Annotated in this window: 222 protein-coding genes and 1 pseudogene (1 of these 223 running past the window's edge); 107 read left to right on the plus strand and 116 right to left on the minus strand. The window is 66.6% G+C overall.

The genetic code is table 11. The features are described 5' to 3' along the window. Positions 1-23: 23 nt before the first annotated feature. From AC3WLD_RS05695 to AC3WLD_RS05710, 4 genes are all read right to left on the minus strand, one after another. A complete protein-coding gene (locus AC3WLD_RS05695) occupies positions 24-710 on the minus strand; it encodes a hypothetical protein (protein ID WP_492555974.1) in 687 nt (228 codons plus the stop codon). A 205-nt stretch (positions 711-915) separates the two neighbouring features. After that, on the minus strand, positions 916-2,133 hold the full coding sequence (locus AC3WLD_RS05700; RefSeq protein ID WP_492555975.1) for an amidohydrolase family protein: 1,218 nt from the start codon (positions 2,131-2,133) through the stop codon (positions 916-918). Between the two features lie 114 nt (positions 2,134-2,247). Further along, a complete protein-coding gene (locus AC3WLD_RS05705; protein ID WP_492555976.1) occupies positions 2,248-3,420 on the minus strand; it encodes a DUF1214 domain-containing protein in 1,173 nt (390 codons plus the stop codon). 10 nt (positions 3,421-3,430) lie between these two features. After that, the gene (locus AC3WLD_RS05710) at positions 3,431-4,216 is read right to left on the minus strand and encodes an SDR family NAD(P)-dependent oxidoreductase (protein ID WP_492555977.1); all 786 of its coding nucleotides are present in this window, start codon (positions 4,214-4,216) and stop codon (positions 3,431-3,433) included. Between the two features lie 170 nt (positions 4,217-4,386). On the opposite strand from AC3WLD_RS05710, the gene AC3WLD_RS05715 reads away from it, so the two are divergent. The 5 genes and pseudogenes from AC3WLD_RS05715 (at position 4,387) to tnpC (ending at position 8,972) form a co-directional block, all read left to right on the plus strand. Beyond that, positions 4,387-5,283 (plus strand): crotonase/enoyl-CoA hydratase family protein, encoded by an 897-nt coding sequence (locus tag AC3WLD_RS05715; protein ID WP_492555978.1) that lies wholly within the window; start codon positions 4,387-4,389, stop codon positions 5,281-5,283. Between the two features lie 45 nt (positions 5,284-5,328). Beyond that, the gene (locus AC3WLD_RS05720; protein ID WP_492555979.1) at positions 5,329-6,297 is read left to right on the plus strand and encodes an NAD(P)H-dependent flavin oxidoreductase; all 969 of its coding nucleotides are present in this window, start codon (positions 5,329-5,331) and stop codon (positions 6,295-6,297) included. 405 nt (positions 6,298-6,702) lie between these two features. After that, on the plus strand, positions 6,703-7,074 hold the full coding sequence (tnpA, locus tag AC3WLD_RS05725; protein WP_492555980.1) for an IS66-like element accessory protein TnpA: 372 nt from the start codon (positions 6,703-6,705) through the stop codon (positions 7,072-7,074). Next, positions 7,071-7,418, plus strand: coding sequence for an IS66 family insertion sequence element accessory protein TnpB (tnpB, locus tag AC3WLD_RS05730; protein WP_492555981.1), 348 nt, complete (start codon positions 7,071-7,073; stop codon positions 7,416-7,418). Before tnpA ends, tnpB begins: the two co-directional genes overlap by 4 nt. A 61-nt stretch (positions 7,419-7,479) precedes the next feature. Then, positions 7,480-8,972: pseudogene (tnpC, locus tag AC3WLD_RS05735) on the plus strand (IS66 family transposase). A gap of 123 nt (positions 8,973-9,095) precedes the next feature. Here the strand turns inward: tnpC and AC3WLD_RS05740 are convergent. Further along, complete coding sequence (locus tag AC3WLD_RS05740) at positions 9,096-9,899, minus strand: enoyl-CoA hydratase/isomerase family protein (protein ID WP_492555982.1); 804 nt, start codon at positions 9,897-9,899, stop codon at positions 9,096-9,098. An 853-nt stretch (positions 9,900-10,752) separates the two neighbouring features. Between AC3WLD_RS05740 and purU the strand changes: the two genes are divergently transcribed. Then, positions 10,753-11,607 carry a formyltetrahydrofolate deformylase gene (gene purU / locus AC3WLD_RS05745; RefSeq protein WP_492555983.1) on the plus strand — a complete coding sequence of 285 codons (855 nt, stop codon included), beginning with the start codon at positions 10,753-10,755 and terminating at the stop codon, positions 11,605-11,607. Positions 11,608-11,663: 56 nt separating this feature from the next. Here the strand turns inward: purU and AC3WLD_RS05750 are convergent, their stop codons facing one another. Together AC3WLD_RS05750 and AC3WLD_RS05755 are read right to left on the minus strand one after the other, a co-directional pair. After that, on the minus strand, positions 11,664-13,934 hold the full coding sequence (locus tag AC3WLD_RS05750; protein ID WP_492555984.1) for a TonB-dependent receptor: 2,271 nt from the start codon (positions 13,932-13,934) through the stop codon (positions 11,664-11,666). 19 nt (positions 13,935-13,953) lie between these two features. Then, the gene (locus AC3WLD_RS05755) at positions 13,954-14,493 is read right to left on the minus strand and encodes an AAA family ATPase (protein ID WP_492555985.1); all 540 of its coding nucleotides are present in this window, start codon (positions 14,491-14,493) and stop codon (positions 13,954-13,956) included. A 284-nt stretch (positions 14,494-14,777) separates the two neighbouring features. On the opposite strand from AC3WLD_RS05755, the gene AC3WLD_RS05760 reads away from it, so the two are divergent. The 5 genes from AC3WLD_RS05760 (at position 14,778) to accC (ending at position 18,486) form a co-directional block, all read left to right on the plus strand. Then, positions 14,778-15,191: a holin family protein gene (locus AC3WLD_RS05760; protein WP_492555986.1), complete on the plus strand. Its 414-nt coding sequence runs from the start codon at positions 14,778-14,780 to the stop codon at positions 15,189-15,191. Between the two features lie 223 nt (positions 15,192-15,414). Continuing rightward, positions 15,415-15,840: a hypothetical protein gene (locus tag AC3WLD_RS05765; RefSeq protein WP_492555987.1), complete on the plus strand. Its 426-nt coding sequence runs from the start codon at positions 15,415-15,417 to the stop codon at positions 15,838-15,840. A 58-nt stretch (positions 15,841-15,898) separates the two neighbouring features. Beyond that, entirely contained in the window at positions 15,899-16,339 is a 441-nt protein-coding gene (gene aroQ / locus AC3WLD_RS05770; protein WP_492555988.1) for a type II 3-dehydroquinate dehydratase, read from the plus strand. A gap of 307 nt (positions 16,340-16,646) precedes the next feature. Continuing rightward, complete coding sequence (accB, locus tag AC3WLD_RS05775) at positions 16,647-17,123, plus strand: acetyl-CoA carboxylase biotin carboxyl carrier protein (protein WP_492555989.1); 477 nt, start codon at positions 16,647-16,649, stop codon at positions 17,121-17,123. A gap of 13 nt (positions 17,124-17,136) precedes the next feature. Continuing rightward, positions 17,137-18,486: an acetyl-CoA carboxylase biotin carboxylase subunit gene (gene accC / locus AC3WLD_RS05780; protein WP_492555990.1), complete on the plus strand. Its 1,350-nt coding sequence runs from the start codon at positions 17,137-17,139 to the stop codon at positions 18,484-18,486. On the opposite strand, the gene AC3WLD_RS05785 is transcribed toward accC, so the two are convergent. From AC3WLD_RS05785 to gshB, 3 genes are all read right to left on the minus strand, one after another. Continuing rightward, positions 18,487-18,624 carry a hypothetical protein gene (locus AC3WLD_RS05785; RefSeq protein WP_492555991.1) on the minus strand — a complete coding sequence of 46 codons (138 nt, stop codon included), beginning with the start codon at positions 18,622-18,624 and terminating at the stop codon, positions 18,487-18,489. It lies immediately after the preceding gene. 74 nt (positions 18,625-18,698) lie between these two features. After that, positions 18,699-19,298: a DedA family protein gene (locus AC3WLD_RS05790; protein WP_492555992.1), complete on the minus strand. Its 600-nt coding sequence runs from the start codon at positions 19,296-19,298 to the stop codon at positions 18,699-18,701. Between the two features lie 130 nt (positions 19,299-19,428). Continuing rightward, positions 19,429-20,376 carry a glutathione synthase gene (gene gshB / locus AC3WLD_RS05795; protein WP_492555993.1) on the minus strand — a complete coding sequence of 316 codons (948 nt, stop codon included), beginning with the start codon at positions 20,374-20,376 and terminating at the stop codon, positions 19,429-19,431. A gap of 142 nt (positions 20,377-20,518) precedes the next feature. On the opposite strand from gshB, the gene AC3WLD_RS05800 reads away from it, so the two are divergent. Continuing rightward, positions 20,519-20,686, plus strand: a complete 168-nt coding sequence (locus AC3WLD_RS05800; RefSeq protein WP_492555994.1) for a hypothetical protein — start codon at positions 20,519-20,521, stop codon at positions 20,684-20,686. A gap of 219 nt (positions 20,687-20,905) precedes the next feature. Here the strand turns inward: AC3WLD_RS05800 and AC3WLD_RS05805 are convergent, their stop codons facing one another. Next, complete coding sequence (locus AC3WLD_RS05805; protein ID WP_492555995.1) at positions 20,906-21,262, minus strand: YraN family protein; 357 nt, start codon at positions 21,260-21,262, stop codon at positions 20,906-20,908. Further along, positions 21,259-22,092, minus strand: coding sequence for a 16S rRNA (cytidine(1402)-2'-O)-methyltransferase (gene rsmI, locus AC3WLD_RS05810; RefSeq protein WP_492555996.1), 834 nt, complete (start codon positions 22,090-22,092; stop codon positions 21,259-21,261). Before rsmI ends, AC3WLD_RS05805 begins: the two co-directional genes overlap by 4 nt. Before the next feature lie 39 nt (positions 22,093-22,131). Here rsmI and AC3WLD_RS05815 point away from each other — a divergent pair, with 39 nt between their 5' ends. Both AC3WLD_RS05815 and parE read left to right on the plus strand, forming a co-directional pair. Further along, on the plus strand, positions 22,132-23,280 hold the full coding sequence (locus AC3WLD_RS05815; RefSeq protein WP_492555997.1) for a penicillin-binding protein activator: 1,149 nt from the start codon (positions 22,132-22,134) through the stop codon (positions 23,278-23,280). A gap of 193 nt (positions 23,281-23,473) precedes the next feature. After that, on the plus strand, positions 23,474-25,459 hold the full coding sequence (parE, locus tag AC3WLD_RS05820) for a DNA topoisomerase IV subunit B (protein WP_492555998.1): 1,986 nt from the start codon (positions 23,474-23,476) through the stop codon (positions 25,457-25,459). 52 nt (positions 25,460-25,511) lie between these two features. On the opposite strand, the gene AC3WLD_RS05825 is transcribed toward parE, so the two are convergent. Together AC3WLD_RS05825 and AC3WLD_RS05830 are read right to left on the minus strand one after the other, a co-directional pair. Beyond that, on the minus strand, positions 25,512-25,916 hold the full coding sequence (locus tag AC3WLD_RS05825; RefSeq protein WP_492555999.1) for an NUDIX hydrolase: 405 nt from the start codon (positions 25,914-25,916) through the stop codon (positions 25,512-25,514). An 85-nt stretch (positions 25,917-26,001) separates the two neighbouring features. Beyond that, on the minus strand, positions 26,002-27,036 hold the full coding sequence (locus tag AC3WLD_RS05830) for an adenylate/guanylate cyclase domain-containing protein (protein ID WP_492556000.1): 1,035 nt from the start codon (positions 27,034-27,036) through the stop codon (positions 26,002-26,004). Between the two features lie 186 nt (positions 27,037-27,222). On the opposite strand from AC3WLD_RS05830, the gene AC3WLD_RS05835 reads away from it, so the two are divergent. From AC3WLD_RS05835 to AC3WLD_RS05855, 5 genes are all read left to right on the plus strand, one after another. Beyond that, positions 27,223-28,074 (plus strand): AAA family ATPase, encoded by an 852-nt coding sequence (locus tag AC3WLD_RS05835; RefSeq protein WP_492556001.1) that lies wholly within the window; start codon positions 27,223-27,225, stop codon positions 28,072-28,074. Positions 28,075-28,187: 113 nt separating this feature from the next. Next, the gene (locus AC3WLD_RS05840; RefSeq protein WP_492556002.1) at positions 28,188-29,273 is read left to right on the plus strand and encodes a hypothetical protein; all 1,086 of its coding nucleotides are present in this window, start codon (positions 28,188-28,190) and stop codon (positions 29,271-29,273) included. Beyond that, on the plus strand, positions 29,270-29,704 hold the full coding sequence (locus tag AC3WLD_RS05845) for a GFA family protein (protein WP_492556003.1): 435 nt from the start codon (positions 29,270-29,272) through the stop codon (positions 29,702-29,704). The genes AC3WLD_RS05840 and AC3WLD_RS05845 overlap by 4 nt, the downstream gene beginning before the upstream one ends. Before the next feature lie 4 nt (positions 29,705-29,708). Next, positions 29,709-30,131, plus strand: coding sequence for a GFA family protein (locus AC3WLD_RS05850; protein WP_492556004.1), 423 nt, complete (start codon positions 29,709-29,711; stop codon positions 30,129-30,131). 3 nt (positions 30,132-30,134) lie between these two features. Beyond that, positions 30,135-31,316, plus strand: a complete 1,182-nt coding sequence (locus AC3WLD_RS05855; RefSeq protein ID WP_492556005.1) for a vWA domain-containing protein — start codon at positions 30,135-30,137, stop codon at positions 31,314-31,316. 12 nt (positions 31,317-31,328) lie between these two features. Here AC3WLD_RS05855 and AC3WLD_RS05860 read toward each other — a convergent pair whose 3' ends face one another. The 4 genes from AC3WLD_RS05860 to AC3WLD_RS05875 form a co-directional block, all read right to left on the minus strand. Further along, entirely contained in the window at positions 31,329-32,609 is a 1,281-nt protein-coding gene (locus AC3WLD_RS05860; RefSeq protein WP_492556006.1) for a spinster family MFS transporter, read from the minus strand. 105 nt (positions 32,610-32,714) lie between these two features. Beyond that, on the minus strand, positions 32,715-33,182 hold the full coding sequence (locus AC3WLD_RS05865; RefSeq protein ID WP_492556007.1) for a DUF4440 domain-containing protein: 468 nt from the start codon (positions 33,180-33,182) through the stop codon (positions 32,715-32,717). A 66-nt stretch (positions 33,183-33,248) separates the two neighbouring features. After that, positions 33,249-34,448: an exo-beta-N-acetylmuramidase NamZ family protein gene (locus tag AC3WLD_RS05870; RefSeq protein WP_492556008.1), complete on the minus strand. Its 1,200-nt coding sequence runs from the start codon at positions 34,446-34,448 to the stop codon at positions 33,249-33,251. Next, positions 34,445-34,984, minus strand: a complete 540-nt coding sequence (locus tag AC3WLD_RS05875; RefSeq protein ID WP_492556009.1) for a DOMON-like domain-containing protein — start codon at positions 34,982-34,984, stop codon at positions 34,445-34,447. The genes AC3WLD_RS05870 and AC3WLD_RS05875 overlap by 4 nt, the downstream gene beginning before the upstream one ends. Before the next feature lie 80 nt (positions 34,985-35,064). Here AC3WLD_RS05875 and tyrS point away from each other — a divergent pair, with 80 nt between their 5' ends. From tyrS to AC3WLD_RS05905, 6 genes are all read left to right on the plus strand, one after another. Beyond that, positions 35,065-36,309 (plus strand): tyrosine--tRNA ligase, encoded by a 1,245-nt coding sequence (gene tyrS / locus AC3WLD_RS05880; RefSeq protein WP_492556010.1) that lies wholly within the window; start codon positions 35,065-35,067, stop codon positions 36,307-36,309. An 86-nt stretch (positions 36,310-36,395) separates the two neighbouring features. Then, positions 36,396-36,737, plus strand: a complete 342-nt coding sequence (locus AC3WLD_RS05885; protein WP_492556011.1) for a PilZ domain-containing protein — start codon at positions 36,396-36,398, stop codon at positions 36,735-36,737. A 98-nt stretch (positions 36,738-36,835) separates the two neighbouring features. Then, a complete protein-coding gene (locus AC3WLD_RS05890) occupies positions 36,836-38,923 on the plus strand; it encodes a TonB-dependent receptor (RefSeq protein ID WP_492556012.1) in 2,088 nt (695 codons plus the stop codon). Between the two features lie 70 nt (positions 38,924-38,993). After that, positions 38,994-40,277: an MFS transporter gene (locus tag AC3WLD_RS05895; RefSeq protein WP_492556013.1), complete on the plus strand. Its 1,284-nt coding sequence runs from the start codon at positions 38,994-38,996 to the stop codon at positions 40,275-40,277. Between the two features lie 3 nt (positions 40,278-40,280). Then, positions 40,281-41,198, plus strand: a complete 918-nt coding sequence (cysK, locus tag AC3WLD_RS05900; protein WP_492556014.1) for a cysteine synthase A — start codon at positions 40,281-40,283, stop codon at positions 41,196-41,198. After that, positions 41,195-41,890: a dienelactone hydrolase family protein gene (locus tag AC3WLD_RS05905; protein ID WP_492556015.1), complete on the plus strand. Its 696-nt coding sequence runs from the start codon at positions 41,195-41,197 to the stop codon at positions 41,888-41,890. Before cysK ends, AC3WLD_RS05905 begins: the two co-directional genes overlap by 4 nt. Here AC3WLD_RS05905 and AC3WLD_RS05910 read toward each other — a convergent pair. The 4 genes from AC3WLD_RS05910 to AC3WLD_RS05925 form a co-directional block, all read right to left on the minus strand. Next, positions 41,887-43,686 (minus strand): acyl-CoA dehydrogenase C-terminal domain-containing protein, encoded by a 1,800-nt coding sequence (locus tag AC3WLD_RS05910; RefSeq protein ID WP_492556016.1) that lies wholly within the window; start codon positions 43,684-43,686, stop codon positions 41,887-41,889. The two genes, AC3WLD_RS05905 and AC3WLD_RS05910, sit on opposite strands and share 4 nt — an antisense overlap. A 26-nt stretch (positions 43,687-43,712) precedes the next feature. Further along, entirely contained in the window at positions 43,713-44,144 is a 432-nt protein-coding gene (locus AC3WLD_RS05915; RefSeq protein WP_492556017.1) for a MerR family transcriptional regulator, read from the minus strand. A 53-nt stretch (positions 44,145-44,197) separates the two neighbouring features. Further along, the gene (gene hisI / locus AC3WLD_RS05920; RefSeq protein WP_492556018.1) at positions 44,198-44,530 is read right to left on the minus strand and encodes a phosphoribosyl-AMP cyclohydrolase; all 333 of its coding nucleotides are present in this window, start codon (positions 44,528-44,530) and stop codon (positions 44,198-44,200) included. A 395-nt stretch (positions 44,531-44,925) separates the two neighbouring features. Further along, a complete protein-coding gene (locus AC3WLD_RS05925) occupies positions 44,926-45,708 on the minus strand; it encodes a double zinc ribbon domain-containing protein (protein ID WP_492556019.1) in 783 nt (260 codons plus the stop codon). Positions 45,709-45,773: 65 nt separating this feature from the next. Between AC3WLD_RS05925 and AC3WLD_RS05930 the strand changes: the two genes are divergently transcribed. Continuing rightward, complete coding sequence (locus tag AC3WLD_RS05930) at positions 45,774-46,529, plus strand: methyltransferase domain-containing protein (protein ID WP_492556020.1); 756 nt, start codon at positions 45,774-45,776, stop codon at positions 46,527-46,529. Position 46,530: 1 nt separating this feature from the next. Here AC3WLD_RS05930 and ppdK read toward each other — a convergent pair whose 3' ends face one another. From ppdK to AC3WLD_RS05945, 3 genes are all read right to left on the minus strand, one after another. Then, positions 46,531-49,200 carry a pyruvate, phosphate dikinase gene (ppdK, locus tag AC3WLD_RS05935; RefSeq protein WP_492556021.1) on the minus strand — a complete coding sequence of 890 codons (2,670 nt, stop codon included), beginning with the start codon at positions 49,198-49,200 and terminating at the stop codon, positions 46,531-46,533. Positions 49,201-49,274: 74 nt separating this feature from the next. Continuing rightward, on the minus strand, positions 49,275-51,671 hold the full coding sequence (gene glyS, locus AC3WLD_RS05940; RefSeq protein WP_492556022.1) for a glycine--tRNA ligase subunit beta: 2,397 nt from the start codon (positions 51,669-51,671) through the stop codon (positions 49,275-49,277). After that, entirely contained in the window at positions 51,668-52,585 is a 918-nt protein-coding gene (locus tag AC3WLD_RS05945; protein WP_492556023.1) for a glycine--tRNA ligase subunit alpha, read from the minus strand. The genes glyS and AC3WLD_RS05945 overlap by 4 nt, the downstream gene beginning before the upstream one ends. A gap of 95 nt (positions 52,586-52,680) precedes the next feature. Here AC3WLD_RS05945 and AC3WLD_RS05950 point away from each other — a divergent pair, with 95 nt between their 5' ends. The 5 genes from AC3WLD_RS05950 (at position 52,681) to AC3WLD_RS05970 (ending at position 56,791) form a co-directional block, all read left to right on the plus strand. Next, positions 52,681-53,607, plus strand: a complete 927-nt coding sequence (locus tag AC3WLD_RS05950) for a TraB/GumN family protein (protein WP_492556024.1) — start codon at positions 52,681-52,683, stop codon at positions 53,605-53,607. Beyond that, entirely contained in the window at positions 53,604-54,500 is an 897-nt protein-coding gene (locus AC3WLD_RS05955) for a TraB/GumN family protein (protein ID WP_492556025.1), read from the plus strand. Before AC3WLD_RS05950 ends, AC3WLD_RS05955 begins: the two co-directional genes overlap by 4 nt. A 119-nt stretch (positions 54,501-54,619) precedes the next feature. Next, entirely contained in the window at positions 54,620-55,231 is a 612-nt protein-coding gene (locus AC3WLD_RS05960) for a 50S ribosomal protein L25/general stress protein Ctc (protein WP_492556026.1), read from the plus strand. A gap of 120 nt (positions 55,232-55,351) precedes the next feature. Next, positions 55,352-55,921, plus strand: coding sequence for an aminoacyl-tRNA hydrolase (gene pth, locus AC3WLD_RS05965; RefSeq protein ID WP_492556027.1), 570 nt, complete (start codon positions 55,352-55,354; stop codon positions 55,919-55,921). A 138-nt stretch (positions 55,922-56,059) separates the two neighbouring features. Beyond that, a complete protein-coding gene (locus AC3WLD_RS05970) occupies positions 56,060-56,791 on the plus strand; it encodes a cistern family PEP-CTERM protein (protein ID WP_492556028.1) in 732 nt (243 codons plus the stop codon). Between the two features lie 85 nt (positions 56,792-56,876). Here the strand turns inward: AC3WLD_RS05970 and AC3WLD_RS05975 are convergent, their stop codons facing one another. After that, positions 56,877-58,388: a tetratricopeptide repeat protein gene (locus AC3WLD_RS05975; protein WP_492556029.1), complete on the minus strand. Its 1,512-nt coding sequence runs from the start codon at positions 58,386-58,388 to the stop codon at positions 56,877-56,879. A gap of 136 nt (positions 58,389-58,524) precedes the next feature. Between AC3WLD_RS05975 and ychF the strand changes: the two genes are divergently transcribed. Next, entirely contained in the window at positions 58,525-59,625 is a 1,101-nt protein-coding gene (gene ychF / locus AC3WLD_RS05980) for a redox-regulated ATPase YchF (protein WP_492556030.1), read from the plus strand. Positions 59,626-59,667: 42 nt separating this feature from the next. Next, complete coding sequence (locus AC3WLD_RS05985; RefSeq protein WP_492556031.1) at positions 59,668-60,486, plus strand: DUF1206 domain-containing protein; 819 nt, start codon at positions 59,668-59,670, stop codon at positions 60,484-60,486. A gap of 3 nt (positions 60,487-60,489) precedes the next feature. Here the strand turns inward: AC3WLD_RS05985 and AC3WLD_RS05990 are convergent, their stop codons facing one another. Next, entirely contained in the window at positions 60,490-61,401 is a 912-nt protein-coding gene (locus AC3WLD_RS05990; RefSeq protein ID WP_492556032.1) for a DUF2167 domain-containing protein, read from the minus strand. 79 nt (positions 61,402-61,480) lie between these two features. Continuing rightward, complete coding sequence (locus AC3WLD_RS05995) at positions 61,481-61,882, minus strand: MerR family transcriptional regulator (protein ID WP_492556033.1); 402 nt, start codon at positions 61,880-61,882, stop codon at positions 61,481-61,483. A gap of 44 nt (positions 61,883-61,926) precedes the next feature. Between AC3WLD_RS05995 and AC3WLD_RS06000 the strand changes: the two genes are divergently transcribed. The 3 genes from AC3WLD_RS06000 to AC3WLD_RS06010 are packed head-to-tail and all read left to right on the plus strand — an operon-like array spanning position 61,927 to position 64,605. Continuing rightward, complete coding sequence (locus AC3WLD_RS06000; RefSeq protein WP_492556034.1) at positions 61,927-62,679, plus strand: MauE/DoxX family redox-associated membrane protein; 753 nt, start codon at positions 61,927-61,929, stop codon at positions 62,677-62,679. Positions 62,680-62,700: 21 nt separating this feature from the next. After that, positions 62,701-64,107, plus strand: a complete 1,407-nt coding sequence (locus tag AC3WLD_RS06005) for a hypothetical protein (RefSeq protein WP_492556035.1) — start codon at positions 62,701-62,703, stop codon at positions 64,105-64,107. Between the two features lie 33 nt (positions 64,108-64,140). Continuing rightward, positions 64,141-64,605, plus strand: coding sequence for a MaoC family dehydratase (locus AC3WLD_RS06010; RefSeq protein WP_492556036.1), 465 nt, complete (start codon positions 64,141-64,143; stop codon positions 64,603-64,605). Here the strand turns inward: AC3WLD_RS06010 and galE are convergent. The 4 genes from galE to AC3WLD_RS06030 are packed head-to-tail and all read right to left on the minus strand — an operon-like array spanning position 64,602 to position 71,297. Beyond that, a complete protein-coding gene (gene galE / locus AC3WLD_RS06015) occupies positions 64,602-65,561 on the minus strand; it encodes a UDP-glucose 4-epimerase GalE (protein ID WP_492556037.1) in 960 nt (319 codons plus the stop codon). The two genes, AC3WLD_RS06010 and galE, sit on opposite strands and share 4 nt — an antisense overlap. Continuing rightward, positions 65,558-67,351: an ABC transporter ATP-binding protein gene (locus tag AC3WLD_RS06020; protein ID WP_492556038.1), complete on the minus strand. Its 1,794-nt coding sequence runs from the start codon at positions 67,349-67,351 to the stop codon at positions 65,558-65,560. The genes galE and AC3WLD_RS06020 overlap by 4 nt, the downstream gene beginning before the upstream one ends. Further along, the gene (locus AC3WLD_RS06025; protein WP_492556039.1) at positions 67,348-68,307 is read right to left on the minus strand and encodes a glycosyltransferase family 2 protein; all 960 of its coding nucleotides are present in this window, start codon (positions 68,305-68,307) and stop codon (positions 67,348-67,350) included. The genes AC3WLD_RS06020 and AC3WLD_RS06025 overlap by 4 nt, the downstream gene beginning before the upstream one ends. Then, on the minus strand, positions 68,304-71,297 hold the full coding sequence (locus AC3WLD_RS06030) for a trifunctional glycosyltransferase/class I SAM-dependent methyltransferase/polysaccharide deacetylase (RefSeq protein WP_492556040.1): 2,994 nt from the start codon (positions 71,295-71,297) through the stop codon (positions 68,304-68,306). The genes AC3WLD_RS06025 and AC3WLD_RS06030 overlap by 4 nt, the downstream gene beginning before the upstream one ends. 182 nt (positions 71,298-71,479) lie before the next feature. On the opposite strand from AC3WLD_RS06030, the gene AC3WLD_RS06035 reads away from it, so the two are divergent. Next, positions 71,480-72,394 carry a glycoside hydrolase family 16 protein gene (locus tag AC3WLD_RS06035; RefSeq protein WP_492556041.1) on the plus strand — a complete coding sequence of 305 codons (915 nt, stop codon included), beginning with the start codon at positions 71,480-71,482 and terminating at the stop codon, positions 72,392-72,394. A gap of 3 nt (positions 72,395-72,397) precedes the next feature. Here the strand turns inward: AC3WLD_RS06035 and AC3WLD_RS06040 are convergent, their stop codons facing one another. The 5 genes from AC3WLD_RS06040 to AC3WLD_RS06060 form a co-directional block, all read right to left on the minus strand. Next, positions 72,398-74,470: an SGNH/GDSL hydrolase family protein gene (locus tag AC3WLD_RS06040; protein WP_492556042.1), complete on the minus strand. Its 2,073-nt coding sequence runs from the start codon at positions 74,468-74,470 to the stop codon at positions 72,398-72,400. After that, a complete protein-coding gene (locus tag AC3WLD_RS06045) occupies positions 74,470-74,739 on the minus strand; it encodes a spike base protein, RCAP_Rcc01079 family (RefSeq protein ID WP_492556043.1) in 270 nt (89 codons plus the stop codon). Before AC3WLD_RS06045 ends, AC3WLD_RS06040 begins: the two co-directional genes overlap by 1 nt. Before the next feature lie 93 nt (positions 74,740-74,832). Further along, on the minus strand, positions 74,833-75,792 hold the full coding sequence (locus AC3WLD_RS06050) for a glycosyltransferase family 2 protein (RefSeq protein WP_492556044.1): 960 nt from the start codon (positions 75,790-75,792) through the stop codon (positions 74,833-74,835). After that, complete coding sequence (locus AC3WLD_RS06055; protein WP_492556045.1) at positions 75,789-76,904, minus strand: glycosyltransferase; 1,116 nt, start codon at positions 76,902-76,904, stop codon at positions 75,789-75,791. The genes AC3WLD_RS06050 and AC3WLD_RS06055 overlap by 4 nt, the downstream gene beginning before the upstream one ends. Next, on the minus strand, positions 76,901-77,503 hold the full coding sequence (locus AC3WLD_RS06060; RefSeq protein WP_492556046.1) for a CatB-related O-acetyltransferase: 603 nt from the start codon (positions 77,501-77,503) through the stop codon (positions 76,901-76,903). Before AC3WLD_RS06060 ends, AC3WLD_RS06055 begins: the two co-directional genes overlap by 4 nt. Before the next feature lie 138 nt (positions 77,504-77,641). On the opposite strand from AC3WLD_RS06060, the gene AC3WLD_RS06065 reads away from it, so the two are divergent. Genes AC3WLD_RS06065 through AC3WLD_RS06075 form a run of 3 tightly spaced genes read left to right on the plus strand, consistent with a single transcriptional unit; the run spans position 77,642 to position 80,741 of the window. Continuing rightward, the gene (locus tag AC3WLD_RS06065) at positions 77,642-78,502 is read left to right on the plus strand and encodes a hypothetical protein (RefSeq protein WP_492556047.1); all 861 of its coding nucleotides are present in this window, start codon (positions 77,642-77,644) and stop codon (positions 78,500-78,502) included. After that, positions 78,499-79,752: a glycosyltransferase family 2 protein gene (locus AC3WLD_RS06070; RefSeq protein ID WP_492556048.1), complete on the plus strand. Its 1,254-nt coding sequence runs from the start codon at positions 78,499-78,501 to the stop codon at positions 79,750-79,752. The genes AC3WLD_RS06065 and AC3WLD_RS06070 overlap by 4 nt, the downstream gene beginning before the upstream one ends. Then, positions 79,749-80,741, plus strand: coding sequence for a glycosyltransferase family 2 protein (locus AC3WLD_RS06075; RefSeq protein ID WP_492556049.1), 993 nt, complete (start codon positions 79,749-79,751; stop codon positions 80,739-80,741). The genes AC3WLD_RS06070 and AC3WLD_RS06075 overlap by 4 nt, the downstream gene beginning before the upstream one ends. Before the next feature lie 5 nt (positions 80,742-80,746). Here the strand turns inward: AC3WLD_RS06075 and AC3WLD_RS06080 are convergent, their stop codons facing one another. Continuing rightward, complete coding sequence (locus tag AC3WLD_RS06080) at positions 80,747-81,721, minus strand: glycosyltransferase family 2 protein (protein ID WP_492556050.1); 975 nt, start codon at positions 81,719-81,721, stop codon at positions 80,747-80,749. Between the two features lie 132 nt (positions 81,722-81,853). Here AC3WLD_RS06080 and AC3WLD_RS06085 point away from each other — a divergent pair, with 132 nt between their 5' ends. The 3 genes from AC3WLD_RS06085 (at position 81,854) to AC3WLD_RS06095 (ending at position 85,192) form a co-directional block, all read left to right on the plus strand. Further along, positions 81,854-83,173, plus strand: coding sequence for a cell wall hydrolase (locus AC3WLD_RS06085; RefSeq protein WP_492556051.1), 1,320 nt, complete (start codon positions 81,854-81,856; stop codon positions 83,171-83,173). A 68-nt stretch (positions 83,174-83,241) separates the two neighbouring features. Continuing rightward, the gene (locus AC3WLD_RS06090; RefSeq protein ID WP_492556052.1) at positions 83,242-83,841 is read left to right on the plus strand and encodes a polysaccharide biosynthesis/export family protein; all 600 of its coding nucleotides are present in this window, start codon (positions 83,242-83,244) and stop codon (positions 83,839-83,841) included. 25 nt (positions 83,842-83,866) lie between these two features. Then, positions 83,867-85,192, plus strand: a complete 1,326-nt coding sequence (locus AC3WLD_RS06095) for an O-antigen ligase family protein (RefSeq protein ID WP_492556053.1) — start codon at positions 83,867-83,869, stop codon at positions 85,190-85,192. On the opposite strand, the gene AC3WLD_RS06100 is transcribed toward AC3WLD_RS06095, so the two are convergent. The 4 genes from AC3WLD_RS06100 to AC3WLD_RS06115 form a co-directional block, all read right to left on the minus strand. Beyond that, positions 85,170-86,450: an outer membrane beta-barrel protein gene (locus AC3WLD_RS06100; RefSeq protein ID WP_492556054.1), complete on the minus strand. Its 1,281-nt coding sequence runs from the start codon at positions 86,448-86,450 to the stop codon at positions 85,170-85,172. The two genes, AC3WLD_RS06095 and AC3WLD_RS06100, sit on opposite strands and share 23 nt — an antisense overlap. A gap of 14 nt (positions 86,451-86,464) precedes the next feature. Further along, positions 86,465-88,600, minus strand: a complete 2,136-nt coding sequence (locus AC3WLD_RS06105; RefSeq protein ID WP_492556055.1) for a GumC family protein — start codon at positions 88,598-88,600, stop codon at positions 86,465-86,467. A gap of 204 nt (positions 88,601-88,804) precedes the next feature. Then, positions 88,805-90,802: a TonB-dependent receptor gene (locus AC3WLD_RS06110; protein WP_492556056.1), complete on the minus strand. Its 1,998-nt coding sequence runs from the start codon at positions 90,800-90,802 to the stop codon at positions 88,805-88,807. Between the two features lie 9 nt (positions 90,803-90,811). Next, positions 90,812-91,447 (minus strand): TetR family transcriptional regulator C-terminal domain-containing protein, encoded by a 636-nt coding sequence (locus tag AC3WLD_RS06115; RefSeq protein WP_492556057.1) that lies wholly within the window; start codon positions 91,445-91,447, stop codon positions 90,812-90,814. Positions 91,448-91,509: 62 nt separating this feature from the next. Between AC3WLD_RS06115 and AC3WLD_RS06120 the strand changes: the two genes are divergently transcribed. Continuing rightward, positions 91,510-92,694 carry an aromatic ring-hydroxylating oxygenase subunit alpha gene (locus tag AC3WLD_RS06120; RefSeq protein WP_492556058.1) on the plus strand — a complete coding sequence of 395 codons (1,185 nt, stop codon included), beginning with the start codon at positions 91,510-91,512 and terminating at the stop codon, positions 92,692-92,694. 55 nt (positions 92,695-92,749) lie between these two features. After that, positions 92,750-94,351 (plus strand): phytoene desaturase family protein, encoded by a 1,602-nt coding sequence (locus tag AC3WLD_RS06125; protein ID WP_492556059.1) that lies wholly within the window; start codon positions 92,750-92,752, stop codon positions 94,349-94,351. Here the strand turns inward: AC3WLD_RS06125 and AC3WLD_RS06130 are convergent. Beyond that, on the minus strand, positions 94,325-95,602 hold the full coding sequence (locus AC3WLD_RS06130; protein ID WP_492556060.1) for an APC family permease: 1,278 nt from the start codon (positions 95,600-95,602) through the stop codon (positions 94,325-94,327). The two genes, AC3WLD_RS06125 and AC3WLD_RS06130, sit on opposite strands and share 27 nt — an antisense overlap. 83 nt (positions 95,603-95,685) lie before the next feature. Between AC3WLD_RS06130 and AC3WLD_RS06135 the strand changes: the two genes are divergently transcribed. After that, positions 95,686-96,096 (plus strand): GFA family protein, encoded by a 411-nt coding sequence (locus AC3WLD_RS06135; protein WP_492556061.1) that lies wholly within the window; start codon positions 95,686-95,688, stop codon positions 96,094-96,096. Here the strand turns inward: AC3WLD_RS06135 and AC3WLD_RS06140 are convergent, their stop codons facing one another. Continuing rightward, positions 96,097-96,726, minus strand: a complete 630-nt coding sequence (locus tag AC3WLD_RS06140; protein WP_492556062.1) for a class I SAM-dependent methyltransferase — start codon at positions 96,724-96,726, stop codon at positions 96,097-96,099. Between the two features lie 88 nt (positions 96,727-96,814). On the opposite strand from AC3WLD_RS06140, the gene AC3WLD_RS06145 reads away from it, so the two are divergent. Next, positions 96,815-97,708 (plus strand): haloalkane dehalogenase, encoded by an 894-nt coding sequence (locus tag AC3WLD_RS06145; protein WP_492556063.1) that lies wholly within the window; start codon positions 96,815-96,817, stop codon positions 97,706-97,708. A gap of 25 nt (positions 97,709-97,733) precedes the next feature. Here the strand turns inward: AC3WLD_RS06145 and grxD are convergent, their stop codons facing one another. The 15 genes from grxD to rplO form a co-directional block, all read right to left on the minus strand. Next, on the minus strand, positions 97,734-98,060 hold the full coding sequence (grxD, locus tag AC3WLD_RS06150; protein ID WP_492556064.1) for a Grx4 family monothiol glutaredoxin: 327 nt from the start codon (positions 98,058-98,060) through the stop codon (positions 97,734-97,736). A gap of 24 nt (positions 98,061-98,084) precedes the next feature. Then, complete coding sequence (locus AC3WLD_RS06155; RefSeq protein WP_492556065.1) at positions 98,085-98,318, minus strand: BolA/IbaG family iron-sulfur metabolism protein; 234 nt, start codon at positions 98,316-98,318, stop codon at positions 98,085-98,087. Then, the gene (locus AC3WLD_RS06160) at positions 98,318-98,641 is read right to left on the minus strand and encodes a DUF1476 domain-containing protein (RefSeq protein ID WP_492556066.1); all 324 of its coding nucleotides are present in this window, start codon (positions 98,639-98,641) and stop codon (positions 98,318-98,320) included. Before AC3WLD_RS06160 ends, AC3WLD_RS06155 begins: the two co-directional genes overlap by 1 nt. Before the next feature lie 81 nt (positions 98,642-98,722). Further along, positions 98,723-99,328: a hypothetical protein gene (locus tag AC3WLD_RS06165; RefSeq protein WP_492556067.1), complete on the minus strand. Its 606-nt coding sequence runs from the start codon at positions 99,326-99,328 to the stop codon at positions 98,723-98,725. Positions 99,329-99,462: 134 nt separating this feature from the next. Then, positions 99,463-100,023, minus strand: a complete 561-nt coding sequence (locus AC3WLD_RS06170) for a hypothetical protein (RefSeq protein ID WP_492556068.1) — start codon at positions 100,021-100,023, stop codon at positions 99,463-99,465. A 130-nt stretch (positions 100,024-100,153) separates the two neighbouring features. Continuing rightward, positions 100,154-102,304, minus strand: a complete 2,151-nt coding sequence (locus AC3WLD_RS06175; RefSeq protein ID WP_492556069.1) for a prolyl oligopeptidase family serine peptidase — start codon at positions 102,302-102,304, stop codon at positions 100,154-100,156. Between the two features lie 94 nt (positions 102,305-102,398). Beyond that, on the minus strand, positions 102,399-102,818 hold the full coding sequence (gene rplQ, locus AC3WLD_RS06180; RefSeq protein ID WP_492556070.1) for a 50S ribosomal protein L17: 420 nt from the start codon (positions 102,816-102,818) through the stop codon (positions 102,399-102,401). Between the two features lie 187 nt (positions 102,819-103,005). Further along, positions 103,006-104,067, minus strand: coding sequence for a DNA-directed RNA polymerase subunit alpha (locus tag AC3WLD_RS06185; RefSeq protein ID WP_492556071.1), 1,062 nt, complete (start codon positions 104,065-104,067; stop codon positions 103,006-103,008). 104 nt (positions 104,068-104,171) lie between these two features. After that, positions 104,172-104,561, minus strand: a complete 390-nt coding sequence (gene rpsK / locus AC3WLD_RS06190; RefSeq protein WP_008065643.1) for a 30S ribosomal protein S11 — start codon at positions 104,559-104,561, stop codon at positions 104,172-104,174. A gap of 61 nt (positions 104,562-104,622) precedes the next feature. Continuing rightward, on the minus strand, positions 104,623-104,991 hold the full coding sequence (rpsM, locus tag AC3WLD_RS06195; RefSeq protein WP_492556072.1) for a 30S ribosomal protein S13: 369 nt from the start codon (positions 104,989-104,991) through the stop codon (positions 104,623-104,625). A gap of 504 nt (positions 104,992-105,495) precedes the next feature. Beyond that, positions 105,496-106,848, minus strand: a complete 1,353-nt coding sequence (gene gdhA, locus AC3WLD_RS06200; protein ID WP_492556073.1) for an NADP-specific glutamate dehydrogenase — start codon at positions 106,846-106,848, stop codon at positions 105,496-105,498. A gap of 172 nt (positions 106,849-107,020) precedes the next feature. Further along, positions 107,021-108,208 (minus strand): SRPBCC family protein, encoded by a 1,188-nt coding sequence (locus AC3WLD_RS06205; RefSeq protein WP_492556074.1) that lies wholly within the window; start codon positions 108,206-108,208, stop codon positions 107,021-107,023. A 231-nt stretch (positions 108,209-108,439) separates the two neighbouring features. Then, entirely contained in the window at positions 108,440-109,087 is a 648-nt protein-coding gene (locus AC3WLD_RS06210; RefSeq protein WP_492556075.1) for an adenylate kinase, read from the minus strand. Between the two features lie 30 nt (positions 109,088-109,117). Beyond that, entirely contained in the window at positions 109,118-110,485 is a 1,368-nt protein-coding gene (secY, locus tag AC3WLD_RS06215; RefSeq protein WP_492556076.1) for a preprotein translocase subunit SecY, read from the minus strand. A 142-nt stretch (positions 110,486-110,627) separates the two neighbouring features. Then, positions 110,628-111,155, minus strand: a complete 528-nt coding sequence (gene rplO, locus AC3WLD_RS06220; protein WP_492556077.1) for a 50S ribosomal protein L15 — start codon at positions 111,153-111,155, stop codon at positions 110,628-110,630. Positions 111,156-111,326: 171 nt separating this feature from the next. On the opposite strand from rplO, the gene AC3WLD_RS06225 reads away from it, so the two are divergent. Beyond that, positions 111,327-112,643 (plus strand): MFS transporter, encoded by a 1,317-nt coding sequence (locus AC3WLD_RS06225; protein WP_492556078.1) that lies wholly within the window; start codon positions 111,327-111,329, stop codon positions 112,641-112,643. 28 nt (positions 112,644-112,671) lie between these two features. Here AC3WLD_RS06225 and AC3WLD_RS06230 read toward each other — a convergent pair whose 3' ends face one another. Beyond that, positions 112,672-113,673 carry an acyltransferase family protein gene (locus tag AC3WLD_RS06230; RefSeq protein ID WP_492556079.1) on the minus strand — a complete coding sequence of 334 codons (1,002 nt, stop codon included), beginning with the start codon at positions 113,671-113,673 and terminating at the stop codon, positions 112,672-112,674. A 69-nt stretch (positions 113,674-113,742) separates the two neighbouring features. After that, on the minus strand, positions 113,743-114,828 hold the full coding sequence (locus AC3WLD_RS06235; RefSeq protein WP_492556080.1) for an acyltransferase family protein: 1,086 nt from the start codon (positions 114,826-114,828) through the stop codon (positions 113,743-113,745). A gap of 267 nt (positions 114,829-115,095) precedes the next feature. Between AC3WLD_RS06235 and chrA the strand changes: the two genes are divergently transcribed. Continuing rightward, complete coding sequence (chrA, locus tag AC3WLD_RS06240) at positions 115,096-116,277, plus strand: chromate efflux transporter (protein ID WP_492556081.1); 1,182 nt, start codon at positions 115,096-115,098, stop codon at positions 116,275-116,277. A 2-nt stretch (positions 116,278-116,279) separates the two neighbouring features. On the opposite strand, the gene AC3WLD_RS06245 is transcribed toward chrA, so the two are convergent. The 25 genes from AC3WLD_RS06245 to rpsL form a co-directional block, all read right to left on the minus strand. Next, a complete protein-coding gene (locus tag AC3WLD_RS06245; RefSeq protein WP_492556082.1) occupies positions 116,280-117,227 on the minus strand; it encodes an HWE histidine kinase domain-containing protein in 948 nt (315 codons plus the stop codon). Between the two features lie 147 nt (positions 117,228-117,374). Next, positions 117,375-117,551: a 50S ribosomal protein L30 gene (gene rpmD, locus AC3WLD_RS06250; protein ID WP_492556083.1), complete on the minus strand. Its 177-nt coding sequence runs from the start codon at positions 117,549-117,551 to the stop codon at positions 117,375-117,377. Between the two features lie 5 nt (positions 117,552-117,556). Then, entirely contained in the window at positions 117,557-118,291 is a 735-nt protein-coding gene (gene rpsE, locus AC3WLD_RS06255) for a 30S ribosomal protein S5 (RefSeq protein ID WP_492556084.1), read from the minus strand. A 2-nt stretch (positions 118,292-118,293) separates the two neighbouring features. Continuing rightward, positions 118,294-118,638 carry a 50S ribosomal protein L18 gene (gene rplR, locus AC3WLD_RS06260; RefSeq protein ID WP_492556085.1) on the minus strand — a complete coding sequence of 115 codons (345 nt, stop codon included), beginning with the start codon at positions 118,636-118,638 and terminating at the stop codon, positions 118,294-118,296. 1 nt (position 118,639) lies between these two features. Continuing rightward, complete coding sequence (rplF, locus tag AC3WLD_RS06265; RefSeq protein ID WP_492556086.1) at positions 118,640-119,173, minus strand: 50S ribosomal protein L6; 534 nt, start codon at positions 119,171-119,173, stop codon at positions 118,640-118,642. Continuing rightward, positions 119,173-119,568 carry a 30S ribosomal protein S8 gene (rpsH, locus tag AC3WLD_RS06270; protein WP_492556087.1) on the minus strand — a complete coding sequence of 132 codons (396 nt, stop codon included), beginning with the start codon at positions 119,566-119,568 and terminating at the stop codon, positions 119,173-119,175. The genes rplF and rpsH overlap by 1 nt, the downstream gene beginning before the upstream one ends. Before the next feature lie 10 nt (positions 119,569-119,578). Continuing rightward, positions 119,579-119,884 carry a 30S ribosomal protein S14 gene (gene rpsN / locus AC3WLD_RS06275; protein ID WP_492556088.1) on the minus strand — a complete coding sequence of 102 codons (306 nt, stop codon included), beginning with the start codon at positions 119,882-119,884 and terminating at the stop codon, positions 119,579-119,581. A gap of 29 nt (positions 119,885-119,913) precedes the next feature. Further along, complete coding sequence (gene rplE / locus AC3WLD_RS06280) at positions 119,914-120,498, minus strand: 50S ribosomal protein L5 (RefSeq protein WP_492556089.1); 585 nt, start codon at positions 120,496-120,498, stop codon at positions 119,914-119,916. Beyond that, positions 120,491-120,811 (minus strand): 50S ribosomal protein L24, encoded by a 321-nt coding sequence (gene rplX / locus AC3WLD_RS06285; RefSeq protein WP_492556090.1) that lies wholly within the window; start codon positions 120,809-120,811, stop codon positions 120,491-120,493. Before rplX ends, rplE begins: the two co-directional genes overlap by 8 nt. Beyond that, complete coding sequence (rplN, locus tag AC3WLD_RS06290) at positions 120,811-121,179, minus strand: 50S ribosomal protein L14 (RefSeq protein WP_492556091.1); 369 nt, start codon at positions 121,177-121,179, stop codon at positions 120,811-120,813. The genes rplX and rplN overlap by 1 nt, the downstream gene beginning before the upstream one ends. A gap of 62 nt (positions 121,180-121,241) precedes the next feature. After that, positions 121,242-121,511 (minus strand): 30S ribosomal protein S17, encoded by a 270-nt coding sequence (gene rpsQ / locus AC3WLD_RS06295; protein WP_492556092.1) that lies wholly within the window; start codon positions 121,509-121,511, stop codon positions 121,242-121,244. A 10-nt stretch (positions 121,512-121,521) separates the two neighbouring features. Next, positions 121,522-121,728 carry a 50S ribosomal protein L29 gene (rpmC, locus tag AC3WLD_RS06300; RefSeq protein WP_492556093.1) on the minus strand — a complete coding sequence of 69 codons (207 nt, stop codon included), beginning with the start codon at positions 121,726-121,728 and terminating at the stop codon, positions 121,522-121,524. Further along, a complete protein-coding gene (rplP, locus tag AC3WLD_RS06305) occupies positions 121,728-122,162 on the minus strand; it encodes a 50S ribosomal protein L16 (RefSeq protein WP_492556094.1) in 435 nt (144 codons plus the stop codon). The genes rpmC and rplP overlap by 1 nt, the downstream gene beginning before the upstream one ends. A gap of 15 nt (positions 122,163-122,177) precedes the next feature. Beyond that, positions 122,178-122,873: a 30S ribosomal protein S3 gene (rpsC, locus tag AC3WLD_RS06310; RefSeq protein WP_492556095.1), complete on the minus strand. Its 696-nt coding sequence runs from the start codon at positions 122,871-122,873 to the stop codon at positions 122,178-122,180. A 2-nt stretch (positions 122,874-122,875) separates the two neighbouring features. Continuing rightward, positions 122,876-123,253, minus strand: a complete 378-nt coding sequence (rplV, locus tag AC3WLD_RS06315; RefSeq protein WP_492556096.1) for a 50S ribosomal protein L22 — start codon at positions 123,251-123,253, stop codon at positions 122,876-122,878. Continuing rightward, positions 123,253-123,531: a 30S ribosomal protein S19 gene (gene rpsS, locus AC3WLD_RS06320; protein ID WP_492556097.1), complete on the minus strand. Its 279-nt coding sequence runs from the start codon at positions 123,529-123,531 to the stop codon at positions 123,253-123,255. The genes rplV and rpsS overlap by 1 nt, the downstream gene beginning before the upstream one ends. 5 nt (positions 123,532-123,536) lie before the next feature. Continuing rightward, on the minus strand, positions 123,537-124,373 hold the full coding sequence (gene rplB, locus AC3WLD_RS06325) for a 50S ribosomal protein L2 (protein WP_492556098.1): 837 nt from the start codon (positions 124,371-124,373) through the stop codon (positions 123,537-123,539). An 8-nt stretch (positions 124,374-124,381) separates the two neighbouring features. Further along, the gene (locus tag AC3WLD_RS06330) at positions 124,382-124,687 is read right to left on the minus strand and encodes a 50S ribosomal protein L23 (protein ID WP_169492436.1); all 306 of its coding nucleotides are present in this window, start codon (positions 124,685-124,687) and stop codon (positions 124,382-124,384) included. After that, entirely contained in the window at positions 124,680-125,303 is a 624-nt protein-coding gene (rplD, locus tag AC3WLD_RS06335; RefSeq protein ID WP_492556099.1) for a 50S ribosomal protein L4, read from the minus strand. The genes AC3WLD_RS06330 and rplD overlap by 8 nt, the downstream gene beginning before the upstream one ends. A gap of 4 nt (positions 125,304-125,307) precedes the next feature. Continuing rightward, complete coding sequence (gene rplC, locus AC3WLD_RS06340) at positions 125,308-126,066, minus strand: 50S ribosomal protein L3 (protein ID WP_492556100.1); 759 nt, start codon at positions 126,064-126,066, stop codon at positions 125,308-125,310. Positions 126,067-126,353: 287 nt separating this feature from the next. Beyond that, entirely contained in the window at positions 126,354-126,665 is a 312-nt protein-coding gene (gene rpsJ / locus AC3WLD_RS06345) for a 30S ribosomal protein S10 (protein ID WP_185663838.1), read from the minus strand. A 132-nt stretch (positions 126,666-126,797) separates the two neighbouring features. Continuing rightward, the gene (tuf, locus tag AC3WLD_RS06350) at positions 126,798-127,988 is read right to left on the minus strand and encodes an elongation factor Tu (RefSeq protein WP_492556101.1); all 1,191 of its coding nucleotides are present in this window, start codon (positions 127,986-127,988) and stop codon (positions 126,798-126,800) included. A gap of 121 nt (positions 127,989-128,109) precedes the next feature. Continuing rightward, positions 128,110-130,182 (minus strand): elongation factor G, encoded by a 2,073-nt coding sequence (fusA, locus tag AC3WLD_RS06355; protein WP_492556102.1) that lies wholly within the window; start codon positions 130,180-130,182, stop codon positions 128,110-128,112. A 78-nt stretch (positions 130,183-130,260) separates the two neighbouring features. Further along, positions 130,261-130,731, minus strand: a complete 471-nt coding sequence (gene rpsG / locus AC3WLD_RS06360) for a 30S ribosomal protein S7 (RefSeq protein ID WP_492556103.1) — start codon at positions 130,729-130,731, stop codon at positions 130,261-130,263. A gap of 152 nt (positions 130,732-130,883) precedes the next feature. Then, positions 130,884-131,255, minus strand: a complete 372-nt coding sequence (gene rpsL / locus AC3WLD_RS06365) for a 30S ribosomal protein S12 (RefSeq protein ID WP_011444902.1) — start codon at positions 131,253-131,255, stop codon at positions 130,884-130,886. Positions 131,256-131,653: 398 nt separating this feature from the next. Between rpsL and AC3WLD_RS06370 the strand changes: the two genes are divergently transcribed. From AC3WLD_RS06370 to AC3WLD_RS06380, 3 genes are all read left to right on the plus strand, one after another. Continuing rightward, positions 131,654-132,232 (plus strand): biliverdin-producing heme oxygenase, encoded by a 579-nt coding sequence (locus tag AC3WLD_RS06370; RefSeq protein ID WP_492556104.1) that lies wholly within the window; start codon positions 131,654-131,656, stop codon positions 132,230-132,232. After that, on the plus strand, positions 132,229-134,796 hold the full coding sequence (locus AC3WLD_RS06375) for an HWE histidine kinase domain-containing protein (RefSeq protein ID WP_492556105.1): 2,568 nt from the start codon (positions 132,229-132,231) through the stop codon (positions 134,794-134,796). The genes AC3WLD_RS06370 and AC3WLD_RS06375 overlap by 4 nt, the downstream gene beginning before the upstream one ends. Before the next feature lie 160 nt (positions 134,797-134,956). Next, positions 134,957-135,634, plus strand: coding sequence for an energy transducer TonB (locus AC3WLD_RS06380; RefSeq protein WP_492556106.1), 678 nt, complete (start codon positions 134,957-134,959; stop codon positions 135,632-135,634). A 54-nt stretch (positions 135,635-135,688) separates the two neighbouring features. On the opposite strand, the gene AC3WLD_RS06385 is transcribed toward AC3WLD_RS06380, so the two are convergent. Continuing rightward, on the minus strand, positions 135,689-136,360 hold the full coding sequence (locus AC3WLD_RS06385; protein WP_492556107.1) for a TetR/AcrR family transcriptional regulator: 672 nt from the start codon (positions 136,358-136,360) through the stop codon (positions 135,689-135,691). 190 nt (positions 136,361-136,550) lie between these two features. On the opposite strand from AC3WLD_RS06385, the gene AC3WLD_RS06390 reads away from it, so the two are divergent. Genes AC3WLD_RS06390 through AC3WLD_RS06400 form a run of 3 tightly spaced genes read left to right on the plus strand, consistent with a single transcriptional unit; the run spans position 136,551 to position 140,223 of the window. Next, a complete protein-coding gene (locus AC3WLD_RS06390) occupies positions 136,551-137,330 on the plus strand; it encodes an SDR family oxidoreductase (protein WP_492556108.1) in 780 nt (259 codons plus the stop codon). Beyond that, positions 137,327-138,730 carry an MFS transporter gene (locus AC3WLD_RS06395; protein ID WP_492556109.1) on the plus strand — a complete coding sequence of 468 codons (1,404 nt, stop codon included), beginning with the start codon at positions 137,327-137,329 and terminating at the stop codon, positions 138,728-138,730. Before AC3WLD_RS06390 ends, AC3WLD_RS06395 begins: the two co-directional genes overlap by 4 nt. Beyond that, on the plus strand, positions 138,727-140,223 hold the full coding sequence (locus tag AC3WLD_RS06400) for an acetyl-CoA acetyltransferase (RefSeq protein WP_492556110.1): 1,497 nt from the start codon (positions 138,727-138,729) through the stop codon (positions 140,221-140,223). The genes AC3WLD_RS06395 and AC3WLD_RS06400 overlap by 4 nt, the downstream gene beginning before the upstream one ends. 4 nt (positions 140,224-140,227) lie before the next feature. Here the strand turns inward: AC3WLD_RS06400 and AC3WLD_RS06405 are convergent, their stop codons facing one another. After that, the gene (locus tag AC3WLD_RS06405) at positions 140,228-141,097 is read right to left on the minus strand and encodes an SMP-30/gluconolactonase/LRE family protein (RefSeq protein ID WP_492556111.1); all 870 of its coding nucleotides are present in this window, start codon (positions 141,095-141,097) and stop codon (positions 140,228-140,230) included. Positions 141,098-141,242: 145 nt separating this feature from the next. Here AC3WLD_RS06405 and AC3WLD_RS06410 point away from each other — a divergent pair, with 145 nt between their 5' ends. From AC3WLD_RS06410 to AC3WLD_RS06425, 4 genes are all read left to right on the plus strand, one after another. Next, positions 141,243-143,663 (plus strand): TonB-dependent receptor, encoded by a 2,421-nt coding sequence (locus AC3WLD_RS06410; protein ID WP_492556112.1) that lies wholly within the window; start codon positions 141,243-141,245, stop codon positions 143,661-143,663. Positions 143,664-143,760: 97 nt separating this feature from the next. After that, positions 143,761-144,816: a DUF7064 domain-containing protein gene (locus AC3WLD_RS06415; RefSeq protein ID WP_492556113.1), complete on the plus strand. Its 1,056-nt coding sequence runs from the start codon at positions 143,761-143,763 to the stop codon at positions 144,814-144,816. Next, positions 144,813-146,198: a phosphotransferase family protein gene (locus AC3WLD_RS06420; protein WP_492556114.1), complete on the plus strand. Its 1,386-nt coding sequence runs from the start codon at positions 144,813-144,815 to the stop codon at positions 146,196-146,198. The genes AC3WLD_RS06415 and AC3WLD_RS06420 overlap by 4 nt, the downstream gene beginning before the upstream one ends. 56 nt (positions 146,199-146,254) lie before the next feature. Continuing rightward, entirely contained in the window at positions 146,255-146,617 is a 363-nt protein-coding gene (locus tag AC3WLD_RS06425; protein WP_492556115.1) for a hypothetical protein, read from the plus strand. Between the two features lie 16 nt (positions 146,618-146,633). On the opposite strand, the gene AC3WLD_RS06430 is transcribed toward AC3WLD_RS06425, so the two are convergent. Beyond that, complete coding sequence (locus AC3WLD_RS06430; protein ID WP_492556116.1) at positions 146,634-147,473, minus strand: coniferyl-alcohol dehydrogenase; 840 nt, start codon at positions 147,471-147,473, stop codon at positions 146,634-146,636. 190 nt (positions 147,474-147,663) lie between these two features. Here AC3WLD_RS06430 and AC3WLD_RS06435 point away from each other — a divergent pair, with 190 nt between their 5' ends. Next, positions 147,664-149,109 carry a helicase HerA domain-containing protein gene (locus AC3WLD_RS06435; RefSeq protein ID WP_492556117.1) on the plus strand — a complete coding sequence of 482 codons (1,446 nt, stop codon included), beginning with the start codon at positions 147,664-147,666 and terminating at the stop codon, positions 149,107-149,109. Between the two features lie 60 nt (positions 149,110-149,169). Here AC3WLD_RS06435 and AC3WLD_RS06440 read toward each other — a convergent pair whose 3' ends face one another. Next, entirely contained in the window at positions 149,170-149,511 is a 342-nt protein-coding gene (locus AC3WLD_RS06440; protein ID WP_492556118.1) for a hypothetical protein, read from the minus strand. Positions 149,512-149,601: 90 nt separating this feature from the next. Here AC3WLD_RS06440 and AC3WLD_RS06445 point away from each other — a divergent pair, with 90 nt between their 5' ends. Next, positions 149,602-150,063 carry an MEKHLA domain-containing protein gene (locus tag AC3WLD_RS06445; RefSeq protein ID WP_492556119.1) on the plus strand — a complete coding sequence of 154 codons (462 nt, stop codon included), beginning with the start codon at positions 149,602-149,604 and terminating at the stop codon, positions 150,061-150,063. 38 nt (positions 150,064-150,101) lie between these two features. Here the strand turns inward: AC3WLD_RS06445 and AC3WLD_RS06450 are convergent, their stop codons facing one another. Then, positions 150,102-150,719 (minus strand): murein L,D-transpeptidase catalytic domain family protein, encoded by a 618-nt coding sequence (locus tag AC3WLD_RS06450; RefSeq protein ID WP_492556120.1) that lies wholly within the window; start codon positions 150,717-150,719, stop codon positions 150,102-150,104. A 75-nt stretch (positions 150,720-150,794) separates the two neighbouring features. Between AC3WLD_RS06450 and AC3WLD_RS06455 the strand changes: the two genes are divergently transcribed. Further along, entirely contained in the window at positions 150,795-151,958 is a 1,164-nt protein-coding gene (locus AC3WLD_RS06455; protein WP_492556121.1) for a L,D-transpeptidase family protein, read from the plus strand. Here AC3WLD_RS06455 and AC3WLD_RS06460 read toward each other — a convergent pair. Continuing rightward, positions 151,955-152,854 carry a LysR family transcriptional regulator gene (locus tag AC3WLD_RS06460; protein ID WP_492556122.1) on the minus strand — a complete coding sequence of 300 codons (900 nt, stop codon included), beginning with the start codon at positions 152,852-152,854 and terminating at the stop codon, positions 151,955-151,957. The genes AC3WLD_RS06455 and AC3WLD_RS06460 overlap by 4 nt on opposite strands. Before the next feature lie 117 nt (positions 152,855-152,971). Between AC3WLD_RS06460 and AC3WLD_RS06465 the strand changes: the two genes are divergently transcribed. From AC3WLD_RS06465 to AC3WLD_RS06485, 5 genes are all read left to right on the plus strand, one after another. Further along, positions 152,972-153,670: a pirin family protein gene (locus AC3WLD_RS06465; protein WP_492556123.1), complete on the plus strand. Its 699-nt coding sequence runs from the start codon at positions 152,972-152,974 to the stop codon at positions 153,668-153,670. 67 nt (positions 153,671-153,737) lie between these two features. Then, on the plus strand, positions 153,738-154,142 hold the full coding sequence (locus AC3WLD_RS06470) for a DoxX family protein (protein WP_492556124.1): 405 nt from the start codon (positions 153,738-153,740) through the stop codon (positions 154,140-154,142). A gap of 87 nt (positions 154,143-154,229) precedes the next feature. Beyond that, a complete protein-coding gene (locus tag AC3WLD_RS06475; protein ID WP_492556125.1) occupies positions 154,230-154,799 on the plus strand; it encodes a nitroreductase family protein in 570 nt (189 codons plus the stop codon). A gap of 245 nt (positions 154,800-155,044) precedes the next feature. Further along, positions 155,045-157,222 carry an RNA degradosome polyphosphate kinase gene (locus AC3WLD_RS06480; protein WP_492556249.1) on the plus strand — a complete coding sequence of 726 codons (2,178 nt, stop codon included), beginning with the start codon at positions 155,045-155,047 and terminating at the stop codon, positions 157,220-157,222. Between the two features lies 1 nt (position 157,223). Beyond that, positions 157,224-158,699, plus strand: coding sequence for a Ppx/GppA phosphatase family protein (locus tag AC3WLD_RS06485; protein WP_492556126.1), 1,476 nt, complete (start codon positions 157,224-157,226; stop codon positions 158,697-158,699). Here the strand turns inward: AC3WLD_RS06485 and AC3WLD_RS06490 are convergent. Continuing rightward, entirely contained in the window at positions 158,696-159,316 is a 621-nt protein-coding gene (locus AC3WLD_RS06490) for a response regulator transcription factor (RefSeq protein WP_492556127.1), read from the minus strand. The genes AC3WLD_RS06485 and AC3WLD_RS06490 overlap by 4 nt on opposite strands. Before the next feature lie 131 nt (positions 159,317-159,447). Then, positions 159,448-160,086, minus strand: coding sequence for a TetR/AcrR family transcriptional regulator (locus tag AC3WLD_RS06495; protein ID WP_492556128.1), 639 nt, complete (start codon positions 160,084-160,086; stop codon positions 159,448-159,450). A 56-nt stretch (positions 160,087-160,142) separates the two neighbouring features. Here AC3WLD_RS06495 and AC3WLD_RS06500 point away from each other — a divergent pair, with 56 nt between their 5' ends. Genes AC3WLD_RS06500 through AC3WLD_RS06520 form a run of 5 tightly spaced genes read left to right on the plus strand, consistent with a single transcriptional unit; the run spans position 160,143 to position 165,435 of the window. Further along, a complete protein-coding gene (locus AC3WLD_RS06500) occupies positions 160,143-161,180 on the plus strand; it encodes a VOC family protein (RefSeq protein ID WP_492556129.1) in 1,038 nt (345 codons plus the stop codon). Further along, positions 161,177-162,007: a fumarylacetoacetate hydrolase family protein gene (locus AC3WLD_RS06505; protein ID WP_492556130.1), complete on the plus strand. Its 831-nt coding sequence runs from the start codon at positions 161,177-161,179 to the stop codon at positions 162,005-162,007. The genes AC3WLD_RS06500 and AC3WLD_RS06505 overlap by 4 nt, the downstream gene beginning before the upstream one ends. Positions 162,008-162,011: 4 nt before the next feature. After that, positions 162,012-163,475 carry a bifunctional 3-(3-hydroxy-phenyl)propionate/3-hydroxycinnamic acid hydroxylase MhpA gene (gene mhpA, locus AC3WLD_RS06510; protein WP_492556131.1) on the plus strand — a complete coding sequence of 488 codons (1,464 nt, stop codon included), beginning with the start codon at positions 162,012-162,014 and terminating at the stop codon, positions 163,473-163,475. 47 nt (positions 163,476-163,522) lie between these two features. Further along, positions 163,523-164,320: a tryptophan 2,3-dioxygenase gene (locus AC3WLD_RS06515; protein ID WP_492556132.1), complete on the plus strand. Its 798-nt coding sequence runs from the start codon at positions 163,523-163,525 to the stop codon at positions 164,318-164,320. After that, a complete protein-coding gene (locus AC3WLD_RS06520; protein WP_492556133.1) occupies positions 164,317-165,435 on the plus strand; it encodes an aminotransferase class V-fold PLP-dependent enzyme in 1,119 nt (372 codons plus the stop codon). The genes AC3WLD_RS06515 and AC3WLD_RS06520 overlap by 4 nt, the downstream gene beginning before the upstream one ends. On the opposite strand, the gene AC3WLD_RS06525 is transcribed toward AC3WLD_RS06520, so the two are convergent. Next, a complete protein-coding gene (locus AC3WLD_RS06525; protein WP_492556134.1) occupies positions 165,426-166,658 on the minus strand; it encodes a serine hydrolase domain-containing protein in 1,233 nt (410 codons plus the stop codon). The genes AC3WLD_RS06520 and AC3WLD_RS06525 overlap by 10 nt on opposite strands. Before the next feature lie 105 nt (positions 166,659-166,763). Here AC3WLD_RS06525 and AC3WLD_RS06530 point away from each other — a divergent pair, with 105 nt between their 5' ends. The 5 genes from AC3WLD_RS06530 (at position 166,764) to AC3WLD_RS06550 (ending at position 169,061) form a co-directional block, all read left to right on the plus strand. Continuing rightward, positions 166,764-167,537: an acyl-CoA thioesterase domain-containing protein gene (locus tag AC3WLD_RS06530; protein ID WP_492556135.1), complete on the plus strand. Its 774-nt coding sequence runs from the start codon at positions 166,764-166,766 to the stop codon at positions 167,535-167,537. A gap of 58 nt (positions 167,538-167,595) precedes the next feature. After that, a complete protein-coding gene (locus AC3WLD_RS06535) occupies positions 167,596-168,024 on the plus strand; it encodes an OsmC family protein (RefSeq protein WP_492556136.1) in 429 nt (142 codons plus the stop codon). Between the two features lie 65 nt (positions 168,025-168,089). Further along, positions 168,090-168,224, plus strand: coding sequence for a hypothetical protein (locus AC3WLD_RS06540; RefSeq protein ID WP_492556137.1), 135 nt, complete (start codon positions 168,090-168,092; stop codon positions 168,222-168,224). A 73-nt stretch (positions 168,225-168,297) separates the two neighbouring features. Beyond that, entirely contained in the window at positions 168,298-168,606 is a 309-nt protein-coding gene (locus AC3WLD_RS06545; protein ID WP_492556138.1) for an alkylphosphonate utilization protein, read from the plus strand. After that, entirely contained in the window at positions 168,603-169,061 is a 459-nt protein-coding gene (locus tag AC3WLD_RS06550) for a YaiI/YqxD family protein (protein ID WP_492556139.1), read from the plus strand. Before AC3WLD_RS06545 ends, AC3WLD_RS06550 begins: the two co-directional genes overlap by 4 nt. A gap of 110 nt (positions 169,062-169,171) precedes the next feature. On the opposite strand, the gene AC3WLD_RS06555 is transcribed toward AC3WLD_RS06550, so the two are convergent. The 10 genes from AC3WLD_RS06555 to AC3WLD_RS06600 form a co-directional block, all read right to left on the minus strand. Further along, on the minus strand, positions 169,172-169,729 hold the full coding sequence (locus AC3WLD_RS06555) for a hypothetical protein (RefSeq protein WP_492556140.1): 558 nt from the start codon (positions 169,727-169,729) through the stop codon (positions 169,172-169,174). Between the two features lie 133 nt (positions 169,730-169,862). Beyond that, positions 169,863-170,165 (minus strand): GIY-YIG nuclease family protein, encoded by a 303-nt coding sequence (locus tag AC3WLD_RS06560; RefSeq protein WP_492556141.1) that lies wholly within the window; start codon positions 170,163-170,165, stop codon positions 169,863-169,865. 212 nt (positions 170,166-170,377) lie between these two features. Then, complete coding sequence (locus AC3WLD_RS06565; RefSeq protein ID WP_492556142.1) at positions 170,378-170,791, minus strand: excalibur calcium-binding domain-containing protein; 414 nt, start codon at positions 170,789-170,791, stop codon at positions 170,378-170,380. 62 nt (positions 170,792-170,853) lie between these two features. Beyond that, positions 170,854-171,504 (minus strand): hypothetical protein, encoded by a 651-nt coding sequence (locus tag AC3WLD_RS06570; protein WP_492556143.1) that lies wholly within the window; start codon positions 171,502-171,504, stop codon positions 170,854-170,856. Next, positions 171,501-171,809 carry a hypothetical protein gene (locus tag AC3WLD_RS06575; protein ID WP_492556144.1) on the minus strand — a complete coding sequence of 103 codons (309 nt, stop codon included), beginning with the start codon at positions 171,807-171,809 and terminating at the stop codon, positions 171,501-171,503. The genes AC3WLD_RS06570 and AC3WLD_RS06575 overlap by 4 nt, the downstream gene beginning before the upstream one ends. 267 nt (positions 171,810-172,076) lie before the next feature. Then, positions 172,077-173,936 (minus strand): phosphomethylpyrimidine synthase ThiC, encoded by a 1,860-nt coding sequence (thiC, locus tag AC3WLD_RS06580; RefSeq protein WP_492556145.1) that lies wholly within the window; start codon positions 173,934-173,936, stop codon positions 172,077-172,079. Positions 173,937-174,190: 254 nt separating this feature from the next. Beyond that, positions 174,191-174,592 (minus strand): hypothetical protein, encoded by a 402-nt coding sequence (locus AC3WLD_RS06585; RefSeq protein ID WP_492556146.1) that lies wholly within the window; start codon positions 174,590-174,592, stop codon positions 174,191-174,193. Between the two features lie 126 nt (positions 174,593-174,718). After that, entirely contained in the window at positions 174,719-175,579 is an 861-nt protein-coding gene (locus AC3WLD_RS06590; protein WP_492556147.1) for a metal-dependent hydrolase, read from the minus strand. Beyond that, positions 175,576-176,076: a styrene oxide isomerase gene (locus AC3WLD_RS06595; protein WP_492556148.1), complete on the minus strand. Its 501-nt coding sequence runs from the start codon at positions 176,074-176,076 to the stop codon at positions 175,576-175,578. Before AC3WLD_RS06595 ends, AC3WLD_RS06590 begins: the two co-directional genes overlap by 4 nt. An 88-nt stretch (positions 176,077-176,164) precedes the next feature. Beyond that, on the minus strand, positions 176,165-177,004 hold the full coding sequence (locus AC3WLD_RS06600) for an SDR family NAD(P)-dependent oxidoreductase (protein ID WP_492556149.1): 840 nt from the start codon (positions 177,002-177,004) through the stop codon (positions 176,165-176,167). 75 nt (positions 177,005-177,079) lie between these two features. Here AC3WLD_RS06600 and AC3WLD_RS06605 point away from each other — a divergent pair, with 75 nt between their 5' ends. The 3 genes from AC3WLD_RS06605 to AC3WLD_RS06615 all read left to right on the plus strand — a co-directional run bounded on the left by AC3WLD_RS06605 (position 177,080) and on the right by AC3WLD_RS06615 (position 179,744). Continuing rightward, a complete protein-coding gene (locus tag AC3WLD_RS06605; protein ID WP_492556150.1) occupies positions 177,080-177,700 on the plus strand; it encodes an SOS response-associated peptidase family protein in 621 nt (206 codons plus the stop codon). Positions 177,701-177,786: 86 nt separating this feature from the next. Beyond that, complete coding sequence (locus tag AC3WLD_RS06610) at positions 177,787-178,395, plus strand: hypothetical protein (RefSeq protein WP_492556151.1); 609 nt, start codon at positions 177,787-177,789, stop codon at positions 178,393-178,395. A 119-nt stretch (positions 178,396-178,514) separates the two neighbouring features. Beyond that, positions 178,515-179,744 (plus strand): cytochrome P450, encoded by a 1,230-nt coding sequence (locus tag AC3WLD_RS06615; protein WP_492556152.1) that lies wholly within the window; start codon positions 178,515-178,517, stop codon positions 179,742-179,744. 4 nt (positions 179,745-179,748) lie between these two features. Here the strand turns inward: AC3WLD_RS06615 and AC3WLD_RS06620 are convergent, their stop codons facing one another. Together AC3WLD_RS06620 and AC3WLD_RS06625 are read right to left on the minus strand one after the other, a co-directional pair. Further along, positions 179,749-180,354 carry an SGNH/GDSL hydrolase family protein gene (locus AC3WLD_RS06620; protein WP_492556153.1) on the minus strand — a complete coding sequence of 202 codons (606 nt, stop codon included), beginning with the start codon at positions 180,352-180,354 and terminating at the stop codon, positions 179,749-179,751. Between the two features lie 59 nt (positions 180,355-180,413). After that, entirely contained in the window at positions 180,414-181,172 is a 759-nt protein-coding gene (locus AC3WLD_RS06625; RefSeq protein ID WP_492556154.1) for a hypothetical protein, read from the minus strand. Positions 181,173-181,485: 313 nt separating this feature from the next. Here AC3WLD_RS06625 and AC3WLD_RS06630 point away from each other — a divergent pair, with 313 nt between their 5' ends. The 5 genes from AC3WLD_RS06630 (at position 181,486) to AC3WLD_RS06650 (ending at position 186,713) form a co-directional block, all read left to right on the plus strand. After that, positions 181,486-182,058, plus strand: a complete 573-nt coding sequence (locus AC3WLD_RS06630) for a TMEM165/GDT1 family protein (RefSeq protein WP_492556155.1) — start codon at positions 181,486-181,488, stop codon at positions 182,056-182,058. A gap of 61 nt (positions 182,059-182,119) precedes the next feature. Next, the gene (locus tag AC3WLD_RS06635) at positions 182,120-183,679 is read left to right on the plus strand and encodes an AMP-binding protein (protein ID WP_492556156.1); all 1,560 of its coding nucleotides are present in this window, start codon (positions 182,120-182,122) and stop codon (positions 183,677-183,679) included. A gap of 123 nt (positions 183,680-183,802) precedes the next feature. Continuing rightward, complete coding sequence (locus AC3WLD_RS06640) at positions 183,803-184,246, plus strand: hypothetical protein (RefSeq protein WP_492556157.1); 444 nt, start codon at positions 183,803-183,805, stop codon at positions 184,244-184,246. Between the two features lie 82 nt (positions 184,247-184,328). After that, on the plus strand, positions 184,329-185,696 hold the full coding sequence (locus tag AC3WLD_RS06645) for a flavin-containing monooxygenase (RefSeq protein WP_492556158.1): 1,368 nt from the start codon (positions 184,329-184,331) through the stop codon (positions 185,694-185,696). Between the two features lie 132 nt (positions 185,697-185,828). Continuing rightward, on the plus strand, positions 185,829-186,713 hold the full coding sequence (locus tag AC3WLD_RS06650) for a hypothetical protein (protein WP_492556159.1): 885 nt from the start codon (positions 185,829-185,831) through the stop codon (positions 186,711-186,713). 15 nt (positions 186,714-186,728) lie between these two features. Here AC3WLD_RS06650 and AC3WLD_RS06655 read toward each other — a convergent pair whose 3' ends face one another. Next, the gene (locus AC3WLD_RS06655; RefSeq protein WP_492556160.1) at positions 186,729-188,270 is read right to left on the minus strand and encodes a flavin-containing monooxygenase; all 1,542 of its coding nucleotides are present in this window, start codon (positions 188,268-188,270) and stop codon (positions 186,729-186,731) included. Positions 188,271-188,529: 259 nt separating this feature from the next. Here AC3WLD_RS06655 and AC3WLD_RS06660 point away from each other — a divergent pair, with 259 nt between their 5' ends. Both AC3WLD_RS06660 and AC3WLD_RS06665 read left to right on the plus strand, forming a co-directional pair. Further along, positions 188,530-189,969, plus strand: coding sequence for a YadA-like family protein (locus tag AC3WLD_RS06660; RefSeq protein WP_492556161.1), 1,440 nt, complete (start codon positions 188,530-188,532; stop codon positions 189,967-189,969). Positions 189,970-189,991: 22 nt separating this feature from the next. Beyond that, positions 189,992-191,479, plus strand: coding sequence for a YadA-like family protein (locus AC3WLD_RS06665; protein ID WP_492556162.1), 1,488 nt, complete (start codon positions 189,992-189,994; stop codon positions 191,477-191,479). A gap of 31 nt (positions 191,480-191,510) precedes the next feature. On the opposite strand, the gene AC3WLD_RS06670 is transcribed toward AC3WLD_RS06665, so the two are convergent. Continuing rightward, positions 191,511-192,110 carry a DUF2585 domain-containing protein gene (locus AC3WLD_RS06670; RefSeq protein ID WP_492556163.1) on the minus strand — a complete coding sequence of 200 codons (600 nt, stop codon included), beginning with the start codon at positions 192,108-192,110 and terminating at the stop codon, positions 191,511-191,513. 79 nt (positions 192,111-192,189) lie between these two features. Between AC3WLD_RS06670 and AC3WLD_RS06675 the strand changes: the two genes are divergently transcribed. From AC3WLD_RS06675 to AC3WLD_RS06730, 12 genes are all read left to right on the plus strand, one after another. Continuing rightward, positions 192,190-192,939, plus strand: coding sequence for a DUF2059 domain-containing protein (locus AC3WLD_RS06675; RefSeq protein ID WP_492556164.1), 750 nt, complete (start codon positions 192,190-192,192; stop codon positions 192,937-192,939). A gap of 55 nt (positions 192,940-192,994) precedes the next feature. Next, entirely contained in the window at positions 192,995-194,188 is a 1,194-nt protein-coding gene (crtY, locus tag AC3WLD_RS06680) for a lycopene beta-cyclase CrtY (protein ID WP_492556165.1), read from the plus strand. Beyond that, positions 194,185-195,675, plus strand: coding sequence for a phytoene desaturase (locus AC3WLD_RS06685; RefSeq protein WP_492556166.1), 1,491 nt, complete (start codon positions 194,185-194,187; stop codon positions 195,673-195,675). The genes crtY and AC3WLD_RS06685 overlap by 4 nt, the downstream gene beginning before the upstream one ends. Beyond that, positions 195,672-196,253 (plus strand): LOG family protein, encoded by a 582-nt coding sequence (locus AC3WLD_RS06690; RefSeq protein ID WP_492556167.1) that lies wholly within the window; start codon positions 195,672-195,674, stop codon positions 196,251-196,253. The genes AC3WLD_RS06685 and AC3WLD_RS06690 overlap by 4 nt, the downstream gene beginning before the upstream one ends. A gap of 94 nt (positions 196,254-196,347) precedes the next feature. Next, the gene (locus AC3WLD_RS06695) at positions 196,348-197,457 is read left to right on the plus strand and encodes a phytoene/squalene synthase family protein (RefSeq protein WP_492556250.1); all 1,110 of its coding nucleotides are present in this window, start codon (positions 196,348-196,350) and stop codon (positions 197,455-197,457) included. A gap of 89 nt (positions 197,458-197,546) precedes the next feature. Next, positions 197,547-199,442: a DUF3604 domain-containing protein gene (locus AC3WLD_RS06700; protein WP_492556168.1), complete on the plus strand. Its 1,896-nt coding sequence runs from the start codon at positions 197,547-197,549 to the stop codon at positions 199,440-199,442. Positions 199,443-199,534: 92 nt separating this feature from the next. Then, the gene (locus AC3WLD_RS06705) at positions 199,535-200,353 is read left to right on the plus strand and encodes a peptidyl-prolyl cis-trans isomerase (protein ID WP_492556169.1); all 819 of its coding nucleotides are present in this window, start codon (positions 199,535-199,537) and stop codon (positions 200,351-200,353) included. After that, entirely contained in the window at positions 200,350-201,330 is a 981-nt protein-coding gene (locus tag AC3WLD_RS06710; RefSeq protein ID WP_492556170.1) for a HupE/UreJ family protein, read from the plus strand. Before AC3WLD_RS06705 ends, AC3WLD_RS06710 begins: the two co-directional genes overlap by 4 nt. A gap of 27 nt (positions 201,331-201,357) precedes the next feature. Next, on the plus strand, positions 201,358-202,197 hold the full coding sequence (locus AC3WLD_RS06715) for a cytochrome b/b6 domain-containing protein (protein ID WP_492556171.1): 840 nt from the start codon (positions 201,358-201,360) through the stop codon (positions 202,195-202,197). Continuing rightward, positions 202,194-202,940 carry a molybdopterin-dependent oxidoreductase gene (locus tag AC3WLD_RS06720; RefSeq protein ID WP_492556172.1) on the plus strand — a complete coding sequence of 249 codons (747 nt, stop codon included), beginning with the start codon at positions 202,194-202,196 and terminating at the stop codon, positions 202,938-202,940. The genes AC3WLD_RS06715 and AC3WLD_RS06720 overlap by 4 nt, the downstream gene beginning before the upstream one ends. Positions 202,941-203,039: 99 nt before the next feature. Further along, entirely contained in the window at positions 203,040-203,927 is an 888-nt protein-coding gene (locus AC3WLD_RS06725; protein ID WP_492556173.1) for a glycosyltransferase family protein, read from the plus strand. Continuing rightward, a complete protein-coding gene (locus AC3WLD_RS06730) occupies positions 203,924-204,691 on the plus strand; it encodes a PIG-L deacetylase family protein (RefSeq protein WP_492556174.1) in 768 nt (255 codons plus the stop codon). Before AC3WLD_RS06725 ends, AC3WLD_RS06730 begins: the two co-directional genes overlap by 4 nt. 43 nt (positions 204,692-204,734) lie before the next feature. Here AC3WLD_RS06730 and AC3WLD_RS06735 read toward each other — a convergent pair whose 3' ends face one another. The 4 genes from AC3WLD_RS06735 to gorA form a co-directional block, all read right to left on the minus strand. Then, a complete protein-coding gene (locus AC3WLD_RS06735) occupies positions 204,735-206,261 on the minus strand; it encodes an acyl-CoA carboxylase subunit beta (protein ID WP_492556175.1) in 1,527 nt (508 codons plus the stop codon). Between the two features lie 79 nt (positions 206,262-206,340). Next, positions 206,341-207,354, minus strand: coding sequence for an SDR family oxidoreductase (locus tag AC3WLD_RS06740; protein ID WP_492556176.1), 1,014 nt, complete (start codon positions 207,352-207,354; stop codon positions 206,341-206,343). Between the two features lie 13 nt (positions 207,355-207,367). Beyond that, positions 207,368-208,093, minus strand: a complete 726-nt coding sequence (locus AC3WLD_RS06745; protein WP_492556177.1) for an SDR family oxidoreductase — start codon at positions 208,091-208,093, stop codon at positions 207,368-207,370. A 169-nt stretch (positions 208,094-208,262) separates the two neighbouring features. Continuing rightward, positions 208,263-209,612, minus strand: coding sequence for a glutathione-disulfide reductase (gorA, locus tag AC3WLD_RS06750; protein ID WP_492556178.1), 1,350 nt, complete (start codon positions 209,610-209,612; stop codon positions 208,263-208,265). A gap of 398 nt (positions 209,613-210,010) precedes the next feature. Here gorA and AC3WLD_RS06755 point away from each other — a divergent pair, with 398 nt between their 5' ends. The 3 genes from AC3WLD_RS06755 (at position 210,011) to AC3WLD_RS06765 (ending at position 213,059) form a co-directional block, all read left to right on the plus strand. After that, positions 210,011-210,757, plus strand: coding sequence for a PAS domain-containing protein (locus tag AC3WLD_RS06755; RefSeq protein WP_492556179.1), 747 nt, complete (start codon positions 210,011-210,013; stop codon positions 210,755-210,757). Positions 210,758-210,945: 188 nt separating this feature from the next. After that, positions 210,946-211,401: a TadE/TadG family type IV pilus assembly protein gene (locus AC3WLD_RS06760; RefSeq protein ID WP_492556180.1), complete on the plus strand. Its 456-nt coding sequence runs from the start codon at positions 210,946-210,948 to the stop codon at positions 211,399-211,401. Between the two features lie 14 nt (positions 211,402-211,415). Beyond that, positions 211,416-213,059, plus strand: a complete 1,644-nt coding sequence (locus AC3WLD_RS06765) for a TadG family pilus assembly protein (RefSeq protein ID WP_492556181.1) — start codon at positions 211,416-211,418, stop codon at positions 213,057-213,059. A gap of 4 nt (positions 213,060-213,063) precedes the next feature. On the opposite strand, the gene pgi is transcribed toward AC3WLD_RS06765, so the two are convergent. Beyond that, a complete protein-coding gene (gene pgi, locus AC3WLD_RS06770; RefSeq protein WP_492556182.1) occupies positions 213,064-214,590 on the minus strand; it encodes a glucose-6-phosphate isomerase in 1,527 nt (508 codons plus the stop codon). Between the two features lie 192 nt (positions 214,591-214,782). Here pgi and lepB point away from each other — a divergent pair, with 192 nt between their 5' ends. The 5 genes from lepB to AC3WLD_RS06795 all read left to right on the plus strand — a co-directional run bounded on the left by lepB (position 214,783) and on the right by AC3WLD_RS06795 (position 219,199). Beyond that, a complete protein-coding gene (lepB, locus tag AC3WLD_RS06775) occupies positions 214,783-215,673 on the plus strand; it encodes a signal peptidase I (protein WP_492556183.1) in 891 nt (296 codons plus the stop codon). Positions 215,674-215,741: 68 nt separating this feature from the next. Then, positions 215,742-216,353: a ribonuclease III gene (gene rnc / locus AC3WLD_RS06780; protein ID WP_492556184.1), complete on the plus strand. Its 612-nt coding sequence runs from the start codon at positions 215,742-215,744 to the stop codon at positions 216,351-216,353. Positions 216,354-216,494: 141 nt separating this feature from the next. Beyond that, complete coding sequence (era, locus tag AC3WLD_RS06785) at positions 216,495-217,400, plus strand: GTPase Era (RefSeq protein ID WP_492556251.1); 906 nt, start codon at positions 216,495-216,497, stop codon at positions 217,398-217,400. Positions 217,401-217,542: 142 nt separating this feature from the next. Further along, positions 217,543-218,220 (plus strand): spermine/spermidine synthase domain-containing protein, encoded by a 678-nt coding sequence (locus tag AC3WLD_RS06790; RefSeq protein WP_492556185.1) that lies wholly within the window; start codon positions 217,543-217,545, stop codon positions 218,218-218,220. Positions 218,221-218,374: 154 nt separating this feature from the next. Further along, entirely contained in the window at positions 218,375-219,199 is an 825-nt protein-coding gene (locus tag AC3WLD_RS06795; protein ID WP_492556186.1) for a sulfite exporter TauE/SafE family protein, read from the plus strand. A 22-nt stretch (positions 219,200-219,221) separates the two neighbouring features. On the opposite strand, the gene AC3WLD_RS06800 is transcribed toward AC3WLD_RS06795, so the two are convergent. Further along, positions 219,222-219,401 carry a hypothetical protein gene (locus tag AC3WLD_RS06800; protein WP_492556187.1) on the minus strand — a complete coding sequence of 60 codons (180 nt, stop codon included), beginning with the start codon at positions 219,399-219,401 and terminating at the stop codon, positions 219,222-219,224. Beyond that, positions 219,398-221,831: the 3' portion of a type I DNA topoisomerase gene (gene topA, locus AC3WLD_RS06805; RefSeq protein ID WP_492556188.1), read on the minus strand. Its footprint extends 155 nt past the window's final position; the window shows 2,434 of its 2,589 coding nt (coding positions 156-2,589); its start codon lies beyond the right edge, outside the window; its stop codon occupies positions 219,398-219,400. The genes AC3WLD_RS06800 and topA overlap by 4 nt, the downstream gene beginning before the upstream one ends.

Consider the following 221,831-nt stretch of genomic DNA (forward strand, 5'->3'; position numbering starts at 1 on the left):
ACCATCGAAATGAGGGGTCCCTTTTAGACGCCGATCACCCCGCTAACGGGGTCCTTTTTGCACGCCGATCCACAGTCCCAGTCGCCAAGCGCATCGCGAACGAACAGGAAAAGCGCGTCGCGTTGGGTCTGGAGATGGTTGGGCCGGCCATTCGCCGGCTGGTCATCCACGGTCACGGTGAAGCGTCCGTCGGAGTCCACCACCAGGTCCTCGTTGTCGATGCTCGCCAGCGTGATCGAGGTGCCGGGGTTGGCGACGATCGTCCAGGTCACGTCCGCCGGACCCTGCCCCAGCCGTTGACCATCGATCCGGTAGGTGCCGCCATGTTCGACGGGGATGAGGCGATAGCCATTGTCCGGATTGTCCCCGCCGATTCGCGCGGAGGGCATCGAAATGCCAGACCACTCGTGCGCGATCATCCAGTTCTGGAATACACGCGGATGCTCGGGATCGCTGTTACAGGCCTTCTGGACGTAGTTGAGAGCATATTCCTGTATGAAATCGTCGAGCAGCTCTTTCGCCTGGTCGCTGGCCGTCTCCGACACGGTCGCCCAGAGAAACCGCGCCTGGCGGATCGCTGCCTTCACGTCGTCTCTCTCCAGTAACCGCAGGGCGGTGCGCTGGAGGTCAAGCTGGTCGGCAGTGGCGATAGGGTTGCGAGACGACAGGAAGTAGTCGTCGGTCTCGATCCATTCGGGAATGCCGGACATCTGCGTTACTCCTCCAGCCGGTCACCTGAGATGCGGTCCAACACAGGTTTGAGCAGCCATTCGCGTGATGGTGAGCCTGCGAAGACGACGATCGCAGGGCTGATCCGGCAACCCGCCTTGCGCGGACTTACAGACCGGGCATCTGGTGGCGATGTGCTGTGCGCCCCGGGCGAACCTCGCGCTGCGCTGCCTGCCGATCTCCCGCTCAGACGCGCACGAACCGCTTGCCGTTATCGTACATGATCGCCCGTGCATCCGTGTCGGGAAGCTCGGTCAGTGCCTCGGTGTAGAAGTCACGCGGCTCGGGCACGCCTTCCGCGTGCGGATAGTCGGACCCCATCAGGATACATTCCGAGGTGCCGATCTTGTCGACGATGCCCTTCACGTCGTCTTCCGGATATGCGACGGCGAAGCAGTGGCGCTTGAAGATCCTGCTCGGGCGTTCTGCAAGTTGCCCGCACGGCCAGTAGCCGTTCTTCGCCATTCCGCGCATCTTGTCCATCTTCTCCAGGAAGCCCGGCACCCAGTTGGCGCCGTTCTCCACGCTGGCGATGCGAATGTTGGGGAATCGCGCGAAGAAGTTGTGGTAGATGATGTTGGCCAGGGTGATCTGCACCGGCAACTCGGAGTAGCAGAACATCCATTGCCACGCCGTTTGCCCGGTGCGGCGCGACTGAAGCGGCGTTTCACCGAATTCGCGGATCAACGGGTGCATGAAGTTGGCCTCGGAGACGTGGAAGGTCACCGCCACGTGCGCATCGTCAAGGATCTTCCACACCGGATCAAAGTACGGATCCGCCGGCGACTTGCCCCCCGCCGGCCCCATCGGCATGCACACCACGCGCACGCCCTTCTCGACCAGCCACTTTGCCTCGGCGATCGAGCTTTCAAGATCCCACAGGCTGAGAAGGCCGGTGGTGAAGATGCGGTTCTCGTAGGCGAAGCCCCACTCGGCGTTCACGTATTCGTTATAGGCATGCAGGACCGCGTTCCCGGTTGCGTCCTGCGGATAGTAGCCGAAAGTCGAGACGAACTCGCCGACGAACAGGATGCATCCCTCGACACCGAATTCGTCGAGTTTCTTCAGGCGCGCGGCCGGAGCCATCATGTCCTCGGTCGGCTGCGACCAGCCCTCGACATTGGACTTGCCCTCCTTCATGGCCCGCAGCCACTCCTTGAGACGACCGGGCGGCGGCACCAGTCCTTCCGCGTTCGCCTCTGCGTTCTCGACCATGCGATCGCCGATATGCAGCCCAAAGCGCCCATCTGGTCCGACCTTGCGCGCCGGCAGCCATTGGGCATGCAGCTCAGCCGGCAGGTACTTGCGCATGAAGTCGTAATTGCGCTCGTGGATGTGGCTGTCGCAATCGAAGATCGGACCGCCATAGACCTTGGTGGGCTGAACGTCGGGAGCGGTCGCCATGATTGCCTCCTGTGGTGCTACGTTACCCGAGCTGATACGCCTGCCCGGATCTGCGTGGGAGAAATTGCGGCGCGAGACACTGAGAGATCGCAGGTGCGATCGTATGCGCGAGTGCTACCAACGCCGACGCAGCTGTCCGCCGATCAGCCGATCCCGCATGATGGCCGAACGCTCTTCCGATGTAATCCGCGCGCTGCGCCCGCCGAGATAGCTTTCCACATCCGCCAGCTTCATCCGCTTGATTTCCGGCGTGGGCAGACTGCTGCAGCGATACCACCGCCCGATCATCATCCCGTAGCCGCGCCCGCAGGTGTCGAGCCAGTTGGCATAGCCCGGATCCTCGTGCGCCAGCACCGCGCGGAAGCGGCCGTCGCTGTCGATCCGCGCGGTATGGCCATTGAGGCTGGTCTGGCGGTAGAGCACCTCCATCTGGTTCCACAGCCCGTCGATCACTTGGACGTTCCAGTAGGGCCGGGCTTCAGGCAGCTCGGTCTCGAGCACGAGCGCCTCGTCCGGGCCGATGTCGAAGACCGCCTCGTAGTAGGCTTGGGGCCAGTCCTGGCCGTTACCGAGATCCTGGAAGGTTGTCAGTCCGCAGGCGTTGACCAACCCTTTGTCGTGCGCTGCCTTCACGGCGCCGATGCCGATCTGCGAGAGGCGCCGGACATAGGTCCCGAACAACTGTCGCAGTTGCCGATCAACGTCCTCGGGGCTGGCAGGCTCCTTGGCCGGTTGCGGGTCTAAGCGCTCGATCGCTAGGCGCAGGTCGGCCTCGCGGCCCCAGTCGTAGGAGAACTGCCTCACCATGATAAAGTCCGCCTCGGGATCGAGCCGCAGCCAGTCGCCGCTCCAGTCCGCAGGCCGTTCGGCGCTGAACAGCACCTCGAATGAGCCGTCGGGTGCGACCGTCAGGTCATCGAGGTCGTAGTTTCCGAAGCCTTTGCCGAAGGTTTCGGCCATGCCGATTATGCGGTTGCCAACCGCAAAGCCGACGACCGGGGCAGTGCCGCGCTCCCCCGTCACGCGGTAGGTGCCTGCGCCGTCCACCGCCGTATAGTAATAGACTGCGTCGGGATTGGGCTGCAGCAGGAAAGTCGAGTTTTCGAAGGGGACCCATTCGGGGTACCGAGGATCGGTCTGTAAAATCAGCATGTAGCCCTGGGACAGGTTCATCGCGAACTGCCGGTACTGGTTCGCGCGCAGCGCCTCGTCGACCGGCGCGGTACCGCTGCCAAAGATGTCCCCCGCCGGCTTGAGCAGATCGACGTAGTCGCTCCAGTTTTCCACGTTAGCTCCTTCAGCTCTGGACGGTTGCCGCTGCCATGATTTCCGCGGCGGTGGGATTGCGCCTGAGGGTCAATCCGCCGGTGACGTGGAAGGTCTGCCCGGTCATGAAGCACTCGTCGCCAGCCATGAACACTGCGGCATTCGCCACGTCCTCGACCGTGGTGATCCGGCCCAGGGGATATTCGCGGGCGAAGGCCCCGATCATCGCCGGCGTGAAATTGCCGCCGAGCATCTGAGTTTCGGTGAGCCCGGGTGACAGGATGTTGGCGCGGATACCGTCCTTGCCAAACTCGTTGGCGACCGCGCGCGTCATGTGGTTGAGCCCGGCCTTGGCGCCCATGTACGCCACGTGGTTCTCGAACATGATGTCCGCGACGGCCGAGGACACGTTGACGATCGCCCCGCCGCCGGCCGCCCGCCGCGCACCGACGGCGGCCTGCATGAACCAGATGCCGCCCTTGAAGATGATCGCCAGCATCTCGTCGATCTCGGACTCGGTCATCGCCTCGAACGGGCCGTACTGGCCCGTCGCGACGGCGTTGACGGCGATGTCCACCTGACCGAACGCCTGCTGCGCCGCTTCGAAGAGCGCGAAGACCGCGGCCCGGTTCGAAACGTCGGCGGGCAAGGCCGTCGCCCCGGTCTCCGCAGCGAAACCCGCTAGCCCGTCGGTCGACCGTCCCGAGACGACGACCTTCGCACCCTCTTCCAGGTACAGACGGGCGATCGCTTGGCCCATGTTGCCGTGGCGCGTGGCGCCCATGACGATCTCGACCTTGCCGTCCAGCCTGCCCACCGAGGCGCTCCTTCAAACCGTGGCGATGCTTCTCATGCCACGGCGCGGCGCGCAGTCCCCGCACGGGGACGATGGCATCAAGCATGCGATCAGCCCTGCGGGCGCTTTCCTCTCCCCGCCCGGCGCGGCAATGTCGCTGCATTCGCCTGCGAAGGGTGAGAGGAGATCCCATGATGGAATATCGCGGCAAATGGCTCTATGAGCCGCAGCACCTGCTCTTCGACGTGACAGACGCCGTTGCCACGATCACCTTCAATCGCCCCGCCAAGCGGAATTCGCTGAATGCGCCCATGCTGCGCGAAATGCGCGAGGCACTGCTCGAGGCGGACGACCGTATGGACGTGAACGCCATCGTGCTGTGCGGTGCGGGCAAAGACTTCTGCGCCGGGTACGACCTCGAACAGGCTTACGAGGGGCGTGGCGAGAAGACCGAGATCGGCAACTACCAGTACCGCCAGGCCGGCCAGCGTTTCGACGATGACTGCTTCTCGATGGAGCGCACGCAGGAGCACGCGCTCGTGATCCCTGCGATCCACAAGCCCGTGATCGCAAAGGTACACGGCAATTGCCTCGCCGGCGGCACGGACATCGCCCTCTCCTGCGACCTCGTGATCGTGGCCGACGATGCCCGGTTCGGCTTTCCTGCTACGCGCGCCAATGGGTCACCTCCGGCGCATATGTGGATTTACCACTGCGGGCCGCAGTGGGCGAAGCGGATGCTCTTCACCGGAGACAAGATGAGTGGCACCGATGCAGTCAAGGTCGGGCTAGCCCTCGAATCCTGGCCGGCGGAGGAGCTGGACGCCGCAGTGGATGCGCTCGCCCGCCGGATTGCGGCGGTCGATCAGGAACTGCTCGCGGCGCACAAGCGGATTGTCAATCTGGCCCTGGAACAGATGGGTGCGAATACGATCCAGCGGCTTGCGGCGGAGATGGACGCGCGCGCGCACCTCGCGAGCGGCCCTCGCCGAACTCGGTTCAAATCGGACATGGCAGAACACGGCCTAAAAGAAGCGCTCAAGAACCGAGACGAGCCATTTGGTGATGGATTTGTGCGGGTCCGGTAACAACACTGGTTGGTCCGGCCAATCGCGCAAAAGAGATGATTTGATATGATCAAGACGAAGATCACTGAGATGTTCGGCATCGAGACGCCGATCCTGATGGGCGGCATGACCGGGGTCGGCTATGGCGAGTTGGTGGCGGCCGTCGCCAATGCCGGCGCGCTGGGCTTCATCACCGCGCACATGTTCCCGTCGGGCGAGGCGCTGCTGGCCGAGATCGAGAAGACGAGGTCGCTGACCGACAAGCCGTTCGGCATCAATCTCACGTTGCTGCCCTCGATCAACCCAATCCCCTACGACGAGTACCGCGAGGCGATCATCGCCAGCGGTGTCAAAATCGTCGAGACCGCCGGCCGCGCACCGACCGATCACTTGCCTCGCTTCAAGGAGACCGGGGTCAAGGTCATTCACAAGTGCACGAGCGTGCGCCACGCGGTCTCGGCGGTACGCAAGGGTGTAGATATCATCAGCATCGATGGTTTCGAATGCGCCGGCCATCCGGGCGAGGACGATGTCGGCCTGGTCGTTCTGCTGCCCGCGACTGTCGATGCCCTGCCCGACGTGCCGATTATCGCCTCGGGCGGCATGGCCGATGGGCGCAGTCTGGTAGCGGCGCTCGCCCTGGGCGCTGATGCGGTCAACATGGGGACGCGGTTCTGTGCGACGCAGGAAGCGCAGATCCACCCGAACGTGAAGCAGAAGATCGTCGAAAACACCGAGCTCGACACCGTGCTGGTGGGCCGAATCCTGCGTAACACCGCGCGCGTTGCCCGCAATGTTATCTCCGAACAGGTCGCGGCGATTCAGCAAGACCCAAACCGCCCCTTCGAGGATGTGAAGGAACTCATGGCGGGCGCCCGTGGTCGCGACAACGTGCTTCGCGACGGCGACCTCGACGGCGGAATCTGGACTAGCGGACAAAGCCAGGCCTTGATCCACGACATCCCGACTTGCGCGGATCTCGTCGCCAACATCATGCAACAAGCCGAAGCCGTGCGTGCCCGACTGGCGAACTGAGCACACCGGGTTGGGGGTAGGCGGCTTCCCGCCGACCTTGGCCCTCAGCGTGCGAAGTCATCAGCCGCGCCCGGATTCAGACTTGATTTGTCTCCGCCCGCAAAGGCAGCCATTGGGAATGGAAGTTGGCGGGGGAGGAGAGCGTATGAAATCGCAGGCGCGTTCCTCGCAATGGTGTTTGCGACCACCCATCCAGCTTCACGACCTCAGGCCTTAAGGCAACCTCAGACAGAGAATTTCGCAGACGTATCCAGTCATTACCGTCGCCAGTCGACCAGCGAGGTCGGAAACCCGCCAAGTGGCACGATCGGAAGCGCGGCGTAACCGTCCGGTGGTCCCCGCCTTGCGGTTGGCGTGAGGTGCAAGCCACAGGTGTAGCACTGTGGCAGGCACTGGTGCGGCACTATGGCTACGCGGATCATCGAGTTTGTGGACGCTGCGCCGGGCGTGTCGCGACGGCGGTTTAGCGATGACGACAAGGCGCGGATCGTATCGGAAGCGATGATGCCGGGCGCGACGGTGGCCGAGGTCGGCCGTCGGCACGGGGTGTGCGGTTCGCTGATCTACCGGTGGCGCAGGACGCTGATCGGAACCGGACGGGCTCTGTCGTCGCCGACCGGTTTCGTGCCGGTTGAAGTTGCGGGTCCGTGTGCGGCTGTACCGGAGGCCTTGGGCTCGGGCGCGGTCGAGGTTGTCCTGGCGAGCGGCCATCGGGTTCGGCTCGCCCCACCGATCGACGCACGCGTGCTCAAGGCCGTGCTTGCCGTGCTGACGTGATCGGCCTGCCAGCCGGAGTCCGGGTCTATCTCGCTGCAGGCTTCACCGATATGCGCAAGGGCTTCGACGGTTTGGCTGCGCTGGTCCAGCACCGGCTGAAGCACGATCCGTTCGGTGGCGCGGTCTATGCGTTCCGCGGCAAACGCGGCGATCTGGTAAAGCTGCTGTGGTGGGACGGACAGGGTCTATGCCTGCTCGCCAAGCGGCTCGAACGCGGCCGCTTCACCTGGCCCGCGACAGCCGAAGGCGTCGCAGTGCTCACCGCCGCACAGCTGTCGATGCTGCTCGAAGGGGTCGAGTGGCGGCACCCGATCCGCACCGCGCAACCGTCGCTGGCGTGGTAGAGAACGGCTGTTTTACGTGCTTTTTGCATGCGACGGTAGCCTGCCTCTGGTATAAGCGGCCATGTCGCACGGCGCCGATCTTCTCCCTGACGATATCGATGTCTTGAAGGCGATGCTGGTCGCCGCGCAGGCCGAACTGGGCCAGCGCGATCTGCTGATCGAGCGGCTCCGGATGCAGCTCGCCAAGCTGCGGCGGATGCAGTTCGGGGCCTCGTCGGAGCGGCTCGCGCACCAGGCCGATCAGCTCGAGCTGGGGCTCGAAGAGATCGAGGCTGATGTCGCTGCTGTGGCCGCTCCGGCGCTGGCAAGGATGCGGGAGGCGAACAAGCCCTTTCGCCAGCCGCTGCCCGATCATCTCCCACGTGAGGAGGTGATCCACGAACCCGCCTGCGCCTGTCCCGATTGCGGCGGTGCGCTGCGCAAGATCGGGTCCGACGTCACCGAGCAACTCGACTATGTTCCGGCGAGCTTCCGCGTCATCCGCCACGTGCGTCCACGCTTCAGCTGCCGGACCTGCGAGCGCATCGTCCAGGCACCCTTGCCGTCGATGCCCATCGAGCGCGGTCGGCCGGGCGCTGGGCTGCTCGCGCATGTCCTGGTCAGCAAGTACGCCGATCATCTCCCGCTGTACCGCCAGTCCGGGATCTACGCACGTCAGGGCATCGATCTTGCCCGCTCGACGCTGGCTGACTGGGTCGGGCGATCGGCCACGCTGCTCGAACCGCTCGAGCGCCATGTCATGGGTGGCGCTACGCTCCATGCCGACGACACCCCGGTTCCGGTTCTCGCCCCGGGCACCGGTCGCACCAGGACCGGCCGGCTGTGGACCTACGTCCGCGACGAGCGCGGTCATGATGGTGCTGCGCCACCAGCGGTGCTGTTCCGTTATGCCCCGACCGCCGCGGTGATCGGCCCGCCGGGCACTTGCGCACGTTCACCGGTGATCTCCACGCCGACGGCTATGCCGGGTTCGACCGGCTCTACGGTTCGAGGATCGCCGAGGTGGCCTGTTGGGCACACGTCAGGCGCAAGTTCTTCGACGTCCACGCCGCCACCGGCTCGGCCACTGCGCACGAGGCGCTTGGTCGCATCGCCGGGCTCTACGCGATCGAAGACGATGTTCGTGGCCGTCCGCCCGATGAGCGACGATGCGAGCGGCAGGCCAGGGCCGGACCGCTGCTGTCGTCATTCCGGACCTGGCTCGATGCTACGCTGCCCAAGCTGTCGCGGCGCTCGGACCTCGCGGTCGCCATCCGCTACGCCATGGGGCGCTGGCCCGCGCTCGTCCGCTACGTCGACGATGGCCGCCTCGAGATCGACAACAACGCCGCCGAGCGCGCGTTGCGTGGCGTCGCCGTAGGCCGGAAGAACTGGCTGTTCGCGGGTTCCGACCAGGGCGGACATCGCGCCGCCGCCATCTTCAGCCTGATCGAGATCGCCAAGCTCAACAAGGTCGATCCCGAAGCTTGGCTGCGCGACACCATCGCTCGCATCGCCGATCACCCAGCTCGACGCATCAGCGAACTGCTACCTTGGAACTACAAGTCAGCCTGAGAACCCACTCACCGGACGCTTACAGCGCGGCCCAGGTAGGCGAAACCTAACAAGTCACCGGGCCCGCGGTGAACGAGTGGGCCTGACCAAGATGGGGAGCGAGTCGAAGGGTTTGCCTGTCTCTCAGTCTCCGGTCAGCTGTGGTTTGCGAGCTTCAGCCGAAGCGGCGATGATTTCGTTGCGATCTGCGGAGGTGGTTAGCAGGGCCTGTCCAGCCATTTCCTCCCGTAGCATAGTGGCCCAGTCCACTTCGAGCGAACGGCGGTAATGTTGCTTCGCAAGGCCAAGCCCGCGCGTCGGCTGCTCGGCTAAGCGCCGCGCGAGATCCGTCGCAGTCTCGGAAAGCCGCTCGCGGTCGACCAAGCGATTAATCAGGCCCCATTCGCTGAGCGTTTCCGCCGTTACAGTGTCCCCAAGCAGAGCAATCTCATTGAGCCGGTGCAGTGGGATGATCCGAGGCAGGTAAAACGAGTCGCCCGCGTGCGGGATCATTCCGCGCCTGACAAAAACATGGGTCCAGCGGCTTCCCCTGGCGGCGACGACCATATCCGCCAGTAATGCCAGCAGCCAGCCAACGCCGGCGACCGTCCCCTGTACTTGGCTCACCACGGGGCGTTCGAGCTCCCACATGGCCTTGAACATCTCAATATGGGGCGTCGACACGAAGCGATAATCAATCGTGGTCCGCGGGGGCTCAGTCGGATTTCTGCTGGCAGCTCCGCCAAGGCAGAAGTCGCGATCGCCGGTGCTCCGGATCAGGATGGATCGCACATCTTGTCGGGTGTTCGCATCCTTGAAGAACTGCGTGAACTCGGCTGCGACCTCGCTGCCGAAGGCATTGCGGGTTGAAGGCATGTCGAGCGTGAGCGCTGCGACGCCGCTCTCGATCTCAATCCTGAGACCTTCCCCATCCCCGCTGACATTCATACTTGGTCTCCGACGAGCTGCTAAGCTGGGTGCACAGTCAACCGGTCTATCTCTACGGTCCCGACGGACAATGTCGGACCTCGCAAACACAGTGATTCATCGCATGGGCAATACGCGCCGGGCAATGGGTGCCCTGTGCCAAACGGCAGCCCACACCTTTCGGCAATCGGCAGATTTGGGCAAAATCGACAAGTGGTATCTGACAAGAAGGTTTGCCTTAGCGACATAACCGCGTGGATGCGCCATACCCCACCGCGTCGGCCCGGCCAAGCCAGACACGCTTTCCTCGTGCATATTCGCAATACCAGGATTTCACGCCGCTCGGCAGAACCCTTAGCACCAGCCCCTTGAGCCGGGTGTCCCGATAGTCCTCAGGCTTGCCCGTGGCCTCGAGCTTTTTTACGAAGTCTCGTGTAAGTGCGACGCGCATGCTCGGAGCCTTCTGAGATAGGATTCTGGTGGTGCGCTGGTGGTGCAAAACGGCGAAACGAGGAGGAACATAGTAAGAACAAATGCACCATTCTCGCAAGCACTCTCTTCTCTGAGAAGGGAATAGAGACTTATTTTATCTATGGTTTTCAGTCGTATATGTCAAATTCTTGGATCACGACAATGCGGCTGGGGGTGTGGGGGTCGGAGGTTCGAATCCTCTCGTCCCGACCAATCTATCCTTCTCTTGGCACCATCCCGGGTGGCTTCCGGTGCAGAGAAGGCCTCCTCCACCGTGCTCTGGCAGGGCCAGCCTGGTCAGGCTGGCAGGGCCAGCCTGGTCAGCGCGCTTCGAGATTGACACTGCCGGGATCGGTCAACAAAGCAGCCCCGGGCCGAATGCAAGCGGATTGGAGGGAATCCCGTGAAAACCTATACGCTCCGTCTGCAGTGCGATGATCGCCGCGGTCTGGTGGCTGTGGTTGCAAGTTTTCTTGTCGATTTCGGCTGCAATATCGTCGACGCCCAGCAATTCAACGATGCGATGAACAATCGTTTCTTCATGCGCGTGGTATTCACGAGCGATGAGGGGCAGGACATTGACGCGCTGCGTTCCAGCTTTGCGCCGATCGGCCGCGAGAATGCAATGGAATGGTCGATCCGCGACAACAGCGTACCGCGCAAGGTCGCGATCCTGGTTTCGAAGTTCGACCATTGCCTTGCCGACCTGCTCTATCGCTGCCGCATCGGCGAACTGAACATGGAGGTCACCGCGATCATCTCCAACCATCCGCGCGAAGCTATGGCCACCTCGCTGATCGGTGACATCCCGTTCCACCACTTTCCGATCACCAAGGACACGAAGCCGCAGCAGGAAGCGCAGATCAAGCAGGTGATTACGGAAACCGGCACCGAACTGGTGGTCCTGGCCCGCTACATGCAGATCCTTTCAGACGATCTGGCCGCCTTCCTTTCGGGTCGCTGCATCAACATCCACCACAGCTTTCTGCCCGGTTTCAAGGGGGCCAAGCCCTACCATCAGGCCTTCGACCGCGGCGTGAAGATGATCGGTGCCACCGCACATTACGTCACCGCCGACCTCGACGAAGGCCCGATCATCCACCAGGATGTCGAACCGATCACGCACGCAGACACACCCGAAGTTCTGGTCAGCAAGGGCCGCGACATCGAGCGGCGCGTGCTGGCCTCTGCGGTGGGCGACCATCTCGAGGATCGCGTGCTGATGAATGGCCATCGGACTGTCGTCTTCAAAGGCTGAAGCGGGGGTCCGGCATACGCCCGGATGCCCCACTCATCTCCGACCCTGCCGACTGCTCAGAACCGGACCCGCGCTTCCACGCCTGCGGTGCGCGGCGGGCCGAATACGCGCAGCACGTTGCCGAAGAACAGCGACAGGTCGAAGCTGTAGCCGACCGGGCGTGCGTCGGTAATGTTGCGGACAAACGCCGCGATCTCGATTTCGCCCCTGCCCGTCTCGAAGCCGATCGCTGCCCGGGCGTTGACGAGCGCATAGCCCCCGCCGCGCACTAGCGGCGAGTTGATCGTGTTGTAGTACACAGCGCTGCGGTAATTGCCGTCGGCAATGACGGTCAGGACCGTGTCGCTGCCGAGCCGGAAGCGGCGCGAGGCCGAGGCATTGAGGGTCAGTTCGGGGGCGAGCGTCATCCGTTGGCTGCTGCGCGTTCCCGGCAACGTCTCGACGTTGCGGACCCGCGCGTCGAGCGCCGCCGCGCCGAACGACACCTCTATCCGGCCCGGCAGGATCGTGGACAGCTCGATCTCGCCGCCCAGGATGCGCGCAGGGAAATTGCCGATCACCACGGTCGGCCCCTCGATGACGTAGCCCTGGTAGTTCTGGTAACTGTAGTAGAAGCCAGAGGCGCTGAGCGTCGTCCGGCCAAACCCGAGCCGGGCGCCGGCTTCGAAGGCATGCAAAGTCTCGGGCCGGTATGGCAGGCGGCTGGCGACCTGCAATCCGTCGAGCGGCACGCTGTACCCGCCTCCCTTTACCCCGCGATTGTAGCCGATCCAGTACAGCCGGCCGGGTGCCGGACGAACTTCGAGGCCGATCTTTCCGCTCGCCAGGGTATGCGCCTGCGTCAGCCGGGTCGGTCCAACATCGGCCAGTGAACCCGGCGCGATCCCGACGGCTGCGCAGCCACCGGGAGCGATGGCGGGATCGTCGAGGCACTGCACGGCGATGTCGAAGCGCTGGTTTTCGCGGGTCAGCCTGAGCCCCGCGACCAGCGTGAGGGCCTCGCCGAGCGGGATATCCGACTGGCCGAACGCCGCCCAGGCCCGGGTTCGCAGCCTGTAGCGTGCATCGTATCCCAGCCCGAAACCGTCCACGACGCCCGCGGGTGCGGCGCCGGTAAAGGCGGGAAACTGGAACCCCGCGAGATAATCGCCGTCGATGTTGAGGTAGCTTGCGCCCGCTGTCCAGCGCGCATTCCCGCCTGTTCCCGACGTGCGCAGTTCGACCGACTGGTAGTCCGCGTCCTGGCGGGTTCCGAACAGGCCGATGGCAAAGGGCCCGCCGTCGTCGTCCTCGATGTAGTCCTTCTTCAGCGACCCGGCGGTGCCGAGCAGGTCGAGGCGCCAGCCATTGGCCTGGTATCCGGCCCTGAGCGTGTGGATCACCGATCGCTTGTCGACGAAGCCGACAAGATCGGGGTTTTCGGCGTTGCTGCGCAAGTCGATCGGAGTGCCATAGAAGTCCTGCGCAGCGGGATCGATGACCCCGGCGGGGGCGGCCAGCGTATCGTAGCCGTTGCGGGCGCGGTTCACCTCTGCCCATTCCAGGCTGTAGCCAAGCTCGACGCCCGCGCCCGGCTGCGCAGCGACGCTGACACGCAGGGCCTGTTCGTCGCGGTTGCGCAGATTGCCGGCTGGCGGAAGCGGCGCCAGCGCGGCAAGCCCACCGAACAATGCGGCCGCGGGACGGGGCGTCGCCGTGCGGGGCACCTTGAAGTATCCGTCCGACGTCTCGCGCACGCCCGCGATCCTGACCTGCACCCCCGGCGCGATGCCGCCCCCAGTCGCCAGTTCGACTCGGCGACCGCCGAATTCCTCGATGCGAAGCGCGGCGGCGAAATCGAATGTCTCTGCGGGCTTGCGGGTGACGATGTTGACCAGGCCCCCGGTCGCGTTGCGCCCGAACAACGTGCCCTGCGGCCCGCGCAGCACCTCGACGCGCTCGATATCGAACAGCGGCACGGTCGCGCTGCCGGTGAAGGGACGATAGGCCTCGTCCACATAGATCGCGACGGGCGCTTCCTGATGATCGAGGAAATCGTTCTGGGCGACGCCGCGTACCGCGAACAGGCCGATCGACGAGCTGCCGGAAAACGACGTCGCGACCAGACCGGGCGTTTGCGCCGCGATATCCTCGCTGGTGCGCCACTGGCGCCGGGCGGCGGTTTGCGCATCGACCACGGAGAGACTGATGGCGACGTCGCCAAGCGCCTGCTCGCGGCGCTGCGCGGTGACGATAATCGCCCCGCTGTCGCTCGTTCCCTCCGGGCGAGGGCCCGGCCCGTCCTGCGCGTGAACCTTGCCCGGCAGCGCGAAGAGCGCCGCCGCCATGGCGCAGATCGCGGCCGTGTTACGCCAGCTCGCGGACCCATGGCAGCACCACGCGCTCGATCGCCGAGTGCCAATCGGGAAGACTTCCATGGTTCTCGACGCAAAGGAAATGGTCAAACTGGCTCTCCAGGGAAGGCAGGTTGTTGCGGATTTGCTGGAATCTCTGCTCGGCCTCGGCCGGTCGTGGAAGCGGGCGGGCGCGGTTGCGGTGGCGGCATTCCGTTTCGCCGGCCACGACGAACACCATGGCCGGGCGATAGCCTGCGAGCACGAGCCGCTCGCGCAGCGCGGTCACGAACGGCAGATCCGCCGCGGTGGTGTTGATCAGCAGCGGCGCACGCCGCGCGATCGCGATCCCCTGCCAGCGATCGAGCAGGCGCAAGGCCAGCGGTCGCAGGCTCCCGGGTGAACGGCGTGGACGCAAATGCACCAGCGCGGCCTGGATAAGGTCGAGGTCCAGCGAGACCAGCGGTTCGACCGCCGCCACCCGCTCCGCCAGCACGGATTTGCCCGCCCCGGTCGCCCCACCGGTGAACAGCGCCAGCGGCCCGCGCTTCACGAAGCGGTCATCACGCCGGGGTCTTGCGCCAGCGACCTGCCGACGGGCGCTCTGCACGCTGCCAACAGGGCCGCTGCGGCCAGCCCGACGAACAAGACCATGAACCTGCCGCCCCCCAAGACCCAAGCATGCGGGCCACGTTTCAACACATGCCCCGGCCTTGTCCAGCGTTTCCCCGCTGCCACTGCGGGCCCGCACCTGCCTGGCCCCAGAAACCATTTTCCTACATCGCCAAGTGTGTTTACCTCCCCCGGCTCCTTCGTCTTGTCCAAGGAGACCTTCCCATGCCCATCCTCGAAGCCCTGATCTCTCCGCTTGCCGCGATCATCGACAAGGTGATCCCCGACAAGGACGCGCGCGACCGCGCCAAGCTCGAACTGATCCGCCTGCAGGGAACGCAGGAAATGGAGATGCTGCAGACCCAGCTTTCCGCGATCGTCGCCGAAGCCAACTCCGCCGACCCGTGGACCAGCCGGGCGCGGCCGAGCTTCCTCTACGTGATGTACGCGATCATCCTGTGGGCCGTGCCGATGGGCCTGGTCGCGGCATTCCGGCCAGAGGCGGCGCGCGACATCGCCGCGGGGATGAACGCCTATCTGGGTGGGCTTCCGGAGCCGCTCTACGCGCTGTTCGGCACTGGCTACCTCGGCTACACTGCCGCGCGGCAGTGGGGCAAGGCCAAGGGCAGCGACCGGTAATAGTCGCGTCGTCCCGGGCCCGACCCGGGACCGCTGGCGGTCTCGCGCCAAGCTCCGCAGCGGTCCCGGAGCAAGTCCGGGACGACGTGCGACTTCCACGCCCCTCCCCGCACAAAAATCCCCTGCTTGGTTAGTATCGGGTAACTTTTGGCTGCTAGTCCCGCCGGATACGCATTGCGCGTGGAACGTCGAGCGCCCGTCCGGGCCAGGGGGAATTGAACCGGTGACCAGCCTTCGCACCGCGACAGTGGCCAGCCTTGCCGTGCTTTCCGCGCTGCTCGCCGGTTGCGGCGGACCCAGCGACGAGGAACTGGCCCTGCGCGCCCGCGCGATGCAGGCGGAAACGCAGGCCGCCGCCGCGCAGGCCCAGGCCGCCAAGCTCGCCTCCGCACCGTCGCAGCCGGACCCCGGCCCGACCGGGGCGGAAGAACCGGCGCAGGAAGACATCGACGACGGCCCGGTCGACACGGATCCGATCGACGACACCAACGCCGATCCCGAACCCAACGAGCCGCCGCAGCAGGCCGCTTTGCCTCCCGAAGTGCCGATGATGCAGCCGCCGGCGGTGATCGACGTCCCTCGCCCCGAACAGGCCGAGGCGCTCCAGCCGACCGACGACCGCGTCGAATACGTCCGCGTCCGCGGCTGACTTTGCCAACCCCGCCGCGCCGGGCTAAGGACCGGGGCGAGACGCAGGGGAGCCGCCGATGACCACCGCCCAGACCGTGTTCGTGCTGAACGGGCCGAACCTCAACCTGCTCGGCCTGCGCGAGCCGGAAATCTACGGCACCGACACGCTCGACGACATCGCCGGGATGCTCGAGGACCGCGGCCGCGAGCTTGGGCTCGAGATCGACATGCGCCAGTCGAACCACGAGGGCCACCTCGTCGACTGGCTGCACGAGGCGCAGGCAGATGGCGCGAAGGCGGTCCTGCTCAACGCCGGGGCCTATACCCACACCAGCGTGGCGCTCCACGATGCGATCAAGTCGATCAGGACTCCGGTGATCGAGGTCCACCTCTCGAACCCGCACACCCGCGAGGCGTTTCGCCACAAGAGCTACGTCGGCATGGCCGCCAAGGGCTCGATCGCCGGGTTCGGCAAGACCAGCTACCTGCTTGCGCTGGAGGCCGCGGCTCGGCTGTAAGGCCTCGCGCACCAGCGGAGCCCCGCACAAAAATGCATCGTCATGCTGAACTTGTTTCAGCATCCCGCTTAGAGCCTCCTCTGGAGCGCGCCGAGTGAGCCGCCTCCCGGTTTGCATATTCCAACCACCCGTCAGCGCGGGGTGAGAGTGGACCCTGAAACAAGTTCAGGGTGACGGTACCTTCGAAAGGAGCTGTCAGAACCGGCTCGGGCTGGGGAGAATCGGCGCAATTGGGCCAGCCACCCCTTGCCAGCCGCATTGCCCTTGCGCATAGCGACCGCCAAACAGGGCATCCGCGAGGAAGAACATGGGTAGCGAACGCGCCGACAAGATGGCGATCGACAGCAAGCTGGTCCGCGAACTGGCCGAACTGCTGGCCGAAACCGGCCTTTCGGAAATCGAGGTCGAGGACAGCGACCGCCGGATCCGCGTCGCGCGCACCCTCACCGCCGCCGCCCCGGTCTCCGTCGCAGTGCCCGCCGCTGCCCCTGCCGCGCCCGCTCCGGCGGTGACCGCGCCCGCCGCGCCAGCCGCCCCGGCCGAGGATCACGCCAATGCAGTGAAGAGCCCGATGGTCGGCACCGTCTATCTCGCCGCCGAGCCGGGCGCCGCGCCGTTCGTCAGCGTCGGGCAAGCGGTCAAGCCGGGCGACACGCTGGTCATCGTCGAGGCGATGAAGGTGATGAACCCGATCACCGCGACCGCCGCGGGCACGGTCAAGGCGATCCTCGTCGAGAACGCGCAGCCGGTCGAATACGACCAGCCGCTGGTCGTGATCGCCTGAGGGCGCCGACGCCATGGGCATCTCCCGCATTCTGATCGCCAACCGCGGCGAGATCGCGCTGCGCATCCACCGTGCGGCGCACGAAATGGGCATCGAGACGGTCGCGGTCCACTCCACCGCCGATGCCGACGCGATGCACGTGCGCCTCGCCGACCATGCGGTCTGCATCGGCCCGCCGGCAGCCAGGGACAGCTATCTCAACGTCGCGGCGATCATCTCCGCGGCCGAGATCACCCGGGCCGACGCGATCCATCCCGGCTACGGATTCCTCTCCGAAAACGCCCACTTCGCCGAGGTGGTCGAGGCCCACAACATCACCTGGATCGGCCCGAAGCCCGAGCATATCCGCACGATGGGCGACAAGGTCGAGGCCAAGCGGACCGCCGGCGCGCTCGGCCTGCCGCTGGTCCCCGGCTCCGACGGCGCGGTCAGCGATCCGGCGGTCGCGGCGAAGATCGCCGAGGAAATCGGCTACCCGGTCATCATCAAGGCGGCCAGCGGCGGCGGCGGGCGGGGCATGAAGGTGTGCAACTCGCCCGACCAGCTCGAAACGCTGATGAGCCAGGCCGGCAGCGAGGCCAAGGCCGCATTCGGCGACGCCACCGTCTATATCGAGAAGTATCTCGGCAACCCGCGCCACATCGAGTTCCAGATCTTCGGCGACGGCAACGGCAACGCCATCCACCTCGGCGAGCGCGACTGCTCGCTCCAGCGCCGCCACCAGAAGGTGCTGGAAGAAGCACCCTCCCCGGTCATCGGCCATGCCGAGCGCGAGCGGATGGGCATGATCGTCGCCAACGCGATGGCCGACATGGGCTATCGCGGCGCGGGCACGATCGAATTCCTGTGGGAAAACGGCGAGTTCTACTTCATCGAAATGAACACCCGTCTGCAGGTCGAGCATCCGGTGACCGAGGCGATCACCGGGGTCGACCTGGTGCGCGAGCAGATCCGCATCGCCGACGGCAAGCCGCTTTCGGTCCAGCAGCAGGACATCGAGTTCCACGGCCACGCGATCGAGTGCCGGATCAACGCCGAGGACCCGCAGACCTTCGCGCCCTCACCCGGCCTGATCAAGAGCTACCACGCCGCCGGCGGCATGCACGTCCGCGTCGATTCGGGGCTTTACGCCGGGTACAAGGTGCCGCCGTACTACGATTCCATGATCGCCAAGCTGATCGTCTACGGCCGCACCCGCGAAGGCTGCATCATGCGCCTGAAGCGCGCGCTGGAGGAGATGGTGATCGACGGGGTCAAGACCTCGATTCCCTTGCACCAGAAGCTGCTGAAGGAACCGGACTTCCTGAGCGGCGACTACACGATCAAGTGGCTGGAGGAATGGCTGGCGGGGCAGCAGGGGTGATCAGATCATCGCCTTGAAAACGGCGTAGATCACTGCTCCCAATGCGCCGAGCAAGGCGAAAATCGTGATCAGTCCCCAGACCGGCCCATGTCGTTCCCAGACCCGGGTCGCGAGCCATTCGAACGCTGCCTGGACCACCTGCCGAGGCTAGCCACTTCACCAACTGACGTCATCCCGGGCTCGATCCTGGATGACGCTAAGATGTGATCGAGTTAGCCCTTGGGCCGCCACCGCACCACGCGCCACAGGTAAATCGCCCCGATCGTCGCAACAACCACCAGCGCCACCGGGCCGGTGTATTTCTCCAGCTCGCCGAAGTTCGTGCCGAGGTGCCACCCCGCCCACACCAGCACCGCGTTCCAGATCGCCGCGCCGGCGAAGGTGAAGGCGAGGAACTTGACGTGCCCCATCCGCGCCAGGCCCGCCGGAAGCGAGATCAGGGTGCGCATGAACGGGGAGAAGCGCATCGCGAAGACGACCCACTGGCCGTGCTTCTGGAAGAACACCACCAGCTTCGCGACGTCCTCCCAGTCCATCGTCAGCCAGCGGCCCCAGCGGTCGACGAACGGCTTCAGCCGCTCCCATCCCAGCGCCCGCCCGAGCAGGAACCACGCGTAGTTGCCCAGCGTCGAGCCGACCGTGCCGGCGACCATCAGCGGCACCACGTCCATCCGCCCGCGCGCGACGGCGATGCCGCCGATACCCATGATGAGCTCCGACGGGATCGGCGGGAAAATGTTCTCGATGACCATCAGGAACGCGATGCCCCAATAGCCGCCGCCTTCGATCAGGTAGAAGATCCAGTCGTTCATGGGTGGGGGAACGCTTCTCGGGCTGGAGAGGTTGCAATTAACCTCGCTCCCCCGCGAAGGCGGGGGCCTCGGGCAAACGGGCGGACCGTATGCGGCACGAGGTCCCCGCCTTTGCGGGGACGCGGCTTTGCTACAGACGCCCCTCGATCGCGTCCCAGATCATCCCCGGCGTATCGGTGCCGTTGAAGCGGTCTATCGCGACAATGCCGGTCGGTGACGTGACGTTGATCTCCGTCAGGTGACGCCCGCCGATCACGTCGATGCCGACGAAGATCAGCCCCAGCCGCTTGAGCTCCGGCCCCAGCGCCGCGCAGATTTCCTGTTCGGCATCGGTCAGCTCGGTCTTTTCGGCATAGCCACCGACCGCGAGGTTGGAGCGGAATTCGCCCTCGCCCGGCTTGCGGTTGATCGCCCCGGCAACCTCGCCGTCGACCAGCACGATGCGCTTGTCGCCCTGCGCCACCTCGGGGAGGAAGGCCTGGACCATGTGCGGCTCGGGCCAGGTCTGGTTGAACACCTCGAACAGCGCGCCGAGGTTCTCGCCCTCCTCGCTCACCCGGAAGATCGCCTTGCCGCCGTTGCCGTGGATCGGCTTGATGACGATCGCGCCGTGCTTCTTCTGGAAGGCGCGGACTTCGCTGGCCGAGCGGGTGACCAGCGTCGGCGGCATGAACCGGCGATAGTCGAGCACCATGACCTTTTCCGGCGCATTGCGGACGCTGCGCGGGTTGTTGACGACCAGCGTCTCCTTCTCGATCCGCTCGAGCAGGTGGGTCGCGGTGATGTAGCCCATGTGGAACGGCGGGTCCTGACGCATCAGCACGACGTCGATGTCGCACCCCAGGTCGAGTCGGCGGCGCTCGCCGGTCTGGTAATGGTTGCCCTCGATCCGCTGGACGGTGACCGGATGCGCGTGGGCGATGAGCCGGTCGTGCTCATCGAGGCTCAATGCCCCGACGTCGTAATGGAACAGCTCGTGCCCCCGCTCCTGCGCGGAGAGCATCAGCGCGAAGCTCGAATCCCCGGCGATGTTGATGGAGGCAAGCGGGTCCATCTGGACCGCGACGCGAAGGGTCATTCGTTACGTCCCGATTAGCGCGGGGCAGGTATTGCCCGGAAGCGCGGCCTTAAAGCGAAATTGGCGACGCTGCGACCAGTTTCAAGCGGCCATCCTCGTGGCGACTTCAGCAGACCTGCAACCCTTCCGGGAGACCAAGCCTATGCGCAAGACCTTGACCGCTGCCCTCGCCGCCTCGCTCGCCGCCGCGGGCGTGGCCATCGCCAACCCGGCCCCCGCGCCTGCCCCGCACCCGACTACGCATCCCGACGGTGACCATCATGATGGCGAGCACGGCGACCACCACGAGGCGGAAAAACCGCACGGGTGAGCATACCTGGGGTCACTCACCTCGCTTCCCATTTTTCGTCATGCTGAACTTGTTTGTGCAAGCACGCCTTCGGCTCCAGCATCCCGCCTCGATTCTCCTCCGAAAGCGAGCGAAATGAGCCGCCTCACGGCTTGCGCTCGATTCAACGCCCTGGAGGAGGTCGAGAGTAGACCCTGAAACAAGTTCAGGGTGACGATGTTTGGGGTTGAAGCGTGTGTGTCAGGGCTGCCAGGCATTGACGATCCGCCGCGGCCAGTGGCCCGGCGCGATCAGTACCACGTCGATGCGCATGTCGTCCCCAGCCCTCACGAACTTCGGAGCGAGCGCTTCGGCCGCGCGTGCCACCCGGCGCAGGCGATGCGCGTCAATCGCGAGGTCCAGCTCGGCCGCCGACGCCCGCCACTTGACCTCGACGAACGCGACCATGCGCCCGCGCCGCACCACCAGGTCGACCTCGCCCGCCCCGATCTTCTGCCGCCGCGCCAGCACCCGCCAGCCCTGCAGCCGCAGCCACCATGCCGCAAGCGTCTCGCCCCGTCGCCCGCGCCGTTCAGCCTCGGCCCGGCTGGCGCTCACTTGAGCGCCATCGCCCGCGCATAGAGCGCCTTGCGGTCCAATCCATGGGCCTTGGCGACCTTGCCCGCCGCCTGCGACGGCGGCAGCTCGGCGAGCGCGGCACGAAGCTCGGCGTCGATATCGGCTTCCGCCGGCGCGTCCGGTTCGGGCGGCGGCCCCGCCAGCAGCACGATCTCGCCCTTGGGCGGGTGCGCGGCATAATGCGCCGCCAGATCCTCGGCCGATCCGGTGCGGCATTCCTCGTGAAGCTTGGTCAGCTCGCGCGCCACCGCCACCTCGCGGCCCGGCAGCAGCGCGGCCATCGCCTCGAGCGAAGCGACGAGGCGCGGGCCGGTTTCGTAGAACACCAGCGTCGCATCGAGCGCGGCGACACCGCGCAGCACGTCCTCGCGGGCCTTGGCCTTGCTGGGAAGGAATCCGGCGAACAGGAAGCGGTCGGTCGGCAGCCCAGCCAGCGTCAGCGCCACCGTCGCCGCGCTCGCGCCGGGCAGGCTGGTGACGGCGATGCCGCGTTCCCGTGCGGTCCTTACCAGGCGGTAGCCGGGGTCGGAGATCAACGGCGTGCCCGCATCTGACACCAGTACGACGGCTTTTTCCGCCATTTCGCCGAGCAGGCGTTCCCGGTCGCGTTCGCCCGCGTGATCGTCGTATCGCCGCATCGGCTTCTTCAGGCCTAGCAAATTCAACAGCTTGCCGGTAATCCTCGTATCCTCGCAGGCCACCAGGTCGCAGGCTGCGAGGACTTCGCCCGCCCGCCGGGTCAGGTCGCCCAGATTGCCAATCGGGGTCGCGACAATGTAAAGGCCGGGGCTGAGGCGAGGCGCATCCATGCGCTTCCCAATGGACCGGCCCGGGGAGAGCGGCAAGCGATGTTCGAAAGTCTGGTCACCACCCGCCGGTTGGCGATGGTCGGCACCCTCGCCCTGCTGGCGGGCTGTACGGTCATTCCCAAGGGCAAGCCCGACGTCACGCCCACTCCGGTGGCAACCGACACCGGCCCGGATGCCGACCGCCTGCCGACCGATGCCGAGCGTCACCGCGTTGCGCTTCTGCTGCCGCTGTCGGGCACGAACAGCGCGACCGGACAGGCGATCGCCAACGCGACGACGATGGCGCTGCTCGATACCAACGCTCAGAACCTGCGGATCACCACCTACGATACCGCGACCGGCGCGAACTCCGCTGCCGCGCGGGCGATCGCCGACGGCAACAAGCTGATCCTCGGGCCGCTGCTGGCCGACGACGTCGTCGCAGTGGCCGCGGTGGCACGGCCGGCAAAGGTGCCGATGATCACCTATTCGAACGACGTCGGCGTGGCCGACAAGGACGTGTTCGTGATGGGCCAGGTGCCGGGCCAGTCGATCGCGCGCGTCGTTGCCTATGCCAAGGCGCGCGGCGTCAACCGCTTCGCCGCGATCATTCCGACCGGCGTCTATGGCCAGCGCGCCTCCTCGGCGCTGATCGAGGCGGCGAGCGTCAACGGGGCGACGGTGACCGGGATCGAAACCTACGACCGCGGCAACACCTCGGTCGCCAGCGCGGTCCGCCGGCTCAAGGACAAGGGCGGCTACGACGCGCTGCTGATCGCCGACGGCTCGCGCATCACGCTCCAGGCCGCGCCGCTGGTAGGCAAGGGCGTGCATATACTCGGCACCGAGCTGTGGAGCGGGGAAGCCTCGCTGACCAGGAACGCCGCGTTGCGCGGGGCATGGTTCGCGGCAGTTTCCGACGGCCGCTACGGCCAGTTCGAGCAGAGCTATCGCACCCGCTTCGGCACCGCACCGTCGCGGCTGGCGACGCTGGGCTACGATTCCGTCCTGCTGACGCTCAAGGTGGCGCGGGACTGGAAGCCCGGCGCGCTGTTCCCGACCTCCAAGCTCTATGACAAGGGCGGCTTCATCGGCATCGACGGGGTGTTCCGCTTCAACCAGTGGGGCATCGCCGAACGCGCGATGGACGTGCGCGAGATCGGCAACGGGACTTTCGTGATCGCGGACCCGGCGCCTACTTCGTTCTGAGGTTGATCGAATTTAAGGCCCACCCCTGGCCCCTCCCGCAAGCGGGAGGGGGACTGGTTGCTCCTGATCTCCCCTTCCCGCCTGCGGGAGGGGGCTGGGGGGTGGGTCAGCAGCACGGCCTATCCTGCAACCCCTGCGGAAAAGCCCCCGCCCCCGCTTGCGCCCGTGACTCCCCGGCCCGTATAGCGCTGTCATGGCCGATGACCTTTTCGACAAGCTCCCCGCATCCTCCGGCGATTCCTATGACGGGTCCGCGATCGAGGTGCTCGAAGGGCTCGAGCCGGTCCGCCGCCGTCCGGGCATGTACATCGGCGGGACCGACGAGCGCGCACTGCACCACCTGGCCGCCGAAGTGCTCGACAACGCGATGGACGAAGCCGTCGCCGGCCACGCCAACCGCATCGAGGTCACGCTGGAGGAGGGCAACAGGCTCACCATCAGTGACAATGGCCGCGGCATCCCGGTCGACGAGCATCCCAAGTACCCGGGCAAGTCGGCGCTCGAGGTGATCCTCACCACGCTCCATTCAGGCGGCAAGTTCAGCGGCAAGGCCTATGCCACCAGCGGCGGCCTTCACGGCGTAGGCGTGTCGGTGGTCAACGCGCTGAGCACCCTCACCCGCGTCGAGGTCGCGCGGAACAAGGAGCTCTACGCCCAGGAATTCAGCCGCGGCGCACCGACCGGCAAGCTCCACAAGGTCGGCGCCGCGCCCAACCGGCGAGGGACCACGGTCACCTTCATCCCCGATCCCGAGATCTTCGGCGAGGACGCGAAGTTCAAGCCCGCGCGCCTGTTCCGCCTCGCCCGCTCAAAAGCCTACCTCTATGCCGGGGTCGAGATCCGCTGGAAGTGCGCCGCCAGTCTCGCCAGCGAGGAAGTTCCGGCCGAGGCGGTGTTCCAGTTCCCCGGCGGGCTGGCCGATCACCTCAGGGAACAGGTCGGCGGCCGCGAGTGCGTGACCACGCAGTTCTTCAGCGGCACGCAGGATTTCCCCGGCGAGGAGCAAGGCCGGGTCGAGTGGGCCGTCGCCTGGCCGCTGTGGTCGGACGGGTCCTACTCCTGGTACTGCAACACCATCCCCACCCCCGACGGCGGCACTCACGAACAGGGCCTGCGCGCCGCGCTGACCAAGGGCATCCGCGCGTTCGGCGATCTCGTCGGCCAGAAGAAGGCCAAGGACATCACGCCGGAAGACATCGTCACCGGCAGCGAGGTGATGCTCTCGGTCTTCATCCGCGATCCCCAGTTTCAGAGCCAGACCAAGGACCGCCTGACCAGTCCTGAAGCCGCGCGGATGGTCGAGAACGCGGTGCGCGACCATTTCGACCACTTCCTCGCCGACAACATGGAGCGCGGCAAGGCGCTGCTCGGCAGCGTGATGGAGCGGATGGACGAGCGCCTTCGCCGCAAGGCGGAACGCGAGGTCAAGCGCAAGACCGCGACCAACGCCCGCAAGCTGCGCCTGCCTGGCAAGCTCACCGATTGCTCGGGCGAAGGCAGCGGGGAGACCGAGCTGTTCATCGTCGAGGGCGACTCGGCCGGCGGCTCCGCCAAGCAGGCGCGGGACCGCAAGACCCAGGCGATCCTGCCGATCCGCGGCAAGATCCTCAACGTCGCCAGCGCCACGGCCGACAAGATCCGCGCCAACAGCGAAATCGCCGACCTCGCCCTCGCGCTCGGCTGCGGGATGCGCAAGGACTGCAACCCCGATGCGCTGCGCTATGACCGCATCGTCATCATGACCGACGCCGACGTCGACGGCGCGCACATCGCGACGCTGCTGATGACCTTCTTCTTCCAGGAAATGCCGGAGGTCGTCCGCCGCGGCCACCTCTACCTCGCCCAGCCGCCGCTCTACCGCCTGACCTCGGGCAAGGACAGCGCCTACGCCCGCGACGACGCCCACCGGGCGGAGCTGGAGGCGACGAAGTTCAAGGGCCGGAAGGTCGAGGTCGCGCGCTTCAAGGGCCTCGGCGAGATGAACCCGCAGCAGCTGCGCGAAACGACGATGGCCCCCGCCTCCCGCTCGCTCCTGCGCATCACCCTGCCCCCGGAATACGAAGGCCGCGCCGCGGTGAAGGACCTCGTCGACCGCCTCATGGGCAAGGACCCGGCGCAGCGCTTCATGTTCATCCAGAACCGCGCGGGCGAGGTGGATCCGGAGCTGATTGATGCTTGAGGGGGATTTTGACTGTGACAGTCCACAACCTGGAAGCGCGAATCAGGACTCTTCAATTTTGGGCGAGATACTTCAAAACTACAGGGTAGATGCCTTTCCCAAACCGCTTCTCGAGCGCGGTGACCGGAACCCATTCTGCCTTGTCGAATTTGTCTTCAAGCGTGACGTCCGATGCCGATCCGCAGTTCATGAGAACGTAATAGATACGCCGCGAAGTCTTGGGATGAATCCGATTGCCGATACAACGCGCCTGAATTCCGACGACGCCGGTTTCTTCCCGCAATTCGCGTTTCGCCGCAGCAAGAACCGTTTCGGAACGTTCGACCTTCCCGCCTGGGAAAACCCAGTCCGGTCCATTCGCGTTTGCTGATCGATGGATCGCGAGAACGCATTTTTCGCCTCGCCGCTCGGCAACTGCAACTGCCACCGCGACCGCGCCGCTGCTTGGCTTCGCCACGCTTCCTCCAAGGACCACTTTACCGACGAACCCAGTTAAACACGATAATGCGTCGATTCAATGGCATCCCTTAAGTATTCTGTGACTAAGTGCCGACGATGTTGCATCGCAGGTAAGATTGCACTTGCTGGTTCATGTTAGGGCCGATCCGGTCGATTGCCTCGTCGATTCCGACCCACTCCGCCGCGCTGTTTTCGAAGGGGTCGGAATTTCGGACGTTGAGATCGCCAATCACGTCCAGCAGGACATATTTGCAATTCTTGCCGGTAACCGGGTGATTGGCGACCTCGCAAAGGACTCTGTTGAACTTTGCGTAAAGGCCGGTTTCCGAAAAAATTTCCTTTTCAATCGCGTATTCGAGTGCATCCGTGGGCATTTTCCGCCCGGACGGAAACATCCAGTCGAGCCCTTCGTTCGATACCCGCCTCCTTACCAACAGCACGCGCCCGCCATTCACCACTACCCCGATGACGATACAAAGACCGGCAGCGTCTGGCCCGGTGCCGCCTGCGCCATCCAGCGGAGCGTTTCCGGCCCTGATCGCTTCGGCATCGCGGATGCTCTTGAGATCGATCTCGGAGAGCGGCAATTCCTGTTTTCGACGCAATGCGCAGATCGTCAAAGCTCCATAATTCTTGGGCAGCGTGACTTCTCCAATCGGATCGGCTTCAAGAAAATCATCTCCGGAATCCCTGAGCAGCCGCGCGGCGGTATCGGTCAGCCAAACCACCCCTGGTGGAGTGATCGGCTCGAGCCGAGCCGCCGAAACGATGGACTTTCCGCAAAAAGCCGGCCTGCCGGTCAAGCCATCGACCCCTTCGAGGTATTCACCGTGGTGAATTGAAATCCTGATATCCAGGCTCGGCAGACCAAGCCGCGGCCAATTAACCTGCCGAAACCGGTCGCGCATCAGCAAAGAAATTTCGCACAAATCCTGAATGCGATCGCAAATTATGACGATGCCATCGCCCCACGTGTTGACGTCACGAACTTCATACGCTTTCAGGCAATAACCAATGTCGGGAAACACCTTCTCGTAGAAGGTTTTCATCATTTGATCGCTGAGCGCGCTGTAACCCTTAACATCAGCGAATAAAATGTTGGAGCTGCGCCAGTCCATGCCCGATCCCCGATAGACGTGCGGACCATACACCTTAGAGAGTTGTCCTCAATGCTCTACCCCGCCGAAATGGCATGAATTTGTCGCCGTCCGAGCGTGGACCGCCTTCCCCTTCCCCCTTGCCACGTCCCGCATCGCAACCTATCCCCTTAACCGCACGGTTAAGAATGGACAGGAATCCCGCCCATGGCGATTGAGCGTTTCGAAGGCACCCAGAACTATGTCGCCACCGATGACCTCAAGGTCGCGGTCAACGCCGCGGTGCTGCTGCGGCGGCCGTTGCTGGTCAAGGGCGAGCCCGGCACCGGCAAGACCGTGCTGGCGCACGAGATCGCCAAGGCGACCGGGGCTCCGCTGATCGAGTGGAACATCAAGTCGACCACCAAGGCCCAGCAGGGCCTTTACGAATACGACGCGGTAGCCCGCCTGCGTGACGGCCAGCTCGGCGACGAGCGGGTCCACGACATCGCAAACTACATCAAGAAGGGCAAGCTGTGGGAGGCGTTCACCTCGCCCGAGCTGCCGGTGCTGCTGATCGACGAGATCGACAAGGCCGACATCGAGTTCCCGAACGACCTCCTCCAGGAGCTCGACCGGATGAGCTTCGACGTCTACGAAACGCGCGAGCGGATCGCGGCCAAGGAGCGCCCGATCGTCGTCATCACCTCGAACAACGAAAAGGAATTGCCCGACGCGTTCCTGCGCCGCTGCTTCTTCCACTACATCAAGTTCCCGGATCGGGACACGATGCAGGCGATCATCGACGTCCACTTCCCCGGCATCCAGAAGACCCTCGTCACCAAGGCGATGGAAATCTTCTACGAAGTCCGCGAGGTCCCGGGCCTGAAGAAGAAGCCTTCGACCAGCGAACTGCTCGACTGGCTCAAGCTGCTGCTGAACGAGGACATGCCGCTGGACGTCCTCCAGAACCGCGATCCCACCAAGGCCATCCCGCCGCTCCACGGCGCGCTGCTCAAGAACGAGCAGGACGTGATGCTGTTCGAACGGCTGGCCTTCATGGCACGGCGGCAGAACTGATCCACCGCGGCATTATCCTTCCTTGGCGTGCGGCGGCAGATGCGCAAGGATCGCCCGTGCGCGCGCAGTCAGGGCGTGTGCGCACAGGGGAGAACAAGATGACCGTTGCCACGATGTCCGGCCTGTTCCGCGTATTCGCCGCCCCGCTGCTCGCTTGCATTGGCGTGGCGGGCTTGCCGGCTGTGGCGGCCGCGAAGACGCAGGAAATCAAGGTCGCCCAGGGCAAGGACTGGAAGCACAAGTGGACCGGCGCGATCCTTCCAGCCGAGCGGGACGGGTTCAAGCGGACCGAAGTCGGCGATTATTCGTCAAACCAGACTGACGTCATCGTCACGTATCAGGACGAGACGGCGCGGATCACGGCGACCGTCTATGTCTTTCGAGCCGGGATCGCCGATGGGCCGATCTGGAACGACCGCATTCTCAGCACCATGCGTGGCATGCAGTTTTTCCCCGGCCTTGCCTTCGACAAGTCACTCGCCCACGGGTTCGTCCCACCCGGTGGCACGATCGCGAGCGGATGGCGCACCACCGTGCCGTTTGATGGCGGAGCATCCGGCGTCTCCGTTTTTCGGCACGACGACTGGCTGATCGTCGTCCGGATGAGCAGCCATAGCCTCGGCAGCAGCGAACTCGACGGACGGCTGGACGGGTTTGTCTCCGCGCTGTCCGTCCCGTCCGAGGAAGCCGCCCCGATCCCGGCCTATGCCGTTGCCGATTGCGCGGACCGGCTCCTTACCGCGCCCGCCAAGGCGACGGCTCCCGGGGCCGCGGAGGGAATGGGCCTCGCCATTGCCGAAACGATGCGCAACACATCGCCAGCCAAACTGGCCAAGGATGATCTTTCGCCGCTGGCTCCGGCAGAACCCTATTGCCGGGAGGCTCCGTCTACCAGCGACTGGACGCTTTATCGTCCCGGTGGATCCAGGGAGCATTATGCCATCGCGATCGGTGACGCAGGCGCCGGGCTCTATGTCGATCGGTCTGATATCCTGTCCGAACTCGGCAAGGGCGCAAATTTCGGAGCCGTCCTGGTGACAGGTCAGGCGAGTGTGGTTCTCGGAACATTCGAAACGCTGCCGCCCCCCGATCAGGTCCTTGCCCTGGCGCAACGCGGGCATACCCTGGCCACCGTGGTGAAGCCGGCGAAACCGGGTGACGGACCGACGATTGAGATCGATCCGACGTCGCTGAAATGAGCACGGCTCCGCACACCGGACGCTGCCTTTGCGGGGGTGTCACCTTTACCGCCGCGGCCGATCCGATGGGCGCGCGGATGTGCTGGTGCCGTGACTGCCAGACCATCGCCAGCGGCTCGCCGACGGTGAACGTGCTGTTCGCCGAGGATGCGGTGACATACTCGGGCGCGCTGTCGACGCTGCGGCTGGTCGCAGACAGCGGCAACACCGTGGAGCGCGGGTTCTGCCCGACCTGCGGCGCGCAGATGTACAGCCGCACGGTGGAGCCGGCCGGCACGCAGCCGATCCGGGTCCGCGCTGGCACGCTCGACGATCCCGGCCTGCAACCTCCGCAGGCGCACATCTGGGTGGATAGCGCGCCCGCGTGGGCGTTCCTCGACCCCGCGCTACCGAAGTTCCGGCAGGGTCCGGGATCCGAACGGGTGGAGTAGGCCGATGACGTACACCGGACGTTGCAACTGCGGGGCCGTCTCCGCGACGATCGAGGCCGAACCCATCGCCACGCGCCAATGCTGGTGCCGCCAGTGCCAGAAGGCCGCGGCCGGCGGGGCGACCAACAACGCGATCTTTCCGGTCGAGGCCGTCTCCCTGACCGGCGAGGTCACGCAGTGGGGCTATGTCGCGGACAGCGGCAATACCCTCACCCAGTCGTTCTGCGCGCAGTGCGGCGGTGCGGTCCATGCGCATTCCTCGGCGCGACCGCAGCTGATGACCCTCCGCCTCGGCTTCCTCGACGAGCCGCACGGCCTGCGCCCCGAAGCCGTGATCTGGACCGACGAAGCGCCGGCGTGGGCGCAGATCGATCCCGCCCTCCCCCGTTTCGAGCGGCAGCCGCCTCCGCCACCCGCCAAGGACTGACCCATGTTCTTCAACTTCGTCGACGAACTCCGCGCCGCCGGGATCCCGGCTTCGATCAAGGAGCACATGGTCCTGCTCGAGGCACTCGAGAAGGACGTGATCGAGCAGACGCCCGAACAGTTCTATTATCTCTCGCGCTCGGTCTTCGTGAAGGACGAAGGGCTGCTCGACCGCTTCGACCAGGTGTTCAACAAGGTCTTCAAGGGCCTGCTCACCGACTATGGGCAGAAGCCGGTCGACATTCCCGAGGACTGGCTGAAGGCCGTCGCGGAGAAATTCCTCACCCCCGAAGAGATGGAAGCGATCAAGTCGCTCGGCTCGTGGGAAGAGATCATGGAGACGCTGAAGAAGCGGCTCGAGGAACAGGAAAAGCGCCACCAGGGCGGTAACAAGTGGGTCGGCACCGGGGGGACCAGCCCATACGGCAACTCCGGCTACAACCCCGAAGGCGTCCGCATCGGCGGAGAGAGCAAGCACAAGCGCGCGCTCAAGGTCTGGGAAAAGCGCGAGTTCCAGAACCTCGACAACACCCGCGAGCTGGGCACCCGCAACATCAAGATCGCGCTGCGCCGGCTTCGCCGGTTTGCCCGCGAAGGCAACCCCGACGAGCTCGACCTCGAAGGCACGATCGACGGCACCGCGCGGCAGGGCTGGCTCGACATCCGGATGCGGGCGGAACGGCGCAACGCGGTGAAGCTGCTGCTGTTTCTCGACGTCGGCGGTTCGATGGACCCGTTCATCAAGCTGGTCGAGGAGCTGTTCAGCGCAGCTACGGCCGAGTTCAAGAACATGGAGTTCTTCTACTTCCACAACTGCCTCTACGAAGGCGTGTGGAAGGACAACAAGCGCCGCTGGTCCGAGCGGACGCCGACCTGGGAGATTCTCCACAAGTACGGCCACGACTACAAGATCGTGTTCGTCGGCGACGCGGCGATGAGCCCGTACGAAATCACCCATCCGGGCGGCTCGGTCGAGCATTTCAACGACGAGGCCGGGGCGACGTGGATCGAGCGCGTGGCGCACGTCTATCCCGCGACGGTGTGGCTCAACCCGGTGCCCGAGAAGCAGTGGAACTATTCGCAGTCGACCAAGATGATCAAGGAACTGGTCGGCGGCTCGATGTATCCGCTCACGCTGGAAGGGCTCGACGACGCGATGCGGGAGCTTACCCGCAAGAAGCATTGACGAAGAGGCAGGTCAGCCCTGCCGGTCGAGCTCGTCGTCGAGCCGCAGGCTTGTGCGCCAGAAGAAGAACGCCGGAACCAACCCCAGCCAGGCCGCGCCATAGAGGACATAGCGGACCGACTCCTCGCCGAACGCGGGCTTGAGCCAGTCCGACAGCATGCCGAAAAACAGCGGACCTAGCCCCAGCCCGATCAGGTTCTGGCAGAACAGCAGCAGCGCCGCCGCCATTGCCCGGTGGCGCAAGGGCACGAGGCCCTGCATGCAGCTGAAGGTCGGGCCGTAGTAGAGCGAGTTGAGCGCGGTCGGCACCAGCAGCAGGAACAGACCCAGCCGCCAGTCCTCGGCGAAGTAGGCGGCAAACAGGATCGGCGCGGCGAGCAGCATGCCGATCGCGGGCGGGGTCAGCACATGCCGGCGGCTCCGCGTGGCGTAACGGTCGGCAAGCCATCCTCCCGCCCATGTGCCCAAGATTCCGGCGATCCCGCCGCCGATGCCGAACCAGAACCCGACTTCGCCCGGCGTCATTTCATGGCTGCGCTGGAAGAAGATCGTGGTCCACGTCGTCTTGCCATAGCTGAGGAACGACGAGGCCGAGGCGGCGGCGAGTAGCAGGACCAGCGTGCGCGAACCGAGCATCAGGCGCAGTGAACGCCACATGCCCTCTCCCTCGCCGTGCGCGGCCTGGGGCCGGGCCGGGCGATTGCGGTCGGAAATCAGGAGGACGACGAACCCGGCGAGCACCACTCCCGGCAGCCCCACGACCATGAACGTGCGCCGCCACCCGATCAGATCCGCGAGCTGTCCGCCGATCAGCATGCCGAGCAGCGTGCCAACCGGGATGCCGAGCGCGTAGAACGCCAGCGCGCTCGCCCGCTTCTCCGGCGCGACGCGGTCGGCGATCAGCGAGTGTGCGGCGGGCGTGCACCCCGCCTCGCCCACCCCCACGCCCACGCGGTAGAGCAGCAGCTGGGCGAAGCTGGCGGCCGTCCCGCACAGCGCGGTCATCCCCGACCACACGAACAGCGCGGCAGCTATGAGACGGCTGCGGTCGGTCGAAGGGCGGTCGGCATAGCGGGCGATCGGCAGGCCGAGGACGGTGTAGAACAGCGCGAACGCAAGGCCGGTGAGCAGCCCGAGCTGCGTATCGCTCAGTCCGAGATCGCGGCGGATCGGCTCGGCGAGGATGTTGACGATCTGGCGGTCGAGGAAATTGAAGACGTAGACGACCAGCAGCACCCACAGCATCAGCCGGGTCGAGCCCCGCCACGAGGCTCCTTCAGTTGCGACCGCCATCCAGAACCTCGCCAGCGCCGCGGGCAATCCCCGCCGTGTTATGCGCCGACGATCCGCGCCGCCCGCCGCCCCGTCAAGCCCGGAAACCGGTTCTGCGACAAACTGTTACCTGGTCTCCGCCGTGGGCACTACCGACACGTGTTCGTTGACGATGGCAAAGCGGCCGGTGTCCTGGCGCTGGTAGACGTCGGTGAAGCGGAATTCGCTGAGCTTCGACGGATCGGCCGAGTTCTTGAGCGTGCCCATCCCGGTCACCACGAACGTGTCCGCGTCGAGCACCTGGATGCGTCGTTCGGGAACGCTGACCACGTCGAACTGCTGCGCGACGAAGGCTTTCTGAAGGCGGTCCCAGCTCTCCCACGTCGTCGAAATCTTCGCGTCGGTCGGATCGATGCCGATCATGGTCTTGGCATAGCGCGATTCGATCGCGGCAATGTTTCGGCTGGCCCAGGTGGTCTGCGTCTCGTCGGCCATCATCGCCGCTTCGGCCTCTGTCACGGGCTTGGGTCCGGTACAGCCCGCCAGCAGACACAATTCCCCGGCAAGCACCGCAGCCAGCACAACCTGCTTCATTCGATACCCCCGAGAACTTCCCTGATTCCCGCGTAGCTTAGGGCCTCGCGCCGGTCCTGCAACCGCTCAATAGAGCCGCAGCGGAGCGACCTGCTCGAGCCACGCCGCTTCGTCTGCCGCGGCCAGCGTGTCGAGATCGCCCGGTGCGGCCGCGCGATCATCAACCCACTCGCGCAACGCGGGGCCACCGTTGATGACGTCGATGGCGAGCTTGTCGAAAACGTACTCGTAGGGGAAATCGCGCCACAGCGGGTAATCGGGCCGCAAGTTGCGGATCGCCTTGAACGCCAGCGCCTGGAGCCGCCACGGGCGGAACGCGGCGTGATCGTAGAACCGCCCTTCGGCATGGATCATCAGGGCGGCGCAGAGCGACCCGGCGTGCTTGTGAAAGGTCGGCTCGAACCAGCACTCGCGGATCGCACAGCCGGCGAGCCAGTCTGGCGCCATGCGCTCCATATCCGCCAGGACAGCCTTCGCGTCGAGATCGGGCGCGCCAAACAGGACTTCGAGCGGACGGGTGGTTCCGCGCCCTTCGGAGAGCGTCGTGCCCTCGAGCATCACCGTCCCGGCATAGGCGCGGGCCATGTTGAGGTTGGCGGCGTTGGGACTGGGGTTGATCCACAGCCGCTCCTGCGGCCAGCCGAAGCCGGGGGCGGCGTCGGGCTGCCAGCCCTCCATGGCGATCACCCGGTAGGCGACGTCGAGCTTGAAGTGGTCGATGAACCAGCGGCCCATCTCGCCCATCGTCAGCCCGTGGCGCATCGGCATCGGCCCGGCCCCGACGAAGCTTTCCCAGCCCGGCAGCAATGCGCTTCCCTCGACCGGGCGACCGGCGGGGTTGGGCCGATCGAGCACCCACACTTCCTTGCCCGTCTTCGCGGCCTCTTCCAGCAGGTAGAGCAGCGTGGTGACGAAGGTGTAGATCCGGCAGCCGAGGTCCTGGAGGTCATAGAGGAAGACGTCCGCGCTCGACATCATCTGCCCGGTCGGGCGGCGGACTTCGCCATAGAGGCTGAACACCGGGATGCCGTACTGCGGATCTGTTTCATCCGCGGTTTCGACCATGTTGTCCTGCTTGTCGCCCTTCAGCCCGTGCTGCGGGCCGAATGCCGACGACACGTTCACCCCGGCCGCAATCAGCGCGTCGAGCGAGTGGACGAGGTCTTCCGTCACCGAGGCTGGATGCGCGACAAGCGCGACGCGGCGGCCTTCGAGCTGGCGGAGGAGAGCGGGGTCCGCCAGCAGGCGGTCGATGCCGAACTTCATGCCGCTTCGCGTGGCCCAAGCGACAGGACGAAGCAAGCCGGATCGTGGAAGTCGGGCTTGCCCGCAGGGTGGGCAAGCGCCCAGTACGACTTCACCCCGCCCTCCTCCTCGAGCACGGCGGAGACGTTGGCGCGCCACGGCAGCGGCGGCAGCCCCGCCATCGGCAGCGAGCCGTCGAACAGCGCGATCGCGGTACTCTTGCGCATCGTGGCATCGGGATGGCGCGGCATCGGCCGCTCGGCCATGCCTTCGCGATGTCCGGAAAAGTCGTAGGCCGCCCATTTTTCGGAAGGGGACAGGTTGAACTCGCTATAGGCGGGGCCCTCTCCCGATCGCACGAACACTTCGAAGCAGGTCGTTTGCCACAGGCCGTCTGCGCGGCCCTTTCCGGCTAGCGAAGGGACGACCAGCTTCGTCGCCCCGTCGATCTTCCAGCGCAGCACCAGCCACGGCCCGCCGGCTTCGAGAATGGTCACTTCCACGCCGCGCACGGCAAGCGGGGGATGGTCGGGATGCGAGGTCAGCGCGAGCTTCATGCGCGGACTTCTAACCGCATCGCACGCCCGCGGGAACTGAGGGATGACGAAACCGCGCCGAGCCGGTAAGGGGGCGCGCCATGAGCCAGTACAGTTCCGATCTCCTGCGCCTCCTCGACGAGCGAGGCTACATCCACCAGCTGACCGACGCAGCGGGGCTCGATGCCCTTGCGGCGAAGGCGGTGGTGCCGGGCTATATCGGCTTCGACGCGACCGCGCCGTCGCTGCACGTCGGCAGCCTCGTCCAGATCATGATGCTGCGCCGCCTCCAGCAGGCCGGGCACAAGCCGATTGTGGTGATGGGCGGCGGCACGACCAAGATCGGCGACCCCAGCGGCAAGGACGAAAGCCGCAAGATGCTGACAGGCGAAGGCATCAAGGCCAACATCGCCTCGATCCGCACGGTGTTCGAGCGGCTGCTGACGTTCGGTGACGGACCGACCGACGCGGTGATGGTCGACAACGACGAATGGCTCGGCCAGCTCGGTTACATCGAACTGCTCCGCGACGTCGGCCCGCATTTCACCGTCAACCGGATGCTGACGTTCGATTCGGTCAAGCTGCGGCTCGAGCGCGAGCAACCGCTGACCTTCCTCGAATTCAACTACATGATCCTCCAGGCCTACGACTTCCGCGAACTTGCCCAGCGTTTCGGCTGCCGCCTGCAGATGGGCGGATCGGACCAGTGGGGCAACATCGTCAACGGGATCGAGCTCGGCCGCCGGATGGACGGCAAGGAGCTGTTCGGGCTGACGACCCCGCTGCTGACCACGGCGAGCGGTGCGAAGATGGGCAAGACCGCGTCGGGCGCGGTCTGGCTCAACGAGGGTGCGAAGGAAGACGGCGCACTGCCGGCGTACGATTTCTGGCAATACTGGCGCAACGTCGAGGATGGTGACGTCGGCCGGTTCCTGCGACTGTTCACCGACCTGCCGATTGGCGAAATCGCCCGGCTGGAGGCGCTTCAGGGCAGCGAGATCAACGCGGCGAAGGTTGCGCTGGCCAATGCCGTCACCGCACTCGTCCGCGGCGAGGACGCAGCCCGCGCGGCCGAGGCCACCGCGGCGGCGACATTCGCGGGCGGCGGGATCGGCGAATCGCTCCCGACGCTCGACTGCACGGATGGCGAGATCGGCATCGTCGATGCGCTGGTCGGACTCGGTTTCGCCGCCAGCAAGGGCGAGGCCAAACGTCTTGTCGCGGGCGGCGGCGCGCGGGTCGATGGGATCCAGATCACCGACGAGGCGTACCGAATCAACCTTTCCGGCCATGAAGTCCGCGTCTCCTCGGGCAAGAAGAAACACGGCATTTTGCGGCCGGCCTGACCGGCAGCGGATTGCCGGGTTTACGAATTGTTCGCCAATCCGGTCCATTATCTTCCCCGACGGTTCGCATTGAATGGGGAGGCATAATGCCGGGTGGAGCACAGCTTTCGGTAACCGATATGCGGCGCGCAGCGCGGCATCCGGTCGATTTCCCGGTGATCGGCGAGCATCGTCAGCTCGGCGACGTGATGCTCCATATCGCCAACATCTCCGCCAACGGCTTCATGATTCGCGGTGAGTTCCCGCTCGGCCGCGGCGAGCGCGTGACCATCCGCCTGCCCCAGCTCGGGCGGATCGAGGCGTTCGTGGTGTGGAACAACGGAGACCGTGCCGGCTTCCAGTTCGAGCGGATCATCCGCCTCGACGACTTCATGAAGCTGATCGACGCACTCCAACCGAATCCGCGCCTGCGCCACCGACGGGGCTAAACAGGGTCGATTTGTCGCAAACCGGCTGAAAGGGCTTGATACATTATATCATCCGCTTTAGGTGACGTTATAACATAGCCAAAAGTCGGAAGCCCAACGTGTCGCCCAAGTTCCTTGCCTACGCCCTCGCCTCGATTTCCTCGTTCGCCGCGCTCCCCGCGATGGCGCAGGACGTCCCCGCCGCCCCTGATGCGCCGCAGGACAGCGACCACTCGCAACCCATCATCGTCACCGGGCGGCTGTTTTCGGCCGAGGCCGACCCCATCAGCGCGCCGGTGGTCCTGACCGGGGACACCCTCACCCGCGAGGCCCGGCCGCAGCTCGGCGAAATGCTGGCCAAGCTGCCGGGCGTTTCCGCCACGTCGTTTGCGCCGGGCGCGTCCCGCCCGGTGCTGCGCGGGTTCGACGCGGCGCGTGTGCGCATCCTGACCGACGGAATTTCATCGCTCGACGCGTCGACCGTGTCGGCAGACCACGCGGTGGCACTCGACACGCTGACGGTTGAGCGCGTGGACGTGCTGCACGGTCCCGAAGTGCTGCTCTATGCCGGGGATCCGGCGGGCGGCGCGGTCAACACCATCGACAAGCGCATCCCCCGCCATGTCCCCGACCAGCCCGTGACCTTCGAGGCGCTCGCCGGATATGGCACCGCGGCGGACTCGGTGACGCTGGGTGCGGCGGCCGATGTCCGGCTCGCCCCGCGCTTCGTCGCCCACTTCGACGCGAGCTACGCACGCTCGTCGGACCTGCGCGTCGGCGGCTATGTGCTTTCGCCCGAACTGCGCGGCGAAGTCCTCGCCGATGCCGCTGCACTGGCCGGCGATGGCGATACCGCCGGTGCCGCCGACCTGACCAGCCAGGCCAATCGCCGCGGGCGCCTGCCCAACAGCGCGGCACGGTCCGATACGCTGGGCGCCGGGCTCGCGTTCATCGACGACGGCGGCGACCTCGGCGTGTCGGTCCAGCGGTTCAACACGACGTATGGCATCCCGCCCCGCCCCGAGGTCGGCAATCCCGATCCGGTTTCGATCGCGCTGCGCCAGACCCGATACGACATCCGCGGAGGCGTGAATTTCGGTGGCGGGTTCCTCGACCGGCTTCAGTTCCGCGCCGCCTATGGCGACTACAGTCACGAGGAGCGCGAGGACGGCATCGCCGGGACGCGCTTTGCCAGCCAGGGGCTCGAAGGGCGGATTGAGGCAGTGCAGGCCAATCGCGGCGGCTGGCGCGGCAAGAGCGGTATCCAGTTCGGCGACCGCACCCTGAACGTGGTCGGTGACGAGCGGCTCATCCCGGACAACCACACCACCAACCTTGCCGTGTTCACGTTGCAGCAGGTCCGCGTCGGACCGATCGATCTCGAGGCCGCTGGCCGGTACGAAAAGGTCGACGTGCGGGCCAAGCCGGCTGGTCCCGAGCGCAACTTCAAGCTGTGGTCCGCAGTCGCGGGCGCGGCGTGGCGGATCACCGACAACCTTTCGCTCCACGCCGACTTCCAGCACGGCGAGCGCGCTCCTTCGGCCGAAGAGCTGTTCATCGACGGCGTCCACGACGCCACCCAGTCGTACGAGCGCGGCAACCCGGGCTTCGTGATCGAGCGCAGCAACGGCGTCGAGGGCGGCCTGCGCTGGCAGTCGCCCGGCGTGCTGGTGTCGGTGATCGGCTTCCTCACCGATTTCGACAACTTCATCACCCCGATCCCGAACGGCGAGGAGATCGAGGGCTACCCGGTGTTCCAGTACACCCAGGCCAAGGCGCGCTTCCGCGGGGTAGAGGCCGAAGCCTCGGTCAAGCTGGCGGATTGGGGCGATCATTCGCTCACGGTCGACGGCGGGCTCGATTACACCCACGCCGAACTGGTCGGCATAGGCCCGGTTCCGCGCATTCCGCCGCTGCGCCTGCGCGGCGGCGTCGAGTTCGGCATGCCCGGTCTCACCTTGCGCGGCGATGTCGAATGGAATGCCCGCCAGTCGCGCGTATCGACCTTCGAGAACGAGACTGCCCCGTTCACCCTGCTCGGCGCCAGCGCGACGTGGAAGCCCATGGGCGAGGACGGGCCGCTCACGCTGATCCTCGCAGCGGACAACCTGTTGAATGTCGATGGCCGCCGAGCCGCGTCGGAAACGCGCGACTTCGTGCCGATCGCCGGCCGCGATGTGCGCCTGACGGCGGCGATTCACTTCTGAGCGGCATCGTTGTCCGCCGCCTAGTTTTGCTTCCTTGGCAACGCGCGGCGGCGGTGCCATTCCCGCTTTCGTGACTAATGCCCGCGTAGAGCCGACTTCCCCGCTCCAGATCGCCGATTTTCGCCGCTTCTGGCTCGCCCGGTTCAGCGCTGTGTCGGCCACGGTGGGCATGGTCGTGGTCATCGGCTGGCAGGTCTACGATGTCGCGCGCGCCGACTATGGCATGAGCACCGCCGAGGCGGCGTTCCAGCTCGGGCTGCTTGGCCTGCTTCAGTTCATCCCGGTACTGCTGCTCACGCCGGTGGCGGGCTGGGCGGCCGACAGGTTCGACCGGCGCTATCTCGCGGCATCCGCCAATGGCCTCGACCTGCTCGTCACCCTCGTCCTCGCGCTGGCCACCTGGCGCGAGGCGCTGTCGTTGCCGCTGCTGTTCGCGCTGGCTGCGCTGCACGGCGGGTCCCGCGTCTTCATCGGCCCGGCCATGGGCGCAATCGCCCCTAACATTGTCCCGCCGCCGCTTCTCCCCCGCGCCGTCGCGATGTCGAGCATCGCCTGGCAGAGCGCGTCGGTCGTCGGCCCGGCGGCCGGTGGTTTGCTTTACGCGGCACGTCCGTCCTTGCCCTATTGGGTTGCCGTCGTGCTGCTGCTGCTGGCAATCGGCTGCGTCCTGTCGATCGGCAAGATGCCCAGGGTCGAGATGCGCCACGCACACCCGTTGCGGCAGATGGCCGAGGGCGGGACCTTCGTGTGGCGCGAGCGGTTTCTGCTCGGCTGCATCACGCTCGACCTGTTCGCGGTGCTTCTCGGCGGGGCAACCGCGCTTCTGCCCATATTCGCCCGCGACATTCTCCATGTCGGGCCGGAAGGACTTGGCCAGATGCGCGCCGCGCCTGCCTTCGGCGCCGCGGCGGTCGCGCTGCTTCTGGCGGTCCGCCCGCTCGAGCGCAATGTCGGGGTCAAGATGCTTCTCGCGGTCGTGGTGTTCGGCGCGGCGACCGCGATCTTCGGAATCTCGCGCAACTACCCTCTGTCGCTCGCCATGCTGGTCGTGCTTGGAGCGGCCGACATGGTGTCGGTGTTTATCCGCAGCACGCTCGTCCAGCTCAACACACCCGACGACATGCGCGGCCGCGTCAGTTCGATTTCCGGCCTCGCCATCTCCGCGTCGAACGAGCTTGGTGAGATGCAATCGGGCCTCGCCGCAGCCCTGATCGGGGCGACGGGCGCTGTTGTATTCGGCGGCGTCGGTGCCATTATCATTACCACGCTCTGGGCGTTCGTCTTCCCGGAACTCCGCCGGGCGCGGACGTTCGCGCCTCAATACCGGCAGACCGGCAATCCTGAAGGAGCCTGAACCATGAAAGCCGACAGCATCCTCGCCACCATCGGCAACACGCCGCACGTCCGCCTCGCCCGCCTGTTCCCGGACCACGAGGTATGGGTAAAGGCCGAACGCGCCAATCCCGGCGGATCGATAAAGGATCGCATCGGCCTCGCCATGATCGAGGCGGCGGAGAAGGACGGCAGCCTCCAGCCCGGCGGGACGATCATCGAGCCGACCAGCGGCAACACCGGGATTGGCCTCGCGATGGCGGCGGCGGTCAAGGGCTACAAGCTGGTGCTGGTGATGCCCGAATCGATGTCGCTGGAACGGCGCCGGCTCATGCTGGCCTATGGCGCAACCTTCGACCTGACCCCGCGCGAAAAGGGCATGAAGGGTGCGATCGAGCGGGCCAAGGACCTGATCGAGCAGACCCCCGGCTCGTGGATGCCGCAGCAGTTCGACAATCCGGCGAACGTCGAGGTCCACGTGCGCACCACCGCGCAGGAGATACTCGCCGACTTCGCCGACACGCCGATCGACGCGCTGATCACCGGCGTCGGCACCGGCGGCCACCTCACCGGCTGCGCCGAGGCGCTCAAGAAGGTCTGGCCGAAGCTGAAAGCCTGGGCGGTCGAGCCGACGTTGTCGCCGGTCATCTCTGGCGGCCAGCCCGGCCCGCACCCGATCCAGGGCATCGGCGCGGGCTTCATCCCCGGCAACCTCCACACCCAGTCGATCGACGGGGCGGTCCAGGTCGATCCGGCCGACGCCAAGGAATGGGCGCGCAAGTCGGCGACGGTCGAAGGCATGCTGGTCGGCATTTCCTCGGGCGCGACACTCGCGGCGATCTCGCAGAAGCTGAAGGACCTGCCCGCGGGCAGCCGGGTGCTCGGGTTCAACTACGACACCGGCGAGCGCTACCTCTCGGTGCCGGACTTCCTGCCCGAATGAGCCTCGAGCGGATCGATTACACGGACGGCGAGACGGCCCTGACCGGCTGGCTCGCCCGTCCGCAGGGCGCAGCGCGCGGGGCGGTGCTGGTCTTTCCGACGATCGCCAACGTCACTCCGTCGATAGAGCGCCGCGCGGCGATGCTGGCGGAGCTCGGGTATCTTGCGCTGATCGCGGATTTCTATGGAGCACCGGTCGCGAGCTTCGAAGCTTCGCGCCCGCTGGCAGAAAAGCTGCGGGCCGACGTGGACGTCTACCGCGGACGGCTGAAAGCAGGACTTGCGGCTCTGGAAACGCTCGCCGACGACCTCCCCCGTGCCGCCATCGGCTATTGCATGGGCGGACAAGCCGCGCTCGAACTGGCGCGCGAGGGTGCCGACCTGCGCCTCGCCGCCAGCTTCCACGGCCTGCTCGACACCGGACGCAAAGCCGAGGGGAAATTCCCCGGCCGCATCCTGGTCTGCCACGGCGACGCCGACCCGATGGTGCCGCGCGGCCAGGTGCTTGCCTTCTGGGAAGAGATGGACGCCGCCGGCAACCGCTGGCACTTCCACAGCTACAGCGGGGTGAAGCACGGTTTCACCGACCCCGGCAGCGATGCCCGCGGTATGCCGGCGATCGCCTACGACGCCAGCGCCGACCGCCAGAGCTGGGCGGCGCTCATCGGAACGCTGGATGAGGCGTTCGCCTAGCTCGCGAACGCCTCGACCGGCAGCTCCATCACGTTCGCAGCGCCCGCCTCGATCTTGCGGCGCAGCGCACCGGCATCGGGCAGGAACGCCGCGGCGAAGTGCCGGGCGCAGGCAAGCTTCGCCTGGTAGAACAGCGCGTCGCCATCGCCGGCGGCCAGTGCGTCCTGCGCGATGCGCGCCATCTTCAGCCACATCAGGCCGACCGCGACGTGGCCCATGATCGTCATGTAGTGATAGGCACCTGCACCGAGATTGTTCGGGTTGGCCATCGCGTTCTGCATGAACCACATGGTCGCGGCCTTCAGTTCGCCGTTCGCCCTGGCGAGCTTGCCGGCGATCTCGCCCAGCGACGCATCGCCCTCGGCCGCCGCGCATTCGGCATCGACCATGGCAAAGAACGCCTGCACCGCGCGGCCGCCGTTCATGGCGAGCTTGCGCCCGGCGAGGTCCATCGCCTGCACACCATTGGCGCCTTCATAGATCATGGCGATCCGGGCATCGCGGACGAACTGGCTCATGCCCCATTCCTCGATGTAGCCATGGCCGCCGAAGACCTGCTGCATGTCGGTCGCGACCTTGTAACCCATGTCGGTGCCATAGCCCTTGATCACCGGTGTGAGCAGGCCGATCAGGTCGTCCGCGGCCTGGCGGTCCTCGGCGGTGGCGGCCTTGTGGGTCAGGTCGACTTGCAGCGCACCCCACAGGCCGAGCGCGCGAAGGCCCTCGGTCAGCGACTTGGCGTCCATCAGCATGCGCCGCACATCGGGGTGGACGAACAGCGTGTCGGCCTTCTGGTCAGGCTCGGCCGGGCCGGTCAGAGCCCGGCCCTGACGGCGGTCCTGCGCGTACTGGACCGCGTTCTGGTAGGCGACTTCACCCTGCGCATAGCCCTGGATGCCGACACCGAGCCGGGCCGCGTTCATCATGATGAACATCGCGGCGAGGCCCTTGTTCTCCTCGCCGACGAGGAAGCCCTTCGCGCCGTCGTAGTTCATCACGCAGGTCGCATTGCCGTGAATGCCCATCTTGTGCTCGATCGAGCCGACCGACACCGCGTTGGGCTCACCCAGCGACCCATCGGCGTTGACGTTGATCTTAGGCACGATGAACAGCGAGATGCCCTTGGTCGAATCCGGCGCGTCCGGCAGCTTGGCCAGGACGAGGTGGATGATGTTCTCGGCCAGGTCGTGGTTGCCGGCCGAGATGAAGATCTTGGTCCCGGTGATCGCATAGGACCCGTCGGCCTGGGGCACCGCGCGGGTGCGAATCAGGCCGAGGTCGGTCCCGCACTGCGGCTCGGTCAGGTTCATCGTCCCGGTCCATTCGCCCGAAACCATCTTCGGCAGGTAGAACGCCTGCTGCTCGGGCGAACCCTTTACGAGGATCGCCGAAATCGCCCCGCCCGAGAGGCCCGGATACATCGCGAAGCCCTGGCTGGCGCTGTTGAGGAATTCCTCCATGATGAAGCCGATGACGTGCGGCAGGTTCTGCCCGCCGAACTGCTCCGGCGCGGTCAGGGTGCCCCAGCCGGCCTCGCAGAACTGGGCGTAGGCTTCCTTGAAGCCGTCCGGCGTGGTCACCGAGCCGTCGGGATGGCGAGTGCAGCCCTGCTTGTCGGCATTGGCGTTGAGCGGCGCGATCACCTCGCTGGTGAAGCGGCCCATCTCGTCGATCACCGCGTCCGTCATGTCCTGCGTCGCGGCCTCGAAGCCGGGCAGGTTCGAATAGGATTCAAGCCGCAGCAGTTCGTTGACGACAAACTTCGCATCACGCGTGGGGGCGTTGTAGATCGGCATATGTGGTTTTCCCTGGCTGGAAAAGGTCAGTGGCCGCCGAGGTCGAGGCTTTCGACCTGGCGGATGAAGCTGGAAAGTTCGGCGATGGCGGATTCGAGATCCGCCTTCTGCCGCTCCATCTGCTCGACGCGGGCGCGGCAGCGCTCGATGGTCACCCGGCGCTGCTCCACCCGACCGTCGCCGAGATCGTAAAGGTCGATCATCTCGCGGATTTCGCCGAGGCTGAACCCGACGTTCTTGGCACGCATGATCCAGGCGAGCCGGGCGCGGTCGCGCTTCGAATAGATCCGCGTCAGCCCCACGCGGGTCGGCGCGATCAGCCCCTCATCCTCGTAGAAGCGCAGCGCCCGGGGCGTTACGCCGAACTCGGCCGAAAGGTCGGAGATGGTGAAATGTTCGCGCGACAAGGCGTCGGGACGCTCGAGATGCGCGCTGTGACGGGCGGAGGGACTGGACATGCCCCTCCGCTACCAGAGCCTTACGCTTACGTCAACTACCCCTTACGTAAGCGTCAATCAACGCGCTCCAGCCTGCCCTGCGCGTCGAGACGCCGGTAGAAACAGCTTGTCGCCAGGGTGTGGCAGGCGGGACCGCGCGCATCCACGCGGAGCTCGATTGCATCCTGGTCACAGTCGACCCGGATCTCGCGAACCTCCAGCACGTGCCCGCTGCTCTCGCCCTTCATCCACAGCCGGCCGCGCGACCGCGAATGGAAGTGGGCAAGGCCCGTTTCGATCGTCTTGTCGAGCGCCGCCTGGTCCATGTGCGCGAGCATCAGGATGCGGCCGCTTGCCGCATCGACCGCGACGGCCGTGAGCAGCCCGGACGCGTCGAACTTCGGCATGAAACGGTCGCCCTGCTCGCGCAGTTCGGCATCTTCGGTCGTCGAAATGGTAACAGCCTTTCGTCTTGCGCCCCGTGTGGGACAGATTTGTTGCAGGATAACCACATGCCGCAGTCAAAATCCATCGCTCCGCGCCTTCGGACTTCCTTCTCCGGAGCACTTCGGAGATGAGGGGCCACGGCTTGAGGGAGCCGTTAACTCGACCGCCGCAAGGCGGCACGTCAGTGCCAATGTTCGGGGAAAAAATGAGGGGCTCGGTTGCCCACGCCCTTGATCCCGACGCGATCGGGCGGGGCACCGGGGAATGAGGGTCACGGACGTGGCGGCAACAAGGGGGCCGCCGCATCGCTGAACGGAGCGAACGTCCAGGTTTTCGTCACGAGGACGCCCGGAGCTCAAACTCCGGGCGTTTCCTTTTCCGGCTCCTGTCGAGTGGCCTCGTCCAGCGCTTCATCGAGCACGCGGGCGAAACAGGCGATTCGCACCCGCGCCACCTTTGCCCGGCGCAGCGCCACAAGGCAGGCGTCCGTCGTCGCGCCGCTCGTCATCACATCGTCGACCAGCAGGACTTGTGCACCGGCGAGGTGCGCGGCCCAGAGCGGATGGGCCGCGATGGCGCCCTGCAGCGTCCGCGCCCGCGCCTTGCGCCCCAGCCCGCCGAGCGACGGCGTCCGCTTGCGCCGCACGAGCGCATCGGGCGCGGCGCGCTGGCCGAGATCACGGGCCAGGTGACCGGCCAGGATCGCCGCCTGGTTGTAGCCCCGGTGCCACAGCCGCCAGCGGTGGAGCGGCACCGGCACGACCAGCCACTCGCCCTCCAACGGCGGGAGTTGCGGCAGGATCAGCCGCGCCAGCATCCGCCCCAGCGCCACCTTGCGGCCGTGCTTGAACTGGAGGACCAGCTGCCGCGACGTATCGTTGTACAGCGTGGCCGCGGCGATCCCCTCGTGCCTGGGTGGATCGGCGAGGCAGGGCGCGCAAGTGTAGTCGCCCTCGAGCCCGACCGATTCGCCCATCGGTCGCTGGCAGCGCTGGCAGCGTGGCTCCCCCGGAATTGCGAGAGCCGACCAGCAGGCGACGCAAAGCCCGCCCTGCGCCGCCAGCGGATCGCCGCACAGCGGGCAGCGCGGCGGGAACAGCATGTCGACCAGCGGCGTGAAGGCGGCGAGCGCGGTCATCGCCCGCAGGATCGAATGCGTGCCGGGGCTTGGCAAGGGGGCCGGGGCCGGGCATCGCCTCCGATATGGCCCAATCGCCCCCGATCATCTTCTCCAAAGCCCGCCGAAGCGCCCGGTTCCGGCGGATGCTGGCGTTGCAGCAACGCCCCGACGCACCGCGCTATGTCATCGAGGACATGGTCGAGGACGTCCTCGATCGCCTCTCGTTCCTTCGCCACGAACCCCGCAGGGCGCTGGTGATTGGCGACTGGACCGGGGCGCTGGCCCGCGCGCTGTCGGCGCAGGGTGCCGACGTTACCGAGGACAACCCGCTCGACCTCGACGAGGAGGCCCCCTACCCGCACGCCGGGTTCGATCTCATCGCGAGCCTGGGCACGCTGGACACGGTCAACGACCTGCCCGGCGCGCTGATCCACCTGCGCGGCGCCCTCGCGCCCGGCGGATTGATGCTCGCGCAGTTCATGGGCGCGGGATCACTGGCCGAACTGCGCGGCATCCTGCTCGAGGCCGATGGCGAACGCCCGGCGGGACGGATCCATCCGCAGGTCGACGTCCGCGCCGGTGGGCAGTTGCTCCAGCGCTGCGGTTTCGCCGACCCGGTCATCGACTCGCGCAGCCTCAAGGTGCGGTTCAGTGCGCTTCAGGCGCTGTCAGGTGACCTTCGCGCACAGGGCCTGACCGGCGTCCTCGCCAGCTCGCCCCCGCCGCTCCGCAAGGCCGCCCTGGCCCGCGCCGACGCCGCCTTCAAGGCCCGCGCCGACGATGCCGGACGGGTTACCGAAACACTCGAAATCCTTACGCTAAGCGGCTGGCGACGCTGAGTTACTTCAGCGCCGCCTGCGCTGCGGCCAGCCGCGCGATCGGCACTCGGTAGGGGCTCGCCGACACGTAATCGAGCCCGACGCCCTCGCAGAACGCGATGCTTGCCGGGTCGCCGCCGTGTTCGCCGCAGATGCCGAGCTTGATGTCGGGCCGGGTCGCCCTGCCCCGCTCGGCCGCCATCCGCACGAGCTGGCCGACGCCGTCGATGTCGAGGCTGACGAACGGGTCGCGGGGGTAGATGCCCTGCTCGACGTACGGGTTGAGGAAGCGCGCCGCGTCGTCCCTCGAAACACCCAGAGTGGTCTGGGTCAAGTCGTTGGTTCCGAACGAAAAGAATGTGCCTTCCTCGGCGATTTCCCCGGCCATCAGCGCTGCGCGCGGCAGCTCGATCATCGTGCCGACGAGGTACTCGATGGTCCGCCCCTGCTCGGCGAAGACCTCGGCCGCGACCCGGTCGACCAGCGCGCGAAGGATTTCCAGCTCGCGCTTGGTCGCCACCAGCGGGATCATGATCTCCGGCACCGGCGCGTCGCCGGACTTCGCCGCGACCTCGCATGCCGCCTCGAAGATCGCGCGGGCCTGCATCTCGTAGATTTCCGGGAAAGTGATGCCCAGGCGGCAACCGCGGTGGCCCAGCATGGGATTGAATTCGTGGAGTTCCCCGGCCCGGCGCTTGAGGTGATCGACGCCGAGGCCGGTCACTTCGGCCAGCTCCTCGAACTCCGCATCGCCATGCGGCAGGAACTCGTGCAGCGGCGGGTCGAGCAGGCGGATCGTGCACGGCAGGCTCGCCATGACCTCGAAGATGCCTGTGAAATCGCTGCGCTGTTCGGGCAGCAGCTTGGCCAGCGCGGCGCGCCGGCCGGCTTCGTCGTCGGCGAGGATCATCTGACGCACGGCGGAAATGCGCCCCGCGTCGAAGAACATGTGCTCGGTCCGGCAGAGGCCGATGCCTTCCGCGCCGAACTGGCGGGCGACGGCGCAGTCGGCCGGGGTCTCCGCATTGGTGCGGACCTTCATCCGGCGGTGCTTGTCGGCCCACGCCATGAGCACGGCGAAGTCGCCGACCAGCTCCGGCTCGATCATCGCCACCGCGCCCGACATCACGTCACCGTTCGAACCGTCGAGGGTGATGACGTCACCTTCGGATATTTCGCGGTCGCCGATCCGGGCAACGCGCCGGGTCATGTCGATCGAGAGGGCCGAAGCCCCTGAAACGCAAGGCCGGCCCATCCCGCGTGCGACGACCGCAGCGTGCGACGTCATGCCGCCGCGCGCGGTCAGGATGCCCTTGGCCGCGTGCATGCCATGGATGTCCTCGGGGCTGGTCTCGACACGGACGAGGATCACGTCCTCGCCCTGCCCGGCGCGGCGCTCGGCGGTATCGGCGTCGAACACGACCGAGCCCACCGCCGCGCCCGGCGAGGCCGGCAAGCCGCGGCCGAGCACGTCGCGCGTGGCCTTCGGATCGAGTGTCGGGTGGAGCAGCTGGTCGAGGGCCATCGGATCGACCCTGCGGATTGCGGTCGCCTCGTCGATCAGGCCTTCGCCGACCATGTCGACCGCCATCTTGAGCGCGGCCTTGGCGGTGCGCTTGCCGGCGCGGGTCTGGAGCATCCACAGCTGGCCGCGTTCCACCGTGAACTCGATGTCCTGCATGTCCTTGTAGTGCTTCTCGAGCAGCTCGAACACGCGGGCGAGCTCGCCGTAAGCGTCGGGCATCGCCTCTTCCATCGACAGCGGCTTGGCCCCGGCAATCTCGCGGGCGCGCTGCGTCAGATACTGCGGAGTGCGGATCCCGGCGACGACGTCCTCGCCCTGGGCGTTGACCAGCCATTCGCCGTAATAGGCCTTCTCGCCGGTCGCGGGATCGCGGGTGAAGGCGACGCCGGTGGCCGAGGTGTCGCCCATATTGCCGAAGACCATCGCCTGGACGTTGACCGCGGTGCCCCAGGTGCCGGGGATGTCGTTGAGACGACGATAGACCTTGGCGCGGTCCGATTCCCAGGAATCGAACACGGCGCCGATCGCGCCCCACAGCTGTTCGTGGACGTCCTGCGGGAACGGGCGGCCAAGCTCTTCCTCGACGATCCCCTTGTACTCGCCGACAATCGCCTGCCAGTGTTCGGCCTGCATCTCGACATCGTTGAAGAAGCCGTTGTCTTCCTTGGCGATTTCGAGCGCATCCTCGAACCGGTGGTGGTCGAGGCCAAGCACCACGTCGGAATACATCTGGATGAAACGGCGGTAGCTGTCCCAAGCGAAGCGCGGGTCGCCAGAGCCGGCGGCCAGACCCTCGACCGTGGCATCGTTGAGGCCGAGGTTGAGGACCGTGTCCATCATCCCCGGCATCGAAACGCGCGCGCCCGAGCGGACCGAAACCAGCAGCGGGTTGGCCGGATCACCGAAGCTGCGCCCGGTGGCACTTTCGATATGCTTCACGCCGTCCGCTACGGCCGCTCGCAGACCGTCTTCGAAGGTCTTGCCCGCGGCGTTGTAGGCCGTGCAGATCTCGGTCGAAATCGAGAAGCCCGGAGGCACCGGCAGTCCGATCGAGGCCATCTCGGCCAGGTTGGCACCCTTGCCGCCGACGATCGTCTTGTCGCGGGCGCGAACGTCGCTGCTGACTGCGCCACCACCGAATGCGAATACGTATGCATTGTTGGACAAGCCGATTCCCCGTAAGAAAAGTGCCGAATTACCGTGGTTTCGTGGATCCCGGTGCGCGACCGGGCTCCGGCCATTTAGCCTTCGATCCGTGAGAAGTCAGCAACTTTGTGCACTGCAGCACGGAAGTGTGCGAGCAGGTCGAGGCGCGCGATGCGCTTGGCGGGATCGGAATCGTTGACGGTCACGTCCTCGAAGAAAGCATCGATCGGCCCGCGCAGCGTCGCCAGCGCGGCCATCGCGCCGGAAAAGTCCTCGGCCTCGACCGCTGCTTCGGCCTGCGGCGCTGCGACATCGAGCGCGGCGATCAGCGCGGCCTCGGCCGGTTCGGGATCGTAGCCGAGCGAGCGCGGGGACTGGCCCTGCGAGTGCGAGAACTCCGCAGCGATGCCCCGGAACGCCGGGTCGTCGACCATGACCAGCGGGTCCTCCTCGCCGGTCGGCGGGACGGTCCCTTCGCCCTCCGACCCGGCATTGGCCGCGCCGTGGTTTTCCTTCTTGAGGATATTCGCGGCGCGCTTGTACCCGGAGAGCAGGTTGGCGCCGTCCTCGGTCCCGACGAACGCCTGGAGCGCATGGACGCGGGCGAGCAGGCGAACGAGATCGTCCTCCCCGCCGAGCGCGAACACCGCGTCGATCAGGTCGTGGCGGACACCGGCTTCGCGCTGCTGGACTTTCAGGCGGTCGGCGAGGAAATCCACCACGGCACCACAAGCGTTCTCTGTTGCCGCTCCGAATGCCAAGCCCCCGACAAAATCAGCATCATCGAAATCTGGGCCGCGTTCGAAGTCCGCCAAAATCTGGTCGATATCCACACCACGCCGATCCAGCCAGGCGGCGATCGAGCCAGCAGTCCGATGCTCTTCGTCCGTCATGTACTCAAGCACATCACGGAATCGAAAACGCAGGCTGTTGCCGAGGATAAGAGCCGCAATTCCCAGAGCTGAGCGCCGCAGAGCAAAAGGGTCCTTAGATCCAGTCGGGCGTTCATCGATAAGGAAAAACTGGAAAAGGCTATCCAGCTTGTCCGCCAAACTCACCGCCACCGTCACCGGCGCGGTCGGAACCTCGTCGCCCTGCCCGACCGGCTTGTAGTGGTCGCGGATGGCGTCGGCGACGGCGTCGGGCAAGCCCTCGGCGCGGGCGTAGTAGCCGCCCATCAGGCCCTGAAGCTCGGGGAACTCGCCGACCATCTCGGTGACGAGGTCGGCCTTGCACAGGCGCGCGGCCTGTTCGGCGAGATCGGCCAAATTCCCCTCCCGCTCGCGGGAGGGGTTAGGGGTGGGCATGGAAGCCGCACCGCTTTCAGAAACAGGCCCACCCCCGGCCCCTCCTGCATGCGGGAGGGGAGACTTGACTATCCCCTCTTCCACCAGCCAGCGCGCCAGCTTGGCCACCCGCTCCACCTTGTCGGCGACGGTGCCCAGCTTCTCGTGGAAGGTGATCCGCGCCAGCTTCTCAGCGTGGACCGAGAGCGGGGTCTTGCGGTCCTGCTCCCAGAAAAACCGCGCATCCGAAAGGCGCGCGGCGAGAACCTTGCGGTTGCCGGCGACGATCGCCTCGCCGCCGTCGGCGGCCTCGATGTTGGCGGTGCAGACGAAGGCGTTGGCGAACTTGCCCGCCGCGTCCTCGCACACGAAATACTTCTGGTTGGTCCGCGCGGTCAGCTGGATGACTTCGGGCGGAACCTCGAGATAGGCCTCGTCGAACCGGCCGAGCAGCGGGACCGGCCATTCGGTGAGACCGGCGTTCTCGATCACCAGCCCCTCGTCCTCGACCAGCCGCAGCCCGGCGGCCTCGGCGGCGGCCTTGGCCTTTTCGCGGATCAGGTCCTGGCGCTCGGCGTGGTCGACGATGACGTGGCAGGCGCGCAGCTTTTCCTGGTAGTCGTGCGCGCCGCCGATGGTGATCTCGCCCGGGCAGTGGAAGCGGTGGCCCTTCGTCGCATAGCCGGACGGCACGCCGCCCGCCTCGCATTCGACGAGATCCTCGCCAAGGATCGCGACGATGCCCGATAGCGGCCGGACCCAGCGGGTGCTTTCGGTGGAGAGCGAAGCCGCGCCCCATCGCATCGACTTGGGCCACGGGAAGGCGCGGACGATAGCCGGAATCGCCTCGGCCAGAACCGCGCGGGTGGCGCGGTCGGGCTTCTCGTTGACCGCGAACCACACGCCGTCACGCTCGGTCAGCTGGTCCTTCGACAGGCCGGTCTTGCGCAGGAAGCCTTCAAGCGCCTGTTCGGGCGCCGAGGTGCGCGGCCCCTTCACTTCCTCACTGACAGCTTCGGTGGCATCCGGCAGGTCGCGGGCGATCAGGGCAAGGCGGCGCGGGGTCGACCACACGGTGATCGCACCGGCCTTGAGCCCGGCCGCATCCATCTCCTTGCGGAACAGCTTTTCGAGGTCGGCACGCGCACCGGCCTGCATGCGCGCGGGGATTTCCTCGCTGCGCAGTTCGAGGAGGAAGTCGGTCATACGGTCCACCCCGGAAACTTCGCTTCCCATTCGGGCTTGTTCTTCTCGATCCACGCTTCGCACGAACCCTTGGCGAGGTCGCGTACCCGGCCGATGTAGCTGGCGCGCTCCTGCACCGAGATCACGCCCCGGGCCTGGAGCAGGTTGAACAGGTGGCTCGCCTCGATCGCCTGGTCATAGGCGGCGAGCGGGACCTGCGCCTCGATGCAGCGGCGGCACTCGGCCTCGGCCTTGGCGAAGCCGTCGAACAGCGCGGCGGTGTCGGCCACCTCGAAATTGTACTTCGAGAATTCCTGCTCGTTCTTCAGGAACACGTCGCCATAAGTCACCCCGGCGTCGTTGAAAGCGAGGTCATAGACCCAGTCGACGCCCTGGATGTACATGGCGAGGCGTTCGAGCCCGTACGTCAGTTCGCCCGCGACCGGCTTGCAGTCGAACCCGCCGACCTGCTGGAAATAGGTGAACTGGGTGACTTCCATGCCGTCGCACCAGACCTCCCAGCCGAGGCCCCAGGCGCCCAGCGTCGGGCTTTCCCAGTCGTCCTCGACGAAGCGGATGTCGTGCGCCAGCGGATCGACCCCGATCGCGGCGAGGCTCTTCAGGTACAGCTCCTGCAAGTCCGGCGGATTGGGCTTCAGGATCACCTGGTACTGGTAATAGTGCTGGAGCCGGTTGGGGTTCTCGCCATAGCGGCCGTCGGTCGGGCGGCGGCTCGGCTGGACATAGGCCGCGTTCCACGGCTCGGGCCCGAGCGCGCGCAGTGTCGTCGCCGGGTGGAAGGTGCCCGCGCCCATCCGCATGTCGTAGGGCTGGAGGATCACGCAGCCCTGCGCGCTCCAGAACGCGTGGAGGGTGAGGATCATCTCCTGGAAGCTTTTCGGCTTCGTGGCGGCGACAGTCGGTTGCGGGCTCATGGTGCGGCGCTTTGGCCGATGGGGCGCGGCAAATCAACCGTTGCCCTTGCCCCGCGACAAGCCTTCGTTCATCGCTTTGCCTTAGAGCCATGCCGATGATCCGCCCGTTTCTCACCCGCCTCGCCGCCCTCCTCGCCCTCGCCGCCGCACCGGCGCTGGCCGATCCCCAGCGCCTGCCCACGCCGGTGCCGCCCACGCTGGAGGTGGTCGAGGCCGGCCCTCGCCTCTCCCCCGCGCTGTGGCTGGTGCGCGATGCCGACACCACGATCTACCTGTTCGGCACGGTCCACATGCTCAAGCCCGGCCTCAACTGGCTGAACGGCCCGGTGAAGGACGCGCTCGACCGTTCGGACGTGCTGGTCACCGAAGTCGTCGACGACGAGGCGAGCGACGCCGCGGTCAAGCAGGCGATGATCAAGAGCGCACTGCTGCCCAAGGGCCAGACCCTGCGCGGTCTGATGAGCGCGGAGCAGCGCGCGGCCTATGAGGATTTGCTCAAGCGGGAGGGCCTTCCGCTCGACAGCTTCGACACCTATCGCCCGTGGCAGCCCGGGCTGGTCCTGTCGATGCTGCCGCTGATGAAGCTTGGCATGATCCCGCTCGCCGGTGCCGAGGAGAAGCTCGTCGCCGCCGCGCCGGGCAAGCCGCGCCTGGGTCTCGAGACGGCGGCGTTCCAGATCGGCCTGTTTGCCAACCTCAGCCAGGAAGCGCAGCTGCATTACCTGTCCAACGTCGTGCGCGATTACGACAAGACCGCGGCCCTGACCGAGCAACTGGTCGAAGCCTGGGGCAAGGGCGACGTCGAAACGATCGGTGCGGTGATGAACGCGAACATGGACCTGCCGGAACTCGACAACGCCATCCTCAGGGACCGCAACAAGGCCTGGGCCAAATGGATCGAGGCGCGGCTGGCCGAGCCGGGGACCGTCTTCATCGCGGTCGGCGCGGGGCACCTCGCCGGGCCGGAGTCGGTCCAGCGCCAGCTCGCCGCCAGCGGGATCCGTAACGAGCGGGTGCAATGACGCCGCTTCGCCGAATTCTGGCGCTCGTCGCGCTGACCTTGCTGGCCGCTTGTGGAAAGGCAGCGAGCGAGGCACCGAAGCAGGCTGGCCCTTCCAGGGTCGCGTTGTGGCAGGTTTCAGACTCCAGCGGCGTGCGGGCATGGATCTTCGGGACCGTCCACGCCCTTCCCGCGGGCACGCAGTGGCAGCGCCCGGCGGTGTCCGAGGCGCTGGGCAAGGCCGACCGGCTGGTCCTTGAGATCGCCGAGCCGCTCAATCCCGAGATCGCGGCGCGCGCGCTCAATGCGCTGGCCGTCACGCCCGGCCTGCCCCCGCCGTCGGCGCGGATCGACGCGAACTACCGGGGCGTGCTCGACAAGACGTATGGCCGGCTCGGCCTGCGCGACCAGTCGTTTCCCGACATGGAAACTTGGGCGGTCGCGCTGCAGATCGCGGCGATTGCGGGTGAAAAGGACGGGGTCCACGCGACCGATGGCGTCGAGCCCGAGCTGCGCCGCCTCGCCGGGCGCAAGCCGGTCACCGGGCTCGAAACCATCAACGGCCAGTTCGGCGTGTTCGACGCCCTGCCGCCGCGCCAGCAGGTGACCTTGCTCGAGCAGACCGTGGTCGAGGTGAACAGCCCGGAGGATGAAGAGCGCGACCTTCTCGCCCTGTGGCTCAAGGGCGACGACCTCGGCATCGCCCGCGAGAGCGAGAAAGGCTTTCTTGCCGACCGGGCCTTGCGCGATGCGCTGCTTTCGAAACGCAATGCCGACTGGGTCCGGCAGATCGAGGCCATGCTGAAGACCGGGGCCCGGCCATTCATCGCGGTGGGCGCGGCGCACGTCGCGGGAGCAGACGGGTTGCCTTCGCTCCTCGCCGCTCGCGGCTGGGTCGTGACGCGGGTGCCTTAGACCCGGTCTCGCCTTGCTTTTCCGGCGGTTTGCGCTATGGGCCGCCGCTTCCCCGTCATGGTCATCCCTGGAGGCGTGGCGGGAGAAGCGTTGAAACAGCATTTTCGGAAGGTACAGACATGAGCGAAACGCTTACCCTGTCGGCCGAGACGCGCGACCGCGGAGGCAAGGGAGCCTCGCGTGCCCTGCGTCGTGAAGGCCGCGTCCCCGCCGTCGTCTATGGCGGCAAGCAGGAACCCGTCAGCATCCACGTCGAGGAAAAGGAACTGGTCCGCAAGCTCGGCACCGGTCACTTCTTCAACTCGATCGTCGAGATCACGGTCGGCGGTGAAACCGTCCGCACCCTGCCCAAGGACGTTGCCTTCCACCCGGTCAGCGATCGTCCGCTTCACGCCGACTTCCTGCGCCTGTCGGCCAACGCCCAGGTCCATGTCGCTGTGCCGGTGATCTTCGCCAACGAAGAGAAGTCGCCGGGCCTCAAGAAGGGCGGCGTGCTCAACATCGTCCGTCACGAGCTGGAACTGGTCTGCGACGCGGACAAGATCCCCGACGACATCGTGATCGACGTGACCGGTCTCGACGTGGGCGATTCGATCCACATCAGCCACGTGTCGCTCCCGGCCGGTTCGGCCTCGGCGATCACCGACCGCGACTTCACCATCGCGACGATCGTGGCTCCTTCGGCGCTGAAGAGCGAAGAAGGCGACACCACCAAGACCGAAGCCGAGTAATCGGCTTGCCGGCCATGAGCCCCTCCCGCTCGCGGGAGGGGTTTGGGGTGGGCAGATCGGGGTGCAGCGCCTGAGTTCAGGCCCACCCCCTGCCCCTCCCGCAAGCGGGAGGGGTTTTTTATGCAGATCTGGGCAGGCCTCGGAAATCCCGGTCCGCAATATGCGATGCACCGGCACAACGTCGGCTTCATGGTGGCCGATACCCTCGCCGAGATCCATGGCTTCGGGCCGGTGAAGAAGCAGTTCCTGGGCTGGACCCAGGAAGGCCGCATCGGCCGGCACAAGATCCTCCTGCTCAAGCCTGCGACGTTCATGAACGAGAGCGGCCGCTCGGTCGGCGAAGCGCTGCGCTTCTTCAAGCTCGGCCTCGAAGCACTCACCGTGTTCCACGATGAACTCGACCTCGCCCCGTTCAAGGTCAAGGTGAAGCAGGGCGGCGGCACGGCCGGCCATAACGGCCTGCGCTCGATCGGCCAGCATCTCGGCCCCGAGTTCCGCCGGGTGCGGCTCGGGATCGGCCACCCGGGTCACAAGGACCGGGTGACCGGCCACGTCCTCGGCAACTTTGCCAAGGCCGAGATGGACGATCTCGCCGGGATGCTCGGCGCGATCTCGGCAGAGGCCGAGCGGCTCGCGGATGGCGACGACGTCCGCTTCATGAACGACGTCGCATTGCGCAAGCAGGACTGAGTCCAAGGCCGGACCGGAGTCGAAATACCTTACAAACCGGACCGCCGTTAACCAACGGAATGGCGGAAATCCTAGCTTGGCACGGGTGTTGCGTTTGTTCGCGTCAACCTTGTTCTGCGCCAAAAAGGGGGTGCCGCCATGAACCTTGCCAAGACTTTTGCCGGGATTGCCGCAACCGCAGCCTTCCTCGCCGCCGCGCCTGCCATGGCCGAACCGATCACCTTCAGCTCGGCCAATGTCGGTCAGTCGTACACGCTGAACTATGACGGCTTCTCGAACGGCACCACGATCGACGGGCTCACCGCATCGACGACCTTCAAGCTCACCGGCATCAACGGCACCGATTACACGTTCGATTACGCCGTTTCGAACACCAGCACGGCCCCGATCACCGACTCGCGCGTGTCGAGCTTCGCGTTCAACGCGGATCCGAACATCACGAGCGCGACCAGCACCGGCGCATTCAGCTACACCACGCTGAACTCGAACTATCCGAATGGCATCGGCACTGTCGATGTCTGCTTCAAGGACGCCCAGACCGGTTCGTGCGCCGGCGGTGGCAGCGGCGGGCTGACCATCGGGCAGAGCGGGACCGGCAGCTTCACCCTGAGCTTCTCGCAGCCGATCTCGTCGCTGACGCTGTCGGACTTCTTCGTGCGGTATCAGTCAATCGCCGGCACCAACAACCCGCCGTCTTCGGCCAGCGGCCAAGGCACGCTGACCTCGTCGGGCGGCTCGACCAGCGGTGGCACCGCCGTGCCCGAGCCGGGCATGGTCGGCCTGTTCGCCAGCGGTCTGGTCGGCCTCGCGCTGCTGCGTCGTCGCCGCCAGAATGGCAGCAATCGCGCGTTGACTCACTCTATCGTTTGATAGTATTTCAAAGACTTCCCTGCTTGCTCCAGACAGGCCGGGAAAAGGGGGGGGATCGCGGCATGCGCCGCGGTCCCTTTTTTATTCAGCCCCGCTCGGCTTCAGCCAGATGCGCGCGGATCGTCGCGTTGGCAGGTGCCTTCGCCGCCGCCGCACGGAGCAGGGCAACGGCACGGTCCTTGTCGCCGCCGGTTTCGATCAACAACATCGCCACGGTATCCATTATCGAAGGATTGCCGGGATCGACCTTCAGGGCTCGCTGCGCATAGTCGAGCGCCGCGGTCTTGTTGCCGACCTGCCCTTGCGCGAACGCCAGGTTGTTGAGGACCAGCGGGTTCTTTCCGTCGGTCACCGCCATGATGCGCTCGTAGCTGGCGATAGCGTTGCCCCAGTTGCCGGCCTTCATCGCGGTGTCGGCATCGGCCAGCACCTTGGCCAGCGCTTGCGGATGCGGGAACTTCGCCCGCTCGGCAAAGCGCGCCGCGTCGGGGTCCCCGGCCTTTTTCGCGGCATCGGCCAGCAGGCGAAGATCAGCGACGTCGGTTAGCGGCGACGCCGCCAGCGGCCTCAGCGTGTCAACCGCCCCCCTGGCATCGCCCGCACCCAGCTGCGCCTGTGCAAGCGCGCGGCGAGCGAGAAGGTTCTGCGGGTCTTTCGAGACGAGCTGCGCGAGTTTGGACCGCGCCTGCTCGTTCTGGCCCATCGCCGACAGCACCTGTCCATAAAGCAGCGCCGCATCGTCGCGCCCGGCCAGCTTCTCCTCGTTGGCCTGGAGAATGTCGCGCGCGCCCTGCCAGTCCCGACGCGCGGCGGCAGCGCGGGCCTGGAGATAGGCGACCGAGGGATCGGCCCCTGACGCGCCCGCGGCGAGCTTGAGCGCCGCTTCCATGTCCTTGGTGCGGCCCAGATCACCGAGCACCGCTGCCTTGCCGGTCAGCGCGGCGAGATTGCCCGGGTATCCGGCCAGGGCCTTATCGTAATGTCCGAGCGCCCCCGCGAGGTCGCCCCTGGCCGTAGCGAGCTGCGTCGAAACGAGCTGGACGTCGAGCAGGGCCGCGTCCTCCTTCGCTGCCTGGGCAAGCAGGGCCTGCGCCCCGGCGACATCGCCCGCGTGCAGCTTGAAGCGCGCATAGTCGGCGAGCAGCCGCGCCTTTGGACCCGCCCCACCCAGCCCCGCCGCGAATGCCTCCGCCGCCTTGCCGTTGTCCTCCTTCTGCAGGAAGGCGAGTGCCCGCAGGCGATGGGCCTCGGCGCGGCCATCGGCGCCGAGAAGCGCCAGCGCCGCATCCGGCTTGTCGCGCAGGACGGCAGCCTCGCCTTGCAGCAGCGCGAAGTCAGCGGGCCGCTTGTCGGCCGGCAGCTTGTCGAGCGACGCCCCGGCAGCAACCCCGTCGCCCATTGCCAGCGCGTTGCGGGCGTGCAGTTCGAGCAGGACCGGGTTGTTAGGCTCAGCCGCAAGCGCCGCGGCAAGGTCGAGCTGGGCGGCGCGGTAATCGTGCGCCGCGAATTCCTTCTGGGCGCGGGCAAGACGATCCTGCGGATTGTCGCCGCACGCCGCCAGCAGCAGCAGGGCTGACAAGGGGTAGACGAGTTTCATGACCGGACTCCGAACACAGGGCCAATGCTGGCGTCGCGCGCGGTTGTGCCCGGAATGACTGAAATTTCCGTGAAGGTGGCAATTACCGCCCATGGCCGCTAAGGGCCGCGCGATTGCTAGTTTCTCGGAGTTTGAAATGGGTTTCCGTTGCGGGATCGTCGGCCTTCCCAACGTCGGCAAGTCGACGCTGTTCAACGCGCTGACCGAGACGCAGGCCGCGCAGGCCGCCAACTATCCGTTCTGCACGATCGAGCCGAACGTCGGCCAGGTCGGCGTGCCCGATCCGCGGCTCGACCAGCTTGCCGCCATCGCCGGCAGCCAGAAGATCATCCCGACCCAACTCGGCTTCGTCGATATCGCCGGCCTCGTGCGCGGCGCATCGAAAGGCGAAGGGCTCGGCAACCAGTTCCTCGGCAACATCCGCGAGGTGGACGCCATCGTCCACGTCCTGCGCTGCTTCGAGAACGACGACATCCAGCACGTCGACAACAAGGTCGATCCGATCTCCGACGCCGAGACGGTCGAGACCGAACTGATGCTGTCGGACCTCGAGAGCCTCGAGAAGCGCGTCCCCGCCGCGCAGAAGAAGGCCGCGGCCGGCGACAAGGAATCGAAGATCATCGCCTCCGTCCTCGGCCAGGCGCTCGAACTGCTGCGCGAAGGCAAGCCCGCGCGCCTTGTCGAGCCGCGCGACGAGGAAGAGGCCCGCGTCTTCCGTCAGGCCCAGCTGATCACCGCCAAGCCGGTCCTCTACGTCTGCAACGTCGAGGAAGAGTCCGCGGCCGAAGGCAATGCTTTCTCCGCCCGCGTCTTCGAAAAGGCCAAGGCCGAAGGCGCCAATGCGGTGATCGTCTCGGCAGCGATCGAGGCCGAGCTCGTCGGCATGGACGGCGAGGAGCGGATGGTCTTCCTCGAGGAGATGGGGCTTCACGAAACGGGCCTCGCCCGCGTGATCCGCGCCGGCTACGACCTGCTTCATCTCCTGACTTTCTTCACCGTCGGTCCCAAGGAAGCGCGCGCATGGACCGTACACGCCGGGGCCAAGGCGCCCGAGGCCGCCGGCGAGATCCACTCCGACATGCAGCGCGGCTTCATCCGCGCCGAAACCATCGCGTTCGACGACTACGTCTCCTGCAACGGCGAAACCGGCGCGCGCGATGCGGGCAAGCTGCGGCAGGAAGGCAAGGAATACGTCGTCAAGGACGGCGACGTGCTCCACTTCAAGTTCAACGTCTGATCTTTCCGGAACGGACACTCGCCCCGGCGCGTTAGGCCGCGCATGAAGGGTGAGGAAACTTTGGACCGGGTGACCCGGCTCGACCGGATCGCGCGCGTCGGCTTTGCCGCCCGGGCGCTTGTCTACATATTGCTCGGCTGGCTGGCGATCGCCACGCGAAGCCGCGCCGGCGAAGGCCAGAACGCGGTGTTCGATACGCTGCGCGCCATGCCGCTGGGCAGCGTCCTGCTGGTCGCAGTGGCAATCGGCCTGTTCGCCTACGGTGTGTACCGCCTCGCGACCGGTATTCTCGACCTGGATCAGCACGGTCATGACCTCAAGGGCTTTGCCAAGCGGGCCGGAGCGATATTCAGCGGGCTCGCACACGGCATGCTCGGCTACACGGCGCTGCAGTTCCTGTCCGTGGTCCACAAGAGCGGGGACGGCGACCAGCGCGGCCAGCAGGCGGCGCGCACGCTGCTCGACCTGCCGCTGGGGGCGGTCCTGCTGGGCATGGTCGGTCTCTATTTCTTCGCCACCGCCGCCTCGCAGGCGCAGGAAGCGTGGAAGGCGAAGTTCATGCGCTTCATCCAATCCGGCGCGCCCCGCTTCACCTGTACCCTGGGCCGGATCGGCCACGCGGCGCGAGCGGTCGTGTTCGCCGGGATCGGCTGGTCGCTGATCAAGTCCGCGTGGTTCGAGGACGAAGACCAGGCCGTTGCCATCGGCGGCGCGATCATGGCCCTGCGCAGCGAACGGGTTGTCTACCTAGGGGTCGCGGCGGGCCTGATCGTCTTCGGCCTGTTCGGCCTGATCCTGGCCCGCTACCGTATCGTCCCGCGCGTGGCTGTTGCCGAGGCCGCCAAGCGCAAGTTCGGCTGAGGCTCAGGCGTCCCCGCCACCGCGTCCGAACAGGTTGCGCCCGAACCGCGCGATCGCGGCACCGCCTGCGACCACCGCGATCGCAATGGGCTTCAGGAACTTGAGCAGGATTGCCAGCAGCCCCAGTTTCTTCGCCGCGGCCACGCCCACGCCCGCCGCAACTAGCCCGCCGATGCCGTACTCTGCCTTTTCGTCCAGCGAGGGATCGAAATCGGCATAGCGCGAGCCGGTGTCGAACGAAGCATGGCGCGCAAAATCGGCGGCGGCGGTCTTGATCGCGGGCAAGTCCGGCATGCCGGCAATGAAGTTGACCGAGAGCACCCCGCTTCGCCCGAGCGTGCGAAGATCGTAGTTGAGGGTGTGGACCTGGTTCCCGTCGATCATCAGGTCGCGCGCCCAGACCACAGAGTGGGTTCCTGCATCGTAACGCGGGGATTCCGCCCAGCCGGCGACATGCATCGCCGGGTAGCCCTGCGACTTGCGTGCCTCGTTCTGGGCTTCGGCGTTGGTCTTCAGCTCCTCGAGGATCGCCCCGAAATCGGCATCGGCTGCATCGCTGTCCTCGACATAGCCGGTCGGCTCGTAGCTGAGGACCGCGCCCCAGCTGTCGGAGACGGGCGACTTGCCCGCCGGCATGACCAGTCCAAGGATGCCATCACCAGCCTCGGGCGGATTGCCCCAGATATCGACGATGATCTTGCGCGCGTCTTCGGCGTCGTAGAAGTCGTAGCTCTTGCCGAGGTCGAGCGTGGCGTGGGCGGTCGGCAGGGCGATCTTGCCCTGCTTCGGGTGGAGGCTGTCCGCGACCTTCAGCGCCTTTTCGATTTCGGGCGGAAGCGGCTCTTCCTTGGCCATCGCCGGCGCGGCGAGCGCGAGTGCAAGCGCTACCAGCGGCAGCTTGACGAGTTTGTGCATTCCTGATGGCCCCCTTCCGCCAGATCCCCGGCCGAAGAGTGCCTGATTCCGTTACGGAGTCAAATGCTTGGGAACACAGTCACGCGTCGAAAGCCTCCAGAATGGGGCACGGCCCGTCGCGGCCCGAAGCGCATTCCTTCGCAAGCTTTGCCAGCGAGCGCCGCGCCGTCTCCAGCTCGGCGATCCGGGCGTCGAGCTCGACAAGCCGCGCGCGGGCCAGCTCGCGGGCGCGGGCGCGTTCGCCGGTGCGATCGAGCGCGAGCAGTTCACCGATCTCCTCGAGCGTGAACCCGGCCTTCTGTGCCGAGCGGATGAAGCGCAGCCGCCGCAGCTCGTCCTCGCCGTAATGCCGCCGCCCCGGCGCACCGCCCAGCCGCGACGGCCGGGGATCGGGCAGGAGCCCGCGGCGCTGGTAGAAGCGGACCGTTTCCACGCCCACGCCTGCCCCTTTCGCCAGCCCGGAAATTGTCAGCGCGACCATAGTTGACTCCGTACCACGGTACGGAACGTATAAGCCGATTCGCCATGACAAAACAACAGCTCCCTAAAACCGCCGTCCTGCACCGCATGGTGATGGACAAGCACGTCTGCCCGTATGGGCTCAAGGCGAAGCACCTGCTGCAAAGCCGGGGCTGGACCGTCGAGGACCATTGGCTCACGACCCGCGACGAAACCGACGCCTTCAAGGCGGAGCACGACGTCAAGACGACGCCTCAGGTGTTCATCGGCGGGGAGCGCGTGGGCGGTTACGATGATACCCGCCGCTGGCTCGGACTGGAGGTCGCCGATCCCGACCGCACCAGCTACACGCCGGTTCTCGCCGTGTTTGCCATCGCCGGGGCACTGGCTCTCGCCGTCAGTCAGGCGGCGTACCAGACGCCGTTCACGCTGCGCGCCGCGGAATGGTTCGTGTCGTTCGCGATGACGCTGCTGGCGATGCTCAAGCTGCAGGACGTGGACAAGTTCGCCACGATGTTCCTCGGCTATGACCTGCTGGCGCGGCGCTGGGTGCCGTATGCCACGCTCTATCCGTTCGGCGAGGCGCTCGCGGGTGTGCTGATGAGCGCTCATGCTCTAGATTGGCTGTCGATCCCGATTGCCCTGTTCATCGGAACGATCGGCGCGATCAGCGTGTTCTACGCCGTCTACGTGCAAAAGCGCGAACTCAAGTGCGCCTGCGTCGGCGGATCGGGCCGGGTTCCGCTCGGCTTCGTCTCGCTGACCGAGAACGTGGTGATGGTGGCCATGGCGCTGTGGATGCTCTCGCGTCATTTCTGATTTTGTGTGAAGGACTTCCCCATGCGTACCCTGCTTGCCGGCGCTTCGCTGCTGGCACTTCTCTCCGCCGCTCCCGCCTCCGCGCAGGAGATGGACCATTCGATGCATCAGGGCATGGAGATGCCGGCTCCGGCTCCGGCTCCGGCGCCTGCTCCTTCGCCGGTGCCTGCTCCTGCCCCTGCCCCGACCGGACACGCCGGCCATCATGAGACGGACATGCTGACGACCGGGGAAAGCCCTGCACACGCCGGACACGGCTCCCACGACGGCATGGCGATGCCCTCCGCGCCGTCCGCCTATGGCGAAGGATCCGGCACCGCCCGCATTCCCGGAGCGGAACCCGCCGAGCCCGGACTTCATGCCATGGCCGGCGACTGGATGCTGATGGCCCACGGCTCGGTCTCGGCGCAGTACACCGACCATTCGGGCCCGCGCGGCGACGACAAGTTCTATGCCACCTCGATGCTGATGCTCATGGCCGAGCGCGAGGCAGAATGGGGCCGGTTCCAGGCGCGGACCATGCTCAGCCTCGAGCCCGCGATGGACGCGCGCGGCTATCCCAACCTGTTCGCCACCGGCGAGACCGCAGGCGGCGAGCCGCTGGTCGATCGGCAACACCCGCACGACCTGTTCATGGAGCTGGCCGCGCGGCTCGACATCAACGTCGGCGATAACGCCAGCGTGTTCCTCTACGGCGGCCCGGTCGGCGAGCCGGCGCTGGGGCCAAGCGCGTTCATGCACCGCGGCTCGGCGCGCTATAACCCGGAGCCGCCGATCACCCACCACTGGTTCGATTCCACGCATATCACCTATGGCGTCGTCACCGCCGGGGTCGCCACGCCGCAGTGGCAGCTCGAAGGCAGCGCCTTCCGCGGGCAGGAACCCGACGAGCACCGCTGGAACATCGAAACGCCCAGGCTCGACTCCTGGTCCGTCCGCGCCACCTGGACGCCCACGCCGAAGTGGGCGGTGCAGGCAAGCTATGGCGAGCTCAAACAGCCCGAAACGCTGCACCCGGGCGAGGACGAGCATCGCACCACAGCCTCGGTCCACTATGCCAACGGCAGTGGCCTTTCTGCCATGGCCGCGTTCAGTGCCAAGAACCGGGTGCCGGGCGACACCCTCACTGCGTGGCTGGGCGAGGTGAACTGGGACCTGTCGGACCGTCACACCCTGTTCGGCAGGATCGAGAACGTCGCCAACGACGAGCTTTTCCCTGACCATTCCGACCCGCTGCACGACGTGACGTTCCGCGTGACCAAGCTGCAGGCCGGCTATGCCTATCGCGTGCCACTCGGCCCGGTGACGCTTGCCCTGGGCGGCGCCGTCTCGACCTACTTCAAGCCCGACGCCCTCGACGCTGCGTATGGCAAGCACCCGGTCGGGGCGACGGTATTTGCCCGCTTCATCCTTGGCGAGCAGGATTGACCAGCGCGGCGGCGCCCGGCACTACCTTCGGGTATGATACACTACGAAGACCTGGTGCCGGGCACCGTCGCGAAGTTCGGCCACTACGAGGTGACGCGCGAGGAAGTGCTCGAGTTCGCCCGCAAGTACGACTTCCAGCCGTTCCACCTCTCCGACGAGGAAGCTGCGAAGACGCACTTCGGCCGCATCTCGGCCAGCGGCTGGCACACCGGCGCGATGACGATGGCGATGATGGTCGCCAACATGCAGGCCAATCCGCAGGCGGGGCTCGGCTCGCCGGGAATAGACGAACTGCGCTGGGTTAAGCCCGTCTATCCCGGTGACACTCTGCGGGTCGAAAGCGAGTTGCTCGAAAAGCGCCGCAGCCGCTCTCGCCCCGACATGGGGATCTTCAAGTCGCAGGCGCGGGTCTACAACCAGAATGATGAGCTGGTGATGACCTTGGTATCCAACGGCCTGATCCGCGTGCGCAACCCCGAGGCGCCATTCGAAGACTAGCTGCCGAGCAGCGCGGTCCGCACGATCGTGTCGATGTCCGACAGCTGCGGCTCCCAGCCCAGCGCTTCGCGGGCCCGCCGCGGCGACGCGACGAGTTCGGCCGGATCACCCGGCCGGCGCGGGCCGCAGTCGACATCGATGGTCCTGGCGGTCGCACTGGAGACGGCCGCGACGATCTGCGCGACGGAAGTGCCGGTCCCGGTCCCGAGATTGAGCGCCACCGCCGCCGGATGCGTTTCACAATAGGCGGCCGCACGGACATGAGCGTCGGCAAGGTCGGTCACGTGGATGAAGTCCCGGATCGCGGTGCCGTCGGGGGTTGGGAAATCGGTCCCGTTCACCGTGAACGGCCGCCCCGCACGGGCCGCTTCGATCGCCAGCGGGATGACGTGCGTCTCCGGCTCGTGCCGTTCGAACAGTTCACCCTCCGGGTCGAGCCCCGCCGCATTGAAATAGCGCAGCGACACCGCCGACAGTCCATAGGCCGCAGCGTGGTCCGCAATCATCCGCTCGACCATCATCTTCGACGCGCCATAGGGATTGATCGGCATCTGGGGCGTTTCCTCGTCGATCGGCAGTGCGTCCGGTACGCCGTATGTCGCGCAGGAGCTCGAGAAGATGAGCCTGTCGACCCCGTGCCGCCCCATGGCGTCGAGCAGGTTGAGCGAGCCCGCGACGTTGTTGCGATAGTACATCGCCGGTTCGGCCATCGACTCCCCGACATAGGCGAAGGCAGCGAAGTGGGCGACGATATCGGGCTCGGCCTCGGCCATCGCGCGGTCGAGCGCCGCGGGATCAAGCAGATCTCCTTCGATCAGCGGACCGAACTTCACCGCCTCGCACCAGCCGCGCGAGAGGTTGTCGAAGGTGAACACCTCGTACCCGGCCCGCGCGAACGCCTTGCACGCGTGGCTGCCGACATAACCCGCTCCGCCGGTCACGAGGATCCGCTTCATGTGATCTCTCCGGCATAGCGGGCGAACAGGGTCCGGGTGAATTCGGCGGGCGGGCCCTCGCCGACGATCCTCCCGTCTTCGATCCAAACGATGTGATCGGCGCTGCGGATGTTCTCGATCCGGTGGGTGATCATCAGCACGGTGTGCCCGGCCAGCCGCTCGGCGATGGTGGCATTGATTCGCCTTTCCAGGTCCATGTCGAGCGCGTTCATCGCCTCGTCTAGGATCAACAGCCGTGGCTCGCGCAGGATCGCCCGGGCAAGCGCGATGCGCTGGCGCTGGCCGCCGGAGAAGCGCTGTCCTTCGAGGTTGATCCACGTCTGATAGGCGAGCGGCAGCTCCTCGACGAACAGGTCCACCCCGGCGGCGCGCGCGGCCGCGATGGCCGCTTCATCGGTTGCATTCTCGGTGCCGAGCCGGATGTTGTCGAGCACCGTCCCCTCGACCAGGTCGATATCCTGCCCGGCAGCGCCGAGGAGGCCGAGCCAGCTCTCCCGCCGCAGCGTTTCGAGCGGGATGCCATCGATCCGCACCGCACCGTCCTCGATGTCCCACAGCCGCAGCAGCACCTGGACGATGGTGGTCTTGCCCGACCCGCTCGGGCCAACCAGCGCGGTGGTCTTGCCGGCAGGAATCGTGAACGACACCCCTTTCAGGACAACAGGAAGATCGGGCGCATAGCGGAAGGTCACGTCGCGGAAGGCAATTTCGCGGTGAAGCCGCGCCTCCCCTGCCCCGTCGCTGCGCGGCGCAGTTTCCATCGCGCGGATCATGTCCTTGACCGAGGCCACCCGCGGGCCGTTGTGGGCGAGCGTCAGGAACTGCTGCTCGATCTCGCGGGTATGCGGCTGGAGGCGATAGAGCAGCGCCACCGCCGTCAGCGTGGTGGCAAAGCCGGTGTCCCAGAACTCGATGCTGGCGATGATCAAAGCGAGGGTGACGAGATAGCCCGCTTCAGAGACCGGTCCGATCCACGAATTGAGCCAGGCCAGCCGGTAGACCCCTTCCCCGGCCTCAGCCGAGCTCTTGAGGAAGCGGCGGTGATGCGCCTCTTCGCGGCCATAAGCGCGCAGCGTGCGCAGGCCTTCGAGCGTGACCAGCATGAGGCTGCCGAGCGCCTTGTGGCTTTCGCGCACAACCTCGCCCCAGGCGTGGGCGCGGCGCGAGAAACGGCGCAGCGCGAGCGTTACTGCCCCCGCCCCGATGACCGCGATCAGGGTGATCTTCCACGACAGCAGCAAGAGGAAACCGCCGAACACCACCAGCGAACAGGCGCTGACGATGAGGCGGGTAAACGCCTGGTAGGACTGCGCCGTCGTCCACGATTCGATGCTCAGCACCTCGAGCAGGTTGCCCATGTCGAACGACGTAACCCGGCCGTACTGCGCGGTGAGGTACTGATAATGCAACGTATCGCGCAGTTGCTGGCTCATCCACTCGCTCGTTCGTGTCGAGATCAGTGAATAAGCGAGCGCGATCAGCGCCCGCGCGAAAATCAGCGCGACCAGGACTACCCCGACTCCGGCCAGCGAGCCCGACCACTCGGCAAGATCGCGCAGCACGCTGCCGAACGCACCCGCATCGGCGGTCGCGCGATCGAGCTGGCCGCTCGCGAGGTAGAGGAACAACAGGACGACGGTGATCCCCACGGTCTCCGCCAGCGAGGCCAGCAGCCCGAGCACCACGTGGAGCACGGTCAGCCGGTGATCGAACCCGATCCGCCGCAGCAGTGCGAAGAGATCGGCCAGCGCAGGCCGGACACCACCGGGCTTTGGGCTGGTGGCCGTCATGCCGGCTCACCGATCGCAAACTTTTCGGGCGGAGCGGCGCGCTCTTCGCCGCCGTTCCGCGCCCTCGCCAGTTCGCGCAGCGCCGCCGGGGCCAGCCGGACGAGCGAGCGCACCCGCCAGCGCCCGAGCGCAGTCAGCAGGCGCGGGACCTGTCGCCATTGCCGGCGCTGGATCGAGCGCTCGAACAGCCACTGCCAGAACGCCTGCGCCCCCGCATCGAGAGAGGCCCGGTAATCGGGATGGCGGGCGAGCATCTCTTCGCGCACCATCATCCACGAGCGGAACATGCGCAAGAGGTCCGCCGACATCGCATCGGGCAGCAGCCGGTAGCCGATGTCTGGCTGGTGGACGACGCCGAAATGCCAGTTTTCTGCGACGCGGAGGTAGAACAGGATGTCCTCGCAGCCTTGCGCGCCCGCCTGGTGGAGCGCTGGTTCAAACCCGCCGCTGCTTTCCAGCGCTGCGCGGCGGACCAGCGCCGCGCTGCCATTGCCGACAAAGTTGCCGTGCATCAGCTGTCGCAGGACCTCGCCCTCGTGAACCGGCGTGGTGTCGCGGTAGATGATCCGCCGCTCCCCATCGATCAGGGCATAGCGGCTGTAAACGAGTCCCGTCCCCTCGCCGCGCTCGGCCAGGACGGCCATCTGCCGGGCGATCTTGTCCTCGGCCCACAGGTCGTCGGAATCGACGAAGGCGATCAGGTCAGAGGCGGCCGAACGCCATCCGGCGTTGCGGGCAGCGGCGACCCCTGCGTTGGGCTGGCAGATTACCCGGACGCGCGGGTCTGCGCGCATGTGGCGCCCGGCGACCTCGACCGTGTCGTCGGTAGACCCGTCGTCCACCACCACGATCTCCAGCTCGCGCCACGATTGACCGCGAACGGAGCGCAAGGTTTCGTCGATAGTGGCCGCACCGTTGAACGCCGGGATCACCACGCTGACCAGCGGCTGCGTCACCGCGCCGCTTCCAGTGCCGCCACGAACTGGTCCATCGACCAGTCACCCGGGATCTCGATCCGCGGCAGATCACAGGGCGATTGCCACCATCCAGCCGGCCCCGATCCGTTGCCATAGAGCAGCGAATAGCCGGTCGACCGGGCCATGGCCGGGAAGCGCCGGTCGGGAATGGTGTAGGGCGCGGCGAGCTGCACCGGCGCGGTCCCGAGCCAGCTTTCGATCTGCAACCGCGAGGCGATCATCTCGTGCGCCAGTTCCTCGCTCGACAGGCCATTGGCGGGCACGTGGCGGGTGAAGTGGCTGCCGAAGCGCACGCCCTCAGCAGCCAGCCGCCGGATCGTCTCAAGGTCGAGCAGGGGAATCTGGCGGCCGTCCTCGCCGTCCCACTCGGCCGTGCCGCCGACCAGGCCGGTGACGAGAAACATCTCCGCCTCGAAGTCGTGCGCGCGCAGGATCGGCCAGGCGTGCTCCGCGAAGTTTGCGATGCCGTCGTCAAACGTGATGACGACCGGGCGACCGTGGAACGGGCGGCGATTGGCGAGATGCTCCGCCAATCGAACCGGCGACAGGGTGTGATAGCCGTTCCGCCGCAGCCAGCGCACCTGTTCGAGGAATTTCGCCGGCGCGGTGCGGTAGCGGGCCAGCGCCTCCGGTCCGCTGTCCGCGACGCCGTGGTACATCAGGATCGGCACGCGGTCGGCCTGTTCCCCGGCGACGTCGCTGCGCAGGACATCGGCACCGCCGCGCAGCAGGTATCGTTCGACGTCCGGGTCGAGCACCTCGCACACATCTGCCGCGCGAACGACCGGCGGCTCCGCTACTTCGCCAGCGGCCAGCTTGCGGAAACGGTCGACGCGGTAGATCTCGGTCTGGATCGATTCCTCCAGGACAAGTCCCGGAGTCTCGGCGAACGTGCGGGCAATACCCTCCGCGCCGAACGGATGGCCCCAGTCGAACCCGGTGCGGGTCCGGTCGTCGGTCGAGACGAAGGCGTGTGCGGTCAGGAACGCGCCTCCCGGCTCGAGCGCGTCGGCGATCTTGCCGGCGACCATCCGCAGCTGGGCATAGTCATCGAGGTAATAGAGCACTTCGGAGCAGATGATCAGATCGTGTCCGGAGGGAATCTTCTCGACGACTAGATCGAGGGTGCGGAAGTCGATGTTGTCGTGATGCTGCGCCTGCCGCGCACGGTTGCGCTCCAGCGCAGTCGGCGAAATGTCGGTCGCGGTCAGCCTGGCGACCAGCGAGGCAAGGCGATGGGTGAAGTGCCCCTCGGCGCTGGCCAGTTCAAGCGCATGGCGGACCGGGCGGTCCGGGAGCAGTTCCAGCTGGCGCTCGTACTTCTGCGCTTCATAGGGCGAGTCGTAGTTCCAGGGATCGGGCGAGGCGAAAATGGCCTCCCAGAACGCGCCGCGATCGCCGCTGCGCGCCGGGTCCTCGTTCTTCGCCGCTTCTACCGCAGGAGCCGCCGCGGGCAATTCGATTGCGAGCGCCTGCTCCAGTTCCGCCAGTCGCAGGCGGTGCGGGCTCGCCGAAGGGGCCACATGGTCGACAGGGCGAGCCCGGCCCAGCCGCCGCCGTATCTTCCAGGCCGTGTCGATCAGCCTCCGCGCCGGGCCCGAACGCGCGGCGCGCTTGAGCGGCGCTTTCAGCGCGGCCGGCACCAGCGCCCTCGCCGCGGCGCGAAGCCGGGCGTTTGACAGCTGGCGGCCGTGGAAACTTGCCGCGAGTGCGTCCTCGATGTCGTTCGCATCGATCGCATCCAGCGCGCCGATCGTCACCGCGGCATAGCTGCGACCTGCGTTGACGAGCCGGCAATGCACCCGGTCGATGCCCTCGGGCAAAGCGATGTTGCCCGTGAATCCTCGCTCGCGCTCGACCAGCAAAGTCCGGGCGAGCACCTGCCCATCCTGCCACTCTCCCTCGAGCAGCAGGTCGTCGAGCGAATGCTCGATCCGCCGCAGCGCCATGGGATCTTCGACGTGGCGGGCCACTTCGTCCATAATCGTCCGGATCGCCGGCCCGACCTTATCCGAGGCGAGCAGGAGCCGCTCGCCCGTGGTCTGGAGCCCGATGACCAGGCCATCGAAGATGTAATACCCGATCTCCCCGCCCAGCCACGGATCACGCGAGAGTCCAGCGAGGACCGAGGTATCGAAATCGACGGGCTTGCCGCCCGCCACCAGCGAGCTCAGCACCCACAGCGCGAACCGCGAGCGGCGGTGCGCAGTGTCGCTGCCCCAGGCGGACAGGCCCTTGCTCCAGCGCAGCGCCGGTGCGGGCACGCGCGGGTCAGGAGCAGCGCCGCGCTCGATCACCGTCATCCCGTCGCGCAGCAGGCTTGTGGCACGGTTGGACAGCGAGCGCGGGTCGACGAGGTACGGCACGATCAGGTCGGGCACTCCGGTCCACGGCGCGCCGGTGCGGGCAACGCGCTGCCACAGGTCCCAATCCTCGCACGTGACAAGCTCTTCGTCGAAGCCGCCGACGCTGCGGACCAGTTCGAGATCGACCAGCACGCCGTGGATCGCCACCGTGCATTGCTCGCACAGTTGCGGGAATGGATCGTCGTCCAGTTCCAGCGTCTTGACCCCGTCCTCCCGTCCGTCGAGCATGACCCGGCGATAGCTGCACCAGGCGACCTTTGCCTCAGGATTGGCACGCAGGGCGGCGAGCATCCGCTCGAGATGATCGGGTTCCAGCCAGTCGTCCGCGTCAAGGAACTGGAGCCACTGGCCCGCCACTTCCGCAATGCCCCGGTTGCGGGCAGCCGAAGCCCCTCGCGCCGGACCTGACACGATCCTGATGCGGGCGTCCTGATCGGCAAGGCGGTGAACGATCGCGGCGGTTTCGTCGGTCGATCCGTCATCGACCACCACCGCCTCCCAGTGGCGATGCCCCTGCCGGACCAGCGATTGCAGGGCCTTCTCCAGCGTTCCTGCGGCGTTGCGCGCAGGGATCACCACGGAGATCAAATCGTCGCTGCGCATCCGGATGTTACAGGCCCCCTGAACCGGCAGGCCAGCTTACGCCAGCGTCGGCAAGACGCACCGTATAACCGCTTTCAGCCCGAGGTGCAGGCTTGAATTCGCGCAATTTGGATCGGAATCGGACGATGCCCTGGAAGGCTGGGCGATTGACAAGCGCCGTGTTCCCTGACGAAGTTCGGGTGATGCATCGCCGCCGGCTCCTGAAGACCTCGCGCGCCCTTCTCCTTGCGCTACTGGCCGCCGCGGCGCTTGCCTGCACGCCCAAGGTTCGCGGCGACGAAATGCCGGCGGCTCCGCCCGGCTACAAGCTGGTTCCCGCGCTCGCGGAAGAATTCGACAAGCCGGTCCTCGACCCCAAGCTGTGGGGGCACGTCTTCGCCGATCCGGGCGCGCGCGATACGACGGTTCCGAAGCGGACCCTGCCCGCCAACCGCGAGCGGCAGGTCTATTTCGATCCGGGCTATCTCGGCCTGGGGATCGACCCCTTCCTCGTCCACGACGGGATGGTGACCATCACCGCGCAACCGATGAGCCCGGCGGTGAAAGGCGCTGTCCAGGCCGAGCTCGCCAGTCTCCCGGGCCACCGCGACAACCCCGTGCTTCGGGAACTGTCATACAGCTCGGGCCTACTCACCACGCGCGGGCTCTATGTCCAGCAGTACGGCTACTTCGAAGCACGGCTTCGCTTTTCCGGCGGCAAGGGCATCTGGCCAGGGTTCTGGCTCCTGCGGGAAGACAGCCGCTGGCCGCCCGAGATCGACGTGGTCGAGGCGCTGGGACACGACCCTTCGACGATCTATTCGAGCGTCCACTCCTCTATCCCACCCAAGGACGTGACCCGCAGAGTCGCGTTTTCAGGCAATCCGACCGAATTCCACCGCTATGGCGCCATGTGGCTGCCGGACCGGATCGACTACTACGTCGATGGCGAAAAAACCGCTTCGATAGCCGCGCCGGCGGATCTCGACCGGCCAATGTACCTGCTGCTCAACCTTGCGGTTGGCGGGCGCTGGCCGGGCGATCCGGACGCCAGCACCCGCTTTCCGGCGGCAATGGACATCGACTGGGTGAGGACCTGGCGTCTCGAACGCCAGTAACGCTCAAGGAACGTAGCTGCTGCCCAGCGCGGTCGTTCGCAGCACCGTCTGCAAAGCAGCGCGGTAAAGGCTCGCCAGCCGGGCATGCCCGCCCGTGGCCGGATGCAGCGCGTCGACATAAAGGCTGGTGTCGGCGCACGCGGTCGTCGGACCCATGACCGGGTCGCTTGCAAGATCCAACACGAGATCCGCCCCCGCTGCGTTGGCCACCACGGCGGCGTTGTAGGCTTGGCGTTCGTTCTCCATCGCCGCCGACCAGCCGCTGGAACCGGTCCGGGGCAGGATCGTGCAGATCACCACCTTGTAGCCCAGACCCTTGAGGTACGTGACGTAAGGTGTTGCGGTGTTGGCATAGAGCGTCGCGCCCGCCGTGCTCGCCAGGTCGTTGGTGCCCGCCTGCATGAAAAACACGCAGGGCCTCCCCGCGTTGTAGAGGTTGGTCGAAAACCGCGTCCGCGCAGCATACTGCGTCGCCAGCGTCGTCCCATGGATGGCCGAGTTGACGACCTCGCCCTCCTTGCGCAGCCCCATCTGGCGGACGGTGTTGAGCAGCCTTGCCGCACCCGATCCTTCCAAGATCGAGTCGCCGTTGAACACGGCGGTGTACTGGAACGCGGTCGGTACCTCGCAGGCGGCGTTGAGCGCCGTTACCACCGCAGGGCCGGTCGTCGTGTTGGAGAGCATCTGGCTGTAGAGCGCCATGCCGAATAGCGCATACATTCCGTTGAAGGCCGATCCGCCGAAGATCGACTTGCCCAGTGTCAGCCGCCCGATGGTCGACGACGTCAGCGCCACGCCCTGCCCGCGCCAGCTTTCCTTGCTGTAGACATAGCTTGTCGAAGGACCGAACGCATAGCCGACCGTCGCCTTGCTGGCGCGCGGTTCGGCGACGTTGCTCGAGCGCGTATCGGTCCCGCTGCGGACGGTCACCGCGCCGTTCTGGATATAGAGTTCCTGCTGCCCGGTGGAGAACCCGCCGCTTTCAGAGCCGGTGAAGAACCCGAACGAGTTGTAGCTCGTCTTCAGCTCCGCCACCGCAAATGCGGAAAGCGCCGTCCGGTCGAGCGCGATGGCGTCGAGCACCATGTTCTTGTCGGCCGCGACCAGGAAGGCGTTCGTCGTCCGCCCGTATCCGTCGAACAGGATCGGCACTGCGTTGCCGGTCTTCTGGGCGGGATCGAATGACGGCTGGTTCGCGACGGTGCCCTGGATCAGGTTCCGCCCATTGCCGGTCTGGTCGAAGATGGTCGTCACCGTCGCGGTCGATGATCCGATCCACGCCGCGATTCCGGGGTAATCGGGATAATCCCCGCCACTTTGCGCCGCGACGTTCAGCGTCGCGCCGTCGCTCGCACGGCGCAGCGTGAAGAGGTTTCCGGCGTAGCCCGACACGAGCCGGTGCGCGCCCCACACCGCCCAGGGCGCAGTTGCGGCGGTGTTGAGGTAGCCCGGCGCGGTGACCGCCGCAGCGGCAACAATGACGGTCACGTTTGAAACGCGCGGCGAGTTGGCGCTGTCCGCCAGCGTTTCGGTTAACGCGAAGTTGTAGGTGCCGGCGACTGTCGGAGTTCCGCCGATCGTCCGCGCGGCGCTGTTGAGCGTCATCCCGTCCGGAACCGTCCCGGAGATGACCGATCCGGCGGTGGCGCCGACAATGCCGATGCTGGTCGCCGCCCCCACAGTCGCGATCGTGGCCGAAAGGGTCAGTGCCAACAGGTCTGGCTGCTCGAACACGTTGCCTACGCTGATCGAGAGCACCGTGTCACGCGGACTGTTGCTGGCGCCAGCAAGGGTTTCCCGGACGGTGATCGAGCGCACCGAACCCGCTTCGAAATCGCAGGCGACCGCGCCGGCAACCACATCGCCGCCAACGATGGCGAAGCGGTTTCCGTCGTTCGCAAGAAGCGAGACTGTCGATCCGGCGGTACGCCCGGAGAGGGTCCCGACCACGACGCCGGCGGCGCTGTTCTCGGCCAGCGTGGCCGATGTCAGCACCAGCGGCGCGAGCGTCACCACGGGTGGCTGCTGGGACAAGCGGGTCCGGCGACGGCCCGCTCCGAAGCCGAACCGCGCCATCAGGCGAGCGCCACGATATCGGCGGCGGTCGTTCCGGTCGCCTTGACGAGCCGCGCCCGCACGTCGAGCACCTGCCCGCTCGCGACATTGCGGAACGTCACGTCGGCGCTCGCGCCCATGCCGCGCACGACCACGTTGCCGCCGGTGCCGACATAAAGCGCCTTGGGGATCGGGTTGAGTTCGAGGGTGTCGCTGGCGGTCACCGCGAACGGCGCGCGCGAAGGGCTGGAAGGGGAATCCTGCATCGTATCGAACTGGTCGGAAGCCATCGGTTCTGCTCCTGCTGAGACGGGTCCATCACCCGCGGCGAATCACGATGTTGCCGATTTGTTCTTTTTCGTCCGTGTAGGAAAATTCTTTTTTCAGGTACCGCGGAGCGCGCGCGGCAGACCGCGCAGGAAGCCAACGCTCCAGGCCAGGTGCATGATCGCCGCCGGGATCCCGGCGAGCAGCGCGCAGCCTCCGCCCGCCCGCGATCCTACGAGAAGCCCGCCGCCGAGCACCAGCCCGAGATAGCCGGCAAGCGGCAGGATCGCCGCCCAGAACCAGGGCGCGGCCAGCGCGAGCAGCATCGCCGCCGGGACAGCCAGCGGCAGCAGCTGGCGAAGCTTGGGCCGCTGGCGATGCAGCCCCAGCGTGCGCGCCCTGCCCTGCCCGTACCCGCGATACTGACGCCACAAGGACCGGGCCTCGCGGCGCGGGTAATAGACGATAGCCTGCGCCGGCTCGAGCCAGATGCGCCCGCCGGCGGCAGCCAGCCGCAAGTCGAGCTCGGCGTCCTCGTTGTGGCTCATGTCCTCGCGGTAGCCACCGACCCTGCGGTACAGGTCGAGCCGCATCAGGGCGTGGTGCCCGTGATCGACGAACCGGCCCTCCCCGAGGTGCCGGTGCGGCGAACCGCCGGTGCCCAGCACCGAGTTTTGCGCCGCCGCAACTGCGCGCTGGAAACAGGCGAAGCCGCGTGTGATCATGGGCACGACGACACTCGTCGCATCGCGCTGCTCCGCTGCGGAAAGGAGCCCAGCGACATAACCGTCCGGATAGTCGCAGTGCGCGTCGATGCGCAGCAGCCAGTCGCAATCCGAGCCGTGCCGGTCGACCGCCAGGTTGAGCCCCGCGGACTGGATGCGCTTAGGGTTGTCGAGCAGAACAACCTCCGCGAACCCGCCCACGATCTCGCGGCTCCCATCGCTGCTGCCGCCGTCCGCAACGACGATCCGGCTGCCCGGTGCCGCCCGCCGCAGCCAGTCGAGCAGGCCCGGCAGGTGCCCTGCCTCGTTCAGGCAGGGAACGACGACCAGGAGCCGGGCAGGATCGCTCATCCGGCGATCGCCGAAAGCAGCTCGGCGCAGTCCCGCTGGTCCGCGAAAAGATCGCGCCGCGCGATCGCGAGCACACGGGCCCGCAGCGGCGCGTACTCCGTCGCGGTCATGTTCCGGAGCACGCCTGCGAACTGCTCGGCCTCGCGCCCTTCCTCGAGCAGCAGGCCCGCATCATGAACGGCGAGCCAGCGCCCTGTCTCGACGTTCGCCAGCGCCACCGGAACCGCGCCGAAGCACGAGGCTTCGTAGACCCGGTTGGGCAGGAGCCAGGTCGAGTTCAGGCCTTCCTCGAAATAGTCGATGCTCCACGCGAAATGACACTGGCCGTAGAGGCCGGGCAACTCCGACGGGGCGTAAGGTCCGTGATAGCGGACATGCGGCCGCGCCACTTGCGCCGCAAAGTCGGGAAACTCCGCGGGGCTCGCCTTGCCCGCGATCAGCACCTCGATCCGCCCCTCTCCCTCATCGGCGAGGCGCAGCAGCGTCGCCAGCGTCTTGCGGCAGCGCAGGTTGCCAAACCAGCCGATCCGCCAGGGCGGTCCCGTCACGGGAAGCGCCGGTGCAGGAGGGGCGCCGTCCAGCGCCAGCAGCTTGTTCTCGACCAGCAGCGCCGGGATGGTGAGCTTCTGCACGGGTTCGAAATACTCGCGGAGAAACGCCGGCGAGGACGACAGCAGCAGCGAGCAGTGCCGCATCAGACCCCGCTCGATCGCGCGCATCACCTGCCCCTTCACTCCGCCACCCAGCAGGCTGCGGTGAATGTCGAGGCTCTCGTAGACCAGCCGCCGCCCGCCCAGCCGGGCTTGCGCCCACCGGCCGAGGACCAGCGTCTCGAGGTTCCGTGCCACGATCACGTCGGCATCGCGGCAGCCCTCGAGCAGCTTTTCCGGCCGGATCACGTTGGCAAAAACCTGACGGGCACGCTGGCCGAGATCGGCGTCGTGCGTGCGACCAAGGGACACTGCTGGCGCACCCGCGACCTCGGCAGGCGCGCGCTCCTCGCGGCAGAAGCCGAGCACGGTCACTTCCGCCCCCGCCGCGCGGAACATGACGATGCGCCGCGCTACCGCTGAGTCAGCCAGGTTGTGAACGAGATAGGCAATCCGGGTCACGCCTGTGTCCAGGGCGCAAAATGAGCCTCCAGCGGCGTCAACGGTACCCGCTCCATCGCCTTGAGCAGTTCGTCCGGAGTTGCTCCGGGGCCGATCAGCTCGCGCGCGCCGTCGCCATAGCGCCACCACTGCGACGAGCGCAGCGCCGCGGCGGTCGTCTCGCTGAAGCGCCGCCGAAGCAGGCGTGCGGGAATACCGGCGACGATCTCGTAAGGCTCGACGTCTCGGGTCACGACGGCCCCGGCTGCGACCACGGCCCCGTCGCCGATCGTCACCCCGGCCACCACCACCACGTTGTCACCGATCCACACGTCGTGGCCGATCCGGGTCTGCGGATCGCGGATGAAGTCCGGCGAAGCGGCCGACGGATGCGTGGTGAAGCAATCGACATCGTGCCGGGCCGCGCCGAGCGAGCAGCGCCGTCCGATCGAGCAGAATCGTCCGATATCGATGTTCCGCAGCAGAGAATCGTTGGCGTAGCTGCGATAGCCGACCCGGATCGGCCCGAGCAGCGTGCACCCGGCAAGGGTCACCTTGCCCTCGGTCAGCACGTCGCGGCTGGGCGCCGCCGGTCTCCGGCCCATCAACTTGCGAATCATGCCCCCTCGCTAACCGGCAGCCGCCCGGGAGGGCAGCGCGATACTTGTCCATTTAGGTTCAAAATCAGGGCATGGCGAGGCGCGATTGAGCCGGTATAGCCTTGGTTCATGTGGGGGCTCTGGCGATTCCGGCGTTTGGTGGCGAGGCAGGCGGAGCGTCGCCGCCTTCGCCAGGCCGAAGCCGCGATCCGCGCGTTTCCGGCTGTGAAGGACAAGCAGCCACACGGACTCGCTAGCGAACTGGTGGTATCGCTGACGTCGTACCCGCCGCGCTTCCCCTTCCTCGCCGCCACGCTGAAGAGCATACTCGACCAGACGGTCGCAGCCGAGCGCACCGTGCTGTGGGTGGCCGCCGCCGACGAGGCCCTCCTGCCTGCCGAAGTCCAGGCGCTGGAGTCTCACGGCCTGACCATCCGGGCCTGCGAGGACTTGCGCTCGTTCAAGAAACTGGTCCCGGCGCTCGCGGAATGGCCCGCAGCGACAATCGTGACGGCCGACGACGACGTGTATTACGCGCCGGACTGGCTGGCCTCGCTTGTCGAGCGCGCCCGGGACGTGCCCGGTGCGGTCGTCGGCGGGCGTGTCCACCGCGCCCGGATCGGCGAGGACGGCGCGCTTCCCCCTTATGCGGAATGGGAACTCGCAACCGCGCTGAAGGCCGTAACCGATCCCCGCGAAATCCTGTTCCCGACCGGGGTTGGCGGGGTGCTCTATCCTCCTCGCGCGCTCTCTTCCGTGGTGCACGACCGCGCGCTTTTCGAAGCGCTGTGTCCCAACGCCGACGACGTGTGGTTCTTCTGGATGGCTCGCCTCGCCGGAACGCCCCATGTCGGCATCGGCAGCGACTCCCCGCCGGTCCCGTGGGACGGATCGCAGGACAGTGCATTGTTCCATGACAACTGGCTTGGCGGCGGCAACAATCCCCAGATCGCGGCGATGGAGCGGCATTTCGGGCGGCTTCCCGAACTCGCGCCTGATGCGTTAGCGGTCGCCCCATGACGCGGATCTCGTTCATCGTCCCCACCTTCAACCGCGCCCGATATCTGGGCGAGGCACTCGACTCGATTCTCGCGCAGATGGGTTCGGATGACGAACTGCTGGTCATCGACGATGGCTCGACCGACGGAACCGACGAGGTGGCGGCGACCCGGGCATCCCGCGTTCGCTACATGCGCCAGGACAACGCCGGCAAGGCGGTCGCACTCAACCGCGGCATGGCCGAAACTACCGGCCGCTACGTGTGGATCTGCGACGATGACGACGTCCAGCGCCCCGGCATCGTCGAGCCTATGGTGGAATTGCTCGAAAGCTCCGGGGCGGGGTTCGTATTCGGGCGCTACAGCCGCTTCAGCGAGGACGGGGCCGGCAAGCGCACCGACATGGGCACTGGGTACTGGCCCGACCTGACCGGGGGCAGCCTCGCCAGGCACATCCTCGAAGACGCCTTCGTAATGCAGAACGCAGCGCTCGTCCGGCGCGAGGCCTATGCGGCGGTCGGCCCCTTCGCGGAGCGGATGCTGCGATCGCTCGACTACGAAATGTTCGTCCGGCTCGTGGTCACCGTGCCGGCCGCGTACCTCGACCGGTTCATTTTCGACCAGCGCAAACACGACGGTGTGCGCGGTCCGGCCAGCATGCTTCACGCAGCGAGCGCGTCGGACAATGTCTGGGCAGAGTTTGATCGGCGCATCTTCGAGAACCTGCACCGGGCGGTTCCGCTCGCTCTGTTCGAGGGGATGTTTGCCTGCGATGACCACGTCCTCCTGCGCCGCGCCGCGTTGCTGCAGCGCGCCGCGGTGATGGTCCGTCATGGCTGCTGGGATGAAGCGCTGGTCGACCTTGAAACGGCCGCGACCTTGGATGTTCGCAAGCTCGAGGCCGGTGAAATCGCGATTTGCCGGCGCGCCATGTCCGGCAAGCACGGATTTGCAGGACTCGCAGGATCGTCCCATGCAGCTACCCTGCGCGCCCTGTCGGAAAGCAAGGTGGGCCGCGAGATCGTGAGCCAGATGTTCGCCGGCACCTTGTGGCGCATTCGCCGCGGTTCGCCCGAGGAGCGTTCGATGACCATCGCAGCGATGCGCGACGTACTCGGAACTGCGCGGTCTATCGCTCTCGCCATGACTCGCGGCGGATCGGCGAGCAGTGGACAGCAGGTGTTCGAACGCGCCGCCATTTCGCACGATGCGCTGCTGCCACCAGGGAGCGTGCCGCCCGCAGGGGACAGTTCGATGGAGCGCGCGCGATGAGCGGTCCGGTTGCGGTCATCGTCCCGGCCTATAACGCGGCCTCGACCATCGCCGCGACGCTGCGATCGCTTCTGGCGGAAGCCGATGTCGGCGAGGTCATCGTCGTCGACGACGCATCGACCGACGAAACGGTGGCTGTCGCGACCGCGGCCGGCGAAGGATCGGCCCGTCTGCGGATTCTTTCCCAGCCGATCAATGGCGGTCCGGCCCGGGCGCGCAACCGGGCGATCGCGGAGACGACCCTGCCCTTCCTGGCGATCGTGGATGCCGACGATCTCATCAGGCCCGGCCGTTTCGCCAGGCTGCTTGCCGTGCGTGACGGGGCCTGGGATTTCGTGGCCGACAACATCGCGTTCGTGCCGGAAGCGGCAGCGATGGATCCGGCAAGCTTCGCAATGCCGTCCGGCATCGAGCGGCACAGGCGCATCGGCCTCGAAGCGTTCGTGCGCGGAAACATTCCAGACCCGCTACGCCCCCGCGGCGAGCTGGGTTTCCTCAAGCCGCTGATCCGCCGAGAGTTCATCACCGCTGCCGGACTGACTTACGACGAACGCCTGCGGCTCGGCGAAGATTACATTTTCTATGCTCGGGCTCTTGCGGCAGGCGCGCGGTTCATGGTGACATCAGACTGCGGCTACATCGCCATTCAGCGCGCGCGCTCGCTCAGCGGCTCCCACCGGACGACTGATCTCGAGGAATTGCTCGAAGCGGACCGCACCCTGCACCGCGACCTTGCAGAAGCCGGCTTCAGCGGGAGCCTGATCGGACTGCTGGACCGGCACATTGCTTCGCTGGAGGAAAAGGTCGCAGTCCGGCGATTGCTCGACGAGGCACGCGAGGTCGGGCGCCCCCGCGCTATCGGCGAAGCGATGGCCCACCCAGCGCAGCTTGTCCGCTCGGTAATGGCCCTGCGACGGGACCGGAAAAGCGCCAACATGCCGCAGATCGAGCGACGGCGGCTCCTCGACGATGGTTTTTTCGATTGGTAAACCTGTCACCCTCTGGCGAAGAACCCGCTCTGCCGCCTGAGTCCGAGACGACGCATCGCGGCGCTGATGATCTCGCGCAGGACCGGCCGCGCGACCGAAAGCGCGCTCCGGAAAGCCGGTGCGAACCCACCGACATCGCGTGATATCGCCATCAGGCCGGGTACGTTGAGATCGCCCATGGCCCGGGCGAAAAGCCAGCGGCGGCGCTCCTCGACGTGCGCATCGATCGCCGGCGCGTATTGCGGATAGGCTTTGCGGAAGGGCTCCGCGACCAGCTGCGCGGAGCGCAGCATCTGCGCGGCGTTGCCTGACATGTTCCCGCGCATCCGGCGATAACCGACCATGACGTCAGGTACGCAGGCAAATTCGCATCGTTCGGCCAGCTTGAGGCCGACCTGCCAGTCCTCCCCGCCCTGTGCGCCCTGTTCGCGCAGCAGCGGGTCATATCCGCCGACCTCCAGAAGAAGGTCGCGCCGCATCATCGCATTGCTGCCATTCCCGATGAAATCCTCCCGCAGCAGGGCCTCGAGCGCACGTCCCTCGACCTGCCGGCGCGTGCCCGGCCAGAGCAGCCGGTCATCGGCATCGATGGCGTCGAAAAAGCAATAGACGAGCCCCACATTGGGTGCGCCTTCGAAAGCGCGAAGCTGCCACTCCAGCTTTTGCGGCGTCCACAAGTCGTCCGCGTCGACAGGGGCGACAAAGTCCGCGCGGGCGAGCTTGATGCCCGTATTGCGGGCGGTGGCGACGCCGGAATTGGGCTGCGAGTGAATCGTGATACGCGGATCGCTCGCCATGGCGGCGCGAACGAGCTCCGGTCCACGGTCCGTCGAGCCGTCGTCGACCACGATGATCTCGATGGCGCGAATCGTCTGCGCCTGCACGCTGCGCAAGGTTCGCCCGATCGTGCGTTCGGCATTGCCCAACGGAATGATCACCGAAACGCGCGGGGAAGCGTCCGAAGCGTAGCCAGTTGTCATCTCTGCCGCCCCTCGCCGTAACCACGGCGGTCATGCTACGGCAAGTTGCGCCATGGCAAGAAAGATATGCGCTGGATCGTATCGGATGCAACTCGTCACCATCGACGGGCAAACCTTTGCTAAGGCAGCCGAATGGGGGAAGGTCTGCTCAACGACGGCGCAAGAGAATCGGACGCAGGGTCGTTACGACGGCGATTGCGCCTGCTTCGCGACAGCCTGCCGGCGCGGGTCGCGGCAGCAGGTCGCCGCCCGTTGATCGCGGGATTCGCCACCGGTGCGCTGGTGCTCGTCATCGCTGCCGTCATCACCTGGACGTTCTGGGCTGACCGGCTGGTGCCAATGCCCGCGCCCGACCAGCAGCGGCTGGCGATCGTCAACTCGACCGCCCCGCCCCCGCTCCTCGCGCCAGACCTGATGCCGGTGACCGAGGATGACGCCCGGGCAATCAATGCGAAGATGCCCTTCGCCACGCTGCACCCCGTCGCGGCCAAGCCGCTGCGCTTCACGGGCAGCAACGAAGACCTCGCCCGCGCGGTGGACTGCCTCGCTGCCGCCGCCTGGTACGAAGCCGGAGGCGATGCGACCGGGCAGCGCGCGGTGATCCAGACCGTGATCAACCGCTCGCGCCACCCCGCCTTTCCCGCCTCGATCTGCGGCGTGGTATTCCAGGGGTCCGAGCGGCGGACTGGTTGCCAGTTCACTTTCACCTGCGACGGCGCGATGGGCCGGACGCCCTCGCCCACCGCGTGGCAGGCGGCCCGGCAACGCGCGACCGCCGCACTGACCGGGGAGGTCTATGCCCCGATCGGATACGCGACCCATTACCATGCCGACTACGTCGTGCCGTACTGGGCCTCGTCGCTCGACAAGATCGCAATGGTCGGGCCGCACATTTTCTACCGCTGGCCAGGGCACTGGGGCACGCCGGCGTCCTTCCGCGGCGGCGTTGCGGGGCAGGAACCGGTCGAGCCGCTTCTTGCGCGTCTCTCCCCCTCCCATGCGGTCGTACCGGAAAGCGCCGACGCCAGTTCCGAAGCGGAACTTGCGACTGCGCCGACCGCTGCCCCGCCTCTCTCGCCCGGGCTCATGCCCAAGGTTTCGGAAACCGCGCTGCGCGGCTCCGCGGTACGCGACGCGAACGCCGATGGTTCGGCGGTGTTCCTCAAGCTCGATCCCGCCGCTTTCGCGGGCTCGTATGCGATGACGTCGCTGGCCCTGTGCAAGGGCAAGCGCACGTGCCGCGTGCTAGGCTGGCGTGACGACGGCTCGGTCTCGCGCGCCTTGCCGCTGGGCGATGCCAGCGCACGCCAGCTCTCGTTCCTTTACGTCAAGGACATGAAGCGCGGCATCGACAGGGCCTGGTGGAACTGCGGGCAGATTTCGCGCAGCGACTCCGGCCAGTGCCTGCCCGCCGACCCGGCCGCGGTCCGCAAGTTGATCGATCCGGAATGATACATAACCCGCGGAACCGGACCAGTCCCGACTTTTACTTTGCCGGTTCGAATGTTAGCACGCGCCTCATGCCCGGCTACCGAAAGGTCGCGACCTTGTTCCTGAAGCGTTTCCTCGCTGCTCTCGCCATCGCTCTGACCGCGTTGCCGTTGTCCGCCTGCAGCGCGAAAGCGCCCTTGGCGGTCAGCGATCCGACCCCGCCGGTCTATCAGCTGGGCGTGGGCGACAAGGTCCGCGTCACCGTGTTCGGCGAAGAGGAACTGACCGGTGAATACGCCGTCGGCCCCGACGGCTCGCTGGCATTGCCGCTGATCGGCAACATCGCCGCCAGCGGGCGGACTCCGGGTGACCTTCAGGCTGACATCGCCGACAAGCTGTCACCGGAATACATTCTCGATCCGCGGGTGAGCATCGACGTGCTGACCTATCGTCCGTTCTACATTCTCGGCGAAGTCAACAAGCCTGGCGAGTATCCCTACAGCGCCGACCAGTTGACGGTTGCCCAGGCGGTCGCGGTGGCCGGCGGCTTCACGTATCGCGCCAACACAAAGACAGTCTTCATCCGCCACAAGGACGAACAGTCGGAATCGAAGTACTCGATCAAGGACGGCAAGCCGGTCTGGGTGCGTCCCGGCGACACTATCCGGATCGGCGAACGCTACTTCTGAGGACTGAGCCCGGGAGGGCCGCAACATGTATACGGACGGCGGCGCCAGTCGCGAGCAGCGCGAAGCGGACCCTACGTTCGACGCGTTCATCGTTGCCTGGTGCATGCTCACCGGACTGTTGCCGCTATTCGTCAAAAGCTTCACCGGGATCTTCTTCATCGCCATCCCGGTGATATTCGCCTACCTGCGCTATGAGCGGATCATGCCGATGCTCAGCCGGACCTGGCCGCTGCTGGCGATCGGCGGCTGGGCGGTGCTTTCGGCGTTCTGGTCGCCTTATCCCGGCGAGACGGTCTATTACGGGCTGCAGCTTGGCCTGACGATCTTCGCGGCCTGCATCATCGGCGCGGCGACCGATCCGCGGCAGACCGTGAACGGCATGTTCTATGCCTTTCTCATACACGGCATCGCCGTGTTCACGTATGGTCTGGGCCAGGGCGACCTGTTCCCGATCGATTTCAACGGCTTTCCTTTCGTCGGGCTGGCCGGAAGCAAGAACACCACCGCCGACATGGCTGCGCTGGGCGTTCTCGCCGCGCTTGCGATGCTGGTCCTGGGATTGCGCGAGGTCCGCCCGGTGGCCGTCCTTCTTAGCCTGTTCCTGATCGGACTGGACGCGATCATCATCGTCGCCGCCCGATCGGCCGGCGCCTATGCCGCGCTGACGCTCGCGGTCGTATTCTTCATCGGCTGGGCGATCACGTCATCCTGGCCGATCGTCGCCCGCACCGCGATCATGATGAGCGCTGCCGTTTTCGCAATCATGGCGGCGATCACCCGAAACCAGTGGTTCCCGGTGGTGTTCGAACGATATCTCGCGATCTCGGGCAAGGACGAAGGGCTCACCGGCCGGGATTACATCTGGTGCCGGGCCGAGGTCCTGGTTTCTCAGCGCCCATGGTTCGGTCGCGGATTCGCCTCGTTCTGGATCGAAGGCGATCTGGAGCCGACAGCGATCTGGGACACAATGTACGTGGCCAATCACGTCGGCTTCAATTTCCACAGCAGCGTGTACGAGCTGCTCGTCTATTTCGGCTACGTTGGCCTGGTCGGCGTGGCCGCGATCTTCGGGTTTTATATCCTGCTGCTGGCCCGCCGCCTCGTACTGGAGCCGCACCCGATCACGATCCTGTTTGCTTCGCTGATCGCCTACGACGGCTTGCGCTTCAGCTTCGAAGCGCTGCCGCTGGGCATTTTCGCGCACAACACGCTGTTTCTCTATGGCGCGCTCTCGCACGCCGTCGGCCTGGAATTCTTCGGCCGGAAGCGCCCGCGCCGCGCCCATATTCCCCGGCCGCAGCCGGTTTACGTGCGCCGCGCCGCGAAGGTCAGAACCTCACCTTCGCACTAACCATCGCCGAGTTCGTGTCATAGTCGATCGCGCTGACGCCCGAGTGGCGCTGCGAATGCCGCACGCTGGCGGAAATCACGAAGTGGTCGCCGAGGTAATAACGGGCCCCGAATTCGCCCTCGAACTCCCTGCTCCGGGTCGTCGCGCTGACCAGCCGTACCCGCGCATACCGCAGGTCGCCAAACAGGATGACGTCGCGGCGCAGCTCGTGCTCGAACGCGAGGCCGAATTCGTCCCGCAGGTTGCCGGTGGCGAGCGGCGAAACCGTCTCGTCAAGCTTGCGGTCGGCGGTGGCGACGATGCTGGTGAGCGGAGTCACGTTCCACACGAGATCACCGTGGTACGAGAACGCGCTGAATGTCTTGATGCGCGGATCGTCGTAATTGTAGTGGAGATAGCCGACGCGGATCGTGCCCTGGATCAGGTCGGTGATCTCGCGCTGCACGCCCACTTCGATGCGGTATCCGTCGGCGCTGCGATCGACGAACTTGGTCGAATCGAAACCGGGATCGCCGAACCCGATCTGATAGTCGCGCCGCTCGACTTCCCCATGGACGACAAAGCGCGTGGGATCGCGCTTGCCATAGACCAGGTCCAGGCTGCCGGCATACACTCGGAAATCGCGGATTTTCTGCGAGGTATCGACACCCGCCACCCGCACGCTGTCATAGCTGTAATCGGCAACCCGCCCGCCAAGGCGGACCCAGAAGTTGTTGAACTGCCGGCTGGCCGAAGCGCTCGCGAACAGGGTATCGTACTTGGCGCGTTCCTGGCTCGTGCGGTTGGCGTTGAGCGAATAGCGTGATTCCGCAAGCCGCTGGTAACCGCCGTCGAATTCGATGGCCGTGGCTCTATCGACATCGATCCGCCCGCCGGCAGATCCACCGAACTGGGTCACGTCCTCACCGGAATACTTGGCATAGGCGACCTGGTTGACCCACAAGTCGGCTCGCAGTTCGTGCCGCGAGAACAGCGTCTTGAAGGCGATCGACGCACGCGCATCGACCAGCGCGTCGGAACGCTTGTTGGTAGACGAATAGAACACGTTGTCGGTGTATTCACCAGTCACGCCGAACTGCGGGCGGATCTCCAGCGCACCGGCCTTGAAACCCGTGTCACGCAGCTGCTGCTTCTCGCGCTCGGTGCCTTCCTTGACCTCGATCGCGTTCTGCGCTGCCGCGGTGCCCGCACTGATCGTCGCCGTGAGGCCGATCAGCCCGAACGCTCGCCTGAGGCAGGACGTCAAACTTACCCCCATGTCTTCGCCCCGTCCTAGTTCGTGTAATAGCCGCGGAATTGCTTGTGGTAGCTGTAGGTGTCCGTGTAGCCGGTGCTCGCGTAGCTGCGGATATCGACCTGGGTGAGCGCGACGCCGCTGATCCGCGCGCCAGCGGAAATCAGGATATCGGTCGCGGCTTCGGCAGCCCGGATCGAGGTGGTCTTCCACCGGTTGATGAGCAGCACCCGGTCCGCCGCGCTGGCAACGATCCGCGCGTCGGCCAGGCCGAGCAGCGGTGCGGTGTCGATCACGATCACCTGGAACCGGCGGCGCAGGTCCTCGATCAGTCGCTCGATGTTTTCCGTCGTCAGCGGATCCTGTGCCAGTCCTTCGGTGGAGGCCGTGCCGAGCAGATAGAGTCCGCTCGCCTCGTCGAGAACCAGCGCCTCGTCGAGACTTGCGCCGTTGAAATAGTCGTACAAGCCGTTCGAAGTCCGGTTGTTCAGCAAGTGGCTCGACCCCCGGCGACGCAGGTCGCAGTCCACGAGCACCGTTGGAATTCCGTCCATCGCCGAAGTCCGGGCCAGGCAGACAGCGGTGGTGGTCTTGCCTTCCTGCGGCAGCGCCGAGGAAATGGCGATCGCCCGCGACGGCTTCGTCCCACCGCGCCCGCTCAGCAGCAGGAACGCGCGGATCGAACGGAATGCCTCTGCAAAGGTCGACTGCGGATGCGACAAGACATAGTCGTGCGGTTCTTCGGTCGCGCGCAACTTGCCCAGAGTCGAGTTGAGCACGGGTACCGCACCGGCATAGCGCAGGCCGAGACGGTCCTCGACGTCGGCCTTGGTGCGAATGCCGCCTTGCAGGTACTCGGCGATACCAACGGCCCCGACACCGCCCAGGAAGCCGCCCAGCAGCGCGACGAGCGTGACCAACTGGTAGTTCGGGAAAACCGGCCCACCCGGCACGTCGGCGAGCGAATCCACCTGCGTATCGGCGCGCTGCAAACCGACCTGCGCCCCGGTTTCGTGCGCGCGGTTGAGGAACGTCTCGTAAATCGCCTTGGCGGCATCGGCGCGGCGCTGCAGTTCCTGCAAGCCGACCTGCGCCTTGTTGTTCTGTGACAGCGTCCCGGTCGATCGCCCGCGGCTGGCTTCGAGCGAGGCGAGGCGCGAGCCGGCCACGTTCACCTCGGCCTGGAGGTTGGAGAGAATGCGGTCGATTTCGCGCTGGATGTCGGCGCGGATCGCGGTCAGTTCACTCTGTGCCTTGATCAGCTCCGGATATTGCGAGCCATAGCGCGACGTCAGCTGTGCAACCTTGGCCGAGGCCTCCGCCTCGCGAGTACGCAGGGTCCCGATGGTGCCCGAGCCGAGTGCCGCACCCACGTCGGCACCGCCGCCGCCTTTTGCCAGCTGCGCCCGTGCCGACGCCAGCCGACCCTGCTTTTCCGCGAGCTCCGCCTGCGCGACGGCGATCTGCTGGTTGAGCGTCGAAATCTCCTGCTCGGAAAGGCTCATCCCTTCCATGCTGATCAAACCATTGCGGATCTTGTAGTCCTGCAGCGCCGCGTCAGCCGCGGTCGCGTCCTTCTCGAGCTCGGTCGTGCGCTGGCGCAGCCACCCGTCGGCGGCCGAGTTGGTCGCCACCTTGGCGTCCTTGTCCGATGCGACGAATTCGTTGACGTAGAGGTTGGCGATGTCCGCGGCTTCCTGGGCATCCCGGGATTTCGCGGTCACTTCGATGACATAGGTCGACGCGGCGCGATTGATGATGACCATCGATGAAATCGTGCCGGGCAGCTCGTGGCTGGGCACCGTGCGCACCAGCTCGGCCTGCGGATGCGTGGCGGCATAGCGCTCGGCAACGCGCGCAGCGATCGCCGGGGACTGCATCAGCCGTACCTGGGTGTTGACGATGTCGTTGGTCGCGGGCAGCTCCGGCGTCACGGCCTTCACGTCGACGACAGCGTCCGACTGCGGACGCACCAGCAGCGACGACGTAGCGGCATAGATCGGCACCTGGAGGTAGGCCCAGGTGAACACGCCGGCAGCAATCAGCAGGATGACGCCGAGAAACAGCGCCATATGGCGACGGAACGCCACCCAGACAGCGCGGGGATCGGGAAAGAAGTCGCGCCAGCTGCGGCCGGGAAGACGAACGATCTCCCCGTCTTCTGCCCCGAGCATGTCGGGGTCGGGAAATCCGCCTGGATTACTTGCGTTCATTACTCACCACTAGTCGGCGCACACCTGCGGGACATGCGAAGTTAGCACATGCAACACGACTTGGCACCGGAAACTGCGCCAATGCGCAATGCTCTGAATCACCGGATTATTCAGGCGTAAATGGTTAAAGTGTCCATTTTGGATCACTCTGCCACGAGTTCATGCTCAATACTGGAACTTGACCCCGCCCCAGAACGTGCGGGGCGCACCGAGGTCGATGGAACCCGCCTGATTGCGCGTCACAACCTGTTCGTCCCACAGGTTCTCGCCCCTGAAGACCAGCGCAAACCGGTCAATGGGGATCTCCGCATAGGCATCGAGGGTCGTTGCAGCCGGTAGGAGATCGATCCCGATGTCGTCCTCGGCCTGTGAGGATACGTGGCGAAGCGTCAGCGAGCCTATCCAGCCCGTGCGCGGGCGCCAGTCGAGCGTGGCCGATGCAGCGAAGCGGGGCGTCTGGGCCGGGCGCTGGCCATCCAGCGCGGGCGTTCCGCTCGCCCTGATCTCGGCGTCGTTCCACGAGAGCGAACCTGCAAAGCCGAACGCGCCAAAGCGCCCCCGCAAGTTCGCTTCGATCCCGCGCGATTGAACAGCGTCTACATTGCGCCGCTCCCGCAAGTTGGCTCCGATGGTGACGTTGGCAATCGCGTCGTCGATGCGATTGTCGAACGCGGTCAGCGAAATCGACCAGCCGCTCACCGGGGTGACGTCGATCCCGGCCTCGAATCCGTGGAGAACCTCGTTCTTGAGTGCGGCGTTGGCGCGGGTTGTCACCGGGAAGACCACGAATGGCCGGTACAGTTCGTTGAGCGTCGGCTGGCGCAGGCTGCTATAGGCAGCAGCGCGCAGCGATACGGCCGGGCTGGCCCGAAAGACCGCGCCGGCCCGGTATCCGGTTTGCCATCCGGCGCGGTCGGCGAAGCGGTTGTCGGTCGTTACGCCCCCCGCCGGCGTCGTCTCGCGGAAAAAGCCGTCGCGCACGGTCCAGCGATCCGCACGAACGCCGCCGGTCAGGACAAGCGGGCCGAGCGTCCAGTCATCTTCAAGGTAGACGCCGAAATCGCTGTTGCGCCCGCCGGCCCGGCGGCGCGCCGTCGCCAGGCCCGTCGCGGCATTCAGCGGCTCCTCCTGGAGTTCGCCGTCGGCGATGCGAATATCGGTGCCAAACCGCAGGACATGCTCCCCGCCGACCGGCGGGCGCAGCTCGAACTTCCCGCCGATGCCGGTCGACGGCGTCCGCCGCTGGTCGAGCGTCTTTCGGAAGCTGGTCGAACTGACCACGACATTGCCGAAGTCGCGCCCCTGGACATAGCCGAGCAGGTCGAACTGCCAGCGCCCCCGGCCAACGAGGCGCAGGCTGCCGTCCTGTCCCTTGCTGAAGCTGTCAGCCCCGCGAAATCGCAAGGTGCGGTCATCATCGTACGCCGCGAGCCGGAACTGGAGCTCCATGTCATCGGCAACCGGCGCGGCTCCGCGAAGGCCAAGCGACCAGCTGTCGAAGCGCGCGCGGACACTAGCGGGCCTGCGCTGGCTCTCCGGCGTCGTCCAGAACCCCTGCCCGCGGTCCCAGCGGCCACTGGCGACAACGTACCCCTCGCCCAATCTCGGTGCGAGCGATCCGGTCAGCTCCGTCTCGCCGCGATCGTTCACCAGCACCCCCGCATTGACGAGGCCTAGCCGCGCCGCGTCGGCGCTCTCCAGCGCGATCGTCCCGGCCACCGCGCCCGCCCCGAACGCGCCCGAACCCCCGCCGCGGGTCACGCGGAACCGGGCAAGCTGGCCGGGGTCGATCGCGCTCAGGGGAATGTAGCCGAAGAACGGATCTGCCAACGGCACGCCGTCGAGCACCACCAGCGTGCGGCTGGTCGCGTTGCCGCCGAGCGCGCGCAGGGTCACGCCTTGCGCCGAGGGATTGGACGATCGGCTGTCCGACCGCCGAAACTGCTGGAAACCAGCGACTTGCGACAGCGCATCCTCGATCCGCCCGGAGCCTGTCGAGGTCAGCCGGTCGCGGTCTATCTCGACCACCCCGTAGGCCGGCGTAGCGGGTGTCTCGGCGAGACCCTGCCCGGTGACGACGATCTGAGGCGGCTCCTCTGCCAATGCCGGTGAGGCACCGGCAAATCCCAGAGCTGCAAGGAAAATCGGTCGAGTGGAGCGCATCGGCGCGCCTTATTGCAGCGCCCGGTCCCCGGCAAGCGGCGCGGCACGATTGGGCACGAGTCCCGCCAGCTGCGCCCGCGCCATCGCGGCCGCTTCGTCCGCGCTGAACGCCTTCGGCGAGAGGCACAGCTCGAGCCACAGGCCGTCGACCAGCGCGGTCAGCGCGATCGCGCCGAGGCGGCGGCGCTCCGCCGGGACTCCGCAGTCTTCGAGGAGGCCTTCCAGCCGCGCCCGGAACGCCCCGTACTGCGCGTCGTGCCGTGCGGCGATGTCGTCTCGCGCGGCTGTCAGGCTCCAGAACGCGATCCACGTCGCCAGCAAGGCAGGATCAGCGATCGGCGGGCGGAAACTGGCGGTCAGATAGGCCTCGATCCGCGCGACGGGGTCGTCCCCCGCATCGGCCACCGCGCGGTCGAGGGCGGCGTCGACGACACTTCCCACACAATCGTAGGTTGCCGCGACAAGTGCATCGATTCCGCCGAAATAATGGTTGACGAGTCCGGCACTCACCCCGGCTTCCAGCGCGATCGAGCGCACGCTCGCCCCGGCCGCCCCTGCCCGCCCCAGGACCCGCGCACAGGCCTCGATCAGGCTCTGGCGGCGCTCATCGGGTTCGGCGCGGCGGAAGGCAGGCGGGTTGGTCACTTGGCAGGTCATGCCACTTGTTATACGATCGTTCAACAAACTTCCAGGAAGCCGGATTCGCCATGGCAGACCGCAGCACCGCGATGGAGCAGATCGACGCAACCGACGTCGATCCCGATGCCGACTGGTCGCTGCCCGGCTGGATCTACCACGACCCGGAATACTTCTCGGTCGAGCTCGAGCGGGTGATCCGCCCGTCCTGGCAAATCGTTTGCCACGTCAACGACTTGCCCGACCCCGGCGACTACCGGACGCTGGATTACCTCGGTGAAAGCGTGCTCGCGGTGCGCGGGGAGGACGGAAAGGTCCGTGCTTTCGCCAACGTCTGCCGCCACCGCGCAATGCGGCTGGTGGAGGGTCCGGCGGGTTGTGCAAAGAAGCTCGTATGCCCTTATCATGCCTGGGTTTTCGAGACCGATGGCCGGCTCACCGGCGTACCCATGAAGGGCGACTACCCGGCGCTGAAGATGGCCGAGAACAATCTCGTCCCGGTCGATGTGGAAGTCTGGCACGGCTTCGTATTCGTGCGCCTCGAAGATCGCGGATTTCCTTCTGTCGCCGAGATGATGGCGCCGTTCGAGGACGAGGTATCGTCCTATCGATTCAACGACATGCAACGCATCGGCGAAGTCCGCGAGCGGCCGCGCGCGGTCAACTGGAAGAACGTCGGCGACAACTATTCCGACAACCTCCACATCCCGGTCAGCCACGACGGCCTGACCCGCCTGGTCGGCAAGTCCTATACGATCGAAGCGCACGGCTGGGCCGACCGGCTCCATGGCATGGTCGCGCAGGACAAGCGCCAGAATTTCTGGGAAAAATTCTACCGCACCCACCTCCCGCGGGTCGAGCATCTGAGCGACGAGCAGCACCAGCGGTGGCTCTACTACAAGCTCTGGCCCAACATCGCCTTTGACGTCTACGCCGACCAGATCGACTTCATGCAGTGGCTGCCGCTTACCCCGACAACTTCTGTCTTGCGGGAAATGTGCTTCGCCCTGCCTGATGAGCGGCGCGAGATGAAGCTGGTGCGCTATGCCAACTGGCGGATCAATCGGGTCGTCAACAAGGAAGACACCTGGCTGATCGAGCGGGTCCAGAAGGGTATGGAATCAAGGAGCTACACCGTCGGCCCGCTCGGCGCGAGCGAGTTCTGCCTGCGCAGCTTCGCCCGCAAGATCCGCGCCCTGATCCCCGAGGCACGCCAACCCGTCGCTCCGCCGCCGGGGTGGAGCAAGCGTCCCTGAACGACACCTATCGACACCTGAAGGCACAGAACCGCACGCGAAAGATCCCCACGCCATGACAAAGACCTACGACGCGCTCATCATCGGCGGCGGCCACAACGGGCTCGTCTGCGCGTTCTACCTCGCCCGCTCGGGGCTCAAGGTGCGCGTGCTGGAACGCCGCCACGTCGTCGGCGGCGCGGCGGTGACCGAGGAGTTCCACCCCGGCTTCCGAAACTCGACAGCCAGCTACACCGTCAGCCTGCTGCGGCCCAAGGTCATCGCAGACATGAAGCTGCACGAGCGCGGCTTCCGGATCATCGAGCGGACGATCTCGAACTTCTTCCCCTTCCCCGACACCTACCTCAAGCTCGGCGGCGGGACGGAGCGGACCCAGGCGGAGTTCGCGCGCTTCTCCAAGAAGGACGCCGCCGCCTATCCCGCCTATGACGCGGCGCTGGAAAAGGTGGCGCAAGTCCTGCGCGACATTGCCCTCAAGTGCCCGCCCAACGTCGGCGGCGGCATGGGCTCGCTGGTCGCCGCCGCGCAGCAGGGCTGGCCGCTGGCGAAGATGGATCTTCCCGCCCAGCGCGACCTGCTCGACATCTTCACCAAGTCGGCGCGCGACTTCCTCGACGGCTGGTTCGAGGACGATCGCGTGAAATCGGCCTTCGCGTTCGACGCGGTGGTCGGCAACTACGCCGGGGTTTCCACACCCGGCTCGGCCTATGTGCTGCTTCACCACGTGTTCGGCGAGGTCAACGGCAAGTTCGGTGCGTGGGGCCACTCGGTCGGCGGAATGGGCGCGATCACCCAGGCGATGGCCAGGGCCTGCGAGGAGTACGGGGTCGAGATCAGCCTCGAAAGCCCGGTCGACAAGGTGCTGGTCGACGGCGGCAAGGCGGTCGGCGTGCGGCTGGAGGGCGGTGAGGAAATCGCCGCGCCGATCGTCGCCGCCAACGTCGGCCCGGCCCTGCTCTACCGCAAGATGGTCGACGCAAGCGATCTCGATGCGGACTTCAACCGGCGGATCAAGGGCTACAAGACCGGCTCGGGCACGTTCCGGATGAACGTCGCGCTGTCCGAACTGCCCGATTTCACCACGCTTCCCGGCAAGGACAAGGCCGAGCACCACACCGCCGGGATCATCATCGCGCCGGGCATGGACTACATGGACCAGGCGTTCATCGACGCGCAGCAGCACGGCTGGTCGAAGAAGCCGATCGTCGAAATGAAGATCCCCTCGACAGTGGACGACAGCCTTGCGCCGGAAGGGGCGCACGTCGCCAGCCTGTTCTGCCAGCAGTTCGATCCCGGCGTCGACTGGGATGCCCACCGCGAGGAGGTGGCGGACCTGATCATCGACACGGTCAACGACCATGCACCCAACTTCAAGAGCAGCGTGATCGCCCGGCAGATCCACTCACCGCTCGATCTCGAGCGCAAGTTCGGGCTGGTCGGCGGCGACATCTTCCACGGCACCATGGGCCTCGACCAGCTGTGGGCGGCACGGCCGGTGCTGGGGAACGGCGACTATCGCTCGCCGATCAAGGGCCTCTACATGTGCGGGTCCGGCACCCACCCCGGCGGCGGCGTCACCGGCGCTCCGGGCCACAACGCGGCGTACGAGATCCTGCGCGACCGCTCGACGCTAGGCCGGCTGCTGCGCCGGCGCTGAGGGCCGGGCAAGGAAGTAGAACGGCACGCCGGCGAGGATGAGGACAACGCCCCAGCCAGCGGCTTCGAGGCCGATGGCCCAGACGACCCATGCCGTGAATGCAAGCCCCACGGCGGCGACCAGTCGGCTTCGGCCGAGGGCAAGCGCTGCGACGCTCGCGGCGGCGTAGAGGACCATCGACGACGATGTCGTCAGCTTGAACATGAATTCGAGCACGTCTCCGCCGTTACGAGTGGCCGCAACAAGCATCAGCGCGACCGACAACAGGTTGCCCGCGACCATCGGCGCGACCGCCACGTCGTGCCGGTTGACCCGGGCGACCCACGGTGCCAGCTCGCCCGCGCGAACCGCGCCGAGCGGAACCTCGCCGAGGAACAGCACCGAGGCATTGAGGTAGCCGATGCACGAAATCGCCGCGAATGCCGCCACCGCCATGCCCGCCGTGCTGCCTAGAAACCGCTCGACGAACCATGCCAGCGGCGCAGCGGACGCCTGCAATTCGCCCGCGGGCACGAGCAGCATCATTCCGGTGCAAAGGCCGAGGTACAAAAGGGCGGTCAGTGCGACGCCGCACAAGGTTGCGCGCATCACGTTGCGGGCCGGATCGCGGACCCGCTCGGTCACGATGGCCGCGCCCTCGAACCCCAGCAAGGCAAAGAACAGGATGCCAAGCGCCGGGCTCAAAGCGCCGGGCGAAAACGGGGCCATGACCGTGGCTTGATAGTCGGCTTGCGGAAGCACCACAGCGACGATGCCGATCACCGCCAGCAGGGGCAGGAGCTTGAGCGCGACGGTGAGGACCTGCAGGCGTCCTGCCGCCCTTGCGCCGATCAGGTTCACGACCGTCAACCCTGCGAGGATCGCCGCGCCGGTTGCCGAAGTATGCAAAGCGCTGGCGCTGATCGCCGGCACGAACACGCCAAGGTAAAGGGCGGCGGTGGTGGCGACGGCGGCGTCGCCGACCCAGATCGACACCCAGTAGCACCAGCCTATCAGGATGCCCGCAGGCGCCCCCAGAACCTTGCCGCAGATCGCGACAATACTCGGCTCGTTCGGCATGGCCCGGGTCAGATCGACGATGACGTAGGCCAGCAGCATCACCCCGGCCCCGGCGACGAGCCACCCGACGACCCCGGTCCATCCAAACGGTGCCATCTGCGCGGGTAGGATGAAGATGCCCGATCCGATCATCGAGCCGACGACCATCGCCGCCGCCATCCACAGTCCAAACGGTCGCTTGTCGTCGCTCATCGCGGGCCCTCCCCAAGGCCAGACGGAGTGAACCACGGATCACCGCATTTGGCCAGCACGCTGCGGCATGGTATCGTGCGGCCATGAACGCCATGACCTGCCTGTGCGGCCAAGTCTCTGTCACGCCTGCGAAAACGCCTGAGTACATCCACGCGTGCAACTGCACGTTGTGCAGCAAGTCGGGCGCATGGTGGGGATATTACCACCCGGACCAGGTTGCGGTTGCCGGAGAGACAATCGGCTTCCGCCGCAGCGACAAGACCGAGCCGGGGTCGGAACTGCGGTTCTGCCCGCGGTGCGGGACGACCACCCATTTCGTCCTGACCGAAAGCACAGTCGCCGCGCACGGCAATGTCATGATGGGGGTGAACCTGCGGCTGGCGGATCAGGCCGAGCTCGCTGGAATCGAACTGCGCTATCCCGACGGCAAGGCGTGGCCCGGCGAAGGTCCGTTCGGGTATGTTCGCCAGGCCGAGATCATCGGCGCAGGCTGATCAGCGCAAGGCGGCCGTCCCCCATTCCATCCACCCGGCAAACCGCGGGACCTTGGGGACATAGAACTTGCCCTTCGGCTCCACGGCAAAGCCCGCACCGGCCAGCGCCTCGCTGACCGGGCGGGTCAGGTGACAACCCCCGGCGAGGCGCTTCCACAGCGGCTCGATCCGGTCCTGCCACTTTGCCACGCCGGGATCGGGAGCGCGGCCGTGCTCGAGGTAAAGCAGCCGTCCGCCCGGCTTCAGAACGCGGCGCAGCTCGCCCATCGTCCGGGCGTGGTCCTGTACCGAGCACAGCGTGAAGGTGGTGACGACCGTGTCGAAGCTGGCGTCCCCGAACGGCAGATCCTCGCCCAGTCCTTCGCGGATATCGGCCTGCCAGCCCTTCCGTGCGGCCTCCTCCCGCGCATAGTCGAGCAGCTTCTCGGTGGGATCGACGCCGGAGAACGCCGTGACCCTGCCGCTATCATAGAACCGCTGGTTGAGCCCGCCGCCGCAGCCGAGTTCGAATACGTGGCCCTCGGCCATCGGGATCAGCGCGCCGCGCAGCTCCATCAGTGCCGGGCTGCCGCAGGCGCAGCGGATGAACCGGGGGACGATGTGCCTGTCGTACCAAGCCTGGAAACCCATCCGCAACGCCCCCCGCCCTTCGCCACATTCGCGTTGCAATTTGCTACGCTAACGGGAACGATGGCGCAAACGGGACGAGGGGCATCGCATGGGACACGTATACCGGACGCCGGACAGCCGGTTCGATGGCCTGCCCGATTTTCCGTTCAGCCCGAACTACCACACGCTGCGCGACGGGCTGCGGGTTCATTATCTCGACGAAGGTCCGAAGGACGGGCCGCCGGTCCTCCTGCTCCATGGCGAACCGACCTGGAGCTATCTGTGGCGGCACATGATCCCGCCGCTGGTCGCCGCCGGGCACCGGGTGCTGGCGCCCGACCTTGTCGGCTTCGGCCGTTCGGACAAGCCGCTCGACCGCAGCGCCTATTCCTATGCTGGGCAGGTCGCGTGGATGCGCGAATGGATCGAGGCGCTGGACCTGTCCGGAATGGTCCTGGGCTGCCAGGACTGGGGATCGCTGATCGGGTTGCGGCTCGTCGCGGAGATGCCCGGGCGGTTTGCGGGCGTGGCGCTGTCGAACGGCGGACTCCCGGCCGGGCAGAAGCCGCCGCGCGCCTTCGCGATCTGGCGGGCGTTCGCGAGGTACAGTCCGGTGTTCCCGATCGGCGGGATCGTCAAGCGCGGCACCAGGCGTCCGCTGAGCGAGGCGGAGATCGCCGCCTACAACGCGCCCTTCCCGACCACCGCCAGCAAGGCGGCGGCGCGGGCCTACCCGCCGCTGGTGCCGTTTGCCGGCAACGTCGCGGTGCCCGACCAGTTCCGTGCCTGGGCGGTGTTCGACACGTGGGAAAAGCCGTTCCTGTGCTGCTTCAGCGACGGCGACCCGATCACCCGCGGCGGCGATGCGTTGTTCGTGGGCCGCGTGCCGGGAACGGCGGAGCAGAAGCACCGCACGCTGACGGGCGGGCACTTCGTGCAGGAGGACGATCCGCAAGGGTTCGTCGCGGCCATTCTGGACGTGGCGGCTGCGACCGCCCGCTAATCCCGCGCCGCGGGATCCGGGACGATCAGCTTGCGGCGGTGACGCCGGCTTCCTGCATCAGCTGCTGGAGCTCGCCGTCCTGGAACATCTCCATCATGATGTCAGAACCGCCGACGAATTCGCCCTTCACATAGAGCTGCGGGATCGTCGGCCAGTCCGAGTACGACTTGATGCCCGAACGGATCTCCATGTCCTGCAGCACGTCGACGCTGGCGTACTCGACGTTCAGGTGGTCGAGGATCGCCACGGCCTTGCTCGAGAACCCGCACTGCGGAAACAGCGGCGTGCCCTTCATGAACAGGACGACGTCGTTACCGTTGACGATCTCGGAAATGCGCTGGTCGGTGGACATGGGGATTGGGATCCTTTCGCCGTCTCAGTTGGGGACGGCGGTGGTCAGTTGCAAGGCATGGAGCACGCCTCCCATTCGCCCGCCGAGCGCGGCATAGACCGCCTTGTGCTGGGCGACGCGGGGCTTGCCGCGAAACGCTTCGGAGACGACGTGGGCGGCATAATGATCGCCGTCGCCGGCGAGATCGGTGATCGTGACCTCAGCATCCGGCAGGGCCTCGCGGATCATCGCCTCGATCTCGGCGGCGGCCATCGCCATCAGGCTTCGCCCATCAGCTGGCGGCGGGCCTCGACCGACTTGGTCTCGAGCATCGAACGGATCTCGCTCTCTGTGGTGTCGACGCCGGCCGCGGTCAGGTCGCCGAGCAGCTTGCGGATCACGTCCTCGTCTCCGGCTTCCTCGAAGTCCGCCTGGACAACCGCCTTGGCATAGGCTTCCGTCTCCGCGGCATCGAGGCCCATGCGCTCCGCCGCCCAGGTTCCGAGCAGGCGATTGCGGCGGGCGTGCACGCGGAACATCATCTCCTCGTCGCGGGCGAACTTCTGTTCCTCGCCGCGCTCGCGGTCATCGAAAGTGGTCATCGGTGCAACCCCGTCAAAAGTGCCCCGCACGCGGGCGGGTTCTCCTTGCCGATAGTCAGCCGCGCCGCGCCCCGCAAGCGTTCAGTAGGCGAGTTCGCGTCCGTCCACGGTCAGGTCGGTCACCCGGCCGCCGTCTCCGGTGGCGCAGGCGAACTCGTCGCCGTTCGAGAGCCGGCCGCTGACCTGGTAGCCGCTGCCGTTGCGCTGGGCGCCATAGACCTCGTCCACCTGGCCTTCGCGCTCGACGGCGGAGACGCAGGTCTCGACCGCATCGTTCATCGCCCGGCTGGCCGAGCGGTCACCGGAGCCGCCGCTCCAGCCGTTATCGTAATCGCGGCTGTCGGTTTCGGGTTCGTTGTAGCGGTAATCGCGCTCGGCGCGCTTGTCCTTGTCGTTCTTGCTGGCGGCGCTCGCGATCGCGGCAATGCCGCCAAGGATGAGCAGGCCGGCAAACACGTCGCCCGCGCTCACGCCGTCGTCGCGGTGATGGCGGCGATGCCCGCGCCAGCCGTCGCCCCAGCCGCGGTCGGCGGCGGTGTCGCTGCCGGGTGTCCAGGTGCGCGGAGCTTCGAGCACGCCGCGAGTCGCAGCGCTCGGAAGAGACGCGGCCAGGGCCGGCGAGAGCGTCAGCGAAGCGCATGCCGCCGTGGCGAGTGCGCGTGAAACCAGCGAAAAGCTGCGTGCCATGTCTCGAGTCCCCGTTCGTCCCTGTGCCGACGCCGCCGCTGCCGATCCATGCAGCGACGGCGTGGCCGCCGTCCATAAGATGTGGCTAGGCGGCCCGGGCTGTCACCAGCCTGAACCGCCTGCCGGTTTGCGACTTACAGCCCGCGAATTCCGCTGAAGTCGAGGTCGACCACGCGGCCGTATTCGACCTTGCACTTGAAGTTGCCCGAGTCGTAGCCGCGATAGCTGTCGTTCCAGCCGCGATAATCGCCGCCCCAGCCACGCCCGTAATAGCGGTCGCCGTCGCGCCAGTCGCGGCCCGACGAATTGACCGCGATCCGGCCCTTGACCTCGTAACCACGGCTGGTGCGCTTGATGTCTCGGATGTCGGTCACATTGGCGCGGCCATAGCTGTAGCGGCTGGCCTGGTTTTCGGCGGTGCGGACGCACTGCTCGACCGCGCTGCGCGAGTCGCCGCGGTACCGGTCATAGCCGTAACCGCCATAGCGCCCGCCGTCGTAGCCATAGTCATAGCCGCGATCGCGGTTGCCCGCGGCCGAGGCGACAGCGGCGATGCCGCCGATGATCAGCGCGCCGGCAATGATGTCGCCCGCGTCGATGCCGTCACGGTCGCGCGCCATCGCGGGGGTTGCCGTGGAGACCGCGGCGGTCGCAACCAGCGCGGCACCGGCAATAGCCTTGGAAATGGTCTTCATGGTGCGATCCTTTTCGTATTCTTGCCGGGGCTGCTCCCGGTCACGAAACGGATCTACGCCATGCGCAGTGTTCCCACCCTGAACTGCGACGACAGCCATTGTTCAGGAAATGAGCGCAGAAAATGAACGACTAGTCGCTGATCCTGAGGCCAGTCCAATAACCCAGGAAGGCCAGGACATCCGCGCCGGTGGCGATGACCTTGTCTGTAGGCTTGCCCGCGCCGTGGCCGGCCCGCGTCTCGATGCGGATGAGGTGCGGCTTCGGACCCAGCTGCGCCGCCTGCAAGGCCGCCGCGTATTTGAAGCTGTGGCCGGGAATCACCCGGTCATCCGTGTCGGCGGTCGTGACCAGAATCGCCGGGTAATCGGTCCCGCTGCGGATGTTGTGATAGGGTGAATAGCTGCGCAGCATCCGCCAGTCCGGCTCGCGGTCGGGATAGCCGTAGTCATCGACCCAATAGCGGCCCGAGGTGAAGCGGTCGAAACGCAGCATGTCCATCACGCCGACGTCGGGGTTGGCCGCGGCAAACAGGTCAGGCCGCTGGTTGGTCACCGCACCGACCAGCATTCCGCCATTGGAACCGCCCTGGATGGCGAGCCCGCGCTGGGGCGTGATCCCTTCTTTGATCAGGTATTCACCCGCCGCGATGAAATCGTCGAAGGTGTTCTGCTTTTTGCCGAGCCTGCCGGCCTCGTGCCATTCCTTGCCGTACTCCCCGCCGCCACGGATGTTTGCGAGGACGAACACCCCGCCCGACTGCAGCCACGCCATCCGCACCGCGCTGAAGCCCGGCGTCATCGAGATATCGAACCCGCCGTAGCCGTAAAGCAGCGTCGGCGCGGGCGTGTTCCCTTCGGCCAGCTTGCGGCTGCGGACGATGAACATCGGCACCTTCGTCCCGTCCTTCGACGAATAGAACCGTTGCTCGACCGCATAGTCCTTCGGATCGAACGCGAGCTTCGGCGTCGCGAAGGGCAGCGCGATGCCGCTGCGCAAGTCGAGCCGGTACACCGCCGGCGGCTGATTGAAGCTCGAGAACTGGTAAAAGGTCTCGGGATCGCCCGGCCGCCCGTCGAACCCGCTCGCGGTGCCGATGCCGTTGAGCACCAGCGCCTTGGTCGGCCGCCCCTTGAGATCCATGATGACCGCGCGAGAGGCAGCGTCCTGGAGGTACGAGACGATCAGGCGGTCGCCGACGATGTTGCCGTTGTCGAGTTTGGCCGGACCTTCGGGCACGACCTCGGTCCACGTCGCGCCTTTCCGGCCGAGGTCGATCGAAACGAGCCGGAAACGCGGCGCGTTGTCGTTGGTGACGAACCACAGCTTGCTGCCCATCCCGTCGACCAGCTTCCAGTCGTTGGTGAAGCCGGTGACGAGCGGCCGGGCGGCCCAGCCCTTCTTCTTGCGCGCCTTCAGCTCGATTGCGGCGATCTGATACCGGGCGTCGGTCCCGATCTCGCTGGTGATGATCGCCCAGCGGCCATCGGCGGTGACCCGCGCCTTGTGGCTCCACTCCGGGTGGTCGGGCGTGGCGAAGACCTGCTCGTCCGCCGACTGCGGCGTGCCGATGCGGTGGAACCACACCGCCTTGTTGAAAGTCAGCGCAGTATAGACCTGGTCGGGTGGCGGCGCGGGAAAGCGCGAATAGAGCAGACCCTCGTCGCCGACCCAGCCGAGCTCGGTGTCGTTGGCCCACTCCATCTTCTCGTCGAGAACCTTGCCGGTGGCGACTTCGATCACCCGGATGGTCCGCCAGTCACTGCCGCCGTCCTGCACGGTGTAGGCAAGGTATTTGCCCGACGGGCTCGGCTCCCACTGGTCAAGCGCGGTCGCGCCGTCCTTCGCCCAGGCGTTGGGATCGATCAGCTGCCGCCCCTCGCCGCCCAGACCCTCGCGCACGTAGAGCACCGACTGGTTCTGCAGCCCGGAGTTGCGCATGTAGAAGTAACGACCGCCGCCCTTTTTGGGGATCGAGAACCGCTCGTAGTTGAGCAGCGCGCTGATCCGGTTCGCCAGCACGTCGCGGCCGGGCAGCGAGGCGAGGTAATCCTGCGTGACCTTGCCCTGCCGCGCCACCCAGTCGGCGACTTCGGGCGACTGGCGCACGTCCGCCTCCAGCCAGCGGTAGGGATCGGCGACGGCCTCGCCGAACTGCTGTTCGACCGTGCCGTCGCGGCGGGTTTCGGGATAGGTCGGAGCCTTGGCCGGGTCGGCAGCGATGGCGGGCATGGCGGAGGCGAACAGGGCCGCGCCGACGAGGGCGCGCTTGGCAAACGACATTCTCTCTCCCCGAAACAGGAACGGCCGCGAGTTTAACACCCGCGGCCGCTGCTGCAATCGGTATCGCCTGAAACGGGTTCAGGCGGGAAGAGGCTTACGCGTCTTCGTATTCGTCCTCGACCTGCACCGGGCCCGAGTCCTGACCCTTGGCCGAGGTGTCACGGTCAACCAGCTCGATCACAGCGATCGGGGCGGCGTCCGAAGCGCGGATGCCGGCCTTGATGATGCGGGTGTAGCCGCCGCTGCGGCCGGCGTAACGCTCGGCCAGCACGGAAAACAGCTTCTGCTCCTGCGTCTCGTCGAGCAGGCGGGCATGGGCGAGACGACGGTTCGAAAGGCCGCCCTTCTTGGCCAGCGTGATCAGCTTTTCGACGTAGGGACGCAGTTCGCGCGCCTTCGGCGTGGTGGTGGTGATCTGCTCGTGCTTGATCAGCGCGGCCGCCATGTTGCGGAGCATCGCGATCCGGTGCGACGAGGTACGACCCAGCTTCCGCTGGCCCAGCTTGTGACGCATGTTCTTTCCTTCGTTCGTAAGGGGGCCGTATCAGGTACCCCGGTCCAGGCTGGTTAAGGGGCCAGCCCATTCCCCATTCGTTATCCGCGAACCCCATGTGAGTCCCCGCGGAGGCGGGGACCTCAGGCAGTTCGAGAGGAACCGTGCAACGGCACGAGGCCCCCGCCTTCGCGGGGGCGCCGCTCCATTAGCCCAGCAGCTCCTGTTCGAGCTTCTTGGCCATTTCCTCGATGTTCTCAGGCGGCCAGCCGGGGATGTCCATGCCGAGGCGCAGGCCCATCGAGCTCAGGACTTCCTTGATCTCGTTGAGCGACTTGCGGCCGAAGTTCGGCGTGCGGAGCATCTCGGCCTCGGTCTTCTGGACCAGGTCGCCGATGTAGATGATGTTGTCGTTCTTGAGGCAGTTGGCCGAACGGACCGACAGTTCCAGCTCGTCCACCTTCTTGAGGAGGTAGCGGTTGAGCTGGTTGGTGTCGCTCTCTTCCGGGGCATGCGCGGCAAGGCCGGCCATCGACGGAACGTGGCCCTGCGGCACGACGTCCTCGAAGTGGACGAACAGCGCGAGCTGGTCCTGGAGGATGCGCGCGGCATAGGCCACGGCGTCTTCCGGGGTGATCGTGCCGTCGGTTTCGACCGAGAGGCTGAGCTTGTCGTAGTCAAGCTCCTGGCCGATGCGGGCGTTGTCGACCTTGTAGCTGACCTGGCGGACCGGCGAGTACAGCGAGTCGACCGGGATAAGCCCGATCGGCGCGTCGGCCGGACGGTTCGACACGGCCGGGACATAGCCCTTTCCGGTGTCGCAGGTCAGCTCCATGTTGAAGCTGGCGCCCTCGTCGAGGTGGCAGATCACCAGGTCCTTGTTCATGACCTCGATGTCGCCGGTCACGGCGATGTCGCCGGCCTTGACCTCGGCCGGGCCGGTGGCGGAGAGCTGGAGGCGCTTCGGCCCCTCGCCCTGCATCTTCAGCGCGATCTGCTTCACGTTGAGGACGATGTCGGTCACGTCTTCGCGCACGCCGGCAAGCGACGAGAATTCGTGGAGCACGTTCTCGATCTTGATCGAGGTCACGGCCGCGCCCTGGAGCGAGGAGAGGAGCACGCGGCGCAGCGCGTTGCCCAGCGTCAGGCCGAAGCCGCGCTCAAGCGGTTCGGCGACGAAGGTCGCGCGGCGCTTGGCGTCGTTGCCGGGCTTGATCTCCAGGGAGTTCGGCTTCTTCAGTTCCTGCCAGTTCTTGATGTTGACAGTCATGGAATTCCCCTAGGGTCTAGCGAGGATACCGGCTGTCGGCATGAGGGACGCCGCAGCCGGTGAATTATTGGGCAGGCGAAGCGTCCCTCGCCTGCCGTGCAGGATCAGACGCGACGCCGCTTCGACGGACGAACGCCGTTGTGCGGGATCGGGGTCACGTCACGGATCGCAGTGATGGTGAAGCCGACCGCCTGGAGGGCGCGCAGGGCGCTCTCACGGCCCGAGCCGGGGCCCTTGACCTCGACTTCGAGGGTGCGGACGCCGTGCTCGGCAGCCTTCTTGCCGGCATCGTCGGCCGCGACCTGCGCGGCATACGGGGTCGACTTGCGGCTGCCCTTGAAGCCCATCATGCCGGCCGAGGACCAGCTGATCGCATTGCCCTGGGCGTCGGTGATGGTGATCATGGTGTTGTTGAAGCTGGCATTGACGTGCGCGACACCACTGGTGATGTTCTTGCGCTCCCGCCGCTTGATACGCTGAGGTTCGCGAGCCATTTCGAATATCCTGTCGAGAAACTGGAAGGAAAAGGCGCTGCCCGAGATGGGCTAGCGCGCCTTACTTCTTCTTGCCGGCGATCGGCTTGGCCTTGCCCTTGCGGGTGCGGGCGTTGGTGTGGGTGCGCTGGCCGCGAACCGGCAGGCCCTTGCGGTGACGCAGGCCGCGGTAGCAGGCGAGGTCCATCAAACGCTTGATGTTCATCGCCGTGTTGCGGCGAAGATCGCCCTCGACGGTGTATTCGGAGTCGATCGCCTCGCGGATGTGGAGGACTTCCTGGTCCGAGAGGTCCGACACGCGGCGGGTGTGTTCGATACCCAGCTTGTCGGCGATATCCTTGGCCGACTTGGGGCCGATACCGTGAATGTAGGTCAGCGCGATGATCACGCGCTTGTTGGTGGGGATGTTGACCCCGGCAATACGAGCCACTTGATTCTCCTGCTCCACAGGGACGGCTGGCGCGGTCCCCATCTCATAGCGAACACACGAAAAACGCGAAAAAACCGAGGGCTGCAAAGCCTGCCGGAATCGACCGCCTGTTTCGAGTGAAAGGGGCGCTTAGGCGTTTTCGAAAGATGCGTCAACAGCCAGCGGCCCGCAAATATGCAGGACCTGCCGCAATCCGCGCGGCTGGGTGGCGCTGGGGTCTGCATAGCGGAATTTGGGGTGGAGGTCAAAGGGCGGAAGGTGCCGGGGCGGCATGGCGCATTGCCAGCGTTGCGCGCCCGCAGCTGAACAAGTTGACGAAGTTGACAGTGTCCAGAGGAGGAGGACGCACCCTCCCCTTGAGACTGCAGGAGGGCGGATTGACGATGCGAAAGAGCGCTCCGGGTGTGGCAGGTCGGTCGCTTGTAGGACAGCGAATTTCCAAAAGGGAAAGGGGCGCCCCCTCCCGGAGACGCCCCTTTCCTTACCCAACACTCAGCGTAAAAATCACACCACGCCGAACGCCAGCATCGCGTCGGCGACCTTCTTGAAGCCGGCGATGTTCGCGCCCTTCACGTAGTCAATGTAGTCGCCCTGCTTGCCGTAGGTTTCGCAAGACTTGTGGATGCCGGCCATGATGTCCTTAAGCAGCTGCTGCAGCTCGGCTTCCGACCACGAGCGGCGGCCGGAGTTCTGGGACATTTCGAGGCCGGAGACCGCGACGCCGCCAGCGTTCGAAGCCTTGCCCGGGGCGTAGAGGATCTTGGCGGCCTTGAAGACGTGGACGCCGTCGAGGTCGGTCGGCATGTTGGCGCCTTCCGAAACCGCGATCACCCCATTGGCGACGAGGGTGCGGGCATCGTCGCCAAGCAGTTCGTTCTGCGTCGCGCAGGGCAGCGCGAGGTCGCACTTGACGCCCCACGGGGTCTTGCCCTCGACGAAGCTCGCGCCCGGATACTTGGTCACGTATTCCTGGATGCGCCCGCGCTTCACGTTCTTGAGGTGCTTGACGTAGTCGATCTTCTCCTGGTCGATCCCGTCGGGATCGTGGATGAAGCCGCCCGAGTCCGACAGGGTGAGCACCTTGCCGCCAAGCTGGGTGATCTTCTCCGCTGCGTGCGTGGCGACGTTGCCCGAGCCCGAAATGACGGCGGTCTTGCCCTTCACCCCGTCGCCGCGGGTCGCCAGCATGTTCTCCATGAAGTAGACCGCGCCGTAACCGGTCGCCTCGGTGCGGATCAGCGAGCCGCCCCATTCGAGACCCTTGCCGGTGAGCACGCCGGTGAACTCGTTGGTGATGCGCTTGTACTGGCCGAACATGTAGCCGATCTCGCGCCCGCCCACGCCGATGTCGCCTGCGGGGACGTCGATGTCGGCGCCGATGTGGCGGTACAGCTCGGTCATGAACGACTGGCAGAAGCGCATGATCTCGCGCGTCGACTTGCCCTTCGGGTTGAAGTTCGAGCCGCCCTTGCCGCCGCCCATCGGCAGGCCGGTGAGCGCGTTCTTGAAGGTCTGCTCGAACGCCAGGAACTTGAGCACCGATTCCGTCACCGACGGGTGGAAGCGGATGCCGCCCTTGTAGGGGCCGATCGCGTTGTTGTTCTGGACGCGCCAGCCGCGCTGGACGCGGATATTGCCGTTGTCGTCTTCCCAGCAGACGCGGAACGAGACGATCCGGTCAGGCTCGGCAATGCGGCGCAGGATCTGCTGCGAGTGGTACTCTTCCTTGTCCTGGATGAACTCGAAGATATCCTCGGCGACTTCCTGGACCGCTTGCGCGAATTCCGGCTGCCCGGGATTGCGCCTGCGCACGCCCTCCATGAAGGTCGGCAGGTCGACGTGATCGGTTAAAGCCACGGTATTCTCCCCTGTGCGCGGGGCTGCATGTGCAGCCCGGCGTGACAAAATCACGATTGCGCCCCGTCCGTCGCGTATCCCGGGCCTGTCCACGGCCGTTCCGAGTCGCGCTTTGTTGTGGGTGGCAGAATAGCGCCTTTTTCACGGCGCGACAGTGCGCCCGCGCACGCCGTCAGCGGAAGGTGACGGTCCCGTCGAGGACGACGAACGTCTCCTTGCCCTCGCGGGTCTCCAACCGCCCGGTGCAGGAGCAGATCGCCGCCTTGCCCTTGTTGTCCGGTTCGCTGGCGGCGGCGAGCTGAGCCGAGAGCTTCGCTTCCGCGCCGCCGAGGAAGGCGAGCAGGACGGGCTTGCGCGCCTCGTCCACCCACTCGTTCGGCTTGGCCGGATCCAGCAGCAGCAGGGTTCGCGTCGCATAGGCCATCGGGATCGGCATCGGCGGTTCGGCCTTTGCGGGGGCGGGAGCAGCCTTAGGCGCGGCGGCGGGAGCCTTCGGCGCGGTCAACGCGTCGAGCGCGGCCGCGGCCTCGGCACCCTTGGCCTTTTCCTCGGCCTCGAGCGGCGAGCCGGCCGGGGGGATCGCCACCGGTTCGAGCGGTGCCGGGACGAATTTCGGTGCTGGCTTCGGTTCCGGCTTGGCAAGCGGCGCGGCGGGTGCTGCCGCAGGAGCGGGCTTCGCCTCGAGCTTCGGCGCATCCTTCAGAAGAGCGGGGTCCGGCTCCGCCTTGGGCGCGGGCTTAATGTCGGCGGGGACCGGGGGACCGGCGGGCCTTGCCGGTGCAGGAGGGCCCGCCAGCGTGCCGCGCCCGGTCGCGGCGGGATCGACCTTCAGCGCAAGCCGCCCGATCTGCTCGAGCATGACCTTGTCGACCGCCACGCTGATCTGGTCGACCGGGTAGCGCATGTATCCGCCGACCACGTATTCGAAGAGCACGCGGGTGCCCTTTTCGGTCTTCTTGAGCGTGATCGTCAGCACGCCTTTGACCGCCTCCGACTGGAGCGGGCCGAGCGCGCCGGTCATCCGCAGGACCTCGCCGGGCATCACGTTGATTACCCGCATGTGCTCGACCGCGCCGGGGCGCTGCCACACCGGCGCGCCCTTCACCACCGGGATCGCCTCGCAGAAGCAGCCGCCGGCAACCGTATCGATGGTGAGGTTGGCGGCGTCGCCCGAATAGGTGTGGGCCTTGTTCCACCACTCCTTCGGCTGGACCAGCGCGGACCAGACCGCTTCGGGGCTGGCGGCGACCTCGACCGTGTTGCGGCTGACGAAGCCGCCCTCGCTCTTCTGCACGACATCGGCGCGGGCCGGTGCGGCGAGGATCAATGCGGCGGCAAGGGCGGGCAGGACGTGGCGCATCGATGGGGCTCCGATCGGGGAAGCGGCATCCTTACCATGCGCCGGGGCGGTGGCAACGCTGCGGTGGCGTCGCGCAACAGGCGAACGCAAAGCCAAAACCACTGGGTCCCCGCCTGCGCCGGGACGCCCGGGGGTTTGAATTGAAAGCAGGCGCGCACCCGCGGAGGCGGGTGCCCAGAGCGGCATAGCGCAGCGCTTGAAGCAGTGAGTTCCCGCCCGCGCCGGTCCGCCTCAGCTCTTGAGGATCGCCTCGATCTGGGCGGTCACCGCGTCCATGTCGGCCATGCCGTCGACACGGGCGACGATGCCGCGTGCTTCGTAGATCGGCAGGATCGGCGCGGTCTTGGCGCGGTATTCGGCCATGCGCGTGCGCACGGTTTCCTCGTTGTCGTCGGGACGGCGCTTGAACTCGTGCCCGCCGCACTTGTCGCAGGTGCCGGCAACCTTGGGCTGCTCGAACTTGTCGTGGTAGCCCTTGCCGCAGCTCGCGCAGGTGAAGCGGCCGGTGATGCGCTCGACCAGCGCGTCTTCATCGACGGCCAGCTCGATCACGTGGGCAAGCGTGCGCCCGCGGCTCTCGAGGATGCCGTCGAGCGAATGGGCCTGGGGCGCGGTGCGCGGATAGCCGTCGAAGATCGCGCCCTGGCTGGCGGGCATCGCGTCGAGCTCGTCGCCGATCAGCGCCGAGACGATCTCGTCCGACACCAGCCCCCCCGCGTCCATCACTGCCTTGGCCTGGAGCCCGACCGGCGTGCCGGCCTTGACCGCGGCGCGGAGCATGTCACCGGTCGACAGCTGCTTCATGCCGAACTTGTCGACCAGGCGCTGCGCCTGGGTGCCCTTGCCGGCGCCCGGCGGTCCGAGGAGGATGATATTCACGCGGGGGTCCCCTTCCCTGCGGCGCTGCGCTTAGCGCAGCCGCCCCTTGAGTTTGGCCTTCTTGATCAGGTCGCCGTACTGGTGCGCCAGCAGGTGCGACTGGATCTGGGTGATGGTGTCGACGGTCACGTTGACCACGATCAGCAAGCTGGTGCCGCCGGCGAAGAACAGCTTCATGCCCGTCTCGGCGATGACCCATTCGGGCACGACGCAGACCAGCGTGATATAGGCCGCGCCGATCACGGTGATGCGGGTCAGGACGTAGTCGAGGTATGTCGCCGTGTTCTTGCCCGGGCGGATGCCGGGGATGAACCCGCCGTTCCGCTTGAGGTTGTCCGCCGTCTCTTCCGGGTTGAAGACAACCGCGGTGTAGAAGAAGCAGAAGAAGATGATCCCCGCCGCATAGAGCGCCATGTACAGCGGCTTGCCGTGGCCGAGGTACTGGTTGAGCGTCACGATCACGTTGCCCATCGTGCTGTCGGGCGAAACCGAGTTGCCCGCAAACTGGGTGATGGTCAGCGGCAGCAGCAGCAGCGAGCTGGCGAAGATCGGCGGGATCACGCCGGCGGTGTTGATCTTGAGCGGAAGGTGGCTGCGGTCCGCCTGCATCATCCCGCGCTGCGTGGCGCGCTTGGGATACTGGATCAACAGCCGTCGCTGCGCGCGCTCGAAGAAGCAGATGATCAGGACCAGCACGACGACGAGCAGCACCATGCCGACGATGACGAACGGGCTGATCGAGCCGGTGCGGCCGCCTTCGAACAGGTTGGCGATGAACGTCGGCATCTGCGCGACGATGCCGGCCATGATGATCAGCGACACGCCGTTGCCGATGCCGCGGCTGGTGATCTGCTCGCCGAGCCACAGCAGGAACATGGTCCCGCCGATGAGCGAGATGACCGCGCCGACGCGGAACAGCATGCCGGGGTTGACCACCGCCTGGAGACCGCTCGACGCGCCATAGGCCTCGAGGCCCGAGGCGAGGAACCAGCCCTGCAGCGCGGTCAGCGCGACGGCGCCGTAGCGGGTGTACTGGTTGAGCTTCTTGCGCCCGCTTTCGCCTTCCTTCTTCAGCGACGCGAGCGCCGGGTGGAGCGAGGCGGCGAGCTGCACGACGATCGAGGCGGTGATGTAGGGCATCACGCCGAGCGCGATCAGGCTCATGCGCTCGAGGCTGCCGCCCGAGAAGGCGTTGAACAGGTCGAGGATCCCGCCCTTGGTCTGGGCGTAGAGCGACTGCAGGATCAGCGGATTGACGCCCGGCAGCGGCACGAAGCTCAGGAACCGGAAGACGATCAGCGCGCCGATCGTGAACCAGATGCGGTTCTTCAGCTCGGTCGCCTTGGAGAAGTTCGCGAGGTTGAGGTTGCTCGCGATATTGTCGGCGCGTGATGCCATGACGGGATGTCAGCCTTGCTTGGGTGCCGGGCCGTCTTGCAGGCCACCGGCTTTCAGGAAAGCCCCATATAGGGACGCCGCAGGGATGTCGAACCCCCACGGCGTGGAAATCCCCGCGACTTTCGTCGCGGGGGCCGTTTCCTTACTTGGCCTTGGCGGCCTTGTTCGCCTCGCGGCGAGCGGTCTTCTTCTCGTGTTCGCTCGGACCGGCCTCGGGAAGCTCGACCGAACCACCGGCGGCTTCCACCGCGGCCTTGGCACCGGCCGAAACGCCGGCGACCTTGAAGGTCGCCTTGGCCGTGAACGCACCCTTGCCGAGCAGGCGCACGCCGTCCTTGCCGCCACGGCCGAGGCCGGCGGCCTTGAGCGCGTCATGGTCGATGGTCTTGCCCGCGTCGAGCTTGCCGGCGTCGATGAACTTCTGGATCATGCCCAGGTTCACCTCGGCATAGTCCTTGGCGAAGATGTTGTTGAAGCCGCGCTTCGGGATGCGCATGTGGAGCGGCATCTGGCCGCCTTCGAACCCGTTGACCGAGACGCCCGAACGCGCCTTGGCACCCTTCTGGCCGCGCCCGGCGGTCTTGCCCTTGCCCGAGCCGATACCGCGGCCGACCCGCATCCGGCCCTTGCGGGCGCCATTGTTGTCACGAAGTTCGTTGAGCTTGGTCATGATCGTGCACTCGCTTTCGCTTTTGTCGCGCGTTGATGGAAGTGCGGGCCCTTAGCGGCGCAGGCCCGCTTTGTCACCCCCGCATTTCCGGGCCCGGAAACCGGGAAGGTTTGCCAGCCTGTCCAATATCTGCGTAGCATCGCTATCGGGGGCATCAGACGGGGTCAGGTGATGGCACAGGCAGGCGCGGGCGGGCTCGTACTTTCGGAAAGCCGCACGGTGCGGCTGTTCAGCTTCTTCCTCCTCTACTTCGGCCAGGGCCTACCGGTCGGCATTTCGGTCATAGCCCTTCCCGCGTGGGTCGCTGCAAACGGCGGCCGGGCGGAAGACGTCGCGGCGCTCGTCGCCACCGCCTACCTGCCGTGGAGCTTCAAGTTCATCCCCGCGGCCCTGATGGACCGCTATTCCTATCTGCCGATGGGCCGGCGGCGGGCATGGCTCATCCTCGCGCAGGGCCTGATGATGGCCGGCTTTGCCCTCGCCGCCTTTGCCGCCCCCGATCCGGACGACATCGAGCTTCTGGTCCAGGTGGTGTTCCTGATCGGCGCGGGCGCGGCGATCCAGGACGTGGCGGTCGACGGCCTCGCGGTCGACATCATCCCGGAGATCGAGCAAGGCCCGGCCAGTTCGTTCATGTTCGGCGGGCAAACGGTGGGACGCGCGATCGCGGGCGCCGCGAGCGGCTATGCCCTGCAGACCTGGGGCAGCGAGACCGCGTTTTTCGCGTTCCTCCCGGTCATTGCCGCGATCACGCTTTATGCGATTTTCCTGCGTGAGCGCCCGGGCGAGCGTCTCTTGCCGTGGAGCGCGGGCGAGGCCTCAGAGATCAACCGCGCGGTCCAGCCCGACAACCTGCTCAAGGTCGCGCTCCTTTCTCTGAAGGCGCTGTTCGGGCGCGACAGCCTGATCCTGATCGCCGCGTCGGCCCTGCAGCGGACAGCCGGCGGCATGCTCACCGCCTTGTGGCCACTGCTCGCCACCGGTTTCCTCGCCTATACCACCGCGAGCTACTCCAGCATGATTTCGACCGCCGATCTGGTGATGGCGATCGCCTCGATCGCGATCGGCAGCTTCCTGACCGTCCGGCTCGGTGCCCGCGGTGCATCGATGCTGGTGACGGCCTTGTTCGGCGGGCTTGCCCTGTTCCTTTTGGCCGGCCAGTCGCTTTGGACCATCGGCGCGGTCTTCATCGTCACGACCGGGGTCTACGCCGCCCTGAACATGCTGACGAGCGTCTGCTCCAACCCCTTGCGGATGCAGCTCTGCCGGCCCGAGGTCGCCGCGACCCAGTTCACCCTCTACAACTCGATCAGCAACCTGCCGGTGTCGTTTGGCGCGATGCTGTTTGCCTGGATGGGCGGGACCGACAACCTCAAGTTCGTCCTCGCCCTCGCGGCTGGACTGTGCGCGCTGTCGACGGTCCTGCTCGTCCCGCTGCGCATCGGCCGGGCGCATGTGGGAGCAGAGCCGGTCCCGCAGATGAATTGAGCATCAGGAGCGGCGCAGGACCTAGCCGTCAGGCCTCGCGCAAAGACCTGCCTCGCCAGAAGCGCGTCAGGATGGTCCGGACCGGCGCGTCGATGTGCCGGCCCACCAGCCAGCTCAACACCACGCACGCCGTGCAGCCTCCGACCATGGCAAGCATCCCCGGCCCGATCGTCAGCTCGGCAAGCTTCAGGATCGGCCAATGCAGGATATAGAGCGGATAGGAGATCTCACCGAGAAACCGACCCAGCGGAAACCCGTCAACCTGCGCCCCGGCAAGGATGACGAGTGGAAACAGGAGGTACACCGCAGGCAACGCAGGCGGCATCGTCATCGGTATCGGTGCCGCGAGGATCAGGAGGGTCAGGCCGGCCAGCGGCCAGAACGCTCGCTTCAGGCCCGGCGCGTGCGCGAAGCGCTGGATGATCATGCCGCAAGCGAACGGGCCGATCCCTCGGGCCAGCACCCCGATCAGCGACCACGGGTTGCGGCCGATCATGGGGTATGCGCCCACCGTGAGGTAAGAGATCGCAAACAAGGCCAGCGAAACGCCGGCAACCACAACCAGGCCGCCGACCGGCAAGCGGAACAGTCCCAGGAAAAGCACCGACAGGATCAGCTCGATAAACAAGGACCACAGCGGCGGGTTGATCGGGAATGCACCGGTGCCGCCGGTGAACGGCGACGGCAGGGCCAACACGTTGAACGCATAATTGGCGAGCGGGGCACCGATGCCCGCAATCAGCGCGGCCAGCAGCCCCAGCGTCGTTCCGATGATGGCCAGGGGATAAAGACGGATGACGCGCCTCGCCAGATAGTCTCCGACGCCCATGCCGCCACGAAGTTTCCCGCCATAGGCGTGAGCGACCACGAAACCTGACAAAACGAAGAAGAAATCGACGCTGAGCGCCAGCCCCAGATGGTCTTCCCCGCCCCCCAGCAGCATCGCCCGCGCGTGGAGAAACGTGACGTTGAGCGCGGCAATGCCCCGCATGGCGTCAAGGGTCACGTAATGCCGGGTCGCGTGCTGCATGGGCGCCGCATGGCGCATTGGACCACGGGCTGGCAAGTTGATCTTGCCCACTCGCGTTGCGGGATGCATTCAAGTGCGCGCGAGAACTGCTCTCCGGCCGGGAACAATCCGCTCCAGCCCGCGCTGGAACAGCGGCCGCACCCAGGGTTCGACACGTTCGACCAGCACCCAGCAAAGCGCGAGCAGCAGCGCCATGCCCAGCGACGCGGCCAGAACCAGCGGCACGCCCGCTGCCGCCAGTTGCGCAGCAAGCCCGCCGGCCACCGTCTGGTGGAGCAGGTAGATCGGATACGTCATCAACCCCGCCGTGCGGACCCAGCGTGCCGCGCGGTCCCTGGGATTCGCGGCGCCGTACCAGATGACTCCCACTGCCGCCGCCCAAAGCAGCGCGGGTACGGCCACTCCGTAATCGGTTCCGGCGTCTGCATTGCGGGTGCCCATGATCTGGACGATCTCCAGCAGGCAACTGGCCAGTGCGAGAACCATGGCGAAGCCCGGCCGCTTTCCTTGCGCGGTGACGCTCCATATCAGGATGCCGAGCGCGAAGAACCCGCCGTGGCGCAGCAGCAGCAATTGCGGCAGGAGATTGCCGAAACGGAAGCCCGCCAGCTCGGCAGAGAGATTGAGGAGGCTGGCCAGGGCAAGGCCCAGCGCCAGCACCGGCAACGCCTGGGCGATGCGCGGGCCAGTGACGAGCAGCAAGGCTCCCACTGCGGCGTAGAACATGACCTCTACCACGAGTGTCCAGACCACGTCGTCGAGATAAGGCCCTCCCGGAACGAGGAACGCGCTTCCTGCCGCACGCTTCACAAGGTCGCCTAGCGGCACGCCCGCCAAGGCAAAGACCACCAGCCCGATGACCACCGAGAGCCATAGCAGCGGCAGCAGGCGTAGCGCCCGGCCGATGGCAAAGTCGCGTGCGTTCCGTCCAACCGCGGAGCCCGCGATCACATAGCCGCTGATGACGAAGAAAACCTCGACCCCGATGAAACCGGCGTGGAACCAGGGGTTGCCCGATTGCGGACCGGGATAGGACAACTGCTCGAGCAGAGGCCGGCTCGAGTGCGGCCAGGTGGCGCCGAGGTGGAACAGCGCAACCGAAAGCGCAGCACCGCAACGGACGATATCGATCAGCGGAGCATACTGGCGGGCCACCCGAGGACAGAGATGGCTTAACTTTCGATAGGCAATTGGGTAAGCGACCAGACGGTGCTGCGCTGCGGTAAATTCCACAAATGTCCACATATCTACTGATAGGCACCCATCTGCGTGCTCGTTATCTGACGCAAAAATGCCCTTCCCCGGCCCGACTCTCCCCGCTATGCTTTTGATACCGGGCCCTGCGGACGCCCGGTCAGGTTGCTTCGGCCACCCAAGGTCCGCTCCATCACCCGCCCCCGCGCGGGAGGAGCGCGCTTGTTTATGACGACCGAAGAATTCCGCACACCCCACCTCTCCCTCCCCGCCCTGTTCGCGAAGTTCCTGCGCTTCGGCTGCCTCGCATTCGGCGGGCCGGTCGCGCAGATCGGGATGATCCGCCACGCGCTGGTCGAGGAGGAGCGCTGGGTCTCCCCGGCCCGGTTCAACCGCCTGCTTGCGGTGATGCAGGCGCTGCCCGGGCCCGAAGCGCACGAGTTGTGCGTCCACATGGGGATGATGGCGCGCGGGCGGATCGGCGGGCTGCTGGCGGGGCTCGGCTTCATGCTGCCGGGGTTTGTGCTGATGCTGCTCGCGGGCTGGCTTTACCGTGAATGGATCGGGATGCCGCTCGCCGCGGGCGTGATGCTGGGCGTGCAGGTCGTGGTCCTCGCGGTGATCCTCAGTGCCGTCTGGCGAATCGGGAAGCACGCGCTGGAGAACCGGTTGCTGTGGCTGGTAGCCGGATCGGGCTTCGCCGCGACGCTGCTGGGCGTGCCCTTCTGGATCCCGCTGGTCGGCGGCGGCCTCGTAAGCGCGCTGGCGGGGCGCAAGGCGCTCGCCGCACTCGCGCTGGCGGTGGCGGTCGCGCTGGCGTGGGCGCTGACCACGCCGCCCGCGATAACGGGTGTTCCCGCGCTGGAGCACACCGCCCCGACGTTGCTCGCCCTGTTCGTGGCCGGGCTCAAAGGCGGGCTGCTGACGTTCGGCGGGGCCTATACCGCGATCCCCTATGTCCGTGCCGACACGGTCGGACGCGGCTGGCTGTCGGACGGCAACTTCCTCGACGGGGTGGCGCTCGCCGGCACCCTGCCCGCGCCGCTGGTGATCTTCGCGACCTTCGCCGGGTACCTCGCCGGAGGTTTCGAAGGCGCGGTGGCGATCACGCTCGGGATGTTCCTGCCCGCATTCGGGTTCTCGCTGGTGCTTTACGAGCGGCTCGAGGCGATCGTCGAGAACCCCGCACTCCACCAGTTCCTCGCCGGCGTGGCCGCCGCGGTCGTCGGCGTGATCGGCGCGACCTGGCTCCAGCTCGGCCGGTCCACGGGCGCGCAGGTGAGTGCCCCGATCCTCGCCACGGCGCTGTTCGCGGCGGCGCTGGTGATCGTGGTAAAGGTCCGCAAGAAGTGGATCACGCCGCTGCTGGTGCTGGTCGGCGGAGTGACCGGGGCCCTGGTCACGCTGTAGCGCTAGCCGCGGATTGCCTCCACCGGGCAGACGAGAGCCAAGGCCAGGCCCTCTGGCCGCCAGTCCTGCGTTATGGTGGCGCGCAAGGCGGTCGAGGCCATGCGCGAAACCAGGCGGCTGCCAAACCCTGTGCGCGCGGGCGCGGCAACCGGGGGACCGCCTCTCTCCGTCCATGACAGCGTCAGTGCCGCTCCGTCCTCGCCGGATTGAACCCTCCAGGATATCGCCACGCTGCCCTCGGGTATGGAGAGCGCCCCGTATTTCGATGCGTTGGTGGCCAGTTCGTGAAGCACCATGCCCAGGGTCTGCGCCGCCTCGGGGCCGATCACGACCGGCTCTCCGCTGATGTCCAGACGCTGATGATCGTGCGCCTCGAACGGAGCAAGCTGCGCCTCGACCAGCGCGGCGAGATCCGTCTCCCCCCACCCGTTGCGAACCAGCAGGTCGTGCGACGCGGCCAGCGAGGCAATCCGCTTTTCCAGCGTTTCGATGAAAGCATCGGGCCGGCTGGCAGCCGTCTGCCGGGCAACGGCCTGGACCACAGCAAGGACATTCTTGGCGCGGTGCGAGGCTTCGCGCTTGAGCCACTCCTCGCGCTGCTCGCGGCGGCGGCGCTCGGTAATGTCGCGCACGATGCTCTGGAAGCGGCCGTCGGGTAGTTGCCCGCCGACCAGTTCACCGATGAAGGTGCTGCCGTCCTTGCGGCGGAACAGCCACTCGCTGAGCGTGACCTTGCCGTCGGCATAGCCCGCGATCGTCGCCGGAAGCTTGTCTCGCTCCGAGGGATCGAGGACATCGGGCAAGTCCAGCTCGCACAGCTCGTCGATGGTGTAACCCATCATCTCGCAGCCGGCGCGATTGGCGTCGATGTAGCGTCCGGCGCTGTCCGCTATGAACAGGCCATCGCCCAGCGCATCGAAGATTTCCCTGAGCTGCGTTTCCCGCGGCATGTGTTACCCCAAGCGGACACTCCATTCCGCTGACTGCAGTTATGGAACGTTAACACCCAACCGCAAGCCGGTCCGTACATTCCGGACGAAAAAATGCCCCGGCATCGCTGCCGGGGCATCTGTTCGTTTGCAACCGGGCCGGAAGGCTCAGTCGACCACCGCTACCATGTGCGGGAGCTTGGCGATCGCGCCGCGCACTTCCGGGGTGTCTTCCACCTCGACCACGCGGTGCATCTTGCCGAGCCCGAGGCCGATAAGGACCTTCTTCTGGCTTTCCGGACGGCGGATCGGCGAACCGATCTGCTTGATCTTGATCTTCGCCATGCCTGTTACTCCACGATGGCCGCAGCTTCGGCTTCCGCCTCGGCCGCAGAGGCGCCGCCGCGACCGAGCAGGTCGGCGACCTTCTTGCCACGACGCTGGGCCACCGACTTCGGCGAAGTCTGGCTGGTCAGCGCGTCGAAGGTGGCGCGGATCATGTTGTAGGGGTTCGAGGTCCCGACCGACTTGGTCACGACGTCGGCGACGCCCAGGCTCTCGAAGACGGCGCGCATCGGGCCACCCGCGATGATCCCGGTCCCGGCCGGGGCCGAGCGGACGTTGACCTTGCCGGCGCCGAAGTGGCCACGGCCGTCATGATGGAGGGTGCGGCCTTCCTTGAGCGGAACGCGGACCATCGCACGCTTGGCGGCGGCGGTCGCCTTGGTGATCGCCTCCGGCACTTCGCGAGCCTTGCCCTTGCCGAAGCCGACCCGGCCCTTGCCGTCGCCGACCACGACCAGCGCGGCGAAGCCGAAGCGCTTGCCGCCCTTCACGGTCTTCGAGACGCGGTTGATGTGGACGAGCTTTTCGATCAGCTCTTCGCCACCATCGTCGTCGCCACCGCGGTTGCCACGGCGATCGTCGCGACCACGGCCACGGCCGCCGTCACGGCCGCCACGGTCGTTGCCGCCGCGCCCGCGGCCACCACGGCCGCGACCTTCGCGCTGCTGCTCGCCACCGGTTGCTTCCGGGGCAGCAGCCTCGACGGCAATACCGCCTTCGTTGTTGGTTTCGTCAGCCATGCTCAGAACTCCAGCCCGTTTTCGCGGGCGGCATCGGCCAGCGCCTTGACGCGGCCATGGAACAGGAAGCCGCCGCGGTCGAACACCACGGTGGTCACGCCGGCAGCCTTCGCCTTCTCGGCGATCTCGGCGCCGACCTTGGCCGCGGCGTCGACGTTGGCGCCGAACTGGCCCTTGGTGAGCGTCGAGGCCGCAACCAGCGTCTTGCCGGCGGCGTCGTCGATGATCTGGGCGTAGATGTGGCGGCCCGAGCGATGGACCGAGAGGCGCGGACGCCCACCGGCACGCGACTTGAGCGCGGTCCGGACGCGGCGACGGCGGCGATCGAAGAGGGAGAGCTTGGCCATCTTACTTCTTCTTCCCTTCCTTGCGGAAGATGTACTCGCCGCGGTACTTGATGCCCTTGCCCTTGTAAGGCTCGGGCTTGCGCCAGCGACGGATCTCGGCGGCAACCTGGCCGACCTTCTGCTTGTCGATGCCCGAGATTTCGACCGTGGTGTTGTCCGGGGTCTTGATCTCGATGCCTTCCGGCACGGGGTAGTCGACGTCGTGGCTGTAGCCGAGCTGCAGCTTCAGGTTCTTGCCCTGGGCGTTGGCACGATAGCCGACGCCGGTGATCTCGAGGACCTTGGTGTAGCCCTCGGTAACGCCGGTGACCAAGTTCGAAACCAGCGTGCGCTGCATGCCCCAGAAGGCACGGGCGGACTTGCTGTCGTTCGCCGGCTTGACGACGATGCGGCCGTCTTCGACGATGTAGCTGATCTCGTCGCGCATGTTCAGCGTGAGGGTGCCCTTCGGCCCCTTCACGGTCAGCACGCCATCCGCCGCAGCGGCGGTGACGCCGCCCGGGATCGCGACCGGAACTTTACCGATGCGGCTCATCAGAACACCTCCGCCAGCACTTCGCCGCCGACGTTCTGGGCGCGTGCTTCGGCATCCGAAAGCACGCCCTTCGGCGTCGAGACGATGGTGATGCCAAGGCCGTTGCGGATCACCGGAAGTTCCTTGGAACCCGAGTAGACCCGGCGGCCGGGCTTGGAGACACGGGCCACGTGCTTGATCGCGGGCTGGCCCTCGAAGTACTTGAGCTCGATGCGCAGCTGCGGGTGGGCGCCGCTGGCGTCCTCCGAGAAACCGCGGATGTAGCCCTCGCGCTGGAGGACTTCGAGCACGTGCGCACGCAGCTTGGACGCCGGCGAGAGGACCGAGTCCTTCTTCGCCTGCTGGCCGTTGCGGATGCGGGTGAGCATATCACCCAGGGGATCGGTCAATGCCATCGTCTGATCCTTACCAGCTCGACTTGGTCACGCCGGGGATGAGCCCCTTGTTGGCGAGATCGCGCAGTTCGATGCGGCAAAGCCCGAACTTGCGGTAGTAGCCGCGCGGACGGCCGGTGGTGTTGCAACGGTTGCGGACCCGGGTCGGGTTCGCGTTGCGCGGAAGCTCGGCCATCTTGAGACGGGCGATCAGGCGCTCGGTTTCGTCGAGCGACTCATCGTCGGCCGTGGCCTTCAGCGCGGCATACTTCGCCGCGTACTTCTGAACGAGCTTCTTGCGCTTCTCGTTCTTGTTGATGGAACTCAGTTTCGCCATGGACTTAAGCTCTCTTTGTCAAATCTGCTTCACGCGGCCTGCTGCTCTTCAGCAGCTTCCTGCGGGAACGGGAAACCGAACAGGCGAAGCAGCTCGCGCGCCTCGTCGTCGGTCTTCGCGGTGGTGGTGACGATGATGTCCATGCCCCGCACCTTCTCGATCTGGTCGTAGCTGATCTCCGGGAAGATGATCTGCTCCTTCAGACCCATCGCGTAGTTGCCGCGTCCGTCGAACGACTTGGGGTTGAGGCCCCGGAAGTCGCGGATGCGGGGCATCGCGATGGTGATCAGGCGGTCGAGGAATTCGTACATGCGTTCGCGGCGCAGGGTGACCTTGCAACCGATCGGCATGCCCTCGCGCAGCTTGAACTGCGCGATCGACTTCTTCGCCTTGGTGATGACGGGCTTCTGGCCCGCAATCAGTTCCATTTCGGCCGCCGCAGTGGTGACCTTCTTCTTGTCCTGGCTCGCCTCGCCGACGCCCATGTTGAGCGTGATCTTTTCGATCTTCGGAACTTCGAGGGCGTTCTTGTAGCCGAACTTCTCGGTCATCGCCTTGGCGATCTCCGCGTCGTACTTGGTACGCAGGCGCGGCGTGTACTTGGCATCAGCCATCGATCGTCTCCCCGGACTTGACGGCCACGCGGACCTTCTTGCCGTCCTTGGTTTCGAAACGGACGCGGGTGGCCTTGCCGTCCTTGGGATCGGCGAGGCCGACCTTCGAGACGTGCATCGGCGCTTCCGAACGGTCGATCCCGCCCTGCGGGTTCGCCTGGCTCGGCTTGCGGTGGCGCACGGCGACGTTGACGCCCGAGACGATCACCTTGTCCTCCTTGGGGAGGACCTGGAGGACGGTGCCGGTGCGGCCCTTGTCCTTGCCCGAGCGGACGACGACGCTGTCACCCTTCTTGATCTTGGCGGCAGCCATCACAGCACCTCCGGAGCGAGCGAGATGATCTTCATGAACCCGCGGCCGCGCAGTTCGCGGACCACCGGGCCGAAGATACGGGTGCCGATCGGCTCCTCGTTCTTGTTGACGAGCACGGCAGCGTTGCTGTCGAAGCGGATGACCGAACCGTCGGCGCGGCGCACGTCCTTGCGGGTGCGGACGATGACGGCACGGTGCACGTCGCCCTTCTTCACGCGGGCGCGCGGCTGGGCTTCCTTGATCGACACCACGATGATGTCGCCGACGCCGGCAGTCCGGCGCTTCGACCCGCCCAGCACCTTGATGCACTGGACGCGCTTCGCACCGCTGTTGTCAGCGACGTCGAGGTTGGATTGCATCTGGATCATTGATCCGGTTCCTTCTCACTGGCTTGCCGGAACCAGTCCGGCAGTTCCAAATCTCTTTAAGGTCAGACGTCGGCTTCGAAGGCGGCAGTCTTGCCGGCCTGGACGCGGTCGACGACCTTCCACGTCTTCAGCTTGGAGATCGGCGCGGTCTCTTCGATCCGCACGGTCTCGCCGGTCTTGAAGGCGTTGTCTTCGTCGTGAGCGTGATACTTCTTCGAGCGGCGGATGATCTTCCCGTACAGCGGGTGCTTCACCTTGCGCTCGACACGCACGACGACGGTCTTGTCGGTCTTGTCGGAAACCACGGTCCCGATCAGGATACGCTTGGGCATATGGTGCTCCTTACGCCTTGGCCGACTGAGAGCGCTCAGTCTGCAGCGTCTTGATGCGGGCGATGTCGCGGCGGACTTCCTTGATCCGGGCCGGACGCTCGAGCTGGTTGGTCGCGGCCTGGAAACGCAGGTTGAACGCCTCGCGCTTCAGTTCGCCAAGCTCGGCCGACAGCTGGTCGTCGCTCTTCGCGCGGAAGTCTTCGGTGCGGTTGGCCATTATTCGCCTCCCAGGTGCGAGGTATCGCCGAGACGGGCGATGACCTTGGTCTTGATCGGCAGCTTCATCGCGGCGCGGCTGAAAGCCTCCGCGGCGAGCGGACCGGGAACGCCGTCGAGCTCGAACAGCACGCGGCCCGGCTTCACGCGGGCAGCCCAGTATTCGATCGAGCCCTTGCCCTTGCCCTGGCGGACTTCGGCGGGCTTCTTCGACACCGGCACGTCCGGGAAGACGCGGATCCAGAGACGACCCTGACGACGGATGTGACGCGTGATCGCGCGGCGGGCCGCTTCGATCTGGCGGGCGGTGATCCGCTCCGGCTCGAGGGCCTTGAGGCCGTACGAGCCGAAGTTCAGGTCCGTGCCACCCTTGGCGTCGCCGTGGATGCGTCCCTTGAACTGCTTGCGGAACTTGGTCTTCTTCGGTTGCAGCATGGTGCTTACTCTACCTTAGCGAGCCGGGCGGACGCCGGAGGTTTGAGCCTCCATCATCAGCCGCTCCTGCGCCATCGGGTCGTGGCCGAGGATCTCGCCCTTGAACACCCAGACCTTGATGCCGATCACGCCATACGTGGTCAGCGCTTCGGCTTCGGCGTAGTCGATGTGCGCACGCAGGGTGTGCAGCGGCACGCGGCCTTCGCGGTACTGCTCGACGCGGGCGATTTCCGCACCGCCGAGACGGCCACCGCAGACCACCTTGATGCCCTCGGCACCGAGGCGCATCGCCGACTGCATCGCGCGCTTCATCGCCCGGCGGAACGCCACGCGGCGGACCAGCTGGTCGGCGATGCCCTGGGCGACGAGCTTGGCGTCGATTTCCGGCTTGCGGATCTCGACGATGTTCAGCTTGACGTCGCTGCCGGTCATCGTCGCGAGCTTCGAACGAAGCTTCTCGATGTCAGCGCCCTTCTTGCCGATGATGACGCCCGGACGGGCGGCATAGATCGACACGCGGCACAGCTTCGCGGGACGCTCGATCACCACCTTCGAGATCGCTGCCTGGGGCAGGTTCTCGACGATGTACTTGCGGATCTGGAGGTCTTCCTTGAGCATCTGCTGGTAGTTCTTGCCTTCGGCATACCAGCGGCTGTCCCAGGTGCGGTTGATCTGCAGGCGCAGACCGATGGGGTTCGACTTGTGACCCATGATCAGGCCTCCTCGACTTCGCGGACGACGATCCGGAGCCGCGAAAACGGCTTCAGGATGCGGGTCGACTTGCCGCGACCACGGGTGTGGAAGCGCTTCATCGTGATCGACTTGCCAACCGAGGCTTCCGCCACGACCAGCGCGTCGACATCCAGGTTGTGGTTGTTTTCCGCGTTGGCGATCGCCGAGGCGAGCACCTTGCGCGCTTCGACGGCCATCGCCTTGGTCGAGAACGCGAGGATGTTCATCGCGTCTTCGGCACGGCGGCCACGGATCAGCGCAGCGACGAGGTTCAGCTTCTGGGCCGACCCACGGATCTGGGTGCCGACCGACAGCGCTTCCTTTTCGCCCACGCGGCGCGGAGCTTTTTCCTTGCCCATTAGCGCTTGCCCTTCTTGTCGGCGGCGTGGCCGGGGAACGTGCGCGTGGGCGCGAATTCACCGAGCTTGTGGCCGACCATGTCCTCGTTGACCGAGACCGGGATGAACTTGTGCCCGTTGTAGACGTTGAACGTCAGGCCAACGAACTGCGGGAGAATGGTGGAGCGGCGCGACCAGGTCTTGATCGGAGCGGCGCGAGAGCCGGCATCCTGCTGCACTTCCGCCTTCTTCAGCAGGTGCAGGTCGACGAAGGGGCCTTTCCAGACGGAACGAGCCATGGCGGTTACCTCTTCTTCTTCGCGTGACGCGAACGGATGATCATCTTGTCCGTCTGCTTGTTGTTGCGGGTGCGCGCGCCCTTGGTCGGCTTGCCCCACGGAGTGACCGGGTGACGACCGCCCGAGGTCCGGCCTTCACCACCACCGTGCGGGTGGTCGACCGGGTTCTTGGCGACGCCGCGGGTCAGCGGACGCTTGCCGAGCCAGCGGCCGCGACCGGCCTTGGCGAGGTTCTGGTTCTGGTTGTCGGGGTTCGAGACCGCGCCAACCGTACCCATGCAATCGCCGCGCAGGTAGCGCTGCTCGCCCGAGTTGAGGCGGACGATGACCATGCCGCGGTCACGACCGACGACCTGGACATACGTACCGGCCGAACGGGCGATCTGGCCGCCCTTGCCCGGCTTCATCTCGACGTTGTGGCAGATCGTGCCGACCGGCATCTGCGACAGCAGCATGGCGTTGCCAGGCTTCACGTCGGTCTTCTCGCCGGCGACGACGGTGTCGCCGATGGCAAGGCGCTGCGGCGCGAGGATGTAGGCGAGCTCGCCGTCCTCGTACTTCACCAGCGCGATGAACGCGGTGCGGTTCGGGTCATACTCGAGCCGCTCGACGGTGGCAGGGGCATCCCACTTGCGACGCTTGAAGTCGATGTAGCGATACTTCTGCTTGTGGCCGCCGGCGATGCCGCGCGAGGTGACGTGGCCCTTGTTGTTGCGGCCACCGGTCTTGCGCTTGCCTTCGGTCAGCGCCTTGACCGGCTTGCCCTTCCACAGCGCCGACTTGTCGACGAGGATCAGGCCACGCCGGGCGGGGCTGGTCGGGTTGTAGTTCTTGAGTGCCATGGTGCGCCTCAGATCCCGCTGGTGACGTCGATCGACTGGCCTGCAGCCAGGGTCACGACAGCCTTCTTGACGTCCGAGCGCTTGTAGGGCTTGCCCTTCCAGCGCTTGGTCTTGCCCTTCTGGGTCAGGGTGTTGACGCCCGTGACCTTGACATTGAAGAGGGCTTCGACCGCAGCCTTGATCTCCGGCTTGGTCGCCTTGTCGGCAACCTTGAAGACCACGGCGTTGTGCTCGCTGAGCAGCGTCGACTTCTCGGTGATGTGGGGAGCCACGATCACGTCGTAGTGACGCGTGTCGATTGCGTCCTTAGCCATTGAAACGCGCCTCCAGCTTTTCGACAGCGGCGCGCGTCAGCACCAGCGTATCATGCTTCAGGATGTCGTAGACGTTCGCGCCGACGGCCGGGAGCACGTTGACCCCGACGATGTTGCGCGCGGCCTTGGCGAAGTTGTCGTTCACCGCCTCGCCGTCGATCACGAGGACCTTGCGGCCCCAGTTCGCCTTGGCGAGCTGAGCGGCGAGCGCCTTGGTCTTGGCATCGGTGTCGAGGTTCTCGACGATGACCAGACCGCCCTGCGCCTTCGACGACAGCGCCATGCGCAGGCCGAGGGCACGGACCTTCTTGTTCAGCGAGATGTTGAACTCGCGGCGACGGGCGCCGTGAGCCTTACCACCGCCGATGAACACCGGCGCGGCGCGGTCGCCGTGACGGGCGGTACCGCCACCCTTCTGGCGGCCGAACTTCTTGCCGGTGCGGGCAACGTCCGAGCGCTCGCGGGTCGCGCGGGCGATGCCGCGGCGGTTTTCGAGCTGCCAGGTGACGACGCGGTGCATGATGTCGGCGCGCGGCTCGAGGCCGAACACGTCGTCATTCAGTTCGACTTCGCCGTTGCCGGCCGAACCGTCGAGGTTGGAAAGCTTGACCTTCACGGGCTTAACCCTCCTGACCTTCGGTCGCCTCGACGGCCGCGGTATCTTCCGCGGGGGTGTCGGCAGCGGCCGGGGTGTTGCTGTTGGCAGCCTGCTTGAGGCCGGCGGGGTACGGAGCCTCGGCGTGACGCGAGACCTTCACGCCGTCGCGAACCAGCAGCCACGAGTTCTTCGCGCCCGGGACCGAGCCCTTGACGAAGATCAGGCCGCGCTCGTCGTCGGTGCGGACGACTTCGAGGTTCTGCTGGGTGCGCTGGCGGTCGCCCATGTGACCGGCCATCTTCTTGTTCTTGAAGACGCGGCCCGGATCCTGGCGGTTACCGGTCGAACCGTGGGCACGGTGCGAGATCGAGACACCGTGGGTGGCGCGCATACCGCCGAAGCCCCAGCGCTTCATCGCGCCCTGGAAGCCCTTGCCCTGGGTGTGGCCGGTGATGTCGACCATCTGGCCGGCAACGAAGTGCGAGGCGGCGATCGTCGCGCCGACGTCGAGGAGCGCGTCCTCGGCCACGCGGAATTCCGCGACCTGCATCTTCAGCGGCACTTCAGCCTTGGCGAAGTGCTCGCGCTGCGGCTTGGCGACGTTCTTCTGCTTGGCGGCGCCGGCACCGAGCTGGACCGCGACGTAACCGTCACGGTCAGCGGTGCGAACCGAAACCACCTGGCAATCTTCCAGCGCCAGGACGGTAACCGGCACGTGCCGTCCGTCCTCCTGGAAAAGGCGGGTCATCCCCACCTTCTTGGCGATCACGCCGGTGCGCATGATCAATTCTCCTACAGAGGCCTGCCGAGACCATCTCGACAGGCGTGTCCGGCCCGAATGTGATGCATGCCCCGTCCGGGCCAGGTGCCACTGCCGAGGCAGTGACGAGACGGGGGACGCATTCCCGGCCGCTTCTGACCCCGAAAGGTCGGCCGGAGGTATCCCTTGTGTCCGCTGGCGGAAAGCCGCGGCTCTGTCCCTGTGGCGGGTTGCCCCGCTATAGAGCCGGGCCGAAGCCCGGAAGGAATGTGAACCCGAGGGTTCGAAACTTCAGTCGATAAAGCGGCTCAGGCCAGCTTGATCTCGACATTGACGCCGGCCGCGAGGTCCAGCTTCATCAGCGCGTCGACAGTGGCCGCGTTGGGCTGCACGATGTCGAGCAGGCGCTTGTAGGTGCGAACCTCGAACTGCTCACGCGACTTCTTGTCGATGTGCGGGCCGCGGTTGACGCAGAACTTCTCGATGCGCGTCGGAAGCGGAATGGGGCCCCGGATCAGCGCGCCGGTGCGGCGAGCGGTGTCAGCGATTTCGCCAGTGGCCTGATCGAGTACGCGGTGATCAAAAGCCTTGAGACGAATGCGGATATTCTGGGCGTCCATGTCCGTTTACCGATGCGAAAGAGCGTAAAACAAAACCAGCCGCCTCCCCTTTCCCATCTCTGGCGAGAGAGGGGGCGACCAGCTGAAAACCGGCCCCGGGGAGACGAATCCCCCCGGGGAGCGCGGCCTATATTACTTCGTGATCTTGCTGACAACCCCCGAACCGACGGTCCGGCCGCCTTCGCGGATGGCGAAGCGAAGACCTTCGTCCATGGCGATCGGCGCGATCAGCTTGACCGACAGGGTGACGTTGTCGCCCGGCATGACCATCTCGGTGCCCTCGGGGAGGATCACTTCGCCGGTCACGTCGGTGGTGCGGAAGTAGAACTGCGGGCGGTAGTTGGCGAAGAACGGCGTGTGACGGCCGCCTTCGTCCTTCGACAGCACGTAGACCTCGGCCGAGAACTCGGTGTGCGGCTTGACCGAACCGGGCTTGCAGAGGACCTGGCCACGCTCGACCTCTTCACGCTTCACGCCGCGAACCAGCGCGCCGATGTTGTCGCCGGCTTCACCCTGGTCGAGGAGCTTGCGGAACATTTCGACGCCGGTGACGGTGGTCTTGGCGGTGTCCTTGAGGCCGACGATCTCGACTTCTTCACCAACCTTGACGATGCCGGTCTCGACGCGGCCGGTGACGACCGTACCACGACCCGAGATCGAGAACACGTCTTCGACCGGCATCAGGAACGGCTTGTCGGTCGGACGCGGCGGCTGCGGGATGTATTCGTCGACGGCGGCCATCAGCTCGTTGATCGAGTTCTTGCCGATGTTGTCGTCGCGGCCTTCGAGGGCGGCGAGAGCCGAACCCTTGATGATCGGAATATCGTCGCCCGGGAAGTCGTACGACGACAGCAGTTCGCGAACTTCGAGTTCGACGAGCTCGAGGATTTCCTCGTCGTCGACCTGGTCGACCTTGTTCATGTACACGACCAGCGCCGGCACGCCGACCTGACGGGCGAGCAGGATGTGCTCGCGGGTCTGCGGCATCGGGCCGTCAGCGGCGTTCACGACCAGGATCGCGCCGTCCATTTGGGCGGCACCGGTGATCATGTTCTTCACGTAGTCGGCGTGACCCGGGCAGTCGACGTGCGCGTAGTGACGGTTGGCGGTCTCGTACTCGACGTGGGCGGTCGAGATGGTGATGCCGCGCTCGCGCTCTTCCGGAGCCTTGTCGATGTTCGCGTAGTCGGTGAACGTCGCGCCGCCGGTTTCCGCGAGCACCTTGGTGATCGCGGCGGTCAGCGTGGTCTTGCCATGGTCGACGTGACCGATGGTGCCGATGTTGCAGTGCGGCTTGGTCCGCTCAAACTTAGCCTTAGCCATTGCTCAAACCTTCTTGTTCGTAAGTGTTGATTTCTGCGTGGGTGCGGCACCCGGCTGAATCGAGCGCCGCCCCTAGCCTGATCGTCGGGATCAGGCAAGCATGTCATTTACCCTGCCCGCCTCAGGCGAGCTTTTCCTTGACCTCGGCCGCGACGTTGGCCGGAACCTCGTCGTAGTGGTCGAAGAACATCGAGTAGTTCGCACGGCCCTGGGTGAACGAGCGGAGCTGGTTCACATAGCCGAACATGTTGGCCAGCGGGACCATGGCGACGACCGCCTGGGCATTGCCCCGGCTGTCGGTGCCCTGGATCTGGCCACGCCGCGAGTTGATGTCGCCGATCACGTCGCCGAGGTATTCCTCGGGGGTGATCACTTCGACCTTCATGATCGGCTCGAGCAGCTTGATCCCCGACTTCTGGGCCACTTCGCGCATCGCGCCGCGGGCACAGATTTCGAAGGCCAGCGCCGACGAGTCGACGTCGTGGTACGCGCCGTCATACAGCAGCACCTCGAAATCGATGATCGGGAAGCCGATGAGGCTGCCGGTCTCGGCGGTCTCGCGGAAGCCCTTCTCGATCGCCGGGATGTATTCCTTCGGGATGTTGCCGCCCTTGATCTCGTCCTTGAAGACGAAACCGGAACCGCGCTCGCCCGGAGTGACCTTGACCTTGACGCGGCCGAACTGGCCGGTGCCGCCCGACTGCTTCTTGTGGGTGTGGTCGAGGTCGACGGGCTTGGCGAGGTATTCGCGGTAGGCCACCTGCGGCGCACCGACGTTCGCTTCCACCTTGAACTCGCGGCGCATGCGGTCGACGAGAATCTCGAGGTGGAGTTCGCCCATCCCCTTGATGATCGTCTGGCCCGATTCATGATCGGTCGACACGCGGAACGACGGGTCCTCGGCCGCCAGGCGATTGAGCGCGATGCCCATCTTTTCCTGGTCCGCCTTGGTCTTCGGCTCGACCGACAGTTCGATCACCGGCTCGGGGAATTCCATCCGCTCGAGAATGATCGGCTGCTTTTCGGCGCACAGGGTGTCGCCGGTGGTCGTTTCCTTGAGACCGGCCAGCGCGACGATGTCGCCGGCATAGGCTTCGTCGATGTCCTCGCGGCTGTTCGCATGCATGAGCAGCATGCGGCCGATCTTTTCCTTCTTGTTCTTCACCGAGTTCAGGTAGCTGCCCTTCGACAGCGTGCCCGAATAGATGCGGGTGAAGGTAAGGCTGCCAACGAACGGGTCGTTCATGATCTTGAACGCCAGCGCCGAGAACGGCGCGTCGTCCGCGGTCGGGCGGCTGTCGGGCTCGTCTGTGTCGGGGTTGATGCCCTGGACGTCCTCGATGTCGAGCGGCGAAGGCAGGTAGTCGACGACCGCGTCGAGCAGGGGCTGGACGCCCTTGTTCTTGAACGCCGAACCGCACAGCACCGGCACGAACGCCTGCTCGAGCGTACCCTTGCGGATCAGCTTCTTGAGCGTGGCGACGTCGGGCTCGTTGCCCTCGAGGTAGGCTTCCATCGCCTCGTCGTCCTGTTCGACGGCGAGTTCGACCAGCTTCTCGCGGTATTCCGCGGCCTTGTCGGCGAGGTCGGCGGGGATTTCCTCGTAGTAGAACTCGGCGCCGAGCGATTCATCCTTCCAGATGATCGCGCGGTTCTCGACGAGGTCGACGAGGCCCTTGAAATCGCTCTCCGCACCGATGGGCAGGTAGAGGACGGCCGGGGTCGCACCCAGGCGATCGATGATCGTCTGGACGCAGTAGTAGAAGTTGGCACCGGTGCGGTCGAGCTTGTTGATGAAGCACATCCGAGGCACGCGGTACTTGTCGGCCTGGCGCCACACGGTCTCCGACTGCGGCTCGACGCCGGCAACGCCGTCGAACGCCGCCACGGCGCCGTCGAGCACGCGCAGCGAGCGCTCGACTTCGATGGTGAAGTCGACGTGGCCGGGGGTGTCGATGATGTTCAGGCGGTGGTCGTTCCAGATGCAGGTCGTCGCGGCCGACGTGATCGTGATGCCGCGTTCCTGCTCCTGCTCCATCCAGTCCATGGTCGCGGCGCCGTCGTGGACTTCGCCGATCTTGTAGGACTTGCCGGTGTAGTAAAGAATGCGCTCGGTCGTCGTGGTCTTGCCGGCGTCGATGTGCGCCATGATACCGAAGTTGCGATAGCGCTCGAGCGGATGGCTGCGGGCCATGGGGAAGTTCCTTGGAGAGATATGGGGGAGCCGACTGGCGGCCCCGCCCATATAGTGACGATTGTTACCAGCGCCAGATTACCAGCGGTAGTGGCTGAACGCGCGGTTGGCGTCGGCCATGCGGTGGGTGTCTTCGCGCTTCTTGACCGCGTTGCCGCGGTTGTTGGCGGCGTCGAGCAGCTCCGACGACAGGCGCGCGGCCATCGTGGTCTCGCTGCGGTTGCGCGCGGCGGTGATCAGCCAGCGGATGGCGAGCGCCTGGGCGCGTTCCGGACGAACTTCGACCGGGACCTGGTAGGTCGCACCACCGACACGGCGGCTGCGCACTTCGATCTGCGGCTTCACGTTGTTCAGCGCATCGTGGAAGAGCTGGATCGGGTCCGCCTTCGCACGGGTCTGCATGGTGTCGAGAGCGCCATAGACGATCGACTCCGCGACCGACTTCTTGCCGTCGAGCATGAGGTTGTTCATGAACTTCGACAGGATCTGATCCTTGTAAACCGGATCAGGCAGGATTTCCCGCTTTTCGGGACGACGACGACGAGACATCGCAAAATTCCTTCTAAATCTCTTCTGCCGCGTCCCCGCGAAGGCGGGGACCTCAGGCGACAGGAGCTAACCAGCGTTCTGCCTGAAGGAGCGAGATCCCCGATAAAATCGCTGATGGCGATTTTTCGAGGATGACCCGTCCCCCGGACGGGTCACTTCGGACGCTTGGCGCCGTACTTCGAACGGCTCTGCTTGCGGTCCTTGACGCCCTGGGTGTCGAGCACGCCGCGCAGCACGTGATAGCGCACGCCCGGAAGGTCGCGAACGCGGCCGCCGCGGATCAGCACGACCGAGTGCTCCTGCAGGTTGTGGCCTTCGCCCGGGATGTACGAAATGACTTCGCGGCTGTTGGTCAGGCGGATCTTCGCGACCTTGCGGAGCGCCGAGTTCGGCTTCTTCGGGGTGGTCGTGTAGACGCGGGTGCAAACGCCGCGCTTCTGCGGGTTCTGCTCCATCGCAGGGACCTTGCTCTTGGCCTTCTGCGGTTCGCGGCCCTTGCGGACCAGCTGGTTGATCGTGGGCATGAAGTACTCTTCACCTTGTCTGTGGCGCTGCAGCCGCGAGGTGAAGGGCAAAAGGTTCGCCACGGACGCGCGTTTTCGCGGGTCCTGTTGCGGCGAGCCTGAAACGCTCCACCCGGTGACGTTCGCCGGGTTACTTTGACGGATGAGACCGGGCGAAACCGCCCTGCCCTCACCGGCAATGTTCAGCTCGAATATGCCGACGCACGGGAGACCCGCCCGACGGAAGGCGCGCCCTTAGGGGAAAGCGGTGGTCGGGTCAACCACGAGAGTCGGCGCGGAAGGGATCGGGAAGGCTTGCGCCGCCGCATCCGCGACATTGGGTCCAGGCTGGAAAAATGTCACTCAGGGCTGGCACGAATCGAGTGACACCGCGTTATCGCGTCACGGCACACTGCAACGTGCGTCATTTCTTTGTGTCGGTGGTTCAAATTTCCAATCCTCGCCAGATCCTCCGTGAAGCCACCCGGGCGTCGCATGACCGGGTCGATTCCCTTTACAGTGCGTTCGACCTGTCGAGCCGTGATGGCTACGCGGCGTTCCTGAAGGCTCAGGCGTTTGCGTTCCTGCCTGTCGAACGTGCCATATCGTCCTCCGCCGAGGGAACCGCCAGTCTCGCCGATTGGTCCCGTCGTGTGCGAGGTCCCGCTCTTCTTGCCGATCTGGCAGCACTTGGCATCCATGAACCGGAGTCGGGACGCTGGGAAACAAGCGGTGACGAGGCGCATGTCCTTGGGGCCGTGTATGTCCTTGAGGGATCGAGACTCGGTGGCCGCGTTCTGGCCGCGCAGGTCGCTCCGCGGCTGCCCATGTCGTTCCTTGCGGCGGGCGATTCCGGGCTTTGGCGAGCGCTCGGCGAAACACTCTCTACACGCTTGATTACGCAGGCAAGTATTGATCTTGCAATCGAATCCGCTATTGGCGTTTTCGGGCTGTTTGAGAGGGGTGCGAGCCGCTCTTTGGAGGGGGCGGCGCGATGACTGAGCCGACCGTCGATCTCACCAATTGCGACCGCGAGCCGATTCATGTGCCGGGGTCGATCCAGCCGATCGGGTTCCTCCTCGCCGTTACCCACGACTGGCTCATCGCGCGGGCGACCACCAACCTGCAGCAATACCTGGGCCTGGATGTCGATGAGGTACTGGGTCGCCCTCTCAACGAGATAATCCCTCCCAACGTCGTCCACGACTTGCGCAATAAGGCGACGATGCTGCGCGGGCCGAACTCGGTCGAGCGCCTGTTCGGTGCGCAGCTCGGCGACGCTGGATTATTCAACATCGCCGTTCACTACTCGAGCGGGCAGATCATCCTCGAGGCGGAGCCCGGCGATACGCCAATGGGCGACGTGACCAGCATGGTCCGATCAATGGTCTCGCGGCTCGAGCAGGCGAACGATCTGACCGCGTTCTTTCGGGAGGGTGCGCGGCAGGTCAGGGCGATCACCGGCTTTGACCGGGTCATGGTCTATCGGTTCTCGCAGTCCGGCTCGGGCGAGGTCGTCGCAGAGGCGGCCCGGCCGGGGATCGGGCGATTTCTCGGCCTGCACTACCCCGCCAGCGACATTCCGCAGCAGGCGCGTATCCTCTACACCCGCAATCTGCTGCGGGTAATCGCCGACGTCGGCGCGGAGGTTGTGCCGATCGTCCCTCAGGTCGACGAGCGCGGCGAGCCGCTCGACCTTTCGCTGTCCATGTTGCGCTCGGTTTCCCCGATCCACATCGAATATCTCAAGAACATGGGCGTCGAGGCATCGATGTCGATTTCGATCGTCGTCGACGGGCAGTTGTGGGGTTTGTTCGCCTGCCACCACTACAAGCCGCTGCATCCGTCGTTCGCCCTGCGCTCCGTCGCCGAACTGTTCGCGCAGATGTTCTCGATGCAGCTCGAAATGCGCGAGCGGAAGGTCCTGGTCGAGTTCGAGCGCAGCGCGCGGGACACCGCGGACAGGCTGCTCGGCGCCGTCGCCTCGGACGAAGGGTTGTTGCGCGATCCGGACTGGCTTGCCGAAACTCTGAACAAGGCAATTCCCTCGGACGGCGTCGGAGTGTGGCTGTCGGGCAATTACGCGTTCTCCGGGCTGACGCCGCCGACCGAGGAGTTCCGCAAGATCATCCGCGCGCTCAATGCCACCGCGGCGGGCAAGGTCTTTGCAACGGACCATATCGCCTCGTTGATCGAGGGCGCAGAAGACTATGCCGATTACGCATCCGGCCTGCTCGCTATCCCGGTCTCTCGAACCCCGCGCGATTACGTCATTCTTTTCCGCTCGGAGCTGATCCGATCGGTGCGCTGGGCGGGAGATCCGCACAAACCGGTGGAATACGGGCCGAACGGCCCGCGCCTGACTCCGCGCAAGAGCTTCGACGAGTGGAAGGAACTCGTTCGCCATCGTTCGCGGCCGTTCACCCCGTCGGAAATCCGGGTCGCGGAGACGCTCCGCGCCACCCTGATCGAGGTGGTGCTGCGCCTTGCCGATGAAGCCTCGACCGAACGGCAGAAGGCGCACGAGCGGCAGGAAGTGCTGATTGCGGAGCTGAATCACCGGGTCCGCAACATCCTCGGCCTGATCCGCGGAATGATCCACCAGTCCGCGCCCGAAAGCGATGATGTGCGCGACTTCGTGAAGATCGTCGACCAGCGCATTCACGCGCTGGCGCTGGCCCACAACCAGCTCACCGAGGACCGCTGGGGCCCCGCCCCGCTGGCCCAGCTGATCGACACCGAGATTGGCGCGTTCCTCGCCGAGGACGAGGATCGGGTCGTCCGCGATGGCCCTCCAGTCACGCTCAATGCCGATGCGTTCTCGACCTTCGCTCTGGTCCTCCACGAGATGGTCACCAACTCCACGAAATACGGCAGCCTGTCCGTACCCGAAGGCCGCGTGGACCTGACCTGGCAGTTCGATCCGGCGACCGGCCTGGAGATCGACTGGCGCGAGTCAAACGGCCCGCCGGTCAAAACCCCTACCCGGCAAGGCTTCGGGACCACGATCATCCAGCGTTCGGTTCCCTACGACCTCGGCGGCGAGGCCCAGATCGAGTACGCGCCGGAAGGCTTCCACGCCCACTTCAGGATCGGCTGCCGGCACGTCGCGCAATCGTCGCCAAAGGCGTCCGGCGCGCGTACCCGGCCGGTGCGCGGTGCCGTACCGAAGGTGCAGCCCGGGTTCCTCAAGGGCCAGCACGTGCTTCTGGTGGAAGACAGCCTGATCATCGCCCTCGATGCCGAGGAAATGCTCGAACGTCATGGCGCCAGCGAGATCATGACCGCGTCTTCGGTCGATGCGGCACTCGATCTCATTGCTGCGAAGCCCCCGACCATGGCGGTCCTCGACATCAATCTCGGCACCTCGACGAGCTTTGCCGTGGCCGACGTCCTTAACAGCCATGGAATCCCGTTCCTCTTCGCAACCGGCTATGGAGAGCAGGCGCGCATTCCGTCGGCCCATCAGTCACGGCCAATCCTGCAAAAGCCTTATACCCCGGAAAAGCTGGCCGAAGCCGCCGGACTGCTCGATCTGAGCGGCGCAGACAGGGCGGACTAACAAAACTGTGCCTGCTTATAATAACGCAGGAGATAAATCTCTACCTGAAACGTAGACATTCAGCATCCATACAGCTTTTCAGGCGCAGCCTCCAGCCTGCCGATCGCCCTCCGTGCAGATCGCCCGACAACCGGGGCGACGGAAAAAGGAGAGGTGTGGCATGGCTTATGCTCAGGACAAGGCCCGTACGCAGCAGGTCGCCTCGGCCGGAATGGTCGTCGCTTTGCAGGTCGGGATCGGCGCGGTGCTGCTGGCGACATTCGCCGGAGGCATGCAGGCGGTCCTGCCGCCGAAGACCGATCCCAGGGCCTTCGATGTGCCGATCGATATGCCCCCGCCACCGCCCTCGCCCACGACGTCGCCAAGTGTGACCCGCGATCCGGTCATCGACCGACCGGAGAGCACCTTCACCCTGACTCCGCTCGATCGCGATCTCCTGCCGCTGCCGACCACGACGCCGCTCGATCCTGGCCCGATCGGCCCGGTCGGTACGTCGACGACGCGTGCAGTCGACCCCTCGCCCTCGCCTTCGGCGGCGTTCCTGCCGCGCTCGGCCCGGCCAAAGACCAGCCCGGGGACCTGGGCAACGACGCTCGACTACCCGGCCCGGGCGATCCGCGAAGGCCGCGAAGGCACGACGGCGTTCCGGGTCTCCATCGGCACCGACGGCCGCGTGACCGACTGCATGATCATTCGTTCGAGCGGGTCGCCGGACCTCGACGACGCCACCTGTGCCAAGGTGTCCAAGCGGGCGAAGTTCGAGCCGGCAACCGACTCCGCCGGCAATCCGGTCGCCGGGAGCTACGCCAACTCGATTCGCTGGGTCCTGCCGAAATAGTGGCAAAGGGCAGTCGCCCCCGTCCCCTCCCGCCAGCGGGAGGGGAATGGGACGCTAATCCCGCGCGCCGAGCATGAACGCGATCATGTAGGCCGCCGACTGCTTGATATGCTCAAAGGCATGCGAGCCATCCACTTCGGAGGTTGGCCCGACCGAAGACAGACGCTCGAGCATGATCAGGACCGCCGCCGCACTCGCCATCGGAGAAAGATGGCGGGGAACGCGGCCCGCATCTTGTGCCCGCTGGATCTGCCGGGACAGCGCGGCAAGCATCGGCTGGGCATGAGCGTTGCGCGAAGCCAGGAAGCGTTCGTCCCCTTCTTCGGCTGCGAGGTTGCGCACGCGGAAGATCGTGCGGTGCGTGTTCCACAGCCGCGTGTAGAGATCGACGAATTTCTCGGCGCTGCCGGTACAGCCGTGCTCGAGCCAGTTTTCTGAAGCCAGCGCTTCGAGTTCGGGCGAGGTAAGCTCGGTGCCCTCCAGTGCCGCAAGGACGACTTCCGGCACTCCGCGGAAATACACATAGAACGTCGCCGGCGAGGTGCTCGCCTCGCGCGCCACATCGACCACCGAAAGGTCGCGCAATCCGTGAGTTTCGAGCAGGCGAACGGTCGTCTCGATCAGCAGCTGGCGGGTTCGGCGGCCCTTGGCGCCGATCCTCTGGCCATTCTGGTTGAGCGCGTTCACCTCGCCCCCGCGCTTGCGAGAGCGGGGTGGAAACTGCACGCTATCCGCGCTTGCCGCGGCACTGTTCCCCGCCATTGCCTTCCCCTTCGCGCCGCCAGTTTGGCAGCGCCGAAAAAATCCCCATGGCAGACGCGGCGAGGATTGCAACAAATTGACATTCCGTCAATACTTGACGCAATCACACTTGCGCACGGCGATCGCTGACAGCGCGGGCAACGGGAGAGCAAGGATGGCACTGGACGGCAAGGTCGCGGTGGTCACGGGCGCGTCGAAAGGAATGGGTCGTCACTTTGTTGCAGCCCTGGTCGGCGAGGGCATGAGAGTTGCTGCGCTGGCCCGGCCCTCCCCTGAATTCTCGAGCCTTTCGACCGAGTTCGGTGACGCTGTGCGTGCGATTGCGTGTGATGTCGCCGATCCGGCACAGGTCAACGCGGCCATTGCCGAAGCGGCCGCGGCGTTCGGGCGGATCGATCTGGTGGTCAACAACGCAGCGGTGTTCTTCCCCTTCACTTTCGAGCACGCGAGCAATGAAGACATGCGCCGGCACATCGATATCAATGTGCTCGGCCCGGCATGGATGATCCGCGCCGCGATCCCGCACCTTCGTGCGACGCAAGGCCAGGTGGTGACCATTTCCAGCGAATCCGTGAAGGACCCCGCGCCCATGCTCGCGCTTTATGCGGCGACCAAGGCGGCGATCGAGGTGCTGTCCGACGGCCTGCGCAGCGAACTGCGCGCCGATGGCATTCGCGTGACGGTGCTGCGCTCGGGTTCGGTCAAGGGCGGCAGCGGCGGCGAGAACTGGTCGGCGGAGAACACCCAGGCGTTCTACCGCAAGATCGTCGAGACCGGGTTCGCCCAGCGTACCGGCGCGGGGGCCGAGCCGGAATCGATGGCCGCCGCGCTGGTCGCCATCGCCAGCCTTCCGCGCGACGTCTCGGTCGACGAAATCGTCGTCCGCGCGGCGCTGGCCGGCGTTCCCGAGGGAGCCAGGGCGGAGCCGGCTTGACCGTCCCGTCTGCCCGTCCGCCACTCCAGCTTGGCCTGGTCGGCGCGCTATGGATGGCCGAGGTCACCGGTTCGTTCGAAACCGCGATGATCCTCGCCGCGCTCAAGGCGCTGATTGCCGACTTCGGCGATCCGGCGCTCGTCGGCTGGCTGATCACCGGGTACCTCGTGGTCGGCGCGGGGCTGGCGGCGGTCGTCGGGCGGCTCGGCGACATCTTCGGGCGGCGCAAGGTGCTGGTGATCGTCCTCGCGGTGGGAGCGGCAGGCTCGCTGGTGAGCGCCCTGTCCAGCACTTTCGCGGTGCTTCTCGCCGGACGGATCATCCAGGGGGCGACGGCGGTCATCCTGCCGCTGGTGATCGGCCTTGCCCGGGAAAACGTCGCCGCGCCCCGCGTACCGATGGCGATCGGCCTGATGACCTCCGGGGCTTCGCTCGGCACCGCTGCGGGGCTGGTCCTGGGTGGGCTGATCGTCGACACCTGGAGCTGGCACGGCGTGTTCTTTGCCAGTGCGGCACTGTGCCTGGTCTCAATCGTCGCGATCATGGCAGCTGTCCCGCCATCGCAGCCCCATCCGCCCAAGGGGCCGGTCGACTGGCTTTCCGGCATCCTCTTCGCGCCCGGTGTCGCGCTGATGCTGCTTTATGCGACGCTCGGCCCCAAGCGCGGCTGGAGCGAGCCCATCTCGCTCGCCTGCCTGCTGGCGGGGATCCTGCTGCTGGCCGAATGGGTACGGCGGAGCCTCACCTCGCCCAGTCCGCTGCTGTCGCTGCGGGTGTTCCGCAACCGCGCGATCGCGGTGGTGAGCCTGTCGTCGGTCGCAGTCTCGCTTGGCGCACTGCAGATCACGGTGATCTTCACGATCCTGCTCCAGGCGCCGACCTGGACCGGAATCGGCCTCGGCCTCTCGGCGACGGTTGCCGGACTGGTCAAGCTGCCCTCGAATCTCACCTCGACGCTCGCCGGGCCGTTCGGTGGCTGGCTGACCGGGCGCGGCGGCGGGCGAACGGCGATGATCGTTGGCGGGGTGCTCACTGCGTTTGGTTGGGTCTGCGTGATCGTCGATACCTCGAGCGTGCCACTGGTCATTGCCGAGCTGATCGTGATCTCGTTCGGCACAACCATGCTGTTCTCGGTCGCGCCGACGATCCTCGCGCAAGCCTCCCCGCCCCACCGGGTGAGCGAGATCGCCGGGATGGTCGGGGTCATCCGCAGCCTGTTCATGGGCGTCGGTGCGCAGCTGGTGACCACGCTGCTGGCGGTGGAGACGGTGCGGCAGGGCAGCGAGAGTTATCCCGCCGCGTTCGCGTACCAGCTCACCGTCGCCGTCGTCGTGGGCTTGACGGTTCTCGCGATCATGGTGTCTTTCGCGCTTCCCAAGGACATCCGGCAGGAAGCATGATCGACGACGAGAGAATTCCCGTGATCGTCGGCGTCGGACAGGTCAACGACCGACCCGCCGACCCCGCCGACGGGCGCAACCCGGTCGCCCTGATGGCCGCCGCATTGCGATCGGCGGAGGAGGACGCCGGCGGCGCATGGCTCTCGCGGCTCGATGCGCTGTCGGTTGTGGACCAAATCGGCTGGCCCGACCTCAACCCCATCCCTGATGCCCTCGCGGCCATGATCGGGGCGAACCCGCGCATCCGCGAGCAGACCCCGAAGCCGACCGGCGACAGCCCCGTTCGCCTCCTCCACGACGCCGCCAATCGAATCGGTGCGGGCGAAATACGCCTCGCCGGGGTCGTCGGTGCCGAGTGCCTGCGCACCGCCGCGCGCCGTGCCGCCGCCGAGCCAAGCAGTGTCCACAACGCCGCACCGCAGCTGCTCGGCAGTCGCTCGCGCACCACGTACCGCGGGCGCTATGGGCTGGTCGCCCCGGTCGATGTCTATCCGCTTTACGAAAACGCGGGACGCGCTGCGTACGGCCAGTCACTGGCGGAAGGCCAGGCGGAAAGCGGGGCGATCTGGTCGCGCTTCAGCGAGATCGCGGCTGCCAATCCGGCGGCGTGGCTGCGCAAGGCCGTGCCGGCAGAGGAGATCGTCACGCCCTCCCCTGCCAATCGCCCGATCGCCTTTCCCTACACCAAGCTGATGGTCGCGAACTCCTCGGTCAACCAGGCGGCGGGGTTCCTCGTGTGCTCTCTGGCGCTGGCGCGGGAGATGGGCGTGCCGGACGAGCGGATCATCTATGTCGGCCAGGGCGCGGCCGCACACGAATGCGAGGACCCGATCCTGCGCGACCGCTTCGACCGCTCTGCCAGCATGGCGGTGTCGATCACGCGGACCATGGCGCTCAATGGCCTCGAGACGGCGGACCTCGACGCAGTCGAACTCTATTCCTGCTTCCCCTGCGTGCCCAAGATGGCGCGGCGCGTCCTGGGCTGGCCGGCGGACCGCCCGGCCAGCGTATTCGGCGGGCTGACGTTCGGCGGGGGGCCGATCGGCAACTACATGAGCCACGCCGTCGCCAGCATGGTCGAGCGTCTGCGCACGGGTGGGCGGCACGGCCTGCTCTTCGCCAATGGCGGCTATGCGACCGAGAACCACTCCATCGTCCTCACCCGCGAACCGGTGTCTGCCGGGACGTTTCCGCAAGACTATGATTTCAACAGCGAGGCCGATGCCCTGCGCGGCCCAGCCCCGGCGCTGGACGAGACCTACGAGGGTCCGGGCACGATCGAGACTTACACGGTGCTCTACGGTCGGGACGGCGGCGCGAAGCACGGAGTGGTCGTGGCGCGCAGCCCCGCAGGAACACGGTTCCTCGCGCTGGTGCCGGCGAGCGACACGCTGACGATCGCGTTCATGACCGACGGAGATGCGGAGCCGGTCGGTTCGGCAGGTTCGTCCGTGGCCGGACCGGACGGATTGAAAATCTGGCTTCGCCGCTGAATCACTATGCCAGCTTCAGCCCCGGCTCGTGCCAGCGGGTCTTCACCAGCCGCCCCGTCGCGGAGCAGGTGATGTAGGCGTCGAGCATGTCGTGACCGCCGAAAGCGATGTTGGTCACATAGTAGTCGTCGATCTCGAACGGCTTGGTCACCGTACCTTCGGGAGAGACCTCGCTGATTCCCCCCTCGACGAGCGTCCCGACGCAGACTTTGCCGCTGGCGGTCATTGCCAGACTGTCGAGTTCCACCGCGCCGGGCACGGTCGCGATGAAGCGAGGCTTCTGGCGCTCGATACGGGTGGCGTCGAAAGCATAGATCCGCGCCTGGAAGGTGTCGGCGACATAAGCCGTCGCACCATCGGGCGAGAGGCCGACGCCGTTGAAGCCAATGGCGTGGTGATGGATGCAGGTGATCGCGGAGCCATCCGCCTGCGCCACGAACAGCCCGCTCGCCTCGGTGATCCGGCCATATCGCTTGCCGAGGTCAGTGAACCAGAAGCGGCCGTCACGCGCAAAGACGAGGTCATTGGGAGCCGACAGCGGGACTTCACCGCAAGACTCGTAAAGCCGCTCGACCTTGCCGGTCGAAAGATCGATCCTCTCGATCCGCCCTTCCGCACCGGGACCCGTCGCGTTGCACATCTTCTCGAGATCGAGACCGCCCGAGTTGCACACGTAGAGCGCTCCGTCCGGGCCGATCGCCGCGCCGTTCGGACCGCCGCCGGGCGTGGCGACCGTCTCCTTGCGGCCCGCCCCCCAGCAGCGCGTGACTCGTCCCGCCGCCAGTTCGACTACCAGCACCGAACCGTCGGGCATGACCACCGGGCCTTCGGGAAAGGCGAGTCCGTCGGCGAATTCGGTGAAAGGGCTGGGCATCGTACTCTCTCCTTCGCCGCGCAAAGTGTCGAAGAGTTGTCACGCCGTCAATTTCTTGTTGAACCTGGTTAGACAACTCGGTAATCTGCTCACCTACCGGGGAGAAGCGGACAAAGCCGCATGCCCATCGGGGAGGAGAGGACACATGAGGACACGCCTGACATTGTTCGCCGGCACTGCGCTGACGCTCGCCATGCCTGCCCTGGCCCATGCGCAGGACGCTGCCGCGCCGCAGAATAACGAAACCGGCGAGGCCGAAAGCAGCAGCCGCGAAATCGTCGTCACCGCCCGTCGCACCGAGGAGCGCCTGCAGGACGTGCCGGTCGCGATCACTGCGTTCAACCAGGACGCGCTGACGCAGCGCACGATCACCACTTCCTACGATCTCGCCCGCGCCGTGCCGGGGCTCATCGTCAACGCCGGCTCGGGCAACGCCTCGCTTCCTGATTTCTCGATCCGCGGCCGCGGCCAGTTCTTCGGCGCGGCATCGGGTTCGGTCGAAACCTATTTTGCGGACGTGCCGCTGTCGCCGCCATTCCAGATCCCGACCCTGCCGCCGCAGTTCTTCGATCTCGCCTCGGTCCAGGTTCTGAAGGGGCCGCAGGGCACCTTGTTCGGGCGCAACACGACGGGCGGCGCGGTACTGTTCGTGCCCGCTGCCCCGACCGACAAGTTCGAAGGCTATGCCCGCGCCCAGCTCGGCGACTATCAGAACCGCCAGTTCGAGGCCGCGATCAACCTTCCGCTGAGCGAGCGTGTCGGGGTCCGACTCGCCGGGTTCTACTGGCACCGCAAGGGCTACACCCGGACCAGGGGCGGCGAGCTCGACTTCACCACGTTCCGGCCGCTTCCGGTCCAGTATTTCAACAACCAGGACGTCATCGAGCTGCGCGGCACGGTCAAGGTCGACCTGTCCGACACGCTGACCAACTCGACCATCGTCACCTGGCACTCGGACAAGAACCGTTCCTCTTCCAAGGCAATCAAAGGCCGCCCCGGCACCGCGTTCGGCACGGCGATCGCATCTTCGATCATCGCCGATCCGCAGCTCGCGACGCTCGACACGAACCTCGACCGCGACTGGTCGTCGACCTTTGCGGTGATCAACACCACGGTCTGGGACATCAACGACGACTTGCGCCTGAAGAACATCTTTAGCGTCATCTCGGCCCGCGGCTATGGCAACAACCCGGCTGACGTCGACGGCGGCTCGATCCCGGGTATCAACCTCGTCAGCCCGCTGCGCCAGCTGCGCAACCGGCAGCTGGTCAACGAGCTCCAGCTCCAGGGCAAGGCCTCGGACGGGAAGATCGAATACATCATCGGCGCGATGCACGACCAGACGCGCCAGCCTGGCCGCCCGGCGGACCTCAACATCGTCACCAACACCTTCGGCTTCTCCGCTGCGGGGCCGGATTATGACGTCCAGTTCCGCCAGTCGACCTTCACCTCGCGCTCGGTCTTTGCCTCGCTGACCGGCCACGTCGGTGACAAGCTGACGCTGACGGCCGCTGCGCGCCATACCTGGGACGACATCGCCGACCGTTCGATTCAGGTGAACAACAGCAAGGTCAACCTGTCCGCTCCGCCCGAGCCGACCGCGCTGCCGCCGGGCGTCGTGTACCTCGACCTGCAGGGCCGGCGGAAGTTCAAGGGCTGGTCGTACAATGCCGGCGTGGACTACAAGCTGACCGACGATGTCATGGTCTATGGCGGCTACAAGCACGGCTACAAGCGCGGCGGTTTCAATGGCCGCGGCGGCAACCTCGCCGACTTTGGGCCCGAGAAGGTCGACAACTTCTACGTCGGGGCGAAGACCTCCTTCAATCTCGGCGCAGGCCGCGGGACCTTCAACATCGAAGGGTTCTGGGACACCTATCATGGTGCCCAGCGCAGCTACCTCGACCTTTCCGGCGGGGCTCTGGTCACCACCATCCAGAACGTGCCCAAGTCGCGCTACCGGGGCCTCGACACGGACATCTCGATTGAGCCGACCGAGTGGCTCGACCTCTCGGCCAACTACACCTACGTCGATGCTCGGCACCTCGAGTATCCGGACAACACCGTGGCCGGCGCATTGGCGCTGCTCCCCGATGCGTTCAAGCCGATATTCCTCGCCTCGCACCCCTTGGTGAACAACGCGCTGGCGGTGAACCCGCCGGGCTACAACTCGAAGCACAAGGTCAACGTCCAGGCCCGCCTTCACGGCGAGATCGGCGGCGGGACCGAGCTCGCGCTGATCCCGAACATGACTTACCAGAGCGGGTTCTTCTTCAACGACGGTTCGGTGCGCATCCCGGCGATCCAGGAGGTGCTGTTCAACGGCGGCGCGCCCATCAACGCACTGGCCGACGGCGCCAACCAGGCCCCGGGCTACACCCTGGTCAACCTGCGTGCCGAGGCGAACCACATCATGGGCAAGGACATCGACATCGCGTTCGGTGTCAACAACCTGACCGACAAGAGTTACATCCTTGGCGGCGGCGGCATCTGGTCGTTCGGCGTCGATGCGGTGGTCTTCGGCCCGCCGCGCATGTTCTATGGCGAGGTCAAGTTCCGCTTCTGAGGCGAAACAGACCGGCCAAGACAGGGGCCGCAAGCAGGACCACCCCTCCCGGTCAGGCTTGCGGCCCTTTTTCTTTCATGACGCTGTGAGTGCTGCGATGACCGAAGACGCCTACCCCTTCCGGCCCGAAGACGACTGCTACCACCAGCTTTCGGACGATCCCTACGAGACCGAGACCAACTGGTGGTCGTGGAACGTGCCGGAGCGAAAGATCGGCGGATGGATTCACACGCCATACTATCCAAGCCGCAAGACGCTGACCTCGCGGATCTTCTGCTGGGATGCGGAGGGCTATGACCCGGCGCGCATGGCGTATTACCGCAAGGTCGAGGAAGTCCCCGTCCCCGAAACGCCGGACCTGCGGGACGTCACCTTCCCCGGGATCGGCTACAGCCTCAAGATGCTCGAGCCGGGCATGAAGTATCATCTCCAGTACGAGGACGCCGACCGCGACTTCGCGCTCGATTTTGTGTTCACCGGGGCACACCCTCCGCGCCGGTTCGAGCCCGGCGAGCCGCCGTTCATCCAGACCCCGCATTACGACCAGCTCGGCAAGGTCGAGGGTACACTGCGGCTGCGCGGCGAGGACATCAGGCTCGACTGCTGGTCGGTCCGCGACCGCACCTGGGGTCCGCGCGGCGGCCCCTATGCGCAGAGCCGCAAACAGACTTACGCCAGCGATCTCGACCGCGTGCGCCACCCTGGCGGGCCGCGCTGGCGCGAGATCGAGCGCGAGCGCGGACGCGGTCGGATCCAGTACATCTTCGGCCATGCCGAGCGCAAAAGCGGATTCCTCGGCTTCGTGCGCACCCAGGACGGCACCGCCGACGGGTGGAGCCCGATGAACGGCGGCTACCTGCTGCGCGACGGCGTCTATGGCGACCTCGACAAGGCGCAGTGCCGGATGCGCGCGTGGCGCAGCCCGGAAACAGGCTGGTGCTCCCACATGGACGTCATGCTGGTCGACAGGCTCGGCCGCGAGATGACCATCGAGGGCATGGCGGTGAGCCGCATGAGCGAAGCCGGCTACGGTACCAACCAGCTGTTCCGGTGGGATTTTGACGGCAAGGTTGGCTGGGGCGAGGATCAGGACGTGTGGAATCCGCGTCACTTCGTGCGGATGCTCGATGCGCTCAAGGCCACCACCCGGTGAGCGAACGCGCCGACCTAATGGCGCTGCTGCCCGCGGGCCTCGCCGAGGCCGTGGAAGCCGCGACCGGCATGACGATCGCGGGAGTGCGCCCGCGAGGTGGCGGCGGGGCGTCTCGTGAAGGCGCCGAGCTTGACCTGAAGGACACCGATGGCGTCCTGCACCGCACCTACATGAACTATGACGTCCACAAGGCCGGCGCGGGCGACGACGCCGCGTTCCTGCGCGAGGCCGCAGTGATCCGCGCGCTGTCCGGCCCGCTCGCCGATGCCGGGGTGCGCGTCGCGAAGTTCTACGCCGCCCTGCCCGACCAGCGCGCGCTGGTTGGCGGGTATGTCGCGGGCGAGGCGAACTACAACAAGCTGCAGGGCGATGCGGCGCGGCTCCAAGTGGCCGCCGATTTCGCCGACCAGCTGGCCCGGCTGCACCGCATCGACGTGGCCTCGCGGCCGGTCGAAGGCATGGGCGAAGTCCAGCCGACCCGCGACCTCATCGCCCGCCGCATTGCCTGGCTCCGCGAGGGCAACGCAGGAGCCCGGTGGGACCCGTTGATTCACATCGCGCTCGACTGGATCGAGGCAAACATTCCCGCCGACCTGCCGCCGCCCGTGATCGTCCACGGCGATGCCGGCCCGGCCAATTTCCTCTACGCCGACGGCAAGGTGACCGCGCTGCTCGACTGGGAGCTGGTCCATTACGGCGACCCGATGGCCGACCTCGCGATGATCGCGATCCGCAACCTGTTCCAACCCTTTGCGCCGCTGCCGCAGGTCTTCGCGGCCTACGAGGCAGCGGGCGGACACAAAGTGGACCTTGCCCGCGTGCGCTACTGGCGGCTGCTGTTCCAGACCCAGTTCGCCCGCCGCGCGCGCCTCGATGACCCCGACGCCCCGCCGCCGCCGAATCTCGGCATGAACATGGTCTATTCGACGATCCATCGCCGGGTGCTTTCGGAAGCGCTGGCCGAAGTCGCAGGCGTGCCGATCACGCCCCCCGCCCTGCCGGCCGTGCCGACAGGACCCCGCGAGCGCTCGTTCGCCATCGCGCTAGACGACCTGCGCGACGCCATCGTCCCGCGCCTTGCCGACCAGCAGTCCTCAGTGAAGGCCAAGGGTCTCGCACGGCTGGTCAAGTGGTGGCGCGATATCGAGCGCTATGAACCAGCCATGCTGGCGGAGGAAAAAACCGAGATCGAGGCGACGCTGGGTCAGAAGTTCGAGAGCCATCCCGCCGCGTGGGCGGCAACGTGCGAACGCATCCGCGCCGGAACCCTGCCGCTCGGCATTGCGACCCGGCTCGTCAACGCCCGGGTGACCCGCGAGGCCATGCTTATGGCCGACGCGATGGGCGGGCTGGCCGCGACCGGGTTCAAGCCGCTGCGCTGAGCATGGCACCCCGTCCCCAAGTTGCGCGGCGCCCTGCGGGCGCATAGGACGATGCCATGGCCAGAGCTGACCGACTTGCCCGTCTCGACACACAGCGGATCGAAACGGAAACCGAATACCTGACCGCGCTGGTCGGCGCCTTGCGCGCAACTGCAGCAGGCCGGTGGGGCCTGTTTGCGCATAGCAAGGACCGGGCCGCAATCCGCGCCACCGAGCCAATACTGGCCGAGTTGGAGGAACTGGCCGCAACCATCGACGATCTGCGCGAACGGCTTTCGATGCCGGCGTTCGATCTCCATCCCCAGTTTGTTGCCGATCGAGGGCCGGTCAAGTCCGATGCCGTCGGCGAGCCGCGGCAGGCACAGGCGTGGCTGGCGAGTCTCGAACGGGAATACCCGGAGTTCTTTGCCGGCGGTTGAGGCCGGGGGTGCCTCGCTAGCTCGCCACCTCGCCCGATGCCACCGCGTCTGCGATCATCTTCTGCAAATCGAGCTTGCCGATGGCGAGCCCGCCGGCCAGCCCCGCATCGACCGGCAGGCACACGCCGGACACGAAGCTCGCCGCGTCGGAGTTGAGCAGCACCAGCGGCAGCGCCTGTTCCAGCGGCGTCGAGAACCGCCCGCGCGCCTTGGCGAACGCGGAGAGCACTGCGTCGCCGGCGACCTTGCGGAAATCCGCCATCATCGGGGTGTCGATGGGCGCGGGCATCGTGCAGTTGACGCGGATGTGGCGGCTGGCCAGTTCCACCGCCAGCTCCTGAGTCCAGGTGTTCACGCTCATCTTGGCGAGGCTGTAGGGGTCGCCGGCACGGTCCTTGTTGTCGATGTACCATTGCCGCGCCGTGGCGAAGTCGCGCATCGCGATGAACTCCTGGACCAGCGGCTGCTGCATCAGCCACGCCATCCCGCCGAGCGAGGAAACCGTGACGATCGCACCTCCTTGGCGCACGCTGGGCAGCCAGGTTTCCGTCCAGTGGCGGATGCCGAGAAAGTTGACGGTGACGACATCCTCGCCCGGGAAGGTCTGTGGCAGGCCGGACACGTTGAAGATCGCATCGACCGCGCCGCCGATCGAAGCCACGCCCGCTTCGATCGAAGCCGGGTCCTTGAGATCGACCTGGGTAAACGAAGCGAGGTTCACCGGCGAAGGCTTGATGTCCGCACCGTGCACTTCCGCGCCAAGATCGACCAGCGTCCGCGCACAGGCTTCGCCGACGCCGGAAAAGCAGCCCATGATGACGACCCGCTTGCCTTTGTATCCCAGAATATCGGCCATTTCCGCACACTCCCGCCGGCCGGGCCTGATGCCCGTGTCTCGTGGACGACGTTAGCGAACCGCTCCCGGTGGCTCAACACGAAAATTGAGGAACCGTCATTTTCAATTGGACGCGAAAGCGCAGGGATTTCCACGGGCAAATGCCCGATCCACCTTGCCGGACAGCTGGCCCGCGATAGAGCCTTCGACTGTGACCGCCCGCATCGAGATCGGCGCCGATTCCCACGGCACGCCGGTGATGATCGACATCGAGGAACTGCTCGCGACCCGCCTGCTGGTGCAGGGCAATTCCGGGTCTGGAAAGTCGCACCTGTTGCGGCGGCTGCTCGAGGAGAGCGCCGGCATCGTCCAGCAGGTGGTGATCGATCCGGAGGGTGACTTCGTCAGCCTCGCCGACGAGTTTGGCCATGTGGTGGTCGACGGCGCGGCCTATGGCGCAAGCGAGATCGGGCGGCTGGCCGCGCGTATCCGCCAGCACCGCGCCTCGGTCATCCTCGCGCTCGACGGGCTCGAACTGGAAGCGCAGATGCGCTGCGCCGCGCAGTTCCTCGCCGCGCTGTTCGATGCCCCGCGCGAGCAGTGGTATCCGGCGCTGGTGGTGGTCGACGAGGCCCAGATGTTCGCCCCTGCCGCCGCGGGCGATGTGACAGACGAGGTCCGCCGGCTGAGCCTGGCCGCGATGACCAACCTGATGTGCCGCGGGCGCAAGCGCGGCCTTGCCGGGGTCATCGCCACCCAGCGCCTGGCAAAACTCGCCAAGAACGTGGCGGCGGAAGCCTCCAACTTCCTGATGGGGCGGACCTTCCTCGACATCGACATGGCCCGCGCTGCCGATCTTCTCGGCATGGAGCGGCGGCAGGCGGAAACGATCCGCGACCTCGAGCGGGGCCGCTTCCTCGGCCTCGGGCCGGCGATCAGCCGCCGCCCGGTGCCGGTGCGGATAGGCCCGGTCAAGACCGGCGCGCGTAGCGTGGTCCAGGCGCTTACGCCCCTGCCCACCGCATCCGCCGAGGAGTTCCATGCGCTGCTCCACGAAGGCTGGAGCGAGGAAGAGGACAAGGCCCGCGCTGCCGCCCTAGCCCCGCCCCCGGCCGCGCCGCCCGAGGAGCTGATCGAGCGGATCGTGCATGCCGACGAAGCGCTGTCCGAACCGGAACCATCGGCACCGGCCATCGACGCGGCGCCGGTGATCGACGCGATTCTCGCGGAAATGGCCGCCGAGGAAGGGGCGGCTTTCCAGTCGGCCTCGGCGCTGTTCCAGGACTTTTCAGTGCGCGCACGGATGGCGCGGATTCCCGGTCACGGGCTGGATGTAACCGCCTTCCGCCGCCGCTTCGCCCATGCCATTGCCGGGATCGAGCCGGACGACGATGATCTTTTGCGCCTGTCTCGCGGCGTCGCGGATGAAACGCTCGCGCCGTTCCTGCTGATGGCCAAAGCCGCCAAGGACGGTCGCGCCTGCCCGGACGATGACGCCCTTGCGCGCGCATACGGCACTAGTTCGCCGGGGCGGATCCGGCGCCTGCTCGATCATTTCGAGAAAAGCGGGCTGATCGTGGTCAGGACCGATTACGGCGGGCGCAGGTCGGTGGGGATACCGGAGCTGGGACTCAGTACCGCGCCGGTCGAGGCTTAGCTTACAAGGCCCACCTTAAGCCGTCCCGCAAGCGGGAGGGGGTGGGTGTTGGGCAGAAGACTACCCTCGCAGTTCCACCAGATCCGCCACCGCGACCACGCGGTTGACCGCGCGCGCCTCGTCAACTGTCAGCCCCTCCCCCAGCCACTGGACGCCGCGGCAAGCCTCGACCAGTCCGCCGGGATCGCGGGCAAGGTGGGCACGGTATTCGGCGCGGGTGGTGCAGCCCGCCACGTCGTCCCATGTTTCACCGCCCGGGCCAGGCCGGGTGAAGAAACTCCACAGCGCATCCACCGCTTCGTCCACCGCCTTCTCCACATGCTCGAGCAGCGCGCCGCCAGCCGCACGGGCTTTGATCTTCGAGCGGTAGCGGGCTTGCCGCTGTGCATTCGTGAGTGCCATGCAGCGATCCTAACGCGCCGCCGCGCCGTTGTAGTTACGTAACAATGCGGAGTGTCGCGGAAGGACCTCGCGCTTGCTATGGCGTCAGCAATGGACCTGCCCGAACTCTACCGCGAGCCAGCACGCGCCGCCCGTATCGCGCTGATTGCCAGCAGTTTCGCCCGGCTCCTGGGCCGTCCTCTCGCCGCGACAAAGGCCGATCCCGTCGTTGCGCTGTGGTCTGCGCCCGACCCGATTGTGGCCCACGGGGCCGAGTCCGATCCGGTGTTCTACTTCGGCAACCAGGCTGCGCTGGCAGCGTTCGAATGCGACGTCGAGACTTTTACCGCCATGCCCTCGCGCCTCTCCGCGGAAGCGCCGCTGCGGGACGAGCGGCAGGCACTGATGGAACGGGTCGCTGCGCAAGGCTTCGTCGACGATTACCGCGGCGTGCGGATTTCGGCGAAGGGCAAGCACTTCCGGATGACCTCGGGCATCGTTTGGAACGTGCTCGACCAGAGCGGCACGCGTGTCGGGCAAGCCGCGACCTTTACGCCGGCGCCGCTCATCTGATCTTCGGCTTATGCCCTGCCTTAGTCGAGCGCGGTCCCCTAGCGCGCAGCGTACAGCAGGCGACCCGGGCCGAGCCGTTCCAGGACCTCGCCTATCTCGCCCGTGGAGACAGCGAAGCAACCCTGGCTGCGACCGATGCGTCCTGCGTTCTCGGCCATGTCGGCGTTCACATAGCTTGCGCCGTGGATGACGATGTTCCGCTCGAGCGCGCGGTTGTTGTCGGCGTCGAGCCCGATGAGCCGGCGCGAGCGGCCGTGCTTGCCGACATAGGCCCGGTCGGTGAGGAAGCTTCCTGCCGAGGAGGCATTGGAACCCGGCACGTTTGAGAAGCGCTGCGCCCAGCCCGAATTGGCGGGATCGGATCCGCTGCCGTGGGCGACGAGATGGCGGCTGAGAATGCGCCCGCCGACGACGTCGACGATGTCGAAACGGATCGCCTTCGAGGGCGAGGAGAAGTCTACGATGCCGATCACGTCGCGCTCTGCCACGCGGGCTGCGTGAGTCTGAAGCGCGGCCATCGCCTCGGGCAGCAGCGTGGGCGTCTCGCCTGAGCGGACCGCGGCGAATGCGGGTGGTGCGAAGGCCGGGCGGGTCAGCGCAAGGCCGGCTGCCCCGACGGCAAAGGCGCCCAGAAAGCGCCGCCTGTTCAAATCCATGCTAGGTGCGACCCCGATTGTCCTGTATTCAACTAGCTAGGAAACCGTGGCGCAAATGCAACAGGTTGGCGGCGAATGACATCCTCGATGCGATGGATTGCGGGAACCCTGGCCCTGCTCGCGCTTTGTGTTGCCCCAGCAAGGGCGCAGCAGGCGGACGGCGGACCGGCGTGGAATGCGCTTTCGGTCGCGGCCTTGCGGGCTGAAGTACAGGCATTGCCGGGCGAGGCCTTGCCGGCTCCCGACACGGCGATCCTCGACCAGGCGATCGCCGCTGGCGACCCCCACGGCGTCGATAAGGCTGCCAACGGGTTGGCGCTGAGGGTCGCGCACCTGATCCTGACCGGGTGCTCCACGGCCGCCGAACGCGCCGGCTGGGCTATTCCGGACAGCGACGAGAAGATCGATCCCGCGCCCGGCCTCGTGGCTGCGCTCAAGGACGGAGCGCTCGGCTCATTCTTTGCAAGCCTCCGCCCGCGGCATCCCGACTATGCGGCGCTGCGTTCCGCCTACGCAGCGGAAGCGGATCCGGGCAAGCGCACCCAGATCGCCCGCAACCTCGAACGCTGGCGCTGGCTGCCGCATGACCTTGGCCGCGACTTCATCCTCGTCAACGCCGCGGCGTTCGAAGCGCAGTACTGGCGCGATGGCGCACCGGTCGGGACCTGGAAGGTGATCGTCGGCAAGCCCGCGTCGCCGACGCCCGTCTTCATGGCGACCGTCACCGGCGTGACGCTCAATCCGTGGTGGGACATCCCGGCGAACATCGTCCGCGAAAGCGTCGGTGCGCTGGTCCGCAAGAACCCGACGCTGGCGCGCGAGCGCGGCTATGTGTGGGGCGGCGGCCGCTATCGCCAGCGTCCGGGTCCGGACAACGCACTCGGGCGGATGAAGCTGGTGATGCCGAACCCCTACTCCGTCTATCTCCACGACACGCCCAACAAGGCGCTGTTCGACAAGGACGTTCGCGCCTTCAGCCACGGCTGCGTTCGGGTCGGCGATGCGCTGGGCTTTGCCGCGACGTTGCTGGACGGAGTGCAATCCCGCCAGCAAGTCGATGCGCTGGTCGGCGCAGGGACTACCGTGACCGTCGACCTCGCGCATCCGGTCCCGGTGTACCTCGCCTATTTCACCGCCACCGTCCGCGGCGACGGTCAGTTCGCGCTGCTGCCGGACATCTATGGCCGCGACAAGCGCATGGACGACGCCGCGAATCCGGTGAAGCGCTGCGCGGCCTAGTCGGGCGCGAGCCGCTCGGCCAGCGCCGCCAGCATCCACTGTCTTGCGGGACCGGGCGGGCAATCGCGCCGCCACTGGGCGTTGAGGCGGTAAGCAAGGTTCGGCTCTTCCGGCACGGGCAGCGTCACCAGCCGCCCGGCCGCAAGATCGTCTGCCACGTCATGCAGCGGCATGTTGCCCCAGCCGATCCCCTCGAGCAGCAGCGCATGCTTGGCGCCGAGATCCGCCAGCCGCCATGTCCGCGAGGCGGTGACCGAGAAATCACGCCCTTCGGTGAGCGGCGAGCGGTCGGTCAGGACCAGCTGGAGATGGCGGCGGGTCTCCCCCGGGGCGATCTCCGCCATCCGCGCCAGCGGGTGCCCCGGCGCGGCCACGGGGACGAGCTGGACCGCACCGATCCCCATCCGCTCCAGAGATGGATCGTCATGCACCACCGGTCCGCACACACCGAGGTCGGCCCGCCCTTCCAGCAGCAGCGCGGCGATCGCGCCGAGTGCCTCGACGTGGAGACGCAGGTCCACGGTCGGAAAGAACTGCTGGAAGTCGCGCAGGATCGCCGCGACGTTGGTCATCGGCACCATGACGTCGAGCGCGAGAGTCAGCTCGCTTTCCAGCCCCGTGTGCATCGCGCGAACCTTGTAGGTCAGCGCATCGACTCCGTCGGAAACCCCGCGCGCGTCGGCAAGGAGCGCCTTGCCGGCCTCGGTCAGCACCGGACGGCGAGAGCCCTCGCGCTCGAACAGGCTCGTACCCAGTTGCGCCTCGAGCTGCGCGACACCGTAGCTGACCGCCGAAATCGCCCGTCCAAGCCGCTTGGCCGCAGCGTTGAAGCTGCCTTCGTCCGCCACGGCGAGGAAGATCCGCAACTGATCGAGAGTAGGCTGGCCGACCTGCAATGTTCTACTCCTTTGAACATTTGATCGCAATTTATTGCAATTATGCAAAAGGATCGCAACGCCTAGATCGGCCTCAACAGAACGGAGCGGCCTTCGCCGTCCGTGAGGAGACAACCGATGATCGAACTTCGTCCCTTCTCAAGCCTCGGCGGCGAGAACCATGGCTGGCTCGATGCGAAGCACCATTTCTCGTTTGCCGGCTACCACGATCCTGCCCGGATGCACTGGGGTGCGCTGCGTGTGTGGAACGACGACGTGATCCAGCCGCAGACCGGCTTCCCGCCGCATCCGCACAACGACATGGAAATCGTCACCTACGTCCGCAGCGGCGCGATCAGCCACCGTGACAACCTCGGCAACGCGGGCCGCACCGAGGCCGGCGATGTCCAGGTAATGAGCGCCGGCACCGGCATCCGCCACTCCGAGTATAATCTCGAGAACGAGGAAACCCGGATCTTCCAGATCTGGATCATGCCCAACCGCCGCGGCCATGCGCCGAGCTGGGGCGCGCGGCCGTTTCCCAAGGGAGACCGTTCGGGCCGTTTCGTCCCGCTCGCCTCGGGCAACGACAACGACGGCGATGCGCTGCGGATCAACGCCGATGCCCGCGTGCTCGGCGCGACGATCCGGGCCGGCGAGACCGTGACCTACGAGACGGCGCCGGACCGCCACGCCTACCTGGTGCCCGCGGCCGGCAAGGTCCGCGTTGAGGAGGTCGAAGTGAACGCCCGCGACGGTGCGGCGATCACCGGGGTTTCGGCGATCACTGTGACCGCCATCGAGGACAGCGAAGTCATCCTCGTCGACGCGGCCTGACCATGAATGCCCGTCCCGGCGCGGTGCCGGGACGGGACCACCATCGAAAAACAGGGGAGTAACGACCATGACCGATTCCACGACTGCTTCACCCGCACCCAACGCGCTGCTCGCCACTGGCGGACGCGTGCTGCTCGCCGCAATCTTCGTCCTCTCGGGCGTGAGCAAGCTGGCCGACCCGTCCGGCACTGCCGGCTATATCGCCAGCGCCGGACTGCCACTGCCGCAAGTCGCCGTATGGGTGGCGATCGCGGTAGAACTGCTCGGCGGCCTCGCCCTCATCGCGGGCCTGCGCGTCCGCCTCGTCGCGGCGGCGCTGGCGGTGTTCACGCTCGTCACGGCTTTCGCATTCCACAACAACTTTGCTGACCAGGTCCAGATGATCATGTTCATGAAGAACATCTCGATCACCGGCGGCCTGCTCCAGGTCATCGCCTTCGGCGGCGGCCGGCTGAGCCTCGACCGCAAGTAACCCCGCCGGGAACCGGATGGACTTTGCGCCGTCCGGTTCCCATCCTCTCCAGGACTGTCTCATCCTTTCCGAACCGGAGTTTTCGACATGACCACCCGCCAAGCCGATCCGCGCATCGTTCCCCTCATGATCGAGCGCTGGTCGCCCCGCGCCTATGACGAGAGCGCGATGCCGCAGGCCGATCTCGACACCATCCTCGAAGCGGCGACCTGGGCCCCCTCGGCCTACAACCACCAGCCGTGGCGCTTCCTCTATGCCCACCGCGGCGATGCCAACTGGGACGGATTCCTGTCGGCGCTCGTCCCGTTCAACCAGTCGTGGGCCAAGGACGCCTCGGTCCTCGTGTTCCTCGTCAGCGAAGAGAAGATGGGTGACAACGACAACCACAGCCACAGCTTCGACACCGGTGCGGCATGGGCGCAGCTGGCGCTCCAGTCCCACGCACTGGGCTATGCCGCGCACGGCATGACCGGAGTCGACTGGGCCAAGGCGCGAGACGTGCTGGGCGTGCCCGAAGGCTACCGGATCGAGGCCGCCGTGGCGATCGGCAAGCAGGCCAGCGCCGAAAAGCTTCCAGAGGGCCTCCGCGAACGCGAAGCGCCGAGCGGTCGCAAGGCGGTGACCGACGTCAGTGCGGCGGGCAAGTTCGCCTGGTGATTGGCTGAAATACCCGGGTGCTCCCGCGAAAGCGGGGGCCTCATTCCTTCGAGCGGTCCGCTTGCGGCCCGAGGTCCCTGCGTTGGCGCTTCGGGCCGCTTTCGGCCTCGCCGGAACACATTGTTAAAGCTAGAGGCCGGATCATCCCTACGATGACAACTGCGCTCCAAGCGGTTACCGTCATGGAACTGCAACATCGGCCCGCCAGCGCAGGCCGGATGGACGAGGAAAGGGGCGAGACGGCAATGGAAGGCCACACAGGCCTGCCGATCGAAGCGGACGAGGCGCTGCCTTCCGACGCGCCCCTCTCGCCCTCGCGTTTCTTCAACCGCGAATTGAGCTGGCTCGCGTTCAACCGCCGGGTGATCGCGGAAGCCCGTAATCCCCATTATCCGCTGCTCGAACGGCTGCGGTTCCTGTCCATCTCGGGCTCCAACCTCGACGAGTTCATGATGGTCCGCGTCGCAGGACTCGCCGGGCAGGTCCGCCGCGGGATCGACGAGGTTTCGATCGACGGGCTGACACCCTCGCAACAGCTCGCGCTGGTACAGGATAACCTCGCGCGCATTGTCGAAGACCAGCATGCGGTGCTCGGCGAACTGGCCGCGGGCCTCGCTGGCGAAGGAATCCGCATCCTCGATTCCGCGCCGCTCGATCGCTGTGCGAACGACTGGCTGAAGCGCTATTTCGCCGAGCACGTCGTGCCCGTGCTGACCCCGCAGGCCATCGACCCCGCGCACCCCTTCCCGTTCATCGCCAACCAGGGCACCGGTATCCTGTTTTCGCTGACCCGCCTTGCCGACGGCGCAGCGATGACCGAGATGATCCTCGTGCCGCCGGCCCTCCCCCGCTTCGTCCGGGTGCCGGGCGGCGAGGCGGCGTGGATTTCGATCGAGGAGCTGGTCCGCCGCAACGCCGGGGCGCTCTTTCCGGGCTTCCGCGTCCAGGGCAGCGGCGTGTTCCGCGTGCTGCGCGACAGCGATATCGAGATCGAGGAGGACGCCGAGGATCTCGTGCGCTACTTCCGCACTGCGATCCAGCGGCGGCGGCGCGGCAAGGTTATCCTCCTGCAATTGCAGGAAGACTTCGATCCCGCCGCGGAGCAGCTGCTGCGCGAGCAGCTGCGGCTCGACCATGCGATGGTCCTCAAGACGCGCGGCCTGCTCGGCATTTCCGGCCTTGCCGCGGTGGTCGACGAGGAGCGCCCCGACCTCAAGTTCGAGCCCTACAATCCCCGCTACCCCGAGCGCATTCTCGAGCACGATGGCGACTGCTTTGCCGCCATCCGCGAGAAGGACATCGTCATCCACCACCCCTACGAAAGCTTCGAGGTGGTCGTCGATTTCCTGCGCCAGGCCGCGCAGGACCCCGATGTCGTGGCGATCAAGCAGACGCTCTACCGCGCCGGCAAGCAATCGGCCGTCATCAACGCCCTGATTGCCGCAGCCGAGGCCGGCAAATCGGTTACCGCCGTGGTCGAACTGAAAGCCCGGTTCGACGAAGAGCAGAACCTGATGTGGGCGAGCCAGCTTGAGCGCGCCGGGGTCCAGGTGATCTATGGCTTCGTCGACTGGAAGACCCACGCCAAGGTCTCGATGGTCGTGCGGCGCGAGGCGGGAAGCTACCGCACCTACTGCCACTTCGGCACGGGCAACTACCATCCGGTCACCGCGCGCATCTATACCGACCTCAGCTATTTCACCGCAGAACCGCGGATCGGGCGCGAGGCGGGGCAGCTGTTCAACTTCATCACCGGCTATGTCGAGCCGAAGGCAACCCGCCTGCTGGCCATCGCACCGATCAGCTTGCGCGAACGGCTCTACCAGAACATCGACCGCGAGATCGCCTTCGCCCGCGCCGGAAAGCCCGCGGCGATCTGGGCCAAGCTCAATGCGCTGACGGATTCGCGGCTGATCGACAAGCTCTACGAGGCCAGCCGCGCCGGGGTTGAAATCCGCCTTGTCGTGCGCGGTGTGTGCCAGCTTCGGCCCGGCGTGCCCGGCCTCAGCGAGCGGATCGAGGTCAAGTCGATCATCGGTCGGTTCCTCGAGCACAGCCGGATCTGGGCGTTCGGCAACGGCGCGCACCTGCCCAACCGGCGGGCGCGGGTCTATATCTCCTCGGCCGACGGGATGAGCCGCAATCTCGACCGGCGGGTCGAGGTGCTGGTGCCGATCCGCAATGCCACCGTGCACGATCAGGTGCTCGACCAGGTTCTGCTCGCCAACCTGCTCGACAGCGAACAGAGTTGGGTTCTCGACAGCGAGGGACTATACCGACGCACGGATCGGGGAACCGAACCGTTCAATCTGCATCGGTACTTCATGACCAACCCTTCCCTGTCCGGCCGCGGTGCGGCCCTCTCCAGCGGCCGCAAGGTGCCCAAGCTCGCGCTCCGGCGCGGTGCGGCGAATCGCGCCTGACATGACCCGATCCGAACGGGACCATCCCGCCGCGCCCCGCGCGGTGATCGACATCGGCTCCAACACCGTCCGCCTTGTCGTCTATGGTGGGCCGCCCCGCGCACCCGCGATCCTCCACAACGAAAAGGTCACCGCGCGCCTTGGCAAGGGAGTCGCGGAAAACGGCCAGCTTTCGGACAAGGCGCAGGCTGCAGCGCTGGCCGCGCTGGCCCGGTTCCGGGTGCTGCTCGACCTTGCCGGGGTTCACACGGTCGAGGCCGTGGCTACCGCGGCAGCGCGCGATGCGGCCAATGGCCCGCAATTCCTAGACAGGGTGCGCGAGCTCGGCTTTCCGGTTCGGCTCCTTTCCGGCGAGGAAGAGGCGCTGACCAGCGCAGCCGGGGTGACCTGGGCGTTTCCCGGCGCGCGCGGGATCGTCGCCGACCTCGGTGGCGGCAGTCTCGAGCTGACCGACATCGCCGATGGTGCCTGCACCCACGGCACGAGCCTTCCGCTTGGCACGCTGCGCTTGCCCGCACTGCGCGAGAAAGGCCCGAAGGCCGTGCGCGAGCGGCTGAAAGCCCTGCTCGACAAGGCGGACTGGCACGCCGCGCCGGGACAGGATCTCTACCTCGTCGGCGGCTCGCTGCGAGCATTTGCGCGCTATGCGATGGTCCGGCAGGACTGGCCGATCGACGACCCCCACGGCTACGCCCTGGATGCAGACGCCGCGATCGGCTGCGCCCGTGCGGCGTTGCGCAAGGCGCCGGACCTGTCGCTGAGTCTCCCCGGCATCTCCGCGTCGCGCGTCGCCAGCCTGCCCGACGCGGCGGCGCTGCTGGCGGCGCTGATCGGCGAGCTGGCGCCGGCGCGGCTGGTGTTCTCCTCATGGGGCCTCCGCGAGGGCGTGCTGTTCGCGGGTGCGTCGCCCGCGCTGGCCCGCCTCGATCCGCTGCTGGCGGGCGTCTCTGCCTTTGCCGAGGGCAGCGGCGTGACCCCGGCGACCGCGACCATGATCGCCGGCTGGACGCTCGCCGCCAATGCGCCCGATGCACCGGGTGCCGAACCGCTGCGCCTTGCCGCGACCCTGCTCGCGCTGGCGTCCGCGCGGATCGAGCCGAACCTGCGCCCCGGCACGGTGCTGGACTGGGCGCTGCGCAAGCGCTGGATCGGGATCGATGCAGAGGACCGCGCGGTTCTCGCCGCTGCCCTTCTCGCCAATGCCGGAAGAGGCGAGGAAGCAGCGGTGCTGACCCGGCTCGCCCCCGCGCTGCGGCTCGAGGAAGCACGCGGCTGGGGCCTCGCGATACGGCTGGCACGGCGGTTCAGCGGGAGCTCTCCGCAGGTACTGGCTGGCAGCAGCCTTTCCCTCGGCGATGGCGACCTGGTTCTCTCGGTGAACGCCGACTGCGCCCCGCTGGTCACCGATCCGGTCGAGCGCGACCTCAAGACCCTCGCCATCCACCTCGGGCGCAAGGCCGTGGTCCTCCGCAGTTAGCCTAGCTCCGGCAGGTCCAGCACGTAGCCCATGCCCCGGACCGTGCGGAGCGGGTCGTTGGCGCCAGCCCGCCTCAGCGCGCGGCGAAGGCGGCCGATCCAGACGTCGACCGTGCGCTCGTCGATCGGCGGGTCCTGCTTGCCGAGCGCCTCGATCAGCTGGGCGCGGGTGAAGACCCGGCCCGGATGCGCGACGAGGAAGCGCAGGAGGCGCAGTTCGTTCGGCATGAGCGGGATCGCCTTACCCTGCCAGCGTGCCTGGAAGGCCGCGCTGTCCACCACCAGCTCTCCCAGCGAAAGGCGCTGCGGCTCTCCGCTTTCATTGGCGCTGGCCGGCATTGCCATGATCCGGTCCAGGATCGCGGTGCGCGAGAGCGGGCCCAGCACGCAGTCGCTCGCCCCGGCCCGGACCGCGCGGCGGCGGTCGTCGGGGTGGTCGCTTTCCAGCACGATCACGATCTCCGCCGCCGCTGTGTCGGGGTTGCAGCGGATGCGGCGACAAAGTTCGACGCCTGCGATCCCAGGCAGTGACCAGTCGATGAAGACGAGCAGCCGGCTACCGGGCAGCGTCGCCGGAGGAGCGCCGCTCCCGCTCCAGATGTGGAAACGAACCGACAACGAGTCATGGCCGAACGGCGCCTGGCCGCCCGCAATTTCGCTGGTAAGTAGAACATCGATCCGCCGCATGCTGCCCCGCACGTGAACCCTGTTGCGCGGGTTGCGGCAGCAATGTGACGGCGTGGTGACAGCTAGGGCCCCAAAATCCGCGCGGCACAATCGGCGGCGATTTCCCGTGAACGGACCTCGGGAATGCCCAGTCCTGCGAGGCTCAGCACCATGAGGTCGGCCATCCGTTCGGCCACCCCTTGCGCCGGGAGCCCGCGTTCGACGACATTGAGCATGATCATCTGGCAGGATCCCAGCCAGAACAGCAAGCCGGCTCCCTCCGCCTCGGGTCGCAGCAGCCCGGCTTCGCGACAGGCGGCCAGATCGGCGCGCAGCCCCGCATTGAGCGGGTGGTCCCGTGCGGTCGTGGAGGCCATCGCCCGGAGCATGACCCGCGCCTGATCCGGCTCGGCCATGGCAAAGGCCGTCGCGACCATCATGCCGCCCGCAAGCCGCAGGAGCGGGTCGGTGACGCCGCTGTTGGCTGCCGCTATTCGCGCCTCGATAGCCAGCCGCACGTGTGTCGCCACCTCGCCGGCAAACGCTTGCTTATCCGCGAAGTGATTGAAGAAGCTGCCTTTTGACACCCCCGCCTCGGCAACGATCTCGTCGATCGCGACGGCATCGACCGGATGTGCCGCGAACAGCCGCAACCCGGCCAAGAACAGGGCCTCGCGCGTCCGCTGACTGCGGGTTTGGCGGTTCGGGAGCGATTCGTTCATCGCGATCCTATAGTTGACTAAACAGTCAGTAAGCAATACTTGACCAAATAGTCATAATGATTCGGGAGAAGGCGATGCCGGTGACCAGGGTAGTGGACATCGCCCATGTCCGCTTTTCGGCCCCCGATCTCGGGGCCATGCGCAAATTCCTCGAAGACTTCGGCTTCACATGCTTCGACCGTGACGGGGTCCTCTATGCCCGTGGTACGGACGGCCGCCCGTTTCTCCATGCCACCGAACGGGGCGCGCCCGCTTTCCGCGGACTCGCATTCCGCGTCGAATCGCTCGAAGAACTCGAGTCCCTCGCCCGGTTCGAGAACGCCGCGATGGAAGACAGCACCTCCCCCGGCGGCGGCAAGGTCGTCCGCCTGGTCGATCCTGACGGATTTCGTGTCGAGGTGGTCGCAGGCCAGGCTGGTGCATCGCCTGCTCCCCTGCCCTGCGAGGCGCCGCGCAACTGCGCCGCCAGCCAACCCCGCTTCCGCGCCCCCGTCCGGCTCGAGGGCGGGCCAAGCCACGTCCACCGCATCGGCCATTGCGTCCTCAACGTGTCCGACTTCCGCACCTCGGAAGCGTGGTACAAGGAGCGCTTCGGCTTTCTGACCTCCGACGAAATCGAGGCGGCACGGGACCTGCCGCTCGGCGCGTTCATGCGCTGCGATCTCGGCGACCGTCCTGCCGACCACCACACCCTGTTCCTTGCGCAGCTCCCGCAGAAGCCTGCCTTCATGCACGCCGCCTTCGAGGTCGCGAACTTCGACGACCTGATGCTCGGCCACGCGCATCTCAAGGCCCGGAAGCATACCCAGGCATGGGGTGTCGGTCGTCATATCATGGGCAGCCAGGTGTTCGATTACTGGAAGGACCCGTGGGGTCACGAACTCGAGCACTGGACCGACGGCGATCTGTTCACCGCCGCGGATCCGCCGCAGACCGTGCCGGTGAGCGCGCTGCTGGCGGTCCAGTGGGGCGCGCCGCACCCGATGTTCGCGGGCAAGCGCCCACCCCCACAGCGCCTTGTCTCCATAGTCATGGCGCTCCTTCTTCGCATCCGGCGGCTTTTCCGCCGCAGCTCCAAGGAACAAGTAGCATGAAGATCGCACGCTTTCTGGCCGCAGGATCCGAACGCATCGGCATCGTCGATGGCGAGGACGTCATCGACAGCGGTTACGCGGGTTCGATGCTCGAACTGATCACCGAGTGGGACTCGCTCTCGAGAAACCTGGCCGGGAGCGGCGAGCGCAGGCGGCTGGCGGACATCACGTTGCTTGCGCCGGTGCCAAGGCCCGGCAAGATATTTGCGATCGGCCTTAATTATGCTGATCATATCGCTGAATCAAAAATGAAAGCACCGGAGCGGCAAGTCTGGTTCACCAAGGCCCAGACCTCGATCAACGCGCCCTTCGCGCCGATCGTGATCGCCAAAGGCGGGACTTTCGTCGATTACGAGGTGGAACTCGTCGCAGTCATCGGCAAGCGCGCCAAGCACGTCAGTGCCGCCGACGCGCCGGGTCACGTCTTCGGTTACATGGTCGGCAACAACGTCACCGAACGGATGTGGCAACATGCCACCGCGCAGTGGTCGCTGGGCAAGTCGTTCGACACTCACGCCCCGACCGGTCCGTGGATCACAACGTCCGACGAGGTGGGCGATCCGCACGCACTCGACTTGTCTTGCACCGTCAATGGTGAGGTCCGCCAGAATTCCAATACCCGGCACCTCGTGTTCAACCTTTGGCAGCAGATCGAGCATCTCTCCGCCGCGATGACGCTCGAGCCCGGCGACCTCGTTTTCACCGGCACGCCCGGCGGCGTCGGCGCGGCGATGGACCCTCGCCAGTTCCTGAAAGCCGGCGATGTCGTCCGCTGCGATATCGAGAAGCTTGGCCACATCGAGGCCGTGATGCAGGACGAAGGCTGACGTCATGGCGCCGGATTTCGATGTCCTGGTCGTCGGCGGCGGTCCGACCGGGGTGACGCTGGCGATCCTCGCAGCGCAAGCCGGTGCGCGCACGCTGGTCTGCGAGCGGGAAGCCGATGTATACCCCCTGCCCCGCGCCGCGCACGCCGATCACGAGGTGATGCGCGTATTCCAGCAATGCGGCGCCGCCGACGAGATCATGGCGACCAGCCGCCAGACCACGCACTATGATTTCCTCAACCCCGCGGGCGAGATCCTCCTTCGCTTCGAGGGATCGGACCGGATCGGCCCGGGGGGCTGGCCCGCCGCCAACATGATCCACCAACCCTCGCTCGAGCGTGCGCTCCGTCGACGCCTCGCCGCGACCACCGGAGCGGAACTGCGCAGCGGCTGGACGTTCACCGGGTTGCGTGAGGACGCCGACCGGATCGTCGGAATTTTCGACACGCCGCAGGGCCCGCGCGAACTGTCAGCGCGATATCTGGTCGGCGCGGACGGGACACGCAGCCCGGTCCGCGCTGCCGCAGGGGTCGATCTCGACGACCTGGGCTTCGACGAAAACTGGCTGGTGATCGACGTCCTCGTCCATGACGCCGCGCGGCTGCCTGCGATCAACCTCCAGATCTGCGACCCGGCGCGGCCAACGACCTGCGTGCTGATGGGCGAGGGCCGTCATCGCTGGGAATTCATGGCGCTGCCGGGCGAGTCACCTCAAAACCTGCTTGATGACGGCAAAATTGCCGAACTCCTGGCGCCGTGGAATGTCGAAGGCGCAGTCACGCTTGAGCGCAAGGCAGTCTACCGGTTCAACGCGCGGGTTGCCAGGCAATGGCGCAAGGGCCGCGTGCTCCTGGCCGGCGACGCCGCGCACCAGACACCGCCGTTCGCCGGCCAGGGCATGTGCGCCGGGATCCGCGATGCCGCGAATCTCGGGTGGAAGCTGGGGATGATCGCACGGTCGCAAGCGCCGAACACGATCCTCGATAGCTACCAGCCAGAGCGCGAGCCGAACGCGCGGGGTACGATCCAGATGGCGATCATGATGGGCCGGACCGTCTGTATCGCCGATCCGGCCGCCGCTGCCGAGCGCGACCGCCAGATGCTCGCTGCCCGCGCAAGCGGCCAGTCGCCCGACGGCGAAATCAGCTATCCGCCGATGAGCGAGGGCCTAATCCTCGCCGGATCGCCGGGCGCGGGAAGCTATTTCCCGCAGGTCCTGTCCGGCGCCCGCAGGCTCGACGAAGTTATCGGTAACCGGGCCGTGGTGCTGTGCCGCGGCGAAGAGACGGTGACGTACGGGGTTCCCGTCCTTGCGCTGGACAGCGCGGCCCTTGCGCCCTTCGCAAGCCAGCTTGGCCGGTGGCTGGATCGCCACGACGCGGATGCGGTTCTGATCCGGCCGGACCGGTATGTTTTCGGCACAGGCAAGGTGGCGGCGCTCGCGGAGGCGTGGGCGGCCATCGCCTGATCCGCCTGCGGGTTCCCAGTGCGGTGGCGAAGCGCTAGACTGGTTGCATGAGCAACCAGTCCACGATGACCTACGCCCGCTATCTCGATCTCGACACGCTGCTGTCGGCGCAGCATCCGCTGTCCGATTGCGACGACGAGATGCTGTTCATCGTGACGCATCAGACCAAGGAACTGTGGCTCAAGCAACTGACCCGCGAGCTCCGGCTCGCGATGGACCAGGTCGCCGCCGATGCGCTGGTACCGGCCTACAAGGCGCTGGCCCGGTGCAGCCGCATCCAGGCCGTCATGACACTGTCGTGGGACGTGCTCGGCACGATGACTCCCAGCGACTACAGCCGCTTCCGCCATGTGCTTGGCCCGAGTTCGGGCTTTCAGTCCGACCAGTTCCGCACGGTCGAATACATGCTGGGCCTGCGCGACGCGCGTTTCCTCGACTACCAGGCGGACCGGCCCGAAGCCCAGGCCGCGATGCGCGCCGCGCTTGAAGGACCGAGTCTGTGGGACGAAGCCTTGCGTGCTGCGGCCCGTGCCGGACTCGCCATCCCGGCAAGCGTCCTCGAACGTGACCTAACGAGCACTTACCAGCCCGACGAGGCCGTCGAACAGGCATTCCAGGCCGTCTACCGCGAGCCCGAACGCTACTGGGAGCTCTACCAGCTTGCCGAAAAGCTGGTCGACATCGACGAAGCGATGGCGGCGTGGCGGCACCGCCATGTCCTTACCGTCGAGCGCGTGATCGGCTTCAAGCGCGGGACCGGCGGCACCGCCGGAGCAAGCTACCTGCGCGGCACGCTGGAGCGCCGTGCCTTCCCTGAACTGTGGAGTCTGAGGACCGGCCTGTGAACTGGAAGCGCCTGTTCTCGCGCTCGCTCGAGGCGCGCCCCGGACTGCTGCACTTTGCCGCGCACAGCCATCACCTGTGGCCTGACGCCAGCCACGCCGGGCAGATGGAGGCATGGGACGATGCGGCCCGCCTCGCCGACCGCAAGTGGGAGCGGGTGATGGGCGCGGTGTGGGAGGAGGCGCAGGGGCATGTGGCCCGCGAACTCGCCTTGCCCGATCCATCGACGGTAGTGTTCGCGCCCAATACCCACGAGCTGATGGTGCGGGTCGTCTCGGCCCTTCCGGCGCGGCAGTCAGGGCGCAACCCGCGGGTACTCGCCAGCGACGGCGAGTTTCACTCGTTCGCCCGGCAGGCCCGGCGCTGGGCCGAGGCGCGGGAGATCGAGCTGGTCCTGGCGGACGCGCGGCAGTTGCCGCTGCTGGCGCGCGGCGGGGGTTTTGACCTCATCTTCGCCAGCCATGTCGAGTTCGGCACGGGACGGGTCAACGATGCTCTGTTCGACCTTGCCGAGACGGCCGCGCCGGACGGACCGTGGCTGGTCATCGACGGCTACCACGGCTTCATGGCGGTCCCGACGGACCTGTCATTGATCGCCGGAAAGGCCTTTTACCTCGCCGGCGGGTACAAGTATGCAATGAGCGGCGAAGGCGTCGGCTTCCTCCACGCCCCGCCGGGGTTTGGCCCCCGCCCCATCCAGACCGGCTGGTACGCCATGTTCGACGCACTGGCCGAGGCCCGTGGGGATGTGACATACCCCGACGACGCACGGCGCTTCCTCGGCGCGACCTTCGATCCGAGCGGGCTCTACCGGTTCAACGCCGTCCGCCGCATGCTCCGCCGCGAGCGGCTGACGACCGGCCTCATCTCGGCCCACGTGCGCGGGCTGCAGGACCGCTTCCTCGCCGCCGATCCGCTACCCGGCATGGCCCTGCTGAGCGATCCGCGCGCCCGCTTTCTGGCCTTCCGGGGGGAGCGTGCGGCAGCGCTGCACGCCGGTCTCGAGCGACAGGGCATCCTCACCGACCTGCGCGGCGATGTCCTGCGCATCGGCTTCGCGATCTACCACGACAGCGAGGACGTCGACAGACTCCTTGCCGCGCTGGTTCAGGCGTAGCTGTCAGCCACCGCCGAATAGATCAGCGTCTTCAGCTGCCGGCGAACCGGATACGACGACGAGGGGTTGAGCTGGGTCATGAACACCATGTGCAGCTTCTCCACCGGGTCGATGAAGAACGCGGTCGAGAAGATGCCACCCCAGTAGAACTCGCCCGCGCTGCCGGGGATGAGCGTCCTGACCGGGTCGATCGTCACTCCGAAGCCGAGCCCGAAGCCCGCCCCCGCGTTGGTCGCCTCGCTGAACAGCGAGCGCGACATCTGGGTCAGGTCCGCGCCGCCCGGAAGGTGGTTGGCGCTCATCAGCGCCAATGTCTTCGGGCTCACCAGCCGCACCTCGCCGAGTGCCCCGCCGCCGACGAGCATCCGGCAGAACCGATCGTAGTCCGCCACCGTCGACAGCAGCCCGCCGCCGCCGCTTTCGAACGTCGCCGGTTCGGTCAGGCTCGACTCCGCACCCTTGTCGATGAGGCGCGGCTTCTGGCCCGGCTGGTAGAGCCAGGCATCGGTCAGTCGGTCGCGTTTGCTTTCGGGCAGGGTGAAGTGAGTGTCGACCATCCCGAGCGGTTCGAAGATCCGGGTACGGAAGAACTCGCCCAGCGGCATGCCGGCAAGGCGCTGCACGACGACCCCCAGCACATCGGTCGATACCGAGTAGTTCCACGAGGTTCCGGGCGCGAATTCGAGCGGCACCTCGCCGAGCCGAGCGACGAACTCGTCCATCCCCGGGAAGGTCCGCGAGCTGTCGCACTTGAGCGAGCGATAGGCGGCATCGACACTGGTGCGGTTCTGGAAGCCGTAGGTCAGACCTGACATGTGGCTGATCAGGTCGACCATCCGCATCGGCGCGCAGGGGGTCATCGGCAGGAACGGCACCGAACCGCCGCCGCCGGCATAGACGCCAAGGTTGGCGAACTCCGGCAGCACCTTGCTCACCGGATCGTCGAGCGCGACTTTTCCCTCTTCCAGCAGCATCATGAAGGCGATCGAGGTGATCGGCTTGGTCATCGAGGCTATGCGGTAGATCGCGTCCGGCTGCAGCGCAGTTCCATCGGCCCGCGCCGCGCCGAGCGTGGCACGATAGACCGGCTCGCCGTGGCGCGACACCAGCACATCGGCGTGGGCGAGCTTGCCGGGGGTGAGATAGCGCTCCTCGAGGAACGGCGCGATCCTGGCCAGCCGTGCCGGATCCATGCCGTGTGCTTCGGGGCGGGTCAGCAGCATCGTGTTGTTTCCTCTTGGCTCTGTTGCCCGGACCATGCGCGAGGCCCGCCGGACGATGCAAGCGGGGATTGCCAAGCGCGGCACGATTTCATACCCGCCGGAATGATGGCCGATGAAGCTCCTTCCGCGTTCTTTGCCCGCGACGGCGAACGGTTCGTGCCGCAGAGCGCCGCGCGTGGGTTCTGGCAGGAGGATTCGGTCCACGGCCGGGCACTGACCGGGCTACTCGGCGCGGAGCTCGAACGGCGCTGCGGCGCGCAAGGGTTCGTTCCGGTGCGCTACACCGCCGACCTCCACCGCATGGCCCCGTTTCGCCCCCTGGCCGTCGAGACCCGACTGCTGCGCGAGGGCGGTCGGCTGCGCCTGGCCGAGGCGGTGCTGGTGGTGGACGGCGTGGAGTACGCCCGCGCCACCTGCCAGTTCCTCCGCGCCGGGGAGCCGCCGGAACGCGCCGCGCCTTCCCCTCCGCCGTGGAACGCCCCGCCGCCCGACCAGCTCGAGCCGCGCCATCGCGGCTCCAGGACCTCGGACGAGCGGGTGATCCGCGGGACGTTCGGTTCGCCCTTCCCGCGCGAGGTCTGGCTGCGCGAGAAAAACCTGCTCATCGTCGGCGAGGACTACACCCCGTTCTCCCGCCTCGCCACCTCGGCCGACTTCGCCAGCCCTTTCGCCCACGCCTCGCCCGCGGGCATCGGCTACATCAACTCCGACGTCACCGTGCTCATCCACCGCCTGCCGCAGGGCGAATGGATCGGCTTCGAGGCGACCGGGCACGAAGCGAGCCAGGGCATCGCCGTCGGCCATTGCCGCCTTCACGACGCCCAGGGCGCGGTCGGTTATGTCGCCACCACCGCGCTGGCGATGAAGCGGCGGACGTAGCCGTCGGAACCGACACCCGGCGCAACCATTACCCCGGCGGACGCATCAGGAGACCGCCATGACCACCAACACCGCCTCGGCCCGCTACGAAGGACTGGGCAAGCCCGGCAAGGGCAGCATCTCGACCCGCTCGGGCGTGCTCGACGCCGTTCCCTACGGCTTCGGCACCCGCTTCGAGGGCCAGCCCGGGACCAACCCCGAAGAGCTCGTCGCCGCCGCCCACGCCGCCTGCTTCACCATGGCGACCAGCTTCGCCCTGTCGCGCGCCGGGCACGACGACGGCACGCTCGACACCCAGTGCACCGTCACCCTCACCGCACAGGACGGCGGGTTCACCGTCACCAAGAGCGCCCTCGCCCTGACCGCCACCGTCCCCGGCCTGTCCGACGAGGACTTCCAGCGCATCGCCGCCGAGGCCAAGGAGAACTGCCCGCTGAGCAAGCTGCTCAACTGCGAGATCACCCTGGAAGCGACCCTCGCCGAATAAGGTCGCGCCGGTCGGCAGGCAGGCCTACACCGGACTGCGGGCACCCGCCCGCGCGGAGAATGATCATGGCCAAGAGCCAGAAGAAATCGAACAGGGAAGCGCGCAAGCCCAAGGCGGAAAAGCCCAAGAAACTCAACGCCTCCAATCCCTCGGTCAAGCCGGGCATCGTCGCCGGGCTCGACAACATGAAGCGCACCTGACCCCGCCGCCGGCGCTTTTCGCCCTCCCCTTGCCGGCCCAAACCTGCCATGGGCCGGCCATCGGGAGGACGACATGGCCGGCGAAGACGAAGAATACGTGTACGACGAGGACAGCGGCGAATGGCTGCCCGCGTCCGAGCTCGCGGCCAAGCGCGCCGCCGAGGGCGCGGTGGAAGTCCGCGACGCGGTCGGCAACCTGCTGGCCGACGGGGATTCGGTGACGCTCATCAAGGACCTCGACGTCAAGGGCGCCGGGCAGACGCTCAAGCGCGGCACCGTCATCCCCAGCATCCGCCTGACCGGCGACGCGCAGGAGATCGACTGCAAGTACCCGGGCATCAAGGGCCTCGTCCTGCGCGCCGAGTTCGTGCGCAAGCGGTGAGCGGGATCCGCATCCTCGTCGATGCCGACGCCTGCCCGGTCAAGGAAGAGATCTACAAGGTCGCGTTCCGCCGCCAGGTCGCGGTCGCGGTGGTGAGCAACATGCGCCTGCGCGTCCCCGATCATCCGCTGGTCGAGCGCGTGACGGTGAGCGACGCCTTTGACGCGGCGGACGACTGGATCGCAGGCGAAGCGAACGCCCGCACGGTCGTGGTCACCGCCGACATCCTCCTTGCCGACCGCTGCCTGAAGGCGGGCGCGGCGGTGCTCGCGCCGACCGGCAAGCCCTTCACCACCGCCTCGATCGGCAGCGCGATCGCCACCCGCGCGATCATGGCCGACCTGCGCGCCGGCGGCGACGCCATCGGCGGCCCGCCGCCCTTCGCCAAAACCGACCGATCGCGCTTTCTGCAAGCGTTGGACGAGGCGCTGGCGCGGTTGCAGCGGCTGGGGTGACAGGATCGGAGGGTGACACAGGGTGACACCGTGTAACCCTGGATTTCCGTTTGATTCCCACACTTTGCTCCCACGGTGACGGGTGACAGCCCCCGCGGGAAGCGCGCCCGTCACACCTCCCCCACCCGCTGCGAGCGGGGGAGCGGATCGGGCGAGGTGAAGAACACGGAGGCCTTCTCCGCCGCCTCATCGTCGTGATCGGGGTTCTCGGGCAGGACCGCCACCTCGTCCTCGACCTGTTCGAGCAGCGCATCCCACCGTTCCGAAAAGAAATCGGCGGCGGCGCGCAAGCGGCCGAGCTGCTGCGCCCCCATGTGATTGCGCGCGGCGAGCAGGAAGCAGGTGAGCCGCTCGTCGTAATGCCGCCGCGTGCCGACCTGCTCGCCCTTGTAGAACACCGGCACCTCGACCCCGTGCAGCGCCCGCTCGAGCGCGGCCTGGTGGAGCGCGTCATAGCCATGCTGGAACGCGGTCTCCCACGCGATGTCGAACGGCTGGCCTTTCAGCCGGTTGCGCAGCTTGTAGGCCGACTGGCGACTCATGCCGACGGCCTTGGCGGCGCTCGCGACGGAGTGGGAGGAGGCGAGAACACGCAGGAATTCCGCCATCTTGGGCTTGTTCCAGCGGGGTTCGGGCGGGGCGATGGGGGTGGGGTTTGGCTCGGTCATGCGAATGCGCATAACCGATATGGTTCGTGTAGGAAACTCGTCCCCATACACCGTCCGTGCTGAGCTTGTCGAAGCACCGTCCTACTTGGTCGCAGCGCAGCGAAAGAAGAAACAGGGCTGTCCTTCGACAGGCTCAGGACGGACGGTCCTTTAGGCTCGACGCGCTTCGGGCAAGGACCGAAATCCGGTCCCAGTCGCCCCGGATCAGCGCGAGCTTCTTCGCCCGCGACCAGCCCTTGAGCTTGCGCTCCGCCGCCTTTGCCTCCTCCCGAGTATGGAACTCCTCGCTCCAAACCAGTTCGACGGGCAGCAATGCGGATGTGAAGCCGGGCAATGCGCCGCTTTGATGCTGTGCGATCCGGCGAGGGAGGTCGTCGGTCTGGCCCACGTAGAGGGCGCCGCCCCGGCAGTGCAGCATGTAGGCCCAGAAGCTCATGCGCCCAGCAAAAAGGAAGGACGATCCTTCGACAAGCTCAGGATGGACGGATTTGGAGGGATTGGCAGGATTTCGGACGGTCCAAACCCCGCCCTTGCTGAGCTTGTCGAAGCACAGTCCTTCACTTGGGCCTTGGCGCTGTACCATCGGAGATCACGACCGTAGTGGCACGCCCGATCGCATCAAATCCTCCGACGGGCTCAGCAACCAGCTCAAGGCGTGGAGAACCGGGTTCGTCTTGGGACGTGCACACCGCCACGACGCCGTATCGGTTCGCAGGCGATTCCGTCACCGTCGCCATCCAAGCCATCGCGATAGCCCGGCTCACCGGCATAGATCGGCGCAGTCCCAGCCTCCCGCGCTGCGTCGCAGCTGGGCCAGTCATCGCCCGACTGCGGCTCACGAGCGCGTAATAGTCCAAGTGAAACCGCAACCGGACGGAGCGTAGCGGCCATCGCTTGACGTCCTTCCACCGTAACCGCGGCTGAGCCGATCCCGGCCACTGCCCCTAGGATCGCCGCAGCCGACAGCCACCGAACTGTCGAGGGAGCGTTTGTGAGTGCCGGTGGTCGCCTTTGCAGGCGAGGCCGGAAGGGAATGACCCGAAGGTGATTTCTTGAACTCATGCAAGGTGTTATGCATGGTTCAAGATGAAGGATAGGTTGAGACTATCGCTTGCGCGTAATCCTCAAGCACACCCCTCCACATACTCCAGCGTCGGCGAGGTCCCGACGTGGATCAGGCTCACCTTCCCGCCGCTGCCGATCTCGAAGCGTAGCGCGGAGTCCTTGCCGCCGGCGTTCGGGGCGGTGAGGTATTTGGCCGGGGCTTCCTCGTACTTGTGGGGTTCGGAGCGGAAGCCGGCGAAGTCGGCCATGACCGCCTTTTCGCTCGCGCCGACGCCGATGCCTTCGACCAGCTTGACGTCGGAGCGCTCGCCCACGGTGATCCGGCGCACGGCCTTGTCCTCGACGATCGCATAGACCCCGGGGAAGCGGGGTGAGCTGTAGGTCGTGCATTCGTCCGAGGCCTGCGCGCCGCGCATCTTCCAGTCGCTGCCGGCGGGGACCGGCTTGCCGATCACGAGGTCGTCCAGCCCTTCGAGCGTGAGAGTGCGGCTGGCGGCGGGCTTCGCACTTTCTGCCGGGGCGCTGGCCGTATCGCCCGGCACATCGCTCACGGGAGCGGCGGCGGCGGTCTCGCTGGCCGGGGCGGTCGCAGGGTCGCCCTGCGGTTGCTCCGCGGAGCAGGCGGCGAGGAGGAGCGGGAGGGCGATGCCAATCGGGAGGATGATCTTCATGCCGCCTTCAACCCGCACCGGCCGCAGCAGGTTCCTCATTCGCGGTCGTCGCTGGGGTCGAGCCGGGTGATCCACCGCGGCGCGCCGTCGGGCCCGAGCACGATGTCGTCGCTCGGCACCAGGTCGTCCCCCGTCTCGATCCAGCCGCGGCCATCGCACTTGGGACAGATAACCCGCTTCGAGCGCAGGCTGGCGAGGTCGAACTCGGCATTCCACTGGCCGTGGCCGTGGCATAGCGGGCAAACCCGGTCGAGCGCCCCGGTGCGCTGGCGCAGCGGGATGCAGTCGAACGCGTGGGGGTCGTCGGGGCCGGAGCAGGTGACGATGCGCTTTTCATGAGCCATGCGCGGGAGACTAGCGCGCGCGGCGTTGGGTGCAATGGGTGTGGTTGGTTCGCGGCCGCTGCGCTGATGTCCACCCTGCTGCGAACTCAGGCGCTGCGCTGTGCCCACCCCGCTGCGACTAGGCCGCTTCGCGACAAAGTCTCGCTGCCCTCCCGCTTGCGGGAGGGGGAACTGTAGTGCGGCGCTTCTCCTCCCCTCCCGCAGGCGGGGAGCCGAAGGCGTTCGCGCAGCGAACAGCGGTCGGGGGTGGGCCAGCAGCCCTACTCCTCAGTCGTGCTCGCGGTCGCCCTGCCCGATGTAGAGCTCGCGGCCGGTGTCGTCGTAGACCTTGCTCATCTCGGCCATGCCGGCCTCGGCGTCCTCGGTGGCGAGGAAGGTTTCCGCCGGCTGGTTCTGCAACTTCGCGAACTCGCGCACTTCCTGGCTGATCTTCATCGAGCAGAACTTGGGCCCGCACATCGAGCAGAAGTGCGCGGTCTTGGCGCCTTCGGCGGGAAGCGTCTGGTCGTGATACTGCTCGGCGGTATCGGGATCGAGCGACAGGTTGAACTGGTCGCGCCAGCGGAACTCGAAGCGGGCCTTGCTGAGCGCGTCGTCGCGGACCTGCGCGGCGGGGTGGCCCTTGGCGAGGTCGGCGGCGTGGGCGGCGAGCTTGTAGGTCACCACGCCGACCTTGACGTCGTCGCGGTCGGGCAGGCCGAGGTGCTCCTTGGGCGTGACGTAACAGAGCATCGCCGTGCCGTACCAGCCGATCTGCGCCGCGCCGATCCCGCTGGTGATGTGGTCGTAGCCCGGCGCGATGTCGGTGACGAGCGGCCCGAGGGTGTAGAACGGCGCCTCGCCGCAGGCCTCGAGCTGCTTGGTCATGTTCTCGCGGATCTTGTGCATCGGCACGTGGCCGGGGCCTTCGATCATCACCTGGACGTCTTCGGCCCAGGCCCGCTTGGTCAGCTCGCCCAGGGTGTAGAGCTCGGCGAACTGGGCCTCGTCGTTGGCGTCGTAGATCGAGCCGGGGCGCAGGCCGTCGCCCAGCGAATAGGCGACGTCATAGGCCTTCATGATCTCGGTGATCTCGTCGAAGCGTTCGTAGAGGAACGATTCCTTGTGATGCGCGAGGCACCACTTGGCCATGATCGAGCCGCCGCGGCTGACGATCCCGGTCATCCGCTTGGCAGCGAGCGGGATGTAGGGCAGGCGGACGCCGGCGTGGATGGTGAAGTAATCGACGCCCTGCTCGGCCTGTTCGATCAGCGTGTCGCGGAAGATCTCCCAGGTGAGGTCCTCGGCAATCCCGCCGACCTTTTCGAGCGCCTGGTAGATCGGCACGGTGCCGATCGGCACGGGGCTGTTACGCAGGATCCACTCGCGGGTGTCGTGGATGTTGCGGCCCGTCGAGAGGTCCATCACGGTGTCCGCGCCCCAGCGGATCGACCAGACCATCTTGTCGACCTCGCTCGCCACGTTGGAGGCGACCGCCGAGTTGCCGATGTTGGCGTTGATCTTGACGAGGAAGTTGCGGCCGATCGCCATCGGCTCGCTCTCGGGGTGGTTGATGTTGCTGGGGATGATCGCCCGGCCCCGCGCCACTTCGTCGCGGACGAATTCGGGGGTCACGTAGTCTGGGATGCTCGCGCCCCAGTCCTGCCCGTCGCGCTTGTATTCCTTGAGCATTTCGCGCCCGAGGTTCTCGCGCGTGGCGACATATTCCATCTCCGGCGTGATGATCCCCTTGCGGGCGTAGTGCATCTGGCTGACGTTCTGCCCGGCCCTGGCCCGCAGGACCTTGCGGCGAACGTTGGGGAACGGAGGCACGCCGCCCGACCGGTCAGGGCCGAGCTGGCCGTTGTCCTCGGGCCGGACCTCGCGCTGGAGCACCTCTTCCACATCGCCGCGCGCGACGATCCACGGGCGGCGCACTTCGGGAAGACCCGCAGCGATGTCGATGGTGGCGGCGGGATCGGTGTAGGGGCCCGAGGTGTCATAGACCCGCACCGGCGGCTCGCCGCTGGTGGGCTCGAGGTGGATCTCGCGCATCGCCACGCCGAGGGGGCCGACGTGGATCTTCTTCGAGCCGCGGATCGGGCCGGTGGTGACGCCGATTTCGAGCTTGGAATTGATGTCGGCCATGTGCGCTCCTCAGGTGGGCGGCAGTGGCCGGGAGCGCTGGCGCGGCAACCCTTCCCTCCGCCCGTGCTAACGGGTTCAGGTTCGACGGGTCGGAGGGTGCCAGCCCTCCCTCTCAGCGCTTTTTCCGTGGCCTGCTTTCGCAAGCAGTCACGGGTGGCGCGCTCCCCGGGGATGCAGGGACCTTACGGCGTTTGCGGCGGGGCGTAAAGCACTCGCACCGCAAATAACCCGGACGGTCGGGAGGGAGACCAAGCTCAATGAAACCGCATCATCCCCAGCACCGCCAGCACCAGTCCATAGACAAGCGTCGCCCAGGCCCAGCCCCGGTTCATCACCGCAAGGTTCTTGAGCCATAGCTGGAAATAGAGGTCGGAAAACCCGAGCACGACCAGCGCCTCGACCATCAGGAAGCCGCCGATCGCCTTCATGGCGCAGGCCAGCAGGTCGGCCGGGACCCACGGATTGGCGAGGTAGATCAGCGCCCCGGCGGTCATCTCCATGAAGCCCGAGACGAGTTGGAGCGACGGCGAGTTCTCCATCTCCCCGATCATCTTCTGCCAGGCCCCCGGCGTGCGCAGCGCGCCGACGGCGGCGAACAGCGCGACCAGCCCCAGCAGCGCGGCCGACCACGCGGTGGCATCGAAAGTTTCCTGCATTGTCCCCTCACCGTCATCCGTTCCCGGAGGAGACCATGCCGGGCGGAAAGGACTTGTCCAGCACTTTCGAACTATTGCAAACGCCCCGCATTTGCGGGGTTTTGGGCCGATAGCGCCCGGCGCCGATCAGGTCGCGAAGCGGGCGGGAATCTGCGGGTCGGCGGTGTCGAGCAGCGGGATGCTCCCCGCCGGCAGCCCGGCATAGGCCGAGGCCCACTGCGCCACCCATGCGGGATCGCGGACCCGCGAGGGATGGTAGCCTGGCAGCAGCGAGCGCAGCATCGCCGGCGAGGTGTGGAGGAAGAACCGCCCGACCATAGCCCACAGCCGCAAACGGCTTCGCCAGTTAAACCACAGCCCGTCGCGCTTCAGCATCCGGACATAGCCCTTGCGGCTGGCCAGTGCGACGTGGACCGTCCCGCACAGCAGGCCCCAGGCCTTGCCTGCCCAGTCGCCATGGAGGTGGCCGTAGAGGTCGTAGGCGACGTTCTTGTGCTCGGTCTCCTCGACCATGTGCCACAGCACCAGCGAGGCGATCGCGCTGTCGGACCCGGTGAACAGCAGTCCGCGCTGGCGGATCAGCCATTCGGTGATCCCCATCGTCATCGTCTCGAACCCGGCGGTGTAGGCGAGCCGCCACTTAAGGCTGCGCTTCTGGAAGCGGCGGTAGTCGGCCTCCATCTCCGCCTCGACCCCGGCGAGCTCCGGATAGTGCCGCTTGAGGATTTCGTTGTAGCGGCGGTGGCTCTGGAAGTGGACGCCCTCTTGGCCGATGAACGCCTGGACGTCGGCCTTCAGCGCCGGGTCGTCGACCTGCCTCAGCGCCTCGGTTACGGTTTTGATCAGGAACGGTTCGAGATAGGGCATCGCCAGCGATGCGCCGTTGACCATGTGACTCCATTCGCGCCGCCCGGGATGCCAGGCCGGATCGATTCCCTCGTCGAAGGCGAAGGGGATGCGGCGGACGAGGATTTCGGACCCGCTCATGCCGCGCCCCTCGCGTGGCGGCGATGCTGCCATGCGCCCCACAGGAGCAGCGCGAAGGCAACATGGACGCCGATCATCGCCGGCCAGCCGAACAGGAAGATCACGTTGTTGATCGTGACGTCGCCAGGGAACGGCCCGCCGCCAAACTCCAGACCGCGGGTTCCGAACATCGCGTTGGCAATCGCCGGCAGGGTGAACAGCCAGCCGAATGCCAGCGCCGCCCAGACCAGTACCTTCTGCGCCCGCTCGCCGAGCCGGACGTAGCCGCCCGCCGCGCCGATCGCGATCAGCATGGTCCCGTTGGTGATCCCTTCGAGGTGTGCCATGTTCCAGGCCCGCCGATCGCCGGCGATAGTCACAGGCACGTCGGTCACGAACGGCCACAGGTCGATCGCGCCGAGCGTGAAGAAGAAATAGAACCAGCCCGCCAGGATCGCGGATGCGATCAGGCCGATTCCGTTGAAGACCAGCAGTGCCCGTCGCGTCTCCGACAGCATGTCCCCGCTCCCCCAAGCGTACCGGGCCCGTTCGCCCGGCGGGGGGAGCTTATGCCCGGCTTCCGCAAAGGTCCAGCCTGCGGGGTTTTCAGCCGATGTCGGCCGCGACCCATTCGGCGAATTTCGCCTTCCACTCGGGATGCCAGCGCGACAGCGCGGGGCGGTTCTCGGTAATGTCCTGCGCGTTCCACAGCACGCGCTTGCGGTCGGTCTCAAGGTCGGTCTCGTTGTCGAGACACCACAGGTAGAAGTCGCCGCGGGCAATTCCGTCGAGCATCGTCTGGGCCACCTGCTCGGTCGTCCACGCGGCGGCCGGCTTCTCCATGAAGTGACGCGTCATCATGCCGGTGTAGGTAAAGCCGGGGATCAGAAGGTGCGCGGTGATCCTCTCCCCAGTCTTCTCGCGCAGGGTGTGGGCGAGCCCTTCGGTGACCGACTTTACCCCCGACTTGGCGACGTTGTAGGCGGTGTTGCCCGGCGGCTGGGTAATGCCCTGCTTCGACCCGGTGTTGATGACGAGACCCGCCTGTCCGCCGTCGATCATGCCCGGCAGGAACGCCTGGAGGCCATGGATCACGCCGTGCAGGTTGACCGCCAGCAAGCGGTCCCACCCGGCCGGGTCGGCAAGGATATCGCCGCCCGCGCCGATCGCGGCGTTGTTCATCAGCAGTGAGACCGGGCCCAGTTCGCTTGCCACCCGTTCCGCCAGCGCGGCGACGGATTCGCGGCTGGCGACGTCGGTCTGCACGAGGATCGCGTCGGTTCCGAACTCGCCCGCAACAGCCTCGAGCTGGCCGCCGTCGAAATCAGCGATGGCGACCTTCATGCCGAGCGCCGCGAGCTTGCGCGCGACGGCGAGACCGATCCCGTTCGCGCCGCCGGTGATGACCGCGACGTTGCCGGGGAGGATAGCGGGGTGGATCGGCATGGCTGGGACCTCTCGAACGATTCTGTTGACGAGGCAGTGTGGACAAGCGGGGCGCGCTCGGCAAATGGCGTAAGGGTGCCCGTGATCTACCGCCTCGATGTTGCCGCCGCGGGCGTCGCCGCCCGGTTCGGACTGGTCGCGGGGAATGACCCGTGGCCCGGCGGACCGGTTTCCGCCGGCGCGTTCGCTCCGGTGCTCACCGCCGGGCGCGAGTTCGTGGCAGGGCCGAGGCCGGGGCGCGGGCCCTTGCGGCTGGTCCCGCGGCAATGGGGCGTGCCCCCTCCCCCTTCGGCCGGCGAAACCCCGCGCGGCGGCGTGCTGACCGTGCGCAACCCCGACAGCCCGTTCTGGATCGGCAATCTCCGCAATGCCGAGTTCCGCTGCCTCGTCCCGATGGCCGCGTTCCTCGAATGGGGCGCGGGCAGCGACGCCGAAGGCAAGCGCCGCCGCCACTGTTTCGCCTGTGCCGACCAGCCACTGTTCGCCGTGGCCGGCGTGTGGAAGGACAGCGAGGTACCGAGCTTCGCGCTGCTCACCACCGAGCCCAACGCCCTCCTCCGCCACGCCGGGCGCGACGCGATGCCGGCGATCCTGCCCGATGATCGCGCTGCCTGGGATTGCTGGCTGCATGGCGAGTGGAAGGATGCGGCGCGGCTGCTCCAGCCATATTCATCGAGCGCGATGCGGGAGCAATGAGAACGCCCCAACCGCAATGGTCCCAATGCTGGTTCCCTCCGCTCGGATCGTGCGGCACAATCGGCCAACAAGTCAGGAGGTCTTAAATGCGCGCACTGATCATGCTGGCGGCCTCGGCAGCGCTTGCGTCAGTCCCTGCAGTCGCAAAGCCCAAACCCTCTTCGTGGTCCTGCCAGTTCACCAAGGGGCAGGTCATCCTGGCACGGGCACTGGAGGCCGATCCCGCGCCGCCGCGGACGATTCCGCCCCCGCCTGCCGGCTGGCGCATCACCGGCACGACCGAACTCGTGCTGCGGCAGGACGTGGCGGCCAATGGCACGCCCAACCGGATCCAGGGCAAGAACTTCTTCCGCGCCTCGATCCGCGACGGCTCCGGCGCGATTGCCCTCGAGACCGGGGGCGCGGTAATCCCCTCGGGCGAGTTCCTGTTCGACCGGGTCACGCCGCCGCAGAACACGATGCGCGGCATGTTCCGGCAGCGGCCGGGCGACACCTTCGGACGGCCGCTCGACGCGGACTTCTTTGACCTGCCCGACGCCGCGCCGCCCTATATCCATTTCGTCGCCCGCCTGACGAGCGTGCAGGACACACGGCGGATTTACTTGCGCGTGCCGGTGGACGGATTCGGCCCGCTTTATGCGCGCGGGATCGCCAAGGCCGCGACCGCCTCGGAGGCGACGCTAAGGCCTTGCTAAGCGGAAGCATGTGCACAAAGCAGGTGCCTGCGTCGTATTCAATTCGCACCACTGCGCCCATGACACGCCGGTCTCACCGTGTTATACCGTCCGGAATAAGATGACCGGAGAGCATGCCGATGGCAACCGTGGACCTCGCGCGCGAGCGGGCGATCAGCCCCTATGACGTCAGCCGCAACGAGCTTTACGTCGAGGACAAGTGGCGCGAACCGTTCGCCTGGCTGCGCGCCAACATGCCGGTTTCGTGGTGCCCGGAAAGCCCGTTCGGCGGGTATTGGTCGGTGGTCACGCACGACCTGATCCAGCAGGTCGAGCTCGATCCGGAAACCTACTCCTCGTCGTGGCAGCGCGGGAACATCACCATCGCGGATTCGGTCAACGAGACCGAGTTTCCCAACTTCATCGCGCAGGACCCGCCGATCCACACCGCGCAGCGCAAGGTCATCGCGCCCGCCTTCAACCCCAGCCAGATGGTCAAGCTCGACGCGCTGGTGAGGGAAAGCACGAAGAAGCTGCTCGACGGCCTGCCCCGGGGCGAGACCTTCGACTGGGTCGAGCGCGTCTCGATCCCCCAGACCATCGGGATGCTCTGCATCCTGTTCGACATGCCCTTCGCCGAATGGCAGGACATCAAGCGCTGGTCGGACTGGGCGAGCGGGGTTTCGGAAGACTCGCTGACCGACACCTATCGCGCCGAGTTCATGGTCCAGATGACCCAGATGCTGATGCGCTTCGACCGCGAGCTGGAGGCCCGCCGCGGCCTGCCGCCAAGCGACGACCTGCTCAGCCGGATGGTCCATTCCGACGCGATGGGCAACCTGAGCCCGCCCGAACGCATCGCCAACATCGCGCTGCTGATCGTCGGTGGCAACGACACCACCCGCAACTCGATGTCGGGCCTGGTCGAGGCGCTGGACCGCTATCCGGACGAGCTCGACAAGCTGCGCGCCGACCGCTCGCTGATCCCCAACGCAGCGCAGGAGATCATTCGCTGGCAATCGCCGGTCACCCACATGCGCCGCAGCCTGACCCGCGATGCGGTGCTCGGCGGGCAGGAGCTGAAGGCCGGCGAGAAGATCGTGATGTGGTACATCTCCGCGAGCCGCGACGAAGCCGTGTTCAAGGACGCGGAATGCTTCGACGTCACCCGCGAGAACGCCCGCCGCCACCTTTCGTTCGGCCACGGCATCCACCGCTGCGTCGGTGCCCGGCTGGCCGAAGTCCAGGTCGCCACGCTGATCGAGGAGATTGTCGAGCGCGGCTGGCGGATCGAACCGCAGGGGAAGCCGACGCGCCTCGCCAGTCCGTTCCTGCACGGGTTCACGGCGATGCCGGTGCGGATCGCCTGACGCGTCAGGCGCAGCCGCCGGCGACGTGCTCGCGCCACTGCGCCGCGCCCGCGACCGTCGGGTGGACGCCGTCTACCGTCGGCACTGCAAACGGGGCCAGGTGACGCGTAGCGGGGATGCGCTCGATCCGGCGGTTCAGTTCGGCAACGGCCTGAGGTGAGACAACCGCGCCCTGCCCGACCGCCGGGATCGGCACCACCACGACGGGCAACGGCGCAAAGCCGGCAACGAGCGCGCGGTATTCGCGCTCGAACGCGGCGGGATCGGTGCCGAGCCGCGCATCGTTGGTGCCGATCGCCAGGAACACCCGCGCGGGCGCCAGCTCGCCCTTCAGGCGCAAGGCCATTGCCGAAAGATCGTGCAGCGTCGCCGAGGAGATCCCCGCGTTGAACACCGGCTGGCCGCACAGGCTCGTCACCCCGGACCGCTCGGTCAGGCTGTCGCCGACCAGCAGCACCGCGCCCGGCGGGGTGCGTTTCGCGCTTTCCTCGATGATCCAGGCGCGGCGCGGGATGTAGGTCTCGGCCGCACCGGGCGCGCTTTCCCGCCCGGCGACGAACGCACCGACCGAAAGCAGGAGCAGGGTCAGGACAAAGCCGAGCAGCCGCATCGCTGCTCTTAACTATCGTTGGATAAGAGCGGTTCCGATACGCGGGAACGCTTATGCGGTCACATTCCGCCTGATGGCCCCCCGCCGGGCACGGGATCGCCATCGACCGTCGCCGTTTCCGGCTCCTCGGGCGCGTCGTCCAGTTCCGTTTCGTACGGATTCGCCGCGATGATCGCCTGGATGCAGCCGATCGAGACGATCATTTCCAGCCGGCGGCGGTCGAGCGGCGGCATCGCCGCGGCGATGGCTTCGGCGCGGGCGACGCGGGCTGTGCGCTCGTCATCGGTGACGCCGAGCAAACGGTCGCGCAATTCGCGGTCGTTGAACATGCTGTCGCGGATCGGCGGATCGCTCCGCCGGGCCAGCAGGTCATAGGCGAGGCAGGTGTCGAGATCGGGCAGCGCGATCGGATCGCCGCCGAGCGGGGCGAGCTTCGCCTCGATGGTCCCGTCCCGCAGCGCCGCGAGATGGACGGCGCAGATGCCTGCCATGTCGGCGTAATCGGCGTCCGGTTCACGGCCATCGTAGCGCTCGCGCGGCTCCAGCGCCTTGATGGCCCACTTCCGGCTGCCGAGCTCGCTCGCGAGGCGCTTGGTCACCGCGCTGCGCAGGAGCTGCGCCTCGGCCATGGTCACGCCGCGATGGGCGCCGCCGGCGAAGTGCGTGTAGTGGACGCACAGGATATCGAGCTGGCGCTCGGGCGAAAGGAACGCCCAGCGGGCGAACCCCGGCTCCGCCATTGCACTGAAGTCCGAGGCGCGCACGGCCTGCGGCACCGCCAGCGCGACGAGCAACGGGAAGAGGCGCAGAAGGGTCATGGCCGCTGCATAGGGGATACCGCCGCCCAATTCAAAATCCCCGGCAAGTGCCCGGAGGTCGGCCCGAGTTTCAGCTCTTGCCTCGCCCCGCTCACCCCGCTACCGCATCCCCGTCATCTGGGGAGTAGCCAGCCGCGCCTCACTCGCGCGGGCCCTTGCGTCAACACACTCGGTCGAGAGGCCGTGGCGCTCGGGGGACGGGAACCGGCAGCGGAGACCGTCACGGCGAGACCAATGGCATGGCGCCTCCGCCTGGCCGGGCGGGATGCGCGATGCCGTTGCTAGTCTCGCGCCCGGCCCCGAAAGGTATCTGATGAACGCCCTGCTCACCTCGACCGCGGTGGTCGCGCTTGCCGAGATCGGCGACAAGACCCAGCTCCTGGCGATCGTTCTCGCGACCCGTTTCCGCAAGCCGTGGGCGATCGTCGCCGGCATCCTGTTTGCGACGCTCGCCAACCATTTCCTTGCCGCGCTGGTTGGGCAACAGGTCGCGCACCTGCTCGACGGCCTGTGGTTCCGCCTGGCCGTGGCCGTCTCGTTCGTCGCGATGGCGGCGTGGACGTTGATCCCCGACAAGCTCGACGACGACGATGCGCCCAAGCCCGCCCGGTTCGGCGCATTCGTCACCACGCTGATCGCGTTCTTCCTCGTCGAAATGGGCGACAAGACCCAGGTCGCGACGATCGCGCTGGGGGCGCAGTTCCAGTCGGTGCTGGCGGTGATGGCCGGGACCACGCTCGGCATGATGATCGCCAATGTGCCGGCGGTGTTCCTCGGCCATGCGATCGTCGAACGGGTGCCGCTCAAGACCGTCCGGACGATTGCCGCCCTGCTGTTCCTCGTGATCGGGCTGTGGCTGCTGGCGCAGCTCGCCGGCCTCGTTTGACGCAGCGATCATTCCGCGTCAGACGCTGCGGGGGATAGCCATACCCCGGAGTAGGACCGCCGTGACCAAGCACCCGAGCATCCGCCAGAGCCTCGCCCGCGCGGTTCATCTCCGCGGGTCGGGCGTGGCCGTGATCGATGGCGAGAAGCGCTTTACCTGGCGGACGTTCGAGGACCGGGTGGCGCGGCTCGCCGGGGCGTTTCGTGCCGCGGGGTTGAGCGAGGGCGGGCGCGTGGTGCTCCTGTCGCTCAACAGCCACCGCTCGCTCGAGGCGTTCTACGCGGCGGTCCGCGCCGGCGGGGTGATCGTGCCGATCAACCATCGGCTCAGCGAGGTCGAACTGCTCGCCCAGACCGCCGACTGCGCGCCGGAGATCGTCCTTCTCGGCGAGGGGTTCACGGACTATGCCGCGCGCTTCGCCGAAATCGCCCCGGTGCGCGCGACGTTCTTCTCCGCCGATGGGGTGCCGCCGTCGGGGCTGCGCGACTGGGAGGCGGAGATAGCCGCCGCCGCGCCGCGGGAGGATGCAGGCCGGGGAGGCGACGATCTCGCCTGCCTGCTCTACACCAGCGGGACCACGAGCGCAGCGAAGGGCGTGATGCTCAGTCACGCCAACATCGCCGCCAACACCCTGCAGACGGCCGGCCCGCTCAACTTTTCCGAACGAACCGTCCATCTCCACCACGGTCCGCTGTTCCACGTCGCCTCCTCGGCTCGGGTGTGGACCACGACCTGGGTCGGCGGCACCCACGTCGTCCTGCCGCGCTTCATTGCCAGCGAGGTGATCGCCGAGATCGCCCGCACCGGGATCACCCATGGAACGTTCGTCTCGACGATGTTCCGGGCCATGCTCGACGAACCTTCGCTGGGAACCACGAACCTGTCCTCGCTCGACGTCGTCTCCTACGGCTCGTCCTCGATGCCCGAGGCGATCCTCGACGAGATGATGGCCGCATTGCCGAACGTGCGCTTCGCGCAGGCTTACGGGATGACCGAGCTGTCACCGGTGGTGACGCTGCTGGGGCCTGAGGACCATCTCCCGCATCGCCGCCCCAGCGGGGTCCAGCGTTCGGCCGGGCAGCCGTCGATGCTCGCCGAAGTACGCGTGGTCGGTCCGGATGACCAGCCGCTGCCACAAGGCCAGGCGGGCGAGATTGTCGCACGCGGGCCGATGGTCATGCTCGGTTACTGGAACCGGCCCGACCTGACCGCGGAGGCCCTGCGCGGCGGATGGATGCACACCGGCGACATCGGTTATTTCGACGCGGAGGGCTACCTCTACGTCGTCGACCGGCTGAAGGACATGATCATCACCGGCGGGGAGAACGTCTGGTCGCAGGAGGTCGAGAACGTCCTCTCGCTGCATCCCGCGGTCTCGCAGTGCGCGGTGTTCGGGGTGCCCGACCCGCGCTGGACCGAAGCGGTCAATGCCGCGGTGACCCTGAAGCCGGGAGCAAGCGTCACCCCGGCCGAGCTGATCGCCCACTGCCGCGACCGCCTGGCCCATTACAAGTGCCCGCGCGCGCTCGAGATCCGCGAGGCGATGCCGCTGAGCGGGGCCAACAAGATCCTCAAAACGGCCCTGCGCGACGAGGCCGCACGACGCGGCGAGCATCGTTAGATCATTGACTCCATGTCACTTGCTTGTCCGGCCGGACCACCCTAACAAACGATAGGGATTCGGACGGTACAGCCTATGGCAGGTTGATCGAATGCGGGCGGCGCTCGCTGCGGGGTTTGGCAAATGACGCAATCGAGTGCAGCGGCCAATTCGAACGAAATCGACAGTTCCGATGCACTGGGGTCCGCACTGGCCGACCTGGCGCGCCGCCTGCTCGCCGAACGCGCCCGGCGCGCCCAGTTCTTCGCCGGAGACCTGTTCGCCGAGGCCGGCTGGAATATCATGCTCGATCTCTACGTCGCCCGGCACCGCGCCCGGCGCGTGACCGTGTCCGACGCGTGCCTGGGTTCGGGCGCGCCGCACGCCACCGCCAATCGCTGGTTGCAGAAGCTGGTCGATGCCGGCTTGGTCTGCCGCGATTGCGACAAGACCGACGGCCGCCGCGTGTTCGTCGACCTGACCCCGGACGCCTACGAGAAGATGCAAGGCTACCTGCTGTCGATGAACCTGACCCCGTTGTCGGGGATGCGGACGCCGGGCGTACCGCTTCAAGACCAGCAGTATTAGCAGACAAGCCGACTGGACAACCTGCCCGCGCGACAACATACTCTCCGGTAGGCCCGCCAGAGGCCGAAGGAGAGACCGAGTCATGATCCTGCCCCGCGTGTGCATCATCGGTGCCGGCTGTTCCGGCTTCACCACCGCCAAGCGGCTGAAGGATTTCGGCATACCTTTCGATAGCTTCGAAGCCTCGGATGACATCGGCGGCAACTGGTACTTCGGCAATCCCAACGGCATGTCGGCCTGCTACAAGAGCCTGCACATCGACACCTCGAAATGGCGGCTGGCTTTCGAGGATTATCCGGTTCCGGCGGAATGGCCGGACTATCCGCACCACGCCCAGCTGCTTCAGTATTTCCACGATTATGTGGATCACTTCGGGATCCGCGAGCACATCACCTTCAACACCCGGGTGGAGAAGGCGCGTCGGCAGGACGGCGGCGGTTGGGAGATCACGTTGTCGGACGGGCGCACCCTGCCCTACGACGCGCTGGTCGTTGCCAACGGGCACCACTGGGCTGCCCGGATTCCCGAATACCCGGGCAGCTTCGCAGGGGAGCAGCTCCATTCGCACCGCTACCGCAGCCCGTTCGAGCCGGTAGACTGCGTCGGCAAGCGGGTGCTGGTGGTCGGCATGGGCAACAGCGCAATGGACATCGCCTCCGAGCTGTCCCAGCGCCCGATCGCCGAGAAGCTGTTCGTCTCGACCCGCCGCGGGGTGTGGATCTTCCCGAAGTATTACAAGGGCCAGCCCATCGACAAGAACCCCGCCCCGGCATGGATGCCCAAGGCCATGCGGCAATGGCTGGGCGGGCGGATCATCAAGGGCCTCGTCGGGCGGATGAGCGACTATGGCCTGCCCGAACCCGACATCGGCCCGTTCGAAAGCCACGGCACCGTCTCGGGTGAATTCCTGCTCCGCGCCGGATCGGGCGACCTGACGATGAAGCCGGGAATCGACCGGCTCGACGGCGACAGGGTGGTATTCACAGACGGCAGCCGCGAACAGATCGACGTCATCGTGTGGGCGACCGGATACGACATCCGCTTCCCGTTCTTCGACGATCCCGCATTCCAGGCCGACGCCGACAACCGCCCGCCGCCGCTCTACAAGCGGATCATGAAACCCGAGGTGCCGGACCTGTTCTATGTCGGCCTCGCCCAGCCGCTGCCGACGCTGGTGAACTTCGCCGAGCAGCAGTCCAAGCTGGTTGCCGGATATCTGGCCGGGCAATACGCCCCGCCCCCGCCGGCCGAGATGCACCGGATCATCCGCGAGGACGAGCACTACTACACCGGCGGCTACTATCAGGCCCGGCGTCACACCATCCAGCTGGACTTCGACCATTATGTCCGTGCGCTGAGGAAGGAACTGGCGAAGGGTGCGAAGCGCGCGGCGGCGAAGGGCCACGCCCTGCCGGTCCCGGCGCGCGGGGTAACGGAGGTGGCCGCGTAATGAACGCCTGTACGGCGACGACGGTCGATGGGAATGCCGCAGCATCCGGCTGCGCCGACGGGGGCGACCGCGCGCGCCATCGTCGAATTCGGGCTTGACTTGCCGGGCGTTGCCACGCCTTTTCCCGCAGCCATGCGCCTGAAAATACTCGTCCTTTGCGCGGCTCTGCTGCTGCCCGCGCCCGCACTGGGGCAGGATGCCGCCGCATTCCACGCCGAGGTCGAGAAGGCCTACGCCTTCAAGCGCTCGTCCCTGAAGGGCGCGGGACTGGAAGCGCAGTCGGTGAGGCTCGACGCGTTCTGGGCATGGGTCGCGGCGGACAAGGCTGTGCGCCTGCCGCTGCTCCGCGCCGAACTGCAACGGCCCGATGCGTCCGAGTTCTTCCGCTTCGACGGGGCCGAGCTGCTGACCGAACTGTCGCGCACGCCCGAAGACCTCGCGCTGGGGCTGTCCCTCCTCCGCACGATCTCGCCCGACGGCATCCAGCCGAGCGGCTGGCTGGTCGCGCTCAACCGCTATTCCGCCGCGGGTCTCGACACCCGGCCCATGGCCTGGCGGTGGGTGGGCTGGGAGGATCCGACTGTGCCGGTCGACCTCAACATGGGCGCGTTCCGGCCAAGCCCGCTCGAGGCGCTGGTCTGGTCGCTGTTCGGGCTCGACGAGCGGACCGTGGCGGCGGACCTGATCGTGAGGCTGGACAAGGCGAAGAAAGACCGCGAGATCGGCCTCCTCGCCGAAGCGCTGTGGATGACCGCGACGCCGGAAGGGCACGCCGCGCTCGAACGCTACGCCGCCGACGGCAAGCGCCGGAAGAAGGCGCGCGCCTATGCCCGCGACCTGCTCCGCCACGGGCCCGATGCCATGACCGTGCTAAGCGCGGACGCCGCCCGCCCCGCCGCCGACCTGCGCGCCGCCCGCCTGACGGTGCTGCGCGATCCTTGGCGGCGCGGTGCGTTCGCCGAATACCACCGCCTGACCGACCTGCTGGTCGCGGCGGAGGGACTGGTGCACAAGTAGGGCGCGGGCGCCCCTTCAGGCCGCCACCGGCTCCTTCGCCTTCGCGCTGGCCCGCACGCTGTCGTAGAGGAACTCCGCACCGTCGAGGTCGATCGCGGGGATCTGCTCGCGCTCCAGCCAGTAGTCCTGGTTGTGCCGCCATTCGGGCTTGTCGCCGCGCCGGGGCATCTGATCCAGCCCGCGCACTATGTAGCCGGGGTTGAAATTGTCGTTCTCGATCCACGGCAGCAGGGCCATGCCCTCGTCCTCCGGCCGCAGGACCACCTCGACGCGGTGCGCGCCCTGTTCGTCCATGTGCTTGAGCAGGTCGCAGACGAAATCGCCGAGCATGTCGACGCGCAGGGTCCAGCTCGCGCGGAAATAGCCCATGACCCAGACCATGTTTGGCACGCCGGTGAACATCATCCCGCGGTAGTTGACGGTCTCGTTCCACTCGACCTTCTCGCCGTCGACGGTAAACGGGATGCCGCCCATCATCAGCAGGTTGAACCCGGTGCAGGCGACGACGATATCCGCCTCGATCTCCTCGCCGGAGCTGGTGCGAACGCCTTTTTCGGTGAAGCGGTCGATGGTGTCGGTCACCACGGTCAGCTTGCCCGCAACCGCCGCGCGGAAGATGTCGCCTTCGGGGCAGAACGCCAGCCGTTGCTGCCACGGACGGTACTTCGGCGTGAAATGCGGCGCGAATTCGAAGTCATCCTTACCGGTGAAGGCGCGGACGAGCGCCTTGAGATCCTCGAACACCGCGTCGGGCTCCTCGATGCAGCGGCGAGTGAGGACGTCCTGGTCGTACATGATCTGGGCGCGGACGACGCGGTGGATGGTGGGCTCGTCGATCCCCACCTCGCGCAGGCGGTCAGCCAGCTCGTTCTTGTTCTCCGAGCAGAAGAAGTAGGTCGGCGAACGCTGCAGCATGGTCACGTGCGCGGCCTTTTCGGCAAAGGCCGGGACCACGGTGGCAGCCGTCGCGCCCGAGCCGATCACCAGCACCTTCTTGCCTGTATAATCGATCGACGGATCCCACTTCTGGGCGTGGATCAGCATCCCCTTGTAGTCCGCCATCCCCGGCCAGTCGGGCATGTAGGGGGTCTCGTGGTCGTAATAACCCTGGCACATCCACAGGAAGTTGCAGGTGAAGGTCACTTCCTGCCCGTCGGCCTTGCGCTTCGCGGTGACGGTCCAGAGGTTGTCCGCTCGGGAGAAGGCGCAGCCGGTGATCCAGTGGCCATAGCGGATATGCTCGCCGATGCCGTTCTCCTCGATCACCTCGTCCATATAGCGCAGGATTTCCCCGGCGCTGGCGATGGGGGCACCGACCCACGGCTTGAACCGGTAGCCGAAAGTGTAAAGATCGGAGTCGGAGCGGACGCCCGGATACTTGTGCGTCTCCCAGGTTCCGCCGAACGTGTCCTTGCCCTCGAGGATCAGGTAGCTCTTGTCCGGGCACTGGTCCTGCAGATGATAGGCCGAACCGACGCCGGAGATCCCGGCCCCGACGATGATCACGTCGACATGCGTGGTGGTCCCGGCCTTTTCGGCCACTGCGGCTGAAGCCATTCGCCTCTCTCCTTGCCCGCGGCCTTTGCCGGCCGATCGTCGCATTCGTTATGGAGGCAGAATGATCCTGTCGTTGACCGGGATCAAGCGAATTATACCGACCGGAATACACGCTGTCGCGGACTGTCAAGCAGCGTGCTGCCCCGAGTCTTCTCCAAAACGGGTCATCCCATGGAAATCGACTGGAAACTCCCACCAGACTCGACTTATCCTTTTGAAGGGGCAGCGATTCTCGCTGATTCGAACAGGGGTATTCCAGATGGTGAAAGGTTCTTTCGCCGCGCGCCGCGCGGCATTGGTTTCGTGCGCGCTGATTTCGGCCAGCTGGGCCAACATTTCCGCCGCGCAATCCGCTGCTCCGCCGCTGCTGCCCCTGACCCCGACCTGCACGCCGACGTTCGGCTTCGCTTGCCCGGCTCCTGCCGACGGTACGACGGCAGTCACCGTCGTAACCCCGATTACCAGCACTCCGAACGGCGACGGCACCTCAACGTTCATTGGTCAGCGCCAGATCTCATACGATGGACGCCTTTACGTCGGCGGAATCGTGACGAGTTCGTCGACGAACCCGTTCCTGTCCGCAGCGTTGCTCCAGTCGCAAAACAGCTCTGGCGCCGTCAACGTACGCGGCTCGACGAGCTATCTAGAAACGATCAACGCGCGAACGGTCCCGTTCGGCGGGCCACCCGCGCTCGTTGCCAACCCCGGCATGTCCTACAGCCATTCGAGCCTGGCGCTCTCACAGCTCGACGTGAACTACGACATTTCCGAGTTCGAGTATGCCAATGGGGACATCGGACGGTACACCCTGACGACGATAGACGGGACCGCGATCACCGACAACGGAACCGCACTGACCGGCAGCTTCACCCGCACCGGCACCGCCATCGAATTCGGCACGATCACCGGCCGGGCCTCGGTATCGGGGACGACGGGTCCGGTTCCCTTCGCTGAATACCTCGGCACCTCAGCTGCAGTCGCGCCGCTCGTCCTGTCCATCAACACGACCGAGACCGTCACCACCCGCCTCGACGAAACCGGCCTCGTCACCCCGACCGTCACGGTGACCGACGGGATCGAGCTCAACGGCAGCAAGATCACCGGCCTCGCCGACGGCACCGCCGCCACCGACGCGGTCAACAGGGGACAGCTGGATGCCGAGGCCAACGCCCGGATTGCCGGCGACGCCGCGCTGCAAGCCACCGTGACGACCGAAGCCGGCTTGCGGGCGAGCGAAGACACCGCGATCCGCACGGCGCTGACCACCGAGGCCACCACCCGCGCCAACGCCGACCTGCAGCTGAACCAGCGGATTGCTACCGAGGAAGCCGCCCGCGCCTCCCTTGCCACCAGCATCTCGGCAGAAACCGCCGCCCGGATCGCGGCGGACAACGCGCTGACCACCAGCATCAACGGACTCGGCACCCGCGTGGGGGCGCTCGAGGCGCGCGTCGGCAAGATCGAGAACAAGATCGACGGCTCGACCGCGGTTGCGGTCGCGATGGGCGGGTCCGCCTTCCTCCCCGACATGAAGTTCAACCTGACCGGCAACGTCGGCACCTATGGCGGCGAGCAGGCAGGTTCGCTCCAGATCGGCGCGCTCGTTTCCGATCATGTCGCGGTCAATGCCGGTGTCGCCAAGGGCTTCACCAAATCGGGCAAGACCGCCGGCCGCGTCGGCTTCACCTTCGGCTGGTAAGCGCGAGACCGGGAGAACACGTATGAACCACGTCTCGAAAAGGGTCGTGCCGACCCTGGCCGCTTCGTCCGCGCTAGCCGCGCTGGTGCTTGGCGCGACTCCATCGGCAGCCCAGCCCATCGACCCTGCGACAATCGTCACGCCGCTGAACGACGCAAACTGCACCTTTTTGGACTTCCAGCCCAACCCGGTTCCGGTCGTGCCGAACTGCACGGTGGACGGAACACGCCAAGTCACGCTGACCGACGTCACCCGCAGTTCCGTCAGCGCCACCCAGGATCGGGTCGTCGCAACCTACAACGTGACCTTCGACGGTCGCCTTCAGGTCGATGGTAACCCGGTACAGCTGCAAAGTCCGGCCAGCCTGCCGGTTCCGCGCGACGCGACGCTAGCCTTCGATCCAGCCAATGCGCCGGTGGTGGAAGTGGCCGGCAGCTATGTTGCAACGCGTTCCGCCCGGTTGCCCAAGGCAACGCCGACCAGTGCCTTCCCGACCGATGGCCAGTGGGCCTATTTCGGAGCTATCACCTCGTCCGACCTTCAGGTCCGTGCGATCACGGTCAACAACAGCGGCGGCTTCACCAACACCGGGCTGGACACCTTCGGGTACGCATTTCGCAGCGTGGACCCGTCGGCCATCGTCAACAATGCGACTGCGTTGACCGGCCGGTTCAACTACACCAGCGTGGGCGGCCCGATCCAGTTCGGCTCGATTTCGGGCACGGCGACGTTCCTCGTGGGCCCGCTGGTGACGCCCTATCCGTCGTCGAACGGGTTCGGCTATGGCGTCGTCTCCAACTTCGGCCTGCAGTACGACATCGCCGCGACGTTGCTCACGCAGCTCGACGGAACTGGCCTGATCGCCCCGCGGCTTGAAGTGACCGAGGGTATCGAGATGAACGGCAGCAAGGTCACCGGCGTTGCCGACGGAACGACCGCGACAGACGGGATCAACAAGGGCCAGCTCGATGCCGAAGCGTCCGCCCGGGTGGCGGCCGACGCGGTGGTGCTCGCCTCGATCCAGACCGAGGCGGCGCAGCGCGCGGCCGAAGACACCGCGATCCGCACCGACCTCGCCGCTGAGGCGCAGGCCCGCGCGGCCGTCGACGCCCAGATCGAGCAGCGCATCCTGGCGGAGGAAACCGCGCGTGCGGCGCTCAGCCAGGCGCTGGTCAACGAGTCGTCGGCGCGGCTGGCGTCGGACCTCGCGCTGAACAGCCAGGTTACCGCGCTGGGTTCGCAGATCGATGCGCTGGAAGCGCAGGTCGGCTTCCTCGACCGGCGGCTGGCGCGCTCGACCGCGATGGCCGTCGCCATGAGCGGCTCGGTGTTCCTGCCGGGGATGCGCTACAACGTCTCCGCCAATTTCGGGACCTATGACGGCGAAAGCGCGGGCGCGCTGCAGCTAGCCACGCTGGTGAGCGACAATGTCGCATTCAACGCCGGCGTCGCGACCGGGTTCGAGGGCGGCGGTACTTCGGTCCGGGCCGGCTTCACGTTCGCGTTCTGAACGGTGCGGGGCGGCGGCTGGTCGGTCGCCCCTACCCGCCCGCCTGCCACTGCCGGATCGACTCCAGCGGCCAGGCGAGCATCAGCACGTTGAGCGCCAGGTTGTCGCGGATCATCACGAGGGTGAACAGCTCGAAGGCGATGGCCATGGTGACGCTGGCCCACACCGGCAGGCGCGCTGCAAGGAAGAAACCGGCCATCATCCAGCCGATGTCCGCGGCGGAGTTGAGGATGGAGTCGCCCGAGTAACCCCAGCTGATCGTCACCGCACGGTAGCGGTCGATGATGATCGGCGAGTTTTCCAGCAGCTCCCATGAGCCCTCGATGGCGACCGCGATCGCCAGCGCCCCGCGTGCGGGCGCGCCCTTGAACAGCCCCCAGCGCCGCCACAGCAGATGCGCGGCGCCGTAGAACAGCAGGCCGTGGATGACATGGGAGAACGAGTACCAGTCGGCGATGTGCTGGCTGTTCTCGCTTGATTCGACGACGCCCCACCACAGCTTAACCGTGCCGCAGGCGCAGATCGGCGGGCGATCCATCGCGAAGAGGATCGCGACCGTGAGGGCGAGCACCGCGAGCGCGGCGATCCAGCCGGTGCGGTCGGGAGTAAGGCTGCGGGTGCGGGCGTCCATGGCGCAAGGGTTGCCCATAATGGAGGCGATTGCCAAGGCCATGCTTGGCCGAAGCGGAGGGTTTGGGTAGGGTAGTGGGATGATACGTTCGCTCCGGCTGGCTCTTGCCGCTCTCGCTCTCGCCCCCGCAGCCGTGGTTGCCGCTGCCCCTGCGGCGATTGCCGCGCCCGCCGTCGATCCGGCTTACGACAGGCTGTTCGCCGCGCTCGAAGGCTCGCAAGCGCAGCGGGACATTGCTGCGGACAATACGCTCGATGCGATCATCGACGGGCTGGGCAAGGCGCTGCCCCCGATTGAGGATGCAATGCGCGCCAACCCGTCCATGCGCCAGGAAATGCGTGACGGACTTTTGCCCATTGTGCGCAAGATTGCCGACGATACGCGACCGGCCTTGCGCGAGGCGATGATGCCGATCCTCATCAAGGGCCTGACCCGGGACGAGGCGCAAGAACTCGGCACCTTCTATGGATCGCCGCTCGGCGTTCGGCTGATGTCCGCCGCGCTCGCGAACTACAATCCCCAGAAGACCGTCGCCGACGTCATCGAGGGCGGCAGCATCGGCAAGAAGGCCATTTCGGACGACATGATGGCCGCAGGAATGGGAGCCATGGCCGACCTATCGAAAGAGGACCGGTCGAAGGTGATCGCCTTTGCCATGACCCCGGCCGCGTTGAAGTACCGGACCTTGCTGCCCGAGCTTGCCGCAGCCCGTGCCGTGGTCGAAAACGCGCCCCCTTCGCCCGAACTCGAGGCGGAAATGGCCGAAGTGCTCTACCCGATCTTCAACAAGTACGTCGGCAAGGGCGGCTCCGCAGCGACCGCGCCCTGACCAGTTCCACCCGCAACCGGTTGCCCTCCCCGGCCCATCCGCTAAAGCGGCGGCCATGAGCGTTCGGGCGTGCGACATTGCGATCCTTGGCGGCGGGCTGGCCGGCGGGCTGACCGCGCTGGCCGTCGCCCGCGCCCGGCCGGACCTGCGCCTGCTGCTGGTCGAGCAGGGCGAGACGCTGGGCGGCAACCACGTCTGGTCGTTTTTCGGCAGCGACGTCGGCAAGGCGGGGCGCGAATTGCTCGGCTCCATGGTCGCGGCCGCGTGGCCCGATTACGAGGTGCGCTTTCCCGAATACGAGCGGCGGCTGAAGACAGCGTATTACTCGATCACCTCCGCCCGCTTCGACGCCGCCCTGCGCGCCGCGCTGCCGGCCGACGCGATCCTCACCGGGACCAAGGTGCTCGCCTGCAGCGCCAATGCCGCGACGCTGGGCGACGGCACCCGCATCGAGGCGAAGAGCGTGATCGACGCGCGCGGGATCCGCAACCTCGGCCACCTGACCGGCGGGTGGCAGAAGTTCATGGGCCGCACGCTGCGCCTGCCCGCGCCCCACGGCCTCGACCGTCCGATCGTGATGGACGCGACCGTCGACCAGCTTGACGGCTACCGCTTTGTCTATTGCCTGCCGTTCACCGAAACCGAGCTGTTCATCGAGGACACCTATTATTCCGACAGCGCGACGCTCGACCCGGCCGTGCTGGGCGCGCGGATCGAGGCGTATGCCGCCGCCCACGGCTGGTACGAGGGTGAAGTGGTCCATGAAGAAACCGGCGTGCTCCCGGTCGTCGCCGGCGGGGATTTCGAGGCGTTCTGGCGCTCGACCGGCGGTGCGATGGCCCGGGTCGGCACGCGCGCCGGGCTGTTCCAGCCGCTGACCAGCTATTCGCTGCCCGATGCAGTGCGCTTTGCCCTCGCCATCGCCAGGCACGCCGATCTGGACGGTGCGCACCTCGCCGCGCTGACCGAGCGCCGCGCGCGCGAGCATTGGCGCAAGGGCGGATTCTATCGCACGCTGTCGGCGATGCTGTTCGGCGCCGGTGCGCCGATCGACCGGTACAAGGTGCTGCAGCGGTTCTACAAGCTGGACCGCAAGCTGATCGAACGCTTCTATGCCGGCCGCTCGAGCGGACTGGACAAGCTGCGGATACTCTCGGGCAAGCCGCCCGTCCCGGTGGGCGAGGCGCTGAAGGTGATTACGAAGATGACCACGTTGCAGCCATTGAACCTTGCAGGAACTCGCAAGTGAGCGCGGCGGCAAAGACCGCCTGCGTGATCGGCGCGGGCTTCGGCGGGCTGGCGCTGGCGATCCGGCTGCAGGCCGGCGGCGTGCAGACCACGCTGGTCGAGGGCCGCGACAAGCCCGGCGGGCGCGGGTACTTCTGGGAGAAGGACGGCTTCACCTTCGACGCCGGGCCGACCGTCGTGACCGATCCGCCGTGCCTTGAAGAACTGTGGCAGCTCACCGGCCACACCATGGCCGACGATATCGAGCTGATGCCCGTGATGCCGTTCTACCGGCTCAACTGGCCCGACGGGACGAACTTCGACTATTCGAACGACGACGCCTCGCTCCGCGCCGAGATCGCCAAGCTCAACCCGCGCGACGTCGCCGGGTATGACGAATTCGTCGAGTATTCGGCCGGGGTCTATGAGGAAGGCTACGTCAAGCTCGGCCACAAGCCGTTCCTCGACTTCGCCAGCATGATCAAGGCCGCGCCCGCCCTCGCCAAGTACCAGGCGTGGCGGTCGGTCTATTCGATGGTCTCGAAGTACATCGAGAGCGAGAAACTGCGCGAGGCGCTGAGCTTCCACACCCTGCTGGTCGGCGGCAACCCGATGAGCACCAGCGCGATCTACGCCCTGATCCACAAGCTGGAAAAAGACGGCGGGGTGTGGTGGGCAAAGGGCGGCACCAACCGCCTGATCGCCGCCATGGTCCGCCAGTTCGAGCGGATCGGCGGGACCGTCCGGCTGGGCGACCCTGTCACCCGCGTCGCGTCGCTGGGTGACCGCGCGACCGGCGTCGAGTGCAAGAGCGGGTGGAGCGCGAACTTCGACGCGGTCGCCTCCAACGCCGACATCATGCATTCCTACCGCGACCTGCTGGCCGACAACCCGCGCGGCAAGCGCTATGCCGCCAGCCTCAAGCGCAAGCGGTTTTCGCCCAGCCTGTTCGTCGTCCATTTCGGGGTGGAAGGCACCTGGCCGGGCATTCCCCACCACATGATCCTGTTCGGCCCGCGCTACAAAGGGCTGCTCGACGACATCTATCGCCACGGAGTGCTGCCGCAGGACTTCTCGATCTATCTGCACCACCCGACTGTCACAGACCCGTCAATGGCGCCCGAGGGCAAGAGCACGTTTTATGCGCTGATCCCGGTGGCCAACCAGGGCAAGCTGCCGATCGACTGGGCCGAGGTCGGCCCGGTGCTGGAAAAGCGCATCCTCGACGAGGTCGGGCGGCGGCTGATCCCCGACATTCACTCGCGGATCGTTACCAAGTTCCACTACTCGCCCGCCGATTTCGGCCGCGACCTCAACGCGCACCTGGGGTCCGCGTTCAGCCTCGAGCCGATCCTGACGCAGAGCGCGTGGTTCCGCGGGCACAACCGCGACGATGCCATCCGGAATTTCTACCTCGTCGGCGCGGGCACGCATCCGGGCGCGGGGATTCCGGGCGTGGTCGGCAGCGCCAAGGCGACGGCTGGGCTGATGCTGGAGGATCTCGCGTGAAACGCCTCGCCGTATACTGCGGCTCCGCCTCGCCGGCCGACGGACGCTATGTCGAGCTGGCCCGGACGGTCGGGCGCACACTGGCCGAGCGCGGGATCGGGGTCGTCTATGGCGGCGGGCGGCTCGGGCTGATGGGCGCGGTTGCGTCGGGCGCGCTCGAGGCTGGCGGCGAAGTCGTGGGCGTGATCCCGGAAGCGCTGGTGAGCGGCGAGGTCGCCAACCACGACTGCACCGAGCTCCACGTCGTCGCCAACATGCACCAGCGAAAGCAGGCCTTCACCGACCTCTCGGACGGGTTCCTCACCATTCCCGGCGGGGTCGGCACGATGGACGAGCTGTGGGAGGCGGTCAGCTGGGCGCAGCTCGGCTACCATGCCAAGCCGGTCGGCCTGCTCAACGCATTCGGGTTCTATGACCAGCTGATCGCCTTCAACCGCCACATGATCGAGGTCGGCTTCATCCGCGAGGCACATGCAGGGATCATCCTGGCCGAGCATGATCTCGACCTGCTGCTCGAACGCATGGCTGCGCACGAGCCGCACACCCCGATCTTCGCGATGAAGGCGGAGGATTTGTGAGGGGAGTACACCGCAGTCCCCCTCCCGCAAGCGGGAGGGACTAGGGGTGGGCCGGGAGCCTCCGTCCTCTGCAGAACAGGCCCACCCCCGCCCGCTGTTCGCTGGCGCGAACGCCTTCGGCTCCCCGCAAGCGGGAGGGGAGTTCAGCCGAGCCGAGCTCGTCTCGGCGGCCCGCCAATCGATCCGCAAGGGTTCCAAAAGCTTTGCCGCCGCCAGCCTGCTGTTCGACCGCACTACCCGCGAGCGGGTGTGGATGCTCTACGCCTGGTGCCGCGCCTGCGATGACCTCGCCGATGCGCAGGACCATGGCGGGGCGCTGGGCGTCACCGCGCTGCCCTCAGTTCCGTCCGTCCTGAGCTCGTCGAAGGACAGTCCTTCCCTTTCGGATCGCAGCGCCGGCGGTGAAGAAATGGGCGGTGCTTCGACAGGCTCAGCACGGACGGGTAAAGTGGGAAATCCGGAAGCCCGCCTCGCCCTGATCCGCGAACGTACGCTGCTCGCCTTCGCCGGCAAGCCCACCGGCGACTTCGCGTTTGACGCGCTCGGCGTCGTCGCGCGGGAGACCGGCCTGACGCCCGCGATGGCCGAAGCGGTGATCGCCGGGTTCGCGCTCGACACCGCCGGGTGGGAGCCCCGCTCGGAGCGCGACCTCATGCAATATTGCTGGCACGTCGCCGGCGCGGTGGGCGTGATGATGGCGGTGGTCATGGGCGTGTCGCCCGACGACGAGGACACGCTGGACCGCGCCGCCGACCTGGGTTTCGCGTTCCAGCTGGCCAACATCGCCCGCGACCTGTGCGAGGACGACGCCGCCGGGCGCTGCTACCTGCCGCTCGAATGGCTGGTCGAGGCCGATATTCCGCCGGGCGAGCAGATGAAGCCGAACCACCGCAAGGCGATCGTCGGGATGGTCGCGAGGATGGGCGAGATAACCCGCGCCCACGAAGCCTCGGCCCGAATCGGCGCGGCCCGGCTTGCCCCGCGCCAGCGCTGGGCGGTGCTGGCGGCGGCGGGGATCTATGGCCAGATCGCGCGGATGGTCGAAGCGGCCGGCGAGCACGCCTGGGACCACCGCGCGGTCGTGCCGGGCCGCGCCAAGCTCGGCTGGATCGGCAAGGCCGGCTGGGCGGCGCTGCGCGCTGCGCCCGCCGACAGCGAGGCCCTCGCCAAAGGCCGCCGCTTCACCCGGCGGGACTTCGCCTGACCCTTCACTGACATTCGTGCAAGTAAGGCTGGACAAGCGCCGGATAACTTGCATCAATGGACCTGCCTTTTTGGGAGAGGGCGGGGAACATGAAGAAGACGGTACGCACGGCGATCGGCGTCGGCCTGATGGCGCTTGCGATTTCGGGATGCAGCAAGTTCAAGGGCTCGATCGAGACCAGGGACGAAAGCCAGGTCGCACAGGCCCAGTATCCCGAACGGGTGTTCTGGGGCGACACGCACCTTCACACGGCCAACTCGGTCGATGCCTTCGCATTCGGCAACCGGCTCGGACCCGAGGAAGCGCTGCGCTTCGCCCGCGGCGAGGAAGTGACCTCCTCGACGGGCCAGAAAGCCAAGCTGGAGCGCCCGCTCGACTTTCTGGTCATCACCGACCACGGCGAGGCCCTCGGCGCGACCCGCGCGCTTTATGATGCGCCCGGGATCCTGATCCGCGACCCCACCCTCAAGCGCTGGCATGACATGATGCACGAAGGGCCGGAAGGCTCACAGCGCGCCACCGCCGAGATGCTCGACGCTCGCGCCAAGGGCAACCTGCCCGCCGACATCACCGATCCCAAGCAGGCCGAGGAGCGCACGAAGTCTGTCTGGGAGGACAACGCCCGCGCGGTCGAGCGCTATAACGAGCCGGGCAAGTTCACCGCCTTCCTGGGCTTCGAATACACTCTGATGCAAGGCGGCAACAACCTTCACCGCAACGTGATCTTCCGCGACGGGTGGCAGAAGGTGAAGAGCGTCGTCCCGCTCGACCCGCAGACCCAGACCACGCCCGAAAAGCTGTGGGACTACATGGACGCCTACGAGAAAAGCACCGGCGGCAAGGTGCTGGCGATCCCGCACAACTCGAACGTGTCCAACGGCCTGATGTTCATGATGACCGAGCCTTCGGGCCAGCCCATGAGCGCGGACTACGCCCGCCGCCGCGCCGCGCACGAACCGCTGGTCGAGATCACCCAGATCAAGGGCGACAGCGAAGCGCATCCGTTCCTGTCCCCCAACGACGAGTTCGCGGGCTATGGCGTGCAGGGCTGGGAACTGTCGAACCTGATGATGACCGAACCCAAGGTCCCGTCGATGTTCGCCGCCGAATACGTGCGCGAGGCGCTGAAGCGCGGTCTGCTGATCGAGCAGCAGACCGGGGTGAATCCCTACAAGTTCGGCCTCATCGGCTCGACCGACAGCCACACGTCGCTGTCCACCGGGGACGAGAGCAACTTCTTCGGCAAGCATGCCGGAAACGAACCCAGCGCGATCCGCGCGACCGCCGAGCAGAATCTCGGCACCCGCAAGGGCCGGTTCGGCTGGCACTACCTCGCGGGCGGCTATGCCGGCGTCTGGGCGACCGCCAACACGCGCAGCGCCATCTTCGATGCGATGATGCGGCGCGAGGTCTATGCCACCACCGGGCCGCGGATGACCGTGCGCGTGTTCGGCGGGTGGGACTTCACCGCCAATGACCTTGCGGGCGATTGGGTCAAGGCCGGCTATGCCCGCGGCGTGCCGATGGGCGGCAGCCTCGCCACCGGCAAGCAGGGCCGGCCGAGCTTCATCGTCTCCGCCCTCAAGGACCCGATCGGCGCGAACCTCGACCGGGTGCAGGTGGTCAAGGGCTGGGTCGACAAGGGCGGGCAGCTTCACGAGAAGATCTACGACGTGGTCTGGTCGAGCCCGGACACCCGCAAGATGACCGGCGGCAAGCTCGCCCCGGTGGGCGATACGGTGGACGTCGCCAAGGCGACCTACGCCAACACCATCGGCGCGCCCTCGCTCTCGACGGTGTGGGTCGATCCGGAGTTCGATCCCTCGCTGCGGGCGTTCTACTACGTCCGCGTGCTGGAGATCCCGACGCCGAGCTGGCCCGCCTACGACGCGGTCCGCTTTGGCCTGAAGCTGCCGCCGGACGTGCGGGTCAAGTCGCAGGAACGGGCGTACACTTCGCCGATCTGGTATACGCCGCAGGGGTGAAGCGCATCCGCGTCCCCGCGCAGGCGGGGACCTCGTGCCGCTAACGGTCCGCCAGAACGATGGAGGTCCCCGCCTTCGCGGGGACGCGCTACATGAAGCAGAAGTTCCTCGCCGCCTTGCGCGAACCGCTGGTCCATTTCCTCCTCGCCGGCGCGGCGATCTTCGCGGTGTTCTCCAATGTCGCGCCCGATCCCGGCGAGCGGCGGATCGTGGTCGACGAGGCGCAGGTCACCCGGCTAGTCGACCGCTGGGTCGCCTCGTACCAGCGCCCGCCCAGCCCCGAGGAAATCGACGGGCTGATCCGCGAATACGTTGCCGACCAGGTCTATTACCGCGAGGCGCTGCGCCTCGGCCTCGACAAGGACGACGAGGTGGTGATGCGGCGGATGCGGACCAAGATGGAGGCCCTGTCGACCGCCACTGCCGATGCGTCGACGCCAACCGACGCCGCGCTTCAGGCGCTGATCGACCGCGATCCGGCACGCTATGCGGGTGATGCGGCGTACGATTTCGAGCAGGTCTATCTGGGCGGTGACACGCCGCAGGCGCGTGCTTCCGCGACCGCTGCGCTTCGTGCGGGGAGCGATCCTGCATCGCTCGGCAAACCCGCTGCGCTGCCCGCACGGTTTACGGCGGCGACCCGCTCCGCCATTGCCGAGCAGTTCGGCGACGATTTTGCCGCCGCACTCGCGGGCTTGCCGCAGGGCCAGTGGAGTGGCCCAGTCGCCTCGGGCCTCGGCATCCACCTCGTGCGCGTGACCAGGCGCGTGGCTCCCCCGGCCCCGAGCCTCGCCACGGTCCGCCGCAGGGTCGAGAACGACTGGCGCGCCGAGGCGGTGCGGACCGCGCGCGAGAAGACGTTCCGTGCCCTGCTGGAAGGCTACGATGTGGTGATTGAGAAGCCGCGATGAGGACACTCGTCGCAGTCCTTGCGCTCATCCTCACCCTGTTCGCCCTCCCGGCCCGCGCGGACGATCTGCGGCCCGGCTACCTCGAGCTGACCCAGCGCGACGCCGCGCACTGGCGGATGGTGTGGAAGGCGCCAATCATCGGCGGGCTCGCCACGCGCTCGCGCCCTGCCCTGCCCGCGTTCTGCACGCTCGGGCCGGGGGCACCGCGGCTCGAAGGCGGATCGCTGGTCGTCGCGCTCGACGTGACCTGCGCCAGGCCGCTCGACGGGCAGCGGATCGGGCTGTCCGGGATGGAAACCGGCTTTACCGACGCGCTGGTGCGGGTCGCGCCGCTGGGCCGCCCGGTTCAGGCGGAGCGGCTGACGCCCGACGCCCCTTTCATCACCGTCAGCCGTCAGCCCGACCGCTGGCAGGTGGCGCGGACCTACCTGAGTTTGGGCGTCGAACACATCCTGCAGGGCTATGACCACCTGCTGTTCGTGGTCGCGCTGGTCCTGCTGATCCGGCGCTGGCGCAAGCTGGCGTGGACGGTCACGGCGTTCACCGTCGCCCACTCACTGACGCTGGCGGCGACGACGCTGGGCCTCGTCCTCGTCGCGCGGCGGCCGGTGGAAATCTGCATCGCGCTGTCGATCGTGTTCCTGGCGGTGGAGATCGTCAAGGAGCCGTCCGGCCCGCCCCGGTTCGCCGCGCGGGTGCCGTGGCTGGTGGCCTTCGCCTTCGGCCTGCTCCACGGCTTCGGTTTCGCCGCCGCGCTCGCGGAGATAGGCCTGCCCCAGGGCGAGCTGCCGACCGCGCTGCTGGCGTTCAACCTGGGGGTCGAAGCGGGCCAGCTCGCGATCGTGGCCGCGGCGCTGGGCATCCTCGGCATTGTCGATCGAGTCGCAGCGAACTGGACCGTGCGGCTTCGCACTGTGACAGCCTATCTGATTGGAAGCACGGCCGCTTTCTGGATGATCCAGCGCGCGCTGGGATAGCCGCCCGTTTTGTGCGATGCTGCCCTTGTGACCGATCCCGATCCCGATCCTGCCGCCGCTCACATACCTGATCCGGAGCCCGGCCCGCTGGTCTATCGAACCCGGCTGCCGGTGCGGCTGTGGCACTGGCTCAACGCACTCAGCATTTTCGTGATGCTGATGAGCGGGATGATGATCTTCAACGCCCATCCCCGGCTCTACTGGGGCAAGGAAGGCTTCCGCGCCGCCGACGCCTGGCTGGTGATCGGGAACCGCGGGACGAGCGGCTTCCTTTCCGTCGGCGGGTTCGAGGTCCCGACGACGGGGGTGATCGGCTATGCCCAGGGCACCGCCAAGGCCTTCCCGCCGCTGGTGACGATCCCGTCGAGCTACGACCTGGCAGGCGCCCGCGAGTGGCACTTCTTCTTCGCCTGGCTGCTGGTGCTGGGCCTGCTCGGCTTTCTTGCCTGGGCATTCGCGTCGCGCCACATCCAGCGCGACATCGCCCCGACGCGCCGGGAGCTCGCGCCTTCGCACCTGTGGCACGACATCAAGCAGCACGCCCGCCTGCGCTTCCCCACGGGTGAGGCGGCGCGCGCCTATAACCCCTTGCAGAAGATCGCCTACGTCGGCGTCATCTTCATCCTGCTCCCGCTCGTGATCCTGACCGGCCTGACGATGAGCCCGACGATCAACGCCGCGGTCCCGTTCCTCGCCGACCTGTTCGGGGGGCGGCAGTCGGCGCGGTCGATCCATTTCCTTTGCGCCACCGGCTTCGCGCTGTTCATTGCGGTGCACCTGGCGATGGTGGTGCTCGCTGGGCCGTTCAACGAGCTGCGCTCGATCCTCACCGGATGGTACCGCCTGCCGCAGGAGAAGCGCCGATGACCACCCGCCGCGCCGTCCTTGCCGGAGGTTCCGGCCTGCTCCTTGCCGGGTGCGACAGGATCGTCGCCTCCCCGACCGTGCGCGAGGTGCTCTCGCTCGGCGAGGCCGCCAACCGCAGTGCGCAGCGGCTGGTGACCGATCGCAACGCACTCGCGCAGGAATTCACGGGCGCGGATCGCTCGCCGGTGTTCCGCGCCAACGGCACCCGGATGCCGACCTCGCCCGACTATGCCCGCTGGCTCGCGGGGCAGTTCAGCGAGTGGCGGCTGGAGGTTTCCGGCCTCGTCTCGAACCCGCTGTTCCTGAGCCTCGGCGACCTGCGTACCGCGCCCCAGCGCGTCCAGACCACCCGACACGACTGCGTCGAGGGCTGGAGCGCGATCGCGGAATGGACCGGGGTGCCGCTCGGCCTGGTGCTCAAGCGTGCGGGGATGCGGGCGCAGGCGCGCTACATCGTCTTCCACTGCGCCGACGACTATCGCCCGGGCAAGCCCTATTACGAGAGCATCGACCTCGTCGACGCGTTCCACCCCCAGACGATCCTCGCCCACACCCTCAACGGCGCGTCGCTGCCGGTCGAAAACGGCGCCCCGCTGCGCCTGCGGGTCGAACGCCAGCTCGGCTACAAGCACGCCAAGTACCTGACGAAAATCGAGGCGGTGGAAAGCCTCGAGGGGATCCACGGCGGCAAGGGCGGGTACTGGGAAGATAGCCACGACTACCAGTGGTACGCGGGGATTTGAGGACGAACCCAACAGCGTAGAAATTTGGACTAACTTTCGATAGTATCTTGCGCTAGGGAGACTTGGCGGCGCGGTCTGTCTGCGCCCCGGAGATCCTTGATGCGCCAGTCCATAGGCAGCGGAATTGCCTGGCGAAGCGAACGCGCCCGAAGCTGGCTGCGGCTGATGCGCTACTGCGCTGCACTGCGCACGCGCCGGCCTGTGATCGGCACTCCCCGGCCGCACGGCTTGCCGATGCCGCTCGTAGTGTCGCTGACCTCTTATCCGGCCCGCTTCGCAAATCTGCACCGGACGCTCGAATGCCTCCTTGTGCAGAGCGTCCGGCCAGATGCCGTTGTTCTGTGGATCGCCCCGGACGATATGGCGCAGCTGCCGTGGCGGGTCCGGCGACTCCAGAACCGGGGTCTCACAATCCTGCCGGCGCGCGACATTCGCTCATACAAGAAGATCATCCCGGCGCTGGAGCGGTTTCCCGACGCAGCCATCGTCACCGCCGACGACGATCTCCACTTCGCGCCGGATTGGCTGGAGCAGCTAGTCGCCGCCTGGCGGGAAAATCCGTATGCCTTGCCTTGCCACCGTGCCCACCGCATTCGCCTGTCTGCCGACGGAAGCCCTCGCCCCTACCGGGAGTGGCAGTTGGAAATCGATGCCGGTCCGGCCGGCCCCACCGTCTTCCCGACCAGTGGCGCCGGAGTCCTCTACCCGCCGGGATCGCTGCACCCCGACACTCTCCGCGAGGAGCTGTTCACCACGCTGTGCCCGATGGCCGACGATATCTGGCTTTATGCGATGGCGCGCAGGAATGGCCGGTCCTTCCGCAAGGTCGGGGACCGCAGACCGCTGGTTACTTGGGATCTCGAGCAGGATTCAGCCCTGTCGCACCACAACTTGGAATGCGGCGGCAACGACCGCCAGTTCCGCGCCGTGCTCGCGCACTATGCTGCCTGCGATATGCGCCGGCAGCGGGCGAGGTGTGCCGCGTGAAGCTCAAGGCACGCCTGAAGCACCGGGCAGACGTGGCCTTGCGCACCCTGTTGTCCCGCCTGGCCCGGCCGCTTTCGATCGAGCCCGGTGCCGGCCCATGCCTGGTGCTCGCCCCCCATCCCGACGACGAGACGCTCGGCTGTGGCAGTCTTGTCGCCGCGATGGTGGCCGCGGGCCGCGAGGTCTGGGTGGTCATCGCCGCGGACGGCGGCGGGTGCCGGCTGGCTTCGATTGTCGATCGTGACGAAGTCGTCCGGATCCGCCAGCGTGAAGCCCTGCAAGCCTGCGCGGCGCTGGGTGTCCCGGGTGAGCGCGTCGTCTTCCTCGGTCTTCCGGATGGCTCACTCGGCGCGAACCGAGGGGAGATCGTCACCGCGCTCGGCAGGGTCGCCGGACAAGTCAAGCCGAGCAGCGTTTTCGCGCCATTCCATGAAGAGGCACACCCAGATCATGTCGCGCTCGCCCAAGCGGTGCGGCTTCTTCAGGAGAGCGGCTCGCTTGCCGCGCCGGCTTTCGAATATCCAGTCTGGCTGCCGACGCGCGTCGCCGCTGGCATGCTCTTCGACAGCGCCGCCCGCGGACGGCTTCGCCGGGCAGGCCCCATCGGGGGCGGAGTGCAGTCCAAGCGCGAAGCCCTCGCCGCCTATGCCTCGCAGCGCCCGGTCTGGCGCGGCGTCCGGATCGACGGCGCGCTCTCCGACGAATTCATCGAACTGTTTGCCAATCGAGGCGAAATCTACTTCGGGAACGCGATGAGCGCGTGAGAGATGCTGGGTGAAAGGGTCCCCGCCTTCGCAGGGACTCCGATCAAAGCGGAATGTTGTCGTGCTTTTTCCAGGGGTTCTCGAGCGCCTTGTTACGCAGCTTGCGCAGGCCCAGCGCGATGCGGCGGCGGGTCGAGTGGGGGTAGATCACCTCGTCGATAAAGCCCTTGGCCGCGGCAACGAACGGGTTGGCGAAGCGGTCCTCGTATTCCTTGGTCTTTTCCGCCTGTTCCTCGGTGGAGAGACCGCGGAAGATGATCTCGACCGCGCCCTTCGCGCCCATGACCGCGATCTCGGCGGTCGGCCAGGCATAGTTGAGGTCGCCGCGCAAGTGCTTCGAGGCCATCACGTCGTAAGCCCCGCCATAGGCCTTGCGGGTGATCACGGTGATCTTCGGCACGGTCGCCTCGGCATAGGCAAACAGCAGCTTGGCGCCGTGCTTGATGATGCCGTTGTGCTCCTGCGCGGTCCCCGGGAGGAAGCCGGGGACGTCGACGAAGGTGACGATCGGAATATTGAACGCATCGCAGAAGCGCACGAACCGCGCCGCCTTCTTCGAAGAGTTGATGTCGAGCACGCCCGCCAGCACCATCGGCTGGTTGGCGACGACGCCCACGGTCTTGCCCTCGATCCGCCCGAAGCCGCAGATGATGTTGCCGGCGTGCTTGGGCTGGACCTCGAAGAAATCACCCTCGTCCATGGTCTTACGAATGACTTCGTGCATGTCGTAAGGCTGGTTGGCGCTGGCCGGGATGATCGTGTCGAGGCTAGGCTCGGCGCGGTCATAGGGATCGGCGCTCGGGCGCTCGGGCACCTCTTCCTTGTTCGACAGCGGCAGGAAATCGAAGAAATCGCGCGCCGCGAGCAGCGCCTCGATGTCGTTCTCGAGCGCGAGGTCGGCGACCGAGGTCTTGGTCGTGTGGGTGACCGCGCCGCCCAGTTCCTCTTGCGTGACGATCTCGTTGGTCACGGTCTTCACGACATCGGGACCGGTGACGAACATGTAGCTGCTGTCCTTCACCATGAAGATGAAGTCGGTCATCGCCGGCGAATAGACCGCGCCGCCCGCGCAGGGGCCCATGATGAGCGAAAGCTGCGGCACCACGCCCGACGCGAGCACGTTGCGCTGGAAAATCTCGGCATAGCCGCCGAGGCTGGCAACGCCCTCCTGAATGCGCGCGCCGCCCGAATCGTTGAGGCCGATGACGGGCGCACCGACCTTCATCGCCATGTCCATCATCTTGCAGATCTTCATGGCGTGGCGTTCGGAGACCGCGCCGCCGAATACGGTGAAGTCCTGGCTGAACACGAACACCAGGCGGCCATTGATCGTGCCGGAGCCGGTCACGACGCCGTCGCCCGGAATCGTGGTCTCGGGCATCCCGAAGTCGACGCAGTTGTGCTCGACGTAGGCGTCGACCTCTTCGAAGCTGTCCTCATCGAGCAGGACTTCGAGCCGCTCGCGCGCGGTCAGCTTGCCCTTCGAATGCTGGGCATCGATCCGCTTCTGTCCGCCACCCATGCGGGCGGCCTCGCGGCGCTTTTCCATCTCGGCGATATTGGCGGACATTGGTGTCGGCTCCCTGAAAGTCGAGCGCCCGCCTAGCCACGGCCTTGCCGCAACGTCAACCCCGCCTTTAACGGCGCGATTAAGCCTTGACGATGCCGTGCGCGATCAGGCTGCGCGCACAGTCGAGGATGGTCTCCTCCTCCGCTCGCACCTTCCAGCCCAGCACCGCCTGGCCGTGCGCCGAACTCGCATCACGCACATTGCCGAGTTCGCCGACAACCGCCCGCACCTGGGGGTTGAACAGGGCAGAGACCCTGACCAGCCAGTTCGGCAGGCCCCGCAGCGGAACCTTGCGCGCCTGCGGACCGAGCCCGTCCTTGAGCACGCGGGCGACCTCGATCATCTTCATGAAGCGCCCGGCGCAGATGAACCGTTCGCCCGCAATCCCGTCCTGCGTGAGCGCGCGGACGTGCATGTCCGCGACATCGCGGACATCGACGATGCCGAAGCCGAAGTCGGGGCAGCCCGGCAGCGCGCCCGCAAGCAATTGCCGCACGACCTCGATAGAAGCGGAAAGATCATTCGACACGACAGGCCCGAGCACCGCCGAGGGATTGACCGAGACGAACTCCATGTCCCCGCCCTCGGCCGCGACCCAGTCGCGCGCTGCGCGTTCGGCAATGGTCTTGCTCTTGACGTACGGGTACACGCCCGGGCCATCGACGTTTGTCCAGTCCGCCTCGGTGAAATGGTGCTTGCCGGGCTGGCCATAAGCGACCGCGGCGACCGACGAGGTCAGCACGAAGCGCCGTACACCCGCCTCCTTCGCGGCCCGCAGCGCCCGCAGGGCCCCCTCGCGCGCCGGGACAATCAGGTCGTTCTCGTCCTTCGGCGTGGTTGCCGGGAACGGCGAGGCGACGTGGGCGACATGGCTGCAACCGGCGCTCGCTTCCGCCCACCCGGCGTCGCTGCCGAGGTCCGCCGCAAAGAACTTCAGGCGGTCCGCGTCACCGCCCAATTGCCGCCGCAGCTCTGCCTCACGAGACAGGCTGCGCACCGTGGTGTGGACCGTCCAGCCCGCGTCGAGCAACTGCCGGATGAGGAACCCGGCAATGTAGCCGCTGCCGCCCGATACGAGGACCGTTCCTGCCATGCTTCCGACTCCCTCAGAACTTGATCATGATCCGCCGGGCCAGCGCAGGCGACAGCGAATAGACACGCGTCAGCAGCTTGACGATGCCGACATCGACCTGCGTCGCACCGTTCTCCATCCCTGCGACGATCTGCCGCGCGCATTCTTCCGGCGACATTTTCTTCGAGGTGCGTCCCGCTGTCATCTTGGTTTCGACCACCGGCGGCAGCGCCTCCATCACGCGGACGTTCGTGTCCTTGAGCTGGTGGCGCAGCGCCATGGTGTAGCTCCGCAAGGCCGCCTTGGTCGCGCAATAGACCGGCCCGCCGGCCCGCGGCGCGATGGCGAGGCCCGAGGTCACGTTGACGACCAGCGCCTCGGGCCGGCTCTTCAGCATCGGCATCAGGGCTGTGATCAGGTGGATCGGCGCGTTGAGGTTGAGGAAGATCGCCCGGTCGGACGGGCCAAGGTCAGGCTGGGCCTCTTCGCGGAAGTCGTGGTCAGCCCCGACTCCGGCGTTGTTGACGAGGACATCGATGGTGCGTCCCGCCACCGCCGAGGCAAGCGCGGCAACGCCATCCGGGGTGGCGAGGTCGGCCTCGATCGTCTCGAACCCCGCCTCGCGGGTGGCCGCGACACGCTCGGCGGTCCGGCCTGAGGTGATGACGGTCGCACCCTTGTCGCGCAGCTGGCGGATCATCTGCGCGCCGATCCCGTCGGTGCCGCCGGTCACCAGAATGGTCTTGCCCGCAAGCTGCATCGATCCGCGCCTCCCCTGTTTGCGGGGGGGAGGCTAGCGGATTGGTTGCAGATTGCAACTGGCGCGTAGGCGTCGTCCAGGACCTGATCGGGACCGCTGGCGCCCTCGCGCCCAGCTTCACAGCGGTCCCGGGTCGAGGCCCGGGACGACGCGCCATTCAGCGCCGCATTTACCGCATCAGCACCAGCTCTTCCGACATCGATGGGTGCAGCGCGACGGTCTGGTCGAAGTCGGCCTTGGTCAGCCCCGCCTTCACCGCGATCGCCACCGCCTGGAGGATTTCCGGCGATTCCGGCCCGATCATGTGGACGCCCAGCACCCGGTCGGTGCCGGCATCGACCACCAGCTTGTAGAGACCACGCTCCATCCGCCCGCCGAACACGTTCTTCATCGGGCGGAAGTCGGAGGTGAAGACCTTGATGTTGCCATACCGGTTGCGCGCCTGGCCCTCGGTCAGGCCCACGCCCGCAAGCGGCGGCTGGGAGAACACCGCGCTCGGAATGTTCTCGTAATCGACGCGCCCGTCGATCCCGCCGAACACCCTGTCGGAAAACACCTGGCCCTCGCGTATTGCAACGGGGGTGAGCTGGACCCGGTCGGTGACGTCGCCGACCGCATAGATGCTCTCGCAGGCCGTGCGGTTGTGCTCGTCGACGACGACGGCACCGTTGTCCGACAGTTCGACACCCGCGTTCTCGAGCCCGAGACCCCTGGTGTTGGGCTGACGGCCGGTCGCGACAAGCACGATGTCGGCGTTCACGGGGTCGGGCTTGCCCGGGAAGTGGACGCAGAGCGAACCGTCCTCGTTCTTCTCGACCTTCTCGATCGGACAGTTGAACTTGTACTCGATCCCCCGCGCCATCGTGATCTGGAGCAGCCGGTCGCGCAGGCTTTCGTCATAGCCGCGCAGCAGCGTTTCCGAACGAACCGCGATGGTCACGTGGCTACCCAGCGCGTTGAAAATCCCCGCGAATTCAAGGGCGATATAGCCCGCCCCCGCGATCACCACGCGCTTCGGCAGGGTTTCGAGGTGGAACACCTCGTTGGAGGTGATGCAGTGCTCGTTGCCCGGAAACTCCGGCATCACCGGCCATGCGCCGGTGGCGACGAGGATGTACTTGGCCGTAATCTCGCGCCCGCTGGCGAGCTTGACCGAATGCGGGCCGGTGACCGTGGCGCGCTCGAGGAACCGCTCGACCTTGTTGTTCTCGAGTGTCGTTGTGTAGGCGGCGTTGAGCCGGTCTACGTCGCGCAGCACGGTGTCGCGCAGCACGGCCCAATCGAACTTGAGCCCCTCGACCGTCCAGCCGTAATTCTCCGCATCGTGCAGTTCCTCGGCGAAGTGCGAGCCGTAGACGAGCAGCTTCTTGGGAACGCATCCGCGGATCACGCAGGTCCCGCCGACCCTGTATTCCTCCGCCACCGCAACGCGCGCGCCGTGGGCCGACGCCACGCGGCTGGCACGAACGCCGCCCGAGCCTGCGCCGATGACAAAGAGGTCGTAGTCGTAGTCAGCCATTGGAAGCTCCTTTGCCGCGCATATGGGGTTCGACAAAGCGCAAAGCCAATCGGATTTGCGCGTCACACTGAACGGGGTGGCCAATCGCGGCAGCCTCGCACGATCGGACAATCGCTCCAAATTCGAAGCACTTTTTCAAGTATTTCGAAGATCGATGTCGAAATTTTGCGTTTCATCAAGGATGATTGTCGAGAACTTACATAATTCTGACTACGTCGAGAATGCATGTGGCAGGGCTTGGGATGAACGGAAGTGATGGGGAACGTCTGACCGTATCGGCGGCGGACCTGATCAGACAATTCGCCGCATGGCGTGACCGCGCGCATGAACAACCCGTTTTTCTGGCAAATCACAATCGCATAACGCACGTCCTGCTTAGCATCGCCGGCTACCAAGACTTGCGCGATGGCGATGCAGCACGCGCGCCGCTCGCGGCCGAAACCGAACTGCGTGACCAGATCCTGCGCTCGTTCGCGGAGTGGCTGAACGAAGCGATCGTCGTCTGCGACCAGGACATGAAGGTCGTCGTCGCCAATCGCGTCGCCGCGGCGATCTGCCGCCGCTCGGTCCGCGACCTTGAGGGCCGCCCTCTCGACGAAGCGCTGCCGGAAATTTCGGGGACGCTGCTCGAAGTCCACGTCCGCCGCACGCGCATGGCCAGCGAGCCGAGCGCCGTCGACATCCCCTCACCGTTCGCGCCCGACGGCTGGCTTCACATGCAGAGCTTCCCGATGGGGCGCCGCAACATTCTCATCTTCCGGGATATTACCGAAGAGGTGCAGCGCAACCGGATGGCAGACGTGAAGGAAGCAATCCTCGAGGCGATGACCGTCCACGGCACCATCGGCTATGCCCGACTGTCCATCCGCGGCACTATCGACCGCGTCGACGTCCCGCTTGCCAGGATGGTCGAATTGCCGGTCGATCGGATGCTCGGCGTCAGCATGGCCGACCTGGTGGCGATCGACGACCGGGTCGCCTTCCGCGAGGTCCTCGAAGGCACCTTGCGCGAAGGCAAGTCGAACTCGATCGGCTGCAAGCTCCTGTCGAATTCGGGCAGGTCCATCGCGACTCACCTTTCCATCGTCCGCCTCCACGGCGCGTACGGCACCGAGGGCGCGGTCGTGCTGATCACGCCGGCCTGATATTCGTCGCCCGGCGATTTCACTTATTTTGCAAATTACCGGACTGGCGCCCGGCCGGCGCTAACACCTGTGCCGACAAGGCCCTGAAAAGCGCGGTTCGCGTGGTTAATACGCCGTGAATACTTCGCATATTTTCTGCATTTTGACTTTTTGCAAGCCTTACAACTTGTTCTGAACGCGCGCGCAGTATGGTGGTCATGAAGACCTATCGCACTCGCCGCCTCCAGCCGCCCCACATGCTGCGTCAACTTGCCCGCTCGGCTGATGGCGCGGCGGTGATCGAGGCGGCCTTCATCCTCCCCGTCGTCATCATGCTACTCATGGGCATCCTGACGTACGGACGATGGTTCATGGCCGCCCATTCGCTGCAACAAGCGGCGAACGACGCTGCCCGCGCGGCCGTTTCCGGACTGGACGATAGCGACCGCGGCAAGATCGTCGATAACAGCATCGACAACAGCGCGCTCAACGAAGGAACGCTGGAGCGAGATCTCGTCACCGTAAGCAAGGCGCGCAACACCACTTATTATACGGTCACGCTGACGTACGACGTCGCCCGCTCGAACCTGGGCGAGACAGCCATGGTCCCGCTGCCCGGCGGACCTCTCGTCCGCAAATCCACCGTCAAGCTGTTCTCGCTGTGAAGGGACCCGCAGCTATGAAACATCGCAGCCTCTTCGCCCGCCTTGCCCGCGACACCAGCGGCGTCGCCGGCATCATGGTCGCGGGCTCCGCCGTCATGCTCGCCGGAGCGGCGACTGTCGCGATCGACTTCGGCAACATGTACATGGTCCAGCGGCGGCTGCAGGGGGTCGCGGATGCTGCTGCCATGGCTGCGGCGGAAGACCTCAACGGCACCACCAACGGCCGTTCCGCTGCCGATAACATGATCGTCACCAATGGCGAGCAGGCGGCCTCCATCGCCAGTTTTGAGACCGGCACCTACACGCGTGACGCCGACATCGATCCCGACAAGCGGTTCGAGCCGACCGTCAAATCGCCAAACGCAGTCCGGGTCAGGCTCAGCGAGGAGGTTCCGGTCTTCTTTGCCGGCCTGTTCAACGGAAAGTCGTCGGTCACGGTCACGGCACAGGCGACCGCTTCACCAATGGATCTGGCCGCGTTTTCGCTGGGATCGCGTCCGGTGGCGTTTACAGGCGGCATCGCCGGGCCCGTGCTGAACGCGCTGGCCGGCACGAATCTCGGCCTGAGCGATGGCAATGTCCAGACGCTGCAGGGCACGACGATCAACCTGCTGGCCTTTGCCGACGCCCTGCGCACGCAGACCGGGATGACCGACAGCAGCTTCGGCGACCTGTTCGAAACCCCGATCCCGCTCGACGACGTTGCGGCTGCACTTGCAACGGTCGCCCCCGGGGCCGGCAAGACGCTGCTAGACTCGATCGCCAGCAATGTCGGGACCGACGAAGTGCTGCTCTCGGATTTCGTGGACCTCGGGCCCTATAAGTCGCTCAACTACTTCGACGGTACCAGCAAGGTTTCGGTTGACGCGCTGACCCTCCTGCGCTCGGCGCTCGAACTGTCGCACGGCGATTCCTGGGACGTCTCGCTCGGGCTCTCCCTCGCGGGGCTGTCCAATACGACCCTGCGGCTCGCCGGCGGGCCGGGAATCGCCCATTCGCCCCTCATGACGATCACGCAAGCCTCTGGCGTCACGATCCGGACATCGTACACGCGAATGCTGCTGAAAACCTCGGTTTCCACCGGCATCGTCGCCCTGCCCACCCTGCAACTGCCGATCTATTCCGAGGTCGCGCCTTCGCAGGCGACAATGACCGGGCTGGACTGTGCTGCGACCGGATCGGCCGTGACGCTGGGCGTCAAGCCGTCCATCGGTGAAGTGGCGATCGGCTCCATCGATACGACCCATTTCGACGACTTCACCACCCGCCTGACCCCTACGACGGCGACGCTGGCAACCGTCGTCGGCATCAAGGTGACCGACTATTCCTACATTACCTTCGGCGGCGCCACCACGCAGTCGGTCGGGTTTACCAAGAGCGAGGTCGCCGCGAACACATGGAAGTCGGTTTCGACCAGTGACGCGATCGGCGGGATCGCCAGTTCGCTGATCGCGCGCCAGAACCTTCAGGTGATCACTCCGCTGGGCGCCCTTCCTGCCACCAACGCCACCACGCGGACGGTCGGAACGTCGCTGTCACTAGCCGCGCCCGTCCTCGACGCGACGCTCAAGAGCGTGATGCAGACGCTCGGCGTCGGGCTTGGCGTTGCCGATACGCACATCGACCGCTTGCGCTGCGGATCGCCGCTGCTGGTGTGATGGCCTAGTCGAGCAGGTCGGCCGCGGCGAGCAGCGCTTCGGTACTCGGGTCGAAGCGCGCCCCGCCCTTCTCGATCGACTTGGCGATCTCCTTGCCGAGCTCGACCCCGAACTGGTCGAACGGGTTGATCCCCAGCATCGCCGCGGAAACGAAGGTGCGGTGCTCGTGGAATGCGATCAGCGCGCCGAGGGTCGCGGGGTTGAGGTCTTCGGCGAGAATCGTCGCCGATGGGCGGTCGCCGGGATAGGCGCGTGCGGCCCCCAGTGGATCATTGGCCTCGCTCGCCTTGCCCGCCATCAGCGCCGCGCCTTGCGCGAAGCAGTTGGAGAGCAGGATCCGGTGATGTGCCATGTCGAGATCGTGACCCGGGACCTTCACCGCGAGGAAATCGACCGGGATCAGGTGGGTGCCCTGGTGGAGCAGCTGGAACACCGCGTGCTGTGCGTCGGTCCCCACCCCGCCCCAGGTCACGGGCGCGCTTGGGCGGCCGAGTGGCTGGCCGTCCGCCGTCACGCGCTTGCCGTTCGATTCCATCTCGAGCTGCTGAAGATAGTCGGGCAGCAGCTTCAGCCGCTCGTCATAGGCGAACACCGCGCGGGTCTGGCAGCCGCGCACCTGCGTGTAATAGAGGTCCGCGAAGGCGGCGCGCACGACGAGGTTGTCGGCCAGGTCGGTGTCGGCAAAGTGCCGGTCGATCGCCGCCGCGCCGTCGAGGAACGCGGCGAAGCCGTCCCAGCCCAGCGCCAGCGCGATCGGGAAGCCGATCGACGACCACAGCGAATAGCGCCCGCCGACGCTTTCGGAGAACGGCAGGACGCGGGTCTCGTCGACGCCCCACTCGACCGCCTTGTCGGGCGCCGCGGTCAGCGCGACGACCCGGCCGAACGGATCGTCCACGCCGCCCTCGCGCAGCCAGTCCAGCGCCGAGGCGGCGTTGGTCATGGTCTCGGTCGTGGTGAAGGTCTTGGAGGCGACCGCGACCAGCGTGGTGGCCGGGTCGCACTGCCTGAACGCCGCCTCCAGCGCGCAGCCGTCGATGTTGGACACGACATGGACGTCGACCTTGGCGCCATCGCGGGTCAGCGCATCGATCGCCAGCGCCGGGCCGAGCGCCGAACCACCGATGCCGATGTGGATCAGGCTCCGGACCTCGCCGAGCAGCCCTTCGTGAATCGCCTCGACCAGCCCGCGCATCCGCTCGTGAAACGCCGCGGCTTCCTCGACGCTGGCGGGTTTGCCGATGCCGCGCTGGGCGGGATGTTCGGCGGCGCGGCCCTCAGTCACGTTGACCACGGCCCCTTCGAGCAGCGCCTCGCGCTTGCCGGCGAGGTCCATGTCCGCGGCCAACGCGAGGAATTCGGCCTCGACCGCCGCGTCGAGATGGGTCTTCGACCAGTCGAACAGCACCGGACCGCCAGGCAGGTCGAGGTCGGCCGAATAGCGGGCGAGCCGGCCCTCTTGGGCGAACAGTTCGGCCAGAGTCGGCCGCGGCAGCGCCGCCAGCGCGGTCCAGCGTGTCTCAGCGGCCATATGCGATTCTCCGTGCTGCAGTTGCTAACTTGCTGGCGGTGATGCCCGATGGCGGTTCATCCGCCAAGGCCGTGCGCCTGTCGAAAACGTCATGTGCAAAGCTATTCACGCTCGGCTAAGCGCCCTGCGACCAACAGGCTTGCCCTGTCCTGCCCTTGACGAAAGCGCGCCCCCTTCCCCATGACCGCGACGATGGAACCGACCAACGATCCCGCGAGCCCGGCCTACGCGCCGACCGCCGAAAGCCCCGCTTCTCCCGCCCCGGCGAAAAAGGAAAAGAAGGAGGACAGCTTCCCCGTCTTCCTGCTCAAGCTGGTGGCGATCGTGGTGATCTTCCGCAGCTTCTTCTTCTCGCCATTCAACATCCCGTCGGAATCGATGCTGCCGCGGCTGCAGATCGGCGACTACCTGCTCGCCGCGAAGTGGCCCTATGGCTACTCGAAGTACTCGATGCCGTTCAGCGCGCCGGTCATTCCGGGGCGGATCTTCGCTGGCCAGCCGAGCCGCGGCGAGGTGGTGATCTTCAAGGCGCCCCCGGGCAACGACGTCGACTACATCAAGCGCGTGATCGGCCTTCCCGGCGATCAGGTGCAGATGAAGGGCGGCGTGCTGTGGCTCAATGGCAAGGCGGTGCCCAAGGTCCGGATCGAGGACTACGTGATCCCCGTCTCGGCCAACATGCTGGCCGCCTCCGCCACCGACGGCCGCAGCCCCTGCGTCACCGCGCAGTTCGAGTTCACGGCGGCTGACGGCAAGCCCTCGTGCCGCTACCCGCAGTTCCGCGAGACGCTGCCCGAGGGCAAGTCGTACAACGTCATCGACCTCGGCCAGCGTCCGCAGGATGACACGCCGGCGGTGGTCGTCCCCGAAGGCCACGTCTTTCTGATGGGCGACAACCGCGACAACTCGATGGACAGCCGCTTCCCGGCGGTCGAGGGCAGCGGCATCGGCATCGTCCCGCAAGCGAACCTTGTCGGCCGCGCTACGGTGATGATGTTCTCGACCGACGGAAGCGCCAGCTGGCTCAAGCCCTGGACCTGGTTCTCCGCCGCGCGCTGGAGCCGGATCGGGGGCACGTTCTGAGCAAGGCCCTCACCCTCCCTGACGAGACCGCCGCCTACGTCGCCGAGCTGACCGGCGCGGGGCCGGAGATGCCCGAGCTGTGGCACGAGGCGCTCACCCACGGCTCGATGGGCGAGGCGCGCGATTACCAGCGGCTCGAGTTCCTGGGCGACCGGGTGCTCGGGCTGGTGATCGCCGAGTGGCTGCACGAACGCGCCCGCGACGCGGAGGGCAAGCTCTCGCAGCGGCTCAACGCGCTGGTCAGCCGCGAGACTTGCGCCGATGTCGCCCGCAGCCTGGGCCTTGCCGCACATATCCGGCTCGGCAAGCAGGCCCGCGACGACGGGGCGCAGGACAGCGACAACATTCTCGGCGACGTGATGGAATCGCTGATCGGTGCCTTGTTCGTCGAGCGCGGGTTCGCAGCGGCCCGCGATTTCGTGCGCAAGGCCTGGGCGAGTGAAGTCGCCGGCAACAAGGGCCAGCGCAAGCACCCGAAGTCGGCACTGCAGGAATGGGCCGCTGGAAACCGCCGCCGCCCGCCGGCCTACACCCTCGTCGCCCGCGAGGGGCCCGACCACGCCGCGACCTTCCGCGTCAAGGTCGAGGTCCACGGCGTCGGCGAGGTCGAGGCCCGCGGCTCTAGCAAGAGCGAAGCCGAAGCCACCGCAGCGCGGGACTTCATGGCAAAGTTCGGGTAGAATCGGCGTCAAACCCCTCCCCGCCCGTGCTGAGCTTGTCGAAGCACCGCTTTTCTTTTCAGCTCGGGCGCAATAGGCGGAGAACCAGGACTGCCCTTCGACAGGCTCAGGGCGGGCGGAGTTATAGTGGCAAATACACCAATTCAGGAAACATGCGGCCTCGTCGCCGTAATCGGCGCTCCCAACGCGGGCAAGTCGACGCTGGTCAACGCGCTGGTCGGACAGAAAGTGGCGATCGTCTCGGCCAAGGCGCAGACCACGCGGGCCCGGCTGATGGGCATCGCGCTGGAAGAAGTTAACGGGCATCGGGCCCAGATCATCCTCGCCGACACCCCCGGCCTGTTCGAACCCAAGCGCCGGCTCGACCGCGCGATGGTCAGCGCGGCCTGGGAAGGCGCGAGCGATGCCGACGCGATCCTGCTGGTGGTCGATGCCCGCAAGAAGAAGCGCGATTATCTCGAGCCGATCCTCGAAAGCCTGAAAGGCCGCAAGGAGCGCAAGATCCTCGTCCTGAACAAGGTCGACGCGACCCCGAAGGAACCACTGCTGGTGGCCGCCGAGGACCTGAGCGCCGCGGCGGCGTTCGACGAGGTGTTCTTCGTCTCGGCGCTGACCGGCGACGGCGTGGCCGAACTCAAGAACCGCCTCGCGGCGCTGATGCCGGAAGGGCCGTGGCACTACCCCGAAGACCAGGTTTCCGACGCCAGCGAACGCCTTCTCGCCGCCGAGATCACCCGCGAACAGCTCTACCGCCAGCTCCACGACGAGCTGCCGTATGACAGTGCGGTGCGGCCCGAAAGCTACACCCAGCGCAAGGATGGGTCGGTCGAGATCCACCAGCAGATCGTCATCGCGCGCGACAGCCAGAAAGGCATCGTGCTCGGCAAGGGCGGCAGCAAGCTGAAAGCCATCGGCGAGGCCGCCCGCAAGGAGCTGTCGGCCCTGCTCGATTGCAAGGTCCATCTCTTCCTCCACGTCAAGGTCGAAGAGAACTGGGCGGAATCGAAGGAGATATACGAGGAAATCGGACTGGACTGGGTGAAATAGCTACCCTCCCGCCGACCTGCTTCCCTAACCCCGGCCGTCCTGAGCTTGTCGAAGGACAGTCCTTTTCTTCAACCGCCGCAGAAGGAAGAACGGTGCTTCGACAGGCTCAGCACGAGCGGCTTTTGATTGCAGGGATGAGGCCATGATCGCCCGCGAACTCCTCGGTACAGCGCAGGTCCCCGGCGGGGCCGAGCTGCGGCTGTTCCGCCACGACCGCGACTTCATGATCGTCCTCGGCGGCAACGAATTGATGAGCAGCCGGATGAACGGTTCGGAAATCGCGCTGGCGGTGGAAAGCTGCAAGCGCGTTGCCGGGCGCCGCAAGCCCCGCCTCCTCGTCGGCGGCTACGGCATGGGCTTCACCCTGCGCGCGGCGCTGGCCGAGTTGCCTGCCGATGCCGAGGTCGTGGTCGCCGAACTCGTGCCCGAAATCATCGACTGGGCGCGCGGGCCCTTGGCGGAGCTGGCTGCCGGCTGCCTCGAGGATCCGCGCGTGCGCCTGGTCATGGGCGATGTCGCCATTCGCATCGAACAGCCCGAAAGCGGTTACGACGCGATCCTCCTCGATGTCGACAACGGCCCGGACGGCCTCACCGCCGAAAGCAACCGCGGACTCTACACCAAGCACGGCCTGCGCGAGGCCCGCGCCGCGCTTCGTCCCGGCGGGGTCCTTGCGATCTGGTCGGCGTTCAGGGACGATGCGTTCACTCGCCGACTGCAGGCCAACGGCTTCCGGGTCGAGCAACTGACCGTGCGGGCGCGGACAAACGGCAAGGGGCCGAAGCACGTGATCTGGTTGGCGGTGCCGGACCAGCGATAGGGCCGCTTCTGGCTGCGCTGGAGAAACTTGCTTGTCAGGCCGGACAAGCGCCGCTTTGGGATGAAGCGGGGAAGTGGCGGACTTGCCAATCGGCGAAACCCTTTCCTGATGGCGCCGCGTCCGGCATTATGGCGAGCAGGGGGTATCTGGACTGATGGATTGGCTCCACGCCGCGGCAGGGTTGCTGGTCGGGTTCCTCGTCGGGCTGACGGGGGTCGGCGGCGGTTCGCTGATGACCCCGTTGCTCGTGCTGATGTTCGGCGTCGCCCCGGCGACCGCGGTTGGCACCGACCTGTTGTTTGCTGCGATCACCAAGATCACCGGTTCGGCGGTCCATGGCTGGCGCGACACGGTCGACTGGCAGATCGTCCGCCGCCTCGCCACCGGGAGCATCCCCGCCGCGCTGCTGACGCTGGCGACGCTCTCGTACGTCGGCAAGGTCGGCAAGCATACCGAGCATGTCATCCTGCTGTCGCTCGCAGGGCTTCTCGCGCTGACCTCGCTCGCGGTCCTGTTCCGCGGCAAGCTTATCCGCTATGCGCACAACCTCGATCCGCTGGATCCGATGGGCAAGGTCCAGGCCGGCACGATCGCGCTGGGCGCGGTCATCGGCGTGGCGGTGACGATCTCCTCGGTCGGCGCCGGGGCGATCGGGATGACGGTGCTGCTGATGCTCTACCCGCGGCTGCCGGTCGTCCGCATCGTCGGGTCCGACATCGCCCACGCCGTTCCGCTCGCGCTGATCGCCGGAACCGGACACTGGATCATCGGCGACGTCGATCCCGCGTTGCTGCTCAACCTGCTGATCGGCTCGATCCCGGGCGTGATCCTCGGCAGCATGCTCTCGACCCGCGCCTCCGACCGGATCCTGCAGCCGCTCCTGGCGATCGTCCTCGCGCTGTCCGCCTGGCAGCTGACGGTAAAGGCGTTCACGCCGGAGAAGGTCGCGGTGCCGACATTGCCGGCAGCTGCCAAATAAATTCCGGGATGGGCGCTGGCTGCTAGCGCAGCTTCGCGATCGCCATCCCGTGCTCGCGCGCGGCGTCCTTGGTGGACTCCTCGGTGCGATTGAGCGCCCTGGCGATCTCCTTCAGGCCCTTGCCCTTGCCGGCAAGGCTGCGCAGCTTCTGCAGTTCCTCGGGCTTCCACGGCTGGCGGTGGCGGGCGACCTTTTCGCTCATTCGGCGGCGACCTTCTTCTTCGGCGCGGCTTTCTTCTTCGCAGGCGCCTTCTTGGCGGCAGGCTTTTTCGCCGGTGCCGCCTTCTTGTTCGCCGGTGCCGCCTTCTTGCGACCGCCCTTCTTGGCCGGGCCCTTGGCGGCCTTTTCGTCGATCAGGGCGATGGCCTTCTCCAGCGTCAGCTCCTCGGGCTTGAGGTCGCGCGGGAGGGTCGCGTTGGTCGCGCCGTCGGTGACGTAGGGGCCATAGCGGCCCGCCATCAGCTTCATCTCGCCGCCGCTGGTCGGGTGCGGCCCGAAGGTGTTGAGCGGTTCCGCTGCCGCCCGTGCCCCGCGCCCGCCGCCTGCGGCCGCCTCGGCCAGCTTGGCAACGGCGCTGTTCATGCCCGTCTCGAACACCTCGGCGGTCCCGCGCAGCTTGGCGTACTTGCCGTCATGCGCAAGGTACGGGCCATAGCGGCCGATGCTCGCGGTGATCGCCTTGCCGGTTTCCGGATGCACGCCGATCTCGCGGGGCAGCGAGAGGAGCTTCAACGCCCATTCGAGGTCGAGCTCGCCGATGTCCTTGGGGATCGACGACCGCTTGGCCTCCTTGCCCTCGCCGAGCTGGATGTAGGGGCCAAACCGGCCGGCGCGGCGCACGACCTCGAGGCCGGTCTCCGGATCCTTGCCCATCGCCCCGTCCTCCCCCCCTTCAGCCGAGCCGCCCGGCTGCGCGAACTTGCGGGTGTACTTGCACTCGGGGTAGTTCGAGCACGCCACGAAAGCGCCGAAACGCCCGCCGCGCAGGGAAAGCCTGCCCTCTCCGCACTTCGGGCACAGCCGCGGGTCGCTGCCGTCGGCCTGCGGCGGGAACAGGTAATCCGACAGGAACGCGTCGAGCGCCTGGGTCACCTCGCTGGGCTTGAGCTCCATGACCTCATCGGACTTGGGCTTGAAGTCCTTCCAGAACGCCTCGAGCACCGCCTTCCACGCGGCTCGTCCGCCGGAAACGTCGTCGAGCTCGTCCTCCATCCCGGCGGTGAAATCGTAGGCGACATAACGGTCGAAGAACCGTTCGAGAAAGGAAGTGAGAAGCCGGCCCGATTCTTCTGCAAAGAAGCGGTTTTTCTCGGTTCGGACGTAGTTGCGATCCTTCAGCACCTGCAGAGTGGAAGCATAGGTCGAAGGCCGCCCGATACCGAGCTCCTCAAGCCGCTTGACCAGGCTCGCCTCCGAATAGCGCGGTGGTGGCTGGGTGAAGTGCTGGGTCGCTTCGACGCCCTTTTTCGCCGGCGTATCGCCCTTGTTGAGCACCGGGAGGAGGCCGCTGTCGTCCTCCTCGTCGCCCGGCTTGTTGTCGAGGCTCTCGTCATAGACCGCGAGGAACCCGGGGAACTTCACGACCTGCCCGGTGGCGCGCAGCTCGTGCTTGCCGGTCCCGTCGCGCAGGGTGACGCTGGTCCGCTCGATCTGGGCGGACGCCATCTGGCTGGCGATCGCGCGCTTCCAGATCAGATCATAGAGCCGCGCCTCGTCGCCGCTGCCATAGCGGTCGTGAGCGAAATCGGTTGGCCGGATCGCCTCGTGCGCTTCCTGTGCGTTCTTCGCCTTCGTTTCATAATGACGCGGCTTTTCAGGCAGGTAGTGGCCGTTCTTGTAGCGATTGCTGATCGCCAGGCGGGCCGCCGAGATCGCGCCGGGATCCATCTGCACGCCATCGGTCCGCATGTAGGTGATCGCGCCTGCCTCGTAGAGCGTCTGCGCCACGCGCATGGTGTGGCTGGCCGAGAAGCCGAGCTTGCGCGCCGCCTCCATCTGCAGCGTCGAGGTGGTGAACGGCGGGTACGGGTTGCGCCGGGTCGGGCGGGTCTCGACCTCCTCGACCCGGAAGGTCGCGCCTTCGACCGTGGCCTTGGCGCGCATCGCCACGCCTTCCTCGCCGAGACTCAGCTTGTCGAGCTTCTCGCCCTCGAAACGGACGAGCCGCGCGGTGAATTCGGTGCCGAGCTGTTCGAGCCTGGCCACGACCGACCAGTATTCCTGCGCGGTGAAGCCCTCGATCTCGCGCTCGCGCTCGACGATCAGCCGCAGCGCGACCGACTGGACGCGTCCCGCGCTCTTGGCGCCCGGCAGCTTACGCCACAGCACCGGCGAAAGCGTAAAGCCGAACAGGTAATCGAGCGCGCGCCGGGCGAGGTAGGCGTCGATCAGGTCCTGGTCGAGCTCGCGCGGGTGCTTCATAGCCTCGGTCACCGTGGCCTTGGTGATGGCGTTGAAGGTGACGCGTTCGACTTCCTTCGGCAGGGCCTTGCGCTTCGCCAACAACTCCCTGACGTGCCACGATATTGCCTCGCCCTCGCGATCAGGGTCGGTGGCGAGGATCAGGCGGTCGGCGGACTTGGCGGCATCGCTGATCGCCTTCACGCGGCTCTGCTTGTCGCCATAGAGCTCC

The sequence above is a fragment of the Novosphingobium sp. FW305-C-111 genome (assembly GCF_058783565.1).

Excerpts from the sequence above, each read along its gene's own strand:
- AC3WLD_RS05695 (WP_492555974.1), bottom strand. The coding sequence starts at position 710 with ATGTCCGGCATTCCCGAATGGATCGAGACCGACGACTACTTCCTGTCG.
- AC3WLD_RS05700 (WP_492555975.1), bottom strand. The coding sequence starts at position 2,133 with ATGGCGACCGCTCCCGACGTTCAGCCCACCAAGGTCTATGGCGGTCCG.
- AC3WLD_RS05715 (WP_492555978.1), top strand. The coding sequence starts at position 4,387 with ATGATGGAATATCGCGGCAAATGGCTCTATGAGCCGCAGCACCTGCTC.
- AC3WLD_RS05720 (WP_492555979.1), top strand. The coding sequence starts at position 5,329 with ATGATCAAGACGAAGATCACTGAGATGTTCGGCATCGAGACGCCGATC.
- tnpA (WP_492555980.1), top strand. The coding sequence starts at position 6,703 with ATGGCTACGCGGATCATCGAGTTTGTGGACGCTGCGCCGGGCGTGTCG.
- AC3WLD_RS05740 (WP_492555982.1), bottom strand. The coding sequence starts at position 9,899 with ATGAATGTCAGCGGGGATGGGGAAGGTCTCAGGATTGAGATCGAGAGC.
- AC3WLD_RS05750 (WP_492555984.1), bottom strand. The coding sequence starts at position 13,934 with ATGGCGGCGGCGCTCTTCGCGCTGCCGGGCAAGGTTCACGCGCAGGAC.
- AC3WLD_RS05760 (WP_492555986.1), top strand. The coding sequence starts at position 14,778 with ATGCCCATCCTCGAAGCCCTGATCTCTCCGCTTGCCGCGATCATCGAC.
- aroQ (WP_492555988.1), top strand. The coding sequence starts at position 15,899 with ATGACCACCGCCCAGACCGTGTTCGTGCTGAACGGGCCGAACCTCAAC.
- accB (WP_492555989.1), top strand. The coding sequence starts at position 16,647 with ATGGGTAGCGAACGCGCCGACAAGATGGCGATCGACAGCAAGCTGGTC.
- accC (WP_492555990.1), top strand. The coding sequence starts at position 17,137 with ATGGGCATCTCCCGCATTCTGATCGCCAACCGCGGCGAGATCGCGCTG.
- AC3WLD_RS05790 (WP_492555992.1), bottom strand. The coding sequence starts at position 19,298 with ATGAACGACTGGATCTTCTACCTGATCGAAGGCGGCGGCTATTGGGGC.
- gshB (WP_492555993.1), bottom strand. The coding sequence starts at position 20,376 with ATGACCCTTCGCGTCGCGGTCCAGATGGACCCGCTTGCCTCCATCAAC.
- AC3WLD_RS05800 (WP_492555994.1), top strand. The coding sequence starts at position 20,519 with ATGCGCAAGACCTTGACCGCTGCCCTCGCCGCCTCGCTCGCCGCCGCG.
- rsmI (WP_492555996.1), bottom strand. The coding sequence starts at position 22,092 with ATGGATGCGCCTCGCCTCAGCCCCGGCCTTTACATTGTCGCGACCCCG.
- AC3WLD_RS05815 (WP_492555997.1), top strand. The coding sequence starts at position 22,132 with ATGTTCGAAAGTCTGGTCACCACCCGCCGGTTGGCGATGGTCGGCACC.
- parE (WP_492555998.1), top strand. The coding sequence starts at position 23,474 with ATGGCCGATGACCTTTTCGACAAGCTCCCCGCATCCTCCGGCGATTCC.
- AC3WLD_RS05830 (WP_492556000.1), bottom strand. The coding sequence starts at position 27,036 with ATGGACTGGCGCAGCTCCAACATTTTATTCGCTGATGTTAAGGGTTAC.
- AC3WLD_RS05835 (WP_492556001.1), top strand. The coding sequence starts at position 27,223 with ATGGCGATTGAGCGTTTCGAAGGCACCCAGAACTATGTCGCCACCGAT.
- AC3WLD_RS05840 (WP_492556002.1), top strand. The coding sequence starts at position 28,188 with ATGTCCGGCCTGTTCCGCGTATTCGCCGCCCCGCTGCTCGCTTGCATT.
- AC3WLD_RS05845 (WP_492556003.1), top strand. The coding sequence starts at position 29,270 with ATGAGCACGGCTCCGCACACCGGACGCTGCCTTTGCGGGGGTGTCACC.
- AC3WLD_RS05850 (WP_492556004.1), top strand. The coding sequence starts at position 29,709 with ATGACGTACACCGGACGTTGCAACTGCGGGGCCGTCTCCGCGACGATC.
- AC3WLD_RS05855 (WP_492556005.1), top strand. The coding sequence starts at position 30,135 with ATGTTCTTCAACTTCGTCGACGAACTCCGCGCCGCCGGGATCCCGGCT.
- AC3WLD_RS05860 (WP_492556006.1), bottom strand. The coding sequence starts at position 32,609 with ATGGCGGTCGCAACTGAAGGAGCCTCGTGGCGGGGCTCGACCCGGCTG.
- AC3WLD_RS05865 (WP_492556007.1), bottom strand. The coding sequence starts at position 33,182 with ATGAAGCAGGTTGTGCTGGCTGCGGTGCTTGCCGGGGAATTGTGTCTG.
- AC3WLD_RS05870 (WP_492556008.1), bottom strand. The coding sequence starts at position 34,448 with ATGAAGTTCGGCATCGACCGCCTGCTGGCGGACCCCGCTCTCCTCCGC.
- AC3WLD_RS05875 (WP_492556009.1), bottom strand. The coding sequence starts at position 34,984 with ATGAAGCTCGCGCTGACCTCGCATCCCGACCATCCCCCGCTTGCCGTG.
- tyrS (WP_492556010.1), top strand. The coding sequence starts at position 35,065 with ATGAGCCAGTACAGTTCCGATCTCCTGCGCCTCCTCGACGAGCGAGGC.
- AC3WLD_RS05885 (WP_492556011.1), top strand. The coding sequence starts at position 36,396 with ATGCCGGGTGGAGCACAGCTTTCGGTAACCGATATGCGGCGCGCAGCG.
- cysK (WP_492556014.1), top strand. The coding sequence starts at position 40,281 with ATGAAAGCCGACAGCATCCTCGCCACCATCGGCAACACGCCGCACGTC.
- AC3WLD_RS05905 (WP_492556015.1), top strand. The coding sequence starts at position 41,195 with ATGAGCCTCGAGCGGATCGATTACACGGACGGCGAGACGGCCCTGACC.
- AC3WLD_RS05910 (WP_492556016.1), bottom strand. The coding sequence starts at position 43,686 with ATGCCGATCTACAACGCCCCCACGCGTGATGCGAAGTTTGTCGTCAAC.
- AC3WLD_RS05915 (WP_492556017.1), bottom strand. The coding sequence starts at position 44,144 with ATGTCCAGTCCCTCCGCCCGTCACAGCGCGCATCTCGAGCGTCCCGAC.
- hisI (WP_492556018.1), bottom strand. The coding sequence starts at position 44,530 with ATGCCGAAGTTCGACGCGTCCGGGCTGCTCACGGCCGTCGCGGTCGAT.
- AC3WLD_RS05925 (WP_492556019.1), bottom strand. The coding sequence starts at position 45,708 with ATGACCGCGCTCGCCGCCTTCACGCCGCTGGTCGACATGCTGTTCCCG.
- AC3WLD_RS05930 (WP_492556020.1), top strand. The coding sequence starts at position 45,774 with ATGGCCCAATCGCCCCCGATCATCTTCTCCAAAGCCCGCCGAAGCGCC.
- glyS (WP_492556022.1), bottom strand. The coding sequence starts at position 51,671 with ATGACCGACTTCCTCCTCGAACTGCGCAGCGAGGAAATCCCCGCGCGC.
- AC3WLD_RS05945 (WP_492556023.1), bottom strand. The coding sequence starts at position 52,585 with ATGAGCCCGCAACCGACTGTCGCCGCCACGAAGCCGAAAAGCTTCCAG.
- AC3WLD_RS05950 (WP_492556024.1), top strand. The coding sequence starts at position 52,681 with ATGATCCGCCCGTTTCTCACCCGCCTCGCCGCCCTCCTCGCCCTCGCC.
- AC3WLD_RS05955 (WP_492556025.1), top strand. The coding sequence starts at position 53,604 with ATGACGCCGCTTCGCCGAATTCTGGCGCTCGTCGCGCTGACCTTGCTG.
- AC3WLD_RS05960 (WP_492556026.1), top strand. The coding sequence starts at position 54,620 with ATGAGCGAAACGCTTACCCTGTCGGCCGAGACGCGCGACCGCGGAGGC.
- pth (WP_492556027.1), top strand. The coding sequence starts at position 55,352 with ATGCAGATCTGGGCAGGCCTCGGAAATCCCGGTCCGCAATATGCGATG.
- AC3WLD_RS05970 (WP_492556028.1), top strand. The coding sequence starts at position 56,060 with ATGAACCTTGCCAAGACTTTTGCCGGGATTGCCGCAACCGCAGCCTTC.
- AC3WLD_RS05975 (WP_492556029.1), bottom strand. The coding sequence starts at position 58,388 with ATGAAACTCGTCTACCCCTTGTCAGCCCTGCTGCTGCTGGCGGCGTGC.
- ychF (WP_492556030.1), top strand. The coding sequence starts at position 58,525 with ATGGGTTTCCGTTGCGGGATCGTCGGCCTTCCCAACGTCGGCAAGTCG.
- AC3WLD_RS05985 (WP_492556031.1), top strand. The coding sequence starts at position 59,668 with ATGAAGGGTGAGGAAACTTTGGACCGGGTGACCCGGCTCGACCGGATC.
- AC3WLD_RS05990 (WP_492556032.1), bottom strand. The coding sequence starts at position 61,401 with ATGCACAAACTCGTCAAGCTGCCGCTGGTAGCGCTTGCACTCGCGCTC.
- AC3WLD_RS05995 (WP_492556033.1), bottom strand. The coding sequence starts at position 61,882 with ATGGTCGCGCTGACAATTTCCGGGCTGGCGAAAGGGGCAGGCGTGGGC.
- AC3WLD_RS06000 (WP_492556034.1), top strand. The coding sequence starts at position 61,927 with ATGACAAAACAACAGCTCCCTAAAACCGCCGTCCTGCACCGCATGGTG.
- AC3WLD_RS06005 (WP_492556035.1), top strand. The coding sequence starts at position 62,701 with ATGCGTACCCTGCTTGCCGGCGCTTCGCTGCTGGCACTTCTCTCCGCC.
- AC3WLD_RS06010 (WP_492556036.1), top strand. The coding sequence starts at position 64,141 with ATGATACACTACGAAGACCTGGTGCCGGGCACCGTCGCGAAGTTCGGC.
- galE (WP_492556037.1), bottom strand. The coding sequence starts at position 65,561 with ATGAAGCGGATCCTCGTGACCGGCGGAGCGGGTTATGTCGGCAGCCAC.
- AC3WLD_RS06020 (WP_492556038.1), bottom strand. The coding sequence starts at position 67,351 with ATGACGGCCACCAGCCCAAAGCCCGGTGGTGTCCGGCCTGCGCTGGCC.
- AC3WLD_RS06030 (WP_492556040.1), bottom strand. The coding sequence starts at position 71,297 with ATGCGCAGCGACGATTTGATCTCCGTGGTGATCCCTGCGCGCAACGCC.
- AC3WLD_RS06035 (WP_492556041.1), top strand. The coding sequence starts at position 71,480 with ATGCATCGCCGCCGGCTCCTGAAGACCTCGCGCGCCCTTCTCCTTGCG.
- AC3WLD_RS06040 (WP_492556042.1), bottom strand. The coding sequence starts at position 74,470 with ATGGCGCGGTTCGGCTTCGGAGCGGGCCGTCGCCGGACCCGCTTGTCC.
- AC3WLD_RS06045 (WP_492556043.1), bottom strand. The coding sequence starts at position 74,739 with ATGGCTTCCGACCAGTTCGATACGATGCAGGATTCCCCTTCCAGCCCT.
- AC3WLD_RS06050 (WP_492556044.1), bottom strand. The coding sequence starts at position 75,792 with ATGAGCGATCCTGCCCGGCTCCTGGTCGTCGTTCCCTGCCTGAACGAG.
- AC3WLD_RS06060 (WP_492556046.1), bottom strand. The coding sequence starts at position 77,503 with ATGATTCGCAAGTTGATGGGCCGGAGACCGGCGGCGCCCAGCCGCGAC.
- AC3WLD_RS06070 (WP_492556048.1), top strand. The coding sequence starts at position 78,499 with ATGACGCGGATCTCGTTCATCGTCCCCACCTTCAACCGCGCCCGATAT.
- AC3WLD_RS06075 (WP_492556049.1), top strand. The coding sequence starts at position 79,749 with ATGAGCGGTCCGGTTGCGGTCATCGTCCCGGCCTATAACGCGGCCTCG.
- AC3WLD_RS06080 (WP_492556050.1), bottom strand. The coding sequence starts at position 81,721 with ATGACAACTGGCTACGCTTCGGACGCTTCCCCGCGCGTTTCGGTGATC.
- AC3WLD_RS06085 (WP_492556051.1), top strand. The coding sequence starts at position 81,854 with ATGGGGGAAGGTCTGCTCAACGACGGCGCAAGAGAATCGGACGCAGGG.
- AC3WLD_RS06090 (WP_492556052.1), top strand. The coding sequence starts at position 83,242 with ATGCCCGGCTACCGAAAGGTCGCGACCTTGTTCCTGAAGCGTTTCCTC.
- AC3WLD_RS06095 (WP_492556053.1), top strand. The coding sequence starts at position 83,867 with ATGTATACGGACGGCGGCGCCAGTCGCGAGCAGCGCGAAGCGGACCCT.
- AC3WLD_RS06100 (WP_492556054.1), bottom strand. The coding sequence starts at position 86,450 with ATGGGGGTAAGTTTGACGTCCTGCCTCAGGCGAGCGTTCGGGCTGATC.
- AC3WLD_RS06105 (WP_492556055.1), bottom strand. The coding sequence starts at position 88,600 with ATGCTCGGGGCAGAAGACGGGGAGATCGTTCGTCTTCCCGGCCGCAGC.
- AC3WLD_RS06110 (WP_492556056.1), bottom strand. The coding sequence starts at position 90,802 with ATGCGCTCCACTCGACCGATTTTCCTTGCAGCTCTGGGATTTGCCGGT.
- AC3WLD_RS06120 (WP_492556058.1), top strand. The coding sequence starts at position 91,510 with ATGGCAGACCGCAGCACCGCGATGGAGCAGATCGACGCAACCGACGTC.
- AC3WLD_RS06125 (WP_492556059.1), top strand. The coding sequence starts at position 92,750 with ATGACAAAGACCTACGACGCGCTCATCATCGGCGGCGGCCACAACGGG.
- AC3WLD_RS06130 (WP_492556060.1), bottom strand. The coding sequence starts at position 95,602 with ATGAGCGACGACAAGCGACCGTTTGGACTGTGGATGGCGGCGGCGATG.
- AC3WLD_RS06135 (WP_492556061.1), top strand. The coding sequence starts at position 95,686 with ATGAACGCCATGACCTGCCTGTGCGGCCAAGTCTCTGTCACGCCTGCG.
- AC3WLD_RS06140 (WP_492556062.1), bottom strand. The coding sequence starts at position 96,726 with ATGGGTTTCCAGGCTTGGTACGACAGGCACATCGTCCCCCGGTTCATC.
- AC3WLD_RS06145 (WP_492556063.1), top strand. The coding sequence starts at position 96,815 with ATGGGACACGTATACCGGACGCCGGACAGCCGGTTCGATGGCCTGCCC.
- grxD (WP_492556064.1), bottom strand. The coding sequence starts at position 98,060 with ATGTCCACCGACCAGCGCATTTCCGAGATCGTCAACGGTAACGACGTC.
- AC3WLD_RS06155 (WP_492556065.1), bottom strand. The coding sequence starts at position 98,318 with ATGGCGATGGCCGCCGCCGAGATCGAGGCGATGATCCGCGAGGCCCTG.
- AC3WLD_RS06160 (WP_492556066.1), bottom strand. The coding sequence starts at position 98,641 with ATGACCACTTTCGATGACCGCGAGCGCGGCGAGGAACAGAAGTTCGCC.
- AC3WLD_RS06165 (WP_492556067.1), bottom strand. The coding sequence starts at position 99,328 with ATGGCACGCAGCTTTTCGCTGGTTTCACGCGCACTCGCCACGGCGGCA.
- AC3WLD_RS06170 (WP_492556068.1), bottom strand. The coding sequence starts at position 100,023 with ATGAAGACCATTTCCAAGGCTATTGCCGGTGCCGCGCTGGTTGCGACC.
- AC3WLD_RS06175 (WP_492556069.1), bottom strand. The coding sequence starts at position 102,304 with ATGTCGTTTGCCAAGCGCGCCCTCGTCGGCGCGGCCCTGTTCGCCTCC.
- rplQ (WP_492556070.1), bottom strand. The coding sequence starts at position 102,818 with ATGCGTCACAAGCTGGGCCAGCGGAAGCTGGGTCGTACCTCGTCGCAC.
- AC3WLD_RS06185 (WP_492556071.1), bottom strand. The coding sequence starts at position 104,067 with ATGACTGTCAACATCAAGAACTGGCAGGAACTGAAGAAGCCGAACTCC.
- rpsK (WP_008065643.1), bottom strand. The coding sequence starts at position 104,561 with ATGGCTCGCGAACCTCAGCGTATCAAGCGGCGGGAGCGCAAGAACATC.
- AC3WLD_RS06205 (WP_492556074.1), bottom strand. The coding sequence starts at position 108,208 with ATGCGCCACGTCCTGCCCGCCCTTGCCGCCGCATTGATCCTCGCCGCA.
- secY (WP_492556076.1), bottom strand. The coding sequence starts at position 110,485 with ATGGCATCACGCGCCGACAATATCGCGAGCAACCTCAACCTCGCGAAC.
- rplO (WP_492556077.1), bottom strand. The coding sequence starts at position 111,155 with ATGACCAAGCTCAACGAACTTCGTGACAACAATGGCGCCCGCAAGGGC.
- AC3WLD_RS06225 (WP_492556078.1), top strand. The coding sequence starts at position 111,327 with ATGGCACAGGCAGGCGCGGGCGGGCTCGTACTTTCGGAAAGCCGCACG.
- AC3WLD_RS06230 (WP_492556079.1), bottom strand. The coding sequence starts at position 113,673 with ATGCAGCACGCGACCCGGCATTACGTGACCCTTGACGCCATGCGGGGC.
- chrA (WP_492556081.1), top strand. The coding sequence starts at position 115,096 with ATGACGACCGAAGAATTCCGCACACCCCACCTCTCCCTCCCCGCCCTG.
- AC3WLD_RS06245 (WP_492556082.1), bottom strand. The coding sequence starts at position 117,227 with ATGCCGCGGGAAACGCAGCTCAGGGAAATCTTCGATGCGCTGGGCGAT.
- rpmD (WP_492556083.1), bottom strand. The coding sequence starts at position 117,551 with ATGGCGAAGATCAAGATCAAGCAGATCGGTTCGCCGATCCGCCGTCCG.
- rpsE (WP_492556084.1), bottom strand. The coding sequence starts at position 118,291 with ATGGCTGACGAAACCAACAACGAAGGCGGTATTGCCGTCGAGGCTGCT.
- rplR (WP_492556085.1), bottom strand. The coding sequence starts at position 118,638 with ATGGCCAAGCTCTCCCTCTTCGATCGCCGCCGTCGCCGCGTCCGGACC.
- rplF (WP_492556086.1), bottom strand. The coding sequence starts at position 119,173 with ATGAGCCGCATCGGTAAAGTTCCGGTCGCGATCCCGGGCGGCGTCACC.
- rpsH (WP_492556087.1), bottom strand. The coding sequence starts at position 119,568 with ATGGCATTGACCGATCCCCTGGGTGATATGCTCACCCGCATCCGCAAC.
- rpsN (WP_492556088.1), bottom strand. The coding sequence starts at position 119,884 with ATGGCGAAACTGAGTTCCATCAACAAGAACGAGAAGCGCAAGAAGCTC.
- rplE (WP_492556089.1), bottom strand. The coding sequence starts at position 120,498 with ATGGCTGATGCCAAGTACACGCCGCGCCTGCGTACCAAGTACGACGCG.
- rplX (WP_492556090.1), bottom strand. The coding sequence starts at position 120,811 with ATGGCTGCCGCCAAGATCAAGAAGGGTGACAGCGTCGTCGTCCGCTCG.
- rplN (WP_492556091.1), bottom strand. The coding sequence starts at position 121,179 with ATGATCCAGATGCAATCCAACCTCGACGTCGCTGACAACAGCGGTGCG.
- rpsQ (WP_492556092.1), bottom strand. The coding sequence starts at position 121,511 with ATGCCCAAGCGTATCCTGATCGGGACCGTGGTTTCCGACAAGACCGAC.
- rpmC (WP_492556093.1), bottom strand. The coding sequence starts at position 121,728 with ATGGCCAACCGCACCGAAGACTTCCGCGCGAAGAGCGACGACCAGCTG.
- rplP (WP_492556094.1), bottom strand. The coding sequence starts at position 122,162 with ATGCTGCAACCGAAGAAGACCAAGTTCCGCAAGCAGTTCAAGGGACGC.
- rpsC (WP_492556095.1), bottom strand. The coding sequence starts at position 122,873 with ATGGGTCACAAGTCGAACCCCATCGGTCTGCGCCTGCAGATCAACCGC.
- rplV (WP_492556096.1), bottom strand. The coding sequence starts at position 123,253 with ATGGGCAAGGAAAAAGCTCCGCGCCGCGTGGGCGAAAAGGAAGCGCTG.
- rpsS (WP_492556097.1), bottom strand. The coding sequence starts at position 123,531 with ATGGCTCGTTCCGTCTGGAAAGGCCCCTTCGTCGACCTGCACCTGCTG.
- rplB (WP_492556098.1), bottom strand. The coding sequence starts at position 124,373 with ATGGCACTCAAGAACTACAACCCGACCAGCCCCGCCCGGCGTGGCCTG.
- AC3WLD_RS06330 (WP_169492436.1), bottom strand. The coding sequence starts at position 124,687 with ATGGCTAAGGACGCAATCGACACGCGTCACTACGACGTGATCGTGGCT.
- rplC (WP_492556100.1), bottom strand. The coding sequence starts at position 126,066 with ATGCGCACCGGCGTGATCGCCAAGAAGGTGGGGATGACCCGCCTTTTC.
- rpsJ (WP_185663838.1), bottom strand. The coding sequence starts at position 126,665 with ATGGACGCCCAGAATATCCGCATTCGTCTCAAGGCTTTTGATCACCGC.
- tuf (WP_492556101.1), bottom strand. The coding sequence starts at position 127,988 with ATGGCTAAGGCTAAGTTTGAGCGGACCAAGCCGCACTGCAACATCGGC.
- fusA (WP_492556102.1), bottom strand. The coding sequence starts at position 130,182 with ATGGCCCGCAGCCATCCGCTCGAGCGCTATCGCAACTTCGGTATCATG.
- rpsG (WP_492556103.1), bottom strand. The coding sequence starts at position 130,731 with ATGTCTCGTCGTCGTCGTCCCGAAAAGCGGGAAATCCTGCCTGATCCG.
- rpsL (WP_011444902.1), bottom strand. The coding sequence starts at position 131,255 with ATGCCCACGATCAACCAGCTGGTCCGCAAGGGCCGCGAACCGCAGAAG.
- AC3WLD_RS06375 (WP_492556105.1), top strand. The coding sequence starts at position 132,229 with ATGACTGAGCCGACCGTCGATCTCACCAATTGCGACCGCGAGCCGATT.
- AC3WLD_RS06380 (WP_492556106.1), top strand. The coding sequence starts at position 134,957 with ATGGCTTATGCTCAGGACAAGGCCCGTACGCAGCAGGTCGCCTCGGCC.
- AC3WLD_RS06390 (WP_492556108.1), top strand. The coding sequence starts at position 136,551 with ATGGCACTGGACGGCAAGGTCGCGGTGGTCACGGGCGCGTCGAAAGGA.
- AC3WLD_RS06400 (WP_492556110.1), top strand. The coding sequence starts at position 138,727 with ATGATCGACGACGAGAGAATTCCCGTGATCGTCGGCGTCGGACAGGTC.
- AC3WLD_RS06405 (WP_492556111.1), bottom strand. The coding sequence starts at position 141,097 with ATGCCCAGCCCTTTCACCGAATTCGCCGACGGACTCGCCTTTCCCGAA.
- AC3WLD_RS06410 (WP_492556112.1), top strand. The coding sequence starts at position 141,243 with ATGAGGACACGCCTGACATTGTTCGCCGGCACTGCGCTGACGCTCGCC.
- AC3WLD_RS06415 (WP_492556113.1), top strand. The coding sequence starts at position 143,761 with ATGACCGAAGACGCCTACCCCTTCCGGCCCGAAGACGACTGCTACCAC.
- AC3WLD_RS06425 (WP_492556115.1), top strand. The coding sequence starts at position 146,255 with ATGGCCAGAGCTGACCGACTTGCCCGTCTCGACACACAGCGGATCGAA.
- AC3WLD_RS06430 (WP_492556116.1), bottom strand. The coding sequence starts at position 147,473 with ATGGCCGATATTCTGGGATACAAAGGCAAGCGGGTCGTCATCATGGGC.
- AC3WLD_RS06440 (WP_492556118.1), bottom strand. The coding sequence starts at position 149,511 with ATGGCACTCACGAATGCACAGCGGCAAGCCCGCTACCGCTCGAAGATC.
- AC3WLD_RS06445 (WP_492556119.1), top strand. The coding sequence starts at position 149,602 with ATGGACCTGCCCGAACTCTACCGCGAGCCAGCACGCGCCGCCCGTATC.
- AC3WLD_RS06450 (WP_492556120.1), bottom strand. The coding sequence starts at position 150,719 with ATGGATTTGAACAGGCGGCGCTTTCTGGGCGCCTTTGCCGTCGGGGCA.
- AC3WLD_RS06455 (WP_492556121.1), top strand. The coding sequence starts at position 150,795 with ATGACATCCTCGATGCGATGGATTGCGGGAACCCTGGCCCTGCTCGCG.
- AC3WLD_RS06465 (WP_492556123.1), top strand. The coding sequence starts at position 152,972 with ATGATCGAACTTCGTCCCTTCTCAAGCCTCGGCGGCGAGAACCATGGC.
- AC3WLD_RS06470 (WP_492556124.1), top strand. The coding sequence starts at position 153,738 with ATGACCGATTCCACGACTGCTTCACCCGCACCCAACGCGCTGCTCGCC.
- AC3WLD_RS06475 (WP_492556125.1), top strand. The coding sequence starts at position 154,230 with ATGACCACCCGCCAAGCCGATCCGCGCATCGTTCCCCTCATGATCGAG.
- AC3WLD_RS06480 (WP_492556249.1), top strand. The coding sequence starts at position 155,045 with ATGGAAGGCCACACAGGCCTGCCGATCGAAGCGGACGAGGCGCTGCCT.
- AC3WLD_RS06485 (WP_492556126.1), top strand. The coding sequence starts at position 157,224 with ATGACCCGATCCGAACGGGACCATCCCGCCGCGCCCCGCGCGGTGATC.
- AC3WLD_RS06495 (WP_492556128.1), bottom strand. The coding sequence starts at position 160,086 with ATGAACGAATCGCTCCCGAACCGCCAAACCCGCAGTCAGCGGACGCGC.
- AC3WLD_RS06500 (WP_492556129.1), top strand. The coding sequence starts at position 160,143 with ATGATTCGGGAGAAGGCGATGCCGGTGACCAGGGTAGTGGACATCGCC.
- AC3WLD_RS06505 (WP_492556130.1), top strand. The coding sequence starts at position 161,177 with ATGAAGATCGCACGCTTTCTGGCCGCAGGATCCGAACGCATCGGCATC.
- mhpA (WP_492556131.1), top strand. The coding sequence starts at position 162,012 with ATGGCGCCGGATTTCGATGTCCTGGTCGTCGGCGGCGGTCCGACCGGG.
- AC3WLD_RS06515 (WP_492556132.1), top strand. The coding sequence starts at position 163,523 with ATGAGCAACCAGTCCACGATGACCTACGCCCGCTATCTCGATCTCGAC.
- AC3WLD_RS06525 (WP_492556134.1), bottom strand. The coding sequence starts at position 166,658 with ATGCTGCTGACCCGCCCCGAAGCACACGGCATGGATCCGGCACGGCTG.
- AC3WLD_RS06530 (WP_492556135.1), top strand. The coding sequence starts at position 166,764 with ATGGCCGATGAAGCTCCTTCCGCGTTCTTTGCCCGCGACGGCGAACGG.
- AC3WLD_RS06535 (WP_492556136.1), top strand. The coding sequence starts at position 167,596 with ATGACCACCAACACCGCCTCGGCCCGCTACGAAGGACTGGGCAAGCCC.
- AC3WLD_RS06540 (WP_492556137.1), top strand. The coding sequence starts at position 168,090 with ATGGCCAAGAGCCAGAAGAAATCGAACAGGGAAGCGCGCAAGCCCAAG.
- AC3WLD_RS06545 (WP_492556138.1), top strand. The coding sequence starts at position 168,298 with ATGGCCGGCGAAGACGAAGAATACGTGTACGACGAGGACAGCGGCGAA.
- AC3WLD_RS06555 (WP_492556140.1), bottom strand. The coding sequence starts at position 169,729 with ATGACCGAGCCAAACCCCACCCCCATCGCCCCGCCCGAACCCCGCTGG.
- AC3WLD_RS06560 (WP_492556141.1), bottom strand. The coding sequence starts at position 170,165 with ATGAGCTTCTGGGCCTACATGCTGCACTGCCGGGGCGGCGCCCTCTAC.
- AC3WLD_RS06565 (WP_492556142.1), bottom strand. The coding sequence starts at position 170,791 with ATGAGTTCAAGAAATCACCTTCGGGTCATTCCCTTCCGGCCTCGCCTG.
- AC3WLD_RS06570 (WP_492556143.1), bottom strand. The coding sequence starts at position 171,504 with ATGAGGAACCTGCTGCGGCCGGTGCGGGTTGAAGGCGGCATGAAGATC.
- AC3WLD_RS06575 (WP_492556144.1), bottom strand. The coding sequence starts at position 171,809 with ATGGCTCATGAAAAGCGCATCGTCACCTGCTCCGGCCCCGACGACCCC.
- thiC (WP_492556145.1), bottom strand. The coding sequence starts at position 173,936 with ATGGCCGACATCAATTCCAAGCTCGAAATCGGCGTCACCACCGGCCCG.
- AC3WLD_RS06585 (WP_492556146.1), bottom strand. The coding sequence starts at position 174,592 with ATGCAGGAAACTTTCGATGCCACCGCGTGGTCGGCCGCGCTGCTGGGG.
- AC3WLD_RS06590 (WP_492556147.1), bottom strand. The coding sequence starts at position 175,579 with ATGAGCGGGTCCGAAATCCTCGTCCGCCGCATCCCCTTCGCCTTCGAC.
- AC3WLD_RS06595 (WP_492556148.1), bottom strand. The coding sequence starts at position 176,076 with ATGCTGTCGGAGACGCGACGGGCACTGCTGGTCTTCAACGGAATCGGC.
- AC3WLD_RS06600 (WP_492556149.1), bottom strand. The coding sequence starts at position 177,004 with ATGCCGATCCACCCCGCTATCCTCCCCGGCAACGTCGCGGTCATCACC.
- AC3WLD_RS06610 (WP_492556151.1), top strand. The coding sequence starts at position 177,787 with ATGCGCGCACTGATCATGCTGGCGGCCTCGGCAGCGCTTGCGTCAGTC.
- AC3WLD_RS06615 (WP_492556152.1), top strand. The coding sequence starts at position 178,515 with ATGGCAACCGTGGACCTCGCGCGCGAGCGGGCGATCAGCCCCTATGAC.
- AC3WLD_RS06620 (WP_492556153.1), bottom strand. The coding sequence starts at position 180,354 with ATGCGGCTGCTCGGCTTTGTCCTGACCCTGCTCCTGCTTTCGGTCGGT.
- AC3WLD_RS06625 (WP_492556154.1), bottom strand. The coding sequence starts at position 181,172 with ATGACCCTTCTGCGCCTCTTCCCGTTGCTCGTCGCGCTGGCGGTGCCG.
- AC3WLD_RS06630 (WP_492556155.1), top strand. The coding sequence starts at position 181,486 with ATGAACGCCCTGCTCACCTCGACCGCGGTGGTCGCGCTTGCCGAGATC.
- AC3WLD_RS06640 (WP_492556157.1), top strand. The coding sequence starts at position 183,803 with ATGACGCAATCGAGTGCAGCGGCCAATTCGAACGAAATCGACAGTTCC.
- AC3WLD_RS06645 (WP_492556158.1), top strand. The coding sequence starts at position 184,329 with ATGATCCTGCCCCGCGTGTGCATCATCGGTGCCGGCTGTTCCGGCTTC.
- AC3WLD_RS06650 (WP_492556159.1), top strand. The coding sequence starts at position 185,829 with ATGCGCCTGAAAATACTCGTCCTTTGCGCGGCTCTGCTGCTGCCCGCG.
- AC3WLD_RS06655 (WP_492556160.1), bottom strand. The coding sequence starts at position 188,270 with ATGGCTTCAGCCGCAGTGGCCGAAAAGGCCGGGACCACCACGCATGTC.
- AC3WLD_RS06660 (WP_492556161.1), top strand. The coding sequence starts at position 188,530 with ATGGTGAAAGGTTCTTTCGCCGCGCGCCGCGCGGCATTGGTTTCGTGC.
- AC3WLD_RS06665 (WP_492556162.1), top strand. The coding sequence starts at position 189,992 with ATGAACCACGTCTCGAAAAGGGTCGTGCCGACCCTGGCCGCTTCGTCC.
- AC3WLD_RS06670 (WP_492556163.1), bottom strand. The coding sequence starts at position 192,110 with ATGGACGCCCGCACCCGCAGCCTTACTCCCGACCGCACCGGCTGGATC.
- AC3WLD_RS06675 (WP_492556164.1), top strand. The coding sequence starts at position 192,190 with ATGATACGTTCGCTCCGGCTGGCTCTTGCCGCTCTCGCTCTCGCCCCC.
- crtY (WP_492556165.1), top strand. The coding sequence starts at position 192,995 with ATGAGCGTTCGGGCGTGCGACATTGCGATCCTTGGCGGCGGGCTGGCC.
- AC3WLD_RS06700 (WP_492556168.1), top strand. The coding sequence starts at position 197,547 with ATGAAGAAGACGGTACGCACGGCGATCGGCGTCGGCCTGATGGCGCTT.
- AC3WLD_RS06705 (WP_492556169.1), top strand. The coding sequence starts at position 199,535 with ATGAAGCAGAAGTTCCTCGCCGCCTTGCGCGAACCGCTGGTCCATTTC.
- AC3WLD_RS06710 (WP_492556170.1), top strand. The coding sequence starts at position 200,350 with ATGAGGACACTCGTCGCAGTCCTTGCGCTCATCCTCACCCTGTTCGCC.
- AC3WLD_RS06720 (WP_492556172.1), top strand. The coding sequence starts at position 202,194 with ATGACCACCCGCCGCGCCGTCCTTGCCGGAGGTTCCGGCCTGCTCCTT.
- AC3WLD_RS06725 (WP_492556173.1), top strand. The coding sequence starts at position 203,040 with ATGCGCCAGTCCATAGGCAGCGGAATTGCCTGGCGAAGCGAACGCGCC.
- AC3WLD_RS06735 (WP_492556175.1), bottom strand. The coding sequence starts at position 206,261 with ATGTCCGCCAATATCGCCGAGATGGAAAAGCGCCGCGAGGCCGCCCGC.
- AC3WLD_RS06740 (WP_492556176.1), bottom strand. The coding sequence starts at position 207,354 with ATGGCAGGAACGGTCCTCGTATCGGGCGGCAGCGGCTACATTGCCGGG.
- AC3WLD_RS06745 (WP_492556177.1), bottom strand. The coding sequence starts at position 208,093 with ATGCAGCTTGCGGGCAAGACCATTCTGGTGACCGGCGGCACCGACGGG.
- gorA (WP_492556178.1), bottom strand. The coding sequence starts at position 209,612 with ATGGCTGACTACGACTACGACCTCTTTGTCATCGGCGCAGGCTCGGGC.
- AC3WLD_RS06760 (WP_492556180.1), top strand. The coding sequence starts at position 210,946 with ATGGTGGTCATGAAGACCTATCGCACTCGCCGCCTCCAGCCGCCCCAC.
- AC3WLD_RS06765 (WP_492556181.1), top strand. The coding sequence starts at position 211,416 with ATGAAACATCGCAGCCTCTTCGCCCGCCTTGCCCGCGACACCAGCGGC.
- pgi (WP_492556182.1), bottom strand. The coding sequence starts at position 214,590 with ATGGCCGCTGAGACACGCTGGACCGCGCTGGCGGCGCTGCCGCGGCCG.
- lepB (WP_492556183.1), top strand. The coding sequence starts at position 214,783 with ATGGAACCGACCAACGATCCCGCGAGCCCGGCCTACGCGCCGACCGCC.
- rnc (WP_492556184.1), top strand. The coding sequence starts at position 215,742 with ATGCCCGAGCTGTGGCACGAGGCGCTCACCCACGGCTCGATGGGCGAG.
- AC3WLD_RS06790 (WP_492556185.1), top strand. The coding sequence starts at position 217,543 with ATGATCGCCCGCGAACTCCTCGGTACAGCGCAGGTCCCCGGCGGGGCC.
- AC3WLD_RS06795 (WP_492556186.1), top strand. The coding sequence starts at position 218,375 with ATGGATTGGCTCCACGCCGCGGCAGGGTTGCTGGTCGGGTTCCTCGTC.
- AC3WLD_RS06800 (WP_492556187.1), bottom strand. The coding sequence starts at position 219,401 with ATGAGCGAAAAGGTCGCCCGCCACCGCCAGCCGTGGAAGCCCGAGGAA.